General features: G+C 74.4%; 196 protein-coding genes and 12 pseudogenes (2 of these 208 cut by a window edge). 104 read left to right on the top strand and 104 right to left on the bottom strand.

Features of this window, described 5'->3' with window-relative positions:
- The 4 genes and pseudogenes from OU787_RS34275 to OU787_RS34260 all read right to left on the bottom strand — a co-directional run.
- A pseudogene (locus tag OU787_RS34275) lies at positions 1 to 1320 on the bottom strand (molybdopterin oxidoreductase family protein); its annotated part reaches 1115 nt to the left of the window's first position; the annotation flags it as partial.
- Positions 1321 to 1397: 77 nt separating this feature from the next.
- Entirely contained in the window at positions 1398 to 1913 is a 516-nt protein-coding gene (locus OU787_RS34270; protein ID WP_268658078.1) for a CinA family protein, read from the bottom strand.
- Complete coding sequence (locus OU787_RS34265; protein WP_268658079.1) at positions 1910 to 3376, bottom strand: aminotransferase class I/II-fold pyridoxal phosphate-dependent enzyme; 1467 nt, start codon at positions 3374 to 3376, stop codon at positions 1910 to 1912. The genes OU787_RS34270 and OU787_RS34265 overlap by 4 nt, the downstream gene beginning before the upstream one ends.
- 92 nt (positions 3377 to 3468) lie before the next feature.
- Entirely contained in the window at positions 3469 to 4326 is an 858-nt protein-coding gene (locus OU787_RS34260; protein WP_268658080.1) for a class I SAM-dependent methyltransferase, read from the bottom strand.
- Positions 4327 to 4419: 93 nt separating this feature from the next.
- On the opposite strand from OU787_RS34260, the gene OU787_RS34255 reads away from it, so the two are divergent.
- From OU787_RS34255 to OU787_RS34225, 7 genes and pseudogenes are all read left to right on the top strand, one after another.
- On the top strand, positions 4420 to 5100 hold the full coding sequence (locus tag OU787_RS34255; protein WP_268658081.1) for a TetR/AcrR family transcriptional regulator: 681 nt from the start codon (positions 4420 to 4422) through the stop codon (positions 5098 to 5100).
- A gap of 98 nt (positions 5101 to 5198) precedes the next feature.
- A pseudogene (locus tag OU787_RS34250) lies at positions 5199 to 6144 on the top strand (ABC transporter ATP-binding protein).
- Positions 6141 to 6992 carry an ABC transporter permease subunit gene (locus tag OU787_RS34245; protein ID WP_268658082.1) on the top strand — a complete coding sequence of 284 codons (852 nt, stop codon included), beginning with the start codon at positions 6141 to 6143 and terminating at the stop codon, positions 6990 to 6992. The pseudogene OU787_RS34250 and the gene OU787_RS34245 overlap by 4 nt, the downstream one beginning before the upstream one ends.
- A gap of 192 nt (positions 6993 to 7184) precedes the next feature.
- On the top strand, positions 7185 to 8672 hold the full coding sequence (locus OU787_RS34240) for a sensor histidine kinase (RefSeq protein WP_442788616.1): 1488 nt from the start codon (positions 7185 to 7187) through the stop codon (positions 8670 to 8672).
- Positions 8669 to 9343, top strand: coding sequence for a response regulator (locus OU787_RS34235; RefSeq protein ID WP_030462036.1), 675 nt, complete (start codon positions 8669 to 8671; stop codon positions 9341 to 9343). Before OU787_RS34240 ends, OU787_RS34235 begins: the two co-directional genes overlap by 4 nt.
- A gap of 55 nt (positions 9344 to 9398) precedes the next feature.
- Positions 9399 to 10319, top strand: a complete 921-nt coding sequence (locus OU787_RS34230; RefSeq protein ID WP_268658083.1) for a LysR family transcriptional regulator — start codon at positions 9399 to 9401, stop codon at positions 10317 to 10319.
- A gap of 244 nt (positions 10320 to 10563) precedes the next feature.
- Positions 10564 to 11697, top strand: coding sequence for an FAD-dependent oxidoreductase (locus OU787_RS34225; RefSeq protein ID WP_268658084.1), 1134 nt, complete (start codon positions 10564 to 10566; stop codon positions 11695 to 11697).
- Between the two features lie 58 nt (positions 11698 to 11755).
- On the opposite strand, the gene OU787_RS34220 is transcribed toward OU787_RS34225, so the two are convergent.
- Complete coding sequence (locus OU787_RS34220; RefSeq protein WP_268658085.1) at positions 11756 to 13198, bottom strand: sensor histidine kinase; 1443 nt, start codon at positions 13196 to 13198, stop codon at positions 11756 to 11758.
- Positions 13191 to 13868 carry a response regulator transcription factor gene (locus tag OU787_RS34215; RefSeq protein WP_030462031.1) on the bottom strand — a complete coding sequence of 226 codons (678 nt, stop codon included), beginning with the start codon at positions 13866 to 13868 and terminating at the stop codon, positions 13191 to 13193. The genes OU787_RS34220 and OU787_RS34215 overlap by 8 nt, the downstream gene beginning before the upstream one ends.
- 186 nt (positions 13869 to 14054) lie before the next feature.
- On the opposite strand from OU787_RS34215, the gene OU787_RS34210 reads away from it, so the two are divergent.
- The 4 genes from OU787_RS34210 (at position 14055) to OU787_RS34195 (ending at position 16978) form a co-directional block, all read left to right on the top strand.
- Positions 14055 to 14582 carry a hypothetical protein gene (locus tag OU787_RS34210; RefSeq protein ID WP_157852459.1) on the top strand — a complete coding sequence of 176 codons (528 nt, stop codon included), beginning with the start codon at positions 14055 to 14057 and terminating at the stop codon, positions 14580 to 14582.
- Between the two features lie 103 nt (positions 14583 to 14685).
- The gene (locus tag OU787_RS34205; RefSeq protein WP_442788388.1) at positions 14686 to 15480 is read left to right on the top strand and encodes a COG4705 family protein; all 795 of its coding nucleotides are present in this window, start codon (positions 14686 to 14688) and stop codon (positions 15478 to 15480) included.
- Between the two features lie 113 nt (positions 15481 to 15593).
- A complete protein-coding gene (locus tag OU787_RS34200; RefSeq protein ID WP_268658086.1) occupies positions 15594 to 16241 on the top strand; it encodes a DedA family protein in 648 nt (215 codons plus the stop codon).
- Positions 16238 to 16978 carry a phosphatase PAP2 family protein gene (locus OU787_RS34195; RefSeq protein ID WP_268658087.1) on the top strand — a complete coding sequence of 247 codons (741 nt, stop codon included), beginning with the start codon at positions 16238 to 16240 and terminating at the stop codon, positions 16976 to 16978. Before OU787_RS34200 ends, OU787_RS34195 begins: the two co-directional genes overlap by 4 nt.
- Here the strand turns inward: OU787_RS34195 and OU787_RS34190 are convergent.
- Together OU787_RS34190 and OU787_RS34185 are read right to left on the bottom strand one after the other, a co-directional pair.
- On the bottom strand, positions 16951 to 17643 hold the full coding sequence (locus tag OU787_RS34190; protein ID WP_030462026.1) for a response regulator: 693 nt from the start codon (positions 17641 to 17643) through the stop codon (positions 16951 to 16953). The genes OU787_RS34195 and OU787_RS34190 overlap by 28 nt on opposite strands.
- The gene (locus tag OU787_RS34185; RefSeq protein WP_030462025.1) at positions 17640 to 19250 is read right to left on the bottom strand and encodes an ATP-binding protein; all 1611 of its coding nucleotides are present in this window, start codon (positions 19248 to 19250) and stop codon (positions 17640 to 17642) included. The genes OU787_RS34190 and OU787_RS34185 overlap by 4 nt, the downstream gene beginning before the upstream one ends.
- A 262-nt stretch (positions 19251 to 19512) precedes the next feature.
- On the opposite strand from OU787_RS34185, the gene OU787_RS34180 reads away from it, so the two are divergent.
- The 3 genes from OU787_RS34180 to OU787_RS34170 are packed head-to-tail and all read left to right on the top strand — an operon-like array spanning position 19513 to position 22286.
- On the top strand, positions 19513 to 20337 hold the full coding sequence (locus OU787_RS34180) for an ABC transporter ATP-binding protein (protein ID WP_123558673.1): 825 nt from the start codon (positions 19513 to 19515) through the stop codon (positions 20335 to 20337).
- Positions 20327 to 21190, top strand: coding sequence for an ABC transporter permease (locus OU787_RS34175; protein WP_030462023.1), 864 nt, complete (start codon positions 20327 to 20329; stop codon positions 21188 to 21190). The genes OU787_RS34180 and OU787_RS34175 overlap by 11 nt, the downstream gene beginning before the upstream one ends.
- Before the next feature lie 40 nt (positions 21191 to 21230).
- Entirely contained in the window at positions 21231 to 22286 is a 1056-nt protein-coding gene (locus tag OU787_RS34170) for an ABC transporter substrate-binding protein (RefSeq protein ID WP_030462022.1), read from the top strand.
- A 67-nt stretch (positions 22287 to 22353) separates the two neighbouring features.
- Here the strand turns inward: OU787_RS34170 and OU787_RS34165 are convergent, their stop codons facing one another.
- The 3 genes from OU787_RS34165 to OU787_RS34155 form a co-directional block, all read right to left on the bottom strand.
- A complete protein-coding gene (locus OU787_RS34165; protein WP_268661738.1) occupies positions 22354 to 24012 on the bottom strand; it encodes a serine/threonine-protein kinase in 1659 nt (552 codons plus the stop codon).
- A 177-nt stretch (positions 24013 to 24189) separates the two neighbouring features.
- The gene (locus OU787_RS34160) at positions 24190 to 24858 is read right to left on the bottom strand and encodes a DUF4232 domain-containing protein (RefSeq protein WP_268658088.1); all 669 of its coding nucleotides are present in this window, start codon (positions 24856 to 24858) and stop codon (positions 24190 to 24192) included.
- Between the two features lie 223 nt (positions 24859 to 25081).
- Complete coding sequence (locus OU787_RS34155) at positions 25082 to 25570, bottom strand: MarR family transcriptional regulator (RefSeq protein ID WP_268658089.1); 489 nt, start codon at positions 25568 to 25570, stop codon at positions 25082 to 25084.
- A 102-nt stretch (positions 25571 to 25672) separates the two neighbouring features.
- Between OU787_RS34155 and OU787_RS34150 the strand changes: the two genes are divergently transcribed.
- The 4 genes from OU787_RS34150 (at position 25673) to OU787_RS34135 (ending at position 29836) form a co-directional block, all read left to right on the top strand.
- On the top strand, positions 25673 to 26734 hold the full coding sequence (locus OU787_RS34150) for an ABC transporter substrate-binding protein (RefSeq protein ID WP_268658090.1): 1062 nt from the start codon (positions 25673 to 25675) through the stop codon (positions 26732 to 26734).
- 171 nt (positions 26735 to 26905) lie between these two features.
- Positions 26906 to 28339, top strand: a complete 1434-nt coding sequence (locus tag OU787_RS34145) for an APC family permease (RefSeq protein ID WP_268661737.1) — start codon at positions 26906 to 26908, stop codon at positions 28337 to 28339.
- Entirely contained in the window at positions 28336 to 29355 is a 1020-nt protein-coding gene (locus OU787_RS34140) for an acetamidase/formamidase family protein (RefSeq protein ID WP_268661736.1), read from the top strand. Before OU787_RS34145 ends, OU787_RS34140 begins: the two co-directional genes overlap by 4 nt.
- Positions 29356 to 29509: 154 nt before the next feature.
- A complete protein-coding gene (locus tag OU787_RS34135; RefSeq protein ID WP_030462014.1) occupies positions 29510 to 29836 on the top strand; it encodes a putative quinol monooxygenase in 327 nt (108 codons plus the stop codon).
- A 27-nt stretch (positions 29837 to 29863) separates the two neighbouring features.
- On the opposite strand, the gene OU787_RS34130 is transcribed toward OU787_RS34135, so the two are convergent.
- A complete protein-coding gene (locus OU787_RS34130; RefSeq protein WP_268661735.1) occupies positions 29864 to 30826 on the bottom strand; it encodes a TerC family protein in 963 nt (320 codons plus the stop codon).
- 197 nt (positions 30827 to 31023) lie between these two features.
- On the opposite strand from OU787_RS34130, the gene OU787_RS34125 reads away from it, so the two are divergent.
- Complete coding sequence (locus tag OU787_RS34125) at positions 31024 to 32103, top strand: winged helix DNA-binding domain-containing protein (protein ID WP_268658092.1); 1080 nt, start codon at positions 31024 to 31026, stop codon at positions 32101 to 32103.
- 101 nt (positions 32104 to 32204) lie between these two features.
- On the opposite strand, the gene OU787_RS34120 is transcribed toward OU787_RS34125, so the two are convergent.
- Entirely contained in the window at positions 32205 to 32729 is a 525-nt protein-coding gene (locus tag OU787_RS34120) for an AAA family ATPase (RefSeq protein ID WP_268658093.1), read from the bottom strand.
- A gap of 60 nt (positions 32730 to 32789) precedes the next feature.
- Complete coding sequence (locus OU787_RS34115; protein ID WP_268661765.1) at positions 32790 to 33527, bottom strand: ATP-grasp domain-containing protein; 738 nt, start codon at positions 33525 to 33527, stop codon at positions 32790 to 32792.
- A 291-nt stretch (positions 33528 to 33818) separates the two neighbouring features.
- On the opposite strand from OU787_RS34115, the gene OU787_RS34110 reads away from it, so the two are divergent.
- Positions 33819 to 35054: a serine hydrolase domain-containing protein gene (locus OU787_RS34110; protein WP_268658094.1), complete on the top strand. Its 1236-nt coding sequence runs from the start codon at positions 33819 to 33821 to the stop codon at positions 35052 to 35054.
- Positions 35055 to 35224: 170 nt separating this feature from the next.
- Here the strand turns inward: OU787_RS34110 and OU787_RS34105 are convergent, their stop codons facing one another.
- Both OU787_RS34105 and OU787_RS34100 read right to left on the bottom strand, forming a co-directional pair.
- Positions 35225 to 35572: a hypothetical protein gene (locus OU787_RS34105; protein WP_030462007.1), complete on the bottom strand. Its 348-nt coding sequence runs from the start codon at positions 35570 to 35572 to the stop codon at positions 35225 to 35227.
- Between the two features lie 132 nt (positions 35573 to 35704).
- Entirely contained in the window at positions 35705 to 36220 is a 516-nt protein-coding gene (locus tag OU787_RS34100; protein WP_268661734.1) for a MarR family winged helix-turn-helix transcriptional regulator, read from the bottom strand.
- A gap of 48 nt (positions 36221 to 36268) precedes the next feature.
- Here OU787_RS34100 and OU787_RS34095 point away from each other — a divergent pair, with 48 nt between their 5' ends.
- Positions 36269 to 37282 (top strand): DMT family transporter, encoded by a 1014-nt coding sequence (locus OU787_RS34095; protein WP_268658095.1) that lies wholly within the window; start codon positions 36269 to 36271, stop codon positions 37280 to 37282.
- A 48-nt stretch (positions 37283 to 37330) separates the two neighbouring features.
- Here the strand turns inward: OU787_RS34095 and OU787_RS34960 are convergent.
- Positions 37331 to 37792: pseudogene (locus OU787_RS34960) on the bottom strand (aldo/keto reductase); the annotation flags it as partial.
- 79 nt (positions 37793 to 37871) lie between these two features.
- Positions 37872 to 38315, bottom strand: a pseudogene (locus OU787_RS34955) (aldo/keto reductase); the annotation flags it as partial.
- Positions 38316 to 38573: 258 nt separating this feature from the next.
- Here OU787_RS34955 and OU787_RS34090 point away from each other — a divergent pair.
- Both OU787_RS34090 and OU787_RS34085 read left to right on the top strand, forming a co-directional pair.
- Positions 38574 to 39449, top strand: a complete 876-nt coding sequence (locus OU787_RS34090; protein ID WP_268658097.1) for a helix-turn-helix transcriptional regulator — start codon at positions 38574 to 38576, stop codon at positions 39447 to 39449.
- A gap of 212 nt (positions 39450 to 39661) precedes the next feature.
- Positions 39662 to 42850 carry a penicillin acylase family protein gene (locus tag OU787_RS34085; RefSeq protein ID WP_268658098.1) on the top strand — a complete coding sequence of 1063 codons (3189 nt, stop codon included), beginning with the start codon at positions 39662 to 39664 and terminating at the stop codon, positions 42848 to 42850.
- A gap of 51 nt (positions 42851 to 42901) precedes the next feature.
- On the opposite strand, the gene OU787_RS34080 is transcribed toward OU787_RS34085, so the two are convergent.
- The 3 genes from OU787_RS34080 to OU787_RS34070 are packed head-to-tail and all read right to left on the bottom strand — an operon-like array spanning position 42902 to position 46966.
- The gene (locus OU787_RS34080) at positions 42902 to 45034 is read right to left on the bottom strand and encodes a dipeptide ABC transporter ATP-binding protein (RefSeq protein WP_268658099.1); all 2133 of its coding nucleotides are present in this window, start codon (positions 45032 to 45034) and stop codon (positions 42902 to 42904) included.
- A complete protein-coding gene (locus OU787_RS34075; protein ID WP_268658100.1) occupies positions 45031 to 45987 on the bottom strand; it encodes an ABC transporter permease in 957 nt (318 codons plus the stop codon). The genes OU787_RS34080 and OU787_RS34075 overlap by 4 nt, the downstream gene beginning before the upstream one ends.
- 7 nt (positions 45988 to 45994) lie before the next feature.
- Positions 45995 to 46966: an ABC transporter permease gene (locus OU787_RS34070; RefSeq protein WP_268658101.1), complete on the bottom strand. Its 972-nt coding sequence runs from the start codon at positions 46964 to 46966 to the stop codon at positions 45995 to 45997.
- Between the two features lie 363 nt (positions 46967 to 47329).
- Between OU787_RS34070 and OU787_RS34065 the strand changes: the two genes are divergently transcribed.
- Complete coding sequence (locus OU787_RS34065) at positions 47330 to 48400, top strand: ABC transporter substrate-binding protein (protein ID WP_268661733.1); 1071 nt, start codon at positions 47330 to 47332, stop codon at positions 48398 to 48400.
- Positions 48313 to 49080, top strand: coding sequence for an ABC transporter substrate-binding protein (locus OU787_RS34060; RefSeq protein ID WP_268661732.1), 768 nt, complete (start codon positions 48313 to 48315; stop codon positions 49078 to 49080). Before OU787_RS34065 ends, OU787_RS34060 begins: the two co-directional genes overlap by 88 nt.
- A 57-nt stretch (positions 49081 to 49137) precedes the next feature.
- On the opposite strand, the gene pip is transcribed toward OU787_RS34060, so the two are convergent.
- The 3 genes from pip to OU787_RS34045 all read right to left on the bottom strand — a co-directional run bounded on the left by pip (position 49138) and on the right by OU787_RS34045 (position 51349).
- Positions 49138 to 50109, bottom strand: coding sequence for a prolyl aminopeptidase (gene pip / locus OU787_RS34055; protein ID WP_268661766.1), 972 nt, complete (start codon positions 50107 to 50109; stop codon positions 49138 to 49140).
- Between the two features lie 102 nt (positions 50110 to 50211).
- Positions 50212 to 50889: a glyoxalase gene (locus OU787_RS34050; RefSeq protein WP_268658103.1), complete on the bottom strand. Its 678-nt coding sequence runs from the start codon at positions 50887 to 50889 to the stop codon at positions 50212 to 50214.
- Positions 50890 to 51028: 139 nt separating this feature from the next.
- Positions 51029 to 51349 carry a hypothetical protein gene (locus OU787_RS34045; protein WP_030464148.1) on the bottom strand — a complete coding sequence of 107 codons (321 nt, stop codon included), beginning with the start codon at positions 51347 to 51349 and terminating at the stop codon, positions 51029 to 51031.
- Between the two features lie 273 nt (positions 51350 to 51622).
- On the opposite strand from OU787_RS34045, the gene OU787_RS34040 reads away from it, so the two are divergent.
- Entirely contained in the window at positions 51623 to 52720 is a 1098-nt protein-coding gene (locus tag OU787_RS34040) for a hypothetical protein (protein WP_268658104.1), read from the top strand.
- A gap of 27 nt (positions 52721 to 52747) precedes the next feature.
- Here the strand turns inward: OU787_RS34040 and OU787_RS34035 are convergent, their stop codons facing one another.
- The 4 genes and pseudogenes from OU787_RS34035 to OU787_RS34025 form a co-directional block, all read right to left on the bottom strand.
- Positions 52748 to 52882, bottom strand: coding sequence for a hypothetical protein (locus OU787_RS34035; RefSeq protein WP_268661731.1), 135 nt, complete (start codon positions 52880 to 52882; stop codon positions 52748 to 52750).
- Positions 52883 to 53126: 244 nt separating this feature from the next.
- On the bottom strand, positions 53127 to 53315 hold the full coding sequence (locus OU787_RS34030; protein ID WP_268658105.1) for a hypothetical protein: 189 nt from the start codon (positions 53313 to 53315) through the stop codon (positions 53127 to 53129).
- 413 nt (positions 53316 to 53728) lie between these two features.
- Positions 53729 to 53869: pseudogene (locus OU787_RS34950) on the bottom strand (DUF3040 domain-containing protein); the annotation flags it as partial.
- Between the two features lie 44 nt (positions 53870 to 53913).
- Positions 53914 to 54459 (bottom strand): DUF4383 domain-containing protein, encoded by a 546-nt coding sequence (locus OU787_RS34025; protein WP_268658107.1) that lies wholly within the window; start codon positions 54457 to 54459, stop codon positions 53914 to 53916.
- A gap of 218 nt (positions 54460 to 54677) precedes the next feature.
- Here OU787_RS34025 and OU787_RS34020 point away from each other — a divergent pair, with 218 nt between their 5' ends.
- From OU787_RS34020 to OU787_RS34000, 5 genes are all read left to right on the top strand, one after another.
- Positions 54678 to 55115, top strand: a complete 438-nt coding sequence (locus OU787_RS34020) for an SRPBCC family protein (protein ID WP_268658108.1) — start codon at positions 54678 to 54680, stop codon at positions 55113 to 55115.
- A gap of 228 nt (positions 55116 to 55343) precedes the next feature.
- Positions 55344 to 56666 (top strand): NAD(P)/FAD-dependent oxidoreductase, encoded by a 1323-nt coding sequence (locus OU787_RS34015; RefSeq protein ID WP_268658109.1) that lies wholly within the window; start codon positions 55344 to 55346, stop codon positions 56664 to 56666.
- Positions 56667 to 56767: 101 nt separating this feature from the next.
- Positions 56768 to 57523 (top strand): DUF1365 domain-containing protein, encoded by a 756-nt coding sequence (locus OU787_RS34010; protein WP_268661767.1) that lies wholly within the window; start codon positions 56768 to 56770, stop codon positions 57521 to 57523.
- Positions 57520 to 58821 carry an SAM-dependent methyltransferase gene (locus OU787_RS34005; RefSeq protein WP_268661730.1) on the top strand — a complete coding sequence of 434 codons (1302 nt, stop codon included), beginning with the start codon at positions 57520 to 57522 and terminating at the stop codon, positions 58819 to 58821. Before OU787_RS34010 ends, OU787_RS34005 begins: the two co-directional genes overlap by 4 nt.
- 56 nt (positions 58822 to 58877) lie before the next feature.
- A complete protein-coding gene (locus tag OU787_RS34000) occupies positions 58878 to 59627 on the top strand; it encodes a DUF1295 domain-containing protein (protein WP_268661768.1) in 750 nt (249 codons plus the stop codon).
- Between the two features lie 472 nt (positions 59628 to 60099).
- Here OU787_RS34000 and OU787_RS33995 read toward each other — a convergent pair whose 3' ends face one another.
- The 3 genes from OU787_RS33995 to sigK all read right to left on the bottom strand — a co-directional run bounded on the left by OU787_RS33995 (position 60100) and on the right by sigK (position 62068).
- Positions 60100 to 60555 carry a hypothetical protein gene (locus tag OU787_RS33995; protein ID WP_030464463.1) on the bottom strand — a complete coding sequence of 152 codons (456 nt, stop codon included), beginning with the start codon at positions 60553 to 60555 and terminating at the stop codon, positions 60100 to 60102.
- A gap of 143 nt (positions 60556 to 60698) precedes the next feature.
- A complete protein-coding gene (locus OU787_RS33990; protein WP_268661729.1) occupies positions 60699 to 61484 on the bottom strand; it encodes an anti-sigma factor in 786 nt (261 codons plus the stop codon).
- Positions 61481 to 62068, bottom strand: a complete 588-nt coding sequence (gene sigK, locus OU787_RS33985; RefSeq protein WP_051818208.1) for an ECF RNA polymerase sigma factor SigK — start codon at positions 62066 to 62068, stop codon at positions 61481 to 61483. The genes OU787_RS33990 and sigK overlap by 4 nt, the downstream gene beginning before the upstream one ends.
- 414 nt (positions 62069 to 62482) lie before the next feature.
- Here sigK and OU787_RS33980 point away from each other — a divergent pair, with 414 nt between their 5' ends.
- Positions 62483 to 63139 carry a fasciclin domain-containing protein gene (locus OU787_RS33980; RefSeq protein ID WP_268661728.1) on the top strand — a complete coding sequence of 219 codons (657 nt, stop codon included), beginning with the start codon at positions 62483 to 62485 and terminating at the stop codon, positions 63137 to 63139.
- A gap of 182 nt (positions 63140 to 63321) precedes the next feature.
- Here OU787_RS33980 and OU787_RS33975 read toward each other — a convergent pair whose 3' ends face one another.
- Positions 63322 to 63564, bottom strand: a complete 243-nt coding sequence (locus OU787_RS33975) for a chaplin (protein ID WP_030464079.1) — start codon at positions 63562 to 63564, stop codon at positions 63322 to 63324.
- Positions 63565 to 63805: 241 nt separating this feature from the next.
- Positions 63806 to 65533 (bottom strand): ricin-type beta-trefoil lectin domain protein, encoded by a 1728-nt coding sequence (locus OU787_RS33970; RefSeq protein ID WP_268661727.1) that lies wholly within the window; start codon positions 65531 to 65533, stop codon positions 63806 to 63808.
- A gap of 620 nt (positions 65534 to 66153) precedes the next feature.
- Between OU787_RS33970 and OU787_RS33965 the strand changes: the two genes are divergently transcribed.
- Positions 66154 to 67215 carry an NAD-dependent epimerase/dehydratase family protein gene (locus OU787_RS33965; protein WP_268661726.1) on the top strand — a complete coding sequence of 354 codons (1062 nt, stop codon included), beginning with the start codon at positions 66154 to 66156 and terminating at the stop codon, positions 67213 to 67215.
- Between the two features lie 43 nt (positions 67216 to 67258).
- Here the strand turns inward: OU787_RS33965 and OU787_RS33960 are convergent, their stop codons facing one another.
- Both OU787_RS33960 and OU787_RS33955 read right to left on the bottom strand, forming a co-directional pair.
- Positions 67259 to 68425, bottom strand: coding sequence for a sensor histidine kinase (locus OU787_RS33960; RefSeq protein WP_030464082.1), 1167 nt, complete (start codon positions 68423 to 68425; stop codon positions 67259 to 67261).
- Positions 68422 to 69192: a response regulator transcription factor gene (locus tag OU787_RS33955; RefSeq protein ID WP_268661725.1), complete on the bottom strand. Its 771-nt coding sequence runs from the start codon at positions 69190 to 69192 to the stop codon at positions 68422 to 68424. The genes OU787_RS33960 and OU787_RS33955 overlap by 4 nt, the downstream gene beginning before the upstream one ends.
- A 259-nt stretch (positions 69193 to 69451) precedes the next feature.
- Between OU787_RS33955 and OU787_RS33950 the strand changes: the two are divergent.
- From OU787_RS33950 to OU787_RS33940, 3 genes and pseudogenes are all read left to right on the top strand, one after another.
- Positions 69452 to 70099: pseudogene (locus tag OU787_RS33950) on the top strand (glycosyltransferase family 2 protein); the annotation flags it as partial.
- Positions 70073 to 70519 (top strand): annotated as a pseudogene (locus tag OU787_RS33945) (DUF2064 domain-containing protein); the annotation flags it as partial. The pseudogenes OU787_RS33950 and OU787_RS33945, both read left to right, overlap by 27 nt.
- A 262-nt stretch (positions 70520 to 70781) precedes the next feature.
- Entirely contained in the window at positions 70782 to 71429 is a 648-nt protein-coding gene (locus tag OU787_RS33940; RefSeq protein ID WP_268661724.1) for a methyltransferase domain-containing protein, read from the top strand.
- 30 nt (positions 71430 to 71459) lie between these two features.
- Here the strand turns inward: OU787_RS33940 and OU787_RS33935 are convergent, their stop codons facing one another.
- The 3 genes from OU787_RS33935 to OU787_RS33925 are packed head-to-tail and all read right to left on the bottom strand — an operon-like array spanning position 71460 to position 74338.
- Positions 71460 to 72107, bottom strand: a complete 648-nt coding sequence (locus OU787_RS33935) for a cytochrome b/b6 domain-containing protein (RefSeq protein ID WP_268661723.1) — start codon at positions 72105 to 72107, stop codon at positions 71460 to 71462.
- Positions 72091 to 72852 carry a molybdopterin-dependent oxidoreductase gene (locus tag OU787_RS33930; protein ID WP_268661722.1) on the bottom strand — a complete coding sequence of 254 codons (762 nt, stop codon included), beginning with the start codon at positions 72850 to 72852 and terminating at the stop codon, positions 72091 to 72093. The genes OU787_RS33935 and OU787_RS33930 overlap by 17 nt, the downstream gene beginning before the upstream one ends.
- A 52-nt stretch (positions 72853 to 72904) precedes the next feature.
- On the bottom strand, positions 72905 to 74338 hold the full coding sequence (locus tag OU787_RS33925; RefSeq protein ID WP_268661721.1) for a glycosyltransferase 87 family protein: 1434 nt from the start codon (positions 74336 to 74338) through the stop codon (positions 72905 to 72907).
- 237 nt (positions 74339 to 74575) lie between these two features.
- On the opposite strand from OU787_RS33925, the gene OU787_RS33920 reads away from it, so the two are divergent.
- Positions 74576 to 75691: a molybdopterin-dependent oxidoreductase gene (locus tag OU787_RS33920; protein ID WP_268661972.1), complete on the top strand. Its 1116-nt coding sequence runs from the start codon at positions 74576 to 74578 to the stop codon at positions 75689 to 75691.
- A 32-nt stretch (positions 75692 to 75723) separates the two neighbouring features.
- Positions 75724 to 76131, top strand: coding sequence for a hypothetical protein (locus OU787_RS33915; protein WP_268661720.1), 408 nt, complete (start codon positions 75724 to 75726; stop codon positions 76129 to 76131).
- Here the strand turns inward: OU787_RS33915 and OU787_RS33910 are convergent.
- Positions 76103 to 76987 carry an S-methyl-5'-thioadenosine phosphorylase gene (locus OU787_RS33910; RefSeq protein WP_268661719.1) on the bottom strand — a complete coding sequence of 295 codons (885 nt, stop codon included), beginning with the start codon at positions 76985 to 76987 and terminating at the stop codon, positions 76103 to 76105. The two genes, OU787_RS33915 and OU787_RS33910, sit on opposite strands and share 29 nt — an antisense overlap.
- Positions 76988 to 77075: 88 nt before the next feature.
- On the bottom strand, positions 77076 to 77570 hold the full coding sequence (locus tag OU787_RS33905; protein WP_030464641.1) for an Lrp/AsnC family transcriptional regulator: 495 nt from the start codon (positions 77568 to 77570) through the stop codon (positions 77076 to 77078).
- A gap of 178 nt (positions 77571 to 77748) precedes the next feature.
- Between OU787_RS33905 and OU787_RS33900 the strand changes: the two genes are divergently transcribed.
- The 3 genes from OU787_RS33900 to OU787_RS33890 all read left to right on the top strand — a co-directional run bounded on the left by OU787_RS33900 (position 77749) and on the right by OU787_RS33890 (position 81116).
- Complete coding sequence (locus OU787_RS33900) at positions 77749 to 78522, top strand: maleylpyruvate isomerase family mycothiol-dependent enzyme (protein ID WP_268661718.1); 774 nt, start codon at positions 77749 to 77751, stop codon at positions 78520 to 78522.
- A gap of 250 nt (positions 78523 to 78772) precedes the next feature.
- Positions 78773 to 80089, top strand: coding sequence for an amino acid permease (locus OU787_RS33895; RefSeq protein ID WP_268661717.1), 1317 nt, complete (start codon positions 78773 to 78775; stop codon positions 80087 to 80089).
- Positions 80090 to 80729: 640 nt separating this feature from the next.
- Positions 80730 to 81116: a hypothetical protein gene (locus OU787_RS33890; protein WP_157852580.1), complete on the top strand. Its 387-nt coding sequence runs from the start codon at positions 80730 to 80732 to the stop codon at positions 81114 to 81116.
- 81 nt (positions 81117 to 81197) lie between these two features.
- Here OU787_RS33890 and OU787_RS33885 read toward each other — a convergent pair whose 3' ends face one another.
- The 5 genes from OU787_RS33885 to OU787_RS33865 all read right to left on the bottom strand — a co-directional run bounded on the left by OU787_RS33885 (position 81198) and on the right by OU787_RS33865 (position 86797).
- Positions 81198 to 82664, bottom strand: a complete 1467-nt coding sequence (locus OU787_RS33885) for a glycoside hydrolase family 6 protein (protein ID WP_268661716.1) — start codon at positions 82662 to 82664, stop codon at positions 81198 to 81200.
- A 422-nt stretch (positions 82665 to 83086) separates the two neighbouring features.
- Entirely contained in the window at positions 83087 to 83458 is a 372-nt protein-coding gene (locus OU787_RS33880) for a hypothetical protein (protein WP_268661715.1), read from the bottom strand.
- A gap of 219 nt (positions 83459 to 83677) precedes the next feature.
- Positions 83678 to 84610 carry a hypothetical protein gene (locus OU787_RS33875; protein ID WP_268661714.1) on the bottom strand — a complete coding sequence of 311 codons (933 nt, stop codon included), beginning with the start codon at positions 84608 to 84610 and terminating at the stop codon, positions 83678 to 83680.
- A gap of 265 nt (positions 84611 to 84875) precedes the next feature.
- Positions 84876 to 85547 (bottom strand): ArsR/SmtB family transcription factor, encoded by a 672-nt coding sequence (locus tag OU787_RS33870; protein ID WP_268661713.1) that lies wholly within the window; start codon positions 85545 to 85547, stop codon positions 84876 to 84878.
- Between the two features lie 59 nt (positions 85548 to 85606).
- Positions 85607 to 86797 carry an FAD-dependent monooxygenase gene (locus OU787_RS33865; protein ID WP_268661712.1) on the bottom strand — a complete coding sequence of 397 codons (1191 nt, stop codon included), beginning with the start codon at positions 86795 to 86797 and terminating at the stop codon, positions 85607 to 85609.
- Positions 86798 to 86920: 123 nt separating this feature from the next.
- On the opposite strand from OU787_RS33865, the gene OU787_RS33860 reads away from it, so the two are divergent.
- Both OU787_RS33860 and OU787_RS33855 read left to right on the top strand, forming a co-directional pair.
- Entirely contained in the window at positions 86921 to 87661 is a 741-nt protein-coding gene (locus tag OU787_RS33860; protein WP_268661711.1) for a TetR/AcrR family transcriptional regulator, read from the top strand.
- A 134-nt stretch (positions 87662 to 87795) separates the two neighbouring features.
- Positions 87796 to 88485: a hypothetical protein gene (locus OU787_RS33855; protein WP_157852581.1), complete on the top strand. Its 690-nt coding sequence runs from the start codon at positions 87796 to 87798 to the stop codon at positions 88483 to 88485.
- A gap of 314 nt (positions 88486 to 88799) precedes the next feature.
- Here OU787_RS33855 and OU787_RS33850 read toward each other — a convergent pair whose 3' ends face one another.
- The 3 genes from OU787_RS33850 to OU787_RS33840 are packed head-to-tail and all read right to left on the bottom strand — an operon-like array spanning position 88800 to position 91695.
- A complete protein-coding gene (locus tag OU787_RS33850) occupies positions 88800 to 89585 on the bottom strand; it encodes a heme ABC transporter ATP-binding protein (RefSeq protein ID WP_268661710.1) in 786 nt (261 codons plus the stop codon).
- Positions 89582 to 90664, bottom strand: a complete 1083-nt coding sequence (locus OU787_RS33845) for a FecCD family ABC transporter permease (RefSeq protein WP_442788615.1) — start codon at positions 90662 to 90664, stop codon at positions 89582 to 89584. Before OU787_RS33845 ends, OU787_RS33850 begins: the two co-directional genes overlap by 4 nt.
- Positions 90661 to 91695, bottom strand: a complete 1035-nt coding sequence (locus tag OU787_RS33840) for a heme/hemin ABC transporter substrate-binding protein (RefSeq protein ID WP_268661709.1) — start codon at positions 91693 to 91695, stop codon at positions 90661 to 90663. Before OU787_RS33840 ends, OU787_RS33845 begins: the two co-directional genes overlap by 4 nt.
- Positions 91696 to 91866: 171 nt before the next feature.
- Here OU787_RS33840 and OU787_RS33835 point away from each other — a divergent pair, with 171 nt between their 5' ends.
- On the top strand, positions 91867 to 93267 hold the full coding sequence (locus OU787_RS33835; protein ID WP_268661708.1) for an HtaA domain-containing protein: 1401 nt from the start codon (positions 91867 to 91869) through the stop codon (positions 93265 to 93267).
- A gap of 140 nt (positions 93268 to 93407) precedes the next feature.
- On the top strand, positions 93408 to 95000 hold the full coding sequence (locus OU787_RS33830; protein ID WP_268661707.1) for an HtaA domain-containing protein: 1593 nt from the start codon (positions 93408 to 93410) through the stop codon (positions 94998 to 95000).
- A gap of 73 nt (positions 95001 to 95073) precedes the next feature.
- Here OU787_RS33830 and OU787_RS33825 read toward each other — a convergent pair whose 3' ends face one another.
- Positions 95074 to 95373: a hypothetical protein gene (locus OU787_RS33825; RefSeq protein WP_268661706.1), complete on the bottom strand. Its 300-nt coding sequence runs from the start codon at positions 95371 to 95373 to the stop codon at positions 95074 to 95076.
- A gap of 165 nt (positions 95374 to 95538) precedes the next feature.
- A complete protein-coding gene (locus OU787_RS33820) occupies positions 95539 to 96213 on the bottom strand; it encodes a biliverdin-producing heme oxygenase (RefSeq protein ID WP_030463691.1) in 675 nt (224 codons plus the stop codon).
- Between the two features lie 146 nt (positions 96214 to 96359).
- On the opposite strand from OU787_RS33820, the gene OU787_RS33815 reads away from it, so the two are divergent.
- Both OU787_RS33815 and OU787_RS33810 read left to right on the top strand, forming a co-directional pair.
- On the top strand, positions 96360 to 97124 hold the full coding sequence (locus tag OU787_RS33815; protein WP_030463692.1) for a methyltransferase domain-containing protein: 765 nt from the start codon (positions 96360 to 96362) through the stop codon (positions 97122 to 97124).
- A 102-nt stretch (positions 97125 to 97226) separates the two neighbouring features.
- Entirely contained in the window at positions 97227 to 98054 is an 828-nt protein-coding gene (locus OU787_RS33810) for a hypothetical protein (RefSeq protein ID WP_442788613.1), read from the top strand.
- Here the strand turns inward: OU787_RS33810 and OU787_RS33805 are convergent.
- Both OU787_RS33805 and OU787_RS33800 read right to left on the bottom strand, forming a co-directional pair.
- Entirely contained in the window at positions 98008 to 99015 is a 1008-nt protein-coding gene (locus tag OU787_RS33805; RefSeq protein ID WP_268661704.1) for a hypothetical protein, read from the bottom strand. The genes OU787_RS33810 and OU787_RS33805 overlap by 47 nt on opposite strands.
- 10 nt (positions 99016 to 99025) lie before the next feature.
- Positions 99026 to 100087 (bottom strand): methyltransferase domain-containing protein, encoded by a 1062-nt coding sequence (locus OU787_RS33800; RefSeq protein ID WP_268661703.1) that lies wholly within the window; start codon positions 100085 to 100087, stop codon positions 99026 to 99028.
- 186 nt (positions 100088 to 100273) lie between these two features.
- Here OU787_RS33800 and uppS point away from each other — a divergent pair, with 186 nt between their 5' ends.
- On the top strand, positions 100274 to 101068 hold the full coding sequence (gene uppS, locus OU787_RS33795) for a polyprenyl diphosphate synthase (RefSeq protein ID WP_268661702.1): 795 nt from the start codon (positions 100274 to 100276) through the stop codon (positions 101066 to 101068).
- A gap of 182 nt (positions 101069 to 101250) precedes the next feature.
- Here uppS and OU787_RS33790 read toward each other — a convergent pair whose 3' ends face one another.
- Positions 101251 to 102327 carry an ROK family protein gene (locus tag OU787_RS33790; RefSeq protein ID WP_268661701.1) on the bottom strand — a complete coding sequence of 359 codons (1077 nt, stop codon included), beginning with the start codon at positions 102325 to 102327 and terminating at the stop codon, positions 101251 to 101253.
- Between the two features lie 56 nt (positions 102328 to 102383).
- Between OU787_RS33790 and OU787_RS33785 the strand changes: the two genes are divergently transcribed.
- Both OU787_RS33785 and OU787_RS33780 read left to right on the top strand, forming a co-directional pair.
- A complete protein-coding gene (locus OU787_RS33785; RefSeq protein WP_268661700.1) occupies positions 102384 to 103445 on the top strand; it encodes a Gfo/Idh/MocA family oxidoreductase in 1062 nt (353 codons plus the stop codon).
- Positions 103442 to 103945 (top strand): heme-degrading domain-containing protein, encoded by a 504-nt coding sequence (locus OU787_RS33780; protein ID WP_268661699.1) that lies wholly within the window; start codon positions 103442 to 103444, stop codon positions 103943 to 103945. The genes OU787_RS33785 and OU787_RS33780 overlap by 4 nt, the downstream gene beginning before the upstream one ends.
- A gap of 32 nt (positions 103946 to 103977) precedes the next feature.
- Here OU787_RS33780 and OU787_RS33775 read toward each other — a convergent pair whose 3' ends face one another.
- The 6 genes and pseudogenes from OU787_RS33775 to OU787_RS34945 all read right to left on the bottom strand — a co-directional run.
- Complete coding sequence (locus OU787_RS33775; RefSeq protein ID WP_268661698.1) at positions 103978 to 105246, bottom strand: beta-ketoacyl-[acyl-carrier-protein] synthase family protein; 1269 nt, start codon at positions 105244 to 105246, stop codon at positions 103978 to 103980.
- On the bottom strand, positions 105239 to 105493 hold the full coding sequence (locus OU787_RS33770) for an acyl carrier protein (RefSeq protein ID WP_030463701.1): 255 nt from the start codon (positions 105491 to 105493) through the stop codon (positions 105239 to 105241). The genes OU787_RS33775 and OU787_RS33770 overlap by 8 nt, the downstream gene beginning before the upstream one ends.
- A 24-nt stretch (positions 105494 to 105517) precedes the next feature.
- On the bottom strand, positions 105518 to 106531 hold the full coding sequence (locus tag OU787_RS33765) for a beta-ketoacyl-ACP synthase 3 (RefSeq protein WP_268661697.1): 1014 nt from the start codon (positions 106529 to 106531) through the stop codon (positions 105518 to 105520).
- Positions 106532 to 106542: 11 nt separating this feature from the next.
- Positions 106543 to 107390: pseudogene (locus OU787_RS33760) on the bottom strand (SDR family NAD(P)-dependent oxidoreductase).
- The gene (locus OU787_RS33755; RefSeq protein ID WP_268661970.1) at positions 107387 to 108415 is read right to left on the bottom strand and encodes a 3-oxoacyl-ACP synthase III family protein; all 1029 of its coding nucleotides are present in this window, start codon (positions 108413 to 108415) and stop codon (positions 107387 to 107389) included. The pseudogene OU787_RS33760 and the gene OU787_RS33755 overlap by 4 nt, the downstream one beginning before the upstream one ends.
- Positions 108416 to 109045: 630 nt before the next feature.
- Positions 109046 to 110059: pseudogene (locus tag OU787_RS34945) on the bottom strand (acyl-CoA dehydrogenase family protein); the annotation flags it as partial.
- A 1503-nt stretch (positions 110060 to 111562) separates the two neighbouring features.
- On the opposite strand from OU787_RS34945, the gene OU787_RS33750 reads away from it, so the two are divergent.
- Positions 111563 to 112204, top strand: coding sequence for a hypothetical protein (locus OU787_RS33750; protein ID WP_030464585.1), 642 nt, complete (start codon positions 111563 to 111565; stop codon positions 112202 to 112204).
- On the opposite strand, the gene OU787_RS33745 is transcribed toward OU787_RS33750, so the two are convergent.
- Together OU787_RS33745 and OU787_RS33740 are read right to left on the bottom strand one after the other, a co-directional pair.
- Positions 112167 to 112664, bottom strand: coding sequence for a DUF6228 family protein (locus OU787_RS33745; protein ID WP_063759773.1), 498 nt, complete (start codon positions 112662 to 112664; stop codon positions 112167 to 112169). The two genes, OU787_RS33750 and OU787_RS33745, sit on opposite strands and share 38 nt — an antisense overlap.
- Positions 112661 to 113215, bottom strand: a complete 555-nt coding sequence (locus OU787_RS33740) for a TetR/AcrR family transcriptional regulator (RefSeq protein WP_030464587.1) — start codon at positions 113213 to 113215, stop codon at positions 112661 to 112663. The genes OU787_RS33745 and OU787_RS33740 overlap by 4 nt, the downstream gene beginning before the upstream one ends.
- A gap of 168 nt (positions 113216 to 113383) precedes the next feature.
- On the opposite strand from OU787_RS33740, the gene OU787_RS33735 reads away from it, so the two are divergent.
- The 3 genes from OU787_RS33735 to OU787_RS33725 all read left to right on the top strand — a co-directional run bounded on the left by OU787_RS33735 (position 113384) and on the right by OU787_RS33725 (position 115855).
- On the top strand, positions 113384 to 114262 hold the full coding sequence (locus OU787_RS33735) for an NAD(P)H-binding protein (RefSeq protein WP_030464588.1): 879 nt from the start codon (positions 113384 to 113386) through the stop codon (positions 114260 to 114262).
- 151 nt (positions 114263 to 114413) lie between these two features.
- On the top strand, positions 114414 to 115082 hold the full coding sequence (locus OU787_RS33730) for a hypothetical protein (RefSeq protein WP_051818265.1): 669 nt from the start codon (positions 114414 to 114416) through the stop codon (positions 115080 to 115082).
- Positions 115083 to 115135: 53 nt separating this feature from the next.
- The gene (locus OU787_RS33725; protein ID WP_268661696.1) at positions 115136 to 115855 is read left to right on the top strand and encodes a GNAT family N-acetyltransferase; all 720 of its coding nucleotides are present in this window, start codon (positions 115136 to 115138) and stop codon (positions 115853 to 115855) included.
- A 65-nt stretch (positions 115856 to 115920) separates the two neighbouring features.
- Here OU787_RS33725 and OU787_RS33720 read toward each other — a convergent pair whose 3' ends face one another.
- Positions 115921 to 116781 carry a class I SAM-dependent methyltransferase gene (locus tag OU787_RS33720; RefSeq protein WP_268661695.1) on the bottom strand — a complete coding sequence of 287 codons (861 nt, stop codon included), beginning with the start codon at positions 116779 to 116781 and terminating at the stop codon, positions 115921 to 115923.
- A gap of 101 nt (positions 116782 to 116882) precedes the next feature.
- Positions 116883 to 117386: an FBP domain-containing protein gene (locus OU787_RS33715; protein ID WP_030460274.1), complete on the bottom strand. Its 504-nt coding sequence runs from the start codon at positions 117384 to 117386 to the stop codon at positions 116883 to 116885.
- A 94-nt stretch (positions 117387 to 117480) separates the two neighbouring features.
- Here OU787_RS33715 and OU787_RS33710 point away from each other — a divergent pair, with 94 nt between their 5' ends.
- Positions 117481 to 118056, top strand: a complete 576-nt coding sequence (locus OU787_RS33710) for a TetR/AcrR family transcriptional regulator (RefSeq protein WP_030460273.1) — start codon at positions 117481 to 117483, stop codon at positions 118054 to 118056.
- Positions 118057 to 118107: 51 nt separating this feature from the next.
- On the opposite strand, the gene OU787_RS33705 is transcribed toward OU787_RS33710, so the two are convergent.
- The 10 genes from OU787_RS33705 to OU787_RS33660 form a co-directional block, all read right to left on the bottom strand.
- Positions 118108 to 119541 (bottom strand): hypothetical protein, encoded by a 1434-nt coding sequence (locus tag OU787_RS33705; protein WP_268661694.1) that lies wholly within the window; start codon positions 119539 to 119541, stop codon positions 118108 to 118110.
- A gap of 220 nt (positions 119542 to 119761) precedes the next feature.
- Positions 119762 to 120268, bottom strand: a complete 507-nt coding sequence (msrA, locus tag OU787_RS33700; RefSeq protein WP_030460271.1) for a peptide-methionine (S)-S-oxide reductase MsrA — start codon at positions 120266 to 120268, stop codon at positions 119762 to 119764.
- Positions 120269 to 120535: 267 nt separating this feature from the next.
- Positions 120536 to 121648 carry a phosphoserine transaminase gene (gene serC / locus OU787_RS33695; RefSeq protein ID WP_268661693.1) on the bottom strand — a complete coding sequence of 371 codons (1113 nt, stop codon included), beginning with the start codon at positions 121646 to 121648 and terminating at the stop codon, positions 120536 to 120538.
- 35 nt (positions 121649 to 121683) lie between these two features.
- Positions 121684 to 122931 carry an ATP-grasp domain-containing protein gene (locus tag OU787_RS33690; RefSeq protein WP_030460269.1) on the bottom strand — a complete coding sequence of 416 codons (1248 nt, stop codon included), beginning with the start codon at positions 122929 to 122931 and terminating at the stop codon, positions 121684 to 121686.
- Between the two features lie 32 nt (positions 122932 to 122963).
- On the bottom strand, positions 122964 to 124298 hold the full coding sequence (locus OU787_RS33685) for an MFS transporter (RefSeq protein WP_268661692.1): 1335 nt from the start codon (positions 124296 to 124298) through the stop codon (positions 122964 to 122966).
- A gap of 66 nt (positions 124299 to 124364) precedes the next feature.
- Positions 124365 to 125627, bottom strand: coding sequence for an ATP-grasp domain-containing protein (locus OU787_RS33680; protein ID WP_268661691.1), 1263 nt, complete (start codon positions 125625 to 125627; stop codon positions 124365 to 124367).
- A 71-nt stretch (positions 125628 to 125698) separates the two neighbouring features.
- Complete coding sequence (locus OU787_RS33675; RefSeq protein WP_268661690.1) at positions 125699 to 126958, bottom strand: ATP-grasp domain-containing protein; 1260 nt, start codon at positions 126956 to 126958, stop codon at positions 125699 to 125701.
- Between the two features lie 57 nt (positions 126959 to 127015).
- Complete coding sequence (locus OU787_RS33670) at positions 127016 to 128830, bottom strand: hypothetical protein (RefSeq protein ID WP_268661689.1); 1815 nt, start codon at positions 128828 to 128830, stop codon at positions 127016 to 127018.
- A 438-nt stretch (positions 128831 to 129268) separates the two neighbouring features.
- The gene (locus OU787_RS33665) at positions 129269 to 129400 is read right to left on the bottom strand and encodes a hypothetical protein (RefSeq protein ID WP_268661688.1); all 132 of its coding nucleotides are present in this window, start codon (positions 129398 to 129400) and stop codon (positions 129269 to 129271) included.
- A 49-nt stretch (positions 129401 to 129449) separates the two neighbouring features.
- Positions 129450 to 129824, bottom strand: a complete 375-nt coding sequence (locus tag OU787_RS33660; RefSeq protein WP_268661687.1) for a VOC family protein — start codon at positions 129822 to 129824, stop codon at positions 129450 to 129452.
- Between the two features lie 343 nt (positions 129825 to 130167).
- Here OU787_RS33660 and OU787_RS33655 point away from each other — a divergent pair, with 343 nt between their 5' ends.
- From OU787_RS33655 to OU787_RS33620, 8 genes are all read left to right on the top strand, one after another.
- A complete protein-coding gene (locus tag OU787_RS33655) occupies positions 130168 to 130908 on the top strand; it encodes a class I SAM-dependent methyltransferase (RefSeq protein ID WP_268661686.1) in 741 nt (246 codons plus the stop codon).
- Positions 130905 to 131933 carry an ankyrin repeat domain-containing protein gene (locus tag OU787_RS33650; RefSeq protein ID WP_268661685.1) on the top strand — a complete coding sequence of 343 codons (1029 nt, stop codon included), beginning with the start codon at positions 130905 to 130907 and terminating at the stop codon, positions 131931 to 131933. The genes OU787_RS33655 and OU787_RS33650 overlap by 4 nt, the downstream gene beginning before the upstream one ends.
- 347 nt (positions 131934 to 132280) lie before the next feature.
- Positions 132281 to 133393, top strand: coding sequence for an ABC transporter substrate-binding protein (locus OU787_RS33645; RefSeq protein WP_268661684.1), 1113 nt, complete (start codon positions 132281 to 132283; stop codon positions 133391 to 133393).
- A gap of 77 nt (positions 133394 to 133470) precedes the next feature.
- On the top strand, positions 133471 to 135174 hold the full coding sequence (locus OU787_RS33640; RefSeq protein WP_442788612.1) for a sugar ABC transporter ATP-binding protein: 1704 nt from the start codon (positions 133471 to 133473) through the stop codon (positions 135172 to 135174).
- Complete coding sequence (locus tag OU787_RS33635) at positions 135171 to 136136, top strand: ABC transporter permease (protein ID WP_051816956.1); 966 nt, start codon at positions 135171 to 135173, stop codon at positions 136134 to 136136. The genes OU787_RS33640 and OU787_RS33635 overlap by 4 nt, the downstream gene beginning before the upstream one ends.
- A complete protein-coding gene (locus tag OU787_RS33630; protein WP_081966916.1) occupies positions 136133 to 137152 on the top strand; it encodes an ABC transporter permease in 1020 nt (339 codons plus the stop codon). The genes OU787_RS33635 and OU787_RS33630 overlap by 4 nt, the downstream gene beginning before the upstream one ends.
- 143 nt (positions 137153 to 137295) lie before the next feature.
- Complete coding sequence (locus OU787_RS33625) at positions 137296 to 138327, top strand: LacI family DNA-binding transcriptional regulator (RefSeq protein ID WP_268661683.1); 1032 nt, start codon at positions 137296 to 137298, stop codon at positions 138325 to 138327.
- A gap of 83 nt (positions 138328 to 138410) precedes the next feature.
- A complete protein-coding gene (locus OU787_RS33620; protein WP_268661682.1) occupies positions 138411 to 139508 on the top strand; it encodes an aldose epimerase family protein in 1098 nt (365 codons plus the stop codon).
- 104 nt (positions 139509 to 139612) lie between these two features.
- On the opposite strand, the gene OU787_RS33615 is transcribed toward OU787_RS33620, so the two are convergent.
- On the bottom strand, positions 139613 to 140656 hold the full coding sequence (locus OU787_RS33615) for a LacI family DNA-binding transcriptional regulator (protein WP_232794958.1): 1044 nt from the start codon (positions 140654 to 140656) through the stop codon (positions 139613 to 139615).
- Between the two features lie 194 nt (positions 140657 to 140850).
- Between OU787_RS33615 and OU787_RS33610 the strand changes: the two genes are divergently transcribed.
- Positions 140851 to 142710: an arabinofuranosidase catalytic domain-containing protein gene (locus OU787_RS33610; RefSeq protein ID WP_268661681.1), complete on the top strand. Its 1860-nt coding sequence runs from the start codon at positions 140851 to 140853 to the stop codon at positions 142708 to 142710.
- 139 nt (positions 142711 to 142849) lie between these two features.
- Here the strand turns inward: OU787_RS33610 and OU787_RS33605 are convergent, their stop codons facing one another.
- The gene (locus OU787_RS33605; protein ID WP_268661680.1) at positions 142850 to 143761 is read right to left on the bottom strand and encodes a 2-hydroxyacid dehydrogenase; all 912 of its coding nucleotides are present in this window, start codon (positions 143759 to 143761) and stop codon (positions 142850 to 142852) included.
- A 292-nt stretch (positions 143762 to 144053) separates the two neighbouring features.
- On the opposite strand from OU787_RS33605, the gene OU787_RS33600 reads away from it, so the two are divergent.
- The gene (locus OU787_RS33600; RefSeq protein ID WP_268661679.1) at positions 144054 to 146543 is read left to right on the top strand and encodes a glycoside hydrolase family 9 protein; all 2490 of its coding nucleotides are present in this window, start codon (positions 144054 to 144056) and stop codon (positions 146541 to 146543) included.
- Between the two features lie 55 nt (positions 146544 to 146598).
- On the opposite strand, the gene OU787_RS33595 is transcribed toward OU787_RS33600, so the two are convergent.
- Positions 146599 to 147963 (bottom strand): extracellular catalytic domain type 1 short-chain-length polyhydroxyalkanoate depolymerase, encoded by a 1365-nt coding sequence (locus tag OU787_RS33595; RefSeq protein WP_268661678.1) that lies wholly within the window; start codon positions 147961 to 147963, stop codon positions 146599 to 146601.
- A gap of 526 nt (positions 147964 to 148489) precedes the next feature.
- On the opposite strand from OU787_RS33595, the gene OU787_RS33590 reads away from it, so the two are divergent.
- Together OU787_RS33590 and OU787_RS33585 are read left to right on the top strand one after the other, a co-directional pair.
- Positions 148490 to 149971: an endo-1,4-beta-xylanase gene (locus tag OU787_RS33590; protein ID WP_442788611.1), complete on the top strand. Its 1482-nt coding sequence runs from the start codon at positions 148490 to 148492 to the stop codon at positions 149969 to 149971.
- Between the two features lie 282 nt (positions 149972 to 150253).
- Positions 150254 to 151618, top strand: coding sequence for a non-reducing end alpha-L-arabinofuranosidase family hydrolase (locus OU787_RS33585; protein WP_107066549.1), 1365 nt, complete (start codon positions 150254 to 150256; stop codon positions 151616 to 151618).
- Between the two features lie 159 nt (positions 151619 to 151777).
- On the opposite strand, the pseudogene OU787_RS33580 reads toward OU787_RS33585, so the two are convergent.
- Positions 151778 to 152372: pseudogene (locus OU787_RS33580) on the bottom strand (hypothetical protein).
- Between the two features lie 195 nt (positions 152373 to 152567).
- Positions 152568 to 155282, bottom strand: a complete 2715-nt coding sequence (locus OU787_RS33575) for a tetratricopeptide repeat protein (RefSeq protein WP_268661677.1) — start codon at positions 155280 to 155282, stop codon at positions 152568 to 152570.
- A gap of 143 nt (positions 155283 to 155425) precedes the next feature.
- Here OU787_RS33575 and OU787_RS33570 point away from each other — a divergent pair, with 143 nt between their 5' ends.
- From OU787_RS33570 to OU787_RS33560, 3 genes and pseudogenes are all read left to right on the top strand, one after another.
- Positions 155426 to 155812, top strand: a complete 387-nt coding sequence (locus OU787_RS33570) for a hypothetical protein (protein ID WP_268661676.1) — start codon at positions 155426 to 155428, stop codon at positions 155810 to 155812.
- Between the two features lie 471 nt (positions 155813 to 156283).
- Complete coding sequence (locus OU787_RS33565) at positions 156284 to 156760, top strand: hypothetical protein (protein ID WP_268661675.1); 477 nt, start codon at positions 156284 to 156286, stop codon at positions 156758 to 156760.
- Positions 156761 to 157054: 294 nt separating this feature from the next.
- Positions 157055 to 157264 (top strand): annotated as a pseudogene (locus OU787_RS33560) (hypothetical protein); the annotation flags it as partial.
- A gap of 37 nt (positions 157265 to 157301) precedes the next feature.
- Here OU787_RS33560 and OU787_RS33555 read toward each other — a convergent pair.
- The 5 genes from OU787_RS33555 to OU787_RS33535 form a co-directional block, all read right to left on the bottom strand.
- Positions 157302 to 158513 carry an ROK family transcriptional regulator gene (locus OU787_RS33555; protein ID WP_268661674.1) on the bottom strand — a complete coding sequence of 404 codons (1212 nt, stop codon included), beginning with the start codon at positions 158511 to 158513 and terminating at the stop codon, positions 157302 to 157304.
- 12 nt (positions 158514 to 158525) lie between these two features.
- Complete coding sequence (locus OU787_RS33550) at positions 158526 to 159788, bottom strand: sugar ABC transporter permease (RefSeq protein WP_030460235.1); 1263 nt, start codon at positions 159786 to 159788, stop codon at positions 158526 to 158528.
- Positions 159785 to 160564 (bottom strand): ATP-binding cassette domain-containing protein, encoded by a 780-nt coding sequence (locus OU787_RS33545; protein WP_030460234.1) that lies wholly within the window; start codon positions 160562 to 160564, stop codon positions 159785 to 159787. Before OU787_RS33545 ends, OU787_RS33550 begins: the two co-directional genes overlap by 4 nt.
- Before the next feature lie 116 nt (positions 160565 to 160680).
- On the bottom strand, positions 160681 to 161781 hold the full coding sequence (locus OU787_RS33540; RefSeq protein ID WP_030460233.1) for a sugar ABC transporter substrate-binding protein: 1101 nt from the start codon (positions 161779 to 161781) through the stop codon (positions 160681 to 160683).
- A 376-nt stretch (positions 161782 to 162157) separates the two neighbouring features.
- A complete protein-coding gene (locus tag OU787_RS33535; RefSeq protein ID WP_268661673.1) occupies positions 162158 to 165274 on the bottom strand; it encodes an OmpL47-type beta-barrel domain-containing protein in 3117 nt (1038 codons plus the stop codon).
- A gap of 358 nt (positions 165275 to 165632) precedes the next feature.
- Here OU787_RS33535 and OU787_RS33530 point away from each other — a divergent pair, with 358 nt between their 5' ends.
- The 6 genes from OU787_RS33530 to OU787_RS33505 all read left to right on the top strand — a co-directional run bounded on the left by OU787_RS33530 (position 165633) and on the right by OU787_RS33505 (position 172981).
- Positions 165633 to 166928 carry an ABC transporter substrate-binding protein gene (locus OU787_RS33530; protein WP_268661672.1) on the top strand — a complete coding sequence of 432 codons (1296 nt, stop codon included), beginning with the start codon at positions 165633 to 165635 and terminating at the stop codon, positions 166926 to 166928.
- An 11-nt stretch (positions 166929 to 166939) separates the two neighbouring features.
- Complete coding sequence (locus tag OU787_RS33525; RefSeq protein ID WP_030460230.1) at positions 166940 to 167965, top strand: carbohydrate ABC transporter permease; 1026 nt, start codon at positions 166940 to 166942, stop codon at positions 167963 to 167965.
- Positions 167965 to 168807, top strand: coding sequence for a carbohydrate ABC transporter permease (locus tag OU787_RS33520; protein WP_030460229.1), 843 nt, complete (start codon positions 167965 to 167967; stop codon positions 168805 to 168807). The genes OU787_RS33525 and OU787_RS33520 overlap by 1 nt, the downstream gene beginning before the upstream one ends.
- A gap of 40 nt (positions 168808 to 168847) precedes the next feature.
- Positions 168848 to 170347 (top strand): arabinosylfuranosidase ArfA, encoded by a 1500-nt coding sequence (arfA, locus tag OU787_RS33515; protein ID WP_268661671.1) that lies wholly within the window; start codon positions 168848 to 168850, stop codon positions 170345 to 170347.
- A gap of 35 nt (positions 170348 to 170382) precedes the next feature.
- Positions 170383 to 171897: a glycoside hydrolase family 43 protein gene (locus OU787_RS33510; protein WP_268661670.1), complete on the top strand. Its 1515-nt coding sequence runs from the start codon at positions 170383 to 170385 to the stop codon at positions 171895 to 171897.
- A 388-nt stretch (positions 171898 to 172285) separates the two neighbouring features.
- The gene (locus tag OU787_RS33505) at positions 172286 to 172981 is read left to right on the top strand and encodes a VC0807 family protein (RefSeq protein ID WP_268661669.1); all 696 of its coding nucleotides are present in this window, start codon (positions 172286 to 172288) and stop codon (positions 172979 to 172981) included.
- Between the two features lie 160 nt (positions 172982 to 173141).
- Here OU787_RS33505 and tpg read toward each other — a convergent pair whose 3' ends face one another.
- Entirely contained in the window at positions 173142 to 173684 is a 543-nt protein-coding gene (gene tpg / locus OU787_RS33500; RefSeq protein WP_030460225.1) for a telomere-protecting terminal protein Tpg, read from the bottom strand.
- Between the two features lie 61 nt (positions 173685 to 173745).
- Positions 173746 to 176094, bottom strand: coding sequence for a telomere-associated protein Tap (gene tap / locus OU787_RS33495; RefSeq protein WP_268661668.1), 2349 nt, complete (start codon positions 176092 to 176094; stop codon positions 173746 to 173748).
- A gap of 468 nt (positions 176095 to 176562) precedes the next feature.
- On the opposite strand from tap, the gene OU787_RS33490 reads away from it, so the two are divergent.
- Positions 176563 to 177120, top strand: coding sequence for a hypothetical protein (locus OU787_RS33490; RefSeq protein ID WP_268661667.1), 558 nt, complete (start codon positions 176563 to 176565; stop codon positions 177118 to 177120).
- A gap of 222 nt (positions 177121 to 177342) precedes the next feature.
- Here OU787_RS33490 and OU787_RS33485 read toward each other — a convergent pair whose 3' ends face one another.
- Entirely contained in the window at positions 177343 to 177693 is a 351-nt protein-coding gene (locus tag OU787_RS33485) for a 5-carboxymethyl-2-hydroxymuconate Delta-isomerase (protein ID WP_268661666.1), read from the bottom strand.
- 111 nt (positions 177694 to 177804) lie between these two features.
- Between OU787_RS33485 and OU787_RS34705 the strand changes: the two genes are divergently transcribed.
- From OU787_RS34705 to OU787_RS33470, 3 genes are all read left to right on the top strand, one after another.
- The gene (locus tag OU787_RS34705; protein WP_327059448.1) at positions 177805 to 178833 is read left to right on the top strand and encodes an SCO2583/SCO2584 N-terminal domain-containing protein; all 1029 of its coding nucleotides are present in this window, start codon (positions 177805 to 177807) and stop codon (positions 178831 to 178833) included.
- A 265-nt stretch (positions 178834 to 179098) separates the two neighbouring features.
- Positions 179099 to 179923: an ABC transporter ATP-binding protein gene (locus OU787_RS33475; RefSeq protein WP_268661665.1), complete on the top strand. Its 825-nt coding sequence runs from the start codon at positions 179099 to 179101 to the stop codon at positions 179921 to 179923.
- Between the two features lie 67 nt (positions 179924 to 179990).
- Positions 179991 to 182561, top strand: a complete 2571-nt coding sequence (locus OU787_RS33470) for an FtsX-like permease family protein (RefSeq protein WP_268661664.1) — start codon at positions 179991 to 179993, stop codon at positions 182559 to 182561.
- 232 nt (positions 182562 to 182793) lie between these two features.
- Here the strand turns inward: OU787_RS33470 and OU787_RS33465 are convergent, their stop codons facing one another.
- The 3 genes from OU787_RS33465 to OU787_RS33455 form a co-directional block, all read right to left on the bottom strand.
- Positions 182794 to 184161: an oxygenase MpaB family protein gene (locus OU787_RS33465; protein ID WP_268661663.1), complete on the bottom strand. Its 1368-nt coding sequence runs from the start codon at positions 184159 to 184161 to the stop codon at positions 182794 to 182796.
- A 410-nt stretch (positions 184162 to 184571) separates the two neighbouring features.
- Positions 184572 to 185423 (bottom strand): DUF4253 domain-containing protein, encoded by an 852-nt coding sequence (locus OU787_RS33460; protein ID WP_268661662.1) that lies wholly within the window; start codon positions 185421 to 185423, stop codon positions 184572 to 184574.
- Positions 185424 to 185542: 119 nt separating this feature from the next.
- On the bottom strand, positions 185543 to 186325 hold the full coding sequence (locus OU787_RS33455) for a GNAT family N-acetyltransferase (protein WP_268661661.1): 783 nt from the start codon (positions 186323 to 186325) through the stop codon (positions 185543 to 185545).
- A gap of 343 nt (positions 186326 to 186668) precedes the next feature.
- Here OU787_RS33455 and OU787_RS33450 point away from each other — a divergent pair, with 343 nt between their 5' ends.
- Entirely contained in the window at positions 186669 to 187715 is a 1047-nt protein-coding gene (locus tag OU787_RS33450; RefSeq protein WP_030461170.1) for a C40 family peptidase, read from the top strand.
- 98 nt (positions 187716 to 187813) lie between these two features.
- Here OU787_RS33450 and OU787_RS33445 read toward each other — a convergent pair whose 3' ends face one another.
- A complete protein-coding gene (locus OU787_RS33445; RefSeq protein WP_442788663.1) occupies positions 187814 to 188659 on the bottom strand; it encodes an EamA family transporter in 846 nt (281 codons plus the stop codon).
- A gap of 222 nt (positions 188660 to 188881) precedes the next feature.
- On the opposite strand from OU787_RS33445, the gene OU787_RS33440 reads away from it, so the two are divergent.
- The 3 genes and pseudogenes from OU787_RS33440 to metX all read left to right on the top strand — a co-directional run bounded on the left by OU787_RS33440 (position 188882) and on the right by metX (position 192561).
- Positions 188882 to 189766: a LysR family transcriptional regulator gene (locus tag OU787_RS33440; RefSeq protein WP_268661659.1), complete on the top strand. Its 885-nt coding sequence runs from the start codon at positions 188882 to 188884 to the stop codon at positions 189764 to 189766.
- A 322-nt stretch (positions 189767 to 190088) separates the two neighbouring features.
- Entirely contained in the window at positions 190089 to 191408 is a 1320-nt protein-coding gene (locus tag OU787_RS33435; RefSeq protein WP_268661658.1) for a bifunctional o-acetylhomoserine/o-acetylserine sulfhydrylase, read from the top strand.
- Positions 191405 to 192561: pseudogene (gene metX, locus OU787_RS33430) on the top strand (homoserine O-acetyltransferase MetX). The gene OU787_RS33435 and the pseudogene metX overlap by 4 nt, the downstream one beginning before the upstream one ends.
- A gap of 18 nt (positions 192562 to 192579) precedes the next feature.
- Here the strand turns inward: metX and OU787_RS33425 are convergent.
- Positions 192580 to 193002, bottom strand: a complete 423-nt coding sequence (locus OU787_RS33425; RefSeq protein WP_030461175.1) for a DUF350 domain-containing protein — start codon at positions 193000 to 193002, stop codon at positions 192580 to 192582.
- Positions 193003 to 193158: 156 nt separating this feature from the next.
- Here OU787_RS33425 and OU787_RS33420 point away from each other — a divergent pair, with 156 nt between their 5' ends.
- Positions 193159 to 193500 (top strand): hypothetical protein, encoded by a 342-nt coding sequence (locus OU787_RS33420; RefSeq protein ID WP_063759654.1) that lies wholly within the window; start codon positions 193159 to 193161, stop codon positions 193498 to 193500.
- Between the two features lie 5 nt (positions 193501 to 193505).
- A complete protein-coding gene (locus OU787_RS33415; RefSeq protein ID WP_268661657.1) occupies positions 193506 to 194735 on the top strand; it encodes a glutathionylspermidine synthase family protein in 1230 nt (409 codons plus the stop codon).
- Positions 194736 to 194818: 83 nt separating this feature from the next.
- Here OU787_RS33415 and OU787_RS33410 read toward each other — a convergent pair whose 3' ends face one another.
- Positions 194819 to 195091: a hypothetical protein gene (locus OU787_RS33410; protein WP_030461178.1), complete on the bottom strand. Its 273-nt coding sequence runs from the start codon at positions 195089 to 195091 to the stop codon at positions 194819 to 194821.
- A gap of 254 nt (positions 195092 to 195345) precedes the next feature.
- Here OU787_RS33410 and OU787_RS33405 point away from each other — a divergent pair, with 254 nt between their 5' ends.
- Both OU787_RS33405 and OU787_RS33400 read left to right on the top strand, forming a co-directional pair.
- Positions 195346 to 195504: a hypothetical protein gene (locus OU787_RS33405; protein WP_157852411.1), complete on the top strand. Its 159-nt coding sequence runs from the start codon at positions 195346 to 195348 to the stop codon at positions 195502 to 195504.
- A gap of 14 nt (positions 195505 to 195518) precedes the next feature.
- Positions 195519 to 195773, top strand: a complete 255-nt coding sequence (locus OU787_RS33400) for a hypothetical protein (protein WP_268661656.1) — start codon at positions 195519 to 195521, stop codon at positions 195771 to 195773.
- Positions 195774 to 195810: 37 nt separating this feature from the next.
- Here the strand turns inward: OU787_RS33400 and OU787_RS33395 are convergent, their stop codons facing one another.
- A complete protein-coding gene (locus tag OU787_RS33395) occupies positions 195811 to 198756 on the bottom strand; it encodes an ATP-binding protein (protein ID WP_268661655.1) in 2946 nt (981 codons plus the stop codon).
- A 532-nt stretch (positions 198757 to 199288) separates the two neighbouring features.
- On the opposite strand from OU787_RS33395, the gene OU787_RS33390 reads away from it, so the two are divergent.
- Positions 199289 to 199783, top strand: coding sequence for a DUF5709 domain-containing protein (locus OU787_RS33390; protein WP_063759655.1), 495 nt, complete (start codon positions 199289 to 199291; stop codon positions 199781 to 199783).
- 36 nt (positions 199784 to 199819) lie between these two features.
- Here OU787_RS33390 and OU787_RS33385 read toward each other — a convergent pair whose 3' ends face one another.
- Positions 199820 to 200551 carry a carbon-nitrogen hydrolase family protein gene (locus tag OU787_RS33385; protein WP_268661654.1) on the bottom strand — a complete coding sequence of 244 codons (732 nt, stop codon included), beginning with the start codon at positions 200549 to 200551 and terminating at the stop codon, positions 199820 to 199822.
- 309 nt (positions 200552 to 200860) lie between these two features.
- Between OU787_RS33385 and OU787_RS33380 the strand changes: the two genes are divergently transcribed.
- Together OU787_RS33380 and OU787_RS33375 are read left to right on the top strand one after the other, a co-directional pair.
- Entirely contained in the window at positions 200861 to 201265 is a 405-nt protein-coding gene (locus OU787_RS33380) for an SAV_915 family protein (RefSeq protein ID WP_268661653.1), read from the top strand.
- A gap of 261 nt (positions 201266 to 201526) precedes the next feature.
- Entirely contained in the window at positions 201527 to 203230 is a 1704-nt protein-coding gene (locus OU787_RS33375) for a hypothetical protein (RefSeq protein WP_268661652.1), read from the top strand.
- A gap of 135 nt (positions 203231 to 203365) precedes the next feature.
- Here OU787_RS33375 and OU787_RS33370 read toward each other — a convergent pair whose 3' ends face one another.
- Both OU787_RS33370 and OU787_RS33365 read right to left on the bottom strand, forming a co-directional pair.
- Positions 203366 to 205570 carry an NB-ARC domain-containing protein gene (locus OU787_RS33370; protein WP_268661651.1) on the bottom strand — a complete coding sequence of 735 codons (2205 nt, stop codon included), beginning with the start codon at positions 205568 to 205570 and terminating at the stop codon, positions 203366 to 203368.
- Positions 205571 to 206062: 492 nt separating this feature from the next.
- Positions 206063 to 207376: an MATE family efflux transporter gene (locus OU787_RS33365; protein ID WP_268661650.1), complete on the bottom strand. Its 1314-nt coding sequence runs from the start codon at positions 207374 to 207376 to the stop codon at positions 206063 to 206065.
- Between the two features lie 351 nt (positions 207377 to 207727).
- Between OU787_RS33365 and OU787_RS33360 the strand changes: the two genes are divergently transcribed.
- Positions 207728 to 207943 (top strand): heavy-metal-associated domain-containing protein, encoded by a 216-nt coding sequence (locus OU787_RS33360; protein ID WP_030461187.1) that lies wholly within the window; start codon positions 207728 to 207730, stop codon positions 207941 to 207943.
- A gap of 658 nt (positions 207944 to 208601) precedes the next feature.
- Positions 208602 to 209609, top strand: a complete 1008-nt coding sequence (locus tag OU787_RS33355; RefSeq protein ID WP_268661649.1) for a GNAT family N-acetyltransferase — start codon at positions 208602 to 208604, stop codon at positions 209607 to 209609.
- A 186-nt stretch (positions 209610 to 209795) separates the two neighbouring features.
- Here the strand turns inward: OU787_RS33355 and OU787_RS33350 are convergent, their stop codons facing one another.
- Complete coding sequence (locus tag OU787_RS33350; protein ID WP_268661648.1) at positions 209796 to 210641, bottom strand: spermidine synthase; 846 nt, start codon at positions 210639 to 210641, stop codon at positions 209796 to 209798.
- A 172-nt stretch (positions 210642 to 210813) separates the two neighbouring features.
- Here OU787_RS33350 and OU787_RS33345 point away from each other — a divergent pair, with 172 nt between their 5' ends.
- Entirely contained in the window at positions 210814 to 211782 is a 969-nt protein-coding gene (locus tag OU787_RS33345) for an alpha/beta hydrolase (RefSeq protein ID WP_268661968.1), read from the top strand.
- Between the two features lie 77 nt (positions 211783 to 211859).
- On the opposite strand, the gene OU787_RS33340 is transcribed toward OU787_RS33345, so the two are convergent.
- From OU787_RS33340 to OU787_RS33325, 4 genes are all read right to left on the bottom strand, one after another.
- On the bottom strand, positions 211860 to 212882 hold the full coding sequence (locus tag OU787_RS33340) for an AI-2E family transporter (protein WP_268661647.1): 1023 nt from the start codon (positions 212880 to 212882) through the stop codon (positions 211860 to 211862).
- A 617-nt stretch (positions 212883 to 213499) separates the two neighbouring features.
- Positions 213500 to 214207, bottom strand: a complete 708-nt coding sequence (locus tag OU787_RS33335; protein ID WP_030461192.1) for a glycerophosphodiester phosphodiesterase — start codon at positions 214205 to 214207, stop codon at positions 213500 to 213502.
- Positions 214208 to 214476: 269 nt separating this feature from the next.
- Positions 214477 to 214890, bottom strand: a complete 414-nt coding sequence (locus OU787_RS33330) for a TOBE domain-containing protein (RefSeq protein WP_268661646.1) — start codon at positions 214888 to 214890, stop codon at positions 214477 to 214479.
- 366 nt (positions 214891 to 215256) lie between these two features.
- A complete protein-coding gene (locus tag OU787_RS33325; RefSeq protein ID WP_268661645.1) occupies positions 215257 to 216615 on the bottom strand; it encodes an ROK family transcriptional regulator in 1359 nt (452 codons plus the stop codon).
- Between the two features lie 84 nt (positions 216616 to 216699).
- Here OU787_RS33325 and OU787_RS33320 point away from each other — a divergent pair, with 84 nt between their 5' ends.
- The 3 genes from OU787_RS33320 (at position 216700) to OU787_RS33310 (ending at position 220136) form a co-directional block, all read left to right on the top strand.
- Positions 216700 to 217896 carry an MFS transporter gene (locus OU787_RS33320; RefSeq protein ID WP_268661644.1) on the top strand — a complete coding sequence of 399 codons (1197 nt, stop codon included), beginning with the start codon at positions 216700 to 216702 and terminating at the stop codon, positions 217894 to 217896.
- A 438-nt stretch (positions 217897 to 218334) separates the two neighbouring features.
- On the top strand, positions 218335 to 219321 hold the full coding sequence (locus OU787_RS33315; RefSeq protein ID WP_268661643.1) for a deoxyribonuclease IV: 987 nt from the start codon (positions 218335 to 218337) through the stop codon (positions 219319 to 219321).
- Positions 219322 to 219560: 239 nt separating this feature from the next.
- Complete coding sequence (locus tag OU787_RS33310; protein ID WP_268661642.1) at positions 219561 to 220136, top strand: TVP38/TMEM64 family protein; 576 nt, start codon at positions 219561 to 219563, stop codon at positions 220134 to 220136.
- A gap of 102 nt (positions 220137 to 220238) precedes the next feature.
- Here OU787_RS33310 and OU787_RS33305 read toward each other — a convergent pair whose 3' ends face one another.
- Positions 220239 to 220595, bottom strand: a complete 357-nt coding sequence (locus tag OU787_RS33305; protein WP_268661641.1) for a YrdB family protein — start codon at positions 220593 to 220595, stop codon at positions 220239 to 220241.
- Positions 220596 to 220767: 172 nt separating this feature from the next.
- Here OU787_RS33305 and OU787_RS33300 point away from each other — a divergent pair, with 172 nt between their 5' ends.
- The 4 genes from OU787_RS33300 (at position 220768) to OU787_RS33285 (ending at position 224404) form a co-directional block, all read left to right on the top strand.
- Positions 220768 to 221295, top strand: a complete 528-nt coding sequence (locus tag OU787_RS33300; RefSeq protein ID WP_268661640.1) for a DinB family protein — start codon at positions 220768 to 220770, stop codon at positions 221293 to 221295.
- 398 nt (positions 221296 to 221693) lie between these two features.
- Positions 221694 to 222092: a cell division protein SepF gene (locus tag OU787_RS33295; RefSeq protein ID WP_051817130.1), complete on the top strand. Its 399-nt coding sequence runs from the start codon at positions 221694 to 221696 to the stop codon at positions 222090 to 222092.
- A 156-nt stretch (positions 222093 to 222248) separates the two neighbouring features.
- Positions 222249 to 222803, top strand: coding sequence for a TetR/AcrR family transcriptional regulator (locus tag OU787_RS33290; RefSeq protein WP_030461201.1), 555 nt, complete (start codon positions 222249 to 222251; stop codon positions 222801 to 222803).
- The gene (locus OU787_RS33285; RefSeq protein ID WP_268661639.1) at positions 222800 to 224404 is read left to right on the top strand and encodes an MFS transporter; all 1605 of its coding nucleotides are present in this window, start codon (positions 222800 to 222802) and stop codon (positions 224402 to 224404) included. The genes OU787_RS33290 and OU787_RS33285 overlap by 4 nt, the downstream gene beginning before the upstream one ends.
- Positions 224405 to 224411: 7 nt before the next feature.
- On the opposite strand, the gene OU787_RS33280 is transcribed toward OU787_RS33285, so the two are convergent.
- The gene (locus OU787_RS33280; protein ID WP_268661638.1) at positions 224412 to 226097 is read right to left on the bottom strand and encodes an alpha/beta hydrolase; all 1686 of its coding nucleotides are present in this window, start codon (positions 226095 to 226097) and stop codon (positions 224412 to 224414) included.
- Between the two features lie 326 nt (positions 226098 to 226423).
- On the opposite strand from OU787_RS33280, the gene OU787_RS33275 reads away from it, so the two are divergent.
- Positions 226424 to 227104 carry a hypothetical protein gene (locus tag OU787_RS33275; RefSeq protein WP_268661637.1) on the top strand — a complete coding sequence of 227 codons (681 nt, stop codon included), beginning with the start codon at positions 226424 to 226426 and terminating at the stop codon, positions 227102 to 227104.
- A 105-nt stretch (positions 227105 to 227209) separates the two neighbouring features.
- On the opposite strand, the gene OU787_RS33270 is transcribed toward OU787_RS33275, so the two are convergent.
- Positions 227210 to 227497, bottom strand: a complete 288-nt coding sequence (locus OU787_RS33270) for a hypothetical protein (RefSeq protein WP_268661636.1) — start codon at positions 227495 to 227497, stop codon at positions 227210 to 227212.
- A gap of 241 nt (positions 227498 to 227738) precedes the next feature.
- On the opposite strand from OU787_RS33270, the gene OU787_RS33265 reads away from it, so the two are divergent.
- Both OU787_RS33265 and OU787_RS33260 read left to right on the top strand, forming a co-directional pair.
- A complete protein-coding gene (locus OU787_RS33265; protein WP_268661635.1) occupies positions 227739 to 228851 on the top strand; it encodes a right-handed parallel beta-helix repeat-containing protein in 1113 nt (370 codons plus the stop codon).
- A 39-nt stretch (positions 228852 to 228890) separates the two neighbouring features.
- Positions 228891 to 229052 carry the start of a methyltransferase gene (locus OU787_RS33260; RefSeq protein WP_268661634.1) on the top strand. Its footprint extends 906 nt past the window's final position, so the window shows 162 of its 1068 coding nt (coding positions 1-162); its start codon is at positions 228891 to 228893; its stop codon lies beyond the right edge, outside the window.

Here is a 229052-nt window from a genome sequence, read left to right as displayed (position 1 = left end):
CCGGGTTGGTGCCGGAGATCCACAGCAGTTTGATCGAGCCCTGTTCGGCGTACCGGAAGATCTGCATCGCGGGGGTGGGCGGCCCGTAGTGCGGGATGCGCTCGGGCTCCACGTTCCACAGCTCCGCGAGTTCGGCGACGTGCGCGGCGTTCTCCCAGTTGCGGAAGCCGGGCAGGTCGCCGTCGGCGCCGCACTCGCGGGTGTTCTCGGCGGTGGGCTGCCCGTTCATCTGGAGCACCCCGCAGCCGGGGCGGCCGAGCATGCCGCGCAGCAGTTGGAGGTTGTTGACCTGGACGGCGGCGGCGGTGGCCTGGTGCGACTGGTAGACGCCCTGCAGCACGGTGGAGAGCAACTTCCGCGCCTCGCCGAGCAGTTCGGCGGCCCGCTGGATCTCCCGGGCGGGCACGTCGCAGATCCGCGCGGCCCACTGCGGGGTGCACTTCCCGACGCCCGCGGCGAGCTCCTCGTACCCGACGGTGTGCGCGTCGACGTACGCGTGGTCGATCCGGTCGGTGCGGACGAGTTCGTGCAGCAGCGCGTTGAGCAGTGCGACGTTGGTGCCGATCCGGGGCGCGAGGTGCACCTCGGAGCGGGCGGCGACGGGGGTGGGGCGCGGGTCGACGCACAGCAGCCGGGGCGGTTCGGGCCCGGCGAGGCGGTCGAGGACCCGCATCCACAGCACGGGCTGGGTCTCGGCCATGTTGTGGCCGAACAGGGCGAGCGTGTCGCAGTGGTCGACGTCGGTGTAGGAGGCGGGCTGGCCGTCGCAGCCGAAGGTCTCCTTGAGCGCCTCGGCGGCGGTGGCGGTGCACAGCCGGGTGTTGCCGTCCAGGTGGTTGGTGCCGATGCCGGCGCGGGCGGTCACGGCGAGCGTGTAGTACTCCTCCAGGAACAGCTGCCCGGAGGTGTAGAAGCCGATCGCGCCGGGGCCGTGCTCCTCCAGCAGGTGTTTCGTCCGGTCGACGACCAGGCCCATCGCGGTGTCCCAGTCGCTCTCCTCCAGTTCTCCGCCGCGCCGCACCAGCGGGACGGTGAGCCGGTCGCGGGCGTGGTTGGCCTGCCAGCCGAACAGGTCCTTGGGGCCGAGCCGCCCCCGGTTGACCCGGTCGTCCGCCCGGCCGCGCACCCCGACGATCCGGCCGTCGCGCACCGCGACGTCCATCGCGTCGCCGTTGGAGTGCAGCAGCGAGGCGGCGGGCACCCAGCGGTCCACCTCGGCGGCGGTCAGACAGCTGTCCCGGCGCACCGGCCAGGGCTGCCCGGGGGCGTAGGGGTGCGGTCGCCCCAGGGTTCGGCGATCCGGTCGATCCGCTCGCGCATGGCGCCACCTCCGTGTGTCACTGCCCGACGGCTGCCGCGTGTACCCGGGGGGCCGCGGGGCATGCGCGCCGGTCCGTTCAGTCGGGCGGGCGCAGTTGGTCGCGCAGCAGGCGCAGGGCGGCGTCGACGGCGGCGGCCCGGATGTCGTCGGGTCGGTCGGTGGGCGGTTCGGGCCGGGCGGTGCGGGTGCCGTCGGGGCCGCTGACCGCGATGTGCACGGTGCCGACGGGGCGGCCGTCGTGCGGGGCGGGCCCGGCGGCGCCGGTGGTGGCCAGGCCGTAGGTGGCCCGGGTGCGGGCCCGGACGCCTTCGGCCATCTGGGCGGCGACCTCGGGGTGGACGGTGCCCTGGTCGGCGAGCAGGGCGCGGTCGACGCGCAGCAGGTCCGCCTTGACCTCGGTGGCGTAGGCGACGACGCCGCCGAGGAACACCCCGCCCGCGCCGGGGGCGTCGGCGAGGACGGCGGCGAGCCGCCCGGCGGTGAGGGACTCGGCGGTGGCGACGGTGTGCCCGGCGGCGGCCAGCGCGGCGGTGACCTGCCGGGCCAGGACGGCGCTGTCGGGCAGCCCGGGGCGGGGCCCGCCGGTGCTCATGTCCCGCGGGCGACCTTGACGGTCGCCAGGTCGGGGTCGGCGCTGTCCGGGACGAGCATGCCCGCCTCCAGCCCGGTGCGCAGGTAGTCCAGGACGGCGTCGTTCAGGCGTTCGCCGGGCAGCACGGCGGGGATGCCGGGCGGGTACGGGGTGAGCATCTCGGCGGCGGTCCGGCCGAACGCCTTCTCCAGCGGCACCTGCTCGGTGGGGCCGAAGAACGCGTCGCGCAGCAGGGCGGCCTGCTCCAGCCGCAGCTCGCCCGGGTCGGGGACGTGCACCCGGGCGGCCGGGCGGAGGGTGGGCGCGGCGGCGACGAGTCCGCGCAGGCCGCGCAGCAGGGCGTCGGCGGTGGTGGCGTCGTCGGCGTGGGTGAGCTGGGCGCTGATCCGGCGGTGGTCGCAGACGTGCAGGGTGAGCTGGTGGTACGAGCGCAGCCAGTCGCCGGCCCGGTAGCCGGTGGTGCCGAGCCCGGAGACGTCGACGATGACCTGCAGCGGGTCGAGGTCGGCGGCCAGGCCGGGCCCGCAGAAGTCGTCCCGGCCGTGGACGTGCAGCCCTTCCAGGGCCTCGATCTGCTCGCGGACGTCGGCGGCGAGCGCGAGCGCCGCACCGAACAGCTCGTGGCCGTGCTGGACCATCTGGCGGCGCCAGCCGTCGAGCGCGGCGTAGATCAGGACGGAGGGGCTGGTGGTGCCGAGCAGGTCCTCGCGCTGCTTGAGCGCGTCGGGGGCGACCAGGTCGCCGCGCAGGTGGAAGACCGAGCTCTGTTCGAGGGCGGAGCCCATCTTGTGGACGGAGGTGACGCAGACGTCGGCCCCGGCGTCCATCGCCCACTGCGGCAGGTCGGGGTGGAAGGGCAGGTGGGCGCCCCACGCCTCGTCGACGATCAGCGGCTTCCCGGCCGCGTGGCAGACCTCGGCGATGCCCGCCAGGTCGGCGCAGGTGCCGTACGGGGTGGGCGGGGTGACCAGCGCGCCCTTGGCGTCGGGGTGGCGCTCCAGGGCGGCCCGGAACGCCTCGGGGCGGGGCGGGTGGGCCAGGTGCAGGCCGGCGTCCCAGGACGGGTCGACCCAGACCGGGCGGATCCCGGCCAGGATCAGCCCGGCCACCACGGACTTGTGGGCGTCCCGGCCGACCAGCAGTTCCTCGTGCGGCCCGGCGACGGACAGCATCGCGGCCTTGACCGACAGCGAGCTGCCGCAGGTGGAGAAGAAGGTGTGCTCGGCGCCCACCGCCTCGGCCATCAGCGCCTGGGCGTGCGGCAGGATGCCGCGCGAGTCGGTGCGGTCGTCGAGCCCGCCGCTGGCCAGCACGTCGGAGCGGAACACGTCCGCCCCGAGCACCTCCAGGACGCGCGGATCGGCGCCCCGCCCCTGCTTGTGGCCGGGCGGGGTGAACACGGTCAGCGGATTGGCGTGGAAGGCCGCGAGGGCCTCGATCACCGGCGCTTGGGACTGGTCCATGCGGCGCGTGTGCCCTCGGCCCGGGCGGCGAAACGGGCCCGGCGGCCGCCGGACCGGGGCGGGCGGCGCTCAGCGACCGGGCGGGGCGGCGCTCAGCGGCGGACGGCGGTGACCAGGTGGGCGGCGGTGCGCAGGCGGACGCCGTCGGGGCCGTGGTGGGGGGCGAGGGCTGCGGTGAAGGCGGCCCGGGCGCGCGGGGCGGCGTCGGCGGGGTGCTCGGGGTCGAGCAGGGTGAGCAGGTGGCGGCCGGGGCCGGAGCCGAGCAGCAGGTCGGCGGCGTCCGCGGGGTCGGCGCCGAAGCGGCCCGCGGACTCGACGGGCTCGGTGCGGACGCGGTCGAACCCGGCGGCGTCCAGGGTGCGGCGGACGACGGCCGGGTCGGCGAGCGAGAACATGCCGGGGCCGTCGGCGGGGCCGGGCTCCGGCGCGGGGACGCCGAGCAGGTCGCGGACGGTGTCGTACAGCCGGACCCACTCGGTGCGGGCGGGGTCGGCCATGCAGACGAAGGCGAGCCGGCCGCCGGGGCGCAGGGCGCGGGCGAGGTTGGTGAAGGCGGCGACCGGGTCGGCGAAGAACATGACGCCGAAGCGGCTGACCGCCACGTCGAAGGCGGCGGCGGGCAGCGGGTGGACCTGGGCGTCGCCCTGCTCGAAGGCGATCCGGTCGCCGAGCCCTTCGGCGGCGGCCAGGGCCCGGGCGGTGGCGAGCATCGGGCCGGAGAGGTCGAGTCCGAGGGTGGCGGCGGCGGTGCGGGCGGCCAGCCGGGTGGTCTGCCCGGCGCCGCAGCCGACGTCGAGGACGCGGGTGCGGGCGTCGATCGCGGCGGCGGCGAGCAGCGGCGCGTTGAAGCCTTCGTTGACGGCGTTCCAGCGGTCCTGGTGGTCGCTCCAGTGACGCCCCTCGGGGCCGTTCCAGGCGTCGGACTGAGCGGTGTTGGCGGTGGCGGGCATGGGTTCCCCGGTCGGGACAGTAGTATGGGCGATCGCCCATACCCACAGTATGGGCAGATGCCCATACCGGCAAGGCCGACCCCAGGAGGACCCGTGTCACCGCGCGGCGTAGCGATCCCCGACGTTCGGGAGCGGCTGTTCGCCGCCGCCGAACGGGTGCTCTCCCGGGAGGGGCCCGCCGGGCTGACCAACCGCTCGGTCACCGAGGAGGCGGGCTGCGCGAAGGGCCTGCTCTACAACCACTTCGCCGACCTGGACGACTTCGTCGCGCAGCTGGTCCTGGACCGCTTCGAACGGGTCGCCGCCGAGGTCGCCCCGCTGGCCGACCGGGCCGGTCAGGGCGAGGTCCGGGAGAACCTGGCCCGGGCCGCGCTGGTCCTGCTCGGCGCCGACGGCCCGGTGGTCGCCGCCGCTGCGGTCTCCCGCAGCGGCGTGGCCGACCGCGTCCGGCGGGCCTGGCGGGACGGCGCGCCCGGGCCCGGCACGGTGCAGGACGCGCTGGCCGGCTACCTGGCCGCCGAGCAGCGGCTCGGCCGGCTCTCCCCCGCCGCCGACGGCCCGGTGATCGCGCTCGCCCTGGTCGGCACCGTCCACCACCTGCTGATGCACGGTCACGCCGAGCCCGCCGACCACCCGTCGCTGATCCGCCGTCTGGTCGCCGCGCTGGTACCGCCCTTCGGGGGCGGAGCCGAAGCCGGGGGCGGGGGCGGAACCGGATCCGAAGCCGGGGACGGGGGCGGCGGTGGTACCGCGGTACCACCCGCGGCCGAATGATCGTCCCTGGGTGCCGCCGTCCGGGCCCGGGCCGGGCCTAGCGTGGCAGCAGAGGCGGTCGGGACGGCCCGGCCCCGCAGCGGCAGGGAGCGGACCGGATGATCGAGGCGCAGCAGCTCGACCAAGCGCTACGGCGAGAAGACCGCCGTCGACGGGCTGGACTTCACCGTCAAGCCGGGCAGCGTGACCGGGTTCCTGGGCCCGAACGGTGCCGGGAAGTCCACCACCATGCGGATGATCGTCGGCCTGGACGCGCCGAGCAGCGGCTCGGTGCGGGTCAACGGGCGCCGCTACGCCGAGCACGCCGCGCCGCTGCAGGAGGTCGGCGCGCTGCTGGAGGCCAAGTCGATCCACCCGGGGCGTTCGGCCTTCAACCACCTGATGGCGCTGGCCCACACCCACGGCATCCCGCGCGCCCGGGTGGACGAGGTGATCGGCCTGACCGGCCTGGAGTCGGTGGCGAAGAAGCGCGCCGGGGCGTTCTCGCTCGGCATGGGGCAGCGGCTGGGCATCGCGGCGGCCCTGCTCGGCGACCCGGCCACGGTGATGCTCGACGAGCCGGTCAACGGCCTCGACCCGGAGGGCGTGCTGTGGATCCGCAACCTGCTCACCGGCCTGGCCGCCGAGGGGCGCACCGTGTTCGTCTCCTCGCACCTGATGAGCGAGGTCGCGCTGGTCGCCGACCACCTGATCGTGGTCGGCCGGGGCCGGCTGCTGGCCGACACCACCGTGCAGGAGCTGGTCCGGCAGGCGGGCGGCGACCGGGTGACGGTCGCCTCCGCCGACCCGGCGAAGCTGCGCGAACTGCTCACCGGCCCCGGCGTGGAGATCACCGGCCGGACGGGCGCCGAGGAGCTGGAGGTGACCGGCCTGACGGCCCGCCGGATCGGCACCGTCGCGGCCGAACACGGCATCGCACTCTATGAGTTGGCCACCCGGACGGTCTCGCTGGAGCAGGCGTTCATGGACCTGACCCGGGACGCCGTGGAGTATCACGGCTCGACCACCACCCACCCCGTCGAGACTTCGAGGAGCGCCGCGTGAGCACCATCGCCCCCACCCCCGCCCCGTCCTCGGCCGCCGCCGAGCGCCCCGCCCGTCCGCCGTACAAGGTCACCGCCGCCCGGGTGCTGCGCTCGGAGTGGGCGAAGGCCTGGTCGCTGCGCTCGACCTGGATCACCCTGGGCCTCGGGCTGGTCTTCCTGGTGGCGTTCGGCCTGATCGCCGCCTACCAGTTCAAGTCCCGGCTGACCTCCGGCCGGCACATGGACCGGGACTTCGCCGACGCCAACGCGCTCACCCTGTCGCTGTTCGGCACCAACTTCGCGCAGCTCGCGCTCGGCGTGCTGGGCGTGCTGATCGCGGCGGGCGAGTACTCGACCGGCATGATCCGCTCCACGCTGGCCGCGGTGCCGCGCCGGCTGCCGGTGCTGTGGGCGAAGGCCCTGGTGTACGGGGCGGTCGCGCTGGTGCTGGCCACCGTCGGGGTGTTCGTGGCCTTCCTGTTCGGCAGCGGGATCCTGTCCGGCACCAAGGCGGCGCTGACCTTCTCCGACCCGGGCGTGGTGCGCGGCCTGTTCGGCGCGGGCCTGTACCTGGCCCTGGTGGGCGTGATCGGCGTCGCGCTGGGCATGCTGCTGCGCTCGATCGCGGGCGGCATCTCGGTGCTGGTCGCCTCGCTGATGCTGGTGCCCGGCCTGGTGTCGCTGCTGCCCAGCTCCTGGCACGACCACATCAACCCGTACCTGCCGAGCAACGCCGGCCAGGCGATGTTCGCCCTCACCCACGACAGCACCACCCTGTCGCCCGGCGCCGGACTGGCCGTCTTCGCCCTGTGGACGGTGGCGGCGCTGGCGGGCGCGGCGGTGCGGCTGCTGCGGCGCGACGCGTAGGCGACACGACGCGCGGGCGGCGCGGTGTGTCGCCCGCACGGCGCACCGGCGACGCGACGCGCGGGCGACACCGCGCGAGGGCGCTTCGGCCGCACGCGCCGCGCCTGACAGACTGACCTGCCGCGGGGCCCCGGCCGCACCGAGCGCCGGGGCCCCGCGGCACCCGCCGTCCGACCACCCCCGGGGTTCCCCGTGCACGACCCGGCCACCCCAGTCCCCGTCCCCGCTGTCCCCGTCTCCCCTGCCCCCGTCCCCACTGCCCCCGCCGTCACCTCCGGGCCCGAGTCCGGCCATCCGTTCCTGGACCGGCTCGCCCGGGCCGGGCAGCGGCTGCGCGGGCTGGACGGGCGGTGGCCGTGGCTGCTGGACGCGGCCGTGGTGGCCGGGGCGTTCCTGGTGTTCTGCGTGCCGGAACTGGTGCGCGGTGAGGACGACGAGGGCCCGCGCGAGCACCACGTGGTCTTCACCCACCTGCCGCTGCCCGCCACCCTGGCCTTCCAGGCCGCGCTGCTGCTGCCGCTGCTGTGGCGCCGCCGCCGCCCGGGGACGGCGTTCGCCGTGGTGGGCGCGGTGTTCCTGGTGCAGTGGTCACTGGGCGCGGCGCTGCGGGCGGACGCGGCGCTGCTGCTGGCGCTGTACGCGCTGGCCCTGCACGGGCGGCTGCGCACCCTGGCCTGGGCGTGCGCGGCCAGTGCGGCGGGGGCGGTGGTGGTGGCGCTCCGGCTGTCCTCGGCGGTGTCGGTGTGGGACGTGCTGTTCTTCCTGGCCGCGGCGGTGACGGCGGCCGTCGCGGTGGGCATCGCGGTCCGGGTCCGCCGGGCGCAGCCGGCGGGCCTGCGCGAGCGGGCGGCCCGGCTGGAGGTGGAGCGCGACCAGCGCAGCCGGCTGGCCGCGGCGACCGAGCGGACCAGGGTGGCCCGGGAGATGCACGACATCATCGGCCACAACCTGTCGGTGATCATCACGCTGGCGGACGGCGGCGCGTACGCGGCCCGTTCCGCGCCGGAGCGCGGCCGGGAGGCGCTGGCGCTGATCGGCGACTCGGGCCGGCAGGCGCTGGGCGAGCTGCGCCGGATGCTGGGCGTGCTGCGCGAGCACGGCGACGGCCCCGAGCTGGCCCCGCAGCCGGGCATCGCCGACCTGGCCGGGCTGTGCGGGCGGATCCGCTCGGCCGGCCCGGAGGTGGTGCACCGCACCGAGGGCGACCTGGAGTCGCTGGACCGCGGGGTGCAGCTGATGGTCTACCGGATCGTCCAGGAGGCGCTGACCAACACCCTCAAGCACGCGGGCCCCGCGGCCCGGGCCCGGGTGTCGGTCTCGCTGGCCGGGGCCCGGCTGCTGGTCCGGGTGGACGACGACGGCGGCGACGGCAACAGGCCGGGCGGCGACGGCCCCGGCAGCGGGCCGGGCGGCGCTCCGGACGGGGACGGGCAGGGCGTCACCGGCATGCGGGAGCGGGCCGCGCTGTACGGTGGCGCCGTCACGGCGGGCCCGGCCCCGGGCGGGGGCTGGTCGGTGGTCGCCGACCTGGACGTCACGCCGGTCGCCGACCTGGACCTCGCCCCGCCCGCCCCGCTCCTCCCGCCTGCTCCGTCCACCCAGCCCGTCCCGTCCACCCCGCCCGTTCAGCCCGCACCGCCCGCACCGCCCGTCCTCGACCCGGCCGGAGGCCCGGCATGACCAGCGTCCTGATCGTGGACGACCAGCCCCTGCAGCGCTTCGGCTTCCGGATGCTGCTGGAGAGCCAGCCCGACACCTCGGTCGCCGGGGAGGCCGGGCACGGTGCGGAGGCGGTCCGGCTGGCCGCCGAGCTGCGGCCGGACGTGGTGCTGATGGACATCCGGATGCCCGGCATGGACGGCATCGAGGCGACCCGGCTGATCGTCGCCTCGGGCGGCCGCTCCCGGGTCCTGGTGCTGACCACCTTCGACCTGGACGAGTACGCGCACGCCGCGCTGCGCTCCGGGGCCAGCGGCTTCCTGCTCAAGGACGCCCGCCCCGAGGAGCTCCTGGCGGGCGTCCGGGCGGTGGCCGGGGGCGACGCGGTGGTGGCGCCCGCGATCACCCGCCGCCTGCTCGACGCGTACGCCCACCACCTGCCGGTGCGGCTGCCCGGGGCGGTGGACCAGGACCCGCGGCTGGCCGCGCTGACCGGCCGGGAGCGGGAGATCCTGCTCGCGGTCGGCCAGGGCTGGACCAACGGCGAGATCGCCGAGCGCCTGGTGCTGTCCGAGTCGACCGTCAAGACCCACGTCGGCCGGGTCCTCGCCAAGATCGGCGCCCGGGACCGCGTCCAGGCGGTGATCTTCGCCTACGACCTGGGCCTGACCCGGCCCAACCCGCCGTCCTAGCAGGCTTCCTGACGTAACAACAAGTGCATGATTTTTCACTCATATAGTTACTGCCATGCAATTGGATCTGAATCTGCTCACCGCTCTGGACGCGCTGCTGGAAGAGGGCAGCGTGGCCGGAGCCGCGGACCGGCTCCACGTCACCGCGCCGGCGATGAGCCGCTCGCTGGGCCGCATCCGCAAAGCCACCGGCGACCAGATCCTGGTGCGCACCGGACGCCACATGACGCCCACCCCTCGCGCACTGGCCATGCGCACCAAGGTCCACGTCCTGGTGCAGCAGGCCCACCGACTGCTGTCCGCCCGTACGGACCTCGATCTGGCGGGCCTGGAGCGGGTGTTCACCGTCCGCCTGCACGACGCCCTCACCACCGCCTGCGGGACCGCCCTGGTCGCCGCGGTGCACCGCCAGGCCCCGAAGGTGAAGATGCGCCTGACGGTCGAGCCCGGCCACGACACCCCCGAGCTGCGGCGCGGCGAGGTCGATGTGGCCTCCAGTGCCGGGCCCCCGCCCCAGCCCGACATCCGGCACCGCCTGATCGGCCGGGACCGGATCATCCTCGCGGTCCGGGCGGGTCATCCGCTCACCGAGGGGCCGGTGACCGTCGAGCGGTACGCGGCGGCCGATCACGTGACCGTCTCCCGGCGGGGGAGCCTGCGCGACCGGGTCGACGACGTCGTCGCCGCCCTCGGCCACGAGCGCCGCGTCATCGTCTCCGCCCCCGCGACGGACACCGCCCTGCAACTCGCCCGCGACGCCGACGTCGTGGTCGCCCTCCCCGACGCGGTCACCCGCTCCGCCCGCGACCAACTGGGCCTGACCACACTGCCGTTGCCGTTCGACCTGCCGCCCGTGCCGCTCTACCTGCTCTGGCACCAGCGCTACGACGACGACCCCGCCCACACCTGGCTGCTCGACCTGGCGACCCGGACCCTCCAGGACCTGTTCGCCGCTCCGGACGCTTCCGACCGGTAGCGTCCTCCTCCATGGGCTCTGCGAACGCGTCGGCGACGCGTCCGGTCCGGTACGTCGCAACTGCCGGGCTATAGTTGCGGGATCGCGAAAAACGGTGCCCCGTACGTCCATCCACCGGGCACCGCTCGTACATCGATGCAGAGAGCTTCTGACCGGTGAGCGTCTCCGGCCGAGAGCGGACCGTCGCACCCGCTCACGGCGCCGACCGCCGCCGACGCCTGTCGGCGCCACCCAGGAGCGCAGCATGCAGAAGACCATCGCCATCATCGGAGCCGGACTCGGCGGGCTCACGCTCGCCCGGGTGCTCCGGACCCACGGCATCACCGCGACGATCTACGAGGGCGAGGCCTCGGCAACGGCCCGCGCACAGGGCGGCCTGCTCGACATCGACGAGGAGACCGGACAGGTCGCGCTCCGCGCAGCGGGCCTGTACGACGGGTTCCTCGCCCTGGTCCGCCCGGGCGAGGACGCCAAGCGCGTCGTCGACCGCCACGGCACCGTCCTGTTCGACCGGCCCGCGGACCCCGGATCGGCCCGCCCGGAGGTGGATCGCGGCGCACTGCGGCGCCTGCTCATCGACTCGCTGGCACCCGGGACGATCAGGTGGGGCCACAAGCTCACCTCGCTCCGGCACCGCACGGCGGGCGGCTACGACCTCGCCTTCGCGGGAGGCTCCACCGCGCGCGCCGACCTCGTCATCGGCGCGGACGGCGCCTGGTCGAAGGTGCGGCCGCTGCTCACCCCCGCCACGCCCTCCTACAGCGGAACCTGTTTCGTCGAGATCGCCCTCACCCCGGACGACCGCACCCACCGGGCGAGCGCGGCCGCGATCGGCAGCGGCACGCTGATGGCGCTCGCCCCGGGCAGGGGCATCCTCGTCCACCGGTACGCGGACGGGCACGTGCGCGGATACGCGGCGCTGAACAGGCCCGAGGAGTGGATGGGGCCGATCGCCTCCGGCGACCGGACCGCCGCCCTCGGCCGGGTCGCCGCCGAGTTCGACGGCTGGTCACCGCTGCTCACCGCCTTCGTGGCCCGGAGCGAGTCGGAGCCGTGGCTGCGGCCCGTCCACGCCCTTCCCGTCGGGCTCGCGTGGGACAGGGTGCCCGGAGTGACGCTCGTCGGTGACGCCGCGCACCTGATGTCGCCCTTCGCCGGTGAGGGCGCGAACCTCGCCATGTACGACGGCGCCGACCTGGCGGGCGAGTTGGCCGCACGACCCGACGACACCGAGACCGCGCTCGCCGCCTACGAGGAGCGGCTGTTCCCGCGCGGCAGCGAAGCCGCGGGCCGCTCCGCGCGGAACCTGGAGGTCTTCTTCGGCCCGGAGGCACCGCAGAGCGTGGTCACCCTGTTCGACCGGCCCCGCCCCGAGTGACCGAACGCGCCGAGTCCCGGGGCACCGCACCCGGCCCGGCGGTTCGGCCGGACAGGGCCTAGGACGCGGGGGCGTGGCCGGGGAGGCGGGTGCGGAAGGTGGTGCCGGGGCCGTCGGCCACCGTGAGGGTGCCGCCGTGCAGGGTGGCGATGTCGCGGGCGATCGGCAGGCCGAGGCCGGTGCCGCCGTGGTCGCGGCTGCGGGCGTCGTCGAGGCGGGTGAAGCGTTCGAAGACCTTCTCGCGGTCGGCGGGGGCGATGGCGGGGCCGTCGTTGGTGACGTCCAGCACGACGCTGCCGTCGGCGGGGTCGGTGCCGACCCGGACGGTGACCCGGCTGCGGGCGTGCCGCTGGGCGTTGTCGAGCAGGTTGGTGAGCAGCCGGCCCAGCCACAGGCGGTTGCCGAGCACCAGGGCGCCGTCCCGGACGTGCAGGTCGACGGGGTGGCGGGGGGTGCCGCGGGAGTCGGCGGTGGTGCGGGCGAGTTCGGCGAGGTCGAGCGTCTCGCGGGGGCCGTCGTGGCCGGCCGCGTCGAGGCGGGCCAGCAGCAGCAGGTCGGCGGCCAGCGACTGGAGGCGGTCGGTGTCCTGGAGCGCCCCGGCGACCATGTCGGCGCGGACCGCCGGGTCGGGGTGGGTGTGGGCGACCTCCAGCTGGGTGCGCAGCACGGCGAGCGGGCTGCGCAGTTCGTGCGAGGCGTCGGCGATGAAGCGGCGCTGGCGCAGGCCGGCCGATTCGAGCCGGTCGAGCATGGCGTTCATGGTGTGGGCGAGCCGGGCGATCTCGTCGTCGCTGCCGGGTTCGGGGACCCGCCGGTCGAGGTCGCGGTCGCCGATCCCGGCGACCTCGGAGCGGATCGCCTCCACCGGCCGCAGGGCCCGCCCGGTGGCCCGCCAGGTGACCGCGCCGACGGTGGTGACCAGGACGGCGCTGAGCACGGCGAGCGCGGCGGTGGTGAGGTCCTCGGCGGTGTCGGCGGTGTGCAGCGAGGCGCCGACCCGGATGGTGACCGGCCCGGACGGGGTGCCGGTGGTGACGGTGGTGACCCGCTGGTGGTGCTCGTCGCCGAGCGCGCCGAGGTCGAAGGTGGAGTGGCCGTCGCTGGTGCCGGTGGGGGCTAGGGCGGGGCGTCCGGCCAGGTTCTGGCTGGCCGCGACGACGTTCCCGGCGGCGTCGGTGACCTGGATGAAGTCGGTGCCGTGGTCGAGCGGCAGCTGCCCGGGCAGGTGCCCGTCGGCGGCCAGCCCGGCCACCGCGAGGGCCTGTTCGCGGGCCCCGGCCTCGACGGTGCGCTCCAGGTTGACCCGCAGCAGCAGCACCACGGCGGCGGAGGCGATCAGCAGGACGACGGCGACGGCGGCGCAGGCCGCGATGGTGGTGCGGGTGCGCACCGAGCGGGGCGCGAGGCGGAGGACGGCGGCGGCCGCGCGGGCCCGGAGCGCGGCCGCCCGGGCCCGCCCCGCTCCGGGCCGGCCGGCCGCCGTCGGGCTCCGGTCAGCCACCGTCGGGCTCCAGCCGGTAGCCCGCGCCGCGCACGGTCTGCAGGGCGCTGCGGCCGAACGGGGTGTCGATCTTGCGGCGCAGCGCGCTGATGTGCACCTCGACGGTGTTGGGGTCGCTGTCGGCGGCGGCGTCCCAGACCTGTTCGAGGATCTCCCGCTTGGAGACCGCCTCGCCGGCCCGCCGGGCCAGGTGGTCGAGGACCGCGAACTCGCGCGGCGTCAGCGCGATCGGCGTGCCGCCCCGGGTGCAGGTGCGGGCGGCGGAGTCGACCACCAGGTCGCCGAGCACGGCCCGGCGCGGGGCCCGGGAGCCGATCCGGCGGGCCAGCGCCTTGAGCCGGGCGACCAGCACCACGAAGGAGAACGGCTTGGACAGGTAGTCGTCGGCGCCGGTGTCGAGCGCCTCCGCCTCGTCCCACTCGCCGTCCTTCGCGGTGAGCATCAGGATGCCCGCGTCGCTGCCGGCCGCCCGCAGCCGGGCGCAGACCCGGTAGCCGTTGAGGCCTGGCAGCATGATGTCCAGGATGATCACGTCGTAGGACCGGTCGGTGGCCCGGGCCAGCCCGGACAGCCCGTCGTGCACGATGTCGACGTCGAAGCCCTCCGCCTCCAGCCCGTGCTTGATCGCCAGGGCCAGCCGCTGTTCGTCCTCCACCACCAGTACGCGCATGCCCCCAGGGTGGCAGGTCGGCGCGGCCCGTAGCTGAAGGCGTCTTCAGGTCTTCAGCAACCCTTCAGCGCGCCCCGGCCATGCTGGCCCCGGCCTTCGAACGCGCGCCCGCCCGCCTGCCGGGCGGCGGCCCGTCCGGGGCCGGGCACACACGGAACACCGGCAACGCGAGCGGGAGTGGGCGGCGTGGACGAGCAGGAGCGGTCGGGGGCGGGGCGGACGGTGCCGCCGTGGCTGCGCGGGCGGGCCGCCCGCTGGGGCGGCGGGGTCGCGGTCGCGGCCCTGCTGGTCGGTGGCGGGGCGGCGGCGGTCGCGGCCACCGAGCACCACGAGCGCCACGAGCACCGCGGCGGGCCCGCCGCCGCCCGGGGCGAGCAGCGCGACGGGTCGGAGCACGGCCGGGAGCAGCGCGGCGAGCGGCGCGACCGGGGCGAGCGCGGAGACGACGGGAGCCGCTCCGGACAGCGGTCCGGCGGGCGTCCGACCCGGCAGGCCGCTCCGGCACCGCTGCCCTCGCTGGACGCCGCCGACGCGCTCGTCAAGGCGGCGTCCGCGGTGCCGGGCGGCCGCGCCGAGTCGATCCGGGCGGCGACCGCGGCCGACGGCGGCCGGGCCTGGCAGGCCGTGGTCCTCGGCCCGGACGGCACCCGCCACCTGGTCACGGTGGACGGCACCACCGGCGCCCTGACCGGCAACACCCCCCTCACCGGCTGACCACCGGCACCGACCCCCGGCCCTGCGCCGGGGCCCGGGCGTCCCGCCCTCGTCACCCACTCCCACTCCCTCCCCCTCCCCCTTCCGGAAGGAACGCCCCGCAGTGAGCAGTAGCAGCACCGCCGTCCCCGTCTCCCCCACGCACCGGCGCCGGCCGTCCGGGGCGGGGGTGGTGAGCAAGGTGCCCGCGGTGACCGCCGGGTTCTGGGTGGTGAAGGTCCTGACGACCGGGATGGGCGAGACCACGTCCGACTTCCTCGCGCACACGTTCGGGCCGGTCCCGGCGGTGGGCGGGGCGGCGGTACTGCTGGCCGTCGCGCTGGCCGCGCAGGCGCGGGCGGGGCGGTACCGGCCGGTCGTGTACTGGGCGGCGGTGGTGATGGTGAGCGTGTTCGGCACGATGGCCGCCGACGTGGCGCACGTGGCCGCGGGGGTGCCGTACGCGCTCTCCGCGGGCGTGTTCGCGCTGGCGCTGGCCGCGGTCTTCGCGGTGTGGCGGCGCACCGAGGGGACGCTGGCGGTGGAGACGGTGGCGGGCGGGCGCCGGGAGGTCTTCTACTGGGCGGCGGTGATGGCGACCTTCGCGCTGGGCACGGCGGTGGGCGACCTGACCGCGGCCACCCTGGGCTGGGGCTACCTGCCGTCGGGGCTGCTGTTCGCCGCGCTGATCGCGGTTCCGGCGCTGGGGTACCGGGTGCTGCGGCTGCCGCCGGTGCTCGCCTTCTGGTGGGCGTACGTGCTGACCCGTCCGCTGGGCGCGTGCTTCGCGGACTGGGCGGGGGTGAGCCGGCAGCGTGGCGGCCTGGATCTGGGGACCGGGCCGGTGAGCCTGGTGCTGGCGGTGGTGATCGCGGGCGCGGTGCTGTGGCTGGGTCGGCGGGAGCGGGCCGTTTCCTGAAGGCTCCTTCAGGTCTTCAGGATCCGTTCAGGGCACCTGGGCCATGCTGGCCGTAGTGGTGCCGCCGCCTGCCTCACACTTCCCCGGATCCTCCCCGGAAAGGCGCTTCGACGATGTTCTCCTCCTCGGCCCTGCTGGCCGTCAATCCGCTGGACGCGGGGTCGCTGCTGGCCTCGTTCGGTGCGCTGGGCATCGCGGTGGTGATGTTCGCGGAGACCGGCCTGCTGGTCGGGTTCTTCCTGCCGGGCGACTCGCTGCTGTTCACCGCGGGCCTGCTGTGCACGACGAGCGCGCACAGCGGGCCGCACCTGAACCTGGGGCAGGTGCTGGCCGCCGCGGTGGTGGGCGCGCTGGCCGGGGCGCAGGTCGGGTACCTGATCGGGAAGCGGGGCGGCCGGACGCTGCTGGCCCGGTCCCGCAACAAGCACCTGCAGAACGGGGCGGTGCGGGCGGAGGAGATCCTGACCCGGTACGGGCACGCGAAGGCGGTGGTGCTGGCCCGCTTCGTGCCGGTGGTGCGCACGGTGCTGAACCCGCTGGCGGGCGCCCTGGGGGTGGACGTCCGCACCTTCACGCTGTGGCAGGTGGTGGGCGGCCTGGTGTGGACGGTGGGGCTGGTGCTGGCCGGGTACGCGCTGGGCTCGTCGATCCCGAACGTCGACCACTACCTGCTGCCGATCGTCGCCCTGGTGGTGGTGGTCTCGCTGCTGCCGCTGCTCCTGGAGCTGCTGCGTTCGCGCCGCGGGGCCCGGGCCCGGTGACCGGCGCGGACCTGCGCCGCCGCCCCGTCGTGCTGGCTTCGGCCTGCGGCGGGGCGTTCGCGCTGCTGGCGGTGGTGGTGGCGGTGCACGGGTGGGCGCCGTTCGGGTTCGAGGCGGCCGCGGTGCGCTGGGGCGTGGCGCACCGGCCGGGCTGGGCCCGGTCGGTGGCGATGGCGGTGACCTCGCTGGGCACGGACGTCTTCCCGTACCTGCTGGCGCTGGCGGCGGGCGCGGTCGCGGTGCGCTCCACCCGCCCGGCCGGGGCGCGGCTGCCGGTCGGGGCCTGGCGGACGGCCGGGGCGCGGCGGACGGCCGCGGTGCTGCTGGCGCCGCTGGTGTGGCTGGTGGCGGGGCAGTTGCTGCGGCAGGGCCTGATGCGGGCCTTCGCCCGGCCGCGGCCGCCGGTCGCGGACTGGGCGTTCGACGCGTCGGGCTTCGCGTTCCCGTCGGGGCACGCCTTCACCTCCGCCCTGTCGGCGGGCCTGCTGGCCGTGGCCGTGGCCCGGGCCCGGCCCGGGGCCGCCCGGCTCGCGGCGGCGGGGGCGGCGCTGTTCGCGGGCGTCATCGGCTTCACCCGGGTCTACCTGGGCGTGCACTGGCCGCTGGACGTGCTGGGCGGCTGGCTGCTGGCGTCCGCCTGGCTGGCCCTGGGCGGGTGGCTGCTGGGGCTGCGCGCGCAGCGGGCGGCGGGGGCGGCCGGGCCGGGTGGTCAGCGGGCGGCGGGGGCGAGCAGGTAGCGGTGCTCGGGGCGGCCGGTGTCGCCGTAGCGGAGGGAGAGGCGCAGGCGGCGGTCCTGGGCGAGCTGTTTGAGGTAGCGCTGGGCGGTGGAGCGGGACAGGCCGGTGGCGTCGGCGACCTCCTGGGCGGAGAGGGGGGTGGCGGCGCGGCGGAGGGCGTCGAGGACCAGGTCGGTGGTGGGGGCGCTGTGGCCCTTGGGGAGGGCGGTGGCGGGTGAGGTACCGGTGCGCAGGGCGGCGAACATCCGGTCGACCTCGTCCTGGGAGGTCTCGCGGGCGGACGGCCCGGCGAGGGCGTGCCGCAGTTCGGCGTAGGCGGTGAGCTTGTCGCGCAGGCCGGCGAAACTGAACGGCTTGACCAGGTACTGGAGTGCGCCGTGCTGCATGGCGGCGTGCACGGTGGAGACGTCGCGGGCGGCGGTGACCATCATGACGTCGCACCGGATGCCGGCCTCGCGCAGCCGCCGGACCAGGACGAGCCCGGTCTCGTCGGGCAGGTGGTGGTCGAGCAGGACGAGGTGGACGGGGGCGCGTTCGAGGGTGGCGTACGCCTGGGCGGCGCTGTGCGCGGTGCCGGTGACCCGGAAGCCGGGGACCTTGGCCACGTAGGCGGCGTGGACGTCGGCGACCCGGAAGTCGTCGTCGACCACGAGGACGTCGATCATGCGTGCTCCAAGCGGGGTTCCGCGGCGCTCAGGGCCTCGGGGAGTTCGACGGTGAAGCGGGCGCCGCCGAGCGGGCCGGTGCCGACGGCGAGCCGGCCGCCGCTGCGTTCGACCAGGCGGCGGACCAGCGCGAGGCCGAGGCCCCGGGGGCGGTGGGCGGGGGCCTGCTTGCTGCTCCAACCCTCTTCGAAGACGCGTTCGCGCAGGTCGGCGGGGATGCCGGGGCCGCTGTCGGCGACTTCGACCAGCAGGGTGGTGCCGGCGGTGCGCAGCCGGACCTCGACGGTGCCGGCGGGGGCGGCGTCCATCGCGTTGTCGACCAGGTTGCCGACCACGGTGACCAGGGCGCGGGCGTCGACCAGGGCGTCGGGCAGGTGGCTGTCGGGGGTGACGGTGAGCCGGGTGCCGCGTTCCTCGGCGACGGCGGCCTTGCCGGTGAGCAGGGCGGCGGTGTGCGGGTCCTGGACGTGGCGGCCGATCCGGGCGGCGCGGGCGGCCTGGGTGCCGGACTGTTCGGAGATGAAGTCGGCGGCCTGGTCGTGGCGGCCGAGTTCGAGCAGGCCGAGCAGGGTGTGCATCCGGTTGGCGTGTTCGTGGTCCTGCGCGCGGAGCGCCTCGGTGAGGCCCCGGGTGTGGTCCAACTCCCGTACCAGGAACTCGAGTTCGGTGCGGTCGCGGAGGGTGGTGACGGCGCCGCCGTCGGCGGTGGCCATCCGGTTGACGACCAGCACGCGGTCGTCGCGGACGGCGGGCAGGTCGGCGCCCTCGACCCGGCCGGTGAGCACGTCGGCGAGCCGGCCGGGCGGCAGCAGGTCGTCGACGGTGCGGCCGGTGCAGTCCTCGGGCAGGGCGAGCAGGCGCAGCGCCTCGTCGTTGGCGAGCCGGATCCGCCCGGCGGCGTCGAGGGCGAGCATGCCCTCGCGGATGCCGTGCAGCATGGCCTCGCGTTCGATCAGCAGGGCGGCGATGTCGGCGACGGCGATGTTGTGGGTGCGGCGCTTGAGGCGGCGGGCCAGCACGAGGGTGGCGGCGAGGCCGACGACCAGGCCGGCGCCGGCGCAGAGCAGGATGCCGCCGGCCATCGAGACCAGCCGGCCGCGGATCGAGTCGTCGCTGAGGCCGACCGAGACCTCGCCGACGATCCGGCCGTCGGCGAGCCGCAGCGGGACCTTGCCGCGGGCGGTGCGGCCCAGGGTGCCGTCCTGGATGGCGGTGACGACCTCGCCGCGCAGGGCGGGTTCGGGGTCGGTGGAGACCCGCAGGCCGATCCGGGCGGGGTCGGTGTGCGAGAGCCGGATGCCCTCGGTGTCGGTGATGACGACGAACTCGGCGCGGCTGGCGAGCCGGATCCGTTCGGCGATGCCCTGCGCGGTGTCGGGGTCGCGGTCGGCGGCGGCCCGGGCGACGTCCGGGTCGGTGGCGGTGACCTGGGCGATGGTCAGGGCGCGCTGCATGGCGTCGCGGTCGAGTTCGGCGCTGACGGGGGCGAGGAACAGCCCGGCGGTGACGGCGGTGACGGCGACGGTCACCACGGTCTGGCTGAGCAGGAGTTGGGCGAAGACGCGGCGCGGCCAGTGCGGCCGGAACGGTCCGAGCGGTCGTCCCACGGTGGCGTCCTTCCTGCTCAGGCCGGGTGCGGGGTGGTGGCCACCCTATGTTTCCGGCGTGTTTCTGTCAGCCCCGCCCGGTGTTGCGCCCCCGTTTCGTTCCCCGGTTGTTGTAGCGGAAGCAAAACGAGCACAACAGCCCTCAACGCCGCAAAGCCGCGTTACGCCCGCAAGGCTCCCGCCGCCCCCGCCCGTCCTCGTAGCGTCCCGGTCCACAGCAGCGGGCCGGCGAGGGAGCCGGCCGAGGAGGTAGGTGGTTCACGTGGACCCGCACAAGGCCGGGGCCGTCCCGGCGATCGAGTTGACCGGGGCGACCAAACGCTTCCGGACGCCGTCCGGCGCCCTGCACACCGCCGTCCGGGAGCTCGACCTGACCGTCGCCCCCGGCGAGTTCGTCGCCGTCGTCGGCCCGACGGGGTGCGGCAAGTCCACCACCCTGACGCTGGTCAGCGGCCTGGAGGAGCCCACCGAGGGCGAGGTGCGGGTGTACGGGGAGCCGGTGTCCGGCATCAACGAGCACGTCGGCTTCGTCTTCCAGCAGGACGCCGTGTTCCCGTGGCGCACGGTGCTGTCGAACGTGATGGCGGGGCCCCGGTTCCGCGGCGTGCCGGCCGACCGGGCCCGGGAGAAGGCCCGCGACTGGCTGTCCCGGGTGGGCCTGTCGGCGTTCGAGGACCGCTACCCGCACCAGCTCTCCGGCGGCATGCGCAAGCGGGTCGCGCTGGCCCAGACCTTCGTCAACGACCCGCGGATCCTGCTGATGGACGAGCCGTTCTCGGCGCTGGACGTGCAGACCCGGGCGCTGATGTCGGACCAGCTGCTCGAACTGTGGGCGGGCACCGGCTCCTCGGTGGTCTTCGTGACGCACGACCTGGACGAGGCGATCGCGCTGGCGGACCGGGTGGTGGTGATGACGGCCGGACCGGCCACCGTGAAGGAGGTCTTCACCGTGGACCTGCCGCGGCCGCGCACCGTGGAGGCCGTCCGGCTGGAGCCGCGCTTCGTCGAGCTGTACCGAGAGATCTGGGCCTCGCTGGGCGAAGAGGTCCGGATCACCCGTGAGAGAGGAGCGGGTCGTGCCGCTTGAGACCGCAGCAGTAGCCCCGGCCGCCCCCACCGCCTCCCGCACCGAGGTGCGCGAGCGGGCGGCCCGCAACCGGAAGCTGGGCGTGTACGGGGCCCGGGCCGCCGTGCTGGCCGGGTTCCTCGGCCTGTGGGAGCTGTGCTCCCGGACCGGGGTGATCGACCCGTTCAACTTCTCCCAGCCGTCGAAGATCTGGAACCAGATCTGGCAGTGGGTCACCCACGGCACCGCGCAGGGCTCGCTCGGCGAGCAGATCGGCTACACCCTGTACGAGGCGCTGACCGGCTGGGTGCTGGGCGTGGTCGGCGGCGTGCTGCTGGGCATCGCACTGGGCCGGATCCGGTTCCTGGCGGACGTGTTCGGCCCGTACATCAAGGTGCTGAACGCGATCCCGCGGATCGTGCTGGCGCCGATCTTCCTGATCTGGTTCGGCCTCGGCCCGGCGTCCAAGGTCGCCTCGGCCGTGGTGCTGGTGTTCTTCCCGGTGTTCTTCAACGCCTTCCAGGGCGCCCGCGAGGTGGACCGCAACCTGGTCGCCAACGCCCGGATCCTGGGCGCCAGCAACCGGAAGGTCACCCTGCAGGTGGTCATCCCCGCCGCCACCACCTGGATCTTCACCAGCCTGCACGTCAGCTTCGGCTTCGCGCTGATCGGCGCGATCGTCGGCGAGTACATCGGCGCCACCAAGGGCCTGGGCCTGATGGTCGCGGCCGCGCAGGGCACCTTCAACGCGGCGGGCGTGTACGCCGCGATGACCATCCTGGCCGTGGTCGCGCTGTTCACCGAGGGCCTGCTGACCTTCGCCGAGAAGCGCCTGTTCCGCTGGAAGCCGGCCGACGCCGGCGACGGCCGCTGACCCCCACCCCACCCGTTCACCCCTGAGAGGCTCCCCCACCATGCGCAGAACCGCTGCCGCCGCCCTCGCCGCCGTCCTCCTGCTGCCGCTGGCCGCCTGTGCCAACGACGCCGCGACCTCGCACAACGGCGCCGCCCCCGCCGGGAAGAAGGTCGACGGCCCCACCGTCAAGATCATGGTCGGCGGCCTGGACAAGGTCATCTACATGCCGGCCATGCTGACCCAGCGGCTGGGCTACTTCGCCGACGCCGGGGTCAACGTCGAGCTGCTGAGCGAGCCGGCCGGCGTCAACGCCACCACCGCGCTGCTGGCCGGCGACGTGCAGGGCGCGGTCGGCTTCTACGACCACACCATCGACCTGCAGGCCAAGGGCAAGATCGTCGAGTCGGTGGTGCAGTTCTCGCAGGCCCCCGGCGAGGTGGAGGTGGTCTCCGCCAAGCAGGCCGACGCGATCAAGTCCGGCGCGGACTTCAAGGGCCGCAAGCTGGGCGTCACCAGCATCGGCTCCTCCACCGACTTCCTCACCAAGTACCTGGCCGTCAAGAACGGCGTCAACGTCAGCGAGTTCAGCCCGATCGCGGTCGGCGCCGGCCAGACCTTCATCGCCGCGCTCCAGCAGGGCTCGATCGACGCCGGCATGACCACCGACCCGACGGTGGCCAACATCCTGTCCAAGCAGCTCGGCACCGTGCTGTACGACATGCGCACCCCCGAGGGCTCGAAGGCGGCGCTCGGCGGCCTCTACCCGTCCTCCTCGCTGTACATGAACACGGCGTGGGTGGACGGCAACAAGGAGACCGTCCAGAAGCTCGCCAACGCCTTCGTGAAGACCCTCAAGTGGATGAACACCCACACCCCCGAGGAGATCGCGGCCCAGATGCCCGCCGACTACGCGCAGGGCGGCGCCGCCGAGTACGCGGCCGCGATCAAGGCCACCCTGCCGATGTTCACCACCGACGGCGTGATGCCCGCCGACGGCCCGAAGACCGTGCTGTCGGTGCTGGCCGCCTTCCACCCGGACGTGCAGGGCAAGGAGGCGAGCATCGACCTGGCCAAGACCTACACCACCGAGTTCGTCTCCAAGGCCACCGGCTGACGGCCGGTCGACGCGGCGGCCCCGCCCCTTCCCGGACAGCGGGGGCGGGGCCGCCGCCGTGCCCGGTTCAGTCGGTGGACTTCACCACCTTGAGGACCTTGCCGGTGGCGCCCGCGGTGAGGTAGCCGCCGCCGCTGCCCCGGTCGTCGGAGAGGTAGTAGCGGATGGTGATCTCGTCCGCGAACCAGCCGTAGTCGACGAGCAGGTAGCGGTCCGTCGGCTGCGGGACGGCGAGCCGGCTCTTGGCGGTGGCGGTGACCGTCGGGATCTGGTCCCAGTCGATCCGGCCGAGGTCGACGAGCTTCTTGGCACTGATGCTGTCGACGACGCCGCCGGTCGTGGTGGTGAGCTTCCCGGCGCGGTAGTCGACGGTGTCGTAGCGCGCCGGGTTGTCCTTGCGCACCACCTTGGCGTGGGCGTTGTCGGAGCGGACCGTCATGTCGATGATCGTGGAGCTGCCGGTGCTCGACCGGATCGACTCGACCAGCACCCGGGCACCGTCCGGGGTCAGCAGGTCGGTGCCGGAGGCGGGCGCGCCGACGCCGGGGCCGCCCTTGGACGGCGCGGTGGAGGACGGCAGGGCGGACGGCACGGCGGGCGGTACGGCCCCGGCGGTCGCGGGGGCGGAGGCCCCGGCCACGGGCGGGTCCTCGCCCCCCTTCCCGTCGAACAGCTTCGGCCCGAACGCCCACCCGAGCAGCCCGACCGCCGCCGCCACCGCGACCGCCGCGGTCAGCACCGCCCCGGTCCGCCGGCGCGGGCCCGGACGCACCGTCTCGGTGGGGGTGTGCGGGAGGGTGCCGTTGGTCTCGGTCCGGCTGTACGGGGGCGGGGAGTTGGTCTCGGTCGGCGAGAAGGCCGGGCTGCCGCCGAGGGTGCCGTCGACGCCCTGCTCGGCGGCGGCGAACAGCCGGTCCAGCCGGGCGGCGTCGGGCCGCTCGGCCGGGTCGCGGGCCAGCAGCGCGGTGAGGGTGGGGCCGAGCGGGCCGGAGCGGACGGGTGGCGGCAGCGGCTGGTCGAGGACGGCGGCGAGGGTGGCGATGCTGTTGGCGCGGCGCAGCGGGTGGTGGCCCTCGACGGCGACGTACAGCGTCATGCCGAGCGACCACAGGTCGGAGGCGGGGTCGCCCTCGTGGCCGCGGATGCGTTCGGGGGCGATGTACTCGGGCGAGCCGATCAGCGCGCCGGTGGCGGTGAGGCTGGTGGACTCGCTGAGCGCGGCGATGCCGAAGTCGGTGAGGACGGGGGTGCCGTCGGGGCGCAGCAGCACGTTGCCGGGTTTGACGTCCCGGTGCTGGATCCCGGCGGCGTGCGCGGCGGTGAGGGCGGCGAGCAGGCCGCGGCCGATCCGGGCGGCCTCCTGCGGCGGGAGCGGGCCGCGGGTGATCCGGTCGTGCAGGGAGCCGCCGGTGACGAGTTCCATCACCAGCCAGGGGTGGGCGAGTTCGGCGTTGTCGACGATGTGGTGGATGGTCACCACGTTGGGGTGCTGCAGCCGGGCGAGGGCCTGGGCCTCGCGCAGCACCCGTTCGCGCAGTTCGTGGGCGGCGGCCGGGTCGGCGGCGAGCATCGCCGGGTCCGGCGGCCGGACCTCCTTGAGCGCGACCTCGCGCTGCAGCATGGTGTCCCGGGCCCGCCAGACCAGTCCCATTCCGCCGCCGCCGAGCCGCCCCAGCAACTCGAAGCGGCCGTCGATCAGTTGGCCGCCCGGCCCGGCTGTCGTCATGGCGCACATCGTAGGGGTCGGCGCCGACGGCGTTCGAACGCGGCCGGGCGGGGCGGGCGGTGCCGACACGAACGGCACGGGCGGTGCGGCCGCCGCCGCCCGGGGCCCGGGGCCCGGGTGACGCGTCGTCAGCGGACGGAACCGGCCGGGCGGGCGGCGGCGGGGGTCAGGCGGGGGTCAGGCGGCGGTCTCGAAGGGGCCGACGGTGAGGTCGCCGCAGACGTTGAGGGTGCCGTTGTCGACGCCGCCGGTGACCGGGACCTGGGACTGCTGGGTGGTGTCGGGCAGGATCACCGCGAGCTTGGAGCCCTGGACGGCGCAGACCAGGCGGCCGGAGGCGCTGCCCTGGAGGTTGACGTCGCTGTAGATCAGCGGGGCGGCGGCGGACTTGCCGGGCTGCAGGGTGACGGTGGCGGCGTTGGCGCCGCCCTGGCGGACGGCGTCCAGCGGGCCGGCCTTGCCCTCGTTGTCGGTGAGCCGGACGCCCGGGAAGCCGGTCAGCGTGCAGGGCTTGCCGGAGGTGTTCTGGGCCCGGACCTCGGCCCGGGCGGGCTGCTGCTCGCTGGCGCGGCCGGCCGGGCCGGTCACGGTGAGCTTGACGTCCTGGGCGGTGCACTTGGTGCTGCCGCCGGCCTTGGGCGAGGCGGCGGCGCCGGCGCCGCCGGTGCTGCCCGCCGGGCTCGCCGCCGTGCCGCCGGCCGGGGCCGCGGCAGTGCCGGACGCCGGGGCCGCCGCGCTGGTCGGGGCGGTCGCGGTGGTGGCGGCGTCGTCGTTGCAGGCGGTCAGGCCCAGCCCGGCGAGGAGGGCGACGGCGGCGGTGGCGGTCAGGCGGGTGGCGGTGCGCATGGCGGTGTACCTCGGGTGGGGGTCGGAGGAGCGGCCCGGAACGGACCGGAAACTTTCTTGACCCAGTTCTATCCGGTCATGATCCACAGCCGTGTCCGCCGGTTGTCACAGCCGCGTCACAGCGCCGCGCACAACGGACACCGGGGGTCGAACCGGGCGCGCCGCACCGGGGTTGAGCCGGTGTCAGCCGGAACGGCGGGGCACCGCCTCGGGCGACGGGGCGTCAGAGCGCGGCGAGGCGGGCCAGCGATCCGGCCGCCGGGTCGGGGAGGTCGCAGGCGGCGCGGACGGCGCTGTCGTGGGCGGCGGCGAGGGCGTCGAGGCGGGCCAGGCGGGTGCGGCCCGTGCGGGAGAGGTGGGCGGTGATCCGGCGGCGGTCGTGCTCGTCGTGGCGGCGGTAGACCTGGCCGGTGTCGGCGAGGGAGTCGACCAGGCGGCTGAGGCTGGCCTGCGGGATCAGCAGGGACTGCGCGAGTTCGCCCATCGGGTGGCCCCGCCCGTCGGCGAGGGCGCGCAGCACCCGCCACTGGTCGACGGTGCAGTCCTCCTCGGCGAGGGCGGCGGCCAGTCCGGTGGTGAGGCGGCGGTGGGCGAGCGCGACGAGTTCGACCAGCAGCGGCGCCGGGACGGCCTCCCCGCCCACGGCGCCCTCCCGGCCGACGGTGCCCTCCCGGCCGACGGCGTCCTCCCGCGTGGCGCTGTCCGCGGACATCCGGCCTCCCGTTCCGATCCCTTGCCGTGACCCGGAGGGGGTTTCCCGGGGCCCGGCGGCACGACCATACTCGCACCGGCGGGGAACGCGTGAGGACGGGTGATGCTGGACGTCAGGCTGGTCGATCCGCTCGACGCGCTGCACCTCGGACGGGAGGGCGGCGCGTTCCGGGTGGGCCTCGTCGTGCCGCAGTCCGGGACGCTCGGGCTGACCGGCCCGTCCGCGCTGGACGGCGCGCTGCTGGCGGCGCACGAGGTGAACGCGCGCGGCGGGGTGCGGGGCCGGCCGCTGGAACTGGTGCTGGTGGACGGGGGCGGGGCGCCGCAGCCGGTGGCCGCCGAGGTGCGCGGACTGCTGGCGGCGGGCGCGCTGGACGCGCTGGCGGGCTGCCACACCAGCGACGTGCACCGGGCGGTGGAGGCGGTGGCCGCCGAGCGGATCGCGTACGTGTTCACGCCGCCGCACGAGGGCGGCTCGCGGCGGCCCGGGGTGCTCTGCACCGGCATCTCCCCGGCGGCCCAACTCGGTTCGGCCATACAGCAGTTGACGGAGCGTCACGGGCTGCGCCGGTGGGCGCTGATCGGCAACGACTACATCTGGCCGCGCACCGTGCACCGGGCCGCCGCCCGGCTGGCGGCCGGGGCCGGGGCCCGGGTGGTGCTGGAGCGCCGGGTGGCGTTCGGGGCGGTGGAGCGGGCGGTCGAGCCGCTGCTGGACGGGCTGCGCGCCGCCCGCGCGGACGCGCTGCTGCTCAGCCTGATCGGGCGCGACCAGGTGGTGTTCCACCGGGCGCTGCGGCGCAGCGGCCTGGACCGCCGGCTGGTGCGGCTGTCCGGCGCGCTGGAGGAGAACGGCCTGCTGGCCCTGGGCGGCGACGTCACCGGGACGCTGTACGCGGCGATGCCCTCGTTCGCCACCCTGGCCGAGGAGCCGCGCCAGTCGCTGGCCGAGCGCCACCGGGCGCTGTGCGGCCCGTGGGCGCCGGTGCTGGACGCGTACGCGGTGGGCCTGTACGACGGCCTGCACCTACTGGCGGGGCTGGCCGCCCGCCGCGCGCTGGAACCGTCCGGCCTAGCCCGGGCAGCGGCCCCGCTGCTGCGGGCCGGACGGCGGACGGTGCACCTGGCCCGGGCCGAGGGGCCGGGCTTCGCCGTCCTGCCCTGAACCGCCCCGCCCCGAGCCGTCCGGTCCTGAGCCGCCCCGCACCGTCCCGCCCCGAGCCGTCCGTGACCGTGCGCAGTGGATCCCGTACGCCGAGAAAACCCTTCCATCTGGAAATACTTGGCCCTACAGTCTCCCCCACACCCGCTGGGCCGTCACGGAGAGGGAGCACCCATGGCCGACACACCCGCGCCGCAGGGCATCGAGAGCTACGGCTACCAACAGGAGTTGCGCCGTTCCCTGACCTTCACCGACCTGCTGGTCTACGGGTTGGTGTTCATGGTGCCGATCGCGCCGTTCGGCATCTTCGGCGGCGTCTTCCAGGGCTCCGGCGGCATGGTCGCGCTGGCGTACGTGCTGGGCATGGTGGCGATGATGTTCACCGCGCTGTCGTACGCGCAGATGTCCCGGGCGTTCCCGATGGCGGGCTCGGTGTACACCTACGCGGGGCGCGGGATCGGCGCGCCGGTGGGCTTCCTGTCCGGGTGGATGATCCTGCTGGACTACGTGCTGGTGCCGGGCCTGCTGTACCTGATCGCCGGGGTGGCGATGAACTCGCTGGTGTCCTCGGTGCCGGTGTGGCTGTGGGTGGTCGGGTTCGTGCTGCTGAACACCGCCGTCAACTACCTGGGCATCGAGACCACCGCCCGGGTCAACAAGGCCGTGCTGGTCGGCGAACTGGTGGTGCTGGCGCTGTTCGTGGTGGTCGGCGTGGTCGCGCTGGCGAACGGCAAGGGCCGGGGCTTCGACTTCACGCCGCTGTACAACGGGCACACCTTCTCCTGGAGCCTGGCGTTCGGCGCGGTGTCGATCGCGGTGCTCAGCTTCCTCGGCTTCGACGGCATCTCCACCCTCTCGGAGGAGAACCGGGACTCGACGAAGGCCATCGGCCGGTCGATGGTGGCGGCGCTGCTGCTGGCGGGCACCCTGTTCATCGTGCAGACCTGGGTGGCCTCGCTGCTGGTGACCGACCCGGACGCGCTGATCCGCGACGGCGACCCGGGCGGCACCGCGTTCTACGACGCCGCGCGCACCGCGGCCGGCGGCTGGCTGGCCACCCTGACCGCCGCCGCGACGGCGGTGGCCTGGGGCTTCGCCAACTCGCTGGTGGCGCAGGCGGCGACCAGCCGGCTGCTGTTCGCCATGGCCCGCGACCGCCAGCTGCCGTCCTTCCTGGCCAAGGTCCACCCGACCCGCCGGGTGCCGGTCAACGCGACCCTGCTGACCGCCGGCGTCTCGCTGCTGCTCGGCCTCTACATGACCTCCCGGGACGACGGCATCACGCTGCTCAGCACCCTGGTCAACTTCGGCGCGCTGACCACCTTCCTGGTGCTGCACGTCGCCGTGGTGGTGCACTACCTGGTGCGCAACCGCAGCAGGGACTACTGGCGGCACCTGATCGCCCCGGTGATCGGCTTCGCCATCCTGGCGTACGTGGTCGTCAACGCGAACATCGCGGCGCAGCGGCTGGGCTTCGTCTGGCTGCTGGTCGGCGCGGTGGTGCTGACCGGCCTGGTCGTCACCGGCCGCACCCCGAAGCTGTCCGTCGCCAGTCCCGAGAACACCGCCGAGAACGTCACCGAGAACACCGTCGAGGAGACCCCGTGACCCTGCCCGAGACCGTCCGCCTCTCCCCCGGCCCGGAGGACTGGGCCTACACCTTCGGCGGGCGCGCCCCGCTGACGACGGTTCGGCCCGGCAGCATCGTGGAGCTGACCACCGAGGACTGCTTCGGCGGCAAGGTGCGCGGCGTGGACGACCTGCCCAGCCGGGTGTGCGTGTTCCCGTACCTCAACCCGGTGACCGGGCCGATCGCGGTGGCGGGGGCCGAGCCGGGGGACGTGCTGGCGGTGCACTTCGTGGAGATCACCCCGGCCCGGGACCGCGGCTTCTCCAGCACCTTCCCGCACTTCGGGGCGCTGACCGCCACCCACCAGACCGCGATGCTGCACCCGGCGCTGGAGGAGCGGGTCTGGGTGTACGACCTGGACGTGGCCGCGGGCCTGTGCCACTTCCGGGCCCGGAACTCCGACTTCGCGGTCGCGCTGCCGCTGGACCCGATGCACGGCACGGTCGGCGTGGCCCCGGCGGCCGGCGAGGTGCTGGCCTCGATCACGCCGGGCGCGCACGGCGGCAACCTGGACACGCCCGAGATGCGGGCCGGCACCACCGCGTACTTCGGCGTCAACGTGGACGGCGCCCTGCTGGCGATCGGCGACGGGCACGCCCGGCAGGGCGAGGGCGAGGTGTGCGGGACGGCCGTGGAGGCGGCGATGCGCACCACCGTGATCGTCGACCTGGTCAAGGGCGGCGGCCCGGCCTGGCCTCGGATGGAGAACGACGACTACCTGATCAGCACCGGCTCGGCCCGCCCGCTGGAGGACGCGTTCCGGATCAGCCAGCACGACCTGGTCGGCTGGACGGCCGACCTGCTCGGCCTGGACCAGCTGGACGCCTACCAGTTGGTCAGCCAGGCCGGGCTGGCCCCGGCGGCGAACGTCTGCGACACCAACTACACGATGGCCGCCAAGCTGCCGAAGTCCGTACTGGGCCGGACCCGGGCGTACGACGGCCTGCACGAGCGGCTGCGGGCGACCGCGGCGGCGTACCTGCGGAGCCGGTGACCCGGACCGCGGCGGCCTACCTGCGGAGCCGGTGACCCGGACCGCGGCGGCCTACCTGCGGGACCGGTGACCCGGTGGGCCGGGCGGATCTGCGATCGTTGCAGGTGAAGGCACACGCGTGCGTGTGCGCACCCACCGCGGAGGAGCAGCAGTCGTGATCTTCATCGCCGTCAAGTTCACCGTCCGGCCCGAGCACAGCGCGAGCTGGATCGAGCGGGTCGAGGAGTTCACCACCTCGACCCGCGCCGAGGAGGGCAACGTCTTCTTCGAGTGGTCCCGCAGCGTCGACGACCCGCACCAGTACGTGCTGCTGGAGGCGTTCCGGGACGGCGAGGCGGGCGCCCGGCACGTCGAGTCGGAGCACTTCAAGACCGCGATGGCCTGGATGCCGGACTTCATCGCCCGTACCCCGGAGATCGTCAACGTCGAGGTCCCCGGCACCGGTTGGAGCGCGATGGCCGAACTCAGCCCGCGCGGCTGAGCCTTCCGGCCGGCGCCTGACCCCGCGTCAGGCGCCGGCCGCCCGGTCCTGCTTCCGGGAGGCCAGCAGGCTGGCGACGGTGGTGACGGCCAGCACCACCACGATGAAGCCCAGCGAGAACGCGATGCCGATCTCCGGCACGTGCACGCCGCTCTCGTGCAGGGCGTGCAGGATCAGCTTGACGCCGATGAAGCCGAGGATCACCGACAGCCCGTAGGACAGGTAGACCAGCCTGGTGAGCAGGCCGCCGATCAGGAAGTACAGCTGGCGCAGGCCCATCAGCGCGAAGGCGTTGGCGGTGAAGACGATGTACGCGTCCTGGGTCAGCCCGAAGATCGCCGGGATCGAGTCGAGGGCGAACAGCATGTCGGTGGTGCCGATCGCCAGCATGACGGTCATCATCGGCGTCATCAGCCGCCTGCCGTCGATCCGGACGAACAGCTTGGTGCCGTGGTACTCGTCCGTGGACGGGATCCGCTTCTTGATCATCCGCAGCAGCCGGCCCTCCTCGAACTCCTCCTCGGTCTTGTCCTGCCCGGCCTCCCGCAGCAGTTTGACGGCCGTCCAGACCAGGAACGCGCCGAAGACGTAGAACACCCAGGAGAACTGGGCGACCAGCGCCGCACCACCGGCGATGAAGACCGCCCGCAGCACCAGGGCGATGATCACGCCGAACATCAGCACCCACTGCTGGTAGATCCTCGGCACCGCGAACTTGCCCATGATCAGGATGAACACGAACAGGTTGTCCACGCTGAGCGACTTCTCGGTGACGTACCCGGCGAAGAACTCCACCCCGGACTTCGATCCGGCGTACCCCCACACGAAGCAGCCGAACAGCCCCGCCAGCACCACCCACACGGCGGTCCAGACCCCGGCCTCCTTGATCGAGACCTCGTGCGGCTTGCGGCCCCCGATGAAGAAGTCGGCCACGATCAGCGCGACCAGCACCGCGATGGTGCCGGCCCACAGGCCCGCGGACACGTCCATGGCTGCTCCCCGGTATCCCGTCGTCCCGTCGGAAAGCCCCATCCTGACCGGCCGGAACCGCCCCGCCCGCACGACACACCCGGCCGGGCCTTCCGCCGGTGGACGGCGACGGCGGCCATTGCGGACGGAAAGTGGCCGCTGCGGCCCCTAGCGTGGCGGCAGGCCCCACCACCCACCGACGGGAGAACCCGCACCGCATGAACGACGTGCTGTCCGTCCGCACCCTGAACCGGACGCTGCTGGAGCGGCAGTTCCTCACCGAACGGACCGGGCTCGGCGTACCCGACGTGGTGGAGCGGCTGGTCGCGCTGCAGGCGCAGGAGCCGAACTGGCCCTACCTGGGGCTGTGGGCCCGGATCGAGGGGTTCCGGCGCGAGCGGCTGGCCGAGCTGCTCGCGGACGGGCGGATGGTGCGGGCGGCGTCGCTGCGCAGCACCCAGCACCTGTCCGGCAGGGCGGACTACGGGCGTTGGCGGCCGCTGCTGCAGCCGGCGCTGGAACGCACCTCGCGGGCCGGCTACTTCACCCCGGCCACCGACGGCCTCGACCTGGACGCGCTGGCGGCGGTCGGCCGGGAGCTGCTGGCCGGGCGGCGGCTCTCCCGGCAGGAACTCGCCACCGAACTGGGCGCCCGCTACCCCGGGCGGGACGGGAAGCTGCTGGCGGGCGCGGTGCAGCTGCGGGTGCCGGTGGTGCACGGGCCGGACAGCTCCGCCTGGGGCGGCTGGAGCCCCCGGACGAACACCTCGCTGACCCTCGCCGAACCGCGCCCCGGCGAGCTCTCGGCGGGCGCGGCGGTGCTCCGCTACCTGGCGGCGTTCGGCCCGGCCGGGGTGAAGGACTTCCAGGCCTGGTCCGGGCTGACCCGGATGCGGGCGGTGTTCGAGGAACTGCGGCCCGGGCTGCGGGTGCACCGCGACGAGCGCGGCACCGAGCTGTTCGACCTGCCGGACGCGGCGCCCGCCGACCCGGACCGGCCCGTCCCGGTGCGCTTCCTGCCCGCGTACGACAACCTGCTGCTCGGGCACGCGGACCGCACCCGGGTGCTCGCCGAGGCGGACCGGCCGCGGGTGATGCCGGGCGCGGCCCGGGTGCTGCCGACCTTCCTGCTGGACGGCTTCGTCGCGGGCACCTGGGCGGTGCGGGGCACGGAGCTGCTGGTCACCCCGTTCCGCCCGCTGCCCAACGGCGCCACCGGGCAGGTGGCGGCGGAGGCCGACCGGCTGGCGGCGTTCCTCGGCCCCGGGCAGCGGGTGGTGTTCACGGCGGCCGGCTGACCCGGGCGGCGCGGAAGGCGGCGGGCGCGGTACGGGCTCGGTCGAGGACGGGATCGGTCGACGGCGAACCCGGTAGACGGCGGACCCGGTCGACGGCGGGCTCAGTCGAGGACGGACTCCGCGATCCGCCGGGCGGCCTGGTGGGGCGTCAGGTGCGTGGTGTCGACGACCTCCGCAGCCTCGTGCAGCCAGCCCCGGGCCGCCTCCGCGTACGGCTCCAGGTGCCTGAGCCGGAACGGGGAGTCCGGCCCGGTGACGGTGTCCCCCGCGATGCGTCCGCGCAGCGTCTCCCGGTCGGCGTGCAGCACGAAGTGCCGCACCGGGATGCCGTGTCCGGCCAGGCCCGCGGCGATCTCCCGCCAGTACTCCTCCACCAGCACGGTCATCGGCACCACCAGCGTGCCGCCGGTGTACTCCAGCACCCGCCGGGCGGTCTCCACCACCAGCGGCCGCCACGGCGGCCAGTGCTGGAAGTTGTCCGTCGCCGGGAGCCCCGGCGAGATGTCCATCAGCGTCTCGCCGACCTTCTCCGCGTCGAACACCCGCGAGTCCGGGAGCAGCCGCTGCACCAGCGCGCTCGTCGTGGTCTTGCCCGCCCCGTGGGTGCCGTTCAGCCATACGATCACCCGCCCAGGCTAGGGCCTCGCTTCCGGTCTTCCGGACCTGGTCTTCCGGGCCTGGCCGGATCAGCGCCGTTCGAACGCCGCGTCCCGCGGTCGCACGTGCTCGCGCGGGCCCGCCGACCGCAGGACCACGTCCAGCACCCGGGCCGGGTCGGCCGCGTAGGCGTGCGAGAACCACGCCATGTTGGCCTCCACCACGGCCCAGCGGTGGCCCGGGCGGTAGGGGTCGAGCAGTTGGCCGACGTCCACGACCACGGCGCTGGGCAGGGTGGGGCCGGCCGCGGCGGCCAGCCGGTCGGCGAACTCCGCGAGCTGCGCGGCGGTGGAGCGGTCCTCCCGGTCCGGGCCGAGCGGGCGGGGGTCGAGCCGGCCGAACACCGCGTACCTGCTGGCCGCGGCGATCCGGCCGTCCAGCAGGAACAGCCGGTACTCGGCGGCGAAGGTCACCACCTCGGACAGCAGTACCGGGGTCGCCGGGTCCAGGTCGGCGGGCAGCCGGGAGCCGTCGCCGTGGACCTCGGCGGGGAAGGACTTGTCCCGGGGCGACTTGACGAACGTCGGCCGGTCCAGCGCCCACGCGTCCGCGAGGGTCCCCACCCGGACCTGACGGCCCGTGAACTCCTCCGGCAGCTCGGCGAGCCAGCCGTCCGTCGGTTCGAGCAGCGCGAACCCGAGCCGCCCCGCGAGCCGCGCCCCCGCGACCGGCCCGCCGTACCAGTACGCGGGGCCGGTCAGCCCGGGCTCCTCCGCCGCCCGGACGGGCATCCCCCGGCCCGCCGCCTCTGCGGCCAGCAGTTCCATCGTCGACGTCCGCCGCCCGGGCATGACCAGCACCGCGTTCTCCTCCCCTGTTCCGCAGGACCGCCACGTTAGTCCCACCGTGTCGCCCGCCGCACCTGACGGACTGTCATGCTGCCGGTCGGAGGGCAATCCCCCGTCGGTCGGGGCGGGGCCGACTCGGCTTCCTCCCCGGGGACGACCCGGGTCCCGGTCTCCTCCTTCCGGCGCGCGATGCCGGGGCCCGCCCGGAGCGGTGAGGCTGGGCGGTGACGAACCCCGACTGTCCGGTCACTCCCGAACAAGGAGAATCGTGTGAAGCAGTACCGAACGGGCGCCCGGCGACTGGCCGCCGCGCTGCTCGCGGGCGCGTCGGTGTTCGTCCTCGCCCCGACCGCCGGGGCCGCCCAGGCCACCGGAGCCGCCGAGGCCGCCGGGGCTGCCGGGGCTGCCGGGTTCGCGGGCCCCTCCTGGCCCGGGGCGAAGGTGCGGCCGGAGCAGCTCCAGCAGGGGCTGGACGCGCTGACCGGCGAAGGCGGCGCCAGTGCGGCGACCGGCGAACTGCGGCAGGACGGGCGGGTGGTGTGGCGGGGGACCTCCGGCGTCGGCGACCTGGCCACCGGCGAACCCGCCCCGGTGGACGGCGCGTTCCGGGCCGGCAGCATCACCAAGACGTTCCTGGCGACGGTGGTCCTGCAACTGGTCGGCGAGGGCCGGGTCGGGCTGGACGAGCCGATCGAGCGCTACCTGCCGGGCGTGGTGCCGAACGGCTCGGCGATCACGGTCCGTCAGGTCATGAACCACACCGCCGGGCTGTACGACTACACCCAGGACCCGCGGTTCGCCTACGACACCGAGGCCGACCAGCGCCGCCTGCTCGACCAGGACCGCTGGCGCACCTGGTCGGCGTCCGAGCTGATCTCCATCGGCCTCTCGCACCCGCCGTACTTCCCGCCCGGCCAGGGCTGGCAGTACTCGAACACCGACTACCTGCTGATCGGCGAGCTGGTGGAGAAGGTCACCGGCCACGACTGGCGCAGCGAGGTGCGCCGGCGGGTGATCCGGCCGCTCGGCCTGCACCGCACCTCGGTGCCGGGCACCGCCACCGGCATCCCGGGTCCGCACAGCCACGGCTACCTGCAGCTCTCCGACGGGCCCGCCGACGTCACGGAGTTCAACACCTCGGTGGCGGGCGCGTCCGGCGAACTGATCTCCAGCAACGACGACCTGGCCCGGTTCGACGCGGCGCTGCTCGGCGGCCGCCTGCTCGCCCCGGCGCAGCTGGCCCAGATGACCACCACGGTGCCGGCCGACGTACAGCCGCCGACCGACTACGGGCTGGGCCTGATGGAGCTGAAGCTGTCCTGCGGCAACGTCTGGGGCCACCCGGGCGGGATCTACGGCTACACCACCTACCTGTTCGGCGACCGGGCGGGCCGCCGGCAGGTCTCGGTCTCGGCGAACCCCTACGACCAGGCGAAGAGCGCCGCGTTGACGCCCGCCGCGGTCGCCCTGGTCGACCTGGCCTTCTGCGGACCGGCCAGGTCCTGAGTCGGAGCCCTGAACCGGGTCCTGAGCCGGAGCCCTGAGCCGGGGTCCTGAACCGAAGTCCTTCTCCGCTGCGCCGAGTTCGAAGTCCTCCCCCGCCGCCGCGGAGGAGGACCCGGCCCGGGGGCGTCCCGGCCCTGTGGTTGCGGGACGCCCCCGGGAGAGGTGGGGGGTCAGAGGCCGGTGCCGTAGTAGCCGCCGACGGTGCGGCGGTACTCGGGGTCTCCGGCGTGGGACTCGTGGTGGTACTCGGGGGCGTTCTTGATCTCGTCCTTGGTGCGGCCGACCCAAACGGTGCGGGCCTCCTCGTCGATCCGGCGGATGGTGCCCGCGGGGAGCAGGACGGTGCGGCCGAAGATCCACGGGCCGGTGTCTACCACGATGTGGCCGTCCTCGGCCTCGTAGGAGTGCTTGTCGACCTTTCCGATGTGCCCGTCGGCGGCCTCGACCCGGAACCCGGTCAGGTCGACGCCCGGCCGGTGGCCCTCGGCGTTCTCGTAGCCCCACATGCCGTCGCTCACAACTGCCTCCTTCGTGAGGGGAGTTCGTCGTTCTGCGGGTCGGCTGCCCGGCTTCACGGCGAGTATGCGCGGCTTTTGCGGGAGTTTGGCCGTTCCCGGTCCGGGCCCGGGGTCCGGGGTCCGGGGTCCGGGTCAGGAGGGGATGGGGTCGGCGGGTTCGAGGCGGGCGAGCCAGTCGGTGAGGAGGGCTTCGAGCCGGTCGGCCTCGGCGGGGGTGAGGGTGGCGAGGAGCCGGTGCTCGTTGCGGATGTGGTCGGTGAAGGCGCGGTCGATCAGGTCGCGGCCGGCGTCGGTGAGGGCGACGACCCGGCCGCGGCGGTCCTCGGTGGCGGTGCGGCGGGTGACCAGGCCGGCCCGTTCGAGGCGGTCGATGCGCTTGGTGACGGCGCCGGTGGTGACCATGGTGTGGGCGGCGAGTTCGCCGGGGGCGCGTTCGTAGGGGGCGCCGGCCCGGCGGAGGGCGGCGAGGACGTCGAACTCGCCCTCGCCGAGGTCGTAGCGGGCGTAGACGGCGCAGAGCTCATGGGTGAGCAGGGTGGCGACCCGGTGCAGGCGGCCGATCACGCCCTGCGGGGCGACGTCCAGGTCGGGGCGTTCGCGCTGCCAGGCGGCCTGGATCCGGGCGACGTGGTCGAGGGGCTGCTCCATGGCCCCAGCATAACGGTGGTGTTTTCCGTGGAAGCTATATTGTCTTCCATGGAAGCGATAATCCGGTGGGGTGTCCCGACCGCCCTCGCCCCGGTGGCCTGGGGCGCCAACTACTACGTCACCCACCGCTACCTGCCGGCCGGCGCGCCGCTCTGGGGCGCGGCCCTGCGCGCCCTCCCGGCCGGGTTGCTGCTGCTCGCCGCGGCCCGGCGGCTGCCGCGCGGCGCCTGGTGGTGGCGCTCGGCGGTGCTCGGGGCGCTGAACACCGCCGCGTTCTTCGTCCTGGTCTACCTGGCCTCGCAGTGGCTCCCGGCCGGCACCGCCGCCATGGTGATGGCGCTCTCCCCGCTCGCCCTGATGCTCTGCGCCTGGCTGCTGGCCGGCGAACGCCCGCTGCCCGCGCAACTGGCGGGCGGCGCGGTCGGCGTCGGCGGGGTGGTCCTGATGCTCGCGGGCGACCCGGGCCCGGCGGGCGGCGGCGGTGGCGCCGTCGGCACCGGCGGCGCGAGCGGTGCGGACGGCCTGCCCGGGCTGCTCGCCTCACTGGGGGCGCTGCTCGCCTCCTCGGTCGGCTACGTGCTCGCCAAGCGCTGGGCGGCGCCCGCGGACGGCGGCGACACCCCGGGCGTACTGGCCTCCACCGCCTGGCAGTTGACGCTCGGCGGCCTGCTCCTGCTGCCGGTCGCCGCACTGGCCGAGGGAACGCCCCCGGCGCTGGACGGCGGCGCGCTGGCGGCCTTCGGCTACACCTCGCTGGTCGCCACCGCCCTGGCCTTCCTGGTCTGGTTCACCGGCCTGCGCAGGCTGCCCGCCGCGACCGTCGGCCTGATCGGCCTGCTCAACCCCGTCACCGGCGTCCTGCTCGGCACCGCCCTGGACGGCGAACCGCTGGGCCCCGCCCGGCTCGGCGGCATGGCGCTGGTCGCCGTCGGCGTCCTCCTCGGCCGCCCGCGCCCCGACGGGGCGTCACCCCGCGCCCGGGCCGGCCGGACCGGCGTCCCACCCGCCCGCCGGGCAGCGGCGACGGCTGCGCAGGGGTGCGAGCCTCCGCCCGAGGCGTGAGCAAGAGCGGAAGTTGGGGCCGGTGTCAGGCCGGAATAGGGCCGGGGCTCAGGGGCGGGCCGGGCCCGCGCCGGCGCCGGTCGCGGTGATCGCGGCGGTGATCGCGTCCCGGTCGGCGTCGGTCAACTCCAGGGATCCGGCGCCGATCCAGTCGTCGACCTGGCCGGGGCGGCGGGCGCCGACGATCGTGCCGGTGACGCCGGGCCAGGCCAGCGTCCAGGCGAGGGCGACCGCGGAGACCGTGGTGCCGTGCGCCGCGGCGATCGGGCGCAGGGCCTCGACCAGGGCGAGGTTGGCGGCGAGGCCGGTGGTGAACTCGGGGAAGCCCTTGCGCCAGTCGTCGTCCGGCAGGGACGCGACCCGCTCGGCGCTGAACGTCCCGGTCAGCAGCCCGGAGTGGAGCGGCTGGTAGACGATCGCCCCGGTGCCGTGGGCGTGCGCCCAAGCGAGTTCGGGCGCGGCCTCCCGGTGCAGCAGGCTGAACTGGGGCTGGATCGCGTCGACGTGCGCGACCGCCTCGGCGGCGGCCGAGCTGCGCGGCGTCGTGGTTGGACAGCGCGATCGCCCGCACCTTGCCCTCGGCCTTCAGCTCGGCCAGCGCCGCCCAGTACTCCTCCAGTGCGGTGGCGTGCCGGGCGGTGGCGGCCGGGTCCTCGTCGGGGCCGAAGGTCAGCAGCGCGCCGTCGCCGGGCCAGTGCGCCTGGTAGAGGTCGATCCGCTCGACGCCCAGGCGGCGCAGCGAGTCCTCCAGTTCGGCCCGGATGCTGGCGGGCTTGAGCAGCTTGCGCGGGGCGGCGAACGGGTCGGGTTCGTCCCAGACCAGGCCGGCCTTGGTGAAGACGTACGGGCGTTCGGCCTCCGGGAGGGCGGCGAGGGCCTTGCCGACGACCTCCTCGGAGTGGCCGAGGCCGTAGGCGGGGGCGGTGTCGATCCAGTTGACCCCGGCCTCGACGACCCGGTGGATGGTGGCGACCGAGTCGGCGTCGTCCTGGGCGCCCCAGGCGAAGCCCCAGCCGCCCCGCCCAGCGCCCAGGCGCCGAAGCCGATCCGGCTGATGTCGAGGTCCGTGCCGCCGAGGCGGGTGGTGGGCAGAGCGTCCATGACTGCGGGTTCCTCACGTTGCGTTCGGGTGTCCGGGTGGTGCGCCCCCATCCTCACGACCGCGCCCGGCCGCACCCAGGGCTCCGTTCGTCCCCGGTGCCGCCCGTCCTGGGTCTGCCGGAACCCCCTTCGGGCCGGGCCCGGTTGCCCGGGCCCGGTTGGCCGGGCCCGGTTCAATAGGATCGTGGCCATGAACCGACGAGCCGACCTCGGTGCCTTCCTGCGCTCCCGCCGTGCCCGGATCCGCCCGGAGGACGCGGGGATCCGGGGTTTCGGCGAGCGGCGGCGGGTGCCGGGGCTGCGCCGCGAAGAGGTGGCCCAGCTCGCCGGGGTGAGCGCCGACTACTACACCCGGTTCGAACAGGGCCGGGCCGAGAACGTGTCCGACGCGATCGTCGACGCCGTCGCCCGGGCGCTGCGCCTGGACCCGGTCGAGACCGGCCACCTGCACCGGCTGGTGCGGGCCGGCGGCGGGCCGCTGCCGACGCCCGTGCAGCAGGTGCGTCCGGGCCTGCGCCGGCTGATGGACTCGATGCCGCACACCCCGGCGTACGTGGTGGGCCGCCGCACCGACGTGCTGGCCTGGAACGCGCCGATGGCCGCCATGATGATCGACTTCGCCGCGCTGCCGCCCGAGCGGCTCAACAAGGCGTGGCTGGTCTTCTGCCACGAGGAGTTGCGCAGCCGCTTCGTCGACCGGGAGGCCAAGGCCCGCGACATCGTCGCTTACCTGCGCCTGGACCTCGGCCGCCACCCGGGGGACCTGGCGTACCCGGCGCTGATCGGTGAACTGTCGGACGCCAGCCCGGAGTTCCGGCGGCTGTGGGAGCAGCAGGAGATCCGGGAGAAGACCCACGGCAGCTACCACCTGCGCCATCCCGCGGTCGGCGAGTTCACCGTCGCCTACGAGAGCCTGACCCTGCCCGGCGATCCCGACCAGACCCTGGTCACCTACACCGCCGAGGAGGGCTCCCCCTCCCAGGCCGCCCTGCACGTCCTCGCCGAGCTCGCCGAACGCCCCCTCGCCCCGGCCGTCCCGGCCGTCCCGGGCCCGGACGTCTCCTGAGCCTCCCGCCACAGCCCGCGCGAACCTGCACCGGCCCGCACGGGCCCGCACCGGCCTGCGCGTTCCGACGGATCCTGACGCAGCGTCAACTCGCGTTCATGACAGGCGGGTGACAGTTCCGTGGCGGGTCCCGCCCGCCCCCTACCCGGGGGTCACTTCGCGGACTAGCGTGCGCCCGGACTTCCGATACCCCCTGTCAGGAAGAGGCCCAGGTGCCCGCTGCCCCCCGCCCCCGCCGACTGCGTTCGGCCGCCCTCGCCGTCCTCGCCTCCGCCGCGCTGCTGCTCGGCGCGCTCACCGCCCAGCCGGCCGCCGGGGCCGCCGCCGGGCCCGCCCCCGCCGCCGGGGACCCGTGCCTGGGCCAGTGCCAGGACGTCCTGACGGCGGGTGAGAACGGCCACGCCACGCTGGCCGGGATCCTGCTGCACCAGAGCGTGGGGACCCGGCCCGCGCACTCCGCCGACCAGGTGGACGAGTACGACGCGCTGCTGCACGACTACAGCGGCCTGACACCCGACCAGCTGTCGGCGTACTTCAACGACGCCTCGTTCGGGGTGCCCGCCGGGCAGGTGGAGAGCACCGCCACCCCGCGCCCCGGGGTGACCATCACCCGGGACAAGGCGACCGGCACCCCGCACGTCAAGGGCGTGACCCGGTCCGACACCGAGTTCGGCGCCGGGTACGCGGCCGGGCAGGACCGGCTCTGGCTGATCGACGTGCTGCGGCACGTGGGCCGCGGGCAGCTGTCCTCGTTCGCGGGCGGCGCGGCGGGCAACCGGGAGCTGGAGCAGAGCCTGTGGGCGGTCGCCCCGTACACCGAGGCGGACCTGCAGCAGCAGATCGACCGGGTGAAGGCGTCCGGCCCGCGCGGGGCGCAGGCCTGGCAGGACGTGCAGGACTACGTGGCGGGCCTGAACGCCTTCGCGGCGGCGGACGTCGCGGCGAACACCTACCCGGGCGAGTACGTGCTGACCGGGCACGGCTCGACCATCGCCCCGTTCACGGCCACCGACGTGGTGGCGATCTCCTCGGTGATCGGGGCGATCTTCGGCGGCGGCGGGGGCGGCGAGGTCGGCAACGCGCTGGCCAAGCTCGCGCTGCGCCGGCAGTACGGCACCGAGGCGGGCGACCGGGCGTACGCGGCCTGGCGGGCCGAGGACGACCCGGAGGCGACGGCCACCGTGCACGACGGCACCGCCTTCCCGTACGCGGCCTCGCCCGCCGCGCCGGTGGGCACCGCGCTGCCGGACCCGGGCTCGGTCGCCGAGGTGTCGCACACCGCCAACGGGACGGGCACCGGGGCCGCCGTGGCGGGAACCGCCGAGGGCGTGCTGCCCGCCGACCTGATCACCGCGAAGAAGGGCATGTCGAACGCCCTGCTGGTGTCCGGCGCGCACACCGCCTCCGGGCACCCGATCGCCGTGTACGGCCCGCAGACCGGCTACTACGCGCCGCAGATCCTGATGGTGCAGGAACTGGACGGGCCGGGCCTGCGCAGCCGGGGCGCGTCCTTCCCGGGGCTGAGCTTCTACGTGGAGATCGGCCGCGGCCTGGACTACTCGTGGAGCGCGACCTCCGCCAACCAGGACATCACCGACACCTTCGCCGTCGAGCTGTGCGAGCCCGGCGGCGGCACCCCGTCCACCTCCTCGACCGGCTACCTGCTGGACGGCGCCTGCACCCCGTTCGAACGGCTGGTCCAGCACGACGCCTGGCAGCCGAGCACCGCGGACTCCACCGCGGCGGGCGCCTACGACCTGGTGACGCTGCGTTCGGCGTACGGGCTGGTGACCCACACCGGGACGGTCGGCGGGCGGCCGGTGGCGTACACCGCGCTGCGCTCCACCTACCGGCACGAGGTGGACTCGGTGATCGGCTTCCAGCAGTTCAACGACCCGGCGGCGATCACCTCGGCGGCGGCGTTCCAGCGCGCCGCGCAGGACATCGGCTACACCTTCAACTGGTTCTACGCGGACGCCGACCACACCTCCTACTACAACTCCGGCACCGAGCCGCTGCGCGCCCCCGGCACCGACCCGGACCTGCCGGTCCTGGCCCTGCCGGCCTACACCTGGCAGGGCTGGGACAAGGCCGCCAACACCTCCGCGGTCGAACCGGCCGACCGGCACGCGCACTCCACCGACCAGGACTACTACGTCAGTTGGAACAACAAGCAGGCCCCCGGCTTCACCTCGGCCTGGGGCAACGGCGCCGTCCACCGGGCCGACCTGCTGGACAACCGGGTGAAGGCGCTGGTGCAGCGCGGCGCCGTCACCCGCACCGACCTGGTCAAGGCGATGGAGGACGCCGCCAACGTCGACCTGCGGGCCGAACGGGTGCTGCCCGAACTGCTCGCGGTGCTGGACTCGGCGCCGGTCACCGACCCGGCGGCGGCGGACGCGATCGCCGAGTTGCGGGCCTGGGCGGCGGGCGGCTCGCACCGGCGCGAGGCGTCCAAGGGCGCGGGCGTGTACACCGACGCGGAGGCGATCCGGGTGCTGGACGCCTGGTGGCCGCTGCTGGTGGAGGGCGAGTTCCGGCCCGGCCTGGGCGATCCGGCCTGGCAGGCGCTGACGGCCGTCGCCCCGATCAACGAGACGCCCTCCGGCGGGCAGTTGGGCGCCACCTCCGGCGGCAGCGACATCGCGGCCGGCCAGGCGCACAAGGGCTCGGCGTTCCAGCACGGCTGGTGGTCGTACGTCGACAAGGACCTGCGCACGGTGCTCGGCCGCCCGGTGGCCGGCCCGCTGGAGAGGGCGTACTGCGGCGCCGGCACGCTGAGCGCCTGCCGCCAGGTGCTGCTGACCACGCTGACCCGGGCGGTGGCCACCCCGGCCGCCACCACGTACCCGGCCGACAAGTACTGCGCGGCGAGCGACCAGCTGTGCGCCGACTCGATCGTGCACCGGGCGATGGGCGGCATCACCGTCCCGCGGATCGCCTGGCAGAACCGGCCCACCTACCAGCAGGTGGTGGAGTTCCCGGCCCGCCGCACCGACGACCTGACCGACCTGGCCCGCGGCGCGACCGCCACCGCCTCCGACTACCAGGACGCGGTGGTCGTCGCCTACCCGCCCAAGCAGGCCGTCGACGGCGACACCGGCACCCGCTGGGCCTCCAAGACGGTCGCCACCGCCTGGCTGGACGTCGACCTGGGCAGCGTCCGCAAGGTCGGCCGGGTGGTCCTGGACTGGTCCGACCAGTACGCCACCGCCTACCGGATCGACGTCTCCACCGACGGCGCCGCCTGGCGCACCGTCTACTCCACCACCACCGACCGCGGCGGCCTGGAGAACCGCTCCTTCACCCCGGTCGACGCCCGCCACGTCCGGGTGGTGATGCTGGCCCGCGGCACCGACAACCGCTACTCGATCGACGAGGTCTCCGTGTACGGGAAGTGACGACCCGTCGGGCCCCGGGCCCCGGACGCCGACCGCGTCCGGGGCCCGGTCTCAGTCCGGGTAGTGGCAGGCCGCGGTGTGGTCGACGCCCGGGGCCGCGGGCAGGGCGGGGGGTGGCTCGGTGGCGCAGCGGTCGCGTTGGGCGGGGGTGAGGGTGGGCTGGACGGGGCAGCGGGCGCGGAAGGGGCAGCCGGGGTGGCGGGTGGTGGGCGAGGGCGGGTCGCCGGCCAGCAGGTGGCGGGGGCGGGTGCGTTCGGCGACGGGTTCGGGGCGGGGGACGGCGGCGAGCAGGGCCCGGGTGTAGGGGTGGCGGGGGTGGGTGAAGACCCGGTCGGCGGCGCCGGTCTCGACGGTGCGGCCGAGGTACATGACGGCGACCCGGTCGGCCAGGTGGCGCACCACGGACAGGTCGTGCGAGACGAACAGGTAGGCGAGGCCGAGTTCGGCCTTCAGCCGTTGGAGCAGGTTGAGCACGCCCGCCTGGACGGAGACGTCGAGGGCGGAGACCGGCTCGTCCAGGGCCAGCAGGTCGGGGCGGACGGCGAGGGCGCGGGCGATGGAGATCCGCTGGCGCTGGCCGCCGGAGAACTCGTGCGGGTAGCGGTCGGCGTGCGCGGGGTCGAGGCCGACCTGGCGCAGCAGTTCGGGCACCCGGCGGCGGGCCTCGGCGGCGGGGGTGCGCTGGGCGAGCAGCGGTTCGGCGAGCACGTCGCCGATCGGCATCCGGGGGTCGAGCGAGGCCGCCGGGTCCTGGAAGACGATCTGCACCCGGGAGCGCAGCCGCCGGGCGGCGGCCCGGTCGAGGGCGGCGGTGTCCTGGCCGAGCAGTTCGATCCGGCCGCCCTGCGGGGCCGCCAGCCGCAGGATCTCGTACAGGGTGGTGGACTTGCCGGAGCCGGACTCGCCGACCAGCCCGAGCGTCTCGCCCTGCCGGATGTCGAGGTCCACCCCGTCGACGGCGTGCACCTCGCCGGCGCGGCGGCGCAGCAGGCCGCCGCGGCGCTGCGGGAAGCTGCGGGTGAGGCCGCGGACGGTGAGCACGTCCGGGCGTTCGGCGCGCGGGCGCACGGCGGCGGCGGGCAGCTCCGGGACGGGGTACACCTCGGCGGGGGCGGGCCGGACGGCGGCGAGGTGCGCGGCGCGCACGCAGGCGGCGAGGTGCGCGGCGGGGCCGGGCGGTGCGGCGCCGTCGGCGGGTACGGCCGCCGGGGGCCCGGACGGCGCGGGCCCGGCGAGGGCGGTCAGCGGGGGTTCGTCCTGGTGGCAGCGGTCCTCGACGAGCGGGCAGCGGGCGGCGAACGCGCAGCCCGGGGTGGGGGGTTCGCCGGTGGCGGGCGGGGCGCCGGGGATCGGGACCAGGGCGCGGCCGGGGCCGTCGAGGCGGGGGACGGCGCCGATCAGGCCGAGCGTGTAGGGGTGCCGGGGGGTGGCGAACAGGTCGTCGACGGGGGCGGTCTCGACGATCCGTCCGGCGTACATGACGGCGACCCGGTCGGCGCTGCCGGCGATCACCCCGAGGTCGTGGCTGACCAGGACGAGGGCGGCGCCGGTCTCGCGCTGGGCGGTGCGCAGCACTTCGAGGACCTGGGCCTGGATGGTGACGTCGAGGGCGGTGGTGGGCTCGTCGGCGAGCAGCACGTCGGGGTCGTTGGCCACCGCCATGGCGATCATGGCGCGTTGCCGCATGCCGCCGGAGAACTCGTGCGGGAAGGCGTCCAGGGCGCGGGCCGGGTCGGGGATGCCGACCAGGTCGAGCAGATCGGTGGCGCGCTTGCGGGCGGCGGCCCGGCCGAGGTCCTGGTGGACCCGGACGGCTTCGGCGAGTTGGTCGCCGATCCGGTGGACGGGGGTGAACGCGGAGAGCGGGTCCTGGAAGACCATGGCGATCCGGCGGCCGCGGACGGCGGCGAGCTGCCGGGCGGGCAGGCCGAGCAGTTCGCGGCCGTCGAGGCGGACCGAGCCGCCGGTGCGGGCGGTGGCGGGCAGCAGGCCGAGCACGGCGAGCGCGGTGACGGACTTGCCGGAGCCGGACTCGCCGACCAGTCCGAGCGTCTCGCCCCGGTGCAGTTCGAGGTCGACGCCGCGGACGGCCGGGTGGCCGCCGAAGTCGACGGTGAGGTCGCGGACGGCGAGCAGCGGGGCGGACGGCTGAGTGGTCGGCAGGGCGGTCGGCGGGGTGGTCACGGGGTGCTCCGGCGGGCGGGGGTGGTGGAACGACGGCGCCGGGTGCGGTGGCGTCCGGCGGCGGCCGTCGGGTCGAGGGCGTCGCGCAGGCCGTCGCCGACCAGGTTGACGGCGAGCACGAACAGCACCAGCAGTCCGGCGGCGAAGTAGAACAGCCAGGGGAAGACCGGGGCGTCGCTCGCGCCGGCGGCCAGCAGGGTGCCGAGCGAGACGTCGGGCGGGCGGACGCCGAAGCCGAAGTAGGAGAGCGCGGCCTCGCTCATCACGGCGCCGCCGACGGTGACGGTGGCGTCGATGATCAGGAAGGAGGAGACGTTCGGCAGCACGTGCCGCCAGATGATCCGGAACGGTCCGACGCCCATGTAGCGGGCGGCGGCGACGAATTCGCGCTCGCGCAGCGAGCGGGTCATCGAGCGGACCACCCGGGCGGTGATCATCCAGTTGAAGACGGCGAGCAGCAGCACGAAGGCGATCCAGCCGCTGCCGCGCAGCCGGGGCGAGAGGACGGCGATCACCAGGAAGGCCGGGAAGATCAGCAGCAGGTCGACCAGGAAGGTCAGCACCCGGTCGGTCCAGCCGCCGAAGTACCCGGCGCAGGCCCCGACCAGCGAGGCCAGCCCGGTGGAGAGGACCGCCACCAGCAGGCCGATCACCAGCGACTTCTGCAGGCCCCGGACGGTCTGCGCGAACACGTCCTGGCCGAGCCCGTTGGTGCCGAACCAGTGGGCGGCGGAGGGGGGTTGGCGCAGGCTGGCGTAGTCGGGCGCGGCGTAGTCCCAGGGCGTCAGGTAGGGCCCGGCGAAGGCCAGCAGGAACAGCAGCACCAGTACGACCAGCCCGGCCACGGCGCCGCGCGAGCCGGCCAGCCGGGCGGCGGCCAGCCGCAGCCGTCCGCGCGGTGCGGGCGCTTCGCCGGCCGACTGCGCGGTGAGTGCGGTGAGTTCGGCGGTCATGCGGTCCTCACCCGGGGTCGAGCGCGGCGTGCAGGGCGTCGGCGAGGAAGCCGGCGGCGAGGACGACCACGGCGGCGAACAGGTTGACCGCGACCACCGAGTTGACGTCCTGTTCGTTGACGGCCTGGATGAACCACTCCCCCATGCCGTGCCAGCCGAAGATGGTCTCGGTGAAGGCGGCGCCGGTGAACAGGCCGAGGAAGGCGTAGGCGAACATGGTGGTCATCGGGATGATCGCGGTGCGCAGGCCGTGCTTGAGCAGGGCCCGGCCGCGGGTGAGCCCCTTGGCCTCGGCGGTGCGCAGGTAGTCGGCGCCGAGCACGTCGAGCATGGTGGCGCGCTGGTAGCGGCTGTAGGTGGCCAGGCCGCCGAGGGCGAGCGAGAGGGTGGGCAGCAGCAGGTGCAGCGCCCAGTCGGCGAGGTGGGTGCCGAGTCCGCCGGCCAGGTTGGGCGTCTCGTAGCCGGTGAACGGGACCACCTCGTGCCCGGCGGCGTCCTTGGCGGCGATCGCGCCGTTCTTGAGCAGCAGGGCGAGCAGGAAGACCGGGGTGGAGAGCAGCACGAAGGAGAGCACGGTGAGCAGCCGGTCGGAGAGCCGGTACTGGCGCACCGCGCTCCACGCCCCGGCGGCGACGCCGAGCAGCATGCCGAGCAGGCTGCCGACCAGCAGCAGCCGCAGCGAGACCCAGATCCGGCGGCCGAACTCGTCGTTGACGTCGGTGCCGTGGATGGTGCGGCCGAGGTCGCCGTGCAGCAGTCCGTTCGCCCAGGTGCCGAAGCGTTCGACCACGGGGGTGCGGTCGTTGAGGTTGAGCGCGGTGAGCTGGCGGTCGACGGCGGCCGCGGCGGGGCGCGGCTGCTTGGCCTCGAAGTAGGCGCGGGGGCCGAGGGCGGTGGCGGTGAGGGCGTACGACAGGAACACCGCTGCGGTGAGCAGGGCGGCGTAGTAGCCGAGCCGCCCCGCGAGGTATCGCGTCACGGCGTGCCTCCGGTGTGGTTCGCACACCTGGGGAACATGGTCATTTGCCTTCGCTCGTACGGGGTTTGACGCACTTTCGCGCAGCAGTTGTACGCCACTCCGGGCGGCCCGTCCAGAGCCCGCCGCGTCGGCGGGTCCGTCCGGTCCGGTGAACCCGCTGGTCACAGCTGATCAGACGGGTGCGGACGGGGTGTTGCGGTGGTGTTGCGCCGCGTTTCGTTTCGATCAGTTCTGCGCACGCACCCCTGGTGGGGTGGCTGACGGGCTGTTACGTTCGGCGCGTCGGCACCGACTTGGCTGCCCACCATCAAGCGCCGCCACACCTGGCGGCCCCCGACTCTTCGAAATCCGAGGACTCCGCCGATGCGCACACCGTCCGCCACGTCCGCCCGGGCCACCGTCCCCGGCCCGGCCGCCGCCCCCGGCCGGGGCCGCGCCGCCCGCCGGCTCGGCCGCACCGCCGCGGCGACCCTCGCCGTCCTGCTCGCCGCGACCGCCTGCAGCTCCTCCGGCGGCTCCGGCGGCGACGTGGCCAAGACCGTGGCGCCCACCGTGGACGCCGAGGACAACAACCCGCAGCCGCCGGAGAACCTCAAGGACGGCGGCGAACTGCGCCTCCCGCTCCAGCAGTGGATCACCCAGTGGAACCCGTACCAGGTCGACGGCAGGTACGGGGACGCGGTGGAGATCATGGGCTACGTGGAGGCCAAGCTCTTCCGGGTCGACGCCAAGGGCGTCTACCACCCCGACCCCGCCTACCTGGCCTCCGCCGAGGTCACCTCCACCTCGCCGCAGGTGGTGACGTACAAGCTCAACCCGAAGGCGGCCTGGTCGGACGGCACCCCGATCGGCTACCGCGACTTCGCGGCGGTCTGGAAGGCGTCCAACGGCAAGGACCCGGCGTACAACATCGCCGACCCCTCCGGCTACGAGCAGATATCCGCCGTCGAGCAGGGCGCGGACGCGAGCGAGGTCAAGGTCACCTTCGCCGAGCCGTACGCCGACTGGCAGAACCTGTTCAACCCGCTGCTGCCCGCCTCCGGGCTCTCCGCCCCGCAGGACTTCAACGAGGGCTGGGTGGAGAAGACCCCGGTCTTCGGCGGCCCGTTCGTGGTCTCGAACGCCGACAAGACCGCGCAGACCATCACCCTCACCCCCAACCCGCGCTGGTGGGGCCCCAAGCCCAAGCTGGACCGGATCACCTACCGGGTGCTGGACCCCGCCGCGATCACCCAGGCGTTCCTGAACAACGAGGTCGACCTGGCCTCGGCGGGCAGCGCGGCCTCCTACGGCCAGCTCAAGGACGCCCCCGACGCGGCGATCCGCACCGGCACCCCTGGGACGAGGTGCACATCTCCTTCGGCGGCAACGGCCCGCTCGCCGACCAGAAGGTCCGCCAGGCGCTCGGCCGGGCGCTGGACCGCGCCTCGCTGATCAAGATCGCCAACAAGGGCGTCCCGGTGGAGTTCAAGCCGCTGGACAACCACCTGTTCATGACCAACCAGAACGGGTACCGGAACAACTCCGCCGACTGGGCCTCCTACGACCCGGCCACCGCGAAGAAGTGGCTGGACGAGGCGGGTTGGAAGGACGCCGGCGGCACCCGCAGCAAGGACGGGCAGCCGCTGGAGCTGCACTACGTGCTGAGCGACGGCTCCAACCAGGCGCAGACCGACCTGGCCTCCGCCGCGCAGAACATGCTCCAGCAGGTCGGCGTCAAGCTGACCATCGACAAGGTGTCCAGCAAGGAGTACTTCACCAAGTACATCAACCAGGGCAAGTTCGACCTGGCCAGCTGGCGCAACACCGACTCCTTCCCGCTCTCCCAGACGGTGGCGATCTACCGCGCCCCGCAGGGCGACAACGTGTTCGGCAACTACTCGAAGCTGAGCACCCCCGAGATCGACACCCTGCTGCGCAAGGCCGCCGCCACCCTCGACCCGGCGCAGGCCGCCGAGCTGTACAACCAGGCCGACGCGAAGATCTGGGAGCTCGGGCACACCCTGGAGCTCTACCAGCGCCCCAGCATCGTCGCCGTCCGCAAGGGCCTGGCCAACTACGGGGCCGGCAGCCTCGCCAGCACCGTGATCACCTCGGTCGGCTGGCAGAAGTGACCGCCCGGGCCGGTGCCGCCCGGGCCCGCGTCGTGCACGCACCCGGGCGGCACCGGCTCAGCGGAGCTTGAACTCCTCCAGCGCCTCGAACACCGTCCGCCGCATCGCCTCGCCCCCGATGTGCCCGGAGTCGTCGAAGATGTGCAGCCGGGCGTCCGGCCACGCCTTCGCCAGCTCCCAGGCGGTCTGCACCGGGCTGCCCATGTCGTACCGGCCGTGCACCAGCACGCCCGGGATGCCCGCCAACCTGTGCGCCCCGCGCAGCAGTTGGTCCTCCGCCAGCCAGGCGCCGCGGCTGAAGAAGTGCGCGCAGATCCGGACGAACGCGATCCGGTCGTCCACCTCCCGGTCGCTGTACATGCCGGGGACGCCGTTCGGCTCGTCCGAGATCACCGCGTCCTCCCAGGCCAGCCACGCGTCGGCGGCCGCCGCCCGCACCGCCCGGTCGGGGTGCTCCATCCGCCGCGCGTAGGCGGCCAGCAGGGCGTACACGTCGCCGTCCCAGTCGTGCTCGGGGACGGCGGCCCGGAAGCGGTCCCACGCCTCGGGCTTGAAGGCGCCCACCCGGTGGTAGAGCCAGTCGGTCTCGGCCCGGCGGGTGGTGGTCACCGCCTGGATGACGATCTCGCTCACCCGCTCCGGGTGCTGCTGCGCGTACGCCAGGATCAGCGTCGAGCCCCAGGACGCGCCGTCCAGCAGCCAGCGCTCGATGCCCAGGTGCTCGCGCAGCCGCTCCATGTCGTCGACCAGGTGCTGCGTGGTGTTCAGCGCCATGTCCGCCGCCGGGTCACTGGCGTGCGGCGTGCTGCGCCCGCAGTTGCGCTGGTCGTAGCGGATCACCCGGTAGCGCGCCGGGTCCCACGCCCGGGTGGCCCGCCGCGGCGCCCCCGCGCCGGGCCCGCCGTGCACGTACAGCGCGGGCTTGCCCCCGGGATCGCCGAGCTGCTCGTAGTAGATGCGGTTCCCGTCCCCGGTGTCCAGGAACCCGCTGTCGTAGGGAGTCGTCGGCGGGTGCAGGAGGTCGTCCATGGAGGTCGCAGACATGACGGGCCACCCTAACCGCTCCCCCGCAGAAGGCAACTGAATAACCGTCACCCGACCGCCCTCCGCAGCCCGGGGCCGGATTCCGACTCAGGCCGCGGCCCGCCCCTCGGCCTCCCGCGCGTCGGTTTCCCGCCCTTCGGCCTCCCGCGCACCGGCCGGCGCCCAGCGGAAACCGTCCGGGTCGGTGAACGCCTCCGGGCCGCCGCCGTTGACGGTCAACCGGTGCGAGCCGCCGCCCTCCGGGGCCACCCCGAGGTCCTTGGCCAGCGCCCGGCGGCGGTACAGGGCCAGCTTGACCGCGCCCGTCCCGGCCGCGAACTCGGCGTACACCCGCCCGAAGCCCTTCGCCACCGCGAACCCGCGATCCACGTAGTACCGCTTGGTCGCCGCGAAGTCCGCCACCCCGATCAGCAGCACGAACTCCTCGATCCGCCGGGTGGCCGGGCCGGTGTCCTTCTTCGCCGAGGTCGCCAGCTTCCAGATCGCCCCGTCCGGGGCCTGCACCACCGCGCCGTACCCCCACAGCGACTTCGCCGCGGGCTTGAGCACCGCGGCCCCGGCGGCCACCGCCGACGCCACGAAGCTGTCCACGTCCGCGGGCCGCGGCACCGTCAGGGCCAGCGTGAACCCGCGGAACCCCTCGGACGGCTCGGCCGCGGCCCGCACCTTCAGCCGGTCCTCGCCGAGGTCGAACGCGTCGGCGTGGAAACGGGCGGCCGCCGCGGGGTCGGCCACGTCCAGGGTGATGCTCTCGATGTCTGTCATACCCCCGACGCTAGGCCCCGCCGCCCGCCCGGGGCTTCTCGATTCCTGACCGGTGCGGCCCGGCGCGCGCACCCGCACCACCGCCCCGGCCCCGTGCCCGCACCGACGCCCCGTCAGCACGGCTGCCCGGCGCCCCCGTTCAGCCGTTCTCCCGCCCCGGCAGCGCGGCGCCCGCCAGGAAGGCCCGGTAGACCTCGGCGGCCTCCGGCTCGACCTCGGTGCCGGCCGGGCCGTAGCGGGTGTCGGTGCGGTCCCGTTTCGGCGCGGAGAGCCAGAACTCCTCCCCGGTCTCGGCGTCCTGGAAGTTCGCCGCGGACAGCCCCTTGGCCCGGCGCAGCGTCCGCCCCCGGAAGTACGCCGTGCTCCAGGTCTTCGAGAAGTCCACCCACCCGATCCACGAGGGCCCGCGGTCGGTGCCGTGACCGGTCTTCAACTGCACGAACATCAGACGTCTGGCCATGGCCCCATGCTCCGCCCCCGCCCCCCGCCCCGGCCACCCGTTTTCCCGCCCACCCCGGTCACCCGCTTCCCCACCCACCCCAGCCACCCGTCTCCCCGCCCTGACTGGATGGAGTGACGGCGAGCCGTCGTGCTGGATATCGTTCCGCCACTGCGGGCAGTCAGTACCGACCCGGCGCGGGGACCCGCGGCGGCCGATCGGTGGAGCGGTGGGGGCACGCCGGTGCCCCCACCGGGATCCGGTCCGCGCAGCGCCCGCCAGGAGGAACCTCGCATGCCCCGCCCGTCCACGTCAGCCCTTCTCCTGGCAGCTGCGGCCGCCGCCCTGGCCGCCTGCGGGAGCCCGTCCCCCGCCGGGCCCGGGGCGGCCGCGCCGGGCGGTGCCGCGTCCGGGACACCCGCGAGCGACAGCGCGGCGTCCGGCGCGCCCGCGAGCGCTGCCGCCGGCGCCCCGGTCCCGGTGCCGGGCACCGTGGGCTTCCTGACCACCGACCCCGGCCGGGTCACCTACCTCCAGTGGCAGGCGGACGGCCGCGGCGGCCTCAGCGGGACCGTGCTGGAGGCCGTGGCGGACGGCGCACCGCCCACCGAGAAGGTGCGGACCCGGACCGGCCCGCTCAGCGGCCGGATCGACGGCAGCGCGATCACGCTCGACATCGCCGACCACACCGATCAGGGCGTCCTCGCCGCCGACGGCATCACGCTCAACGTGGTCCAGCCGGACGGCAGCATCCGGTCCGTCGGCTACCGCCGGGCCGGCGCCGCCGACTACAACACCGCGCTCTCCCAACTGCGGCAGACCGTGGACGCCGCCAACACCCGGGAGCAGCAGCAGGTTTCGCAGGCGAACCTGCAGACCGCCGCACAGCGGGCGCTCAGCGTCCTGCAGGCGGACAACAAGGCGTTCACGAACGCGAAGGCGGTCCGGGACGACCTCGCCAAGGCCGACGCCGACCTGCAGCAGGAGCGCCGCGACATCGCCGGAGGCAACGGCGAGAACTGCTACAACGTCCAGGTCACGGTCGCGTACGACGCGCAGATGAACGTCGGCTACGACGTGACCACCTCGGCAGCGTACGACGTGAAGCAGGAACAGGACGCCCTCGACTCGGCCAGGTCCGACGCTCGGGCCGTCCGGGACGCGGAGGCCGCCCTGCGGTCCGCCGGGCTACCGGCGACCCCCGGGGCCGACGTCGCGCTCGCCACGGCGCAGCAGCAGGACGCCCAGGCCGTCGCCACGGCGAACGGCGCGATCGACCGCCTCAACGCCGACCTCGCGGCCGCGTACGGCGCGGCGAACTCCGCGGGCACCGGCGAATGTGCCGGAGTCGGGCCGGGAGACCCCCCGCCCGGGCTCTCGCACGTCTCCTGACCACCCGTCAGACGGTCAGGTCGGGTGCTACCCCAGGCCGAGGGCGGCGCGCAGGCGGCCGCGGGTGGCGGCGGCGGCTTCGCGGGTGACGGGGTCGTCGCTGCCGAGGGCGTCGCCGAGCAGCAGGTCCGCGGCGGCGACCACGGCGGCGGGGAGGACCACCTCGCGCAGGCCGAGCAGTTGGGCGGCGGCCTGGTGTCCGCTCGACGGGGGCCGACGGGCCGGGGGTGGGGATCCGCCGGTTCGGGGACGCGCGGGGGCGTCGCCACCGGGTGCCCGCCCTGCGGGCGGCGCGGTTCGTTGATCACGGGCATGCTCCGTTCAACGGGCCACGGCCCGCGACGGTTACGCGGGCCGCGACGTTCGAGTGGTCCGCCCCGGTGGCCGTACGGGCGGCGGCGGGCGGTCAGGAGGCGTGCCGGTCCGCGACGGCGGCGGGGCCGGGCCCGCCGAGGGCGGGGCGTTCGGGGCGCGGGGCCAGGGCGCGGACGTCCGCCGGCCGCCGGACGGGGGCCGCGGCGGCGGTGTGCGCGTCGCGGATCCACCGGGCCAGCGCGTGGGCGAACTCGGGGCCGATCGTGGCGGCGTGCTGCAACTGCTCCAGTCGCCCGGCCGGAGCGGGACGCGGGCCTCCGAGAGGACCGCCAGCAGGGGCTGCAACAGCCCCCACTGGAGGCGGACCACGGGCAGCGGGCTGGTATGCGCGGGCTCTGTCACGCCCGGTCCAACTGCCCGCCCCCGCAGGGGACACGGCCCGCCCGCCCGGTTCCACCACAGGGTGCAACGCCGCCCCCGGGACAGCCCTGGAGCCCTGGGCGGGCTCCGGGGACAGCGGGCGGCGGGCCCGTCAGCCGAGCCGCAGGCGGGCGAGCCGGCGCAGCGCGAGGACGCACAGCAGGGCGGCCGCCGCGGCGAGCAGGACGGCCGGCAGGGGTGGGAACCCCCGGCGCCCGCCCACAGGGCGCCGGCGGCCGTCACGGTGGCGAGCAGGGCGACGGCCGCGACGAGCGGGCCCGGGCGGTGGGCCAGGCGGGCGGCGGGGCCGGGCGGGCGGTCCAGCCGCCGGTCCAGCCGGGGATCGCTCCGGCGCAGGTGGTGCTCGATCTCCGCGAGCAGGAGCTGCTCCCGCGGGGTCAGTCGGGTGTCCATCGGGTCTGCCGCCTCTCGGCGAGGGGAGGGAGGGGGTGCGGGTGTCAGCCCCGGTCGCCGGGCAGCGCGGCCCGCCGGGCGGCGGGGCCGACCGCCGGGACGGCCGGGACGGCAGTGGCGGTGGCGACGGCCTCCGGGTGGCGGCGGCGCCAGTACGGGTTGTCGTGCGGGAGGCCGCCGCTGATCCGGCCGTACATCCCGAAGGTGGCGATCAGCAGGCCCATGGCGAAGCTGAACAGGACGTTCGGGAGACGGAAGGCGAGCAGGTTGGCCGAGGTCTCCAGCAGGGCGAGGTTGACGAAGCCGCTCAGCACGAACAGCGTGCCGACCACGATGGTGACGGTGGAGGCGGCGCGTCCGCCGAGCAGCGCGGCGGTGAGCAGGACGGCGGCGGTGCCGATCGAGACGACGCTGAGCAGTCCGTTGCTGGACAGTCCGGCGACGTGTTCGCCGTGCGTCCCGAAGAAGGGCAGGCCGTCGGCCAGGCCGAGTGCGCCGAAGGCCAGCAGCAGGAGTGCGCACAGGCCCGCGCCGAAGCGGTGGATCCGGGACAGGCGGCGGTCGGCGACCGGTTCGTCGTGGGGGTGCATGGCGGTTCTCCTCTCGGTGCGGCGGGCCGCGCCCACCGCGTGTACCCCTCCCCCCACGAACGTCCCGCCGCCGGGCCGATGATGCCCACCCGCAGCGCTGGTGCAGCGTTTCACCCCGCCCGCCCCCGCCCCGTACCTCCACCCGCTGACGCCACCACCCATCCGTACCGGGACCGGCTCCGAATCCCCCGGACGTCCCTACGGCCGAGGAGGCAGCGGTGATCGAGGTGGTGCGGGAGATCCCGGTCCGCCGGGCGGCGGGCGAGGTGCTGGACTACCTGGCGGACTTCGCGCACGCCGCCGAGTGGGACCCGGGAACCGCGGAGTGCGTCCGGATCGGCACCGGCGCCCCGGGGCCGGGGGCGCGGTGGCGGAACGTCTCGGTGTTCCGCGGGCGGCGCACCGAGCTGGTGTACGAGCTGGTGGACCACGGGCCGGACCAGGTGCTGTTCGTCGGGCGCAACCGGACGGTCACGGCCGTCGACGAGATCACCGTCCGGCCGGGGCCGGGCGGGGCGGGGGCGGTGGTCCACTACCGGGCCCGGCTGCGCTTCCACGGGCTGGCGCGACTCGCGGAGCCCTTCCTGCGCCGGGAGTTCGAGCGCTTGGCGGACGCGGCGCGGCGGCGGCTGCCCGAGGTGCTGGACGGCGACTGAGCGCCCGACGACGACGGCCGGGCACCCGGCGGGCCCGGCCGGGGACGGCGCCTTCCCGTTCGGAGCAATCCGCGCGGCGGGGGCCTCCGAATGACGGGTACAGGGCCGCCGCGGGCGGCCGGGAGTGCGGGAGCAGTGGGGAGAATCGACGTGACGACACTCGGCGCCGTTTCCACCGGGGGGTCCGTCCCGCCGTCGCGTCGGCCGGGGCCGAAGCCGGGGCGGCGGGTGGCCGTGGTGGGGGCGGGAGTGGCGGGGTTGAGCGCGGCGTACGCGCTGGCCCGGGCGGGCGTGGCGGTGGAGCTGTTCGAGGCGGACGGCCGGTTGGGCGGGCACGCGCACACCCAGCGGGTCACCGCGGCGGACGGGCGGGAGCTGGCGCTGGACACCGGCTTCCTGGTGCACAACACCCGGACGTACCCGGAACTGGTCGGCCTGTTCGGCGAGTTGGGCGTGCGGACGCAGGACAGCGACATGAGCATGTCGGTGCACTGCGAGGGCTGCGGCCTGGAGTACGCGGGCGCCCGCGGCCTGTCGGGGCTGCTGGCCACCCCGGGCAACCTGGCCCGGGGCCGGTACCTGCGGATGCTCGGCGAGGTGCCGCGCTTCCACCGCCTGGCCCGCCGCCTGCTGGCCACCCCGGAGGACGAGACCGCGGACGAAACCGCGGGCGGGGCCGAGCACGGGGCCGAGGGCGGGTCGGAGAGCCTGCGCGCGTTCCTGGCCCGGCACGACTTCTCCCCGTACTTCACCCAGCACTTCATGACCCCGCTGGTCTCCGCGGTGTGGTCCTGCGCGCCCGACCTGGCCGGGGACTACCCGGCCCGCTACCTGTTCGCGTTCCTGGCCAACCACGGCCTGCTGAGCGTCACCGGCTCGCCGACCTGGCGCACCGTGGTCGGCGGCTCGGCCGCGTACGTGGAGCGGATCGCGAGCCACCTGGCCGCGCACTCCGGCACCGTGCACCGCTCCGCGCCGGTGCGCGCGGTGCGGCGCCACCCGGACGGCGTCACGGTGGCCACCGAGGACGGGCGGTGGACCCGGGCGGACGCCGTGGTGGTGGCCGTCCACGCCGACCAGGCACTGCGGCTGCTGGCCGACCCGACCGGCGCCGAGCGGGAGGTGCTGGGCGCGTTCGAGTACTCCCGCAACCCGACGGTGCTGCACCGGGACGCCTCGGTGCTGCCCCGGGCGGCCTGGGCCCGCGCCTCGTGGAACTACCGGATGCCGGACTGCGACGCGCCCTCCGACCGGGTCCGGGTCAGCTACCACCTGAACCGGCTGCTGCGGCTGGGCGGCGCGGAGGACTACCTGGTCACCCTGAACGAGGACGACCGCAGCCCGCTGCCCGAGCGGCAGGTGGTCACCCGCACCGTGTACGAGCACCCCGTGTACACCGCCCGCACGGTCGCCGCCCAGCGCCGGCTGCCCGAACTGACCACCGCCCGCACCGCGTTCGCCGGGGCCTACCACGGCTGGGGCTTCCACGAGGACGGCTGCCGCTCCGGCCTCGCCGCCGCCCGCCACCTGCTCACGGCGGTCGCCCCGTGAGCCTGAACGACCCCGCGCACCCGCCGGACCCGGCCCCGCCCGGCCAGGCCGACACCGCAACCGCAACCGCAACCGCCGCGCTCCCCGGCCCGTGGGGCGCCGTGCTGTACGAGACCCGCACCACGCACGTGCGGGCCGAGCCCCGCCGGGTGTTCCGCCACCGCGGCTACCTGTGGCTGGTCGACCTCGACCGCCTGCCCCGGCTGCCGTGGCCGCTGCGCCCGCTGGCCCGCTTCCTGCCCCGCGACCACGCCCTGCACCCCGGCACTGCCGACGTCCGGGCGGACCTGGCCCGCGACCTGGCCGCGCACGGCCTGCGCCCGGACCCGGCCGGGCGGGTGCTGATGCTGACCCAGGCCCGTTCGCTGGGGCACGTGTTCAACCCGCTGACGGTGTACTGGTGCCGGGACGCGGCGGGCGCGCCGCTGTGCACCGTCGCCGAGGTGCACAACACCTACGGCCAGCGCCACCGCTACCTGCTGCGCCCGGACGCCGCCGGGCACGCGGAGGCCGCCAAGGACTTCCACGTCTCGCCGTTCCTGCCGCTCGACGGCCGCTACCGCCTGCTGCTGCCGGAGCCGGACGGCGAGCGGCTGCGCCTGACGGTGGCGCTGGAGCTGCCCGGCGGGCGGGCGTTCACCGCCACGGTGTCCGGCACCGGCCGCCCGGCGGGCCCGGCCGCGCTGCTGCGCGCGGCGGCCCGGCACCCGTTCGCCACCTACGCCGTGAGCCTGCGGATCCGCGCCCAGGGCGTCCGCCTGTGGCTGCGCGGCCTGCCCGCCCACCCCCGTCCCGACTCCCGTCCCCGCCCCCACCCCCGTTCCCGTTCCCGTTCCGGAGAGGCCGTCCGCCGATGACCGTCACCGTCCCGTTCCCGCCCGCCGTCGACCCGTCGCGCTGGCCGGACGTCGCCCGGGTGCCGCACGCCCCGCTGCGGGCCGCGGTGGCCGGGCGGCTGCTGCGCCGGGTGGCGGCCGGCCGCGGCCTGCGGGTCGAACTCCCGGGCGGGCGGCCGCTGTTGCCGTCCCCCGCGCAGGCGCCGGTGCTGCGGCTGCACCGCCCGGAGGCGTTCCTGCACCGGGTCGGGACGGGCGGCCTGATCGGCTTCGGCGAGTCCTACCAGGCGGGCGACTGGGACAGCCCGGACCTGGTGCGCCTGCTGACCGCGCTGGCCGCCCGCCCCGAGACCCTGGTCCCGCCCGGCACCGGGTGGCTGCGCCGGCTGTACGTGCGGCGGCCTCCGGCGGCGGAGCTGTCCACGGCCGCCAACGCCCCGCGCAACATCCACCGGCACTACGACCTGTCGAACGAGCTGTTCGCGCTGTTCCTCGACCCGACCATGTCGTACTCCTCGGCGGTGTTCTCCGACCCCTCCCCCGCCACCCGCTGGCCCGACCTGGTCCCGGCCCAGCACCGCAAGATCGACCGGCTGCTGGACCTGGCCCGGGTCGGCCCCGGCACCCGGCTGCTGGAGATCGGCACCGGCTGGGGCGAACTCGCCCTGCGCGCCGCCGCCCGCGGCGCCGAGGTGGTCACCCTCACCCTGTCCGCCGAGCAGCTCGCGCTGGCCCGCCGCCGGATCGCCGCCGCCGGGCAGTCCGACCGGGTCGAGGTCCGGCTGTGCGACTACCGGCAGGCCCGGGGCGCGTTCGACGCGATCGTCAGCGTCGAGATGATCGAGGCCGTCGGACGCCCGTTCTGGCCCGCCTACTTCACCGCCCTGGACCGGCTGCTCGCCCCCGGCGGCCGGGTCGCCCTGCAGGCCATCACCATGCCGCACGCCCGGATGCTGGCCAGCAGCGACACGTACACCTGGATCCTCAAGTACGTCTTCCCGGGCGGCCAGATCCCCTCGCTGCGGGCCATCTCCGACACCGCCGCCGCGCACACCCGGCTGCGGGTGGACGCCGCGGACGCGTACGGGCCGCACTACGCCGAGACGCTGCGGCTGTGGCGGGAGCGGTTCACCGGGCGGGCGGAGCAGGTCGCGGCGCTGGGCTTCGACGAGGTGTTCCGCCGGATGTGGGAGCTGTACCTGGCGTACTCGGAGGCCGGGTTCCGCTCCGGCTACCTGAACGTCCACCAGGTGCTGCTGAGCCGGGACGGGGCCGCGGCGGGCGCCGGGTCCCCGCCGGTCCGGGACGGCCTGCGGTGAACGCCGCCGCGTTCGGCCTCGGCGCGGCCTGCGCCGCGGGCGCGGCCCTGCTGGTCATGCTGGGCGCGTTCGCCGTCGGGGTGCGCACCGGCCGCCACCGGGGCGTGGACGCGGCCTGGGGCCTGGCGTTCACCGCCGTCGCGCTGACCGGCTGCGGGCTCTCCGCCGGGTACGGCGACGGCGGGCGGCGGGCGCTGGCCACCGTCCTGGTGGCGCTCTGGGGGCTGCGGCTGTCCGCGCACCTGTGGTGGCGGGCCCGCGGCCTGCCCGAGGACCCGCGCTACGCCCGGATGCTCGCCAGGGCCCCCGCCGGGCCGGCCCGCACCCGGTACGCGCTGCGGATCGTCTACCTGCTGCAGGCCGCCCTGGTCTGGTTCGTCTCGCTGCCCGTGCTGGCCGCCCAGTACCTGCCCGGTCCGCTCGGCCCCACCGCCTGGGCGGGGACGGCGCTGTGGGCGGTCGGCCTGTTCTTCGAGGCGGTCGGCGACGCCCAACTGGCCCGGTTCAAGGCCGATCCGGCGCACCGTGGCCAGGTGATGGACCGCGGCCTGTGGCGGTACACCCGGCACCCCAACTACTTCGGCGACGCCTGCGTCTGGTGGGGCCTGTTCCTGCTGGCCGCGGACGCGCCGATCGGCTGGGCGTTCGTCGGCAGCCCGCTGCTGATGACCTGGCTGCTGGCCTTCGGCAGCGGGAAGCCGATGCTGGAACGCCACCTGTCCGGCTCCGACCGCCCCGGCTGGGCCGCGTACACGGCCCGCACCAGCGCGTTCCTACCGCTCCCGCCCCGCCGGCGGCGCGACTGAGACGCTCACCTCCCCCACCGCGCCGGGCCGTTGCCCACCCCCGCACGATCAGACATCTCGGCGCAGCCAACCGCCCCGACACTGCCGGACGCCTCGGCGCAGCCGGACGGCGGCGGCACGGGTTCCCCGCCCCGACGGCACGACTGAGACCCGCTCGCCTCCGCCACCCCGCCGGGCCGTCGCCCACCCCCGCCCGAGCGGGCACCTCGGCGCAGCCGGACGACGGCGGCACGGCCCCCCGCCCCGACCGCACGACTGAGACCCGCTCACCTCCGCCACCACGCCGGGCCGCTGCCCACCCCCGCACGATCAGACATCTCGGCGCAGCCAACCGCCCCGACACTGCCGGACGCCTCGGCGCAGCCGGACGGCGGCGGCACGGGCTCCCCGCCCCGACGACACGACTGAGACCCGCTCACCTCCCCCACCCCACCGGGCCGTTGCCCACCCCCACTCGGCCGGCTGCCCCGGCTCAGCCGGACGTCTCGGCCCGGCCGTAGGGGTCGGCGGAGGCGTCCGGGAAGCCGGCCGCGTGCATGACCGCCTCGGCCACCAGCCGGGCCTCCCGGTGGGTCAGTCCTTCGATCGCGTGGCGCAGCGGCCCGGTGCGGACCCCGGCCAGGCCGGCGGCGACGGTGAGGACGGCTTTGGCCCGGTCGCCGAGGACGTCCCGGGCGGCGGCCCGGCCGGCCTGCCGGGGGCGGCCGAGGCGGTCCATCGCGCGCCGGAAGTCGACCGTCGCGGACGGGCCGTCCGGCCCTTCGGCGAGCGGCACGAAGCCGTTGCCGACCAGCCAGTCGCCGACCTCCTCGACCTGGAAGGCCAGCCGCACCCCCGCCTCGACCGGCGGCAGTCCGGCCGCGCCGCGCAACGCCAGTTCGGCCAGGCGTTCCCGGTCCGCGCCGCGGAACGGCACCTCGTTCGCCATCGCGTTCTCCCCTCCCCCGTGGGGGCCCGCCCCGTGGCCCCTCCCGGGAACCTACCCGCGGGAGCACCCCCGCCCTACCCGACACACCCGGCCCGGCCGATGTCCGGTCGACCGGGCCGGGTGGGCCGGATGGGCCGGGCCGCTCAGGCGAACGGCAGCAGCAGCACCGGGGCGCCGGTCGGGTGCGGGGAGCCGCCGGCCGGTTCGAGGGTGACGCCGACGCCAGCCGCGCCGTCCAGCGGGCCGCTGAGCAGCAGGGTGCCGGTGCCCGCGGGGAGCAGCCCGGCGGGACGCATGGTGCCCGCGTCGTCGTACCAGAGCTGGTAGGTGCGGCCGGGGCCCGGGGCGGGGAGGCCGGCGGCGAGCAGGCCGGCCCGGTCGCGGGTGGCGGACCAGACGACGGTGGCGGTGCCCCCGCCGGTGGCGGCGGTCGCGGTGCGGGCGTCCGGCGCGGTGAGCAGCGCGGTGACGGACTCCTGCTGGCGGGCGAGCGCGGCAACCCGGTCGCGGGCCCGTTCGGCCTCCCGGTGCTGCTGGACGGCGAGGGCGCCCGCGCCGAGGGCCAGCGCGAGGCAGGCGGCGAGCGCCAACCCCGGTGCCCGGCGGGCGAACCGGCGCCGCAGCCGGGCCGGGCGGGTGCGCGGCGGGACGGGGCCGTCGACCCGCGGGGCCTCCTGCCGGACGCCCGGCAGCGCGGCCAGCACCCGGTCCTTCAGCGCCGGCGGCGGGGCCGCCGTCTCGGCCGCCCCGAGCCGGGCCAGGGCGGCGGCGAACTCCGCGGTCTCCTGCGCGCAGGACGGGCAGTGCTCGAGGTGGCGTTCGAAGGCATCGTTCTCCTCGGCGTCCAGCGCGTGCGCGGCGTACGCCCCGGTCAGGGTGTGCGGGTCGGGGGCGCGCCGGTCGGCGGTGTGCGGGCGGAAGGCGTTCACGCGCCCACCCCCAGGCAGTCGCGCATCCGGATCAGCGCGTCCCGCATCCGGGTCTTGACGGTGCCGAGCGGGGCGCCGAGCACCTGGGCCACCTCCGGGTAGCTGTAGCCGCGGTAGTAGGCCAGGGTCAGCGACTCCCGCTGGAGTTCGGTCAGGGTGCGCAGGCAGCGCCGCACCTGTTCACGCTCCAGGCGTCCCTCGACCTGTTCGGCGACCTCGTCGTAGGGGGTGCCGCCGTGCGAGGCGGCCGCGACCCGCCGGTCCCGGTCGGCGGCGGCCTGGGCGGAGCGGACCCGGTCGACGGCCCGCCGGTGGGCGATGGTCAGCACCCAGGGCAGCACCTCGCCCCGGTCCGCCCGGTACCGGGCCGCGGTGCGCCACACCTCCAGCAGCACCTCCTGCGCGACCTCCTCGGACTGCGCGGCGTCCCGCACCACCCGCCGCACCAGCCCGAACACCGGCCCGGAGACGGCGTCGTAGAGCGCCTCGAACGCATCCTGGTCACCCCGCACCACCCGCGCCAGCAACTCCCGCAGATCCGGCCCGGGCCGCCGCGGCGGGGCCAACGACACCACGTGGTTCACCCCGCCACCCCACCGACAACGCTCCTGCCCTGCCACTGCACCACCCGCACGGAACCCTCCCACGGCGGCCGGAACCCCCGACCGCACCGATTCGACAACACGACTCCACCCCTCTTCGTCGCACTCGCCGTCCCGGATTGCCCCCGACCCCGACCACTTCGCCGCACCCGCGCGCCCCGCCCCCGGCGCCGTCTCCGCCGCCTCCCCCGCCCGTTCCGGAACTGCCACCGAAACTGCCACCAATCCGCGTCCCACCGCCCGCCGAATGCCGGGTGTGACCGACCAGCACCACCCGCCGCGGCGCCGACCCGGCACCGACCGCATCGAGGTGCACGCCGCCGTCGCCTGACGGACCGTCACCGACTTTGCCGAACACCCGCTTCGCCTTCACCCATCACAGAGGAGAGCTCCGCCATGTCCGCATCCACCCGCAACCGCCGCACCTTCACCGCACTGCTCGCCGCCGGTGCGCTGGCCCTGACCCTGGGCGCGTGCAGCAGCAGCGGTGGCGGTACGAGTTCGTCCTCCGCCACCACCGGCGCGACCGCCGCGAGCTCCGCCGCGATGTCGAGCCCCACCGCCTCGGCGGCGATGGCCGACGCCCCGTTCGGCGCGGCCTGCGCCGCCGTCCCCAAGGACGGCGCCGGATCCTTCACCGGCATGGCCAAGGACCCGGTCGCCACCGCCGCCTCCAACAACCCCCTGCTGTCCACCCTGGTCACCGCCGTCAAGCAGGCCGGCCTGGTCGACACCCTCAACTCCGCCCAGAACATCACCGTCTTCGCCCCCACCAACGACGCCTTCGCCAAGATCCCCAAGGCCGACCTGGACGCCCTGCTCGCCGACAAGGCCAAGCTCACCAAGGTCCTCACCTACCACGTCACCCCCGACCGCCTCGCCCCCACCGCCCTCGCCGGCACCCACAAGACCCTCGAAGGCAGCGACCTCACCGTCACCGGCACCCAGCCCGACTTCACCGTCAACACCAACTCCAAGGTCCTGTGCGGCAACGTCCAGACCGCCAACGCCACCGTCTACATCGTCGACACCGTCCTGATGCCCACCTCCTGACACCCACCGGCCACGCACGAGGGCCCCTCCCCGGTCGGGGAGGGGCCCTCGGTCCGTCTGCCTGTCCGGGTGCCGCACGGCCGGCGGGTCGCTCGTGGTGAGCCCGGGCGGTTCGCCCGGGCAGGCGGACGGACGGCCCGTGCGGGCCCGGTGAGCTCCGGGCCCGCCGGTGGTGTGCCGGGTCAGCCCACGTTGGCGCAGGAGTTGCCGAACGCCGGGTTCAGCGCGCCGATGACGCTCACGGTGTTGCCGCACAGGTTGACCGGGACGTGCACGGGGACCTGGATCAGGTTGCCCGAGAGGACGCCGGGCGAGCCGGCGGCGACGCCCTCGGCCCCGGCGGACGCGGACGCGACCCCGGCGGTGCCGAGCACGACGGTGGCGGCCAGCGCGGTCAGGGCGAAGTACGTGCGGGTGTCGGACATGTCGACTCCTCGGTGTCGGAAGAGGGCGCCGTCCCGGGCGGGGCGACACGGGTGATTCGGGATGCCCGGGCCCGCGGCGTGGTCGCGGGGCGGCGTTTCACCCCATCGGGTGCATTCCGATCCGAGGCTCAAGGGCCGGGAGCGGTGCGGCCGCACGGGTCTTCCTCTCCTGCGGCAGCACGCTCGGCAGCACGTCCGGCGGCGCGGACCCGCGCGGGTCCGCGCCGCCGTGTCCGTCCGCTCAGGCCAGGGCGAACTTCTGTGCGCCGGAGCCGTTGCAGTCCCAGATCTGCAGCCGGGTGCCGTTGGCGGTGGCGCCCGAAGGCGAGTCGACGCACCGGCCGCTGGTCGGGTTCGACAGCGAACCGTCGCCGTTGGCCACCCAGTTCTGGTAGCCGCCGCCGTTGCAGGTGGCGAGCTGGAGCTTGGTGCCGCCCGCGCTGTTGCCGCCCGCGATGTCCAGGCACCTGCCGAGGGTCTGCAGGGTCTGGCCGCTCCAGGTCCACTTCTGGTCCTGGGAGCCGGGCTGGCAGTCCCACAGCTGCACGGCCGTGCCGTCGCCGCCGGTGTCGTCACCGGCCACGTCCACGCACTTGCCGCCCGGCCCGTAGATCGGGGTGCCGATGGCGAACTTCTGTGCGCCGGAGCCGTTGCAGTCCCAGATCTGCAGCCGGGTGCCGTTGGCGGTGGCGCCCGAGGGCGAGTCGACGCACCGGCCGCTGGTCGGGTTGCGCAGCGAGCCGTCGTTCTGGCGGACCCAGTTCTGGTAGCCGCCGCCGTTGCAGGTGGCGAGTTGGAGCTTGGTGCCCCCGGCGCTGTTGCCGCCCGCGATGTCCAGGCACCTGCCGAGGGTCTGCAGGGTCTGGCCGCTCCAGGTCCAGTGCTGGTCCTTGGCGCCCGACTGGCAGTCCCACAGCTGCACGGCCGTGCCGTCGCCGCCGGTGTCGTCACCGGCCACGTCCACGCACTTGCCGCCCGGCCCGGTGATGGTCTGGCCCGTCACCGTGCCACCGCCGCCCCCGGAGCCCGGTCCCTTGTTGTAGACGGCGACCGAGTCGACGATCAGCTTGCCGCCGGAGACGGTGGCCGCGTTCGGGCCGCCGCCGAAGGCGTCCGGGAAGCCGCCGCCGATCGCCAGGTCGTAGATGATGAAGAACGGGTGGTCGATCGCGTTGGCCCAGGTCGTCGCGTCCACCTGGTTGGCGTTGACGGTGTAGAAGTTGTTCCCGTCCAGGTAGAACCGGATCTGCTCGGGCGACACCGAGCGGTCGATCTCGGTCGCGTAGTCGTGGAAGCCGCTCTGGCAGCCGGGACAGGCGCGCTCGCCCGAACCGATGCCGGTGGACTCGTTGCACGGGCCGCCCGGGTTGACCCCGCAGTGGATCGTGCTGAAGACCGAGCTGCGGCCGTTGATGTCCTCCATGACGTCGATCTCGCCGGACTTCGGCCAGGTCACCCCGTCGCGCAGCGGCGCGCCGAGCATCCAGAAGGCCGGCCAGTAGCCCGCGCCGTTGGAGGTGGTGACGTCGGGCTGCTGGAGGACGGACTCGATCCGCACCACCCCGCCCGCCGGGGCGCCGAAGGCCGCCGACTGGGTCTCCACCCGGCCGGAGGTCCAGCCGGCCCGCGGGTCGGAGCCGGAGTGCAGCGCCTGGAGCACCAGGTGGCCCTGGCCGTCGTAGTAGACGTTCGAGGTGCTGCTGGTCATGGTCTCGATCTCGCCGGTGCCGAAGTTGCTGCCCGGTCCGGTGTCGTACTTCCACAGGCCCTGGTCGATGCCGGTGCCGGCGGCGCCGTTGAAGTCGTCGCTCCAGGTGAGCGAGAAGCCCGACGGGGGCGCGGGCGCCGCGACCGCGGTGCCCGTCGTCGTCGCGCTGATGGTGGCGGCCACCGTGAGCGCGGCGGCGGGGAGCAGCGAGAGCGCTCTGCGCCACCGCGGGTGTCGTGTCCGTGTCTGCTGGGGTCGCATGTGTTCAGCCTCCGAGTGGGGATCCGATCGCGGGGGATCGGTGAGGGGGCCGGTGCCCCGCACGCGCCCGGGCCGAAGTCCACCGGTGCACGTGAGGGGGGAGGGTGTGGTGCGCAGCGCTGCGGTCGCCCTTTTGAAGCAGGGTGAGGGGGCGCCAGAACCCTTCCGGGGCAGTTGAGTTGTGCAGTACAAATTCTGCGCGGTGAACCTATTTGGACTGAACCAATGAAGTCAATACTGCGTGCCGCCTCCTCCTCCCGGTGGGCGCGGCGGAGTCCGCAGCGCTCCGGCCGAGCCGCCCGGAGACTTTCGCCGGAGGTCTGGACATGCGGCGCGGCCGATGGTTGCATGCCGTCCTGTCCGCTCGTTCCAACGTTGGAATATCTGCCCCGGGCAGATCGTCGGCCTGCGCTCCGGGCTGCCCGCTTCCACCCCGGTCGGGGATCCGAAGTCCCCGACCGGCCACCCACCTCCCCCACCCACCGGAGAGCGGATCATGGCGAACCCGAAGGCCCCGACTCCCCCGTCGGCGCGAGGTCCTTGCGCGAGGTCCTTACCGGTCCGTGACGGCGCCGTCCGTCCCGGCCGGGTCGGCCGCGGGCCCGGGTAGCGTCCCGGGCATGAGGATCCTGGTGACGGGCGGGGCCGGTTTCATCGGTTCCGCGGTGGTCGGCGCGCTGCTCGCGGCCGGCCACGAGGTGCGGGTGCTGGACGCGCTGCTGCCCGCGGTGCACCCTTCGGGGCGGCCGGTGGCGGTGCCCCCGGGCGCGGAGTTCCGGCACGGCGACGTGCGGGACAGCGACGCGGTGGAGGCGGCGCTGGCGGGGGTGTCGGCGGTCTGCCACCAGGCCGCGATGGTCGGTCTGGGCACCGGTTTCGACGACGCCCCCGACTACGCGGGGTGCAACGACCTGGGCACGGCCGTGCTGCTGGCCGCGATGGCCCGGCGCGGGGTGCGCGACCTGGTGCTGGCGGGCTCGATGGTGGTCTACGGGGAGGGCGCGTACCGCTGCCCGGTGCACGGGCCGGTCGCCCCCGGCCCGCGGCGGGCCGCGGAGCTCGCCGCCGGGCGCTTCGAACCGCCCTGCCCGCGCTGCGCCGCCCCGCTGCTCCCCGGGCTGGTCGCGGAGGACGCCCCCGCCGACCCGCGCAACGTGTACGCCGTCACCAAACTCGCCCAGGAGCAGTTGGCCGCCGCCTGGGCCCGCACCTGCGCGGGCCGGGTCCTGACCCTCCGCTACCACAACGTCTACGGCCCGGGCATGCCCCGCGACACCCCGTACGCGGGCGTGGCCGCCCTCTTCCGTTCCGCGCTCGCCCGCGGCGAGGCCCCCCGGGTCTTCGAGGACGGCGCCCAGCGCCGCGACTTCGTCCACGTCTCCGACGTCGCCGCCGCGAACGCCGCCGCCCTCGCCGCCCTGCCGCACCGTCCGCCGGGCAGCACCCGCGCCTACAACGTGGGCAGCGGCGAGGTCCGCACCGTGGGCGACCTCGCCCGCGCCCTCGCCACCGCCCTGCGCGGCCCCGCTCCCCACACCACCGGCGAGTACCGCCTCGGCGACGTCCGCCACATCACCGCCGACTCCACCCGGCTGCGCACCGAACTCGCCTGGCGCCCCCGGGTCCCCTTCGCCACCGGCCTCGCCGAGTTCGCCACCGCCCCGGCCGCGCAGCCGGTCTGACCCTCCGTCAGCCGAGCTGCTCCCCCTGCCCCCTCCGTTCCCGTCAGCCGCTCCGCGCGGCGGGGAGGGTGATCTCGAAGCAGCAGCCGCCGTCGACGTTGCGGACCCGGGCGCGGCCGGCGTGGGCCTCGACGATGCCGCGGACGATGGCCAGGCCGAGACCGGCACCGCTGTCGGTGGCATCGGGCGTTCCGGGGCCGGTGGGGCCCGCGGGGCCGGGGAGGCGGGGGGTGCGGGCGGGGGTGCCGCGCCAGCCGGTCTCGAAGACCCGGGGCAGGTCGGGTTCGGGGATGCCGCCGCAGCCGTCGGTGACGGCGAGCACGACCGTGTCGGCGTCGCGGTGGGCGGAGACGGCGACGAGGCCGTCCGGCGGGGTGGCGCGGATCGCGTTGACCAGCAGGTTGCCGATCACCCGGGTGATCTCCCGGGGGTCGGCCTCGACCGGGTCCGCGGCGATCCGCCGCCCTTCGAGCCGGACGCCGCGCTGCCGGGCCAGCGGGTGGGCGCCGGCCAGGGCGTCGTCGACCAGGTCGTGCAGGGAGATCCGGGAGGGGGCCAGGGCGAGGGCCCCGGCCTGGATCCGGGAGAGTTCGAACAGGTCGTCGACCATGCCGGTGAGCCGTTCCACTTCGGTGCGGATCCGGGCCAGGTAGCGTTCCGGCTGTTCGGCGACGCCGTCCTCGAGGGCTTCGGCCATCGCGCGCAGGCCGGCCAGCGGGGTGCGCAGGTCGTGCGAGATCCAGGCGATGAGTTCGCGCCGGGAGGTGTCCAGGGCCCGTTCGCGGTCCCGGGACTCGGCCAGCCGGGCACTGGTCGCGGCGAGTTCGGCGCTGACCGCGGCGAGTTCCCGGCCGAGCGGCCGGTCCGGCGGGGTGAACCCGGACTCGCCGCCGACGGTGCGGGCCGCCCGGGCCAGCGCCCGGCCGCCCGCGGTGACCTGTCGGCCGAGCAGCGCGGCGGTGAGCAGCGCGACCACCGAGGCCATCGCCAGGACGGTGCCGACCACCCCGAGGTCGTGGGGGGAGAGGAACATCGCCTGGGCCACCGCGAACGTCCCCGAGGTGACGGCCAGGACGCTGACCACCGCGACGGCGAACAGCGTGAGCGCCAGCGAGCGGCGGCGCAGCAGGCGCAGCGCGGCGAGGCCGAGCAGCCCGGCGGCGGCCGCCCCGAGCGCGGCGAACAGCGCGATCAGCAGCAGGTCCTTCACGCCGCACCGCCCGCGCCCGTGTCCACGCCCGCACCCCGGTCCGGCCCGGCCGGGTCGTAGCGGTAGCCGACGCCCCAGACGGTGGTGATCAGCCGGGGTGCGCCCGGGTCGTCCTCGATCTTCTCGCGCAGCCGCCGGACGTGGACGGTGACGGTGGACAGGTCGCCGAAGTCCCAGCCCCAGACCCGTTGCATCAGCTCCTGCCGGGAGAACACCGTCCCGGGGTGCCGGAGCAGGAACGCGAGCAGGTCGAACTCCCGGCTGGTGAGCGGGAGTTCGCGGTCGGACCGGTGGGCGCGGCGGGCTCGGGGGTCGAGTGCCAGGTCGCCGGAGTGCAGCGGGGCGGCGGGGGCGGGCGCGGTGCGGGCGCGGCGCAGGATCGACTGGACGCGCAGGACGAGTTCGCGCGGGCTGAAGGGTTTGGTGACGTAGTCGTCGGCGCCGAGTTCCAGGCCGAGGATCCGGTCGGCCTCGTCGCCCTTGGCGGTGAGCAGCACCACGGGCAGGTCGGGGCGGTCGGGGCGGGCGCGCAGGCGGCGGAGGACTTCGAGGCCGTCCAGGCCGGGCAGCATCAGGTCGAGGACGAGCAGGTCGGGCCGGTGGCGTTCGGCCAGGTCGAGGCCGTGCTGTCCGTCCTCGGCCCGGTCGACGAGGTGGCCGGCCCGGGTGAGGTAGCCGGCCACCACCTCGCCGACGGTCGGGTCGTCGTCGACGACCAGGACGCGGGCGGGCTCCGGCGGTTCGGCGGGGGCGGGGCTGTGGGTCACCCGGCCGAGGATACGAGCCCGGGCGGGTGGGCCGGTCCGGTCCGGGCCGCCGTCCGGGCCGCCGTTCGGGTTCCGTAAGGTCTCCCGGCCCCGCCCGCTCCCGCCCCGCCCCGCTTCTCCCCGCCGCACGGCCTCCGTACGACCGCCGTACGGTCTCCGCACGGCCTCCGTACGACTTCCGTAAGGCGGCGGAGCGGCCGCGGCCGGGGGCGGCGTGGTTAGCGTGGCGGCTGTGACTCCTCCTCTCTTCCCGTCCTCGGTGGACGTGGTGCTGCCCTGCCTGGACGAGGTCCGGGCGCTGCCCTGGGTGCTCGGGCGGGTGCCGGCCGGCTGGCGGGCGATCGTGGTCGACAACGGTTCGCGGGACGGTTCGGCGGCGCTGGCCGCCGAATTGGGGGCGACGGTGGTGACGGAGCCGCGGCGCGGTTTCGGCGCGGCCTGCCACGCGGGGCTGCTGGCGGCCGACGCCGAGCTGGTGTGCTTCCTGGACTGCGACGGCTCGCTGGACCCGGCGCAGCTGCCCCGGGTGGCCGGGCCGGTGCTCGCGGGCACGGCCGACCTGGTGCTGGGGCGGCGGCGGCCGGTGTCGTCCGGCGCGTGGCCGCCGCACGCCCGGCTGGCGAACGCGGTGCTGGCCCGGCGGCTGCGGGCGCTGACCGGCGCGGCGCTGCACGACCTGGGGCCGATGCGGGCGGCCCGCCGGGACCGGCTGCTGGCGCTGGGGCTGGGCGACCGCCGCTCGGGCTACCCGCTGGAGATGGTGCTCGGGGCGGCGGCGGCCGGGATGCGGATCGGCGAGGTCCCGGTCGACTACCGGCCGCGGGCGGGGCGCTCCAAGGTGACCGGGACGGTGCGCGGCACCCGGCAGGCGGTGCGCGACATGCGGGCGGTGCTGGCCGCGCCGCCGCCGACGCTGCTGGTGCTGGCGAAGTCGCCGGTGCCGGGGCGGGTGAAGACCCGGCTGACCTCGCGGTTCACCCCGGAGCAGGCGGCGGCCCTGGCCGCGGCCGCGCTGGCCGACACCCTGGCGGCGCTCGGCCGCGTCCCGGCCGGGCGGCGGCTGCTGGTGCTCGACGGCGCCCCGGGCGACTGGCTGCCGCCGGGCTGGGAGGTGCTGCCGCAGGACGGCGGCGGCCTGGACCGCCGGCTCGCCGCGGCCTTCGGGCACGCCGCCCGGCTGGCCCCGGACGCCCCCGCGCTGCTGGTCGGCATGGACACCCCGCAGCTGGACCCGGCGGCCTTGGCCGCGCCGCTCGCCGCCGCCGAGCGCCCGGGCGTCGACGCCTGGTTCGGCCCGGCCGAGGACGGCGGTTTCTGGGCGTTCGGCCTGGCCCGCCCGACCCCGGCGCTGGCCGCCCGGCTGCTGCACGGCGTCCCGATGTCCACCTCCGGCACCGGCCGCGCGCTGCACCGCCGCCTCGACGAGGCCGGCCTGACGGTCCGTCGGCTGCCGACGCTGCTGGACGTCGACCACCCCGAGGACGCGGCCCGGGTCGCCGCCCTGGCCCCGGGCGGCCGCTTCGCCGCCCTGCACGCCCGGCTCACCAGCGCCGCGCCCCGCTCCCCGCCGGCCCGCCCCGGGCGGAGCGGTGAGCGCCGTGCCCTGGGCGGACGACCCGTTCGGGCGGGCGGTGCGGGCCGGACGCGGACCGCTGTGGCTGCGCCGGACGGACGGCGGGCGGGTGCCGCTGGAGGTGGAGCGCTGGTGCGCGCCGGCCGCCGGGGCGGACCTCGGGCTGCTGGCCCGCTGCCGGGGGCTGTCCGCACCGGTGCTCGACCTGGGGTGCGGTCCGGGCCGGCTGGTGGCGGAGCTGCTGGCGACGGGGGTGCCCGCGCTGGGAGTGGACGTCTGCGCGGCCTCGGTGGACCGCACCACCGGCCTGGGCGCCCTCGCCCTGCACCGCTCGGTGTTCGACCGGCTGCCCGCCGAGGGCCGCTGGGGCGCGGTGCTCCTCGCCGACGGCAACCTGGGCATCGGCGGTGACCCCGCCGCCCTGCTGGCCCGCTCCGCCGGACTGCTCGCGCCGGGCGGGCTGGTACTGGTGGAGACCGCACCGGAAGAGGTCGACGAGGTGGTGCCGGTCCGGGTGGAGGGCCCGGACGGCGCCGGCCCCCCGTTCCCCTGGGCCCGCTGCGGCCCGGCGGCCGCCCTGCGCCACGCCCGCACCGCCGGACTGGCCCACCGGGAACAGTGGCGCTCCCACGGCCGGTCCTTCCTCGCCCTCCACCGCCCCTGACCCCACGGGGGTCGGGGGTCGGTGAGGGGGTCACCCCCGCCCTGCGGTTTCCGTCCGCCGCTCCGCCCCGGCCGGCTGTCCTTCCTCCGTCCACTGGGGGTGCTCGCGCGCGGCCCAGTCCCGTTCGACGCTGCCGGTGCGCATGCCGCGCCGGGCCTCGGGGTCGCGGGCGGCCATCCGGAGGTGGCCGGCCACCACGACGGCGACGGCGAGCGCGAACCAGTCGTGGACGAAGGTCGCACCGGTCCGCCAGACCGCGGGCGCCAGGTGGGTGAACCACATCAGCAGGCCGGTGCCGAGCATCACCAGGATCGTGCCGAGCGTCCACTGCGCGTACAGCTTCTGCCCGGCGTTGAACTTCCCGGCCGGCCGGTGCGGGGAGCGGCGGCGGAGCGCGCGCAGCCAGTCGCGGTCGGCGGCGGTGAACCGGCCGAGCCGGGTGGCGTCGCGGCGCATCGCCCGGGTGGCGAGGGCCAGCAGGAGGGGGACGGGCAGCAGCAGGCCGCTCCACTCGTGCACCGTGGCCACCAGCCTCCGGCGGCCGACGAGTTGGGACAGCGGCGGCAGGTAGAGGCAGGCGGCGGTGGCCAGGCAGACGAGCATCAGCGCGGCGGTGGCGCGGTGGGCCCGGCGCTGGGCGGGGGTGAAGCGGGGCCGGCGGTCAGGCGGTCGGGGCATCGTCGCGTCCGTTCGATCGGCCGACCCAGGCGTCCACGTCGTAGCCGAGCCGTTCCCAGTAGCCGGGGCGGACGGTGTCGGTGACGGTGATCGAGGACAGCCACTTGGCGGACTTGTAGAAGTACATGGGGGCCACGTAGAGGCGCACCGGTCCGCCGTGGGCGTGGCCGATCGGGGTGTCCTGCATCCGCAGGGCGACCAGGACGTCGTCGCGGCGGGCCTGTTCCAGCGTCAGGCTCTCGGTGTAGGCGCCGTCGAAGCAGCCGAAGCTCACCGCGCGGGCGTCCGCCCGCACTCCGGCGGCGTCCAGCAGCGCGGACAGCGGGACGCCCTCGAACGGGGTGGCCGGCACCCGCCAGCCGGTGACGCACTGCACGTCGTGGACGATCCGGCGCTGCGGGAGGGACCTCAGGTCGGCCAGCCGCAGGGTGGTCGGGCGGTCCACCAGGCCGTCGACGGTGAGGGTGTAGTCGGCCTCCCCGCGGTCGGGTACCGAGGCGGTCACCGAGTAGTAGCGGAACCCGCCCCCGCCGGGCAGCAGCCCGGTGAGCCCGGTCGGGTCGCTGCGGGTGACCGCGTCCTGGGCGCGCTGCAGCCAGGGCCCGGCCGCGACCCCGGCCGCCCCGAGCCCCAGCAGCCCGAGCACCACCCGCCGCCCGACCGGCGCACCGCGCTCCGCCGCTCCGGCTGCCCCGTCCGTTCCGGCTGTCCCGGCTGTTCCGGCTGTTCCGTCGTCTGCGTCCACGGGCCGATTCGACCAGCCCGCCGGGCCGTTGACCAGGGCCGCGGAGGCGCTGTCAGACTTCCGTCATCTCTTCCGGAGCCGGAGCCGGAGCCGGTCCCACACCTGGTGCCGGAACCGGACCCGGGACCGCGGCCGCCCCCGCGGCCGCCAGGCGGGACCGCCGCCAGGCCGCGGCGAGGACGATCGACAGGGCGGCCCCGTAGGCGAGTTGCTGCACCCGTTCCCCTCCCGCCAGGTACAGGACCTGGGCGGCGGCGGGGACCGCCAGCCACTCCCAGCGGCCGTCGAGGGCGGCCAGCGCGACCACCGGCAGCCCGTACCAGGGGTACCCGGGGCCGGCCAGCAGCAGGGCCCCGCCGGTCACCAGCAGGGCGCCCCGCCAGGGACGTCGCGGGTCACCCCGGCGCAGCACCCGGAGGACCAGCGCGGCGAGCAGCAGCCCGGCGGCCCACGGGACCGCCCGGTCGGGCAGGGCCGCCCGCAGCAGTCCGAACCGTTCCAGGCCGTCCTGCCGGTAGCCCTCCTCGCGCAGGTAGCCGGGCAGGTAGCCGAGCACCCCGGTGCCGGACGCCAGCACGTACGGCAGGTAGCACAGCGCGAACACCCCGCCCGCGGCCCCGACCGCCCCGAGCCCGGCCCGGAACGCCCCGCGACTGCGGCCCCCGCCGCCCGTCGCGCCGCCCAGCGCCCCGGAGAGCAGCCCCGGCAGGGCCAGCGCGGGCAGCAGTTTGACGGCCGTCGCCGCCCCCAGCAGCGCGCCGCCGGCCGCGGCCCTCCGCCGGACGGCCAGGCCGAGCCCGGCCACCGTCAGCAGCGTGCCCAGGACGTCCACGTGCGCGTCGTTGACCGCCCACACCGCGACGCCCGGGCACCAGGCCCACAGCGCGGCCCGCCGCCGTCCGCCCGTGACGGCCAGCAGCGCGCCGGTGGTGGCGACGGCCAGCAGCGCCCCGGCGGCCTGCGCGGTGCGGACCCGGTCGCCGAACGGGTGCTGGGCGAGGAACCAGGCTTCGGCCAGCGGCGGGTAGACGGTGTGCACGGCGGGCCGGTTGATCCGGGTGCAGGCCCCGTCGGCGGTGCGCCGCTCGTCCCATCCCCGGCAGCCGTCGTCGGCCGGGAACAGCCCGGGGTCGCGCAGCGGGGCGAGCGCCGGGTCCTGCGGGGCGTGCGCGTACGGCGAGATCCCGGCCGCCTGCACCCGCCCGTCCCACACGTACCGGTGGGCGTCGTCACTGGTGCGCGGCGGCACGAGCAGCCCGGTGGCGGCCACCAGCACCCCGCCGGCCAGCACCAGCCGCGCCACCTGCCGCTCCGGCACCCGGCGCAGCAGGAGCAGCGCACCGCCGAACAGCAGCGCGTCGGCGGCGTACCAGCCGTACAGCGGCGGGCGGTTGCCGAGCGTGCCGCCGGTGGTGAAGGTCAGCACGAGGCACCCGGCCAGGGCCGCCAGGGCGAGGGCGCAGAGGAGTGCGGGTCGTCCGGTCACCGCTCCACCCTGGCACCGCTGCGCCTCCGAACGGCCGGGCCGGGCCCGGCCGTTCGCGTTCCGTAAGCACCCCGCCGATCCGCCCGCGCGACTCCCGATCCGCCCGACGTTCGGATTCCGTAAGCAGGTCGCAGCCCGTCCGCCGGGCCCGGTCGCGCTTCGATGGAGGACGTGAACTCCCTTCCTCCGGCTGCCCGTCGGCGGCTCGACCGGCCGCTGCCCGCCCCGCCCGACGCGCTGCGGCGCGGCCCGTTCCGGGCGGGGGCGTTCCGGTCCCCGGCCCGGGGTCCGCGCACCGCCGTGGTGCTGGGCCGCTGGCTGGGCGCGGCGCTGCTGCTGTGCTTCGCCACCGGCCTGGTCAGCCATCTGCTCCAGGACCCGCCGCGCTGGCTGCTCGCGGTCGGGCTGCCGACCCGGCCGGCCGGCGGCTACCGGGTGACGCAGGGGCTGCACGTGGCCTGCGGTCTGGCGGCGGTCCCGCTGGCGGGCGCGAAGCTGTGGTCGGTGTACCCGCGCCTGTTCGAGTGGCCGCCGGCCCGGAGCGTGCGGCACGCCCTGGAGCGGGCGGCGGTCGCCGCCCTGGTGGCGGCCGTCCTGCTGGAGCTGTTCACCGGGCTGCTGAACACCTTGCAGTGGTACCCGTGGCCGTTCCCGTTCCGGCAGACCCACTACTGGACGGCGTGGACGGCCGTCGGCGCGCTGCTGGTCCACCTCGCCGTCAAGGCCCCGGCGATCGCCGCGCACTGGCGGCGGTCCGGCACCGTCCCGCTCGCCGGGCGGCGGGCCCTGCTGGCGGCGACGGCGACGGCCGTCGGGGCGGTCACCCTGACCACGGCCGGCCAGTCCGTGCCGTGGCTGCGCGCCCTCGACCTGTTCGCCCCGCGCCGCCCCGGCGCGGGCGGCAGCGCCCTCCCGGTCAACCGCACCGCCGCGCAGGCCGGGACCGCCACCGTCCCCGCCGACTGGCACCTCACCGTCAACGGCCCGACCCCCTACCGCCTCGACCTCGCCGCCCTGCGCGCCCTGCCCCAGACCACCGCCGTCCTCCCGATCGCCTGCGTGGAGGGCTGGAGCGCCGACGGCCGCTGGACCGGCGTCCCGCTGCCCGACCTGCTGCGCCGCGCCGGACTCCCGCCCGGCTCCGCCGTCCGCGTCACCTCCCTGGAAGCCGACGGCCCCTACCGCACCACCGACGTCCCCGCCCCCTACGCGGACCACCCCCGCACCCTCCTCGCCCTCGCCCTGGACGGCCGCCCCCTGACCCCCGACCACGGCTTCCCCGCCCGCCTGATCGCCCCGAACCGCCCCGGCGTCCTCCAGACCAAGTGGGTCACCCGGATCGACCCCCTCTGACCCCCGCCCCTCCTCCCTCCCCCGGAGCCCCCATGCGCCCCGTCCGCACCGCCCTCCTGCTCGGCGGCCTCGCCCTGCTCCTCACCGGCCTGACCGGCCTGCTCACCGATCCCCACGTCAGCGACCCGTTCGACGTGCTGCTGTGGGCCGCCGGGCTGCTGGTGCTGCACGACGGGGTGTGGCTGGCGCTGGTGTGCGGGGTGGGGGCGGCTCTCGCGGGGCGGCCGGTGCTGCGGGGTTGGCTGGTGGTCGCGGCGGCGGTGGGTGCGGTGGCCGTTCCGGCGGTGCTGCGGGCGGGCGACGACCGCGGGAACCCGACGCTGCTGCCGCTGCCGTACCTCCGCAACGGGCTGCTGTTCCTCGCCGCGAGCGCCGCTGCGGCCGCGCTCGCCGCCCTCGTCCGCCGGGCCGTCAGGAGGGCACCCCGGGCAGGCCGGTGACCATCCCGTCCAGGGCGTGGGAGCAGGGGCAGTCGCGGGTGGTGGGCAGTGATTCCAGGGCTTTGAACAGGACGGTGCGCAGGCGGTCGACGTTGCGGGCGAAGACTTCCAGGACTTCGGCGTGGGTGACGCCCTCGCCGGTCTCGACGCCCGCGTCCAGGTCGGTGACCAGGGCCAGGGAGGTGTAGCAGAGGCCGAGTTCGCGGGCCAGCACCGCCTCCGGGTGCCCGGTCATCCCGACCACCGACCAGCCGTTGGCGGTGAACCAGCGCGACTCCGCCCGGGTGGAGAACCGCGGGCCCTCGACCACCACCAGCGTGCCCCCGTCCACCGGCTCCCAGGCCAGGCCCCGCGCCGCCGCCAACGCCACCGCCCGCCCCCGCGGGCAGTACGGGTCGGCCATCGACACGTGCACCACCTCCGGCACCGAACCGTCCGGCAGCACCCGACCGTCGTAATAGGTCTGCACCCGCCCCGACGTCCGATCGACGAACTGGTCCGGCACCAGCAGCGTCCCCGGCCCGTACTCGGCCCGCAGCCCGCCCACCGCACACGGCCCCAACACCTGCCGCACCCCCAACGCATGCAACGCCCACACATTGGCCCGGTAATTGATCCGGTGCGGCGGCAACCGGTGCCCACGCCCATGCCTCGGCAAGAACGCCACCCGCCGCCCACCCACCCCACCCACGAACAACGCATCCGACGCCGACCCATAAGGCGTCTCCACACGCACCTCGACGACATCATCGAGCAGCGCGTACAGACCCGATCCCCCGATGACGCCCAGTTCGGCGGTGGGTTGACGGTCCGTCACCCGTTGCGCCCCGGTGTTTCCAGCAGTGGTGGTGGTCATGCCCCTCACCCTACGGAGGACGCCCGGCGGGCCCGCCGCCCCCGGCCTTACGGTTTCCTGACGCCCGGTTCCCCGCCCCGGGGAACCCTCACCCGCCCCGCCGGGGCGGCCAGTGGTCGAGCGGCAGCGGGCCCCGGGAGCGGACGGTGCGGATGGCGAAGGTGGAGCGGGCGTCGCGGACCGGGCCGACCGCGAGGATCTCGTCCAGCAGGACCTGCTCGTAGCTGGCCAGGTCGGGGACGGCGATCTCCACCAGGAAGTCGGCCTCGCCGGAGACCACGTGGCAGGCGACCACCGCGGGGATCGCGCACAGCGCCTCCTCGATGGAGCGCGAGGTCTCCCGCGAGTGCTGCTCCACCCGCAGCGCGACGAACACCGTCAGCCCCAACCCGACCCGGTCCCGGTCGAGTTCGGCCCGGTACCCGGCGATCACCCCGTCCGCCTCCAGCGCCTTGGTGCGGCGCAGCGCGGAGGACGGCGAGAGCCGGACGGCCTCGGCGAGGTCCACGTTGGGGGTCCGGCCGTGGCGCTGGAGGTGGGCGAGGATGGCACGGTCGATACGGTCGTACTGCGGGCTCGACATGCTGTGCACCCTACGGCGTGCGCGCACCGCTCGGAGCGGCGTCCGACGCTGTCGGGCCCAGACGGCGCCGTCCTCGCGCAGGGCACGGTGTCCGGCAGTTGACCGGCCGTCAGGCCGCTGCCGCCCCGTCCGGCAAATTCGCTACCCGGCGGCCGGAGCCCCGTGATACACCACCGGCGTGCAGAAAATCCTGGAGTACCCCGAGGTCCTGCGGCTGATCGAGGACCGCTCGACCGCGTTCCGTGCCGCGCTCGTTTCCGCCCCCGACCTCGACGTCCAGGTCCCGACCTGCCCGGACTGGACGCTGCGCGAGCTCGCGCAGCACCTCGGGGACGGCCGCCGCCGCCAGGCCGCGATCGTCGCGGCGGGCCCGGGCGCCGAGCCCCCGGCGAGGACGGACCCGAAGGGCGCCCCGACCGCGCCCCGCGACCGCGAGGCCCTGGACGCCTGGCTCGCCGAGTCGACCGAGCTGATGCTCGCCGCACTGCGCGAGGCCGGCCCGGACCGCGGCTGCTGGACGTGGTGGGGCCGCTCGCAGGCCCCGGAGACCAGCGGCGCCGTGGCCCGGCACCAGGTCCAGGAGATCGCCGTCCACACCTACGACGTCCAGCTCACCCTGGGCGCCGCCCGGCCGCTGCCCGCGGACGTCGCGGTCGAGGGCGTCGACGAGTTCCTGACCACCGTCTCGGCGACGTCCGTCCCCTGGCCGTTCAAGCCCGCGACCATCGACCTGCACGCGACCGAGGGCGGCTCCTGGCGCCTGACCCTCGACCCCGGCGGCGTCCGCTGCACCGACCTCGCCGCCGACGCGGAGCCGGGCGACCTGGTGGTCCGCGGCACGGCGAGCGAACTGGTCCTCTACTTCTACGCGCGCACCCCGTTCGAGGGCCTGGAGATCACCGGCGACACCGAGCCGATGGAGCAGCTCGCGGAGTGGGACCCGAACGAGTAGGCCGCGCACGCGGGCCGCGTCCGCCGCTGGTGCACGTGCCCCCGCGGGCGCGGCCGGGCCCGGAGCCGTGGACATCGCCGGCCGCTCTGTCCCGGCGCCCCATCCCGCCGCCCCACCCCGCCACCCTGCCTCGTATCCCCGGCACGCACTGCCGCCGAATAGCGCTTTCCCGGCATGACCTGCCGCCGGAGCCCTCCCCCGGGGCTGATTTCGCCAGCGGATGCCGCGCGATCGGGGCCAGGATCAGGGCATGACCAACACCCCGTCAAACACCCGTCCCCGTCCCCGGATCCGTCCTTCCTCCGCCCTCCCGTCCTCCCGCCTCTCCACCGCCGGGGCGTCCGCGCTGTACATCGGCGCGCTGCTCGGCCCGAGCCTGCTGCTCCTGCCGGGGCTCGCGGCGCGCGCGGCGGGTCCGGCCTCGCTGCTGACGTGGCTGGCGCTGCTGGCGCTGTCCGGGCTGATCGCGGTGGTGTTCTGCGCGCTCGGCACCCGGCTGGGCTCCGCGGGCGGCGTCGCCGGGTACACGGCGGCGGGCCTGGGCGCGCGGGCGGGCCGGGCCGCCGCGTGGTGCTTCCTGGCGGGGGTGGTGGCCGGCGCGCCGGTGGTCTGCCTGATCGGCGGGAGCTACGCGGCGGCGGCCGTCGGTGCGGACGGGACGGCGGCCGTCCGGGCGGGGCTGGTGCTGCTGGTGCTGGTGCTCGCGGTCCGGCTGCTGGGGGTGCGCACCGGCGCGGGGCTGCAACTGGTGCTGGTGTCCGCACTGGTGGGCCTGGTGCTGTTCGCGGTGCTGGGCGCGGCCCCGGCCGCCCGGGCCGCGCACTGGACGCCGTTCCTGCCGCACGGCTGGAGGGGGGTCGGGCAGGCCGCGCCGCCGCTGATGTTCGCGTTCGTCGGCTGGGAGGCCGCCGCCTCGCTGACCACCCGGCTGCGCGACCCGCGCCGCCAGCTGCGCCGGGTGGTGCTGATCGCCTTCGCCGTCACCTCGCTGCTCTGCCTGGGCCTGGCCGCCGCGACGGTCGCGGTGCTCGGGCCGGGCGCGGGCGGCTCCGTCCCGCTGGCCGACCTGATGCGCGCCGCGATCGGCGGCCGGGGCCCGCTGCTGGCCGCCGGCGCCGCCCTGGTGCTCACCCTGGCCGCCACCAACACCTACCTGACGGGCGCCGCCGCCCTGTTGGACGCCCTGCTCCCGTCCGGGACGGCGGCCGGCCGCCGCGGTTCGCTGATCGTGCTGGCCGCCACCGTGCTCACCGGCGTCCCGCTGTTCGCCCTGGTCGGCACCGGCGCCTTGACCACCTCCCAGCTGGTGGCCGTCCCCACCGCCCTGTTCCTCACCGTCTACCTGACCTGCACCGCGGCGGCGGTCCGCGTCCTGGACGGCGCGCCGCGCCTGGCCGCCGCCGTGAGCTGCCCGGCGGTGCTGGCCCTGCTGCTCGGCACGGGCTGGCCGGTGCTGGCCGCCGCCGCGGTGGCCCTCGCCGCCGCCACCTTCGATCGAACGGGCGACCGACCCTCGCCCACGCATTCCGCCGCAGGTCAGGAGGGTTCACCGGCCGGTGGGGTTTGACCCCGAACGACTACCGCGCACCACGGTGACGGTCCGATGATCGGGCAATGGACCATGCCGCGGGCGCATACCCGCCGCCACTCCCCCCGCACCACCCGCACCCCCCACTTCCCCTGCCGCACCACCCTCCCTGGCCGCTGCCTTGGCCCTGGCCCTGGCACTGCCACACCCCCACGCCAACGCCGACGCCGCCCCCTTCGCCCTCCCCGACCCCCACCCCTTCGCCCTCCCCGACCCACTCACCAACTCCCAGCCCCACTCCCGCACCCACTACGCACCCGGCCCCCACGCCGAAACCCACACCCACACCCACACCCACCGTCCCGCACCCGTCGCACCCGCCCACCCCGTCCGCCTCCCACCACCCCCAGGCCCAGGCCCAGGCCCTCGTCCCCACCCCGTCCCCACCCCCACCTCCGTCCCACTCACCGACTCCCACCCCTACGCACACCCCCACCCCCGCCCCGACCCCCACCGCCGCCCACTCGACCCTGGTCGCCGCCCCGCCGCCGGACACCCCGGCCGGGCCGGGGCCGCTCGAGCCCTCGGTCTGGGCGACCGTCCTGCTCGTCACCGTCCTGCTGCCGGCCGCGCTCGCGGCCCTCGCCGGGCAGCACTTCGCCTTCTCCAGGAGGAGCCGTTGAATCCCGCTCCGTTGATCGGCGCCCTCGGGGCCATGGCGCTCGCGGTGGGCGCGCTCGCGGTGGCGCACCGGGTGCGCCCAGAGGTTCCGGAGGGCGAGCCGTTCCCGGAACCGCATCCCACGCTCGGGGCGATCGGCTCCGGGCTGCTGTCCGGGTTCACCCTGCTGACGGGGTTCCTGATCGCCACCGGTTGGGCCGCCCGCAGCACCGGCATCGTGCCGCCGGACGGCCTGTACATCGCGGACCTCGCGGCGGGCGGCGCCGTCCTGCTGTACCCGTCGCTCGCGGGGCTGCCGTTCACTCCCCGGTACATCACGGCGGTGTGCCTGTTCGGACTGCTGGTCGGCTACGTGATGGTGACGGCCGTTCAGCTCCGGCCCTGATCCGCGTCGCAGGCCGCCGGAAAAAGGGGTGCCCCGCCGGCCCACGGGTGGGGGGTGGCCGGCGGGGCGGGGAAGGATGGTTCAGGAGGTGGTGCAGGCGGCGCCGTTCAGCGTGAAGGCGGTCGGGGTGGTGTTGTTCGACCCGTACGTGGCCTGCAGGCCGAAGCTGGTGGAGGCGCCGGCCGCCAGGGTGCCGTTGTAGCCGAGGTCGGTGGCGGTGACGGCGGCCCCGCTCTGGGTGACGGTGGCGTTCCAGGCACTGGTGATCTTCTGGTCACCGGGGAACGTCCAGCCGAGCTTCCAGCCGGAGATCGCGCTGCTGCCGGTGTTCTTCACCGTCACGTCGGCGGTGAAGCCGCCCGCCCAGGAGTTGGCCCGGTACGCGATCGAGCAGGACGCGTTCCCGGTCGGCGGCTGGGACGTCGGCGGCTGGGAGGTCGGGGGCTGCGACGTCGGGGGCTGCGAGGTGGGGGGCTGCGAGGTGGGCGGCTGGGACGTCGGCGGCTGCGAGGTGGGCGGCGTGCTCGGGTCGGACGCGTTCTGGGCCAGCTGGTAGGCGATGTCGGGCACGAACGTCCCGGCCGCGGCCGCGCAGCCGTCGGCCTCGCCCGGGGGCTTGATCCACAGGAAGGCGTCGACCGCGCTGTCGTTGGTGGCGGCGGTCGGGTAGTTGCCGATCTTGCGACCGCTCGGGTCGCACCAGACGCTGCCCGCGGGACCGTTGCCGTTGCGGCTGGTGTCGATGACGGCGTGCAGGTTGCCGGGGTTGCCGAGGGCGTTCAGCACGTTGTGGGCGAACGAGGTCTCGTTGGCGGTGGTGTTGAAGTTGGAGACGTTGCTGAAGAAGCCGTCCGCGTTGAGCACGCCCGCGCTGCGCAGCCGGTTGGCCTGCTCGGAGGCCGAGTTCCAGGCGGAGTGGCCGGCGTCGAGGTAGACCTTGGCGTTCGGGTTGGCGGCGTGGATGGTGCCGACGGCGCGGGACAGCGAGGCGAACCGGTCGCTCTGCTGCTGGGCGCTCAGGCAGGTGGTGAGCGCGATCGAGTCGGGCTCCAGCACCACGACCGAGCGCGAACTGCCGAGCCCGGCCGCGAACTTGCCGACCCAGGCGTCGTACGAGCCGAGGTCGGGGGCGCCGCCGGCCGAGGCGCCGCCGCAGTCCCGGTTGGGGATCATGTAGGCCACCAGCACCGGTACCTGGCCGGCCTGGGCGGCGGCCGAGGTGACCGTGCGGACGTCGGAAGTGATGGTGTCGGGGCGGTAGTTGGCGAACCAGATGCCCTGCGACTGGCTGGCGATCCGCTTGGAGATCACCGGCGCCCGGTAGTCGCCGGGGTTGGCCGCGGCCCACTTGACCACCTGCGAGGTCGGGTCCTTGTAGAACTGGGTGTCGGCGGCCAGGCTGCCCTGCACGGCCGCGTCCGCCCCGGACTGGGTGACGGCGACCAGGCCGACGGCGGCGGTTGCGGCGGCGAGGGCGAGGGCGGCGGCGCGACGGGTCGGCCGGGCGGGCGGGACGGCGGCGCGACGGTGGGGGTCGGGGGTGTGCACGGTGTCCTCCGGGGGGTGCTCTCGGGTGGGAGAGGCGGTCGGCATCGAGGTGGGGACATGCTGACCGGGGACGATGCGGGAGCCGAAGCGTGGGAGCGCTCCCGCAGCGAACCGCGGCCGATGCTAGCGGCCCGACCCGCCCCCGCGGCAGGCCCCCCGCACCACGAACTCCCGCCCCGCCACCCGCCGCTGACCCCGCGCCACGCTGTCGAACTGCTGTCGAACGGCCCCTTCGCACACGTCGCACCGCACTTCGGAAGGGTCCCCGACAACCCTCCCGATCCGGGAAACTTTCACACCCGGCCGCCGCCGGGCCCCCCGGGGACAGCCTTCCGGCCCCACCGCGCGGTGGCGAGGCACCCCTTGAACCCGCAACGGAGCGGTACGGTGCCGTCGGTGTCCCCGACGGCATGCGTCCCGGTTCAGTCGGCCGTCAACGGGTCGGCCCGGGCGAGGAGTTCGGCGAGCGGGGTGCCGGTGCGGGCGGCGATGGTCCGGCGGGAGCGCAGTTGGGCGCGGGTGCGGGGGCGGAACTTGGGTTCCCGTCCGCATCCGCAGGGTTCGAAGCCCTCGTAGCGCAGTCCGGCGGCCAGCACGGCCGCGACCACCGACCAGGCCTTCCGGTCGGTCCGGCGGGGTGCGGCGAAGTCGTGGCCGGCGCAGGCCAGCGGCTCGGTGCAGTTCGGGCAGCGGTAGCCGGGGCCCCGGTGGTCGGCGGGGTGGCGCTTGAAGCTGACCCGGCAGGACACGCACGCGTAGTGCATCTTGGCGGGGAAGACGGCGTAGGTGCACACGGCCCCGACCCTACCGGCGACCGCCCACCGCCCGCCGCCCGTTTCCACCCCGTTCCCGTCCCGACCGGGGAACCGGCGAGGGGCCGGGGCGGGAACCGGCGAGGGAACCGGCGAGGGGCCGGGCCGGAGGACGAATCCCGGCCCGGCCCCTCGCGCACGACGCTGAACACCGGTCAGCTACGGTGCTGGACACCGGTCAGCCACGGTGCTGACGGCCGATCAGCTGCCGGTCTTGGCGCCCTTCATCAGCTCGGTGAAGTCCACCGTGTCGCTCGCCTGCGGGGCGCTGGTCTCGACCTGGGTCCCGTAGTCGGAGTAGAGGCCGGTCGCGGTGAACAGGCCGGCCTTCATCTGGAGCTGTTCGACCTTCTTCGCCAGCAGGTTGTCCGCGGTGATCCAGACCTCGATGTGGTCGCTGGTGGCTCCGGCGGTGGCGAGCTGCTGCTTGAGGCCGTCGACCTGTTCCTGGGTCAGGCCCTGGGCGATGGCCTGCCCGGCGAGGTCGTCGGTCGTGACGTCGCCGGTGTACTTGGTGGTCGGGGCGCCGTTCACGGTCTCGGTGCCGGCCTCGTTGATCTTGCCGGAGGCGATCAGGGCCCGCACCGAGGCGATCGGGTCGGCGGTCTGCAGCTGCTTCTTGAGGCTCTCGCCGGAGGGGCCCATCAGCTTGGCGAGGTCCGCGTAGTCGTACTTGATCCAGTGGGCGCCGCCGAGCTGGCTCGCCATCCCGTCGCCCATGTTCACGTACATCGCGTCGCCGAGGTAGCGGGCGGTGAAGCTGCCGTCGCCGCCGGCCTTGGCGATGTTCGTGCCCAGCGCGCCGCCGAGGCTGCCGGTCAACTGGCCCTGCATGCCGTGCTCCCAGGCGATGGCGCCCTTCATCTCGTTCTTCGTGCCGCCGATCTCGGTGACCAGTTCGACCTTGGCGGACTTGGCCGCGCTGGTCTTGTCCCCGACCATCTTGAGCAGCGCGGCGGGCGTCAGGGCGGCGTCCTTCGTGGCGGCCGCCGAGCTGCCGCCGCCGTTGCCGTTGCCCTTGTCCGAGCCGTTCGGGGCGGCGTCGCCGCCGGCGCCCTTGCTTCCGCAGCCGGTCGCGGTCAGTGCGAGCGCGACGGCGGCAACGGCGAGGAACGTACGTCCGGTTGTGCGCATGAGCTTCTTCTCTCCCCCTGGGAACGCTCCGGGCGCGGTGTCTCCGCCCCCGGTGCCGACGGGCACGTTACCCGAGGTCCCCCGTCGCCGTTCTCCGGTTTTCGTGCCGGACTCTAGCCGATGCCGACGACAGCCCTGCGGCACCCCCGCACCGGCCCTGCGGCACCCCCGCACCGACCCGGCGACGCCCCCGCACCGGCCCTGCGGCGCTCCCCCGACCGCCCTGCGGCCCCCCCCCCCCCCGCGCAGGGGCGTCCCCGCCGGTTCAGGCGGCCTCGACGGGCAGTTCGGCGAGCCGCCACTCGAGCATTCCGTCGTCGAGCCGGACGGCCCGGCGGCCGCGCGCGTGCAGCAGTCGGAGGGCGTCGTGGGAGAGGGCGCAGTACGCGCCGCGGCAGTAGACGACGACCTCGGTGTCGGCGGGGAGTTCGCCGATCCGGTCGGCGAGTTCCTCGACGGGGATGGAGAGCGCGCCGGGGATGTGTCCGGCGGCGTACTCCTCGGCGGGGCGGACGTCGAGGACGACGACCCGTCCGGCGGCGACCAGGGCGTGCAGTTCCTCGCGGGTGAGGCTGTCGTCGGCCGGGTCGGCGCCGAGGTAGGCGGCGCTGGCGGGGGCGACGGCGGCCTGGTGGCGGGCGGCGACCTGGCGGAGCTGCGCGAACAGGGCTGCGACGTCGTCCCCGGCGAGGCGGTAGTGGATCCGGACGCCGTCGCGGCGGGTGGCGACGAGTCCGGCCTGCTTGAGGGTCTGCAGGTGGGCGGAGGCGGTGGTGAGGTTGAGCCCGGCGGTCCTGGCGAGGGCTTCGACGGTGCGTTCGCCCTGGGCCAGCAGGTCGAGCAGTTCGAGCCGCTTTCCGTTGGAGAGGGCCTTGCCGGTGGTGGCGAACGCCTCGTACAGCTCGGTCTTCGCGGCCCGGTCCGCCACGGCGGTCACCTCTTCCTCGCGCATTCTATGGAATAAGGGTACTGCCGCGCCGGTCGCCGTCCCGCCGCTCAGCGCTGCGGCGCGCGGGCGGGTTCGGGCAGGTCCAGGGTGGCGATGTCCTCGCCCATGGCGAGCATCCGCTCCAGCAGCACGCGCCGGCCGAGCAGGGTGTTGCGCAGCCACAGTCCGCGGGCGGTGCGCGGGGCGAGGAAGGGGCCGGTGCGGTCGCCGCCGCGCTGGCAGCGTTCGGCGTAGGGGCGGACGGTGCGCTCGTAGCGGGTGAGGGCGGCGCGGTGGTCGCCGTCGGCGCGGGCGAGTTCGGTGGCCAGCACGTACGCGGCGACCAGTGCGGTGCCGGTGCCCATGCCGCCGATGGTGGCGCCGCAGGCGGCGTCGCCGAGCAGGGCGATCCGGCCGGTGGACCAGGCGGGGACGTCGGCGCGGCTGATCGAGTCGACGTACAGGTCGCGGTCGTCGACCTCGTCCAGGGTGGCGAGCAGTTGCGGGACGGGGTGCGGCAGGTCGGCGAAGCGCTCGCGCAGCAGGGCCTTGAGGCGGGCGGGGTCGTGCCGGTCGAGGGCGAGTTCGGGTGCGGCGAACAGCAGGAAGGCGCCGGCCCGTTCGGGGTCGCGGGGGTCGGCTCCGGCGGCGGCGAGCCGGCCGGGGGTGTTGAGGCCGGTGCTGCCGGCGGGCAGACCGAGGCGGTTGGCGAAGGGCCAGGTGGCGGCGTAGTAGCCGAGGTGGCGGACGTACTGCCGTTCCGGTCCGAAGGCGAGGGCGCGGACCCGGGAGTGCAGGCCGTCGGCGCCGACCACCAGGTCGAAGTGCCGTTCGGGGGCGTGCCGGAAGCCCACTCGGACGCCGCCGGTGTCCTGCTCGTCCTGCCGCAGGGTGGTGACGGTGTCGCCGAACAGGTACTCGGTGCCGGGGGCGCTGTGCCGGTGCAGCAGCCGGGCCAGGTCGCCGCGCCGGATCTCCACCTCGCCGCCGGCGAACTCGGCGGGCAGCCGCAGCCGGGTGCGACCGCGGACGTCGGTGAAGGTCATCGGGGTGCCGCCGGTCTGCCGTTCGCGCAGTTCCTCCAGCAGGCCCATCCGCCGCAGCACGGTCAGGTGGGTGGGGCCGCGGAAGTCGACGGCCTGCCCGCCGGCCCGCAGCCCGGGGGCGAGTTCGACCACGGTGGGCCGGTGCCCGTACCGGGCGAGCCAGTACGCGAGCGCGGGGCCGCCGATGCCGGCGCCGGAGATCAGGATCCGCATGGTGTTCCTCCCGCGGCGGGTCACCGCCGATCAACTGCGTCCACCGGACGCAGTTCGTTGCTGTGTACGGTAGACACAGTTCCGGGTCGCGCACAAGGCCGGCCCGTGGCGCGAGGAGGGGCCGTGACCGAACCGCACCCGGCGCTGCGGCTGCTGTGGGAGCCGCCAGCCCGCCCGACCAGGGGGCCGAAACCGGGCCTCACCCTGGAGTCGATCGCCCGCGCCGGGATCGAGGCCGCGGACGCCGAGGGCCTGGCGGCGGTGTCCATGCAGCGGGTCGCGGGGCTGCTCGGCCACACCAAGATGGCGCTGTACCGGTACGTGCCGGGCAAGGCCGAACTGGTCGCGCTGATGGTCGAGCACGCCGCGGGCGACCCGCCGCCGCCGAGCGACGCCCCCTGGCGCGAGCAGCTCACCGACTGGGCGCGCCGGATGTCCGCCGTCCTGACCGCCCACCCCTGGCTGCTGGACGCCCTCGCCGCCCCCCGCCCCACCGGCCCGCGCGAACTCGCCTGGCTGGAACGCGTGGTGGCGGCCCTGGACGGCCACGGCCTGTCCGGCACCGAACGCATGGACGCCGCCGTGCTGCTGGTCGGCCACGTCCGCACGATCGCCGCCCAGCACCGCCAGTCCCGCGACGGCTCGCCCGAGGCCGAACTGCTGCGCGCCCTCGTCCCCCTGGTCCACACCCACGCCACCCGCTACCCGGCCCTCGCCGCCGCTCTCGCCGAACCCCCCGACGGCCGCGACAACGCCTACGACTTCGGCATCGCCCGGATCCTCGACGGCCTCGCCGCCCTCATCGACCACCGCCGCGGCTCACCCTCCCCCGCCGCCGGGACGGACCGGGCGCCGGACGCCTGAGTACGGATGCTCAGGCGCCCGGCCCGCGACTCGCCGACAGTGGAGCGGAAGCCGGCCCCGGAGGCACGGATGACCGGCCCGGAGGCGTGAACGGCCGGCCCGGAGGCGGGGAAGACGGAACCGGAGGTGCGGAAGTGGCGCGGAGCGAGTCGTTGGGGGCCCGGTGCGCCCGGGCGTTCGGGCTGGTCGGGGGGCTCGCCGTGCTGTGGCTCCACGGGTCGAACATCGGCGGCCCCCCGAAGCGGACGATGCGGCGGCTGGCCGCCTCGCCCGAGGTGCGGGCCCGCCGGGACGCGGCGGAGCGGGAGATGCGGGCCGCGGTCGGGCGGCTGGGCGCGGTGGACGGCCTGGAGCACGTGGTGACGCGTTTCACCGAGTCCTTCACCCGCTACACCCGGATCGTGAACTTCGGCTCCCCCTCCGTCCACGGCGTCACCTGCGACCTGCGAGCCGTCGCCTGGTTCGGCGTCCGCGGCGAGGTGGCCGACGTCCTGGACGAGCTGCGGCGGCAGGGCCTCGCGGACTGGCTGCCGGTGCCGGAGGGGCGGCGCGACACCCCGCCGCCCGCACCGGAGTTCGGCGCCCCGGGGCTGCGGATCGACTGGGACCGGCCGGGGGCGCCGCTGTCGCCGCCCGAACCGGGGCGGGCGCCGCGCCGCGGCCCCGGGACCGCCCGGCTGAGCCACCGCCGCTGGAGCGTCCCGCGCCGGCCGCCGCAGCCGGCGGACGCCCGGGCCCGGTACGGCACCCTGCTGGTCCTGAGCCTCGGCGGCCCGGGCCACCACGGCACGGGGCACTTCAGCGTCGACCGCCGGAAGGGCTGACGCCGCAGCGCCTCTGACCGGGCGTCAGGACTGGCGGCCGCGCGGGGCGGCGCGGTGGCGGCCGCGGCGGGCGGGGGCGCGGGTCGCGGTGACGGCCGCCGCGACGACGAGGGGGCTGAGCAGCAGAACCATGGTGAGGTGCATCGTGGTGCCTCCGGGTGTCCGGGTGGTCCGGTTCCTGCTGGTGCGGTTACCCGTACCTGGCGCGGACATGTGGACCGCCGGACCGGGTCACCCGCCCGGACCGCGCCCCGGCCCTGATCTCGCCCGATCGGTCGTCCACCATCGGTGGATCTTCCCGGGCCGACGATCCGTCAATCTGCTTCGCGGGGGCGCTCGGGCAGCACGATCGGCGCGCCCCCGCGCGGGTGCGCCAGGACCTCGACGGGGTGGCGGTAGACCCGGCTGAGCAGGTCGGCGTCCAGGATCTCGCCGGTGGGGCCGGTGGCGACGGTGCGTCCGGCGTCGAGCAGGGCGATCCGGTCGGCGTGCGCGGCGGCCAGCGTGAGGTCGTGCAGGACGACGACCACGCCGTGTCCGGCGTCGGCACGTTCCCGGGCGATCCGCAACACGAGTTCCTGGTGGCGCAGGTCGAGCGCGGCGGTGGGTTCGTCGAGCAGCAGCAGCGCGGTGTCCTGGGCGAGGATCCGGGCCAGGGCGACCCGGGCCCGTTCGCCGCCGGAGAGCGCGGTGAACGGGCGCCCGGCGAGGTGGGTGCAGTCGGTGGCGGCCATCGCGCGGGCGACGGCCGCCTCGTCCTCGGCGGGGGTGCAGCGGCCGGACCAGGGGGCGCGTCCCATCCGGACCACCTCGGCGGCGGGGAACGGGAAGGACACCTCGTGGGTCTGCGGCAGCAGGGCGCGGCGGCGGGCGAGTTCGAGCGGCTTGTGCCCGGCCAGCGGGCGGCCGTCGATCCGGACCTCGCCGCGGGCGGGGCGCCGGTCGCCGGCCAGTACGGACAGCAGGGTGGACTTCCCGGCGCCGTTGGGCCCGAGCAGGGCGAGGATCTCCCCGGCGCGCACGGTCAGGTCGACGTCGGCCAGCAACTCCCGTCCCCCGGCGGCGAAGCCGATCCCCTCGGCCTCCAGCAGTGCGGTCATGCCCAGCCTCCCTGGCGGCGTCGGGTGCGGCGCAGCAGCCAGAAGAAGAACGGGCTGCCGATGAGTGCGGTCAGGACGCCGAGCGGGAGTTCGGCGGGTGCGGCCAGGGTGCGGGCGGCGAGGTCGCCGGCGACCAGGACGAGCGCGCCGCCGACGGCGGCGGCGGGCAGCAGGAAGCGGTGGCCGGGGCCGGCGAGCATCCGCAGCAGGTGCGGGACGACCAGGCCGACGAAGCCGATGATGCCGCTGACCGCGACGGCGGCGGCGGTGAGCAGCGCGACCACGGTGATCAGCACGATCCGCATCCGTTCGACGTCGACGCCCAGGTGCCGGGCGGGGCGTTCGCCGAGCGCGAGCAGGTCGAGGCGGCGGGCGTAGCGGGGGGCGACGGCCAGGCCGAGGGCGGCGAACGGCAGGACGGCGAGCACCTTCGTCCAGCTGGCCTGGGAGAGCGAGCCGAGCTGCCAGAACGTCACCTGGCTGATCGCGGCGGTGTCGGCGGTGAACAGCAGCAGGCCGATCAGGGCGCCGCAGAACGCGTTGACGGCGACGCCGGTGAGCAGCAGGGTGACCACCTCGGTGCGGCCGCCGCTGCGCGACACGGCGTAGACGGCGCCGACGGTGAGCAGGCCGGAGGCGAACGCGGCGGCGGTGACGGTCCACGAGCCGAGGGCGTCCAGGCCGAGCACGATGCAGGCGACGGCGCCGACCGCGCCGCCGGAGGAGACGCCGATCACGGCGGGTTCGGCCAGCGGGTTGCCGAACACGCCCTGCATCAGCGCCCCGGTGCAGCCGAGCGCGGCGCCGACCAGCAGGGCGAGCACGACGCGGGGCAGCCGGACGTTCCACAGCACCGATTCGGGGACCCGTTCCAGGGCGTGGCCGCCGAGGTGGGCGCGGTGGGCGAGCGAGGCGAGGATGTCGCCGAGCGGGATGGCGTAGGCGCCGGTGCCTGCGGCGAGCAGGGCGACGGCGAGCAGGGCGGCGCAGAGTCCGGCCAGCAGCAGCGGGCGCTTGTCGCGGGCGGGCTTCGTGTCCAAAGCAGGCGTGGGGGTCTCGGGCGGGGCGGTGGTGGTCACTTGGCGTCCCGGTGCAGTTGGTCGGCGATCTCGCGCAGCACCTGGGGGGTGCGCGGGCCGTAGGAGAGCAGGCGGCCGTCGTCGACGGAGATGATCCGGCGGTCGAGTCCGGCGGGGGTCTGGGCGACGCCGGGGAGCTTGAGCATGCCGTCGACGCCGCCGACCGACTCCAGGCCCTTGGTCATCACCAGGATCGCGTCGGGGGCGGCCTTGACCAGGGCCTCGCTGGTGAGCGGGGTGAAGTCGCCGGTGAGGCGGGCGGCGGTGCCCGCGTCCTCGCCGCCGGCGGCCTCGATCAGCGAGGGCGCGCCGGAGTCGGGGCCGCCGAGCAGGAAGACCGAGGCGCTGCCGCGCAGGTACAGGAACGCCACCTTGGGGCGGGCGGCCCCGGCGGCCGGGAGCTGCGCCCGTACCTCGGCGATCTGTTGCCGGGTGCGCTCCTTGAGCTGCGCGCCGGCCTCGGGGACGCCGAGGGCGGCGGCGACGGCGTCGATCCGGGGGCCGATGTCGTCCAGCCTCTTGGCGTCGTCCAGGACGATCAGCGGGACGCCGGCGGCCCGGATCTGTTCGACGGCCTCGGCGGGGCCGGTGCTGCGGTCGGCGAGGACCACGGTGGGGCGCAGCGAGAGGACGCCTTCGGCGGAGACCTCGTGGGCCTGGGTGATGACGGGGAGCTTGGCCGCCTGTTCGAAGGTGGTGGAGACGTCGCGGGCGACCGCGTGGTCGCCGAGGCCGAGGCTGAAGACCAGTTCGGCGAGGCTGCCGTTGAGCGGGATGATCCGCTCGGCGCTGGTGACGGTGACCTGGCGGCCGTCGGCGGAGGGGACGGTGACGGGCAGTCGGGGGGCGGGGGTGTCGGGCAGCGCCTCGATCCGGTCCGGGTCGGCGGCGGGTGCGGCGGCCCCGGCCTTCGGGTCGGTGGCGGTGGCGGCCCGGCCGGTGGCGCAGGCGGAGGCGCCGAGCAGGAGTCCGAGGACGGCGAGCAGGACGGCGGGGGCGGTTCTGCTCCGGTCGCGGAGGGTGCGGGTCAACCTCGGGCCTTTCTCGGTGCGTTGACGTCCCGTCGGGGCCGACCCGAGGGGTCGTGGGCGGAACACTTGACTCATATATTAGGTTAGCCTTACCTCAATTCGGCAGGGGGGTCCTGCCCTCCGCATCCCCTGCCACCTGCCCACTTCCCCTCCGCCGAGGAGTGATCCGCCATGCCCGTCCCCGGACGGCCCCCCGTACCACCCCGCCGCCCGGCCGGACGGCTGCGCGCCGCGCTCGTGCTGCCGCTCGCCCTGCTGCTGGCCCTGGCCTGGCTGCCCGGCCGGGCCGCCGCGGCCGACCCGGCGGTCTCCGGCGGCCGGCTCGACTGGGGCGTCAAGCAGTCCTTCCTCACCTACCTCACCGGCCCGGTGGCGAACGGCAAGTGGGCCCTCACCGGCGGCGCGGCCACCGTCGGCGGCTCGGTGTTCCGCTTCCACTCCGCGGCCGGCAGCTACGACCCGGCCACCGGCGCGCTCTCCGCCGCCTTCCAGGGCGGCGTCCGCTTCACCGGCCACCCGGAGAACGGCGGCAACGCGCTCGACCTCGCCCTCTCCCGGCTCACCGTCAAGGCCGGCGCCGACGGCAGCGCCGGCCTGTACGCGGACGTCAGCTCCAAGTCCCGGCAGACCGGCCGGACCTCCAGCGCCGCCCAGGCCCGGATCGCCGACCTCTCCCTGGCCGGCGTCTCGCTCAGGAACGCCGCCGGCACCCTGACCCTGAGCAACGTCCCCGCCACGCTGACCTCCGCCGGGGCCGACGCCTTCGGCGGCTTCTACACGGCGGGCACCGCGCTCGACCCGCTCACCTTCTCCGTCACCCTCAAGTCCCCGGCCGCCGCGCCCACTTCGACGCCCGCCTCGCCCTCCGCCGCACCCGACCCGTCCGCGGCCCCGACCACCGAGGCTCCGACCGCCTCGGCCCCGGCCGCCACCGTCCTCGACCGGGGCGCGTTCGACTGGGGCGTCCGGCGCACCTTCCGCGACTACGTCACCGGCTCCGTCGCCCGGGGCGGTTGGCAGCTCGGCGACGGCGCGGCCGACGGCGGGGCCTTCTTCCGCTGGACGCCCGCCCGCGGCAGCTGGGACCCGGCCACCGGCACCCTCGACGCGGCCTTCACCGGCACCGTCCGCTTCACCGGCCTGCGCGAGGGCGACGCCGACCGCCTCGACCTCACCCTCGCCAACCCGCACCTCACCGCCACCGGCGCCGAGGGCCGCCTCACCGTCGACGTCTCCGGCCGCACCCCCGACGGCGCCACCCGCACCGCCACCGCCACCGAGATCGCCACCTTCGACGCGGGCGCCCTGAGGACCGAGAACGGCCTGCTCACCGCCACCGACCTCCCGCTCACCCTCACCCCCGCCGGGGCGGGCGCCTTCGGCAACCTCTACCCGGCCGGCACCGAGATGGACCCGCTCACCGTCAACCTCCCGCTCACCCCCGCCGCCACCGTCCCCCCGCTCCCCGACCTCGGTGCCACCCCGGCGCCCGCCCCGTCCCCCTCCGCCACCCCCTCGCCGGCCCGCCTGCCGCGGCCGCCTCCGCCTCCTCCGGCACCGGCGCCCTGCTGACCGTCCTGGCCCTGGTCCTGGCCGCCGCGGCCGGCGGAGCCGCCTACGCAGTCCGCCGCCGCAAGCGCTCCTGACCACCCCTCGGGCCGACCGCGGCCCCTCCCCCCGTTTCCCGACCACCGAATTCCGGAGTCACACCCATGTCCCACGCCCCCGCCCGTCACCGCAACCGCACCCGGCTGGCCGCACTGGCCGCCGCGACCGCGGGTCTCGGTCTCACCGCCTTCGGCCTGCCCTCGCTGGCCTTCGGCGCCGGCGCCCCCACCACCGTCAGCTACGACACCGGTTCGCTGGACTGGGGCGTCAAGGCCAGCTTCCGGAACTACGTGACCGGCCCGGCCGGCGGCGGCAGCGTCGAGCTGAGCGGCGGGGCGACCACCAACGCGGACGGCTCGTACCACTTCAACCTGGCCTCCGCGGGCTACGACCTGACCACGCACCGGCTGAACGCCGCGTTCGACGGCGGGGTCCGCTTCCTCGCCCACGGCGGCGCGCTGGACGTCGCGCTGAGCGACCTGCGGATCGTCACCGAGGGCACCACCGGCACCCTCACCGCCGACACCGCCTCGAAGGAGAGCATCGGCGCCACCGCCCCGACCCTCCGTCAGGACGTCGCACTGGCCACCTTCACCGTCGCCCGCGACACCACCAACGGCGGCGCCACCCCCGCCACCCTGACCGCTGACGGCGCGAAGGCGTTCGCGGGCTTCTACCCGGAGGGCACCGCCCTGGACGCGCTGTCGATCGTCCTCAAGCAGTCGCCCGCCCCGTCCCCGTCACCCTCCGTCTCGGCCTCGACCTCGGCGTCCGCATCCCCCTCCGCTTCCCCCTCCACCTCCACCTCCCCGTCCACCGAGCCGTCCGGTTCCCCCGAACCGTCGAACTCCCCCAGCCCCTCCGCCTCCGCTTCCTCGCCCTCCTCCTCGCCCGCTCCGTCCGCGTCCGCCTCCACCCCGGCGGGGCGTGAGCTGGCGATCGTGGACGGCCGGCTGGAGTGGGGCGTGCAGGCGGACTTCCTGGCCTACGTGACGGGTCCGATCGCGGGCGGCAAGGTGGAGTTCGGCGGCGGCGCGGACGGGTTCCGGTTCGGTGCGGGCAGCGGCAGCTACCGGACGGACACCCACGCGCTGTCGGCGGGCTTCGCCGGGTCGGTGCGCTTCCTGGGCCACCAGGCGGCCGACGGGCACTACCAGTTGGACACCACGCTCTCGAACCCGGGCATCCGGGTGGACGCCTCCGGCGCGTACCTGGTGGCCGACGTGGCCGCCAACTCGCTCTCCGGCGGGGCCCCGGTGCGGCTGACCGGGGCCCGGATCGCCGAACTCGACCTCTCCGGGGCCGACTTCACCCCGGTCGACGGCGTGGTGACGCTGCGCCAGGTCCCGGCGAAGCTGACGGCCGAGGGCGTGCCGGTGTTCGGCCAGTACCCGGCGGGCAAGGCGCTGGCCCCGGTGACGGCGGTGCTCTCCTTCGACCGGAACGCCACCTTGCCGACCACCGCCCCGACCACCGGCACGGGCACCGGTACCGGCACCGGTACGGGCACCACCACCGGTTCCGGCACGACCGGTGGCGCCACCCTCACCAGCTCCGGCGGCGAGCTGGCCTTCACCGGCGGCGGCACCGGCACCGTGCCGATGCTGGCCACCGCGGCCGGGCTGCTGCTGGTCGGCGGGGCGACCACCGTCCTGGTGCGCCGCCGCCCCTCCGGCACCACCACCGCCGCCGAGTAGGGGCGCTGACACCGCGTCGGGCCCGTACGGAGTCTCCGTACGGGCCCGACGGGCGTGCTGCGGGGGCGGCGGGTCAGTGGGCGCCGGCCAGGACGGCGAGTTCGCGCAGGCGGGTGAAGTAGTCGGCGGCCCCGGGGTCGTCGGCGAGTTCGGGCAGGATCCGGTCGACGGTCGCTATGCCGGTGCGCAGCGCCTCTCTGCGGCGTTGGTCGAGCGGGCCGGTCAACGCGGCGGACACGCAGCCGGCGAGATGGCTCTCCAGCAGCACCAGGTCTTCACCGGCGGGCGAACGCCGGTAGCAGCTCTGCGGAAAGGGCAGGTCGAGGAAGCCCTGCCAGAGGGTGGCCAACTGGTCATCGTGCGTGTCGCTCATGCGGACGATGATGCCCGAGCGGACGACCGACCCGTCACCCGCCCCGTCCCTCCTCTACCCACGACGAGGCCCGCGGCAGCGGCACGCACCACGACGACGGGGCCCGGTACGGGAACGGTTCCCGTACCGGGCCCGGCGGGAGGGGGCGGCCCGTCCGCGGCGTGCTCAGGCGCTCAGCGGGTACCGTCCGCCGAGCTCGCCGAATATCGCGCCGTTGAGGACGAAGGCCCGCTTGCACTCCTCGGCGACCCGGCGGCGCTCGACCTCGTCCATCAGCTCGCCCGCGGCGTCCAGCCGGGCGCGGTAGTCGCGCTTGAACGCGGCGGGGTTGTCGATCTCCTCGAAGACGTAGAACCGGACGCCGTCGCCCTTGCGTTCGAAGCCCCAGGTGCGCTCGGCGACGCCGCGGATGATCTGGCCGCCGGACAGGTCGCCGAGGTAGCGGGTGTAGTGGTGGGCGAGGTAGCCGGCCGGCCAGGTCTCGGCGAGTTCCTCGATCCGGGCGACCAGCGCCTCGGTGGCGGGCAGCGGGGCGAGGGTGGTGCGCCAGTCGGGGCCGGCCAGGTGGTCGAGGTCGCGTTCGATGGCGGCGGTGCGCAGCAGGGCGCGGTCGATCAGCGGTCCGGCCACGGGGTGGGCGGCGAGGGTGTCCAGCCGGGATTCCAGGGCCCGGTAGACGTACCGGAGTTGGCCGGTGAGGTCGGTGTAGGCCTGGCGGCCGAGCCGTCCGCCGAGCAGGTCGCCCATGAAGGAGGACTGTTCGGCCGCCCGGTGCTCCTCGGCGCTGGCGGTGCGGAGCAGGGCGGAGAAGGCGGCGGGCTGCTGGTCGGAGCTGGACATCGGGGAGTGCCTCCAAAGATCGAATCCCCCCGATTATTTAGGTGAGGCTCACCTAAGTCAAGCTGTTTGCCGACACCCTGTCGGGAAGTTCCCACGGGGCGTTAATTCCCTCGTCCCGACCGGGTTGACGTGCTTGGATGCCCGTCATGGACCGATCATTCGACGCCCTGGTCGACGAGGCCGCCGCCGCCCCCGTCGACGGCTGGGGTTTCGCCTGGCTCGACGGCCGGGCCACCGAGCAGCGGCCCTCCTGGGGGTACCAGCGGCTGCTGGGCGAGCGGCTGGCGGCGGCCGGTGCGGCGCTCGACCTGCAGACCGGCGGCGGCGAGGTGCTCGCGGGGGCGGGGCCGGAGAACTTCCCGCGCACCATGGCGGCCACCGAGGGCTGGCCGCCGAACGCGGCGCTCGCCACCCGCCGGCTGCACCCGCTGGGCGCCGTCCTGGTGGCCTCCCCGGCCGACGCGCCGCTGCCGTTCGCGGACGGCGCGTTCGACCTGGTGACGAGCCGTCACCCGGCGGCGGTGGACTTCCCGGAGATCGCCCGGGTGCTGGCCCCGGGCGGCAGCTACTTCGCGCAGCACGTGGGCGGGCGCACCAACGTCGAGCTGAGCACGTTCTTCCTCGGCCCGTTCCCGGTGCCCACCGCCCGCGAGCACGAGGTGGAGGCCGGGCTGGCCCGGGCGGCGGGGCTGGAGGTGGTGCAGTGCCGCAACGAGCGGCTGCGCCTGGAGTTCTCCGACGTCGGCGCGGTGGTCTGGTTCCTGCGCAAGGTGGTCTGGACGGTGCCGGACTTCTCGGTCGACCGCTACCGCGAGCGCTTGCGCGCCCTGCACGAGCGGATCGAGCGCGAGGGCGTCTTCGTCTCCACCATGTCCCGCACCCTCTTCGAGGCCCGCAAACCCACCGCCTGAACCCGCCCGCGTACCGCCTGAACCGCCCGTTCGGCTGGGCCGCCCGGCCCAAGCCGTCACCCGCACCGGCGAACCCCCGGATCGCCGCCGCCCGGAGCGGCTATGCATCTCGCGGAACCACCACGGGAGGCGGGCGCAGTGGCAGCAGAGGGAAGTGCGGCGGACGGGCGCGCCGAGCTGGACCGCAAGGGCGGGCCGGGGCACACGGTGCTGCTGGCGCTGCTGGCGGCGGTGCCGCTGGTGAAGATCGCCTGGACGGTCGGCGGCGGTTCGCACACCCGCGAGGTGGTCACCACCATGGGCGTGCCGAACCTCGGCGAGGTGCTGGTCGGCATGGTGACGACCCGTCCGCTGCTGGGTTCGCTGGTGGCGGTGGTCACCTCCCGGCTGGTGTTCGCGCTGTTCGCGGCGCGCGGCGCCGTCCCGCGGGGGCGCTCGGCGGGCGCGCTGGTCCGGACGGTGGCGCTGACCCTGGTCAACCCGCTGGCGATGGGCGTGCTGTGCTGGGTGTTCTACGGGCCGTGGTGGGGGCTGGGGGTGGCGCTGGCCGCGCTGGCGCTGCGGCAGGGCGTGGTCCAGGAGTACCGGGCGGGCCGCCGCACCCACCCGTCCGGGCGGCCGGACACCGCCGCGCTCGCGCCGTGGCGGCTGCGGCTGGTGGCGGCCGAGCAGTGGGCGGCGCTGCTGCTGACGGTGCTGGTGCTGCCGTTGACGGCGTTCGCCGCCGCGCTGGACGGGCTGGCCTGGGACACCGTGCTGCGCTGCGAGGTCGCGGCGGGGTCGCACACCGAGGAGTCCCGGCTGATCGAGCTCGACCGCAAGGGCAACGGCGTGGTCGGCTGGGACCTGCACGCCCGGGAGGTCGTCAACGGGCTGGGCTGCGTCAAGGAAGAATCGCTGCGGGTCCGCCCGGCCTGGTGGAACTCCTGACCGCCGCCGGCCGGTCCAGCGTCCGGCGCACGGGGTGGCCGGAGGCGTCGGTGGTCAGCCAGCTGCCGTCGCCGAGCGGGCGCAGGTCGTAGCAGTCGGTGGCGTGCGAGTCGAACTCGCCGAGGATGCGGCCGGTGTGCGCGTCGACCCGGTAGCTGCGGAACCACTCCTGCTCGGTCTCCTCGTCCTCGCCGTACAGCACCACCGCGAGGGTGTCCGGGTCGAGGTAGCCGCCGCTCCACTCGACCACGGCCTCCCACTCCGTGCTGTCGTAGCCGAAGTCGTCGACGGTCAGGGTGAACTCGGCCTCGCCGCCGGGGTGGGCGTGCACGACGAGGTCGGCCTGGCCGTGGTCGACCGTCAGGAAGTGCTTCCCGTCCGGGGAGAGGCCGATCAGGCAGCGGTCGCTCCAGGGGTAGGGGCGCAGGTCGAGGACGCCGTCGGCGGCGGTGCCGCGGAAGACGGTCGTGCCGTCCTGGCCCTCGCCGACGTCGAGCAGCACCTCCCCGCCGGGGTGGGTGAAGTGCTCGCCGCCGTGGCCGACGGTGTCCAGCGCGGTCTGTGCCAGGAGCGCGCCGGTGTCGGCGTCCAGCACCGTCCAGTGGTCGTGGCCGGCCCGGCCGGCCATCGCGTCGGGCTGGTAGAGCCACAGCTGCCGGCCGTCCGCCGAGAGCCCGCAGCCCGGCCGGTGGCCGAGCTCCTCGGTGCGCTCCCCCGCGATGGCCGAGCGCCACAGCTCGCTGCCGTCCGCCGCGACGCACACCGCGGCGTCCAGCGTGGTGTAGTACGCCCGCGACAGGTCCCGCGCCACCGCCCGGTCGCACACCGCGTCGCCGTCCCGGGGCCGGAACCGGGCGACCGGCGCCAGCACCCCGAGCTCCGGGGCGGCCGGGTCGTAGGCGCAGATCACCCCGTCCACCAGCCGGGCGGTGAGCGGGCGGAGGTGCGCGTTCTCGGTCATGGCGGGGACCCTAGCCCACCCCGCCGACAGGCCCCGGGCCGGGCTTCTCGGCGGTGACCACGAACACCGTGACGGCGGCCAGGAACGGTCCGCGCGCCAGGTGCTCCAGCCACTCCCCGGCCTGCTCCCGGGTCAGGTACCCGGCGGCGACGGCCCGTTCGGTGTTGCGCTGCAGGCCGAGCACCCGGTCGGCGGCCCGGACCTCGCGGAAGAGCACCGGGACGGGGACGACGGCGCGCACGGCGAGCCCGGACTCCTCGGCCAGCCGCGGCAGTTGACGCCCGATCAGCGGGTTGCGGACGATCCGCTCGGTGAGGTGCCGGGTGAAGGCGCGGGCCGGGGCGGGGTCGGGGTGGTCGACGGCGAGGGTGTCCCAGTCGGGTTCGGCGGCCACCAGCCGGCCGCCGGGGCGCAGCACCCGGCGGGCCTCGGCGAGGGCGGCGGCCGGGTCGGCGAGGTGCTGGAGCAGCCGGTCGGTGCGGATCCGGTCGGCGCTGCCGGGGGTCAGTGGGAGGCGGTGGACGTCGGCGCGCAGGACGGCCGTGTTCGGCAGCCCGGCGGCCAGGTCGGCGGCCCGCAGGGCCATCCGCGGGTCCCGGTCGATGCCCAGCACCCGGCCGCGGGCCGTGGCGGCGCGGGCCAGCGCGGGCAGCGCGGCGCCGGTGCCGCAGCCCCAGTCGAGCAGGTGCTGCCCGGGGCGGGCGTCCAGGGCGTCCAACAGGACCTGCTGGTAGGCGCGGGCCTGGTCGGTGCCGTTGAGGCGCTCCTGGTAGGCGATCCGGTCGGGGACGACGGTCTCGAAGAGCTGCCCGGCGACGTCGGCGAGCGCGTTCAGCTCCCGGCCGAGGGCGCTGCGGCCCGCGTCGGTGAGGCGGACCGGGCGGCGGCGGCCCTCGCCGGGCAGGTTCTCGATCAGCTGCTTGTCGCGCAGCCGGGCCAGGGCGCCGGAGAGGCTGCCGCGGCCGAGCCGGGCGCCGGTCATCCGTTCGATGGCGGTGTTGACGGCGTAGCCGTGCAGCGGCCCGTCCGCGAGCGCGGACAGCACCAGCATCTGGGCGTCGTTGGTGCGCACCTGGCTCCGTTCCTCCGGGGTCCTTCGTGGGTCCTTCATGGGTCCTTCGTCGGTTTTTCGACGGCTCTCGGTCGGTCCGTCGCCGTTCGCCCGTCCGACCGCGCTTCTCGATGACACGCGACGCGTGCTATTCATTGTGCACCACGCGGTCCGCCCGTCGTCCGAAAGGCCGTCACCTTGCCTGCCGTGAAGCCCACCCCACCCCTGCGCGCCCTGCGCTCCCTGCAAGCCCTGCGGGCCGGCCGGCTGCGCCGCCGCCTGGCCGGGGCCGAACTGCCCCGGCACATCGGCCTGATCATGGACGGCAACCGCCGCTGGGCCCGCGAGCACGGCTTCGCCGACACCCGGCTCGGCCACCGCTACGGCGCGCAGCACGCGAGCGCGGTGCTCGGCTGGTGCGAGGCGGTGGGGGTGCGGCACGTGACGGTGTTCGTCTGCTCGGCGGAGAACCTGCGGCGGCGCGGCGACGAGGAGGTCGCGTTCCTGATGCGGGTGATCGAGGAGGTGCTGACCCGCAACCTGGCCGGACCGCGCCCCCGCTGGCAGGTCCGGGTGGCGGGCGACCCGGACACCCTGCCGGAGTCGACGGCCCGCGCCCTGGCCCGGGCGGAAGCAGCCACCGCCGCCTGCACCACCGGCGCCCGCCTCACCCTCGCGGTCGGCTACGGCGGCCGCCAGGAACTGGTCGACGCCGTCCGGAACCTGCTGCACGCCCACGCCGACACCGGCCGCCCGGTCCGGGCCCTGGCCGAGGAACTGACCTCCGACCACATCGCCCGCCACCTCTACACCGCCGGCAGCCCCGACCCGGACCTGGTCATCCGCACCAGCGGCGAGCAGCGGATGTCCAACTTCCTGCTCTGGCAGAGCGCCTACGCGGAGCTCTACTTCTGCGACGCCTACTGGCCCGCCTTCCGCGAGGTCGACTTCCTCCGCGCCCTGCACACCTACGCCACCCGCAAACGCCGCTACGGCGCCTGACCCCGGCCGGAGGCCGGGGAGGCCAGGGGCCGGAGGGCAAGGGTCGGGGCCCGGGGCCGCCGCGCCCCCGTCCTCGCTTTCCCCCTTCTGCGCCCTCGCCCTTCGCACTTGTCCTTGCCCTTCGCTCTCGCCGGCAGCCGAACAGGCGGGCCGCACGAGGGCGGTGGCGCTCTCCCCCGCCGTCAGTCGAACAGGCGGGCCAGGGCGAGGGCCGCGGCGCCCTGGGGGACGGCGAGGGGGGCGGCGCGGGTGAGGGTGACGTGCTGCCAGGCCGGGTCGGGCAGGCGGGTGGCGAGTTCGGTGCGGATCGCGGTCTCGTAGCGTTCGGGGTCGTCGAGGAGGGCGGTGCCGCCGAGGGTGACCTCCTCGACGTCGAGGAGGCGGACCAGGTTGGCGACGCCGACGGCGAGAACGGCGGCGGCCCGGTCGGGGCGGCCGTCCCGGAGGGCAGTGAGGCAGAGGGCCTCCAGGCAGCCGCGGGCGCCGCAGGCGCAGGGCGGGCCGGCCGGGTCGAGGCACTGGTGGCCGAACTCGCCGGCGTTGGTGCGCGCGCCGCGCTGGACGCGGCCGCCGAGCACCAGGCCGGCCCCGGCGCCGTCGCCGAGGGAGACGAAGGCGCGGTGGTCGGGGCCCGGGCGGCCGAGCACCCCGGCGGTGGTGTTCTTCTCCACCAGGACCGGGAGCCCAGTCCGGTCCTGGACGGCTTCGCGCAGGTGGAGGCCGTGCCAGCGGGGCATGCCGGTGGCCTGGTGGAGGACGCCGTCGCGGGTGTCGAGCGGGCCGGGGCAGGCGAGGCCGAGGCCGAGGACGCGGCCGTCCGTCCCGGTGCCGGCGGTGAGTTCCCGGACCATGGCGGCCAGCCGGTCGAGGACCGGCCCGGGTTCGGCGTCCGGGGCGATCGGCGCCCGGTCCTGGGCGACGACGGCGCCGGTGAGGTCGACCTGCAGCAGGTGCAGGCCGTGGCGGCCGATCTCGGCGCCGAGGGCGTACCGGGAGCGCGGGGCGAGCCGGAGCAGCGTGCGGGGTTTGCCGCTGCGGCCGGCGACGTGCGCGCGTCCGGCCTCGGTGAGCAGGCCGTCGGCCAGCAGGCGGGCGGTGATCTTGCTGATCGCCTGGGCGGTCAGTCCGGTGCGGGCGGCCAGTTCGACCCGGCTGGTGCCGTCCTCGGCGGCGCGGACGGCGCGCAGCACGGCCGCGTCGTTGCGGTCGCGGAGCAGGGCGAGGTTGAGGGCGCGGTGCGGGGCCGGGTCGCTGGTCACGGAGTCGATGGTACGGGTGCTTGCCAGTTAATCCACGCTGTTGTTTAACTTGGGGTATGGACTCCTCGCCCCTGAACGTGGGACTCGTCGGCTACGGCATCGCCGGCGCCGTCTTCCACGCGCCCCTGATCAGCACCACGCCGGGCCTGCGCCTCGCGGCCGTGGTGACCGCCGACCCGGATCGCCGCGCGCGGGCGGCCGCCGCCCACCCCGGCGCCGCCCTGCTCCCGGACACCGACGCGCTGTGGGCCGCGGCGCCCGAACTCGGCCTGGACCTGGTGGTGGTCGCCTCCCCCAACCGCACCCACATCCCGCTGGCCACCCGCGCCGTCGAGGCCGGGCTGCCGGTGGTGGTCGACAAGCCGCTCGCCGCCACCGCCGCCGAGGGCGAGCGACTGGCCGCCCTGGCCCGGGAACGGGGGGTGCTGCTCAGCGTGTTCCAGAACCGGCGCTGGGACGGCGACTTCCGCACCGTCCGGCAACTGGTCGACTCGGGCCGGCTCGGCCGGGTGAACCGGTTCGAGTCCCGCTTCGAGCGCTGGCGCCCCGAACTCAGCGGCGCCTGGCGCGAACTGGGCGACCCGGCCGAGGCCGGCGGCGTGCTCTACGACCTCGGCGCGCACCTGGTCGACCAGGCCCTGGTCCTGTTCGGCCCGGCCGAGCGGGTCTACGCCGAACTCGACGCCCGCCGCACCGGCGCCGCGACCGACGACGACAGCTTCGTCGCCCTCACCCACGCCGACGGCACCCGCTCGCACCTGTGGATGAGCGCGACCGCCGGCGACCTCGGCCCCCGCTTCCGGGTCCTGGGCTCCCGGGGCGCGTACGTCACCCACGGCCTGGACGGCCAGGAGGACGCGCTGCGCCTCGGCGGCACCCCCGCCGACCCGGACTGGGGCGTCCGCGCCCCCGAGCACTGGGGCTCGTTCCGGGCCGGGGACGCCGTCGAGCCGGTGGCCACCCTGCCCGGCCGCTACCAGGACTACTACGCGGGCCTGGCCCGGGCCCTGCGCGGCGACGGCCCCGTCCCGGTCGAGGCGCAGGACGCCGTCCAGGCACTGCGGGTACTGGAGGCGGCGCAGCGCTCCTCCCGCACCGGCACGGCGGTGACCCTGTGAACCCGGACGCCACCCGCCACAGCGGAACCCGCCCCGACGACACCCGTCCCGACATCGCCGAACTGGAGCGCCAGCACCGGGAGTTGCAGCTCCCCTCGGCCGGCCTGGCGGACACCTGGCGGCTCGGCTCGCTGATCGTCGCGGTGGCCCTGGAGCGCGGCCTCGCGGTGACGGTCGACATCCGGCGCGGCGAGCAGCAGGTCTTCCACGTCGCGCTGCCGGGCACCAGCGCCGACAACGACGACTGGATCAGCCGCAAGGCGGCCGTGGTCCGCCGGTTCGGCGAGGCCTCCTACCTGGTGGGCGAGCGCCACCGGGCCAAGGGCCGGGCCTTCGACCTCGACCCGACGCGCTACGCCGCGCACGGCGGCTCCTTCCCACTGCTGGTGCGCGGCACCGGGATGGTCGGCACGGTCACCGTCTCCGGCCTGCCGCAGCTCGATGACCACCGCCTGGTCACCGAGTGCCTGGCCCGGTACCTGGCGGAGCGTCAGCAGTAGCGTCCGGCCCGGCGCCCGGCGGAGGCCGGGCGTCAGGGCGCGTCCGTCCGGCGCAGGGCCAGCACCGTGTTGTGGCCGCCGAAGCCGAGCGAGTGGCTGAGCGCCAGCCGGGGGCCGTGGTCGCGGGGGCGGCCGGTGACCAGGTCGATTCCGGCGGTGTCGGGGCCGGGGGCGTCGTGGTTGGCGGTGGGCGGGGCGGTGCCGGTGCGCAGGGTGCGGACGGTGAGGGCGGCCTCGATCGCGCCGGCCGCGCCCATGGTGTGGCCGAGGGCGCCCTTGGCGGAGGTGACGCTGGGCGGGGTGCGGGCGAACAGGTCGCGGATCGCGGCGGCCTCGGCCCGGTCGCCCCGCGGGGTGCCGGTGCCGTGCGCGTTGACGTGTTCGACCTCGCCGGGTGCGGCGTCCGCGGCGCGCAGCGCGAGGGCGACGGCGGCGCGCAGGCCGCGGCCCGCCGGGTCGGGGGCGGTGGGGTGGTGGGCGTCGGAGGTGGTGGCCCAGCCGGCGAGGTGGGCCAGGGCGGGGGCGCCGCGGGCGGCGGCGTCGGCGGCGCGTTCCAGCACCAGGACGCCCGCGCCCTCGCCGAGCACGAAGCCGTCCCGGTCCCGGTCGAAGGGCCGGGAGGCGGTGGCGGGCCGGTCGGTGCGCCGGGACAGCGCGCCGGTCCGGGCGAACGCGGCCGCGCACAGCGGGGTGGCCATCGCGTCGGTGCCGCCCGTCACGGCGAGGTCGCAGGCGCCGGTGGCGAGCAGCAGGGCGGCGTGCGCGATCGCGTTGGCGCCGGAGGCGCAGGCGGTGGAGGTGTGCAGGGCGGGGCCGGTGGTGCGCAGCGCGAGGGCGAGGTGGCCGGCGGCGGACAGGTTGGGCAGGTAGCCGGTGAGGGTGAGCGGGGAGAGCGCGTCGGGGCCGCGGTCGAGCAGGCGGCGGTGGGCGTCCTCCAGGACGGCCACGCCCCCGGCGGCCGAGCCGACCACCACGGCGACCCGGGCCGGGTCCCAGTCGGGGGGCCGGGGGCCGAACGCCTCGATCCCGGCTTCCCGGAGCGCCTCCTGGGCCGCCGTCAGCAGGTAGCGGGTGGAGCGGTCCAGCCGCCAGCCCTGCCGGACGGGGGCGTCCTCGGGGTGCGGCGGGCGGCAGCTGATCGGCACCGGGGTGCCGTCCAGGGCGGGGTCGTGCCGGGCGGTGCCGCGGCCCTCGCACAGGGTGCGCCAGGTGGCGGCCATCCCGTCGCCCCCGGCGGTGACGGCCCCGGTGCCGGTGACGACGATCCGCGCCCGGTCCGTCCGGTCCGTCCGGTCAGTCATCTCCGGGTCGCCGCCCGTCCAGCAACCTGCGCACTTCGTCGGCGAGTTCGCCGACCGTCACGTCGCCGGTGGCGGCTTCGGCGTCCAGCGGGACGCCCCACTCCTCCTGCAGCGTGACGTACAGCTCGACGACGGACAGCGAGTCGAGGTCGAGGTCCTGGAAGCTGGCCCGGGCGGTGATGAGGTCGGCGGGGACGTCGAACTTCCCGGTGAGGACGGCGGCGATGCGTTCGGTGACCTGGTCCACGGGGTCTCTCCTCCTGGTGGGACGTCAGTCCAGGGTGCGGCGGACGGGGGTGGCGGCGGGCCAGGTGAGGGCGATGGACGCCCAGGTCAGGCCGCCGCCGAAGGCGGTGAGCAGGGTCGGAGTGCCGGGGGCGAGGGCGCGTTGCGGGCCGTCGTCGGCGAGCACCAGCGGGATGGACGCGGCGGCGGTGTTGCCGAGTTCGCGCAGGTTGCCGAAGCGGACGGCGGGCGGCAGGCCGAGGCGGTCGGCGACCGAGTCGAGGATCCGCTGGTTGGCCTGGTGGGCGACGAACGCGCCGAGGTCGGCGGGTTTCCAGCCGGCGGCGGCCAGCGCCCGGGCGGCGGAGTCGGTGAGGTGCCGGACGGCCTGGCCGTAGACGGAGCGGCCGCGCATCCGGAACCAGTGCCCGTCCGGGTCCTGCCGCTGCCGGTCGGGGTGGCGGGAGCCGCCCGCGTCGATGGTGATCAGGGCGGCGCCGCCGCCGTCGCTGCCCAGGTCGGCGGCGTGCAGCGCGCCGGGCGCGCCGTCCTCGGCGGCGGCCAGCAGCACCGCCCCGGCGCCGTCGCCGAACAGGGCGGCGGTGTCCCGGTCGGTGGGGTCGACGATGGTGGAGTAGGTGTCGGCGCCGATCACCAGCGGGTGGCGGCAGGCCCCGGCGCGGACCAGGGCGTCGGCGGTGGTTAGCGCGTACAGGAAGCCGGAGCAGACCGCGGACAGGTCGAGGGCCGGGACGCGCGGCAGGCCGAGCCGGTGGGCGACGGCGGGTGCGGTGGCGGGGCAGGGGTGGTCGGGGGTGGTGGTGGCGAGCAGCACGAAGTCCGGTGCGGCGTCGGCGGATTCGATCGCGGCGGCCGCGGCGTACACGGCCAGGTCGCCGGTGGCGGTGCCGGGTGCGGCGCGCCGGCGGCGGTGGATGCCGGTGCGCCGGCGGATCCACTCGTCGCTGCTGTCGAGGCGTCCCTCGGTGATCACCTGCTGGTTGTCGACGCTGCGGGCGGGCAGGCAGGAGCCGATCCCGACGACGGCCGCGCGGGGCACCGGACGCCCCCTCAGGCCGCGAACGGGGAGGGCGGCTTGGGGATGGCCCCCAGTCCGCCGTCGGGGGTGCTCAGGCCGCCGTCCAGCACCAGGGCCTGCGCGGTGACCAGCGCGGAGGCGGGCGAGGCGAGGAACAGCACCGCCCCGGCGACGTCCTCGGGGGTGCCCCAGCGGCCCTGCGGGACGTGCGCCATCAGCCACTGCGAGAACGGCTCGGTGCCGGACGCGAAGCTGGTCATGTCGGTGGTGATCCAGCCGGGACAGACCGCGTTGACCCGGATCCCCTCGCGGGCCCAGCCGACGCCCAGGCTGCGGGCCAGCGAGATCTGCGCGGCCTTGGTCGCGGCGTACGCGTCCAGCAGCGGGGTGCCCATCACCCCGGACGCGGAGGACATCAGGATCAGCGAGGCCCGGTCGGACGCCGCCAGGTGCGGGTGCGCGGCCCGGCAGATCTCGGCCGTGGCGTTCAGGTTGACGGCGATCACGTGCTCCCAGTCCTGCTGGGTGGAGTGCTGGAACGGCACCAGGACGGGGCTGCCGTCCGCCGCGGTGGGCAGCACCCCGGCGTTGTGCAGCAGCACGTCGATCCCGCCGAGCGCCGCGGCCGCCCGTTCCACCAGGGCGCTCGGCGCGCCCGGCTCGGCCAGGTCCGCGGCCAGCGCCACGGCCCGCACCCCGTGCCCTCGGCCTCCTCGGCCGCCTCCCGCAGCGCGGCCCCGGTCCGGGCGCTCAGCGCCAGGTCGCACCCGGCCTCGGCCAGCGCCAGCGCGCAGGCCCGGCCGATGCCCCGCGACGCCCCGGTGACCAGCGCGCGGGCGCCGTCCAGCCGGAACGCCCCCGGCAGTGTGCTCTTGCTCATGGCAGTGCTTCCTTCCGTTCGCGGTCGATTCCCCCCGGGGTCCCGGACCAGCGCAGCAGGGCGCTGCCCCAGGTCATGCCGGCCCCGAAGACGGTCAGCAGGATCAGGTCGCCGGGCCGCAGCCGGCCCTCGGCGTGCGCGGTGGCCAGCGCGTACGGGGCGCTGGCCGCGCCGATGTTGCCCACCAGGTCGCCGACCACGGTCATCCGGTCGGCGAGGCCCGCCTCGGCGGCGAGCCGGCGCACCAGGACCGGGTTGGGCTGGTGGGTGATCACGTGGTCGATGTCGTCGACGCCCAGGCCGTGCCGCTCCAGCGTCTCGTGCAGCATCCGCGGGAAGGCGTCCCGGATGAACCGGCTCACCGTCCGCCCGTCCATCCGGATCCGGTGCGCGCCCTCCGCGAGGGTCTCCCGGGTCGCCGGGCGGCGGCTGCCCCCGGCCGGGATCAGCACCCGGTCGGCGAGCCGCCCGTCCGTGCCGAGCCGGAACCCGCCCAGCCCGCCCGGCGGTTCCACCGGGCCCAGCACGGTGGCGGCGGCGCCGTCCGCGAACAGCACGGCGGTGGCCCGGTCCGCCGGGTCCAGGAACTTCGAGTACGCCTCCGCCCCGACCACCGCGGCGAGCACCGGCCCGTCCGCCTCGCGCAGCCAGTCGTGCGCGACCTTCGCCCCGAACAGCCAGCCCGAGCAGGCCGCCGACACGTCCAGCGCGACGGCGTTGCCGGCCCCGACCAGCGCCTGCACCCGGCAGGCGGTGGCCGGGCCCAGCTCGTCCGGCGTGGAGGTCGCGCACACCAGCAGGCCGAGCCGCTCCGCCGGCACCCCGGCCGAGGCCAGCGCCCGGCGCACCGCCTCGGCGGCGAGGTCCGAGGCCGCCTGCCCGTCCGCCGCGACGTGCCGCCGCCGCACCCCCGTCCGCTCCGCGATCCACTCCGGCGTCACCCCGGCCCCGGCCGCCACCTCCCCGTTGCCCCGCACCCGCACCGGCACGTACCGCCCGGTGCCCCACACGCCCACCGCGTTCACCACCGCGCACTCCTCACTCGGGAAACTCCTGCTCGGACGGGGTGTTCGGCCCCTCGGGACGGCCCTCCCGGGCGGGGCCGTCGGGAGGGCCCTCGGGGAAGCCGCCGGGAGATCTGCTGGGAAAGCCCTCGGGAAAGCCCTCGGGGAATCCCTCCGGAAGGACGATGTCGTCGGGGAAGGCGAAGGCCCGCTCGACCTGCTCCAGGTGCGGCAGCAGCCGGTCGTAGCCGCGTTCGAGGGCGTTCTCCAATCCGGCCAACTCACCGGGGGCGAGAGTGCGGTGGCGCAGCAGGGCGCCGGCCGTCCGGTCGGCGGCGCGCAGGGCGGCGAGGTGGGCGAGGGCGTCGGTGGCCCCGTCCGGCGGGAGGGCGGCCAGGGCGCGCGGGAGGTCCTCGGCGGCGAGCCGGGCGGCGTACGCCGCGCCGAGTTCGGCCGCCCGGTCGAGCAGCGGGTTCCACACCTCGAAGGGGTGGCGCCGCCGCGGGCCCGCTCGGCGGTGGCGCGCCGCAGCCAGCCGGTCAGGGTGTGCTGGTGCCGGGCCAGGACGGCGGGCCACCAGCCGGGGTCGCCGAGGTCGGCCGGGACCGGCGGGGGCCCGCCGGTCCCGGCCTCCGCCAGCAGGGCGCGCCCGAGGTCGTAGCGGATCAGCCGGCTGTCGCCGCCGGCCGGGTCGAAGGAGCGGGCGAATCCGTGGTAGCCGGCCAGCCGGTTGCCGTCGGCCAGCCCGGCGTGGCCGCAGCGGCGCTGGCACTCGGCGATGATCCGCTCGGCCTCGTCGGCGCAGTGCGCCTTGTACGCGGACAGCGGGCGGCTGACGGCGGCCCACGGCGCGAAGCCGCTCTCCGCGCCGGCGGCGTCGGACTCCCGGGTGGCGGCGAGCAGTTCGCGGGCCCGGGCGGCGGCGCAGCCGAGCGCGAAGGCGTCGGCGAGGGCGCCGAGCAGGGCGCGCTGCTGGCTGCGGTGGGCGAGCAGCGGGGTGCCGGGGGCGAGCGCGGCCCGGGTCTCGCGGTGGCGGGAGTGCCGGACGGCGAGCACCGCGGACTGCCGGGCGAGCGCGGCCAGCGCGGTGGGCAGGACGCCCCACAGGTCCTGGCCGACCGCGAGGGTGCGGCGCAGCCGGTCCTCGGGGGTGCGCGGGTCGTGCAGGTGCCCGTCCGCGTCGAGGTCGGCGTCGTCGCGCAGCCAGTGCGCCTCGGGGACGCGGACGCCGTCGAACCGGACCCGGTGGTAGCTGAGCGGGAGCGCGCCGACCGGGACGGGCGCGGAGAGCGCCACCCCGGGGCGGGGCCCGTCGTGGTCGGCGAGCCGGACCAGGAAGGCGAACACCCCGCCCGCCCGGCCCGCCGCGTCCACCGCCCGGGCGATCACCACGGCCCCGCGCGGGCCCGGGTACTGCGGCACCCCGCCGAACTTGACGTCCGCCTCCTCGGTGGTGCGCAGCACGAACTCCCGCCGGTCCGGCCGGAATTCGGCCACGGTGCCGGCGCCGAGGTGGCTGCTGGCCCGGCCCGCCTCGGTCACCAGGTAGCCGATCCGCAGGTCGCCCGCGTCGACGGCGCCGAGTTCCGGGCCGACGTCCTTGCGCGCACCGGCCAGCCGCAGCAGCGACCCCTGCCCGAGGACGCTCTGGGTGACCACCGTCATCCCGAGCCGGGGATCGGCGACGGCGGCCCAGGCCAGCGCCGCGGCCAGCCCGTCGGGGTCGGCGTGCAGGTCGGCGGCCGCGGGTAGGGCCCGCAGCAGGGCCCGCAGCCGGCGGTACAGGTAGGGCTCGCGTTCGGCCGCGGCCTCGGCGACCCGGTAGGGGTGGCGGGCCAGCGCCCGGTGCAGGCGGGGCAGCCGGCCGGGGTGGTGGCGGCCGTGCAGCAGTTCGTCCAGGGTGCGGTCCGTCGTCACCGTTCGCTGTCCCCTCTCGCGCTCTTCTTCCCCGGTGCCGTGCACGCGTTGCGCCCGCGTGCCGTGCACGCGTTCCGCCCCCGCGCCGTGCACGCGGGCGCCGGTGCCGCGCAGGCAGTCGGCGGCGTTGCGGCCGAGCGCGCTGCCCGGTCCGGCCTCGCGGTAGTCGGTGTGGCCGTGGGCGGCCAGCAGGGCGAGGATCCGGGGCAGGTGGGCGGGCCGGACCAGGCAGTCGGCGACGCGGGCCGCCAGGTCGTCGGCCGGGGTGTAGCGGCGTCCCGCGACGGCCGAGTAGACCGGTACGGCGGTCGGCCCGATCGGCGGCCCGCCGCGCAGCACCTCCTCGAACTCGCCGCGCTGCCTGCCCAGTTCGGGGTGGTGCGAGCCGAACGGGAGGTGCAGCCGGACGGCGCTCAGGCCCTCGGCGGCCGCCAGCCCCTCGACGGCGGCCAGCCGGTCCGGCGGCCCGCCGAGCACGCACTCCCGGGGACTGTTGACGCAGCCGACCGCCACCCGCCCGCCCCCGGCCCGCGCCGCCAGTTCGGCCGCCCGCGCCTCCCCGCACCCGATCAGCGTCAACCCGCCGGGCGTCCGCGCCAGCACCCCGGCCAGCCCGTACGCGGCCCGCGCCCCGGCCCCGACCGTCCAGGCGCCGGCCGCGGTCAGCGCGGCGAGCTCACCGAAACTGACGGCCAGCAACGCGTCCGGCGGCCCGTACCGCCCGACCAGCACCCGCTGCCAGGCCACCGCCGCCCCGTAGTGCGCCACCTGCTGGAGCCCGACCGGCCCCCGCGCCAACTCCCGCCCACCGGGCGGGTCCGCCCCCAGCAGCAGGGCGGCCGGCGACGGCAGTGCCCCGGTGCCGGCACTGGCGTCGATCTCCTCGTAGACGGCCCGCAACGCGCGGCGCAGCGCCCCGTCCCGGGCGGCGGCCCGGGACAGCACCTGCACGGGGAAGTCCCCCTGGCCTGGAAACATGTGAACCGACACGGGCATGACTGCACGCTCCGCAGCAGCGAGAGGGCCGATCCGGCAGGGGCCGCACCACACCCGGCCCCGCGCCGACTCCCCTCGACACGGCCGGTGTCCGGCCCGCCACCACAGTGCCCAATCAGTACACCCACCATCCAGTCATATGAGCCTTGAATGTGTTGAAAGTTCCACCCCCTGTTGAACACCCGCCCCGGAAGCCCCCCTCACCGACCTCCGGCAAGACCGGCCGACCGACCGACCGGCCCCTATGATCGACCCGTGCAGCCGCCCCCCACCGGCAACCCCCCGCTGACCGCCGCGTTCCCGCCCGAACTCGCCGACGACGCCCGGGCGGTGCTGGCGGCCATGCCCGCCTCCCGCTTCCCGCCGATCACCCCGTTCCCCGTCCTCGTCGGGGGCCGGCCGGTCACCCTCCCCGGGCGCCTCTACAACGACGAGCCGCCGGCCCGCGCGGTGGCGTCGCTGTCGGAGCGCCAACGGCAGCTCCTGCACTGCCTCTACACGCGGAACTGGGACGGGCGAATCCGGCAGCGCCACCTGGAGGAGATCGTCGGATCCGCAGACCCCTGGGTCGTCCCGTTCGTCGTGCAACTGGTCGGCGAGTACGTCCTGGAGATCCTGGTCGTCATCCGCGACGCGCTTTCCGACCTCGCCGCCCCGGGCACCGCCGGACACCTCGCCTACGGCCGGTTCATCGCGGAGAACCCGGCCTTCTTCGCCCGCACCCAACGGCGCGTCGTGAGCTACTGGAGCTGCTACCACCGCGCCGCCCACCCGAGTTTCCGCAACCACCCGGGGCACGCCGTCCTCGCCCTCCTGCGCTCCGCCGCCTCCACCCGGACGGGACACCCCTGGCCCGACCTCACTCCAGCCGCCACCCGGGCGGGCGGCCACCACTAGCACCCGCACCCGCTCCCGCTCCCGCTCCTGCTCCCGCTGCGAACGCGGCCGACTCCGCTGCCAGCGCGGTGAGTTGCTCGCCCGTCTCCAGCCAGGTGGTCACCTCCGCCCGCCAGGTGCCGTCGGCGGTCCGCCAGGGTCGGAGTTCCCAGCTCAGTGCGGTGTGGCCGCCGGGGTGGAACACCGCTCGCAGCGTCAGGTCGCGGTCGGGGGTGCGCCACTCCCGCTCGCCTTCCCAGCCCCGGAAGTCCGCGGCCAGCGCGGCCAGGAAGCCGGGCAGCCCGCCGTCCGGTCCCAGGTCGACCACCTGCGGCAGCCGCGCCGCCAGGCCGGGGGCCCGCAGTTCCACCGCGAACCGCAGCACCCCGTCCTCCTCCTGCCGGTCCGTCAGCAGGACGCCGACCGCCCGGTTCCGTCCGCACCGCACCTCCACCGGCGACTCCTCGTGCTCCGTGCTCACTGCGCGATCATTCCGGTCAGCGCGAGGTCGAGCAGCCGGTCGGCCTGGTCGGCGGTGTCGTGTTCGCGGGCCCAGGCGGCGGCGTTCATCAGGGTGAAAAGGTCCGCGCCGGTGGTGTCGCCGCGCAGCGCGCCCGCCCGGCGGGCCCGGTCGACCAGGTGGTCGCCGATCCCGGTCAGCCGGTGGCAGGAGTCGCGGAGTTCGTCGGCGCGGGCGGCCAGGGTGGCGGCCAGGCCCTGGTAGGCGGCGGCGTGCCGGACCACCGCGCGGACCCAGTCGGCCAGTGCCCGGGCCGGGTCGGGGTGTTCGGCGAGGCCGTCCCCGTAGGCGAACAGTTCCTGGTTGCGGGTGTCCAGCAGGGCGGCGACCAGTGCGGCGCGGGTCGGGAAGTGGCCGTAGAGGGTGCCGATGGCGACGCCGGCCCGGCGGGCGACGCCTTCCAGCGAGGCGCCGGTGCCCTCCTCGCGGAAGACGGCGTCGGCCTCGGCGAGCAGCCGTTCCCGGTTGCGCAGCGCGTCGGCGCGCGGTCGGCGGCGGGCGGTCCCGGTCACGTCAGCTCCCTTTTCCGGGCGGGCACTTGTGCCCGCACCTCAATTCGAGGCATCCTCACTTTACCTCGAAACCGAGGATGCCTCAGCTTATCCGAGCCCAGCCACCGCACCACGGAACACCTGTCCTCACACCCGTCCTCATCACCACCAGACAGGGGAGAACCCGCCGTGATCCTGCTGACCGGAGCCACCGGCTCGATCGGCCGCCACCTGGTCCGCCGACTCGCCGCCCGGGGCGCCGAGTTCCGCGCCCTGGTCCGGGACGAGGCCAAGGGCCGCGCCCTGGGCTGCGCGTACACCGTGGGCGACTTCGCCGACCCCGGCTCGCTCGCCGCCGCGTTCGACGGGGTCGACCGGCTCTTCCTCAACGGGCCCGGCGCCGTACCGGTGGACGGGGAGCAGCCGATGCTCCGTCAGCTCGGCGCCGTCATCGACGCGGCCGCGGCGGCGGGCGTCGAACGGGTGGTGAAGGTCTCGGTCCGGCACGCCGCCCCCGGCCGCCCGCTCTCCGAGGGCGTGCACGGCGCGCTCGACCGCCGGCTCGCGGCGTCCGGCCCGGCCGCCTGGACGCTCCTGCAGCCCTCCGGCTTCCTGCAGAACCTGCTGGCCCCGGGCACCTTCACCCCCGACGGGCGCCTGGTCGGCCGCTACGGCGGCGCCCCCGTCTCGCACATCGACTGCCGGGACATCGCCGACTGCGCGGAGGTCCTGCTGACGGGGCCGCCGCGCCCGGGCGAGTCCTTCGCCCTGACCGGGCCGGAGGCCGTCACCGACCGGCAGCTGGCCGACCGCGTCTCCCGCGCCCTGCACCACCCGGTCGGACTGCTCCCCCGCACCCCGGACGAGGTCGCCGCCGACCTGACCGCCCAGGGCGCCCCGGCCGGCTTCGCCGCCGAACTGGCCGTCCTGCTGCACGAGGTCGCCGCGGGCTCGCTGGCCGAGGTGACCACCGCCGTCCCCGACCTGCTCGGCCGCCCCGCCCGCACCGTCGACGCCTTCCTCACCGACCACCTGCCGGCCTTCCGCACCGCCCTCCGCCTCCCGTGAACCCCCTCCCACCCCTGACTGGCCGCCATCGCCCGCCCCGCGCACCGAAGTTGAGTACGGGTACTCTGTCCGCCGATCCACCGCACACGGAACGATCGCCACACCGCCGGGCCGCCGGGCCCGCCCCACCGAACCGACCGGAGCGCCCACCGTGAAACGTCCCGCCCTGGCCGCGGCCACCGCCGTACTCGCAACGGGCGCCCTGCTCACCGGCTGCGGCTCCACCCACGCCCCCTCCGACCGGGCGGGCGCCGCACACCCCGCCGTCTCCGCCGCCCCTCCTTCCGCCTCCGCGTCCGCCTCCGCCTCCGCGTCCGGTTCGGCGGGCAGCACGCCGGAGGAGGCCCAGCGGAAGTTCGAGGAGCAGCAGAAGCAGGCGGCGGCCGAGCACGACAAGACCTTCCCCGCCGTCGCCGCGGCCTGCGCGGGCAAGTCCACCGCGACACCGTCGCCCACCCCCGCGGCCACGGCGTCCGGCGGCTACCAGCCCGAGAACCCCAAGTACAGCGAGAACCACGCCTACGCCCAGCTGATGCCGCTCAACCCGCTCCAGCAGTGCCGCGGCGACGCCCACGCCGCCCGCCTCACCGCCGAGGCCGCCAAACAGCCCCCCACCGGACCGGACCAGGCCAAGGCCCTGCTCACCCGCCTCGGCTACCCCGGAGCCACAGTCAACCAGACCGCGAACGGCGTCCAGTTCTCCGTCTCCGTCCCGAAAGTCGGCCCCTGCCTGTCGGGCACCCTGTCGGCCACCCCCCAGATCGAGGCACACGGCCCGTACCTGGAGGGCGGCTGCGAACGCCCGAAGGGCGGCCACTGAGCCCCCCGGGAAACCCCTCGCCGACGCGTCAACCGCCCAGCCAGAATGGCACGATGACGACCGACCCACTGCTCCGAAGGGCGTCCGGCCTGTGGCAGGGGCTGGCCGCCACTCCTGCCGCCGCCTTCCCCAGCCCGGGCACCGCGACCGTACTGGTGTCCCCCGGCTCCGGGCTGTGCCCGCGCGGATGGGTCGGCCTGCTGACCCTGGGCGGCGCGACACTGGCCACCGCACCGGACGTCCGCCGGGCCGCCCTGCTGCGCGACACGCTGCGGTCCCACCCGGAGGCCGCCCAGGACGCCGATCTGCTGCGCGCGGCCCTCCCGGCCACTCGCTTCCTCGGGCCCGCCGTCCTCGCCTACCTCGCCCCCGACGCCCTCGTCCCGGACGCCACCGGCCCCACCGTCCGGCAGCTCCCTCCCGACCACCCGGCGTTGCGCGCCCTGGCGGCCCGGGCCACCGAGGAGGAACGCGACGAGGCCTCCCTCGACGAGATCACTTCCCCCGCGTTCGCCGTGCTCCGGGGCGAACGCGTCCTGGCCGCCTGCGGTTACCGCAACTGGCCGCACGAGACCGCCCAGTTCAGCGTCCTCACCGCCCCGGACGCCCGCAACCGCGGCCTGGCCCGCGCCGCCGCGGCAGCGGCCGCTGCCCACGCCCTCGCCGTCGGTCTCCTCCCCCAGTGGCGCGCCCGCGTCCCGGCCTCCCGCCGGGTCGCCACCCGGGTGGGTTTCCGCGAACTGGGCACCCAGCTCTCCGTCGAACTCCCCTGACCCGCCCTCCCGGCGACCCGAACTCCCGCCGCGAACCGGGCGCCCAGTCCGCCGCCCGGCTCCGCTCAACGACGGGCCGAGACCAGCAGCGCCGCGTGCGGGAGCGCCAATCCGCCGTCCGCCGTGCGGAACTCCTCGGCGAGGCGCCCGAACTCCCGCCGGACCCGGGTCCGGACGGCCGGTGGCTGGCTGTGCAGCAGTTCGCCGAGGAAGGCGACCCGGGCGGCGGGGCCGGACCACCACTCCTCCTCGGTGGTGCGGTGGTCCCAGCGCAGGGTGCGGCACTGCGCGTCGTGCAGGCCGCCGGCCGTGAGCAGCGCGGTGAAGCCGTCGGGGCTGCCGAGCGCCTGGAGTGCGGCGGGCGGCGGCGGGAGGTGGGCGGGCCGGGGGACGCCGGCGGCTTCGACGGCCCGGCCCAGCAGGGCCTGTCCGGGCGGGGCGGGGGTGGCCCAGGCGGTGAGGGCGAGGCGGCCGCCGGGGCGCAGGACGCGGCGCAGTTCGGCGACGGCGGCGCGCTGCCGCCCGACGTGGTTGATCACGAAGTTGCCGACCACCGCGTCGAACGAGGCGTCGGCGAAGGGGAGTTCGGGGAGCGTCGCGGCGCGCACCTCGGCCGCCGGGGCGTTGCGCCGGGCCTCGGCGAGCATGCTCGGTTCGGCGTCGACGGCGGTGACCCGGGCGTCGCGCGCGCAGGCGGCGGCCGCGGCGGCGCCCGTCCCGGTGCCGACGTCCAGCACGGCGCTGCCGGGCCCGACCGCGGCGGCGTCCAGCAGCGCGGGTACCGGGTGGGCGCACAGGCGGGCGAAGCTCGCGGCGTAGGCGGCGGCCCGCCCGCTCCACATCCGCCGCTCCAGGGCGTCGAACGCTTCGAGGACGGCCGCCGTGTCCGGCACCCCGGCCGCGTCGCCCACCGCGAAACCCGCCATCCGCCCCACCCACCCCTTCGCCCGCACGCCGGTTCGCCGGTTCGCCCGCGCGCCCCTTCGCCCGCAGCCTACCCAGCCGTCCCGCTCCCCCTGACGGTGGTTCAGCCCGTCGGCGCCGCCTCCCCGCGGACCTTGGCCAGGAAGGCCGCCAGGTTGCCGCGCATCCGTTCGATCCGCTGCTCCTGTGTCAGCGACTCGTGGATCTTGGTGCCGGTCTCGCGCAGGCCGCGGACGTACAGCGGGCAGGCCAGGTCGCTGCACATGTACGCGCCGACCGAGTTGCCCTGTCGCCCGGCGGGGCCGGCCAGCGGGGCCACCAGCAGGGAGACCCCGCCGGTGTGGGTGGTGACGCAGAGCGAGCAGATGCTGCGGCGGGGCTGCCAGGACGCGCCGGAGGAGGAGCGCAGGACGACGGCCTGCGGGCGGCCGTCCAGCTCGGCGACCAGGTAGGCCCGGTCGGGGGCCTGCGGGTCGCGCCAGCCGAGGAAGTCCAGCTCCGGCCAGGGCTGTTCGGGCAGCTCGCGGGGCAGGTTCAGTCGTTTCGCCTCGCCCTTGGAGCAGTTCAGGAACGCGGCGCGGATCTCGGGATCGGTCAGCTCTCTCACGAAACACCACGCTAATTTGCCTAAGTCGTTTAGGCAAATGGATAATGGGTTCAGGAAGCACGACCGGACGACGAGGAAGGGACGGGTGGCCGCGGTGGCACGTGCAGGTCTGACCCCGGAGGTACTGGCCCGAGCGGGCGCGGAACTCGCCGACGAGGTGGGCTTCGAGCAGGTGACGGTGACCGAGCTGGCCCGCCGCTTCGACGTCAAGGTCGCCAGCCTGTACTCGCACGTCAGGAGCTCGCACGACCTCAAGGTGCGGATCGCCCTGCTCGCCCTGGCCGAACTCGCCGACCGCGCCACCGACGCCGTCGCCGGCCGGGCCGGCCGCGACGCCCTGGCCGCCTTCGCCGAGGCCTACCGCGGCTACGCCCGCGAGCACCCGGGCCGCTACGCCGCCGCCCGGCTGCGCCTCGACCCCGAGACCGCCGCCGCCAGCGCCGCCCCCCGCCACTCCCAGCTGACCCGGGCCATCCTGCGCGGCTACCACCTCCCCGAGCCCGCCCAGACCCACGCCGTCCGCCTCCTCGGCGGCGTCTTCCACGGCTACATCGACCTCGAGGCCGCCGGGGGCTTCGCCCACACCCCCGTCCCCGCGCAGGAGTCCTGGGACTGGATCGTCGACTCCCTCGACACCCTCCTCCGCACCCGCCCCGCACCGGGGTCATAGGAGCCGCACGACCGACCGACCGTCAGCCCGCGGGGCCGCGCCCGGTGCCGCTCACCGGCTACCCCACCCGCCGGCGGCGCCGGACGCGGCCGCCTCCCGCCACTTCGCCCGCCGGCGCTCTTCCTCCTCCCGCTGGGCGGCGACATCGGGGATCGCGGCGATCGCCTCGGCGAACCGGCCCTGCCGGAGCAGCAGTTCGGCCAGCTGGGTGCCGGCCCGCTTGCCCGGCATCCCGCGCAGGAGGGCGTCGGCCTCCGCGACCCGGCCGTCCTGGGCGAGCAGCCAGGCGACGGTCAGCTCGCGGTCCTCGACCTCGTCGGCCTCGTCGGCCTCCCCGCCCCCGTCGACCGGCAGGGCCGCGATCTCCGCGAGCGCCTCCGGGGCCCGGCCCGCCTCGCCCATCAGCCACCAGCGGTTGGAGCGCACCCAGTGCGCCTCGTGCTCGGCGAGGAACTCGGGGCTGCGCTCCTGCGTGAGCGCGATCGCCCGGTCGTGCAGGCCGTGTTCGGCGAGCAGGAGCAGGGCCGACTGGAGGAGGTTGTCGTCGTAGAGGTCGTCGAACGTGCCGGCCGCGGCCTCGATGCCGTCCGCCGGGCGGCCCTGGCGGAAGAGCAGCTCCATCAGCATGCTCTCGTACCAGCCGGGCTTTCCGGCGGCGATGAGGCCGCGCAGGTACGCCTCCGCCTCCCCCGCCCGTCCGGCGTCCTCCAGGGCCCTGACGTACACGGGGACGGCGGCGCGGCTCTCGGTGTCGGCGAGGCTCCGCAACTCCTCGATCCGGCCGTGCCGGGCCAGCAGTTCGGCGTAGGACTCCACGTTGTTCAGCGGCCCGTACCGGCGCGCGGCCACGTCCGCGCCGAACTGCCGGATCGCCTCGTCCGCGCGGCCGGAGCGCTCGAGCACCCGCGCCTGCCCGGACAGCGCCTCCCACGGGCCGCCGCCCCCGCCCCGCCCCGGGCTGCGCCGGAACTCCTCGGCCAGCGGGGCCAGCAGCTCCAGCACCCGCTCGTCGCACCCCTGTCCCTCGGTCAGCTCCACCAGGGCGCCCAGCACCCGCCGGTCGCGCAGGTGCGGCGCCAGGACGTCGACCGCCTCGTCCGCCCGCCCCGCGCGGACCAGCACCTCGGCGTGGTCCCGCGCCGCGGCGGCCACGTCCTCCGTCCCCTCGCTCCCCGCCGTCCCCGCCGGGCGCGACAGCTCCAGCGCCTGCTCGATCCGGCCCCACCGCACCAGGACGTCGGCCCCCACCCGTACCGCCGGGCGCCACCCCGTCCCCACGAACGGCTCCACCACCGCCCAGGCCCGCCCGAACTCCCCCGCCGCGCACAGCCCCCGCACCGCCCCCTCGGCGCAGAACCAGTCGCCCCGCTCCTCCGCCGCCCCCACCAGGGCCTCCAGCCCGCCGCCATCGAGGACCTCGTCCACGATCCGCGGCAGGACACCGCCGAGGTTCGCCACCTGCCACTGAAGATCATCCACGTTCACGGGGGCACCCTACGACCTGCCCGGCGGGCGGTCACCCCCCGAACAGCCCCCGCACAGCCCACGGAGCAGGCCCGGACCGAACCCGGATCGGGCCCGGGCCGCCGCTGCTCCGCCCCGCCCCGTCCCGCCCCGCCCCGCCCATCGCGAACGGCGGCCACCGGAACCGGTGACCGCCGTACGCCCTGGTGTTTCGCCCCTCAGCCCTCGACCGGGCCTCCGGTCACGCGCCCTCGCGCACCGGGAGCTTCCAGCCCGGGCGCGGGTAGTGGCAGGTGTAGCCGTTGGGGTAGTGCTGCAGGTAGTCCTGGTGCTCGGGTTCGGCCTCCCAGAAGTCGCCGACCGGGGTGACCTCGGTGACGACCTTGCCCGGCCAGAGACCGCTCGCGTCGACGTCCGCGATGGTGTCGAGGGCGGTGGCGCGCTGGGCCTCGTCCGCGTAGAAGATCGCCGAGCGGTAGCTGCTGCCGATGTCGTTGCCCTGCCGGTCCACGGTGCTCGGGTCGTGGATCTGGAAGAAGTACTCCAGCAGCGTCCGGTAGCTGATCCGCTCCGGGTCGTAGACGATCTCCAGCGCCTCGGCGTGGCCGGGGTGGTTGCGGTAGGTGGCGTGCGCGTTCTCGCCGCCGGTGTAGCCGGTGCGGGTCGACTGGACGCCGGGGAGGTTGCGGATCAGCTCCTGCATTCCCCAGAAGCAACCGCCGGCCAGGACAGCACGGTCCGTGGTCATCTAGTACTCACTCCTCGCATGGGACGTCGACTCGTCCCGCCCGGGCGCCGCCCCGGCGGGACCATCCGGTCCAACCTCCCGGACGCCCCCGATGTTCCCCGTCCCGCTCCCCGTCGGCCGGGGCGCCCGCTCAGCCGGCCAGCCCCCTCCAGCACCCTCCGGCTCCGGTGCTGCGACCTCACGGGTGGGGATCGGAGCCTTCGCCGTACGGGTTCCGCCCTCGGACGAGGGCGGAACCCGTAGACCGGCCACCACCTCGCGCGGACCCTAGGCGAGTCGCTCGATCACGTAGTCGATGGACGCGGTGAGTGCTTCCGCGTCGGCGGGGTCGATGGACGGGTAGCAGGAGATCCGCAGTTGGTTGCGGCCGAGCTTACGGTAGGGCTCGGTGTCGAGGATGCCGTTGGCGCGGAGGGTGGCGGCCAGCGCGGTGGCGTCGATGCTCTCGTCGAAGTCGATGGTGGCGACGACGGGCGAGCGGAACAGGGGATCGGTGACGAAGGGCGTGGCCGCGGGCGACTTCTCGGCCCACGTGTACAGGCGCGAGGAGGAGTCGGCGGTGCGTTGCGCGGCCCACTGCAGGCCGCCGCGGGAGTTGATCCAGTCGAGCTGGTCGGCGAGGAGGACGAGGGTGGTGAGGGCGGGGGTGTTGTAGGTCTGGTCCTTCGCGGAGTTCTCGATCGCGGCCGTGAGGGAGAAGAACGGCGGGATGTACCGGCCGGAGGCGGCGATGGCGTGCGCCCGGTCGATCGCGGCCGGGGACAGCAGCGCGATCCAGAGGCCGCCTTCGGAGCCCAGGTTCTTCTGCGGGGCGAAGTAGTAGGCGTCGCACTGACTGATGTCGACGCTCACGCCGCCGGCCGCCGAGGTGCCGTCGACCAGGTGCAGCGCTCCGGGATCGGCTTGCGCGACGCGTTGGACGGGGGCGATCACGCCGGTCGACGTCTCGTTGTGGATGAGGGCGTAGGCGTCGACCCCGGACTCGGCGCGCGGCTGCGTGCAGGTTCCCGGCGGTGCGGAGATGACGCTGGGTTCGGCGAGCCAGGGCGTGGCGGCCGAGGCCGCGAACTTGGCCGAGAACTCGCCGATGACCAGGTGCTGGGACTTGCGGCCGATGAGGCCGTAGGCGGCGATGTCCCAGAACGCGGTGGCTCCGCCGTTGCCGAGGACCACCTCGTATCCGTCCGGCAGGTCGTACAGGTCGGCCAGTCCTGCGCGGATGCGGCCGACGATGGCCTTGACCGGCGCCTGGCGGTGCGAGGTGCCGAAGACGGTCTGCTCCGCCAGGGCGGCCAGGGCCTCGGGGCGGATCTTGGAGGGGCCGGAGCCGAAACGGCCGTCGGCGGGCCGCAGGGCGTCGGGGATGGTGATCGCGGTCATGGGGCTGGGCTGCTTCTTTCTGGGGGCGGGCGGGATCAGCCGATGCGGGGGCGGGCGAGTTCGGCAGCCCGGGCCAGGGCGTCCTGGACGTCCTGGTAGCGGGGGGCGCGCACCAGGGCGCTGGCGAGTTCGCAGCTGCCGGCGTCCCCCGGGGGCAGGACGATCTTGTCGCCGGGGACCGCGCCGAAGAAGAAGTGCTCCAGGCCGCCGATGCGCAGAACCTCGTCGAGTCCGTCGAAGCCCTGGAAGACGCCCTCGGTGGGGCTGAGGACGCTGCGGCTGCCGAAGAAGGCGTCCGCGCGGTGCTCCAGGTCGGGCGCCTGACCGGCGGTCAGCCGGACGAGGTTCTCGTGGAAGGGGATCCCGGTGCTTCCGGGCACCAGGTGCGAGGTGATGAACCCGCCGCCGGGGCGGGCGGCGATCTCCAGCAGTTTGGCGGTCCCGTCCGGCAGGACACGGCACTCGAGGTGGAACCCGCACCAGTCGAGCCCGATGGACCGGGTCACCTCGCGGGTCAGGGCGTGGACCGTCTCGACGGTGTCCGCGGGGAGGGCGGAGGGGTGGATCTCCTGGTACTCGACGTAGTAGGGGTAGGTGACCAGCTTGTCGGTGATTCCGGCGATGTAGGTGACGCCGTCGTGGACGAAACCTTCGACGCTGTGCTCGGTCCCGCCCAAGCGCTCCTCGTAGACGAACTCGCCGGGGTAGTCGCCGAAGATCGACGCGACGCTGGGCAGGGTGAGCGCGACAGCCTGGCGGTACAGCGCGGCCAGGTCGGTGTCCGGCTCGACCTGGAGGATGGAGCGGCTGCCGCTGCCGCCGGCGGGCTTGAGGACGGCGGGCGCGCCGATCTCCTCGCGGGCCGCGGCGAGTTCCTCGAACGAGGTCACGTGGCGGAACGCCGGGATGAGGTCGGGGCGGTGGGACAGGGCCGCGCGCATGGAGTGCTTGTTGCGGGCCCGGTGTGCGGCCTCGACCGGCACACCGCGCCATCCGCACCGCTGGGACAGCGCCGCGGCGAGCTCGACGCCGCCGTCCGTCCAGGCCAGAGCGCCGCTGGCCCCGGTGCGCTCGGCCAGGCGCAACCCCGCGTCGAGGGCTGCCTCGCGGTCGGAGAGGTTCGCCTTCTCGACGTCGTGGATCAGGTCGGTGTGCAGTCCGGCCGCCACGGAGCCGAGCACGGCGACTCGGTAGCCGGCGTCGCGGGCGGCGAACAGGGCGCGGTTGGCCTCCTGCGGGCCTCGGCGAGTGCCGACGTAGATGACGGTGGGGCGCGGGGTCATGTGGATGGGCTCCTGGGCTCGGACGGCCGGGGTCAGCCGGCGGCGGTGTCGGATGCTACAGCGGGCAGGGTCGGGTTCGGTCGCGGCTTCGGCAGGGAGCGGCCGGCCGCCGCGCTCATGCCTGCGGCCCCGGTGGTGAACAGCCCGCACAGGGCCGCCCAGCCACCGGCGCCCAGTGGCAGGAGGGCGCCGAGGACGAGCGCGGGTCCGAGCAGGCCGTGGACGGTGACGCTCGTGCTGAAGGCTCCCAGGTAGCGCGCGTAGGCCGCGGGCGGTGCCATGGCGTCGGACAGGAACCAGGCCGCCGCGGCGTGGAAGTTCTCCCCCAGGGTGAGCAGGACCACGGCACCGCCCAGGAGCGCCGTGCCGACGGCGGTGGGAGCCGCGGTGACGCAGGCGAACAGCAGGCAGGCCGCGCACAGCACGGCGGCGGCACCCCACAGCAGCCGCAGGGCGCGGGACCGGTCCATGTCCAGGGAGGAGATCCACACCTGGACGCCGACGGTCAGCGCGGTGTTGACGGCCAGGAGGATCGGGACGGTGCTCTCGGGCACCGAGGAGTGGCGGATCGCCCAGACCGGCAGCGCGACGACGAGAACGGTGTCGTGGAGGCACATGAGGGCGTTGCCGACCGTCAGGGCCATGAACGAGGGGTGCCTGAACGGCGAGCGGACCGTGGCCGGCACGGCGGGGGCGGGCTCCCCCTTCACCGTGCCGGCGTCGGGGTCCGCCGGCAGGTCGGCGGCGTCGGTGCCGGGGTCGGCCGCCCGGGTCGCCCTCAGGGCTCGTCGGACGCACGCGGCCGTCACCACGAACGTCAGGCCGTTGGCGAGGAACAGCAGTTGGACCAGGACGTGGCTGTGCGCGGCGACCGCGGAGGCGGCGACGAGCGTGCCGAGGGTGTAGCCGACGTTGCGCAGCGCCCGGATCGAGGCCATGGTGCGGTTGCGTTCCCGGCTGCCGACCACCACGCGGACGGCCGCCTGGGTGAGGGGCGAACAGGCCCGGTCCGCCATCGTCGCCAGGCAGGTGACGAGGAAGTACCCGGTGAATCCGTCGACCAGGGCGTAGAGGCTGTAGGAGACGGCCCTGAGCAGCAGCAGCCACAGGTAGACGCGGCCGACGCCGTACCGGTCCGCCAGCCGGCCGCCGGGTGCCCCGCTGACCAGGCCCAGAACGCCGGCGACCGCCAGGGCCAGGGCGACGCCGGTGGGCGCGATGCCGACCTGGCCGACGAAGTAGAGGGTGGCCACGGCCAGGAAGAGGCCGGATCCGAACGAGTCGACGAAGGAGCCGGCGGCGAGGGTGCGGCCGGCGCCGCGCGCCGGGAGCAGGCGTCCCGCGAGGGTGGAGGCGATGGTTTTCATGGGGCCGTTCGGCACGTTGACGACGGGGGGCAGACGGGGGCAGACGGGGTCGGACGGGGGTGGGGATCAGGATTCGACCGGTTCGACGGCGAGGGCCGTGCGGAACCAGGCCGAGACCCCCCGGAGCCGGGCGGTCACCTCGGCGGCGTCGGGTCCCGAGACCACCACGCGCCCGGAGCGGGCGTTGGAGTCCTTCAGCACGTCGGTCACCGTCGCGCCCGGCTTCACCTTCATCTCGACGACCTCGACCCCGGGCTGCTGCCTCACTTCGTCGTCGGTGGGGACGACGGTGGCCCGCCCCCGAACCGCCGGGAGGTGGACCCAGCCGAAGGTCCGCGGGTCCTGTTCGGCCGTGGCGACGGCCGAGGGCAGCGCGAGAACGGCCCGGGCCCATTCGTCGTGCAGGTCCACCCCGAACTTGAGCTGGACGACCGTGTCCACGCGGCCTCCGCCGACGCGACCGGCGCACTCGCCGAAGACCAACGCCCGGTCCTGTTCGAAGACCTCCAGGTGGAACACCCCGTCGGTGTGGCCCAGAGCCCGCAGCGAGCGCGTGGCGACGTCCGCGGCCCTGCGGTACAGACCGGCGTGCTCGTCCGGGTCGAGGGTCGTGGAGCCGACCAGGCCTCCGGTCCGGAAGTCCATGACGTTGGCGAGGTAGCGCGAGACGGACAGCAGGAGCAGGCCGCCCTGGCGCACGACGCCGTCCAGGTGCAGTTCGCCGCCCTCGACGAAGCTCTCCGCCAGCCACGGGCCCGAGTGCTCCGAGCCCTCGCGCTGCGCCAGTTCTTCGGCCTCTTCCGTGGACCGCACCACGCTCGTGCGCCGCACGCCCGCTTCGTCGAAGGGCTTGATGACGAACGGCGGGGCGAGGGGGGCGAGGGCGAGCTCGGCCAGGGTGTCCACGACGCACGCCTCGGCGACCGGGATGCCCGCGGCGCGTACCAGCTGCTTCTGGACGAACTTGTCGCGCAGGGCGAGAGCCAGCGGCACCGGCCACGCCCGGCAGCCGAGGGCCTCGCCGACGAGGGAGGCCGTCACCAGCGGAAACTCGTCGGCGGAACAGACGATCGCGTCGGCGGTGAGCCGGATCCCGGTGCGGGCCAGCGCTGCGAGGACCTCGGCGGCATCGGTGAGGGTGCCCGCGACGACCACGGTGTCGACGTCCGCCGTCTCCCGGGCGGCGGACGCGTCGGACGGCTCGCACACGCACACGACGCGGGCCCCGTAGCCGGTGAGAGCGCGCAGGACTTCAGTGGGCTTCCAGCCCAGGACGACGACGTCCACGGCTTCGGCCGCTGTGTCGGTGCGGGGATCGGTTGCGGTCATCTTCCACGGCTTCCGTTGGTCGCGGCTGGGTTCGGGGTCGGGAACGAGGCGCTGGAGCACCGGATCAAGGATCAAGGGGTCGGGACGACGACGGTCGCGTTCCTGAACCACTGCGACAGCTTTCGCAGGTCCTCGGTGACGCTCTCCTCGTCCGGGCCGTGGACCAGCACGCGGGCGGCCCGCAGGTGGGAACTGGTCGTCAGATCGCCCACGACGTCGCCCACGGCCACGTCGAGTTCGGCGTGCAGCACCCCGGGTCGGGCCGTCAGCGCGTCCTGCGTGGGCAGTTCCGTCACCGTGCCCTGGGGGAGCGTCAGGTGGATGTACCCGACGCTGCCTTCCGGATCGGGGAGCTGCTCGGGCAGGGCCGAGGGAAGGCGGAGCACGGAGCGGGCCCACTCGTCGTAGATGTCCACGTCGAAGCAGTGCCGGAGCTGCTCGTCCGTGAGCGCACCGCCGACCCTGCCCCCGCACTCGCTGAAGACGACGTCTTCGCCGTTGACGAAGACCTCGAGGTGGAAGACGCCGTCCTCGAAGCCCAGTGCTGCCAGCGCCCGCGAGGTCAGTTCGCCCACGCGCCGGTACAGCTCGGGATGGCGGGCCGACGGGAGCGAGGCGGAACCCGCGAGCCCGCCGTCGTGGATCCTGATCAGGTTGTCCAGGTAGCGGGAGACGGACATGAACCGCAGCCGTCCGTCCCGGATCACGCCGTCGACCTGGGCCTCCCAGCCGTCAATGAACTCCTCGACCAGCCAAGGGCCGTGCAGGCCCTGCTCGGTGAGGCGTGCGGCGAGGGACTCGGCGGCCTCCGCGTCACCGATCCGGTACGTGTCGGCACTGCCCGCCCCGCACACCGGCTTCACCACGACCGGCCCGTCCGCGGCCGCGCCGGCCAGGTCCGGCGTGGTGGCGACGACCCGGCAGGACGCCACCGGCAGCCCCGCCCGCCGCACGGACTCCTTCTGCACCGCCTTGTCCCGCAGGGCCAGGGCCGCGTCCAGGGGAATCGCGCTGTTTCCCGCGGCGGCTCCCAGCAGGGACGCCGTCAGCACGGTCAGCTCCGTGGGACTGCAGACCGCGTCGAAGTCCCCGGCGGAACGTCCGTGCCGAGCCAGCACGGCGGCGACGTCCTCGGCACGCGTCGGGTCCGCGGCGACCCAAGTCGCGCCCAGGCCCAGCTCGCGGCACTTCGCCGCCTCGTGCGGATCGACCACGCTGGTGACGACGGCTGCGTGCCGGACCAGCGCCTTGATCGCCTTGGCCTTCCAGCCCACGACCAGGACTTCGCGGTCCGCAACTGCAACAGGCGCATCCACCGGCTGTGTCACCATCTCTCGTTCCTGCCTTGCCTCGCGGTCCAAGGGAATCACCTCACCCGCACCGAGCCGTCAGGCGGTCGGCGCCGACGCCAGGTACCTCGCCTGGTACCAGCGGTTGTCGAAGTCACGGACCGGCACGCTCGTGCCGTTGCCCTCCAGGAACGCGGCGTGCGCCTGGTACAGCCCCTGGAGGACCTTGGCCACGGCGATGGCCGCGCGCAGATCGGCCAGGTCGTAGGGATCGCCGTCCGAGCGCATGAGCCGGAAGTCGTGGACGCCGGGGCGGACCTCCCCGCCCAGGACCAGCGGCAGCGGCACCCGGATCGCGTGACGCACGCCGTTCGCCACGTGGCCCTGGTGGTGGTGCGAAGTCCACTCCGTGATGTCCGGCATGGACGGCGGGTAGAACCAGTCCCGGTCCTCGAACAGCTCCTCGGGCCCGGCCAGGGGAGGCATGAAGTGCCAGCCGTTCCAGCGCATGCGGGCCGCGATGGCGCGCACGACCTGCACCAGGCTCTCCGGATCCGCCGCGAAGCGCCCGACGAAAGCAGGCGCAGGCACCACGCAGCAGTAGTAGTCGCTGGTCTTCCACGATCCGGGGGCCGGATCCCCGGCGGCCAGCAGCCGACCCAGCAGACCCACGTCCTTGGGCCCCCGGGACATGCCGACATGCGACCGGGTGGCCTCCGTCGCAACGGCGACGATCCCGTGCAGCAACTCCTCGAAGCGCGTCGAGAACGCGCCGCTCCCCGTCTCGTGCAGGCGCGGGAACCGGGCGGACCACGCCCTGGCCAGAGAGTCCGGGGCGTCGAGGGAGGACAGCTGCTCCTCGGACAGGTGGTCCAGCAGCAGCCCCCGCACCGCGTCGGGCAGGTCGGCGGCGGACACCGGCCGGTCGAAGGCCCGCTCCTCCTTGTTGATGGTCATGCCCTGGACCACGCGGAACACCGACGAGCCCGCAGCGACGGCGGCCCGGCGGCCTTCCGCGGACAGGTCCGCGAGCAGCCGCAGCCGCTCCACGTCGGGGAGGGTCTCCGCGTCCTGCGGAACGGTCCTGCCGTAGGCGCGGATCCGCCCGCGGACGAACTCCTCCAAGCGCCGCAGCGTCAGCTGGGTACCGCTGAACTCCTCGGTACGGGAGGGAGTCCCGGAGGCGATCAGGACACTCATCAGCACCAGGAAGGCGCAGTCCTCCTCGGCCCAGTCCGAAAGCTCCGTGCGTTCCAGGCCGTTGAGGACACACGCCGGGGAGTCCGCAGCGACGGACTTGCCGACGAGATTGGCCGCCTTGCCCAGGTTCGTGTAGTGGCGATCGCCGATGTGGACCAGCATCGGACCGACGTGGCGCAGCGTGTAGCGAAGCCGCCGGATCAGGTCGAGCGCGCGGGCCTCGCCCTCGGCGACCAACCACTTCCTGAGCACCTGCCGGTCGGCTCCGTCCAGCATCTGCAGGTGGTCGACGTACTCGTCCAGGCCCGCCGGGCGGGCACCGTGCCACTCGATCTCACCCACCAGGGCGGACCCGTCCGCCACCTGCTCCCCGGGTCGCACGACACGGACGCGGCCGGTCGGCACGACGGCGACCAGATCGGCATGACCGGCTTCGGCGCCGACCCGGCGAACCGTGGCCCCCACCGACTCGGCGGCGGCCAGCAGGTGTGCCTCTCCGGCGGTCAACGCCGCCATGCCCAATTCGCGCGGAAAACGGCCCCCGAGTGAGACGGCGTGTTCCACGGTGGCGGCCAGATCGGTTTTGGCCCCCGCCTCTTCAGCGCATTTCCGGAGGAGTTCGGGAAAACGCTCAGTACGCAAAATTGCCACGCTCAAGTCCCCCATGGCGCAGAGGTCCACGTATGCGTGGGCCCTTTGTACGAACAGCGGCATGCAACGCTGAATGCCATAGGAAAGGCGAGGGCAGTGCAGATGAACGCCGTCTTGACATGGCGGAAATGCAAGATGTCCCCCGGTGGTCCGGGAGGTTACCAGAGCGTTTACGAGCGCTGCAACGACGGCCCTTCCACAACTGTGGCGGCCTGTCCGATTCCCTACGGTCTGGACGGATATCCAGGCCCATGCGCACCAATATTCCGCAAAGGGACACCGCCACATTGCCGCAGACCACGCTCGAGGAAGTCGACGACCGCGCCCGTGCGGGCTTCGACGAGAGCTTCACCAACCACGGAGGACAACAGGCCGGGTACCGCCGGGCCGCATCCGGCCGAGGCCGGCAGCATCATCGCCCGCCGATGACCCAACGCGCCGGCGCCACCCCGACACCCGGCCCGCCCGGCCGCCCCGCCGCCCCGTCGACGCCCTCGGCCGCTACTCGGCGAGCGCCGCCCGCCACGTCCAGGACTCCCGGCGCGGGCGGCCCGGCAGCTCGGCGCGGCCGGTGCACCAGAGCAGGACGGGGGCGGGGTCGCCGAACCGCCCGGACCCGCCGGCTCGCGTCAACGGGGCGGCGGGGAGGGGCGGTTCAGCGGTTCGACGTCGGCTCAGCGGCTCACAGGTAGGGCCGGGTGATCAGCTCCAGCCCGTGCCCGGCCGGGTCGAGCACGTAGACGCCGCGGCCGCCGTGCTCGGTGTTGGTCTCGCCGGGGCGCTGCATCTGCGGGTCGGCCCAGTGGTCGATGCCGCGTTCGCGCAGCATGGCGTGGGCGCGGTCGAACAGTTCGTCGTCGACCAGGAAGGCGTAGTGCTGCCGCTGGATCTCCACCGGCGGCTCGGCGAACTGGAGCAGCACGCCGTCGGCGAGCTGCAGGTTGGTGAACGGGCCCCAGGAGGGCGCCTGTTCGGCTTCCAGCAGGTCCTGGTAGAAGCGGGCGGACGCGGCGCGGTCCTTGGAAGCGATGATGGTGTGGTTGAAAGCGGCGGGCATGGTTCGGGTCTGACCTCGTTCCGGATCTGGTCGGCAGGGGGACGTGTACGCGCACTGCTCCGAGGAGGCGGTGGTCCTCGGGCGTGCGAGCGCCCCTGCGACACCCGGGGCGCGATCAGTCGCTCACCGGGTCGCCGATCCGTGCGTGGCCCATGGCCGTTCCGGTGTTCACCCGGACACCGTACGGAACCGCCGCTCCCCCTCGCAAACCCTTTTCCCACCGCCGCCGAACGCCGCCGCCGAACCCCGCCGCCCCGGCCCCACCGCCGCCGAACGCCGTCGCCCCGGACCCCGCCGGAAAACCGGGCGCGGCCGGCGCCCGGTCGGCGCTACCGTCGCGCGGGTGGCCGACGAATGCTTCACGCTGCCCCGGCTGGCGGCGCTCTACGACGCGCTCGACCCGGAGCGCGACGACCTGCTGCCCTACCTGGCCCTGGTCGACGAGCTGGGCGCCTCGCAGGTGCTCGACCTGGGCTGCGGCACCGGGGTGTTCGCCCTGCTGCTGGCGGGGCGCGGCGTGCGCGTGCTGGGGGTGGACCCGGCCGCCGCGTCGATCGGGGTGGCCCGCCGCAAGCCGGGCGCCGAGCGGGTCCGCTGGCTGGTCGGGGACGCGACGGACCTGCCGCCGCTGGGCGTCGACCTGGTCACCATGACGGCCAACGCCGCCCAGGAGATCACCGGTCCGGGCCACTGGCGCGCCACCCTGCGGGGCGTGCGCGACGCGCTGCGCCCCGGCGGCCACCTGGTGTTCGAGACCCGGGTGCCGGCCCGCCGCGCCTGGGAGTCCTGGACCCGGGCGGCCTCCCACCGGGTGAGCGACCTGCCGGGCGTCGGCGCGGTGGAGGACTGGGTCGAACTGCTGGACGTCACCGGCCCGTTGGTGGCGTTCCGCCGGCACTACGTGTTCGCCGCGGACGGGCGGCACCTCACCTCGGACTCCACCCTGCGCTTCCGCGAGCGCGCCGAGGTGGAGGCCGACCTGCGCGCCGCGGGCCTCGAACCGCTCGGGGTCCGGGACGCACCGGACCGCCCGGGCCGGGAGTACGTCTTCCTGGCCCGCCGCCCCGCGGAGCCCACCCCTTGACGCCCGCCGCCGAACCGGACCGCCGGGCACCGGACTTGACGGCGCGGCTGGTCGAGGCGGTGCGCGGCGGGGACGCCGGAGCGGTGGACGCGCTGTGCCGGGCGGGCGCCGACCCGGACGCCGTCGACGGGCACGGCACCCCGGTCCTGTCGCTGGCGGTGCGGGCGTTCGACGACCCGACGGCGCAGGCCCTGGTCGCGGCGTACGCCTCGCCGGACCGCACCGACGCTCTCGGGCGCAGCCCGCTGCACCTCGCGGTCGAACTGGGCTGCTCCGACCTCTTCCGGCTGTTCGCCGGCCACGGCGCCCAGCTCTGGCGCCCGGACGCCGACGGGCGCGACGCCCTGGCGCTGGCCCGGCACTGGCACGGCGTGGACCTGGCCGCCGAGCTCCGGCGCCGCAGCGGTCTCGCCGGGCCGGTCGAGCAGCGCACCGTCCGGTCCGAGGCGGGGGTCTGCGAGCGGCTCTCGCTGGGCGGGCACGCCTTCCTGACCGGGCACGCCGCGCTGCTCACCGGCCTGGAGGGCTCGTACGGCGTCCCCGCGCCCGCCGCGGAGCTGCTGGCCCGCGCGCTGGCCGCGCCCGACCTCGATCACGTGGTGTGGTCCGAGACCACCCGCGCCGTCGCGGAGCGCCGGACCCCCGCGGGACACCACACCGGCTGGGACTTCGCGGCCGCCCTGCGCGACCGGCCCGACCCGCGGGAGCGGTACTTCGGCGCGGAGGTGCTCCGGACGGTCCACTTCTCCACGGAGATCAACGGATACCGGGACGGGGACGCGGACGGGTACCGGAACGAGGACGGGGCCGGGGACGGGGACGACAACCCGTTCGACGCCCCGCTGGTCGACCTCCTCCTGCCCTGGCTGGCCGCCGAGCCCGACCACCGCGTGGTCCTGGCCCTCACCGCCGGTCTGGGCGCGGCCCGGGACGGGCGGGCCGCGGAGCCGCTCCGCGCGCTGACCCGGCATCCCGACCGCCGGGTCCGGATCGCCGCCCGCACCGGCCTGGCGGGTCGCGGGTGAGCCGCCGGTAGGTCACCGATAGGTCGCCGGTAGGCCGCCGCCCTCTCCGCGACAACTGGTGTCCATGCCAAGTTCCTCGTTTCACAACGTTGGAAAGACTGCCCTCGCGACACCAGAGCACCCATCGCCCCCACTGTCCAGCCCTCGCGCAGCGCTGCCTCCACCCCTTTCGGCATCAGCGCAGATCAGCAGCCACACCACGGCATTGACGCTCCGTCAGGTCTCCACGAGTTGACGCGCGACTTCTTGACACTGTCCGGCGGAATGCCCCATCGTCCCTCTACATCGTTGGAAACCGGCGGGTAGCCGGTGACTTCCCCCACGCAGTCAAGGATGTGATCGGGCGTATGAACCCCACCCTGCGCGCCAAGTCCGCCGTCGCCGCACTGCTCGTCGCGGGGCTGTGCGCGTCGGCGTCCGCCTGCACCAACCAGGGTTCCGGCCAGGGCTCCGGGAGCGGAGCCGCGGCGGCGGGCGCGAACAGTGCCGCCGCCCAGCAGGTGGTCTCGCCGTCGGCGAGCGCGAGCGGCCCCGGCTGTACGGCCGACACCTACGGCGCGCCGAAGCTGGACCTGGCCGACGGGAAGACCGTGGTCGGGTTCTCGCAGTCGGAGTCGACCAGCAACCCGTTCCGGGCCGCGGAGACCGCCAGCATCGAGGCGGAGGCGAAGAAGCTCGGCGTGAAGCTGATCGAGCGCAACGCCAACGCCGACGTCAACGCCCAGAACGCGCAGATCCAGGACATGATCGCGCAGGGCGCGCAGGTGCTGATCGTGGCGCCGGAGAACTCGGACGGCCTCGGCCCGGCGCTGGCCGCGGCCAAGGCGAAGAAGATCCCGGTGCTGACCATCGACCGCACGGTGACCGGCACCGCGTGCGGCGACTTCGTCGCCTTCATCGGCTCGGACTTCTACGGGCAGGCGCAGATCGCCGCGGACGACCTGGCCGCCGCGACCGGCGGGCAGGCGCACGTGGCGGTCCTGCAGGGCACGCCCGGCAACAACGTCTCGGCGGACCGCACCAGGGGCTTCACCGACCGGCTCGCCGCCAAGTACCCGAACGTGCAGGTGGTGGCCTCGCAGACGGCGAACTTCGACCAGACCGAGGGCCAGAAGGTGATGGAGCAGCTGCTCCAGGCGCACCCGGACGTCAACGCCGTGTACGCGGAGAACGACGGCATGGCGCTGGGCGCGATCCAGGCGATGCGCTCGGCCGGGAAGACCCCGGGCAAGGACATCCGGATCGTGTCGATCGACGGCATCCGGCAGGCCGTGCAGGGCGTGGTGGACGGGCAGTTGGTCGCGGACATCGAGACCAACCCGCGGTTCGGCCCGCTGGCGTTCCAGTCGCTGAAGGACTTCTACGGGACGGCGGGCGTCCAGCCCAAGGTGATCATCAAGGACGGCCACTTCACCAAGGACAGCGCCCAGCAGGCCCTCGCCCAGGGCCTCGTCTACTGACCCCGCGCGACCCCGCGCGACCCCGCGCGACCCCGCGTGACCTCGCGTGACCTCGCGTGACCCGAACAGGAGGACCCATGCCCGAGGCGGACACCCCACCGACCGCCCCCGCGCCGACACCGACCGCCCCCGTTCCCGCACCCGTTCCCGCACCCCCGCCGGCCGCCCCCGTGCTGACGGCGGCCGGCATCGACAAGGGCTTCGCGGGCGTGCACGCCCTGCGGGGCGTGGACCTGGTGCTGCGGGCCGGCCGGGTGCACGCCCTGGTCGGCGAGAACGGCGCCGGCAAGTCCACCCTGATCAAGGTGCTGACCGGCGTGCACCGCCCGGACGCCGGCCGGATCGAGCTGGCGGGCCGTCAGGTCGCGTTCCGCACACCGCTGGAGGCGCAGCGGGCCGGGATCTCGACGGTGTACCAGGAGGTCAACCTGGTGCCGATGGTGTCGGTGGCCCGCAACCTGTTCCTCGGCCGGGAGCCGCGCCGCCGGGGCCTGCTGGACGTCCGGCGGATGAACCGGGAGGCGGCCGCGCTGCTGGCCCGCTACGGGGTGCGCGCCGAGGTGTCCCGGCCGCTGCGCGAACTGGGCCTGGGCGCGCAGCAGATGGTGGCGCTGGCCCGGGCGGTGCAGCTGGAGGCCCGGGTGGTGGTGATGGACGAGCCGACCTCCTCGCTGGAGCCGCGCGAGGTCGACACCCTGTTCGGGGTGGTCCGGGAGCTGACGGCGCAGGGCATCGCGGTGGTGTACGTCAGCCACCGGCTGGACGAGCTGTACGCGCTCTGCGACGAGGTGACGGTGCTGCGCGACGGCCGGGTGGTGCACGCGGGCGACCTGGCGGGGCTGGGCCGGCGGGAGCTGGTGGCGCTGATGCTGGGCCGGGAGCCGGGCCCGGGCACCCGGGCGCCCGGCACCCGGCGGGCCGGGGCGGTGGCAGCCGGTGACGTCCCGGTGCTGCGGGCCGAGGGCCTGACGGTGCGCCACAAGGTCCGCGGGGTGGGTTTCGCGTTGCGCCGGGGCGAGGTGCTGGGGCTGGGCGGCCTGCTCGGGTCGGGGCGCAGCGAGACCGCGAAGGCGGTGGTGGGCGCGCTGGGCGCGGACGCCGGTCGGGTGGAGGTGGCGGGGCGGGTGCTGGCGCGGCGCAGTCCGGCGGCGGCGGTCCGGGCGGGGGTGGTGCTGCTGCCGGAGGACCGGAAGGCGGAGGGGATCGTGCCGGGCCTGTCGGTGCGGGAGAACATCGTGCTGGCGGCGCTGCCCCGGCTGTCCCGGGCGGGTCTGGTGTCGCGGGCCCGGCAGGACCGGATCGTGGAGACCTTCATGACCCGGCTGCGGATCAAGGCCGCGAGCCCGGAGCAGAAGGTGTCGGACCTGTCGGGCGGCAACCAGCAGAAGGTGCTGCTGGCGCGCTGGCTCTGCCTGGGCCCGAAGGTGCTGCTGCTGGACGAGCCGACCCGGGGCATCGACGTCGGCGCCCGGGCCGAGGTGCAGGCGCTGATCGACGAACTGGCGGCGGAGGGCCTGGGCGTGCTGCTGATCTCCTCGGACGCCGAGGAGCTGATCGCGGGCGCGGACCGGGTGCTGGTGCTGAAGGACGGCGCGGTGGTGGAGGAGCTGACCGGCGCCTCGGTCAGCGCGGACGGCCTGCTGGCCGCGCTGGCCCACGAGCCGGACGATCCGGATGATCCGGACGAGCCGGACGAGCCGGACGGACCTGACGGACCTGACGGAGCGCCGGGCGGCGTGTCGGTGGAGGAAGTCGACGACGTGGAGGGAGGCCCCCGGTGAGCGCCCTGACCCTGGCGGGTGCGGTGCGCGGGCGCGGGCCCGCGCTGAGTCTGCTGCGGCGCTACGGCGTGTACGCGGCGCTGGCCGTGCTGTTCGTGGTGGCGGCGGTGCTGGACGGCGGGTTCCTGTCGGCCGGGAACGTCCGCATCCAGCTGTTCCAGGTCGCGCCGACGCTGCTGGTGGCGCTCGGGATGGCGCTGGTGATCGGCACCGAGGGGATCGACCTGTCGGTGGGCGCGGTGATCGCGCTGGCCGCGGCGGTGGTCCCGCTGTACATCGGCTGGGGGCTGCCGGTGGCGCTGCTGGTGGCGGTGGCGCTGGGCGCGGTGAGCGGGCTGGCGGGCGGCGCGATGGTGGCGTTCACCCGGGTGCAGCCGATCGTGGCGACGCTGGCGCTGATGATCGGGGTGCGGGGCGTGGCCTCGCTGGTCAACGGGGCGTCGGCGAAGCCGGTGACGGATCCGGCGCTGCTGCGGCTGGGCGCGGAGGCGTTCGCGGGCGTCCCGTGGACGGCCTGGCTGGCGGCGGGGTGCGTGGCGCTGACCGCGGTGCTGGTCCACCGGACCACGTTCGGGCGGCAGTTGGTCGCGGTCGGCGACAACCGGCGGGCGGCCCGGCTGGCGGGGCTGCCGGTGCGGCGGGTGCTGCTGACGGTGTACCTGCTGTCGGGGGTGCTGGCGGCGGTGGCCGGGGTGCTGATCGTCGGCCACGGCGCGGAGGCCGACCCGGCCAACCAGGGCCGCAACGTCGAACTGGACGCGATCACCGCGGTGGTGGTCGGCGGGACGCCGCTGGCGGGCGGCAGCGTGCGGGTGCTCGGCACCGTGGCGGGGGCGCTGTTCATGCAGCTGACCACCGCGGTGCTGACCCAGCACGACGTGCACAGCTCCATCACCAAGATCGTCGAAGCGGCCGTCATCTGCCTGGCCGTGTACGCCTCCCGGGAGCGTGGTACCCGATGAGCCCGACCCTTCCCTCCGCCGCCGGGGCGGGCCCGCTGGCCCGCCGCCGCCGGCTCACCGCGGAGACCCCCGCCGAGCGGCTGGCCGGGCGGATCCGCCGGCACGGCGCGCTCACCGTGCTCGTCCTGCTGGTGCTGGGCGCGGCGGTGTTCTCGCCCGGCTTCGCCGGCGCCGACAACCTGGGCGCGATCCTCGGCAACAACGCCTTCGGCTGGCTGCTGGCGCTCGGCCTGACCTTCGTGATCCTCACCGGCGGCATCGACCTGTCGGTGGGGTCGATGTACGCGCTCGGCGGGGTGCTGGCCGCCTGGGCGGCCCAGCACCACGGCACCTGGGCGGCCGTGCTGCTGCCGCTCGCGGTGGGCGCGGCCTGGGGCTGCGCGCACGGCCTGCTGGTGTCCCGGGCCGGTCTGGCCCCGTTCATCGTGACGCTGGCGGGCCTGCTCGGGGCGCGCGGCCTGCTGCAGCTGATCACCGCCGAGGGCACCGAGACGTACCTGGTGCCGCGCGGTTCGGCGTTCCGGGCGCTGGGCGAGGGGACGTGGACGCCGGTGCTGATCGCCGCCGCCCTGTTCGGCCTGGGCGCGCTACTGCTGACCAGGACGAAGTTCGGGGCGGCGACCACCGCGATCGGCGGCAACGAGCCCGCGGCCCGGCTGATGGGCCTGCCGGTGGCCCGCACCAAGACGCTGGTGTACGTGCTGTCCGCGACGCTGGCCAGCGCGGCCGGGGCACTGGGCAGCGCCCGGCTGGGCTCGGGCGTCACCACGGTGGGCGTCGGCTACGAGCTGACCGCGATCGCCTCGGTGGCGATCGGCGGCACCCTGCTGACCGGCGGCAGCGGCTCGGTCGGCGGCACCGTCGCGGGCGTGCTGCTGCTGTCGGTGATCCACAACCTGATCGACCGTTCGGCCTCGCAGTACGGCTCGGCCGTCACCGACACCGTGAACGGCGCCTTCCTGGCCGTGGTGGTGCTGGCCCAGGCGCTGCTCGACCGCGGGCGCCGCGACGAATGAGCGGCCACGGGGAGCGGGGAGGCGCCGGAACGCGCGGCAGCGGGCCGGTCGGGACCGAGCCGGTCGGGGCCGGGCCGGTCGGGACCGGACCGGTCGGGACCGGACCGGTCGGGGCAGGTCCGGGAGAGCGAGGGGGCGGGGACGTGGGCGTGAGCCTCAAGGACGTCGCGGTGCGGGCCGGAGTGTCCGTCAAGACCGTCTCCAACGTGGTCAACGACTACCCGCACGTCAGCCCGGCCACCCGGGAGCGGGTCCGGCGGGCGGTCGACGAGCTCGGCTACCGGCCCAACCCGACGGCCCGCCGGCTGCGCACCGGCCGCAGCGGCATCATCGCGCTGGCCGTGCCGGAGCTCGGCAACCCGTACTTCGCGGACCTCGCCACGGCGGTGATCGACGCGGCCGCGCACCACGGCCGCACCGTCCTGCTCGACCACACCGCCGGGCTGCGCGCCGAGGAGGCCCTGGTCTCGCAGGGCTTCCGCAGCCACCTGATCGAGGGACTGATCCTCAGTCCGATCCGGCTGGAGGCCGAGGACCTGCTGCGCCGCCCGGCCCGGCCGCCGCTGGTGCTGCTCGGCGAGCGCGAGTACGACGCCCCGTTCGACCACATCGCCATCGACAACGTGGCCGCCGCCCGGCTCGCCGTCCGCCACCTGATCGGCCTGGGGCGGCGCCGGATCGCCTTCGTCGGCGCCCGCCGGGACAGCCGCCGACAGCCCGCCCACCTGCGGCTGCGCGGCTGGCGGGAGGAGATCCTGGCCGCCGGCGGCACCCCCCGGGAGGAGCTGGTGGCGGCCACCGACGGCTACGACCGGCTGGACGGCGCGGTGGCGATGACCCGCCTGCTCGACCTGCCGGAGCCGCCCGACGCCGTCTTCGCCTACAACGACCTGGTCGCCCTCGGGGCGCTGCGGGTGCTGGCCGAACGGGGCGTCCGGGTCCCCGAGGAGGTCGCCGTGGTGGGCTTCGACGACATCGAGGAGGGCGCCTACGGCGCCGTCACCCTGACCAGCGTCGCCCCCGACAAGGCCGCGATCGCCCGGCTCGCCGTGGACTGCCTGGTCGCCCGGATCGAAGCCGCCCCCGACCGGCCCCCGGCCCGGCCCCGCCGCATCCTGCCCGGCCACGCCCTGGTGGTGCGCGAGTCCACCGTCGGCCGCACCGCGCACCGCTGACGCCCCGTCACCCGCCCGCCGGAACCCCGCAGCTCCCCGCCGGAACCCCGCCGACCCCCCCCGCCGACCCCCGAGGACCCCCGTTGCCGCTCCCGTCCGTCCACCGCGCCCCGTCCGTCCACCGCAGCCCGTTCGGCGTCCTGCCCGACGGCACCCCCGTCGACCGCTGGACCCTCGACGCCGGGACCGGCGTCCGCGCCGAGGTGCTCGACCTGGGCGGCATCCTGCACCGGCTGGAGGTGCCCGACCCGGACGGCCGTCCCGCCTCGGTGGTGCTCGGCCACCCCGACCCGGCCGGGTACGCCGCCGACACCGCCTACCTGGGCGCGCTGATCGGCCGCTACGCCAACCGGATCGCGCACGGCGGCTTCCGGCTCGACGGCCGGGTCCACCGGGTGCCCGCCGCCGACCGCGGCCACGCCCTGCACGGCGGCCCGGACGGCTTCCACCGCCGCCACTGGCGGGCCACCGCCCGACCGGGCCCGGACGCCGCCGCGCTCCGCCTCGACCTGGACAGCCCGCACGGCGACATGGGCTTCCCCGGCCGCCTGCGCGTCACCGCCGTCTACACCCTCGACCGGCACGGCACCCTGCGCCTGGACTGGACCGCCCGCGCCGACCGCCCCACCCCCGTCAACCTCACCCAGCACGCCTACTTCCGGCTGTCCGGACCGGGCGGCGGCAGCGTGCTCGCCCACCGCCTCGCCGTGGACGCCGACGCCTACCTGCCCGTCGACCCGACCGCCGTCCCGCTGCCCGGCCCGCCCGCGCCGACCGCCGGCACCCCCTTCGACCTGCGCGAACCGCACCCGATCGGCGAACGGCTGGCCCTCCCGCACCCCCAGTTGCGGGCCGCCGGCGGCTACGACCACTGCTGGGTGCTCACCCCGCCGCCCGCCCCCGGCGCGCTGCGCCGGGCCGCCCGCCTGGACGACCCGGCCGGCGGCCGCCGGATGGAGGTCTGGACCACCGAGCCCGGCCTGCAGGTGTACACCGGCAACGGCCTGGACGGCCGCCCGCACCCGCGCCACGCCGGGATCTGCCTGGAGACCCAGCACTTCCCCGACTCCCCCAACCGCCCCGACTACCCGGACACCGTGCTGCACCCCGGCACCGTCCGCCGCAGCACCACCGAGTTCCGCTTCCCCCACCTGCCCGCCCCGCCGGGGGCCCCGGCATGAGCGGCCACCGGCCCCCGGCGACCCGCCCCGCCGGAGCACCCGACGCGAGCGCCGGAGCGCCCGACGTGAGCGGCGGGGCGGGCCGGGGCCGCGGGGGCTCCCGCTCAGCGGGCGACGGTGCTGCTCTCCCGGACCACCACCCGGAAGCCCGGCGTGATCCGCCGGCCCGGGCCGGTGTAGCGCTGTTCGATCCGCTCCTCCAGGCAGCGGACGGCGAGTTCGGCGATCAGCCGCTTGTCGGGGGCGACGGTGGTCAGCGAGGGGATCGCGTACGCCGCCTCCTCGACGTCGTCGAAGCCGACGATCGCCAGGTCCTGCGGCACCCGCAGCCCGGCCTCGTGGGCGGCCCGCAGCGCGCCCAGCGCGAGCAGGTCGTTGAAGCAGAACACCGCGTCGGGCCGCTGCGGCAGGCGCAGCAGCCGGCGCATCGCCGAGGCGCCGTCGGGCCGGAAGTAGGCGCGAACGGGCGGCAGCAGGTCCTGGTCGACCGTCAGGCCGGCGCCGGTCAGCGCCTCCCGGTAGCCGGCCAGGCGCTGTTCGGCGGTGGCCCGGGGCGCGGGCTGCTGCCAGCCGATCGCGGCGATCCGCCGGTAGCCCTCGTCGATCAGGTGACGGGTCACCTCGCGGGCGCCGGCCACGTTGTCGATGTGCACCCGGTCGGCGACCGGGCCGAGGTCGGCCTCGCCGAGCAGGACCAGCGGGATCTCCCGGGAGCGGGCCAGCAGGGCGGCCCGGTCCAGGCCGAGCGGGCTGAGGATGACGCCGTCGATCATCGGTCCGCCGAGGCCGGAGGCGATCCGGAGTTCGGCGGCCGGGTCGCCGCCGGTGTCGTCCATCAGCACGGTGATGCCGACCCGGCGGGCGGCCGCGATCACTTCGACGGCGAGTTCGGCGAAGTAGGGGGACGGCAGTTCGGGGAAGGCCAGCGCGATGACGCCGCTGCGTCCGGTGCGCAGCCGGCGGGCCGTCAGGTTGGGCTGGTAGCCGAGCCGGTCGATGGCCTGCTGGACCCGCTGCCGGGTCGGTTCCGCGACGGGGGTGGTGCCGTTCACCACGTTCGAGACGGTCTTGACGGAGACTCCGGCCAGTTCGGCCACGTCTTTCAGGCGCGGCGCCGCGGCGCCGGTCCCGTTGTTCGGCACGGACAAGACCGCACCCCCTCCTCCCGCCGGCCGGGCGCGAGGGAGCGGGGCCGGCACCACCACGACGCCGCTGTTTCAACGTGAGAATACAAGGTCGCCGATGATCCGCCAGCCTTTCCCCGCCCGCGGCCGGTCGCCGCCCCGGGTCCCGTTCCGCGTCCCGGTACCGCCCCTGCACCCCCACCCCGAAGGAGCGCACCTTGTCCCGTCGATTCCCGCTGCCCGCCGGGCAGTTGTGGCGCACCGCCAGGTCGGCCGCGGCCGCCCTGGCGCTGCTGGTCGCCGCGCTGATCGGCCTGCCCGGCACCGGCCACGCGGCCGGTTCGCTGCCGTGCGACCTGTACGCGTCCGGCGGCACGCCCTGCGTAGCCGCGCACAGCACCACCCGGGCCCTGTTCGCCGCCTACGACGGCCCGCTGTACCGGGTGACCCGGGCCTCCGACGGCGCGTCCGCCGACATCGGCCTGCTCGCGGCGGGCGGCTACGCCGACGCCCAGGCCCAGGACCGGTTCTGCAACGGCAGCACCTGCCGGATCACCCGGATCTACGACCAGACCTCCCGGCACAACGACCTCACCCCGGGCCCGGCCGGTACCTCCGGCATGGGTGACGACCGCGGCGCGGACGCCTCGGAGATCGCCGTCACCGCGGGCGGCCACAAGGTCTACGGCGTGTGGATCTCGCCGGGCGTCGGCTACCGCTACACCGGCGTCGCCTCGGGCGTGGCCGTCAACGGGCAGCCAGAGGGCGTCTACATGGTCGCCTCCGGCACCCACGTGGGCGCGGACTGCTGCTTCGACTACGGCAACGCCGAGTCCACCCCCGCCGACACCGGCAACGGCCACATGGACGCCGTCTCCATCGCCACCACCTGCTACTTCCCGCCGTGCAGCGGCAGCGGTCCGTGGATCGAGGCCGACCTGGAGAACGGCATGTTCCAGGGCGACAACGGCTCCAACACCGCCAACCTCGGCAACAACAGCCCGTTCGTCACCGCCGTGCTGAAGAACAACGGCCAGACCACCTACGCCCTCAAGGGCGGCAACGCCCAGTCCGGCGGACTCACCACCTGGTGGAACGGCGCGCTGCCCAGCCGCTCCGGCTACCGGCCGATGAAGCAGGAGGGCGGCATCATCCTGGGCATCGGCGGCGACAACTCCAACTGGAACCGCGGCACCTTCTTCGAGGGCGCCATGGTCGCCGGCTACCCGGGCGACGCCACCGAGAACGCCGTCCAGTCCAACGTCACCTCCGTCGGCTACGGCGGCCGCACCGACCTGCCCAACGGCCCGCAGGGCACGGTCACCGGCCCGGGCGGGCAGTGCGTGGACGTCGCCGCCGACGACACCGGCGTGAACGGCGCGGCCGCCCAGCTGTGGAACTGCCAGTCCTACGCCGAGGACCAGCACTGGACGCACAACGTCGACGGCTCCCTCACCACCCTGGGCCGCTGCCTGGACGCCACCGGCAACGGCACCGCCAACGGCACGCCCCTGCAACTCTGGGACTGCAACGGCGGCGGCGCCCAGAAGTGGACCCAGCAGGCCGACGGCTCACTGCTCAACCCGCAGTCCGGCCGCTGCCTGGACGACCCCAGCGGCAACACCGCCAACGGCACCCGCCTGCAACTGTGGGACTGCAACGGCGCCGCCGCACAGAAGTTCGCCGTCAACGGCGGCGGCCCCGTCGCCGCCCCGGGCGGGCAGTGCGTGGACGTCGCCGCCGACGACACCGGCGTGAACGGCAGCGCCGTCCAACTGTGGAACTGCCAGTCCTACGCGGTCGACCAGCACTGGACGCACGCCGCGGACAGCTCGCTGCACACCCTGGGCCGCTGCCTGGACGCCACCGGCAACGGCACCGCCAACGGCACGCCCCTGCAACTCTGGGACTGCAACGGCGGCGGCGCCCAGAAGTGGACCCAGCAGGCCGACGGCTCGCTGCTCAACCCGCAGTCCGGCCGCTGCCTGGACGACCCCAACGGCAACACCGCCAACGGCACCCGCCTGCAACTGTGGGACTGCAACGGGAGCGCGGCGCAGAAGTTCGCCCTGCGCTGACCACTGACCACTGACCACTGACCACTGACCACTGACCACTGACCGCCGACCGCCGACCGCCGACCGCTGACCGCTGACCGCCGCAGCCGGTCCCCGCTCCCGGGGGCCGGCTCCGGCCAGAGCCATGCCGGTCGCCGGGTCAGTGCCCGGACGCGAGCGGCTCGCCGTTCTCGAACCGCCGGACCTGCTCCCGCAGGACCCGCTTGGCCCGCGGCAGGAAGGCGCTGCTGGGGCCGCCGACGTGCGGGGTGATCAGCACCCCGGGGGCGTGCCAGAGCGGGTGGTCGGCGGGCAGCGGCTCCGGGTCGGTGACGTCGAGCGCCGCCCGCAGGCGCTGCGCGGAGAGCTCCGCCAGGAGCGCCCCGGTGTCGACGACCGGCCCCCGCGCGACGTTGACCAGCAGCGCGCCGTCTTTCATCCGGGCCAGGAACCCGGCGTCGACCAGGTGGCGGCTCTCCGGGGTGAGCGGCGTCAGCAGCACCACCACGTCCGCGGACGGCAGCAGTCCGGCCAGTTCCTCCACCCCGTGCACCCGCTCCTGCGGGCGGGCCCGGCGCGCGACCCGGACCACCTCGCACTCGAAGGGCTCCAGGCGTGCGGCCAGCGCCCGGCCGATCGAGCCGTACCCGAGGATGAGCACCGTCCGGTCGGCGAGGGACTGGTGGAACTCGGTGCTCCAACGTCCCTGGTCCTGGAGCCTGGTGAAGTGCGGGACGCCCCGCAGCGAGGCGAGGATCAGCGTCACGGCGAGCTCGGCGGTGCTGGCGTCGTGGAGTCCGCGCGCGTTGCACGCCACCACCCCGGCCGGCACGTGCGGCAGGACGTCGTCCATCCCGGCCGTGAGCGTCTGGACCGCCTTCAGCGACGGCAGCCGCGGGATCACCGGCAGTGCGACGGCGTGCCGCAGGTAGGGCAGGCAGAAGAACTCCACCTCCCGCAGCGCCTCGTCCGACGGCACCGGCCCGTCCCCGTCCCACACCAGGGCGTCAAGACCGGCGGGCAGGCCGCCGATCGCTTCGGGGGCGTACGGGAGGAGGTAGCGAGCGCTCATGCTCCGACCTTAGCCGCCGCGGCCCGTGCTCCCCGCCGGTGCGGGTGGCCGGGAGTCGCGCCAGGTGGGCGGCCCCGATCGCCCCCGACCGCCCGCCGGTCCGCCGCCCCTGCGGCCCCGTCCGCCCCGCCTTCCTCTGAGTGGCCGTCAACTCGTGTCCGTTTACCACCTCTTGACGCGCGCACCGCTCTGCTGGCTTCATTGGGGCGAGTGGGAGCGCTCCCACTTCCGTGGGCCCCCACCCCTGCTCCCCCTCCCTGCACCTCTCCCCCACACAGGAAGGCCCCCACCCGTGCCTCCGATCCCCTCCGGCCGCGGGCTGTCCCGGCGCGCGGCCGCCGTACTGACCGGCCTCGCGCTGGCCGCCGGCGGCGTCACCGCACTCGCCCCGGCCACCGCCGGCGCCGCCACCACCAACTCGGCCGCCGTCGGTGCGCCCGCCGACTTCCCCGTCCGGGTCAACCAGCTCGGCTACCTGCCCGACGGTCCCAAGCGGGCCACCGTGGTCAGCTCGGCGACCGCCCCGCTCGCCTGGCAGCTGCGCGACTCCTCCGGCGCGCAGGTCGCGTCCGGCACCACCACCGTGCACGGCGCCGACCAGGCGTCCGGCCAGTCCACCCACCTGGTGGACTTCGGCGCGTACACCGGCACCGGCAGCGGCTTCACGCTGGTCGTCGGCGGCCTGGCCAGCCACCCGTTCGACATCTCGGCCGCGCTGTACGACGGGCTGCGCGCCGACAGCCTGAACTTCTTCTACCAGCAGCGCAGCGGCATCGCGATCGACGCGAACCTCGCCGGCGGCAGCGCGTACGCCCGCCCCGCCGGGCACCTGGGGGTGGCGCCGAACAAGGGCGACACCAGCGTGCCCTGCCAGGCCGGGGTGTGCGACTACAAGCTGGACGTGCGCGGCGGCTGGTACGACGCCGGCGACCAGGGCAAGTACGTGGTCAACGGCGGCATCGCCACCTGGGAGCTGGTCAACTCCTTCGAGCGGGCCCGCCGTTCGGGCGGCGACGCGGCGCTCGGCGACTCCACGCTGCGGGTGCCCGAGCGCGGCAACGGGGTGCCGGACGTGCTGGACGAGGCCCGCTGGGAGCTGGAGTTCCTGCTGCGGATGCAGGTGCCGGACGGCAAGCCGATGGCCGGGATGGCCTTCCACAAGATCCACGACGCGCAGTGGACCGCCCTGCCGACCCGCCCCGAACTCGACGACCAGCAGCGCGAGTTGCACAAGCCGTCGACCGCCGCCACGCTCAACCTGGCCGCCACCGCCGCCCAGTGCGCCCGGGTCTACGCGCCGTACGACGCCGCCTTCGCCGCCCGCTGCCTGGACGCGGCCCGCCGCGCCTGGAGCGCCGCCAAGGCCAACCCGAACGTGCTCGCCCCGGCCACCGACAGCACCGGCGGCGGCGCCTACGAGGACGCCGACGTCTCCGACGAGTTCTACTGGGCGGCGGCCGAACTCCTCGCCACCACCGGCGAGTCCCAGTACCGGGACGCGGTCACCTCCTCCCCGCTGCACACCAAGCCGGTGGACGCCTTCTGGTGGGGCGGCACCGCGACGCTCGGCCGGATCACCCTGGCCACCACTCCCGGCATCGCCCTGCCCGCCGACGACGTGACCCGGCTGCGCGGCCTGCTGACCGGCGCCGCCGACGGCTACCTGTCCACCATGAACGGCCAGGGCTACGCGGTGCCGCTGGCCCCCGACGGCTACGTGTGGGGCTCCAACAGCTCGGTCGCCAACAACGCGATGGTGCTGGGCGTCGCCTACGACCTGACCGGCGCCGCCCGCTACCGCACCGGCGCGCTGGAGACGATGGACTACCTGCTGGGCCGCAACGCCCTGGACCGCTCCTACGTGAGCGGCTACGGCGAGCGCGCCTCGGAGAACGAGCACCACCGCTTCTGGGCGCACCAGAACGACGCCTCGCTCCCGCACCCGCCGGCCGGCTCCTTCGCGGGCGGCCCCGACTCCGGCCTCCAGGACCCGGTCGCCGAGGCCCAGTTGGTCGGCTGCGCCCCGGCGGCCTGCTACGTGGACGACATCGGCTCGTACTCGACCAACGAGGTGGCGATCAACTGGAACGCCTCGCTGGCCTGGCTGGCGGCGTTCGCCGCCGAGCGGCACGCGGCCCCGGCGACGCCCGCCGTGCAGGTGGCCCCGGCGGCGGTGACCGTTCCCGAGGGCGGCTCCGCGACGGTCGCGGTCAAGCTCTCGGCCGCGCCCGCCCAGGACGTGACGGTGACGGTCACCCGCACCTCGGGCGACACCGACCTGTCGGCCGCCACCTCCTCGCTGGTCTTCACCCCGGCCAACTGGGCCACCGCGCAGCAGGTCACGCTGACGGCGGCGCAGGACGCGGACGCGCTGGCGGGCAGCGCGGTCTTCACGGTCGGCGGCCCGGGCGTCCAGTCGGCGGTCTTCACGGCCACCGAGGCCGACGACGACACCGCGCCGCCCGCGGCGTCCTGCGCGGTGGCGTACAAGGTGGACAGCTCCTGGGGCAACGGGTTCACCGCGGCGGTGACGGTGAAGAACACCGGCGCCTCGGCCGTCTCCGGCTGGACGCTCGGCTGGAGCTTCGGCGGTGACCAGCGGATCAGCAACGCGTGGAACGCGACGGTCTCCCAGAGCGGCAGCACCGTGACCGCCCGGGACGCCGGGTGGAACGGCGCCCTGGCCCCCGGTGCGAGCGCGAGCTTCGGCTTCCAGGCCACGTACTCCGGCACCAACGCGACCCCGGCCCGGTTCACCGTGAACGGCGCCGACTGCGCCTGAGCACCGGCCCGGCCGGCGGCCCCTCGCGGGGGCCGCCGGCCGGGGTGTCACACCGTCAGCCCAGCTTCCACTGCTGGTTGCTGCCGCCGCTGCACGACCACAGCTGGACGGGCGTGCCGTCGGCGGTGCCGAGCCCGGCCACGTCCAGGCAGAGCCCCGACTGGACGCCGGTGACCGTGCCGTTGGAGTTGACCTGCCACTGCTGGTTGGGCTGGCCGTTGCAGGACCAGACGATCGCCTTGGTGCCGTTGGCGGTGCCCTTGGCCTCGGCGTCCAGGCACAGCGTGGTGCCGCCGACGGTCACGGTCAGCTGGTTGGCGGCGGTGCGGGTCCAGGTCTGGTTCGCGGCGCCGTTGCAGCCGGCGATCTGCTGCTGGGTGCCCGCCGCGGTGCCCGGGTCGGCCAGGCACTTGCCCGCGCCGACCGCGCGCAGCGCGCCGGTGCCGCTGCCGCTGCCGCTGCCGCTGCCGCTGCCGGAGGGAGCGGTGTCCAGGCCCATGAAGTGGATCGCGTTGGCGGCCATCCCGGCGCCCTGGACCGGCAGTTGGTGCCCGGCGCCGGAGATGCTGTACGCCTCGACCTGGGTGCCCGCGGCGTTGTTGTAGCGGGTGCGGGTCCAGCCGGAGGCGGGGGTGTCGGTGGCCGACGGCGTCTGGCTCACGCCGAGGACGTCGGTCCACTGCTTGATCTCTTCGCCGAGGTTGTTGTAGTTGAGGATGGTGTCGGCGGTGCCGTGCCAGAGCTGCACGCGCGGGCGCGGGCCGGTGTAGCCGGGGTGGGCGCCCCGCGCCAGGTTGCCCCACTGCTGCGGGGTCATCGAGACCTGGCCCTGCGCGCAGGGCGCGTTCCAGCCGCGCACCGTGCCGGTGTAGAAGCAGTGCTGGGGCACGCCCATGAACGCCGCGCCGGCCTTGAACACGTCGGGGTAGTCGGCGAGCATCACGTTGGTCATCATGCCGCCGGAGGACTCGCCGGTGACGTACACGGCGTTGGCGTTGCCGCCGTAGTGCTGCTCGGTGTAGGTGATCATCGACATCAGGCCGACCGGGTCGCTGCCGCCGCCCCGGGTCAGCGCCTGGTCGGAGGAGACGTCCCAGCAGCTGCCGCTCGGGTTGGTCGACGGGTAGACGACCAGGAAGCCGTACTGGTCGGCCAGTTGGCCGAAGTCGGTGCTGGAGTACAGGTAGGGGCCGCTGCCCTGGCAGCCGTGCAGGGCGAGCAGGATCGGCGGGTTGGGCTTGACCGAGGCCGGCACGTACAGGTCCATGAGCAGACCGGTCGGGTTGGTGCCGAAATCGGCGATCCGGGTCAGTGAGGCCGCGGCGGCGCGGGGCGCCGTCTGCAGGGTGAGGCCGAGAGCGAGGGCGAGCACGGCGAGGACGCCGACCAGCCTGGACGCGAACGAGTGGGTTCGGGACATGGGCGCTCCGTCGGGAGTGCCAACAGCACGAGGAGGGTCCGGCGCCACCACGGATGGACGCCGATGCTACCCGCCGCACGCCCCCGCTGTCGCCGACCGCCCGGCCGGCGACGGGGGGCGACCGCGCCGCGGCACCCCTGCCACCTGGGGTTCCGTCGGGCGGCGGCGCCCGACGCCCGTCGTGAAAGTTGCAGGCCGGACGGCTCCCGGGGCGGGACCGGGCCGCCGGGAGGGGCGGGCACCGGCTTCGGGCGGCCGCTGCGCGGAGTATTGACAACCCGTGGCGCCTGATACAGATTTCACCTGGCAACCGCGGAGAAGCGCTCCCCCCTGCAATGATGATTGTTAGCGCTAACAGCATGATCGAGGGCCCGGCGCCCACCTCCCCTCGACCGCTTCTCCCGTCCCACGTGCCCCGCCGGTCAGGAACGACCCGGCGGGGCACTCGCCCGCACGACCGCCGGCTCGAGGTACCTGGCCTCCCCGGCGCGCACTCTCCTCCCCCACCCAAGGAGAACGATCCGTCATGCCACGGCTCAACGGGAAGACCCCGCTCCGCAAGCTCCTGACCCCGGCCGCCTGCACGGCGGTCGGCCTGGTGGCGGTCCTCACCGCCGGCCCCGCCGCCCAGGCCGCCGGGGCGAGCACGCTCGGCGCCGCAGCGGCGGGCAGCAACCGCTACTTCGGCACCGCGGTCGCCTCGAGCCGCCTCGGCGACTCGACGTACAGCACCATCCTCGACCGGGAATTCAACATGATCACCCCGGAGAACGAGATGAAGTGGGACACGGTCGAACCGTCCCGGGGCTCGTTCAACTTCGGCCCCGGCGACTCGATCGTCAACCACGCCACCGCGCACGGCCAGCGGATGCGCGGCCACACCCTGGTCTGGCACAACCAGCTGCCCGGCTGGGTCAGCTCGATCGGCGACGCGAACACGCTGCGCAGCGTGATGGACAACCACATCACCCAGGAGATGTCCCACTACAAGGGCAAGATCTACGCCTGGGACGTGGTCAACGAGGCGTTCGCCGACAACGGCACCGGCCAGCACCGCAGTTCGGTGTTCCAGAACGTGCTGGGCAACGGCTTCATCGAGGAGGCGTTCCGCACCGCACGGGGCGTCGACCCCGCGGCCAAGCTCTGCTACAACGACTACAGCATCGAGGACTGGTCGTCCGCCAAGACGCAGGGCGTCTACGCCATGGTGAAGGACTTCAAGTCCCGCGGCGTGCCGATCGACTGCGTCGGCTTCCAGAGCCACTTCGGCAGCGGCGGCGCCCCCGCGAGCTTCCGCACCACGCTGGCCAACTTCGCCGCGCTCGGCGTCGACGTCCAGCTCACCGAGCTCGACATCGCCCAGGCGTCGGCCACCGCGTACGCGAACGCCGTCCAGGCCTGCCTCGACACCGCCCGCTGCACCGGCGTCACGGTCTGGGGCATCCGCGACAGCGACTCCTGGCGCACCGGCGAGAACCCGCTGCTGTTCGACAACAACGGCAACAAGAAGGCCGCCTACACCTCGGTGCTCAACGCCCTGAACAGCGCCGGCGGCGGCACCGGGACCCCGAGCGGCGGCATCGTCTCCGGCACCGCGTACACGCTCACCGACGTGGCGGCCGGGCGCGTCCTGGACGAGCCCGCCGGGCAGAACGGCAACGGCACCCAGCTCCAGGTCTGGGACGCCAACGGCACCGCCGCCAACCAGCAGTGGCGGGCCACCCTCAACGGCGACGGCAGCTACACGCTGACCAACCTCGCCAGCGGCAAGGCGCTGGACGAGCCCGGCGGCCAGACCGGCAACGGGACGCGGCTGCAGGTCTGGGACGCCAACAACGGCGCCAACCAGCACTGGCGAGCCGCCCTCAACGGCGACGGCTCCTACACCCTGGTCAACGTCGCCAGCGGCCGCGCGCTGGAGATCCCGGGCGGCCAGACCGGCAACGGCGCGCCCGTCCAGATCTGGGACTCCAACGGCGGCGCCAACCAGCACTGGACCTTCAAGTGAGCCGCGCCGCCCAGCCGAACCGCTGACCCGCCGAACCACTGAGCCGAACCGCCCACCCCTGAACCGAGCCGCGCCCGCCTCCGGTCCCCGGACCGGGCGCGGTTCCCTCCGGCGGCCGGCCGTGAGCTCCCGCGAACGCGACTGTTAGCGCTCACAGCCCGGCCGCACCCCCCACTCACCCCCCCACCCCGAGGAGATTCCGTGCACAGCCGAAATCCCAGCCGCAGGCAGCTGTCCGTGCTGCTCACCGCGGTGGTCGCGGCCGTGGCAGCACTGGCGGCGATGCTCGTCGCCGGCCCCGCCGCCCAGGCCGCGACCACCGGCGCCCTGAAGAGCGTCTCCTCCGGCCGCTGCCTCGACGTGTCGGGCGGCAGCCAGACCGACGGCGCGCTGCTGCAGATCTACGACTGCTGGAACGGCACCAACCAGCAGTGGACGCTGACCTCCGCCAACGAGCTGACCGTCTACGGCAACAAGTGCCTGGACGTCCCCAACCACGCGACCGCCGCCGGCACCCGGGTGCAGATCTGGGCCTGCAGCGGCGGCACCAACCAGCAGTGGCGGGTGAACGCCGACGGCAGCGTCACCGGCGTCGAGTCCGGCCTGTGCCTGGACGTCACCGGCGGCGCCACCGCCAACGGCACCGCCGTGGAGCTGTGGACCTGCAACGGCCGCAGCAACCAGCAGTGGACCGGCCTGACCGCGGGCACCCCGACCACGCCCCCGCCGTCCTCCGGCACCAGCTGCCCGCTCCCGTCGACCTACCGGTGGAGCTCCACCGGCGCCCTGGCGCAGCCCGCCAACGGCTGGGCCGCGCTGAAGGACTTCACCGACGTCGTCTACAACGGCAAGCACCTGGTCTACGGCTCGAACGTGAACGGCTCCTCGTACGGCTCGATGGCGTTCGCGCCGTTCACCAACTGGTCCGACATGGCCTCGGCCGCCCAGACCGGGATGGGCCAGGCCGCGGTGGCGCCGACGCTGTTCTACTTCGCGCCGAAGAACATCTGGGTGCTGGCCTACCAGTGGGGCGCGTGGCCGTTCATCTACCGCACCTCCAGCGACCCGACCAACCCCAACGGCTGGTCCGCGCCGCAGGCGCTGTTCACCGGCAGCCTCCCGGGCGGCGCCGCCCCGATCGACCAGACGCTGATCGGCGACGACCAGAACATGTACCTGTTCTTCGCCGGTGACAACGGGAGCATCTACCGGGCGAGCATGCCGATCGGCAACTTCCCCGGCAACTTCGGCTCCTCCTACACCACGGTGATGACCGACACGGTCAAGAACCTGTTCGAGGCCCCGCAGGTCTACAAGGTCAAGGGCCAGAACCAGTACCTGATGATCGTCGAGGCCCGGGGCGCCACGGAGCAGCGCTACTTCCGCTCCTTCACCGCCACCAGCCTGAGCGGTTCGTGGACCCCGCAGGCCGCCACCGAGGCCAACCCGTTCGCGGGCAAGGCCAACAGCGGCGCGAGCTGGACCAACGACATCAGCCACGGCGACCTGGTCCGCAACAACCCCGACCAGACCATGACCATCGACCCCTGCAACCTCCAGCTCCTCTACCAGGGAAAGTCCCCGACCGCGAGCGGCCCCTACGACCAACTCCCCTGGCGCCCGGGCGTCCTGACCCTCCAGCACTGACCCGTCCCGCCCCGCACGCACCGGCCCCCGGCTGTCCATGGCGGTTTCTAGGGGCTCTTCCACGTGCGGGGCGGGATCAGTCGCGCGGGGCGAGATGGAGGATGATGTACTCGTACGCCTGGGAGTTCGGCGCCGGGTTGGTGCAGGGGTCCTTCGTGATCAAGTGCCGGCCCCGGTGAGGCCTTTGATCCGGATCATCGCGCCGCGGAGACGGAGGCCGGCGAGGTAGCTCGTCGAGGTCTTGTCACAGCGCGTGGCTGTGCCTCGCCAGGCCTTCGTCCTGTCGATCAGGCGCTCGACGGTGTTCCGGTCCTTGTAGAGCTCTACGTCCTGGCCGACGGGCCGACCGCCCTTACTGCCCTTCTTCTCGCGGTTGACGGCCTGGTCGACCTTCTCCGGGATGATGGCCTTGATGCGGCATTTTGACCGTCCGGGGAGGGCAGCCTTCAAGAGGAGCTTGCAGCGGTGTCGGATGCATCGCCGCTCTTCCCTGCCCGGGTCGTCGCGCCCGTCTTGTTCCTGCGGCCCCCCCCTTTTGCCGGGCCTTGTCCGCTTTCTCAGCAGCTTTCTCCAAGGCAGTCAGGGCGTCGGGTCCAGATGCATCCCGGCGGCGTCGTGATGGGCCCGAACGGTGGGGCAGGATCCCACCCTCGAACTGCCGGTGCAGCCGCTCGGGGTACCGGCCGTACTCGCCGACCGGCAGGTACGGCTCGATGAACTCCCACTCCGCATCTGGTAGTTGCACTCTCGTCACGGAAGACGGTCTACAGGAGTAGAGCTTGCCCGCACGGCCCTTCGGGGCTGTCGGTGCCTGCCGGTTGGTCATCGCCCGGCACCGACCGCTCGGGTTCGCTCCGGCCGCTCCCGGGTCGGCCGCCGCCCTTTTACGCCCCTGGTCGTTGATGGCCAAGGCTCCGTCACCGGCCTGGCGACCGCCTGGTGGCGGGCACTAGCTGACGTCGGGGCTGTCGTGCGCGAACTCGCCGAGCGTCGCGGTGAGGGCGTGTTTCAGTGCGGGGTACTCGGCCTCCTCCAGGATTCCTAGCGCCTCGTGGAGGCGTGTCCGGGCGGTGTGGTGGTCGGGCGGGTTGTCGGTCAGGGCGACGCGGGCCATGCCGTAGGCGGCGCGTGCCCTGACGACCGATTCCGAGTCTTCCTCCGAGGCGAGCACTCGTTGGTAGAGCTCGGCCGCACCGGCCAGGTCGCCGAGGGCGAGCAGCGCGTCGCCTCGGTGCTGCGGAAGGAGCAGGATCCACCGGTGATAGGTCCGGTCGTTCAGGCGAGCGGCGGCCTGGTCGAGGAATTCCAGGGCGCCCGAGGGATCGCCGGCTCGCAGAGCGTTGACTCCCAGTTCGAACAGTGCCTCGGTCTCCTCGCCCCAGTCGCCGATCTCGCCAGCGAGTGCCTGCGCCCGTCGGTACGCCCGGGCGGCTTCCTCGTAGTCGCCCCGCTCGGTGGCCAGCATGCCGAGGACGTTGATCGCCGGGGCCAGGCGTCGGTCCGCCCCCGTTCGCTCGGCGAGCGCCACGGCCTCGGCCACCGCGGCGGCGGCCCGGTTGTGCTCGCCCAGCAAGCTCGTGTTCAGGCCGATGGCGACCAGGATGAACGTCTGGTGGTCCTGGCTCCCGGACTCGCGGTACAACTCCAGCGCCTCGGCCAGCAGGTCCAGGGCTTGACGGTGGCGGCCCATCGCGCAGGCCCCGATGCCCATGTTGTGCAGGCAGCTCGCTTCGCCGTGGCGGTCGCCGGTCTCCCGCATGAGCGTGAGGGCTTCGTGGAAGATCTCCATGCCTTGCCTGTACTGACCCATGTCGGACAGGACGCAGGCCAGGTTGCCGAGGGTGGACGCGGTTTTCGCGCGGTCCCCGACGATCTTGCGCAGCCGCAGAGCCTCACGGGTAGCGGGCACGGCCAGGTCGAAGCGGCCAGTCACGACTTCGAGATTCCCCCGGGCGTGCCAGAGCTCGGCCTGCGCGGCGACGTTGCCGTCCGCCTCGGCCGCGGCGAGGCCGTGGTGGAGGCTCTCCGCCCAGTCGGAATTGAGGCCCGATTGGTAGTAGTAGGCCCACAGCGCCTGCGTGAAACGCCAGGCGTGTCCTGGCCACCCGTCTGTGCCGGCGTACCGGGTTGCCGCCAGCAGGTTCGCGCGCTCGGCGGACAGCCAGGCGCGTGCCTGGTCTCCATCGGCCGGGTCGGCCACCAGGAGCGCCGGCGGGCGCGGCAGGTCGCCGTTGCGGTACCGGTTGCGGTTGATCAGGTCCGTGGCCGCGTAGACGGAGTGCAGGTTCCAGTCCAGCCAGCGGGTCGACGCGGCGTTGCGCTCTGCAGGTGAGTCGACGGCCCGGCACCTCTCGGCGGCGAAGGCCCGCACCAGGTCGTGGAGCTCGTACCGGCCCGGCGCCTGCTGCAGCAGCAGGTGCTCGTCCTGCAGCAGCTCCAACAGGTGGTCGGCCTCCTCCAGGTCGATGGCGGCCAGCGCCGCGACGGAGTCAACGGTGGTGTCCAACCCCGGATCGGTCCCCAGCAGTCGGAGCACGCGTTGCGCGGCTGTCGGCAGCCCCCGGTAGGAAAGGTCGAATACCGCCGTCACGCCCGGCTCCGCGCCTGCTCCTTTTGCCAGACGCTCGGCGAGTTTCTGCAGGCTCCAGGCCGGACGGGAGCGAAGACGGGCGGCCGCCAGCGCCACAGCCAGCGGTAGGCCACCGCTCAACTCGGCGATCTGCCGGGCGGCGTGGGGCTCGGCGCCGACCCGGTCCGGCCCGGCGATCCGCCCGAGCAACTGCAGCGATTCCTGCGGTTCGAACACGTCGAGCATCACCACGGTCGCGTCAGGAAGCTCGGTCAGGCTGCGCCGGCTCGTGATCACCACGAGGCAGGTGGGACTGCTCGGAATCAGATCCCGTACCTGGCAGGCCTCCGCGGCATTGTCCAGCACCACCAGAGCGGCGCGAGCGTGCATGCGGTCTCGGAACATCGCCACCCGTTCCTCCAGCGTCTGCGGGACGTGCTGGGCCGCGACACCCAACTGGCGAAGGAACGAGTCCAGCACCGCCGCCGGGTCCGCGGGCGGCCTGTCCGGGTCGTACCCACGCAGGTTCGCGTACAGCTGAAGGTCGGTGTAGTGGCCGGCCCGAACCAGCTGGTGCGCGGTGTGCAGGGCCAACTGGGTCTTGCCGACCCCGGCCATGCCCTCGATCACCATGACGGGCACCGTGGTCGCTTGGGTCGGCGCTCCCGTGGCAGCCGTCATCAGCCGGTCGACCTCCCGCCGGCGCCCGGTGAACGTGGCCAGGTCCGGCGGCAGCTGCCGGAACACCCCTGCGGGGCCCACGGCGTTCGCGTCCCGCTGGATGCGCAGGTATGCCTGGCGCCAGCGGTCGACGGCCGGTTCGTCCGATCCCAGCGCCCGGACGATCGCGATCGCCAGGTCCAGGTCCAGACGCCGCCTGCGGGTCTGGAAGACCGCCCCGACCGTGGACTGACTCACCGGGCGCGGCGGGCGCAGCAGCGGCCCGACGCGACGTGCGAGCGTCCGGTACGACGGTGCCCCCGCCTGCAGACGCAGCGCGCCCAGCAACGCGATGAACTCCGGCAGGTCGGCCGCTCTTGCCGGATCCGGCACGTCGCGACTCTCAAGGTTCTCCGGCTCTCCCCCAACCAGCATGGCAAGACCCTACCGGCCGATGACCAGAGTTGACCCGGATTCGGGCCCCACGCTCCGTACTCGCGCAGCATGGCATGTGGCCGGGCGCCATCGTCCGGCCAACGAGCACCTCACCATCCGAAATCCGAGAAGGGAACCGCTCCATGCTGTCTCGTCGCGCCTCCCTGCGCTCAGCCATAGCCGCCCTCGGTGTGGGCGCCGCGCTCGCCCTGTCCGCCGGCACCCCCGCCTTCGCCGCCAACGAGGGCGACCACTGGCTCAACACGCCGAACTGCACCGCCGACCAGAAGATCGAGCTGCACCTCTACAACGGCGTGTACCACGACGCCCAGGCCATCGACCCGACCTACGTCAACGGGAGCTGCGAGTTCGTCCTCACGGACAACGGCAGTGTCATCTACGACTCCACCAAGAGCTCGCAGTCCCCCTGGTACTACGACGGCCCGGGCCACACCATCTGCGCCAAGGTGACCGAGTACAACTACAACGGGCGCGGGACCAACTACACGGCCAACGGCGTCTGCAACTGAACCACCCCCGGGACGGGCGGCCCCCCCGGGTGAAGGCGGGCGGGCCGTGGACCCCCGAGCACGGCCCGCCCCTGGTGCTGCCGAGCTGGCCATCGAAGCCGGTAACACACAAGATGACGGCCCGGCAGCCACGGCAGGGCCTTCGTCACTGCACAGGTGCGGGCGAGTCGGCCGGGTGCTCCGGACTCGTCCAGCACCCGGCTGAAGACCGCGACCTGGATCGCCGGCTTCTACAACACGCGACGCTGCACAGCGCGGCCGGCCGACTTCCGCTGTGGTCGGCGCGTTGCCGTGAAGGACATGGCGGGTCGTCAGCGTCGAACACCGCGTGAGTGCGACACGAACCCCCTGGAGTGCGCTGCGCCAGGCCGGGATCGTCCCCCGCTCTGGGCGTCGGCCCAAAGGCCGCGGCCAGAGCAGTCAGCGACCTGTCAGACAACCCAGCGAGGAGAACCTCGTGAAGGAGATCTCATGATCAAGCGGATTCTCACCACGGCGACCGCCATCGTAACCGTCTTGGCGGGCATCGTATGCGCCGCCCCCTCGGCGTCCGCCCAGGAGAACGGCTTCGCGTGCCGGTCCGACAACACGCCCAACCACTCGTGGGCGAACTGGAGCAGTAACAACCTGGACTCCTGCATCGCCTACGATGCGAACGACCCCTCCGTGATCTGGGCCGGGGTCGGGGTCAACAACTACTTCACCACTGATCCCTGCGCGCAGCTCGTGGATGCCTCCACCGGCAGGTGGCTGTACGACTACGGCTGCGCCGACAAGTGGACCGGCAGCTGGGTCCCGGGCTCTTCCGGGAACCACTACTTCAACATTCGCTCGGCCGACCTCGGCAAGACCGGACACCCGGTGTACGTGCAGGTCGGCTTCTGGGCGAACTTCGGTTCCGGGCTGCAGTACTACATGAACGTGCAGAGCCCGACGCTTTGGTTCTAGCCTCGAGCGAGCCCACCGGACGGCTGATCTCGCATGCTGATGCCTGAGGTCGCCACTGCGGTGACCGGGCGCTGAGAAAGCCTTGGAGGCCGTCACCCGGCCGGTGGCGGCTCTCCACGCCTTCCCAGTCGGGAGGGGTGTCCACGAGACCCCTCCCGACCTGAGACGGGCCGGTCACCGTGCTACGGGCCCATCTCGCGGGCCTGGCTGATAGGGATCTTTGAATTTGGGTGCAGATCCGATGAAGGCACCCGGACAACGGTGCTCATCGGGACCTCAGAAGGCGGGACGCAGGCGAACACGGGTGAGCTCGGCGCGCTCGGGGTCCAGCTTCAGCAGCCCGCCGCCCACGACGCCGAGCTCTACAAGGACCGGAACACCGTCGAGCGCCTGATCGACAGGACGAAGGCCTGGCGAGGCACAGCCACGCGCTGTGACAAGACCTCGACGAGCTACCCCGCCGGCCTCCGTCTCCGCGGCGCGATGATCCGGATCAAGGGCCTCACCGGAGCTGGCACTCGATCACGACCGAGTACGCGCCCTAGCGTCCCGAGAGCCGGGCGAGCGTCTCCAGCGGCCGGGCGAGCACCTCGGAGAAGGCCAGTTCGGCGGCGCCGATCAGCACGGTGTCGTCGCCCAGTTCGCTGACCCGCAGGCGCAGTTGCTCCCGGACGGCGGCCAGCGCGTTGGTGTTGATCCGGCTGCGCACCTGGGCGGCGGAGCCGAGGAAGACGTCCCGGAGGGTGCCGCCGAGGACGACCAGGTCCGGGTCGAAGAGGTTGGCCAGGTTGGCGATGCCGATGCCGAGCCAGTCGCCGACCCGGTGCAGGGCGGCGCGCGCGGCGACGTCCCCGAGGTCGGCGGCGGTGACGACGGCGCGCACGGCCTCGCTGCCGGTGCTGCGGCCGTCCCGGCCGGCGGCCTCCAGCAGGGCCCGCTCGCCGGCCTCGGCCTCCAGGCAGCCGCGGGCCCCGCAGCCGCACGGCCGCCCCTGGAACGGGTTGACGGTCATGTGGCCGATCTCGCCGGCGTACCCGCGCTCTCCGCGCAGCAGTTCGCCGGCGGTGATCACCCCGGCGCCGATGCCGATCTCGCCGTGCAGGTAGACCAGGTTGCGGCTGCCGCGGCCGATGCCGCGGCGGTGCTCGGCGAGCGCGCCGAGGTTGGCCTCGTTGGCGACCAGGACCGGCACGCCCGGGCGGAGCCGGTCGGTGAGCGCCCCGGCGAGGTCGACGCCCTTCCAGCCCATGTTGGGGGTGAGGCCGACCAGGCCGTCGGGGTGGCGGACGAGGCCGCGGACCGCCGCGGCCACGCCGACGCAGGTGCTGCCCCCGGGCGTGCGGGCCAGCATCTCGCGGGCGGGTCCGGCGAGCAGGGCGGCCACCTCGGCGGGGTCCTGCGGCGGCCCGTCGGGCCACGGGTGCTCGCGGCGGTCCAGGAAGACGCCGCCGAGTCCGACCAGTGCGGCGGACAGCCGCTCCACGCCGACGTCCAGCGCGAGGACGTGCGCGCGGGCGGGTTCCGGGCTGACGACCAGTGAGGGCCGGCCGGCCCGGCCGGTCTCCTGCGGCAGTTCCTCGCGGACCAGGCCCGCGGCCGCCAGGTCGCCGACCAGGCCCAGAATGGTGCTGCGGTTGAGGCCGAGCCCGGCCGCCAGGACGGCCCGCGAGGTCGGCCCCTCGTAGTGGACGTGGCGCAGCAGCGCGCCCAGGTTGTGCTGGCGGACCTCTTCCTGGGAAGGACCGGCTCTCATCGCGGGTGACCCTCATCGTCGGGCGGTGCGGCGGCGGGACATGGCGTCCACGCCGGCGGCCACCAGCAGTACCGATCCCGTGACAGCGTACTTGACGCCCGAGCTGTACCCCATCAGTCCCATGCCGTTCTGGATCACCGCGACGACCAGGCCGCCGAGCACCGCGTCGACCACCCGGCCGCGGCCGCCGAACAGGCTGGTGCCGCCGATGACGGCGCTGCCGACGGCGAGCAGCAGGACGTTGCTGCCACCGGTGTTGGGGTCCACGGAGTTGCCCCGGGAGGCGGCGATGACGCCGCCGACGGCGGCCAGGCAGGAGCAGATGACGAAGGCGGCGATCCGGATGAAGGCGACGTTGATGCCGGCCCGGCGGGCGGCCTCGGGGCTGCCACCGACGGCGTAGACGTGCAGGCCGAAGTTGGTGCGCTGGAGGGTGAAGGTGCCCAGCAGCAGCAGCGCGCCGATCACCGGGACCACCAGCGGGACGCCCTTGAGCGAGTTGACCAGGACGTTGCGGCTGCGCTCCTGGTTGAGCAGGGCCACGGCGGTGGCGCCGAGCACGAGGACGGCGCCGATCCGGACGGCGAGCAGCGCCGTCGGCGTCCCGGCCAGGCCGCGGCCGCGCCGGTCGCGGCTGCGGCGCACCTGGAGCACCGCGTAGCCGGTGGCGCAGGCGGCCAGCAGCAGCCAGCCGAGCAGGGGGCTGAGGTTGTCGTTGGCGATCGCCAGGACGGTCGGGTCCTTGATCGAGACGTTGGTGCCCTCCTTCAGCAGGATCAGCACGATGCCCTGGAAGCCGAGGAACGCGGCCAGCGTCACCACGAAGGACGGGATGCCGACCTTGGCGACGAGGGCGCCGAGCAGCAGCCCGATGGCCGCGCCGGTCAGCAGGGCCGCGGCCACCGCGGCGTACCAGGGCCAGCCGTGGTTGGTCAGCAGGATGGCCAGGACGGCGGCGCAGACGCCGCTGGCGTACCCCGCGGACAGGTCGATCTCGCCGAGCAGCAGGACGAAGACCAGGCCCATGGCGATGGCGATGCTGCCGGCGCTCTGGGTGAGCAGGTTGGCGAAGTTCAGGTTGGACAGGAAGACCGGGCGCAGCAGCGCGAAGAAGACGCACAGCACGACCAGGCCGGCGACGGCGGGCAGCGAGCCGAGTTCGCCCGCGCGGATCCGGTCGAGGTAGCCGCGGCCGAGGTCCGCCAGGCTCCCGGCGGCAGCGGGCTTCACGGGGTCCCCGGGGTCCCCGGGCTTCTCGGGGGCGAGGGCGGTCATGCGGCGGCTCCCTTGGGGGTGTGCTGCGGGCCGAGGTCGCCGCTGCGGCCCGAGGTGATCAGTTCGACGACCTGGGCGTGCGTCACGTCGGTGGCCTTGACCTGGGCGGCCATGCGGCCGAGGTAGAGCGCGGCGATCCGGTCGGAGACCGCGAAGACGTCGTTCATGTTGTGCGAGATGAGCACCACGGCCAGGCCGTTGTCGGCCAGGCGGCGGACGAGTTCGAGGACCTGGGCGGTCTGGGCGACGCCGAGGGCGGCGGTGGGCTCGTCGAGGACCACCAGCTTGCTGTTCCACAGCACGGCCTTGGCGATGGCGACGGTCTGGCGCTGGCCGCCGGAGAGGCTGGAGACCTTCTGCCGCAGGGACTTGACGGTGCGCACCGACAGGCTCTTGAGCGTGGCGGCGGCCATCTCCTCCATGGTCGCGTCGTCGAGCACCAGGCCGCGGCGCTTCTCCCGCCCGAGGAACATGTTCTGGACGATGTCGAGGTTGTCGCACAGCGCGAGGTCCTGGTAGACGATCTCCACGCCGAGCGCGGCGGCGTCGCGGGGGCTGTGCACCTGGACCGGTCGGCCTTCGAAGAGGTAGTCGCCCGCGTCGACGGGGTGGATGCCGCCGATGCACTTGACCAGCGTCGACTTGCCGGCGCCGTTGTCGCCGACGAGGGCGGTGACCTCTCCCGCGCGGGCGCTGAGCGCGACGTCGTGCAGGACCTGGACGGGGCCGAAGCTCTTGTCGATCCCGCGCAGTTCGAGGACCGGTGTGTCTGTCATGGGTGGGGCTCCTGGTGGGCGTCAGCGGGGGTGCAGCGGGGCGGGCCCCGTGCCCCGGGCGGCACGGGGCCCGCGGGCGGCGGCCGGGCGCGGGCGCAACGGCCGGGCGCGGGGGGCTACTTGATGCCGGCCTTCGTGCACGGCTCCGCGTACTCGCCGGTGCACAGCTCCGCCTTGGTGACGTAGCCGTCGGTGACGACGTCCTGGACGTTGTCCTTGAAGATCGCCTGGGGGGCGAGCAGCACGGCCGGGACGTCCCGGTTGCCGGTCGGGTCGTGGACGGTCGCGCCGGGGTTGCTCTTCTTGCCGCCGGCCAGGTCGACCGCGAGGGCGGCGGCCGCGTCGGCCTCCTTCTTGACCGCCTTGTAGACGGTCATGCACTGGTCGCCCGCCAGGATGTTCTGCAGGCCCTGGACGGTGGCGTCCTGGCCGGTGATCGGGACCTGTCCGTTGCGGTGGTTCTTGCGCAGCACGGCGATGGCGGAGTTGGCCAGGCCGTCGTTGGCGGCGAGCACGCCGCTGATGTTCGGCTGGCTGGTGTACATCTGCTCGAAGATGGTCTGCGCCTGGGCGTTGTCCCAGTCCGGCACCGACTGGTTGGGGCCCTTGGTGTACTCGCCGGAGGCGTACTTCGGGTCGAGCACGCCGTTGTAGCCGTTGGCGAACAGGGTGGCGTTGTTGTCGGTCGGGGAGCCGTTGAGCTCGGCGACGACCGGGTTCTTGGCGCCCGTGTCGCCCAGGCACTTGGCCAGGCCCTCGCCCTGCAGCTTGCCGACCTGGGTGTTGTCGAAACTGACGTAGTACTGGGCGGAGCCGCCGAGGGTGAGCCGGTCGTAGTCGATGGTGGCCACGCCCTGGGCCTTGGCCTTGTCGAGGACGGCCTTGCCGGTGCCGCTGTCCAGGTTGACGATGACCAGCACGTTCACGCCGCTGGTGATCATCTGGTCGGCGATGGTCTGGAAGGCCTGCTTGTCGCCCTCGGCGTTCTGGATGTCGTAGTCCACCCCGGCGGCCTTGAAGGCGGCCGAGAGGTAGGTGCGGTCGGCGGTCTCCCAGCGGACGGACGACTTGCTGTCCGGCAGGATCACGCCGATCTTCGGCTTCTTGCCGCCCGCCGAGCCGGAGTCGGAGCCCGAGGACGAGGACGAGCAGGCGGTGGCCGTGGTGAGCAGGGTCGCCGCCAGGGCGGCGGTGGCGAACAGGAGCCCCTTGCGCATGGGCAGGGTCCTTTCGGGGCGTGTCCGGCCGGTGCCGGACGTGCGTGACTGCGGACGGGTGGGAGGGGACGCGGGCGCGGGGCGGGGAAGCAGCCCCGGCGCGGTTTGTTGCCTGCGACAACATACGACCTGCCGAAGGGCCCGCCAAGCCCTCGTACCGACGCCGACGGATAACGATCACATCACCGGACACCGGCGGCCCGGCCTCCGGCGGCCCGGCCTCCGGCAGAAAGCCAACTCGCCTGCCGGGCAGGGGAAATGGCCCACGGCGCCGCCGACGGACGCCCCTCCCCGGGGCCGGCCGGCCGGGCGCACGCCGAGACCGCCCGCCCCCGGCCGCAGGCGGTCGGGGACGGGCGCTCGGGGGTCGGACGGGCTACCGGCGGTCGGTCACCGCCAGCCCGGCGCACTGGCCGGTCGCGGCCCGGGCGGTGTGGTTCACCGCCCCGCCGTCGACGGGCGCGGGGTCGTTGCCGGTGCAGCTCAGGACGCCGTCGACGCCGTTGCCGGAGAGCAGCGGCGCGCTGCCGGTGTTGCCGGTCAGGCTCACCGGCCCGGCGAAGGTGTTGCCGGTCAGGCTGATCCGGCCGGTGGTGCCGGAGAGCGTCGCGTTCCCGGCGAAGGTGCTGTTCTCCGCCACCACGGTGTTCCCCCGGTGGACGTTCAGCGGCCCGCGGACCGCGCTGTCGACCACGACCAGGACGGCCGCGTCGTCGACCACCGTGACGGTGCCGACCTCCGCGCCCTTCACGCAGGTCGTCCCGGCGGAGACGACCAGGGCGCTGCGGCTGTGTCCGGTGACGGTGCGGGTGCACTTCGGCACCACGTCCACGGTCGCGGTGCCGGTGGCGCTGCGGTTGCCGGCCCGGTCGGTGGCCCGGTAGGCGACGGCGTGCCGGCCCGGGGCGTCGACGGTGACGGTGCCGGTGTACGGCTGCCAGCCGCCGCCGTCCAGGGCGTACTCCAACGAGCCGATGCCGGAGGCCGCGTCCTCGCCCGTCAGGGTGAGGTCCGCGGAGCCCTCGTACAGGTGGCCCAGGGTGGGTTCGGGCAGCTCGGCGGCGACGGTGGGGGCGGTGGCGTCCCGCTTGACGGTGAGGCGGGCCTCCTCGCTGGTGTTGCCCGCGGTGTCGGTCGCCCGGTAGCCGAGCTCGGTGGTGCCCTCCGGCAGGGCGAGCGGGGCGCGGTAGGGCTGCCAACTCCCTTCGCCGAGGCGGTACTCGACGCCCGCGACCCCGGAGTCGTCGGTGGCCGACAGGTCGACGGCCACCGGCCCGGTGAACCAGCCGTCCGACCCGTCGGGCGCCGCGGGGGTGGTGCGGGCCGTGACGGTGGGGGCGGTGCGGTCGAAGCCGAACCGCCAGTCGTCGACGTCGAACAGCTCGCCGGTGCCGGTGCCCTCGGCGACGAAGAAGACGTCGTGCACGCCGGTGACCCGGGTGGTCAGGTCGGTGCGGACCTCGCTCCAGGCGCCCGCGGAGGCGGCGGGGACGGTCAGCGTGCCGACCTGGGTGCCGGTGGCGTCCGGGTGGTCGAGGCGGACCCGGATCCGGCCGCCGGCCTTCGGCAGCACGTCGGCGGCCAGGCTGGTCGCGCCGTCCGGGCCGAAGTCGACGCCGGCCAGCGCGGTCCACTCGCCGTCGTTGACGTTGGTGAGCTTCTGCTCACCGCTGCTCCCGGCGCCGATCGGCAGCACCCGGATGCCGGACGCGGGGTCGTAGGCGTCCTGGATGCCGGAGTCCCAGGCGATCGTCTCGGCCTCGATCCGCCGGTGCGCGTCGAGCGTGCCCTGCCGGGACGGGCCCCGGTAGGTGCCGGTGATCGGCGCGATGGAGCCGTCGGCGTTGACCGTCACCTGGTCGATGTGGGTGGAGCGGTAGCCGTGGGGCTTGTCCAGGGAGCCGCCGGCGACCAGCGCCGACTGCACGGTCTGGGTGTGGTAGGTGATGTAGGTCCGGCCCTTGAACTCGAACATCGCGTGGTGGTTGTTGCCGCCCGCGCCGAAGAAGGAGCCGGGGTTGCCGAGGATCTCGCCCTGGTAGGTGAAGGGGCCCGTCGGGCTGTCGGACACCATGTAGGCGATGTTGCCGTAGCCGATGGCGTGGCCGTCGATCGTGCTGGAGTGGCTGAAGTTGGTGCAGTAGCTGTAGTAGTACTTGCCGTTGATCTTGTTGATCCCGGAGTCCTCGAACACCGCGGGCGCGTCGATGGTCGCCGCCGTGCCGACGGTGCTGACCATGTCGTCGCCGAGCCTGATCACCCGGGTGCTGCGCGGGTGGTCGGTGCCGTCGGTGGGCACGCCGCCGCCGAAGTAGAGGTAGGCCGAGCCGTCGTCGTCGACCAGGACCGCCGGGTCGAACATCCACACCACGCCGGCGGTGCCGGGCGTCGCGGGGCTCACCAGCGCCTTGCCGATCGGGTCGGTCCACGGGCCGGTGGGCGAGTCGGCGGTCAGCACGCCGATGCCGCCGCCGCTGTTGGCGAAGTACAGGAAGAACTTCTCCTTGCCGCCGACCGTCTTGTGCGCGGCCGCCGGGGCCCAGGAGTTGGCGGCCCACTTCGCGGCGCCGGGCGCGCCCGCCACCTTGACCTGGCCCTCGTTGGTCCAGTTGACCAGGTCGGCGGAGGAGATGACGGTGAGCGTCTTGATCTGCCCGTAGCCGTTGTCCTTGACGTTGCCCGCGGCGTCGTACTCGTAGGACTGCACGACGTCGCCGTTCGCGTCGTACGACGAGCCGTCCGAGGTCAGGTACTCGTACACGCGCCCGTCGTAGACCATCGCCCACGGGTCGGCGCCGTACTGGTAGTCCATCAGGGGGTTGGCGTTGCCGACGGTCTTGGCGGGTGCGGCGTGGCCGGGCGGGTGGGCCGCCGAGGAGTCCGCCTCGGTCAGCGAGACGTCGTCGGCCGCGAAGTCCATCAGGTTGGCGGCCGGGGCGCTCGCCGGGTCCTGGACCCAGGGGGTCTCCAGGAAGAGCTGCGCGGTGCTGACGTCCTGTCCGGCCGGGACGGTGAACGTGCCCCGGACCAGCCCCCACTGGCCGCGGGGCACCGTCACCGTGCCGAGGTTGGTGTAGGTGGCGCCGCCGTAGTGCATGGTGGCGAAGAACTGCTTGGTCGCCGGGGCGGCGGGGTCGTCGTACTTGACCCGCGCGGTGACGGTGTAGCTGTGACCGGCCCTCACCTTGCCCGAGACGTCCTGCATCGGGCCGGAGCCGGTGGTCTTCCGGCCGGTGACGAGCACGGCGGCGGATCCGGCGTAGGCGTCGGAGGTGAGCGACAGCGCCGCACCGTCGGTGGGGTTGCCGTGGTTGGCCGACCAGTTGGCGAGGCCGTTCTCGAAGCCGCCGTTGGCGACGAGCTCCGGGGCGGCCGCCCGGGCGGGGGCCGCCCCGGCGAGCAGGCCGGCGGCCAGGGCGGGGGCCAGCAGGGCGGCGGCGGTGCCGATCGCCGCGGCTCTGCGGCGGGTGGCTCCGAACCAGCGTCTGTCCATGGGCATCCTTGGGTGGAGGGGTTTGGCGCACCATATTGTTAGCGCTAACAAAGCCTGTCAAGCCTCTGCGCAAGCCCTCCGGGCCACGAACTTCGAAATGTTTCGGTGTTATCCGCCCGTAATCTGCCGCAAGTTTCGGACACTTTTCGGAAACAAGTTATTGACGCCCGCTCCGTGGCGAGCACATACTCTCCAGCATTCGAGCCGCCCCTGCCGACCGCTTCACGCCCGGTCACACCGGTCCACCCACCCGCGACCGGGCCGCAGGAGCCGCGGTGATCCCACCTGACGTGCCTTCACTTCGCGTACTCCCACCCGGGCTCCCCCGGCGACGACGACAGAACAGGAAGTCCCCACGATGACGAGAAAGACCCGCCGCACGGCGGCCGCCGCGATCGCCCTGGGCATCACGCTCGCCGTCACCGGCTGCGCCGGCAGCGACGGCGGCGGGAGCGGCGGCTCGTCCGACGGCAAGGTGACGCTGACCCTCTGGGAGAACGCCCAGCCCGGCCAGGGCGCCGAGTACTGGAAGGCGGCCGGGGCGGCGTACGAGGCCCTGCACCCGAACGTCAAGATCAACATCCAGACGGTCCAGAACGAGGACCTGGACGGGAAGCTGCAGACCGCGCTCAACTCCGGCTCCGCGCCGGACATCTTCCTGCAGCGCGGCGGCGGCAAGATGCAGGCCATGGTCCAGGCCGGCCAGCTCCAGCCGCTGGAGCTCACCGACACCGACCGGAAGAACGCGGGCGCGACGGGCATCGCCGGCTACACAGTCGACGGCAAGGTCTACGCGATGCCGGTCGACACCCAGCCCGAGGGCGTCTACTACAGCAAGGACCTGTTCCAGCAGGCCGGCATCACCGCGCCGCCCACCACGATGCCCGAACTGCAGGACGCCGTCGCGAAGTTGAAGGCGATCGGCGTCGCGCCGATCGCGGTCGGCGCCAAGGACGCCTGGCCGGCCGGGCACTGGTACTACAACTTCGCCCTGCGCGAGTGCAGCCAGGACACCATGAAGAAGGCCGCCCAGTCGCTGAAGTTCGACGACCCGTGCTGGACCAAGGCGGGCGAGGACCTGGCGTCGCTGCTCAAGACCGACCCGTTCCAGCAGGGCTTCCTGACCACCTCCTCGCAGCAGGGCGCCGGCTCGTCCGCGGGCCTGATCGCCAATCACAAGGCGGGCATGGAGCTGATGGGCAACTGGAACCCGGGCGTGATCGCCAGCCTGACCCCCGACCAGAAGCCGCTCCCCGACCTGGGCTGGTTCCCCTTCCCCTCCGTGCCGGGCGGCCAGGGCGACCCGGCCGCCATCATGGGCGGCCTCGACGGGTTCTCGCTGTCCAAGAAGGCGCCGAAGGAGGCCCTGGACTTCCTGCGCTTCCTGGTCACCACCGACCAGCAGAAGGAGTACGCCAAGGCGTTCGTCGCCATCCCGGTGAACCAGGAGGCCCAGGCGGCCATCACCGAGTCCTACAACGTCTCGGCGCTGCAGGCGTTCAACAAGGCCCCGTACTCGATGCTGTTCCTCGACACCGAGTACGGCCAGAACGTCGGCAACGCGATGAACACCGCCGTGGTGAACCTGTTCGCCGGCAAGGGCGGCGGCGCGGACATCGCCAAGGACACCAACGCCGCCGCCGCGAAGGGCTGAGTGCGCACACCATGAGCAACACCCTGGGCACTGAGCCGGCCGACGGCCACCAGTCGCAGGGCACGCCCGGAGCCGGGAGCGCGGCCACGTCCGCGCGCCCGGCTCCGCCGCCGGCGGCCACCCGCCGCCGGCGCGGCCGTGCCAAGCTGCGGTTCGAGATCGCGGTCCTGTCCGGACCGGCGATCCTCGTCTTCCTGGCGTTCGTGATCTTCCCGGTGGCACTCGCCGCGTTCTACGGCTTCTACCGCTGGCACGGCTACGGTCCGCCCACCGACTGGGTCGGCCTGAACAACTACAAGCTGATCCTCACCGACCCGGCGTTCCAGCAGGTGCTGTGGCACACCGGCGTGATCCTGGTGCTCTCGCTGGCCGTCCAGGGCCCGTTGGCGATCGGCCTCGCGCTCCTGCTCAACCAGAAGATCCGCGGCCGCTCGGCCATCCGGATCCTGATCTTCGTGCCGTACGTGGTCTCCGAGGTCATCGTCGGCACCGGCTGGAGCCTGATGCTCCAGAGCAGCGGCGCCCTCAACGACCTGCTGCGGCACCTCGGCCTGGGCTTCCTGCAGGCCGACTGGCTGTCCGACCCGAAGCTGGCCATCTGGACGCTGCTGGGCATCATCTCGTGGAAGTACATCGGCTTCGCGGTGATCCTGATGCTCGCCGGCCTGCAGTCGATCCCCGAGGAGCTCTCCGAGGCCGCCCAGATCGACGGCGCCTCGTACTGGCAGATCCAGCGCCGCATCACGCTGCCGCTGCTGGGGCCGACCATCCGGATCTGGGCGTTCCTGTCGATCATCGGCTCGCTGCAGCTGTTCGACCTGGTCTACATCATCTGGGGCCCGTACGTGGCGGGCACCGCGGGCACCTCGACCATGGCGATCTACATGGTCGGCCAGGGCCGCAACGCGGGCAACTACGGCTACGGGAGCGCGATCGCGGTCGTGATGTTCCTGATCTCGCTCGTCGTCGCCCTGCTCTACCAGCGCTTCCTGCTCCGCCGCGACCTGCAGGGCGCCATCACCGAAGGAGCCTCCTGATGAGCGCGCGGACGGCCGACCGGCCGCAGAAGTGGGGCAACCCCTTCACCTACTTCGTCGCCCTGCTGTTCATCGGGGTCTGCGTCGCCCCCGTGCTGTACATCGTGCTCGGCGGGTTCCGCACCAACGCGCAGATCAGCACGAGCCCGGCCGGCCTGCCCGGGCCCTGGGTGGTGAGCAACTACCTGAACGTCCTGAAGTCGGTGACGTTCTGGGGCGAGTTCGCCAACTCCCTGGTGGTGGCGCTCGCCAGCACCGCCGGCACGGTGGTGCTCGGCCTGATGGTGAGCTTCGTGCTCGCCCGCTACGACTTCAAGCTCAAGGGCGCGATGTACTCGCTGTTCGCGGCCGGCCTGATGTTCCCGATGGTCATCGCGATCACCCCGCTGTACATCGTGGTCAAGGACCTCGGCCTGGTCGACAACCTGCTGGGCGTGATCGTCCCGCAGATCGCCTTCGGCCTGCCGACGACCGTGATCATCCTGGTGCCGTTCCTGCGCGCCATCCCGAAGGAGATCGAGGAGGCCGCCGCGATCGACGGCACCGGCCGGCTCGGGTTCTTCTTCCGGATGGTCGTCCCGCTGTCGCGCCCCGGCGTGGTGACGGTCGGCATCCTCGGGTTCATCGGCAGCTGGAACAACTACGTGCTGCCGCTGTACGTGCTGAACTCGCAGGCGAACTTCACCCTGCCGCTCGGCGTCCAGGCGTTCTCCTCGCAGTACTCCGTGGACACCGCGAAGGTGCTCGCCTTCACCTCGCTCGCCATGCTGCCCGCGATGGCCTTCTTCGCCGCCTTCGAGAAGAAGATCGTCGGCGGCCTCACCGGTGCCGTGAAGGGCTGAACCCGCCCCGCACCGCACCGACCCGCTGAAAGGACCCGCTGTGCCCCGCGCCCACATCGCACTCGACCGGAAGGCCGTCGTCGGCCCCGTCCGGCGCCGCACCTTCGGCTCGTTCGTCGAGCACCTCGGCCGCTGCGTGTACACCGGCATCTACGAGCCGGACCACCCGACCGCGAACGAGGACGGCTTCCGGATGGACGTCGTCGAGCTGGTGCGGGAGCTCGGGTCCACGACCGTCCGCTACCCCGGCGGGAACTTCGTCTCGGGTTTCCGCTGGGAGGACTCGGTCGGTCCGCGCGAGCAGCGCCCGGTGCGGCGCGACCTGTCCTGGCACTCGCTGGAGTCGAACCAGGTCGGCCTGGACGAGTTCGCCAAGTGGCTCAAGCTCACCGGCTCCGAACTGATGCTGGCGGTCAACGTCGCCACCCGCGGCATCCTGCCCGCCCTGGACCTCCTGGAGTACGCCAACCACCCGTCCGGCACCGCGCTCTCCGACCGGCGCATCGCCAACGGCACCCCGGAGCCGCACGACGTGCGGATGTGGTGCCTGGGCAACGAGATGGACGGCCCCTGGCAGACCGGCTTCATGACCGCCGACGACTACGGCAAGATCGCCGCCCGCACCGCCGCCGCGATGAAGGCCGCCGACAAGGACCTCGAACTCGTCGTCTGCGGCTCCTCCGGCTCCGGCATGCCGACCTTCGGCGACTGGGAGCGCACCGTCCTGGAGCACAGCTACGACTACGTCGACTACGTCTCCTGCCACGCCTACTACCAGGTGCACGACGGCGACCTCGGCTCCTTCCTGGCCTCCTCGGTCGACATGGAGTTCTTCATCGACACCGTGCTCGCCACCGCCGACCACGTCGGGCACAAGCGGCAGTCGAAGAAGCGGATGAACATCTCCTTCGACGAGTGGAACGTCTGGTACCTGGAGGAGCACAAGGCGTCCGACGAGGTCAACGACGAGTGGCGGTACGCCCCGCGGCAGTTGGAGGACGTCTACACGGTGGCGGACGCCGTGGTCGTCGGCAACCTGCTGATGACGCTGCTCAAGCGCAGCGACCGGGTCACCTCGGCCTCGCTGGCCCAGCTGGTCAACGTGATCGCGCCGATCATGACCGAACCCGGCGGCCCCGCCTGGCGGCAGACCACCTTCCACCCGTTCTCGATCACCAGCCGGCTCGCCTCCGGCGAGGTGCTCCGGCCGGTGATCGACGCGCCGACCTACCTGACCGCCCGGCACGGCGAGGCGTCCCTGGTCGACGCCGTCGCCACCGTCGACGACGGCCGGGCCGCGGTCTTCCTGGTCAACCGCGACCTGTCCGAGCCGGCCCGGATCACCGTCGACGTCCGCGACCTCCCCGTGTCGCGGGTGGTCGAGGCGCTCACCCTCGCCGACGCCGACCCGTACGCCAAGAACACCCTCGCCGACCCGCTCCGGGTCGTCCCGGCCGCGAACACCAGCGCCACCCTCGCCGACGGCGTGCTCACCGTCGAGCTGCCCCCGGTGTCGTGGACGGCGATCGCCCTCCACTGAGCGACGACCGGCAGCCCACCGAAAGGACCCGCCCCGTGCGGACGTACGACAACCCCGTGATCCCCGGGTTCCACCCCGACCCGAGCGTCTGCCGGGTCGGCGACGACTACTACCTGGTGTGCTCCAGCTTCGAGTACGTCCCCGGGCTGCCGCTCTTCCACAGCCGGGACCTGGTGCACTGGCGCCAGCTCGGCAACGTGCTCGACCGCCCCGGGCAGCTGCCGCTGCCGCTGCCCGGCAGCACCGCCTCGCGCGGCCTGTACGCGCCGACGATCCGTCACCACGACGGCCGGTTCCGGGTGATCTGCACCAACGTCACCACCGGCGGCAACTTCGTCGTGACCGCCGAGCGCCCCGAGGGCCCCTGGTCGGACCCGGTCTGGATCGACCTCCCCGGGATCGACCCGGACCTGGCCTGGGAGGAGGACGGCACCTGCTGGGCCGCCTCCACCGCCCCCGGCATCCACCTCTCCCGGATCGACCCGGACACCGGCGAGGTGCTGGAGGGGCCCTTCCCCACCTGGTCGGGCACCGGCCTCAAGTGGCCCGAGGCCCCGCACCTGTACCGGATCGGCGACTGGTGGTACCTGCTGATCGCCGAGGGCGGCACCGAACGCGGCCACGCCGTCTCGATCGCCCGCGCCCGCTCCCCGCGCGGCCCCTGGGAGGGCGCCCCCGCCAACCCCGTGCTCTCCGCGAGCGGCACCGACCGGCCGGTCCAGAGCACCGGCCACGGCGACCTGGTCACCGCGCCCGACGGCAGCTGGTGGATGGTGCTGCTCGGCACCCGGCCGCGCGGCTTCTCCCCCAACTACCACGTCCTCGGCCGGGAGACCTTCCTCACCCCCGTGACCTGGGACGAGGACGGCTGGCCCGTCGTCGCGCCGGTGGCCGAGCGGCACCCCGCCCCCGGCGCCTGGCACCCCTTCCCCGACCCGCCCGTCCGCGACGACTTCGACTCCCCCGTGCTCGCCCCGCACTGGATCTCCCCGCACGCCCGCCCCGACGGCTCCTGGTCGCTGACCGATCCCCCCGGCCGGCTCTCCCTCACCGCCACCGGCCCCACCCTCGACCGCCCCGGCCACACCTTCGTCGGCCGCCGCCAGCAGCACCACGACTGCCGCGCCTCCGCCCGGATCGACCCCGGCACCGGCCGGGGCGGCCTGAGCGTGCGCCTGGACGAGGCCCACCACTACGACCTGGAGGCCGGTGCGGGCGAGGTCCGCGTCGTCGCCCGGATCGGCCCGCTGCGGCAGACCCTGGCCCGCCGCCCGGTACCGCCCGGCCCGCTCACCCTGACCGTGACCGTCCGCACCACCGACCTGGTGCCCCCGTCCCCCGAACTCGCCGGCACCGAGCCCTTCGGCCCCGACACCGTCGCCTGCTGGCTCGGCGACCCCGACGCCCCCGGCGCCCGGCCGCTCGCCGAACTGGACGGCCGCTACCTCTCCACCGAGGTCGCCGCCGGCTTCACCGGACGCGTCATCGGCATGTACGCCACCGAGGGCACCGTCGCCTTCGACTGGTTCGACTACCTCCCGACCCCGTAGCCCGCCGGACCGCCCGCCACCCCGGCCACGGCCGGCGCCGCACGCCCGCGCCGCACACCCCCTCCTCAGCCCGCGACCCCGAACCGGTACTCCGGCCGGCCACCGGGCCGGGAGCGCGTGCCGGTGCGACGGAGCACTTCGGTCGGCGGGTTGAGCGTCGGCGGGACAAGGTCCTGCTGCGGTCGGCTCGGCAACCCAGCCGCACCGCCCGCGCATCCTCGAACGGCAAGGGCGCGGTCGCCGGTTCAGCTGCCGTCCAGCGCGGAATCACCCTGGAGCCGGCGGCCAACGCCGCAGTCACACGGATGGCGCGGCCGCCTCGCCCCGGGCGCGGGCGGCCGTGTCCGGGAGCTCACCGGCCCGGCCCCCCTCACCACGGGAGAACGCCATGACCAGGCACGACGTGCCGGCGGTGACGACCTCCGAGACGCCGCCGCGGCCGAGCGGGCGACGTCTGCTGCTCGGTGTCGTCCGGGACATCGCGGTACCGATCGCGTTGTACTACGGTCTGCGCGCCGCCGGCGTCAGCGTCTTCGTCGCGCTGCTGGCCGGTGCCTTCCTCCCGGCGCTCACCACAGCGGTGCAGTGGCTGCGCACCCGCAGCCTGGAGGGCATGGCGGGATTCGTCGCCGGGACCATGCTGCTCGGCGTCGCAGCCGCGCTGGTCGGCGGCAGCCCCCGGTTCCTGCTGGCCAAGGACGGTTGGCTGACCGGCGTGGCCGGGCTCTGGTTCCTGATCTCGATCAGGGCCGAACGCCCGCTGCTCTTCCACGGCGGCCGCCCCCTGTTGGAGGGACGGTTCCGATCCGACGGCACGTCCTGGGACGTGCTGTGGGAACGCGAGCCGGCCTTCCGGCGGATCTGGCGGGTCTCGACTGCGATCTGGGGCGTGGCGATGCTGCTCGACGCCGTCGTGCGGGTCGTGATGGCCTACACCCTGCCGGTGGACGCGGTCCCCGGTCTCGGAGCGCTGCTCTGGCCGGTCACGCTGGTGCTGCTGCAACTGGTCAACGGCGTCTACTACGAGGTGGCCGGCCTCTGGCGGCTGACCGCCGGCACGACCACGCGCTCACCGCAGGGTTGAGCGCCTGCCTGCGGTGCTTCAGCCGCATCGGGCAACTCGCCGCAGGCGCCGGCACCGAACGCCCGACTGCCGACGCCCGACCCGCCGAGCACGACGCCCACCCGCCGACCGGAACGCCCAGTCCCAGGAGGTGTCCCCGGCCGTTCCGGGCCCGACGGCGTCAGATCTCCAGTTCCAGCCAGCCGAGGTCGTTGATCTCGGCGGTGAGGCCCTCGGCGCGGCGGCCGCGGTCCTTGAAGTAGTGCTCCTGGAGCGCCCCGGCCAGGATCCGTTCCTGCTCGCTCTCACCGGCCCCGGCGTCGCGGGCGGCGTACAGCTCGCGGGCGACGTCGCCGGGCAGGTGCTGGGTGATCAGGCGCTCGCGCGGGTCGTCGGTGGAGCCGCCGGCCGCGGTGTAGCCGAAGCGGGCCTGGATGTGCAGCATGAAGCCCTGCTCCTCGGCCCGGCGGCGGACCCGGCGGCGCACCCCCGGCTGCCAGCTGGCCCGGACCCGCTCCTCGATCCGCCGGGCTGCGTCCGGCTTGGGGCTGATGCTGCCCTTGAGCCAGCGCTGCACGGTGCGCTGGGAGACGCCGAGCTCGTCGGCGACCGCCCGGGTGGAACCCTTGGCCCGCTTGACCAGGTACCGGACCCGGGCGGGCACCGTGTGCGGGATCGGCCGGGTCCGCTCGGCCCGTTCGAGTCCTTCGTCGATCTCCCCCACGGGGCGTCACTTCTCCTCGCTGCTGCTGGTGGGTACGGGAACCGTCCCGCTGCCGGACGGGTCACTCGTCGGCGGAGACCAGTCCGCCGGTCTTGATGTGGCGGGCCGGGTTGGCGCCGTCGGCGAGCAGTTCGCGGATCTCGGCGATCGGCCGGCTGCCCTCGAACTTGACGTGCCCGGGCGAGACGCCGAGCCGCAGCGCGGTGCTGACGCCGCCGTCGGGGCGGCGCAGCACGTCCAGCGCCGAGGGGCCGGGGGCGGCGAAGACCGCGCAGTCGGAGAGCACGGCGAGCGGCGGGGTGCCGAGCTCGGCGTGCAGCCGGGCGAGTTTGCGGTGCAGGTTGACGGTGGCGGTGTCGATCACCAGGGCGCGCACCAGCGGGTCCCAGGTGGGGCGGTCGAGGGCGGACCAGCGCTGGCCGGGGCGGTAGCCGAGGCCGCGGGGGCGCTCGCGGAACTTGCCGATGGTGCCCTTGGCGGTCTGCTTGATCGCGCCGAGCACGGCCAGTTCGGCCGGGTCGCCGTCGCCGAGCGCGGCCATCGCGTCCAGGAACGCCGCCGGGTCGCGGTCGGCGAGGTCGGCCGGGACGCCGAGCGCGGCCATGGTGTCCAGGTAGGCCTGCCGCAGCCGCTTGTGCCACGGGTCGAGGTACGGGCCGGACTCGTGGCGCAGCCAGCCCTCGCTGGGGCGGACGTCCGCGCCGAGTTCGACGGCGTAGGCGAGTTTGGCGGTGCTGTACCAGGCGGGGCCGGTGGGCGCGCTGCCGTCGGCGGTGAACGGGTTGGGCAGCAGCGGGTCGAGGGCGAGTCCGCTGAGGTCGGCGCGCCAACTGCCGGGCGTCTTCTTGTCGAAGGCCGGGTTCAGCTCGTGCACGGGTTCGGAGAGCGGGACGTTGAGCCGCCCGGCGGCCGCGAGGAAGGCCATGTTGACGTCGAGTCCGACGGCGAACGGCGCGGCGGCCTCCCGGTCGGTGAGCGGGCGGTGCCAGTCCCAGGCCTCGGTGACCAGGACGGCGTCGTCCTCGCGCTCGGCGGCCAGCGGGTGCTCGTCGGGGACCTCGGGCGGCGCGGCGTCGAACACCCGGTGCCGGGAGCCCTCCACCGGCCCGGACGTCCAGCCGCTGCCGGTGCGCACCGGGCGGGTCGGCGGGCGCAGCGCGGTGACGAGTTCCAGCCCGGAGACGGCGGTGGAGCCGCGCGGGGTGTGCACCCGGCGGGCGTACGTGCCGAGCAGGCGGGCGAGTTCGGGCGCGGCAAGGCCGTCCGGGAGCTTCCAGCCTGCGCCGTCCAGCGCGCCCCACGGCAGCACGCACAGCTGCACGCACTGCCGGCGGCCAGCCTCGGGTTCGCGGTAGATCCGGGCCCAGGGGCCGAACCCGCGCCGGGTGAGCTGCCAGCCGTCCTTGGCCAGCGCCTTGACCTGCTTGTGGGTGTCGGGCAGGCGGCCGATCCGGGCGACGTACTGGGTCTTCTCGTCGCGTCCGGCGGGCGGCAGGCCGAGCTCGGTGGCCGCGGCGTCGGTCAGCACCAGCAGCGGGTCGCCGTCCTTGCCGTACCGGTGCAGCCGGGCCGAGCCGAACCGGGCCCGCAGCGCCCACTCCAGCAGCTCGGCCACCCCGCGCCCGGCCGGCCGCTCCCCGGGCGCCTCCGCACCGTCCGCCCCGTACGCGACCAGCCCGCGCCCGTCCGCCGCCACGTCGACCACGGCCAGCGGCCCGGCCGGGAACCGCGCGGCGGCCGCCTGCTCCCAGTCCTCCGCCTCCACGGCCCGCCGCCCCTTCCCACCCCGCGCCTCAGCACCCCGCGCCCTCGCCCGCACGGGCACCGACTTCGGTTCCGGCTTCGGCTCCGGCTCCGGAGCCGCCACGGGCGCGGCCGTGGCCGTACGGGGCACAGCTAGCGGCTCGGGCAGGGCCCCCGGCACCGGCGCCGGCGGACGGCAGAAACCACCGAGGTGCATGGGCCGTCCCTGCGCCCGGTACACCGACGGCTGCCCGCACTGCACGCACGGCGCGGCCACGGCCATCACCAGCGAACCGTCCGGATGCTGATCCAGCATCACCGCCTGCGGCACGCCCCCCTCGGCAACCGCCCCACCCCCCGACTCCTCCGCCTCTCCCGCCCGCTCTCCCTCTTCCTCCGACTCCTCTTCTTCCTCCGCCACCAACTGCGCGGCGATCCCCTCCAGCAGGCGCGCGTACGCGGCCCGGCCCTCGCCCTGCGGGTCGCGGCGGCCCTGCTCCCAGGCGGTGAGCGTGCTCGCGCTGATGCCGAGGGCCTGCGCGGTCTCGGTCTTCCCCAGCCCGTACGCCACCCGCAGGCGTTCGCGTTCGGCCGGTTCGGGCAGCGGGACGACCCGCCGGGGGCCGGATCCGAGCAGGGCACCGATGGCGTCCGGAGTACCGGTCACCTCACGCCTCCTTCGCCCGCGGAGCGCCGGTCGAACCGACTCCGCTCCCGTACCGCACTGCCGGGCGGGGGCCACACATCGCGCCGCTACACCTCTTCTTGCATCCTGCCGAACGTCGAACTCCCGCCCAACATAGACACGCCCCGACCAGCGGCACAAGCAAGCCCGCCCACAAGCCGCTCCCGCCCACCCCCGGCCCCGACCACCCGCACCGGAAACACCCCGCCCCCGGCCCCGCTTCCGTCCCCGTCTTCCCCCGGATCTTCCCCCAGCCCCGCTCCGGGGCCGGATCCGAGCCCCCTCACTGCGGAGCGTTCGTCTGTTCGTCGGGTGAAATCCGCGGCACCAGCGCGACACTTCAACACCAAATCGTGACGCTGAGTATCGAAGGCCGCCGCCCGAGTGACGGTCCGTCATGAAAGGGTGGCGCTCGCGTGCCCGGTCCGTGCGGGTCTCGTTGGGTGGGGCATGGAAAAGATGATCACTTGTGCCTCCGCCGGACTGCTGCTCCTGGCCGCTGCCGCCGTCCCCGCGGGCGCGGTCACCGCCCAGCGCTCCGGCGCCCACCTGCTGCGCGGGCACGGCGTCGCGGCCTGCCCGAGCGACGCGTTCTGCCTCTACGAGCGCGAGGACTACAACGGCCAGGAGAACGGCCGGATCTGGGTGTTCCAGCAGGAGAAGGGCGGCGCCGGCACCCCGCGGCTGGACCTGGTCCGCACCGGGACGCTCGGCTTCGGCCGCTCCGCGGTGGCCAACGACAAGCGCTTCGCCACCATCCGGCTCTCTCCCAACCCCTGCTCCACGGTGCACAATCCGGCCCGCGACTGGGAGTACCTGATCTTCCTCCCGGACAGCGGCTACCCGGACCGCACCGCGCGCGTCCCCGACCTGAGCAAGGCGAAGGGCATCCACCACACCGCGCGGGAGGTGGACGAACAGGGCCGCCAGGTGGTCTCCGGACGCACCCTCGACCTGGACAACCGGGCCCGCTGCCTCCTGTTCGACGAGTCCACACCCGGCCTGTAGCACCCGGCCCGCAACACCCGGCCGACCCACTGCCCCACCCGCCCCGGCCCCGCCGCCACCCTCGCACCACCCGGCGGGCACCGCCCCCTCCCCCTCCCAGATTCCCCGCGTCTCCCGACCGAGCTGAAACGATTCTCCCCGGTCGGGAGACACCAACCGCAGTCTCCCCTCGCCGCCCTCGTTATCTCCCAGAGCTCCCGGACCTCCCGGACCTCCCGACCGTCACTGCCCGGAGTGCTGCACGAACACGTAGGTCTCCCGGTCGAGTTCGGTGACCTCCACGCAGAACGCGGCGGGCACCCGGACGTACGCGCGCAGCAGCTCCGTCACCCGGGCGGAGAGCGTGCTGCGGACCTCGACGCTGCGACCGGCCAGGATCTTGATCTCCACCAGCACCACGGCCTCCGTCGAGGCACCGTCACCGACCAGGTGCTGCGCGGCCGGGCGCACCAGCGTCTTGCAGTCCTCCACCCGGGTGTTGACGACCTGGGGAATCAACTGGTGGACCTCCTTGGCGAAGCCCGTGACGTCGAAGTCCAGGCCCGGCGAGTGGTCGATCAGGATCTGCGGCACAGCGGTCGTCCTCCCCGGACGGCGAACTGCACCAGGGCCTTCCCGGATCTGCCGCGTCCGTGATCCAGAACATAGTCCCGCGGCGACACCCCCGGCGGGCATACTGGCGCAATGCCCGACCGCCGCCCGCCCGATGCCGTGGAACCCCCGGACCCGTTCGAAGGTCTGGTCCTGGACGAGGAGTTCATCCGCTCCGCCACCGTGAGCGAGCCGTCCGCCCGGACCAGGATGCTCACCGAGCGCTGGCGCCGCGAACCCCCGGTCGACCCGGGCGGCCGCCGCTGGTCCGCCGACGGCCCGGCCCGCACCCGTCGTGCCCGCCGCACCCGGTCCGGGCGGCCCGGACGGCCGGACCGGTTCGGCCACCGGTTCCGCGCGCTGAGCCGGGGCGAACGGTGGACGGCCGTGCTCGGCGCGCTGATCGTCCTGCTGGTGGTCGGCGGGCTGCTGTTCGGCCCCAACCGGGCGCACACCCCGCAACTCGCCTCCTCGGGCGCCCGGGCGGCCAGCCCCCGTCCCACCGGCGACCAGGCGCTCCCCGACGGCGGGACGTTCGCCGGCAGCAAGTGCGGGCAGCACGGCTACCACCGCTTCCCGGCAGCCGCCGACGCGCTCCCCACCGAGAAGTCCACCGGCCCCTGGCTGCGCTTCACCTCCTACGGCTACCAGCGGCTGGACGCCACCCGGCCCGGCGAGTTCGTGTTCGACCTGGAACTCGGCTCCGGCTCGGCCACCCCGCTGGCGCTCTCCGCGCCCCTGGGCAGCGCGGGCATCGCGGTCGAGATCGAGGGCCCGAACGGGGTGGTGGCCGCCGCCTACGGGCTGCCCACCACGGTGAACGGCGCCACCCACACCCCCGACGGCCGGGGCTGGCTGATCACCGACAGCGGCACGACCGCCCACGTGGTGCTGCCGACCGCGGCACTCTGCCCCGGCATCGACGCAACCGCCGTGGCCACCGGCCTCTCCCCCCGGGTCGACGGCAGCCAGAGCATCACCGGCCCCGCCCCCTACACCCTCACCGTCTCGGCAGCCGACCCCGAGATCGCCGAACTGCGCCGCCCCCTGGGCACCCAACCGGGCGGCGAGGTACTGGCCGCCACCAACCAACTGCCCCAGCCGGTTGCGAAACCGGTCTGACCCCACGCCAGCCGTCCCCTCCCCCCGCCTTCCCAACGACCGGCCGCCCTCCGGCAGGGCCGGCCGCTCTACCTGGAACCTGAAATCGGCTGCCCCACCGGGAACCAAAACCCCCTCCGGGGGCTGGCTGCCCGATGGGGGTGGGGATAGCCCCACCCCGAAGTCTCCTGTCGCCTTCATGGTGGGTGACCTGGGAGTTTCCTAGCGTTGACAGTGCCTCCGGAGCGCGTACACCGGGGGCGCCGTCTCCGAGGAAGGCTCCACCATGTCGCCCCGCCTGCGCCGTTTCACCTCCGGCCGGCCCGTCCCGTCCGCCGCCCCCGGGTCCGCCCGACCCGCCGCCGCTCCGCCCGCCGTGGAGCTACGTGCGGTGCGCCGCAGCTACGGGCACGGCGCCGGCGCGGTGCACGCCCTCGGCGGCGTCGACCTGGTGCTCCCGAAGGGCACCTTCACGGCCGTGATGGGGCCGTCCGGCTCCGGCAAGAGCACCTTCCTGCAGTGCGCGGCGGGCCTCGACCGGCCGGACGCGGGCCAGGTCCTGCTCGCGGGACAGGAGATCAGCTCGCTGGGCGAGGACCGGCTGACCAAGCTGCGGCGCACCCGGATCGGCTTCGTCTTCCAGTCCTTCAACCTGCTGCCGTCGCTGACGGTCCTGCAGAACGTGCTGCTGCCGCAACGCCTGGCCGGCCGGCGGCAGGACCGCGCCCGGGCCCACGAACTGCTGGCCCGGGTCGGCCTGGGCGAGCACGCCTCGCGCCGTCCCGGACAGCTCTCCGGCGGCCAGCAGCAGCGCGTCGCGCTGGCCCGGGCGCTGGTCACCAGCCCCGACGTGATCTTCGCGGACGAGCCGACCGGCGCGCTCGACACCCGCAGCGCCCACGAGGTGCTCGGCCTCCTGCGGGACGCGGTGGACGGCCTGGGCGCGACGGTCGTGATGGTCACGCACGACCCGGTGGCCGCCTCCTTCGCCGACCGCGTGGTCTTCCTGGCCGGCGGGACCTTCTCCGGTGAACTCCACCACCCCGATCCGCGCACCGTCGCCGACCGCATGCTCACCCTCTCCGGCACCCCCTCGGCGGCCGCCGCATGACCCGCCCCGGCCCCGGCCCCGAGATCGCCACCCCCTCTCCCCGCACTCTTCCCACGGAGCCGACCGCATGAGCAACGGACTGGCCCGCGCCGCCGTGCGCTTCCGTCCCGCGTCCTTCGCGGGAACGTTCCTCGCCCTCCTGTTCGCGTCCGCCATCGTGACGGCCTGCGGCGTCCTGCTCCAGACCGGCCTGACCGCGAGCGTGCAGCCCTCCCGGTACGCCGACGTACCGGTCGTGGTCGCGGCCGACCAGCAGGTGGAGCTGACCGTCAAACGCGGCGAGGACCGTGAGACCATCACCCAGCCACTGCCCGAACGGGCCCGCCTGGACGCGGGATTGACCGCCACCGTGGCTGCCCTGCCGGGCGTCGCCCAGGCCCTGCCGGATTCCTCCTTCCCCGTCTCGACCACCACCGCCCCCGCCACCCCTCCCTCCTCTGCTCCTGCCCCTTCCTCTTCCATCAATGGACCCGGGCTCACCGGCCGAGGCTGGAGCGCGCTGGGCATCGGTCCGGGCGAACGGCTGACCGAGGGCCGCGCGCCCGCCGACGGCGAACTGGTGCTGGACAGCGCCAGCGCCCAGGCCGCCCACCTCTCCCCCGGTGGCACCCTCACGCTCACCACCCCCACCGGCAGTGCCTCCTACCGGATCTCCGGCCTGGCCGAGGCCCAGCCCGGCTCGCCCACCGCCTGGTTCTCCGACCGCACCGCGGACCGGATCTCCGGGCACCCGGGCCGGATCGACGCGGTCGCGGTACGGCCCGCCGCCGGTACCGACTCGCGGGTCCTGGCGGACGAGTTGCGCCACGCACTGGACGGGCAGGCGCAGGTGTCGACCGGCCAGCAGCGCGGCACGGTCGAGCAGCCGATCCTGCACGAGGCCAAGGCGATGCTGACGGCGCTCGGCGCGTCCTTCGGCGGAGTGGCCACCATGACGGCGGTGTTCGTGGTGGTCAGCACGGTCGCGCTGGCGACCGGCCAGCGGGCCCGCGAGTTCGCGCTGCTGCGCACCATCGGGGCGACGCCCCGGCAGATCCGCCGGTCGATCGCCGCGGAGGCGGTGCTGGTGGCACCGTTGGCCGCCGCGATCGGTGTGCTGCCCGGGCTGGCGCTGGCCCGCTGGTGGTTCGGCGAACTGGTGGCACGCGGCGCGGTGCCGTCGGACGTGAAGCTCGGGGTCGGCCCGCTGCCGGTGCTGGCCGCCGTCGTGGCGTGCACGGTGACGGCGCTGGCGGCCGGCTGGTTCGCGGCCCGGCGCAGCGCCCGGATGCGGCCCGCCCAGGCGCTGGGCGAGGCGAACACCGGTCCGGGCCGTCCCGGCCGGGCCCGGACGGTGACGGGCGCGGTGTTCACGGCCGGCGCGGTGGCGTTCGCCGTCGTCGCGGCCAACCTGACGGGGGCGACCGCGGCGAACACCGCGCTGGGCGTGGTGCTGTGCTTCCTGGTCGCGGTGGCGCTGCTCGGCCCCTGGCTGGTGCGGGGCGCGGTGGGCCTGCTCGGGGTGCTGCTGCGGGCGGGCGGCGCGCCGGCCTCGCTGGCGGCGGACAACGCCCGGGCCTCCTCCCGCCGGCTGGCCTCGGCGACCGTGCCGATCGTGATGGTGACGGCGTTCTGCGGGACGCTGGTGTTCCTCCAGTCGAGTCTGCAGCACACTGCGGCCGAACACGTCCGCCAGGGCCTGACGGCTGATCAGGTGGTGACGGCGCAGGCCGGACGGCCGGGCCTGCCCGCGGGCACGGTGGAGCGGGCCGGGCAGGTTCCCGGTGTGTCGGCGGCGGTCGGGCTGCGGCCGACCGGGCTGGTGTACCAGCAGTCCGACATGCTGGCCACCGCCACCGCGCTGGGTGTGGACGGCGATCCGGCGGCCCTCCCGGCGGTGCTGGACCTGGGCGTCCGCTCAGGTTCACTGGCCGACCTGTCCCGTTCCCCGGACACGGTCGCGCTGGACGCCACGCTCGCCGACAGCCTCGGCGTCCGGGTCGGCCAGCGGGCTCCGCTCTGGCTCGGCGACGGCACCAAGACCGAGCCGACGGTGGTCGCCACCTACAGCCGTGGTCTGGGCCTGGGCGAGGCACTGCTCCCGGGCGCCACCGTCGCCGCGCACAGCAGTTCCGCGTACCCGGCCCAACTGCTGGTCGCGGAGGCCCCCGGCGCGGACCGGGCGGCCACGGCCCGGGCCCTCGCCGAACTCGCCCCCGGCCAGCTGTCGGTGACGGACCGCCAGGGCTACGCGGCGCAGGCCGACCGCCAGCGCGAGCTGAGCGGCTGGGCGAACAACGTGATGGCGGCCGTGCTGGCGGGCTTCGCGGCGCTGACCGCCGCCAACACCCTGGTGATGACGGTGCTGGACCGCCGCCGCGAGATCGCCCTGCTGCGGCTGGCCGGCACCACCCGCCGCCAGATCCGCGCGATGCTCCGCTGGGAGGCCCTGCTGATCGCCGTGATCGGTCTGGCCACCGGCGCCGCCATCGCCTGGACGACACTCACCCCGATCACCCGCGCCCTCACCTCCTCCACTCCGCACATCCCCCTGGGCACGGCCCTCCCACTCGCCGCCGGAGCAGCTCTCCTCTGCCTCGCTGCCACCGCCCTCCCGGGCCGTGCACTGCTCCGCTCCCGCCCCACCGCCACCCGCTGACCCCCACCCTCCTTCCCCCCCCCTGCACGGGCCGCCTCCCCCTCCCGGGGCAGGCGGCCCTGGCGCGAGCGCTCACCAGACGAGTTCAGCCCGCCTCTCGCCCTCTCCCACTCCCCCCCGCGTGCACTGTTCAGTTGTCAAGGAACTGCCCCCCGCGGTCTCAGGGCCCGCCCTCAGTCCGCACCAGGCCCGGCATCAAGGCGAGGCGAGGCAGAGGCAGGTGTCCGGTCCCTCATGGTCGGCCCAGCAGTTGAGTGCCGGCGACGCTCTCCGTTCGGGCGGTGAAGAACTCGGTGAATCCCCTCACGAACTCCTCCTCGGTGATCTGGCCGTCCCCGTCGGTGTCCAGTTGTCGGAAGCCGTGGGTCAGTTCGGCGGGATGGACCCGGGAGCCGCCGAACAGGGTGCGGTACTCCTCGGCGTCCAGCAGGCCGCTGTGGTCGAGGTCAGCGGCGTGGAACATGGCGCGGACGGCGACGTGCAGGCCCCGGGCCAGGTAGTCCGGGTCCCGTTCGGTGCCGGCGAGCATCGTGGTGACGAACTCCTCGCAGGAGATCTCGCCGTCGCCGTCACCGTCCATGGTGGCCAGCAGGTGGTGCCACCAGGTGTCGAAGGCGGCGTACACGGCGGACTCACCGGCCTGGTCGAGTTCCAGCGGCCAGCAGATGTTGTGCGCCATCGCCTCGAAGTCTGCCGAGGTCAGCTGCCCGTCCCCGGTCTGGTCCATCACCTGGCGGTAGAACGCGGCCATCCGCGCCGGCCGGTTGTCCCGGCGCGGTGTCCGCACCGGGCGCGGTGCGTCGGCCTGCCGTGGTCGGGCCCGACCGCCGTCCGGCAGGGTCCGGTAGCGCAGCCGGTCCGGCAGTTGCACCGCCACCGCCCGGGCGCCGTGGTGGACGATCCAGGAGAGCGCGGCCGCGCCCCGACTGCGCCGCAGGCCGAACTTGACGCGGAACTCGGGTGGCAGGTCCGCCAGGGTGAGCGCGGTCAGGAAGCGGGCGACGAGTCGGCGCAGCAGCGGCCAGGCGGGGCGCAGTCGGCCGAGGCGGCGCGGGGCCGGTGCGCGGGTCAGGACGGTGTACAGCATGTCCTGGGCCGCTTCGGTGAACTCGAGGGTGTCCCGGATGGTGGTGCGGATGTACCCGGGCACGTCGGCGGCGGTGGGCGGGAACAGTTCGTCGGGGAGTTCGAACGCGGCGCAGACCGTGCGGAACTCCCGGTAGAGCCGGTCCAGTTGGGCGGGGCGCAGCGGGCGTCCGGCGAGCGCCTGGAGTGCGGTCATCGCCTCGTAGAGCGTCACCAGCACCCAGACCCGGACGGCGGGGTCGAGCGCGGTGTAGGGGCGGCCCCGGCCGTCGACCCCGGCGATTCGGCGGTGGCTCCGTTCGAGTCGTTGGATCTCCCGGTGCAGGGCGTCCCGGTCGGAGAAGAACAGGCGGCGTCCGCTGTCCATGGTGTGTTCGATCCGCCGCCACGGGTGGCTGCGGTAGGTGGACAGTTGGCTGACCCCGGCGGCGACCGCCGGGTGCGCGTTCTGCAGGACCAGCAGCCGCCAGGCGACCAGCGCGATCCGCTGCTCGCCCAGGGTGCGGCGGAGCATCGAGTCGCTTCCCGGCCGTTCCGCTCCCCGCCCTTTCGTTTCCCGTCCTCCCCTTCCCCGCCGTCCCATTCCCCTTCCCCGCCGTCCCGATTCCGGGCGGCGACGCCCGGGCAGCCACGCAGTGCCCCTCGTGGCCGCGCTCGCCGTGCCACTGTTCGTTCCGGTCGTTTCCGTCATGGTCTGCTCCCCCCTGGGCACTTCGGCCCGGTCCGTACCACTCCGTCCCTGTCTCGTCGGCAACCCTAAAAGCCTCAAGGACGGGAACTCGGCACTGCGGAAGCCAAACCACCCCCCGGGGCGAATCTTCGTGCGATTCTTCGCTCGCGCGAGTGGAGCGCGATCAACCAGAATTGACGTTCCCCGGGGAGAGTTCGAGGAGAAACCGGGAGGACCTCCTCACCGGATGCCCGTCAGTCCCACCAGAAGGACCACTGCTCGGCCCCGATCAGTCCGGGCGCGTACGCGGTGAGCGTGCCCGCGCCCTGGAAGATGTTGTCGGGGCAGAACGCGAGGTGCTCGGCGGCGACCCGGAGCGCGGTCTCCTCGTCGCGGGGCGGGGCGGCCACGCTCAACTCCAGCTCCGCGAAGCCGACCTGGACCAGCCGGGTGCCGTAGCGGCGCTCCCAGTCCAGCAGGACGGCGGACACCTTGGCGATGTCGTCCTCGTGGTTGACCGGGCCCGACCAGCCGCAGGCGGTCAGCGCCTCGGCCCCGCTCCCTGCCGCGACCAGGCCGATCCGCAGCTGCGGGTTGCCCGCGAGCAGTTCCCGGGCGAGTGCCCGGGCCGCTCCGTCGGGGTCGCCCGCGTACGCGGCGGCGGGCGCGGTGCCCGGCCAGCCGGTGAGGAACGGGGCGACGGACCGGCCGAGTTCGGCGGCCTCCTCCGGGTCGAACGGGTCCCCCTCGGAGTCCACGGTCGTGGAGTACTCCCAACCGGTGCGCAGCAGCGCGGCCGGGTCGTACCAGTCGGGTTCGCTGGCCGAGTCGGTGTCGAGTTCGCCCGTCGCCCAGGGCCGGAACTCCTCGTCCCCCGCCCGGAGCGGCGCGAGCAGCAGCGGCCACAGCCCGCTGCGCGGATGCCCGCGGTGCAGTTCCTCCCACAGCCCGAGCGGGGCGGGCCCGTCGCTCAGCCAGAGCACGGGAGTCATCTCCTCCCCGTGGCGGCGGGGGCCGACCAGCCTTCCGGCGGGCAGCAGTCCGGCCACGGCGCTCGGTTCCCCGCTGGGCAGCAGCCGGCGCAGGTCGTGCTCGACATCGGTCATGCGAACACGCTAGCGACTCGAGGCGACACTCTCCGCCACCACGCCCGGACCGCCGAGCGCCACCCGCCGCCGCTCCCCCTCCGGCCCTCCCGCCGACCCTCCCGCCACCGCCGGGCCCCTCAGCACCCCGTCGCCGCCTCGTCGGCCCCGCGCTGCGCCGCCGCGCCCAGGGACCGGTGCTCGAAGCCGAGCCGCCGGTAGAGCCCGATCGCCGACGCGTTCCAGTCGTCCACCATCAGCGCCGCGTGCGGCGAGCGTCCGAGGATCCCGCCGAGCACCAAGGTGCAGGCGGCCGCCGCGTGCCCGCGTCCGCGCCCGTGCACGGGATCGCTGACGACACCGGCGAGCAGGCCGACCGCCGGGGCGGGCCAGGCGTCGGCGGCGAGCGCCGTGAGCCGTCCCGCCGCGTCGCGGACGCCCGCCCAGGCCCGGACGCCCGGCCGGTGCGGGTGGGCGTGCGAGGCCGGGAAGTGACGGTCGATCAGCTCCGCGGCCTCGTCCAGTTCGCCGGGGGCCAGCCAGTGCGCGACGCCCGTCCCGCCGCCGAGCGGTGGAAGACCGGTCGCGGCGCGCTGCATCCACCCGAACCGCCCGCGCGACTCCAGGCCGTCGCGGCGGGCGCAGAGTTCTACGAGCAGGTCGGCGTCGCCGAACGGCCGGTAGCTCGGGCCGACCAGCGCCGTCACTGCGTCCAGCAGCGGCAGCAGTTCCGCGACGGGCCCGCGGACGGCGATCCGGTCGCGCCCGGAGAGCGCGGGCGAGGCGACGGCGACGGCCCGGCCCGAGCCCAGGCCGGAGGCCCAAGCGCGGACGCCGTCCGCGAAGCCCTGGGCGGCCCAGAGCAGCACGCTGTCGTCGTCGGTGGCGGTACGGAGTTGCCCCTCCGTAGTCAGTTCGAACACGGATCCATTCTGCGCCGCACCGCCCCCGCCCCTTCCCCGACCCCGCCACCCCGCCACCCCGCCACCCCACCGGGCTCGCCCGCCCTGCCCGATCCAGTCCGAAACCCACCCAATAGGCTGCAAACCCATCAGCCATGCCACATGTGACACCTCACCGACCCCCTTCCCCCGCCCCGTTGTCAGGCTGACGTACAGTCAGCCACTCCTCCCCGTTGCCGGGTTCGGGAGCGGAGGGGAGTGGACGCGGGGCCCGCTTTTGATTACGGTCTGGCGTCGAACCTATCTTCGGACGATCACTCGAATGAATGAGTCCGACCGGAAGAACCGGAAGAAGGAACCTCGGATGGCCTCCCACCGCCGCCCCAAGCAGCCGAGCCGAGCCCGGGTGACCGTGCTCACCGGTGCCGCCGCGACCGTGGTCGCCCTGTCGGCCCAGGTCGGTGCGCACGCGGCGCCCGCGCAGCCGTCCAAGGACGAGGTGAAGGCCCAGGTCGACAAGCTCTCCGAGGAGATGGAGCAGGCCACCGAGAAGTACAACGGGGCCAAGGAGCGGGCCGACCAGCTGCGCCAGCAGGCGGGCCAGCTGCAGGACCAGGTGGCCCGCAGCCAGGAGCAGCTGACCGAACTGGCCTCGGGACTGGCGGAGGTGGCGGGCGACGAGTACCGGCAGGGCGGCGTCGACCCGTCGATGCAGCTGATGCTCTCCACCGACCCGGACCAGTACCTCTCCAAGGCGTCCTCCTTCAACCAGGCCGCCAGCACCCAGAGCGAGGTCCTCAAGGCGCTCAAGGACCAGCAGCGCCGGCTGGACCAGCAGAAGCAGGAGACCTCGACGGTCCTGGCCGAACTGGACGGCGAGACCAAGACGCTGAACGACACCAAGAACGAGGTGCAGTCCAAGCTCGCCGAGTCGCGGCGGCTGCTCAACCAGCTCAGCGCCGCCGACCGCGAGGCGATCCTCGCCGACAACGGCGGCACCGCCTCGCGCGGCTCCGACCGGGTGGACCTCTCCTCCCTGCCGAAGGCCTCCAGCGGCGCCGCCCAGCTCGCCGTGGACACCGCGCTCGCCCAGCGGGGCAAGCCGTACGTCTGGGGCGCCGAGGGGCCGAACAGCTTCGACTGCTCCGGGCTCATGGTGTACGCGTACGCGAAGGCCGGCATCGCGCTGCCGCGCACCTCCCAGGAACAGGCGGGCGTGGGCAGCAGCGTGGGCCGCGACTGGCACAACGCCCAGCCCGGCGACCTGGTGATCTACAACGTGCACGGCGCCCAGGACCACGTCGCCATGTACATCGGCAACGGCACGGTGGTGCACGCCCCGAAGCCCGGCGCCCCGGTCCGCACCATGGCGGTCGACGCCCTGACCATCAGCACCATCCGCCGGGTCTGACGGCCCCGCCGCACCCACCGACGCACCACGGCCGCCCCGGTTCCGGGGCGGCCGTTCGCAACTGACGGGGCATCACCGGCCCCCGACCGCACGCCGCGTCAGCCCCGGCCGCCCGCTCGGCCCCGGCCGCCCGCTCGCCGTTCGGGCAGCTGTCCGGCCACGATCGACGCCAGCGCCAGCGCGAAGCCCAGCAGCTGCACCGGCCCGAGCGTCTGGTCCAGCAGCAGCGCGCCGAGCACCGCGGCGACCAGCGGCGACAGCAGGCCCAGCACCGCGACGTTGGTGACCGGGAGGCTGCCGATGCCCTGGAACCAGAGGGCGTACGTGAGCAGCCCGCCGACCAGGCCGAGCCACAGGTAGCCGAGCACGGCCTGCCCGTCGACCGCCGGGGGCGCGCCCTCGAACAGGAAGGTGGCGGGCAGCAGGAACAGGCCGCCGGCGGTGAGCTGCCAGCCGGTCAGTGCGAGCGGGCTGACGCCCTCGGGCCGGCCCCAGCGCTTGGTGAGCGTGACGCCGAGGGCCATGGTGGCGGCGCCGCCCAGCCCGGCGGCCACGCCGACGGCGTCCAGCGCCGCGCTCGGGCCGATCACTACCAGTCCGACGCCGACCACGCCCACCAGCCCCCAGCCCAGCCGCCGGCCGGAGAGCCGCTGGCGCAGCACCAGGACGGCGAGCAGGGCGACGATCATCGGCTGGACGGCGCCGAGGGTGGCGGCGGCGCCGCCGGGGAGGCGTTCGGCGGCGGTGAACAGCAGCGGCAGGAACAGTCCGATGTTCAGCACCCCGAGCACGGCGGCCCTGCCCCACCAACTGCCGCGCGGCAGCGTCCGGGTGACGGCCAGGGCGATCAGCCCGGCGGGCAGGGCGCGCAGCAGGGAGGCGAACATCGGGTGGCCGGGGGGCAGCAGTTCGGTGGTGACCACGTAGGTGGTGCCCCACACCATCGGGGCGAGCGCGGTGAGTGCGGTGCGGGGCAGCGTGCCGAGCGCGCGGCCGCCGCGGGACGGCCCGGCGGCCGGAGCGGTGGTCGGGGTGGTGGTGCTCGGGACGATGGTCGGGGTGGTGGTGCCGGGGTTCGCTCTCATGGGCAGCAGTCTGGCCCCGGCCCGATCGATGAGTCCAACACATGTTTGTCAGCCAATCGATCTCGATCCATGATGGATCGCATGGAACTCCAGCAGGTGCGCTACGTCCTCGCGGTGGCCGAGACGCTGAACTTCACCCGGGCCGCCGAGCGCTGCCTGGTCGTGCAGTCGGCGCTCAGCCACCAGATCGCCCGGCTCGAACAGGAGCTGGGCGCCCGCCTGTTCGAGCGCACCAGCCGCCGGGTCCGGCTGACCGCCGCCGGGGAGGCCTTCCTGCCGGCCGCCCGGCAGTGCCTGGAGGCGGCGGAGCGGGCCGCCGCCGAGGTCGCGGCGGCGGTCGGCGAGGTGCGCGGGCGGCTGGCGGTGGGCCTGATCTCGACCGTCACCGCGGTGGACATCCCGGTGGGCCTGCGCGAGTTCCGCGGCCGGCACCCGCAGGTGCGGATCGGCCTGCGGGTGGGCGCCAGCAAGAACCTGGTCGAACAGGTCCGCGAGGGCGAGCTGGACGTGGCCTTCCTCGGGCTGCCGACCACCTTCCGGCCCGAGGGGGTCACGGCCCGCGAGCTCGCCCGCGGCCGGCTGGTCGCCGCCGTCGCGCCGGACCACCCGCTGGCCTCCCGGGGGCGGGTGCCGCTGCGCGAGCTGGCCGCCGAGCCCTTCGTCGACCTCCCGTCGGGCACCGCGGGGCGGGCCCAGACCGATCTGGCGTTCGCCGCCGCGGGGCTGGTGCGCGACGTGGCCTTCGAGGTCGACGAGGCGTCCTACATCCCGCGCCTGGTCGGGCCGGGCCTGGCGGTGGCGATGCTGCCCGCTGCGTACGTCCCGCGGCTGACCGGCATCGCGGTCGTCGAGGTCACGGACGCGCCGGTCCGGATCGAGACGGTGGTCTGGCCGCGCACCGGTCCCACCCCGGCGACGGCGGCGTTCCTGGCCCTGCTCGGCATCCCGGGCACCGCCCCGGCCTGAGCGCCCCGCCGCCCGCCCGACCCGATCCCGAGCTGCCGGTTCCCCTCAAATCCCTTGGTCGGATGATCAGATGATGTCCCGTCAGGTCTCCGGGACATTGCGCCCCGTGTCGTCCCGTTTCCGCTTCCGCGATCCGCTGGCGGGGCGTTCGCGGCCTGTGCTTACCTGACGCCGTGACCGTCCGGCAGCGCCGCCGCGCCGCCGGTACGGCAGGCACCCCGGCCGCGCAGACCCGCCGGCGGTGCCCTCCTCCCCGCCCTCCCGCGTCCGAGCGACGGCTCCGCCGTGCCCGCGTCGCGCCCGTGATCCGTACAGGAGCAGCATGTCCGAGCAGAGCCCCGAGGCCGTTCCCGGCTGGTCGTTCGAGACCCGGCAGATCCACGCGGGCGCGCAGCCCGACCCGGCGACCGGGGCGCGGGCGGTGCCGATCTACCAGACCACCTCGTTCGCCTTCCGGGACACCGCGCACGCCGCGGACCTGTTCGCGCTCGCCGAGCCGGGCAACATCTACACCCGCATCCACAACCCGACCACCGACGTGCTGGAGCAGCGCCTGGCCTCGCTGGAGGGCGGCGTGGCGGCGGTCGCGCTGGCCTCCGGGCAGGCCGCCGAGACGCTGGCGCTGCTGACGCTGGCCCAGGCCGGCGACCACCTGGTGTCCTCGGCCTCGCTGTACGGCGGCACCTACAACCTGCTGCGGCACACCCTGCCCCGGTTCGGCGTCGAGGTGAGCTTCGTCGAGGACCCGGACGACCTGGAGGCGTGGCGGGCGGCGATCCGCCCGAACACCAAGGCGCTGTTCGCGGAGTCGCTGGGCAACCCGCGCGGCAACGTGCTGGACGTGCGCGGGGCCGCGGACGTCGCGCACGCCGCCGGAGTGCCGCTGATCGTCGACAACACCGTGCCGACCCCGTACCTGCTGCGGCCGCTGGAGCACGGCGCGGACGTCGTGGTGCACTCGGCGACCAAGTTCCTCGGCGGGCACGGCACCACCATCGGCGGCGTGGTCGTGGACGGCGGCAGCTTCGACTTCGGCGCCGACCCCGAGCGCTTCCCCGGCTTCAACGAGCCCGACCCGAGCTACCACGGCCTGCGCTTCTGGGACGCCCTCGGCCCGGGCGCGTTCGCCGCCAAGCTCCGGGTCCAACTGCTGCGCGACCTCGGCCCCGCGCTCTCCCCGCACTCGGCCTTCCTGCTGCTACAGGGCGTGGAGACGCTGTCGCTGCGGCTGGAGCGGCACACCGCGAACGCCCTGGAGCTGGCCCGCTGGCTGGAGCAGCGCGACGAGGTCGCGGCCGTCCACTACCCGGGGCTGCCCTCCAGCCGCTGGTACGGGGCGGCGCAGCGCTACCTGCCGCGCGGCGCGGGCGCGGTGCTCTCCTTCGAGCTGCGCGACGGCATCGAGGCGGGGCGGCGGTTCGTGGACGGGCTGGAGCTGTTCAGCCACCTCGCCAACATCGGGGACGTGCGCAGCCTGGTGATCCACCCGGCCTCCACCACGCACAGCCAGTTGGACGCCGAGCAGTTGACGGCCACCGGGGCGGCGCCGGGCCTGGTGCGCCTGTCGGTCGGGCTGGAGAGCGTCACGGACCTGCGGGCCGACCTGGAGGCCGGTTTCCGCTCGGCGAAGGGCGCGTCCTGAACGGCCCGCCGCTGCCCGCCGTCCCGCCGCCGTCCTCCGGGGCGTGGCGGGACGGCGACCCGGCCGGGGGCGGCGCTGGTTCGCGCTGCCCGGGCCGCTCGCCCTGGAGGCGGGCGGCGCCCTGCCGGGGGCCCGGCTGGCGTACCAGACCTGGGGCTCCCCGCGCCCGGACGGCTCCAACGCGGTGCTGGTGCTGCACGCCCTGACCGGGGACAGCCACCTCACCGGGCCGGCCGCCCCCGGGCACCCCACGGCCGGCTGGTGGACGGAACTGGTCGGGCCGGGCCGGGCGTTGGACACCGACCACTGGTTCGTGGTCGCGCCGAACGTGCTCGGCGGCTGCCAGGGCTCCACCGGCCCGTCCTCGACCGCGCCGGACGGCCGGCCCTGGGGCAGCCGGTTCCCGTTCCTGACCCAGCGCGACCAGGTCGCCGCCGAAGTGCGGCTCGCGGACGCGCTCGGCATCGACCGCTGGGCGCTGGTGGTCGGCGGGTCGATGGGCGGGATGCGCGCGCTGGAGTGGGCGGTGGCGCACCCGCGGCGGGTCGGGGCGCTGCTGGTGCTGGCCACCGCGGCGGCGGCCTCCGCCGAGCAGATCGCGCACGCCTCGGCGCAGTTGCACGCGATCCGCACGGACCCGGGGTGGCGCGGCGGCGACTACCACCACCTGCCGCCGGGCGGCGGCCCGCACCGGGGCCTGGGCCTGGCCCGCCGCCTGGCCCAGATCACCTACCGCAGCGAGCCCGAGCTCGCGGCCCGCTTCGGCCGGGCCGCGCAGCACGGCGAACACCCCTGGCGGGGCGGGCGGTTCGCGGTCGAGTCGTACCTCGACCACCACGCCGCGAAGCTCGCCCACCGCTTCGACGCGGGCAGCTACGTGGTCCTCAACGAGGCCATGAACGCGCACGACCTGGGGCGCGGCCGGGGCGGTACGGCGGCGGCGCTGCGCCGGGCCGCCGTTCCGGCGCTGGTCGCCGCGGTCGACTCCGACCGGCTGTACCCGCCCGCCCAGCAGGCCGAACTGGCCGCGCTGCTGCCGGACGCCGACGCGCTGCGGACGCTCTCCTCGCCGCACGGCCACGACGGGTTCCTGCTGGAGGCCGGGCAGGTCGCGCCGCTGTTCGCCGAACTGCTGCCGGCCGCCCGCCGCTGACCCGGCCCCTGCGGATGCTCAGGCGATCGAGGCGGCCACGATCGCGGCGGCGGCCAGGTTGCAGCTGGCCGACACCCACACCGCCGGGTGCGGCTCGGTGGAGACCAGGATCGCGCCGAGCCGCCCGGGGGTGAGCAGGTCCAGCAGCCAGAACGCGAGCGCCATCAGCAGCAGGCCCAGGACGCCGAAGCAGAGCGTGGACAGCAGGCCCTTGCCGAAGTCGTCGTAGGTGTACCGGATCGCGGTGTACACGATGCCGCCGACGCCGAGCAGCGCGGAGCTGAGCAGCACGGCCGCGTTGCGGTTGCCGTCGGCCCAGATCAGCCGGCCCAGCTTGCCGGGGGTGAGCACGTCGATCAGCAGGTAGCCGAGCAGCAGCAGGACCAGGCCCACCAGGCCGTAGACGGCGGCCGCGCCGAGGCCGTGGAGTATGTCGTTCATCTGCGGGGGCTCCCCGGAGGTCGGGCGGCCGCCCGGGCCGCCTCGTGGTCAAGGATCGGCAAAAGATATCCCACGGATGCCCCACGCCTCTGGTGTCCCGTCAGTTTTCCGGGGTACCTCGCCTATCATCCGGCAGCACGCGTACGATGATCCGCCATGACCTCGCCGCCGCCTTCCTCCACCACCGGGCCCGACCGGCCGGCCCCCGGTGCCCGCCGCCGTTCCGGCTTCGTCGCCCTGGGCATGGTCGGCACCCTGGCCCTGACCCTGGCGGGCTGCTCCTCGTCCACCAAGACCCCCAGCCGCTGCGTCGACCCGGGCACCCTCAAGGTCCTCGACGCGCACTCCTGCTCGGCGGGCGGCTCGGGCGCGGGCCAGTGGTACTACTGCGGCTCCGGCAGCACCACCGCGAGCGGCGGCACCTTCAGCAAGGCCGCCGCCAAGCGCGGCGGCTTCGGCTGCCCCAAGGGCAGCAGCAGCGGCTCGGGCGGGGGCTGATCCGGTTGCGCCGCCACACCATCGCCCCGCGCCCCGACTGGCTGGCCACCGTCGAGTCCCAGGGCCTCGTGTACGCGATGTGCTCCGACCCGTGCAACCAGGGCGGCCCGCACGCCTACTGGGACGAGAGCGCCTACTACGAGTTCTCGCTGCCCGAGGTCGAGGCGCTGGAGGAGGTCGTCGAGGAGCTCCACGAACTCTCCCTCGCCGCCGCCGAGCACGTGGTGCGCACCGGCCGCTTCGCCGACTTCGGCATCACCGACCCGCGACTGGCCGCCGTGGTCGCCGAGTCCTGGCGCCGCCGCGCCGAACAGCCCAGCGTGTACGGCCGCTTCGACCTCGCCTACGACGGCACCGGACCGGCCAAGCTCTTCGAGTACAACGCCGACACCCCGACCTCGCTGATCGAGGCCGCCGGACCGCAGTGGTTCTGGCTGGAGGACCGCTTCCCCGGGGCCGACCAGTGGAACTCCCTGCACGAGCGGCTGGTCGAGTCCTGGTCCGACCAGAAGCACCTGCTGCCGCCCGGCCCCGTCCACTTCGCCCACTCCCGCGGCGACACCGAGGGCGAGGACTGGCTCACCACCCTCTACCTGCAGGAATGTGCCGAACAGGCCGGTCTGCAGACCGTCGGCATCGCCATGGAGGACATCGGCTGGGACGAGATGTCCGGCCGCTTCGTCGACCTGGAGCACCGCTTCATCCGCTCCGCGTTCAAGCTCTACCCCTGGGAGTGGCTCGTCTACGACGAGTTCGCCGACCACCTGCTGAACGTCATCGACCTCGGCGGCGGCACCGGCTCCACCCTGTGGATCGAGCCCGCCTGGAAGATGCTGCTCTCCAACAAGGCCCTGCTGGCCGTGCTGTGGGAGCTCAACCCCGGCCACCCCAACCTGCTGCCCGCCTACCTCGACGGCCCGCGCGAACTCGCCGACCCCGACGGCCCCGGCTACGCCGCCAAGCCGCTGCTCGGCCGGGAGGGCGCCGGCATCCGCATCGTCGAACCCGACGGCAGCCAGACCCGGCTCGCCGACTGGGCCGGCGACCCCGACCGCTACGGCGCCGAAGGCTACTGCTACCAGCAGTACCACCCGCTCCCCGACTTCGACGGCAACCGCCCCGTCCTCGGCACCTGGGTCGTCGACGGCGAATCCGCCGGCCTCGGCATCCGCGAGACCGACGACAGCCCCATCACCCACCAGGGCGCCCGCTTCCTCCCCCACCTCATCCGCTGACCCCGCCCGCTCCCTGACCTCCGGCCCGCTCCCTGACCCCCCGTCAGGGAGCGGCGCCTCCCCCGCTCACCCTTCCTCCCCGCTCAGTCGTCCGCCCCGCCCGGACGGTCGCCGCACGACCGCTGCGCCGGAATCCGCACGGCCCCGGTCCCCTCGGCCGTCCCGCCTCCGGCCCTCCCGCCGTCGACCGCCTCCGGCAGCGGGTACCTGGGGGTGATCCGCGCCAGCGAGGCCAGCCGGGCACGGCTGGTCTGCCGCTCCACCGTCCCCCGGCAGCGGGCCCGGTCGGCGGCCGGCACGTCCGGGGCGGTGAAGTGCTCGGCGGCGTAACGTCGGAAGAGTTCACGGCGGGTCATCGAAACCTCCTGGGCGGCCGGGGGCCGGCGGGCAGCCGTCATCGGGAACACTCCAAGCAAAGCCCCGCCCTCCCGGCCCGAACAATGCGTATCCCCTACCCAACCTCCGCCCCGAACCCTGGGTATCCCCCGCTCCTTCCCGGCCACTACCCACCGTTCGCCCACCGCGATGGGTACCACTACGCATTGATCACCGCGCTCAACTCCCGCTTAGCTGGTAGCCGTTCCCTCCCACCCTCGCCCCGGAGGTCCGGATGACCCGCCGCGAACGCTTCCGCCTGTACGCCAGCGAGCACTTCACCGTCCTCGCCGACCAGCCCGCGTCCCCCCGGCGCCGCGGCACCGTCGAACGCCAGACCCGCCGCGCCACCCTCTCCCGGCTCGCCCGCCTCCCCCACCATCCCCGCCCCTGACTCCGGCGACCACCATGACCCTCACCGCCTCCCTCGCCCTCCCGACCTCACGGTTCCGCTCGGCGGCCGACCTCCCGCTCTGGCTGGTCACCATGCCCACCACCAGCCCCACCGGCACCCGCGGCGAACAGACCTTCGCCGTCCGTGCCCCCACCTGCACGGAGGCACTCACCGCAGCCACCACCACCGCCCACACCCACCCGGCCCTCCGCCACCGCCGCGGCGCCCGCATCGACACCACCGGTGCCCGCGCCACCCTCCACCACTGACCTCCCGTCACCACTCCTGTCCCTGCCCTCTTCTCCCTCAGCTCTCGGTCTCCGCCAACGCCTCCGCCACGTCCTTCCGCCCCACGCCCAACTTCCTCAGCACGCTGGCCACATGGTGCTCGACCGTCCTCGGCGACAGGAACAGGGCCTGGGCGATGTCCTGGTTGCTGACTCCCTGCCCGACCAGCTCGGCGACCTGCCGCTCACGTGGCGAGAGCGCCTCGCCGTAGCCGCGCCGCCCGGGCGAGGCCATCCGCCCCAGGCCCAGGTCCCGTCGGACGTGCTGGCAGCGGGCCGCGTCGGAGGCCGCGCCGAGGGTGGTGTAGGTGGCTTCGGCGGCGGCCAGCCGCTCGGCCGCCGTCTGCGGGTCGCGGTCGGCGAGTGCCCGGGCCAGCCGCTCTTCGGCCTTGGCGACCTCGTAGGGGCGTCCGATGCCCCGCCAGGCGTCCCGCGCCTCGCGGTAGGACTCGATCGCACCGCACGGGTCCGTCCCCTCCAGCAGGACGCCCCGGGCCAGGGCCAGCCCCGCGTGCGCGGCGGGCGCGTCCGCCCCGTCGATCGCCTCCGCCGCCTCCTCGGTGAGGTGCCTGGCCGCGCCCTCGTCGCCGGCACCCCGTACGGCCTCCACGGCGATCGGCAGCAGTTCCCCGGCCCGGGCCCACGCCCCCGCCTGGCGCAGCATGGCCACGGCCGGCGCCAGCACCGCAGCGGCCGCCTCCGCACCGCGTTCCACCAGCTCCACCGCCCCCAGCCCGGCGGCGGCCCTGATCGCCGTGGTGACCTGTGACTCCCGCTCCCCGTACCTGGCGGCGGACTCGAACTCGGCCCGCGCGACCGCCAACCGCCCCCGCGAAGCGGCCATCCGACCGAACAGCATCGCGCGTTCGACCCGGGCCATCGCCACGTCCGGGTACTCGGTGCCGATGGCCTCGAACCGCTCCTCCAAGCCCTGCCACCGCCCGGCCAGGCCGTCGAGGCGCAACAGGGCGATCCGGCTGTAGCACTCCAGGTAGGAGATCGCGGCCTGCCGGGCCAGGGCGCGGCTCTCGGCGAGCAGCCGTCCGGCCCGCTGGTCGTGGCCGGTCTCCATGGCGATGTCGCCGACGTTGAACAGGGCCCTGGTGGTCTGCCGGACGAGTTCGGGGTTTGAGGCGTCGCGGGGCAGCCGGTCGAGCTCGGGCCACAGCTCGGGGTCGCCCTCGCGGGCCTGGAAGGTGAGCCTGGTGGCGCGGTAGGCGGCGGCGACCTCCTCGTCGGGTTCGCTCTCCAGGGCTGCGGCGGCCTTGGCCATCCGCTCACGGACGGCCGCGCCCGCGCCGTCGCGTTCGTTCATGGCGAGCGCGACCAGGGCCCGGGCGGCGCGGGCCGGGCGTTCGGCGATGAGCTCGTCGGCGGCCTGTTCGATCAGCGCGAAGCCGGCCCGGTCGCCGCCCTGGACAGCCACCCGCAGGCCCAGGGTCAGCCGGACTTCGCCCCGGTCGGCGACCGGCAGCCGGGGGTCGGCGATGATGTCGGCCAGCACTTCGGTGCTGGCCGCGTCGTAGGCGGCGTTCGCGGCGAGCCCGGACAGTGCCCGGGCGGCCCGTCCCCGGCGCTCGGGCGCGAGGTCGGCCTCGGCGAGCAGCTCGCGCAGCAGCGGCCCGGCCACCGCGGTGTCGCCCTGTTCCACCGCCTGGTCGGCGGCCGCTTCGGCGGCCTGTTGCCAGGCGTCCCGGTCGCCGAGGGCCCGGGTGTGCGCGGCGATCCGGGCGAGCGGCTGCGGTCGCCCGGTGCGCAGCGCGTCGATGGCCCGGCGGTGGAGCGCGGAGCGCGTCGGACCCGGTATCCGCCGGTACACCACCTGCCGGGCGGGCTCCCAGCGGAACGCGTACCTGGCAGGTTCCGGCTCGCTCAGCACACCCGCCCGCAGTGCCTCCACCAGCCCGGAGGAGGCCTGCTCGGCGGACAGCGCGGAAACCTCGGCGATCAGCCCCTCACCGGCCGGCTCTTCCAGCACGGCGACCGCCTCCACCACCGCACGCGCCTCGGCGGCGAGACCTGCCAGCCGCTCGGCCACCGCGTCCCGCAGGCCACGCGCCAGATCCGCCCCGCTCAGGAACGCGACGGGATCCGTCTGCCGGCCGTCCTCCTGCAGGGCCGCCAGGTCCTCGACGACCGCGGCCGGGAGTCCCCCGGAGCGTTCGTACAGCAGACGCGCCACCGCAGGCACGGTGCCGGGCCCGGTGCCCGGGCCGGCACCGGACGCGAGGCCGGTACCAGCAGCAACACCGGCGCTGGAGGCGGGAGCAGCAGTGGGCCCGGCCGCGCCACCGGTGCCGGTGCCGAGCACGGTGCGGGCCAGCTCCAGCACTTCCGCCTCGTCCAGGGGCTCGATCCTGAGCAGCCCGCCGGAAACCCCGGGCGGACAGCGGTAGGCCGTTCCCAGCACGGGCGCCCCGTCCGGCAGCTCTTCCGGCCGGTAGGTCACCACCAGCGACAGACCGGGGTGCGGGTCCCTGGCCAGTAGCAGCAACAGTTCCCTGGTCGCCCGATCGGCCCACTGCACGTCCTCGACCAGCAGCACCACCTCGCCCAGTGCCCCGAGCAGCGCCTGCAGGCCTTGAGTCAGCCGGTACCGCTCGTCGGCTCCCGCACCTGCGGTGTTCTCCGGCAGCAGGTCGGCCAGGTCCGGCAGCCAGGTCCGGAGCGCCCCGGCGCTCGGTGGCATTCCAGCGACTCCGGCCAGCACCGGGCGGCTCCGCCGCAGCGCGTCCAGCACCGGACCGTAGGGGGACGGTTCGGCCACCGGATGGCACCGGCCGGTCAGCACCCGCTCGCCCGGCACCTCGGCCTCCGCCAGCGCCCGCCCGACCAGTGCGGACTTGCCGATACCGGCGTCGCCCTCCACCAGCACCACCGCCGGCGCGGCCCGCAGCGCCTGGATCAGCCGCGCCACTTCGCGCCGCCGTCCCACGAAGCCCGGCGCTCCGCCGTCGTGCCTCATCGCCGCCCACCCCATCCGCACACCCGGCCCGACGGCACCGACCGGCGAGGGCACGTCCGTTCCATGCGCCTCATCATGCCGCGCTGCCCCGACGCCCCGGCCGCCGACCGCCATTCCGCCGCCTACCTGTGCCCCTCGCCTGACTTCCGCGTTACCGAAACCCTTCATCCCCGCCTCCTCTCACGCTCGGAAACCCTTCACCGCCTCCGCCCGCCCACCGATCCTGATGCTTCTCCCCTCCACCGCGACACCCCTATCGACATGGCCTCGACAAATTCCCGCCACACCGCCACGAACCGCGTCGGCCCGTCCGCCCCTCTTCGACCGGCCTGCGCCCAGCGCAAGCCCCCGACCAGGCACCTTGCCCACCGACAACCGCTTCGCCTCCTTCCTCCGGGCCCCCGGAAGCCGTCCGTCCCGCCCGTGTTCCGAGGCCCTCGGCGCCGCGCCGTGTTGCGGGCGGGGTGGCTCCCTGGCGAGCATGAAGAAACTGCGTGTGACCTCACCCCGAGTGACGAGGACAGGTGCTGTCATGACCGACTGGGACGCCCAGGACCCGGAACCCGCCGAGGACGACGGCGTTCTCGAACCTGCCGACTCCCTGCTCACGGACCGGCTGGACGACGACCCGCTCGACACCGGAGTGATCCCGCCGGACGGCTACCGCGGCGCCACCGCGTACGGCACCACGCCCGAGGAGGCCGAGCGCGGCGAGTCCCTGGACCAGCTGCTGTCGGAGGAGGAACCCGACGACAGCCCCGAGGCGGTCGACGACCGCTGGGCCGACGGCCCCTCGCCCCGGGCCGGCCGCCTGGTCGAGGACGGCATCGACACCGAGGGCACCGATGTCGGGCCGGACGCCGGCGCCGCCAGCGCGGAAGAGGCCGCGGTGCACCTGGTGTACCCGGACGAGGACACCGAAGCCGAGTTCGACGACGCCGAGCCGAACGAGCCGCTGCGGGAAGCGGTCCGGTTCACCGTCCTCGACGATCTGGCCGACCGCGTGCCCGACGACGAATACCGCTGAGCCACGCCTCTCCCGGTTCCGCCGTTCCCTCCCTCCTCAGTCGCCCGTCTCCACCTCCAGGTCGGCCACCAGCAGCCGGGGCCCGCTCTCGTCCGCCTCGGCCACCACGGTCCCGTCCGGCGCCCACACGGCACTGCCTCCGCAGCCCGTCCACGGCCCGGCGGGACCGACGTGGTTCGCGAGCACCACGTACATCCCGGTGGCCTTCGCTATCGCCGGGTGGACCGTGCGCCGCTCCTCCCGGCCGCCCCCGGTCCCGTACAGCGAGCTCGCCAGGTGAACCCGGCAGCCCTGGGCCGCGTTCCGCCCGGACACCTCGGGGAAGTGGTTGTCGAAGCACGTCGCCAGCGAGTAGCCGACGCCGCCCGCCCAGAAGCGGCCGCCACCGCTGCCCGGCTCGAACACCTCCCGCTCGTTCTCGTACAGGTGCTCCTTCGCGTACACCGTCGCCACGGAGCCGTCCGGGGCGTACACGGTGCTGGTGATCTGCGGCCGGCCTCCCGGCCCTGCCGCGGCTCCGTTGACCACCACCGTGATCCCCGTACCGCGTAGCGGGTCGAGGCGGGCGTCCTCCGCCTCCGTCCACAGCGTCCGGTCCCGGCCGATCAGCCCGGGTTCGTATCCGGTGAGAGCCAGCTCCGGGCAGACCATCACCGCGCTGCCAGCCGCCCGGGCCTCCTGCGCCAGTTCCGCGATCTGCCGCACATTGGCCACCACGTCACCCACAACGCACTCGAACTGAGCCGCCGCCACTCGTACCTGTGCCATCCCGCTCTCCTCTTCGTCGCCCCGCGCACTCGGACGCTACCGCTACCACCTACCGCAGCTCGTTCCGCAGAGGTCCCGACGCCCCCGCATCCCGACTCGTCCAGCCGAACTGCGGTCTTCCGGCACTCACCACACATGCCTACCGACCTCGGCGCCGCAGCCCCACCGCGCCATAATCCGGGGATCAAGAAGCCGTCAGGGCTCGGCACCTCACCAAGATTTCCGGCGTAGCGTCGATGCCATGACGTGCTGGCGCTGGGCGGCCGCCCGGCACCTTTCTGCGCCCGCCACCCACCACGGAGGCATCCCATGCAGCAGCGCCACGACGACGCCGGTCCGGAGCCTGCGAAACGCGTTCCTTCTGGCTTCCTCCTGGTACCGGTCAGACCCCATCCGCTGGGCTGCACCGCTCAGCTCTTTCGCACCGCACTCGGCGACCGGACCGCTGTCGCTTTCACCTCCGAAACCCTCCTGACCCGCGTCCTCGGCCCCGCCCAGTCCTGGGCGGAGTTCTCCGAACCGGCGCTGCGCGCACTGGTCGCTCCGCTGGGCGTCACCGCCCTCACCATCGACCCTCAGCTCGTGGCAGCTGCTCCGCGAAGCCGTCCGCGCCCCGAGGCCGCACGCGCCGCCCACGCCCTCGATCCTTCCGCCGTCTCCCAACCTCTCCTGGGGCCCACGCCACCACCGACCATCGTCTTCCCCACCGGCTGAACCGCCATCAGTCGGCAGCCGGCTCCGTCAGGACCACCTTCCGCACTCCAGTAGCCTTCAGAGGGAACCCGAAAGATGCGGAGAAACAGGTGGTGAGTGCCTTGTCTCAACCCCTCCGATCCGCTACAAAATACCGCGAACCGCGAACCGCGAACCGCGAACCGCGAACCGCGAACCGCGAACCGCGAACCGCGAACCGCTTCACTGAGCGTCTGACACTGGCCAATTCGATACCATCGCTCGCAGGGGCGGAGGTGTCCGGTGGACTTCGATAGGCGCATCCTCGTACCGGTCGGCCCGGATGCCTCGCGCTGGCGGACCTTCGACAGCGAGCGCACCGTAGCGGTCGCGGCCCGAACGGTGACCTCCCTCGTTCGCGTTCTGGAAGTCCTGCCTGATCTGCTGGGCGATGATCCCCGGTTGGCCGTCGTATTCGCCCACGATCCCACCTCCGCCTTCGGCGAAGGCGTTCCGGAACTGCTCCGCTCCTTGCGCTGCCGTACTCTGCCGTGGGCCCAGCTCTCTGAAGCGAAGCCTGATCTGATGGTCTCCGCGAGCGAGAACATCGGCGTTCCACCCGGCGACTACCCGGTACTCGTCCTCCCACATGGTGTCGGCTTCCAGAAGCTCGTTCCGGATTCGGCGTCGTCGGGTACCCGGCTCTCCGGCCTGGTCTCGGAAGGGTTGCTGGCGGCACGCCGGGCCTGGCTCGCCGTGTCGCACCCCGATCAGGAGAGCCAACTCGCCGCCGCTCACCCGGCCACCGTGGGCCGGACCGTGCTGGCGGGCGACCCGTGCCTGGACCGTCTGCACGCCGGCTTGCGCTGGCGAGACCGCTACCGCTCTTCGCTCGGGGTCGAGCCCGGGCAACGGTTGGTCTTCATGACGTCCACCTGGGGTCCTGGCTCGCTGATCGGCCGTCACCCCGATCTCCCCGCCCGGCTGCTGGCGGAGCTGCCGGCTGACGAGTACCGGCTCGTCCTGGTACTGCATCCGAATGTCTGGTCCGGCCACGGAGCCTGGCAGATCCGGGTGGCACAGCGTTCGGCTCTGGCCGCCGGTGCGCTGTTGATCGACCCGACGGCGGGTTGGCAGCAGGCGTTGACTGCTGCCGATGTGGTGGTCGGCGATCACGGTTCGGTGACGCTCTACGGAGCTGCGCTCGGCAGACCCGTCCTCTTGGCCGCTTTCGGGGAGGAGGCGGTCCCCGGGACGGCCGGACACGCACTCCACCGCTCCGTGCCGCTGCTCGACCGCTCGGCTCCGTTGCGCCCGCAGATCGATGCAGCGCTCTCGGGCCACCGCCCCGATCTGCTCGCCGCTGTCGCCAGGTGTGCGTTCATGGAGCCGGGATCGTCCTTTCCGAAGCTCCGTCAGTTGCTGTACCAACTGCTGGAACTGGTCCCACCAACAGCGGCGGGTGGTCGACCGATGGCTTTTCCGCCCGTACCGCAGCCTGATGCCGAGGTATCCACCTCCTTCTACGTCGAGACGACGTTTGCTGGTGCTGATACGTCGCCTTTCCTTGTATCGGTGCGCCGCTACCCGGCAGCCGTACGTGAACCGGGTGAGGAGTCGGAGCAGACCTTCTGGCATCTTGCGAGCGACACCGAGGAACCCGATACGCACCTCACCGACAGCGCCTCCGTGTTGGTCTGTCGGCGCCCGTCCGCCTCGCTCGACGCCGCCCACCGCCGGATCACCGAACTCCGGGCCCACTACGCCTCTCTCCTGATCGCCGCTTCGCTGCCCGATGGCGCTCTGGTCGATCTGGCGGGCGGGCCGCGGTTCGCGGTACGTTCCGCCGACGGGGCACCGCTGGCCCCGAGTCAGGCTTCCGCCGCGCTCTACACGGTGCTGCGCGTCAAGCTCCACCCTGAACTGCTCGATCACTGCGGCCTCCTGCTGGATCTGGGCTCGCACTGCCGCGAGCTGACGATCCGAAAGGTGCCCGAGCCGCACTGAGCCCACACCCGAAAAGGGCGAAGCACACGTCAAACCAACCAAGTGGATATTTCTGGAGTTCCATCCGGTCGACCCGAATGTCCATCAGCAGCATGATTTCCTGGAGAAAATCCGGAGAGCGACGGAGAGCGGGTTTCACCCTGCAAGTCGTGCCTGCAGCTCTGCTGCCTTCGGATTTCCGTTCTCCCGGTAGATGGTCAGGGCGCGTTCGAGCAGTTGTTGCTGTTCGCCGCTGTCTTCGACCAGCTCCACGAGGGCTTCGATCGCTTCCGCCTCGTAGTGGAACGCCCGCTGTTCCCTGAGCACACCGACCGCCCGCCCCAGCGTCGTCCGGGCCTCCTCCGTTGCACCGGCCAGCGCTTGGGCGCGCCCCAGGTCGGCCAGCGCCCTGGCCGCCATGCGCCGGTCCGGCGCCGGTTTCCCGTCGGCTCCGGTCAGGCCGAGGAACTCCTCGTGCACGGCGCGCAGTTCCCGTTCCGCCTCGGCAGCCCGCGAGCCGTCGACCCCCCGCTCCGGCATCCCGGCCGCTCCGCCGGCCGCAACCAGCAGCGCCCGCCCGAGGAAGTACCGAGCGAGGGCTGCGCCACGCGCCTCACCGGCCCTCTCGTTGAGTTCCAGCGACTCCCGGTAGGCGGCGGCCGCCCGTTCCGGATCCCGCCGGTCCCAGTAGCGCCCGAGGAATTCCCGCACCGAGCCCGGCAGCACCGGGTGCCCCGAGCGGTCGGCCAGGTCGATCGCGGTTTGCAGTTCCGCGAGCGCGCGGTCGTCCTGGCGGAGGTCCAGCAGCGGGCGGGAGAGCATGCTGCGCAGCCGGGCTTCGGCCGCAGGCTGGTGGTCGCGGTGGGCCGCGTCCGCACCGAGAGCCAGGGACTCCCGCCAGTCGGCGAGGTGACGGTGGTGGAGGAACAACACGGTCAGGGCTTCGGCGAGTTGCCACGCCTGTCGATCGAACCCGAACCGAACGGCTGCACGCAGCACAGCCATCAGGTTCGGCCGCTCGGCCTCAAGCCACTCGATCGCATCGCGGTCCGGCGTGTCGGAGGTGGCGAAAGGCGAGTGGTCCACGAGCACGTCGAGCCGGTCGGCGGGCTGCTGCAACGCCTCGCCGACGTCGAGGATGCGCAGCCGGTCCACCCGAACGGTCAGGTCCGCGAGTGTGACGAGTGCCAGGTAGTGAGCGGTCACCCGTTGGACGATCTGGCGCTCGGTCTCCGGCGGATCGGTCTCCCGCGCCGTCTCCTGGGCGTGCAGTCGGACCAGGCTGTGCAGCCGGTAGCGTCCGTCGTCGGTGCGGTGGACGAGGTGCGCGCCGGCCAGATCCGCCAGGAGCCTGGCACTGGTCCCTGCGTCGAGGACGGCCGCGGCCGCGACAACGCCGGAGTCGAAGCTGACTCCGGGCAGGTCGCCCAGGACGCGGTACAGCCGTGCCGCGGGTTCGGCCTGGTCGCGGTACGCCAGGCTGAGTGTCGCGGAGACGCCGGTGGAGTCGGGGCCCTGGACCGTGAGCCGCCCGAGGCGTTGGCGTTCGTCGGCGAGTTGGTCGGCCAACTGTGCGAGCGTGAGCCGGTCGCTGTGCAGGCGGGCGGCAACGATGCGCAGCGCGATCGGAAGGCCGCCGCAGAGTTCGGCGAGCCGGTCGGCGGAGCCGGGATCCGCTTCGACGGCTGCACGTCCGCAGAGCTCGCCGAGCAGTTCCTTGGCGGCGGCCCGGTCGAAGACGTCCAGTTCAACCAGTTCGACATCGTGCAGGGCGAGTTCGCCGAGCCGCCGGTTGGAGGTCGCCAGGACGATGCTGCCTTCGCCCTTGGGGATCAGGCTGCGGACGTGACCGGGTTCGGTGACTTCGTCGAGCACCACCAGCAGCCGCCGGTCGCGGGAGACGCTGCGGAAGGTGTTCTCCAGTTCGGCTGTTCCGCTGCCGATCTGTTCATCGGGCACGCCGAGGGCGCGCAGGCACATCGTGAGCGCCTCGGACAGGTCCGCACCGGCTGCGGAACGCAGTTTGGTGAAGTCGACGAAGAGTTGGCCGTCCGGGAAGTGCTGCTGGTTGTCGTGCGCCCAACGGTAGATCGTGGCGGTCTTGCCGATGCCGGGCATGCCGTTGAGCACGGCGCTGGCTCCCTCGGCCAGCAGCCCGTCCAACCGGGCCAGATCGGCGCGACGGTTGACGAAGCGTCGGGGCGGCTTCGGTACCTGATCGGGCCTGGTACCGAGGGTCGGAGCCGTCGCGTAGTGGAAGGTGATGCCTCCGTGCACGGTGCCGACCTGCATCGAGGTGCCGTGCACGGTGCCCGACATCGTGTTGTCGACCCGCGCCGCCGAGATGCCCTCGCCGTCCACCACGCCGATCGTCCCCACTCTCTCCGCACCGGCTCGTCGGCTGCCACGCCCCCGAGTACCGCTGCGGTCCCGGCTGCACGGACCTCGCGGCTGCTGGCAGACTGCCACGGTACTGGAGATCCCCCTGTCGATCCTCGGATTCGCCGGAGCGGGTCACCGGTTCGTCCCCGGTGGAAATCATTTTTCGACATCCAGTGGGTGAGCTGCCGCAGGTACGACTGCCAGTCCCCGATCCGTACGCCGCCGAGCACTCGGCTTCCTGGTGCACCGACATCTCCCACCGCCTGCGCACCTCCTGCAACAGCAGCCACTTCGCCGTCCCCGACGCAGGACCCTGGCAACTGCTCGGCACCATCAGACTGAAGAAGACCGACTGGCCGGCCCGAGTGAGCGAGGATCGCTTGGGCTGTCCGGCAGGGCACGCGACGCCGGACAACCCGGAAACCAGCGCGCCCTGTTCGGCATCGGGCGCCCGTCGGCAGCTACGAACCGTCATCGACGCAGGACCAGGAAGCGTGCGCTGAACCAGAGCCCGCCGAATCCGAGCACGTTGCCAGCGGCTATCAGCTTCGCCAGTTCTCCGGCGTCCACGGGCCCGGGTATGAGGAACGCGGCGGCCAGCATCACCGTGAAGTACACGACGTTCAGCAGGAAGGCCGCTCCTGCCCGGCCGATCTGCTCCAGATAGCTGAGCAGTGCCAGCGTTCCCCCGAAGAGCACCAGGGTGGGGCCGACCCAGGCGAAGTAGTCGGCTGCGACAGCGGCAGCGGCCCGGTCCGTGGTCAGCGCTCGGGCGAGCGGCTCCCGCAGCAGGAACGCCGCCGCACCGAGCAGGAAGTACGGAGGGACCGACAACCGTAGGACCGTGACCAGGCCCGCGTAGTTGATGCCTCGTCGGCTCGCGCCCGGACGCAAGGTCACCGCGACGGCCGTACCGGAGCCGACAGCCATGGCGATCACCATCAGCAGCGCGACGGCCATCTGCCCGAGGGCGAACCCCGCGACCTCGGTCGGCCCGGCCTCGCGCAGCACCCGCAGATAACCGAAGGTCACGGTGGACAGCAACAGGAACGTGCCCGCCACCGGCGCTCCCAGGCCCAGGAGTTCACGCACCGCACCCCGGTCGATGGCCATCCTCGGCCAGGCCACCTGCTCCCGTCGGAGGACGACCGCCACGGACGCACCGACGATCACGGTGGCGGGCAGGCCGCCGATCGGCACGGCCAGCACACCGAGCCCCGTGACCGCGTGGAGCACGATCGTTCCGACGATGGACAGCACAGTGAACAGCGCCCCCAGCCACGCAGCCGAACCGGCATGACCCAGACCGCGCAGAACACCCGCGCCCAGGTAGGGAATCAACCCGGCCACCCCGGTCAGAGCGACGGCGACGATGAAGACCAGTACTTCGTGCCGGGCCTCAGGAGCGACCCCGAGCGCCGTCAGGACCGGTCCCGAAGCCACCGTCGCCATGACGGTCTGCAGAGCTAACAGTCCGGCGCCAACAACGAAGAACGTCGGCAGTGACTTGAGCGAATCACGCTCCCTTCCGCTCCGTGCGGCAATGCCCGCAGAGACCTGGGCAGCCACCACCAGCCCCTCGGTCACCGCGAGCACGAGGTAGCCGACCGGTGTGTACACCGAGCGGACGTAGAGCGCCTCCGGGCCCAGTCGTCCCAGGAAGGCCACCGTCCAGATCTGCAGCACCAACCCGGACACCAGTCCCAACAGGATGGATACGGCGAATCGCCCGGCTGCAACGTCCAACGATGCGAGCGCGGGCTGCTGCTCCTCGACGGTGGCCACGGTCTTTCCCACCATGCCTCCCCCTCTTGATTGTTCCGACAGCCATCCGTTGGGTGCCGGCGGTATCAACGCGGCAGACCGTAGCGAGAGATTTTTATGATTTCAAGAAATAAATTCTTTCAATCCTTTCGACTCCAACCGAAACCCTGCCCGTCGGCACCACGGCACCGCTCCCGCGGGCGTCACTACCTGCCGTCGGCCACTGGCGAAATCCCATGCAGCACACCACTCATTGGGGTCATCCACCGGCGTGTCCCGATGCCCCACCCTGCTCGGGTGCGTTGTGCTGTACGGCGTTCTTCGGCCTTGAGTGGCCGCCCGCCGAGTCCCGCATGTTCAACGGAGGTACCCATGTCCACCACTGCCGTCTTCTCTGTCGAAGGAATGAGCTGCGGCCACTGCGAGCGCACCGTCACTGCCGGGTTGACCGCGTTGGACGGCGTCACCAACGTCACCGCCGACGCGAAGTCCGGCCAGGTGACGATCGAATCCGCCGAACCCCTGCTGGACGACCAGATTCGTTCCGCCGTCACCGATGCCGGCTTCGCCCTGGTGGGTCGAGTCTGACCCACCAGCAGGACGTCAACCATCGAAATAACCCTGCGGTTTCTTCGATCTCCCTGCTCCCCTGCTACGCACCCGAAGACGAACCGAAACCCCCTCCGGGCCGGCCTGCCGTCACCCCTCCGGTTACCGCCGCAGGGACCGGGCCAATCCATCTCGGGGTGGAAATCATCACTTCCACCCCTTCGGGTAGTTCTGCGTAACCAGCACACGACCTCGGGAATCACCCGGGTGGCCACCGCATCGCGGCAGGCCGCCCGGGCAAATACCGGCTGCGTCCGCGTCCCACCGGCGAATCGGTTCTCGGATTCCAAGCCGCCCTCGGCGCCGCCATCGCCCCTCTCCCCAGCCCTGCATGATCGAGGGATTTTTGGCCTCGAATAATAATTTGCAGGCGATCTGGCCCTCTCCTAATCTTGGGCATCACTGACAGCGGATCAGGTCTCGCTGCCAGCTTCCTCCGGCGTTTGCTCAGTCAGGTTCCGGGGTCTCACAGTGCCGCGTCTCGAGAGGGGTTCCGCACGATGGTTCCGATAATCCGCAGCCGTTCTGCGGCGCTCCCGGTCGTCTTTCTTCCTGGCCGGTCCGTCCCCGTGTAGCAGTCGCGGCGGATCGCCACGATCGGGTTTGGCGCCTCTCGTTCCTTTCTTCCGGAGGCACTGTGATCTTTCGTCCGATCGTTCCGCGGGAACTCAACACCGTACTGGGGCAGGTCCGACCCGATCCGTCCACCACGATCTCCGCGGAGACCGTTCGCTCACGCCTGGCCACTGGCGAGTACCGCCCCGGTTGGATCTGGGTGGCGGAGCCCGCCCCCGACCGGGCACCGCTGGCCGTCGCCATCTGGTGGGGAAGTCCCGCCGACACCCACCCGAGCAATCTGGACGCGCTGTTCGCCCGGTCCGATCCGACCCGAGCCCCCGCCGATCCGTACGAACGTAGGGCCTGGACGTCCAGGGCAACCACCGACCCGCGCAGTGCGATCGCCGCCGCACTGCTGACGGCCGCCCACCAGGTGTTCGCCGCCGATGGGCTGACGCCCCCGCCCGATTACCACCTCTTCCTGCCGCCCGACTGGCGTGATCGCCCCGAGGTCGCCGCTTCGGTGGCATGGCGCCGCAGAGCAGCCGAGGCAGTCGGCTTGCACCTCTCCGCCGAGCGGCTCCGTTTCGAACGCGAGACCGACCGTCCCGTTCCGACCCTGTCGGGCCGCCTGCTCTTCACCCCGGAACCCGATGACGAAGTCTTCGTCGATCTGTTCCGCCGGTCCTTGCCGAACAGCATGGACACGATGTCCACTCGAGAAGTACTCCTGATCGGAGCAGAGGTACATGCAAGGCGCGAGGTCGCGTTCTACCGGCAGGAAATGCACGGCAAGCGTTCCTGGTGGCGAATAGTCCGGACGACAACGGGGCAGGTGGTCGGCTTCGCCATCCCCTCGCACAACTCCGTTGTGCCAGTGGTCGGGTACCTCGGAGTCCTCCCCGAATTCCGGGGGCGGGGCTTCGCTGCCGAGATCATCGCCGAGATCACCCGCATCCTGGCCGTCGAGAGTCAGGCCGACGTGATCCGGGCTGAAACCGACCGCTCAAACCACCCCGTGGTCGCCGCTTTCGAGTTGGTCGGCTATCGCAACCGCACGCGCCGGCTGGTCCTGTCCGCCGTCTGATCGGTCGACCGGATTCCCCGGCACGCGCCCGCCACCGGCTGCTCGCCCAGCCCGTTTCCCCCACAACCGGCCTTCGGCCTGCGATCCGTCTCGGACCGCACCCCGTCTGCCGTCCCGCCGCCGAAAGGAGCACCTCCCATCAGGTACGACTTCCAGCACAGTGCCCCGCCACACCACCGTTCCGGCTCAGCCCAGCGAGAACGCTCCGCTGGGCGGGGGCGGCGAATCCTCGGCCGTCGCATCCGTGACCGGCTCTGCCGCTTGCTCCGGCGTTTCCGTCAGCCTGGCGGGAAACGGATCGGCAGCGAGCAGCCGGGCCAACTCACTGCTGGGGAGCGGCTCGTCGGAGCCGATCAACAGGACGTTTCCGTAGCGCCGGCCCCGCAGCACCGCGGGCTCGGCCACCAGGCAGACGTGCGCGAAAACGGCCGCGACCGTGGCGGCCTGGGCCTTGGCGAACGCGAGCGGTGGGCCGTCCGCCAGGTTCGCCGCGTAACAGCCCCCCGGTCGGAGCGCGGCGGCAGCCAGTCGTACGAACTCGACACTGGTGAGGTGCGCCGGCGTCCGCGAACCGCGGAACACGTCGGCCACCACCACATCGACGCTGGCGGCCGCCACGGATCCGAGCACGGCCCTGGCATCGCCGACCGTCACCTCGATACCGGACGGCCAAGGAAGGTGTTCTGCGATGAATTCGGTCAGCGGGCCATCCAGTTCGACCACCTGCTGGCTCGAGCCCGGGCGAGTCTTCGCCAGGTAGCGGGGCAGGGTGAGCCCGCCACCGCCCAGGTGCAGTACGTCCAGCGGTTCACCGGAATCCGCCACCACGTCCAGCAGGTGGGCGATCCGCTGTACGTACTCGAATTCGAGGTGCGTCGGGTCCTCGAGGTCGACATACGACTGCGGGGTGCCGTCGAGAGTGAGCAACCAGCCGCCCTCGATGTCGATGTCGGGAATCAGCTTGGCGGTGCCGTGCCCCACCTCGCGCTCCGCCGGCCGCGGATCCGCCCCTTCGGCGGTGGGGCCGCTCATCGGTTGGGCTTCCGGGAAATGACGGGGCGAAGAACGATCGACGAAGGGACAGCCATGCGGGCAGCTTAGGCCCCACCAGGGCAGTCTTCCCAAACGAAGGGACCTACTGACCGGTATGGTCACGGGGGTGGTCCCGCACGGGGTGGTCCCGGGCGGCACGACGGAACAGGAAATGGACGTGGCTGGCGTGGACTTCCGTGAAGACATCCTGGGCGCCCCCTACGAGGCAACGGAGCTCCCGCTCGTCCCGGACGAGGAGGGCGAGGTCAGTGCCACGCTGGTCCGTCGGCTGGTGGAGGGCTCCCGACAGGCAGTGCTGTACTTGCACGGCTACACCGACTACTTCTTCCAGACCCACCTAGCGGATCATTTCACGGCTGCCGGTTTCTCCTTCTACGCCTTGGACCTCCGCAAGTACGGCAGGTCGCTCCGCCCGCACCAGTCACCCAACTTCGTGACGGATCTCGTCACCTACGACGAGGAGTTGGACGAGGCAGTCCGGATCATCCGGGAGCTCGACGGCCACACCCGGCTCCTGGTGAACGGGCACTCGACGGGTGGGTTGGTGGCAGCCCTGTGGGCGAGTCGACAGGCTGGCCGCGGGCTGGTCGACGGACTGTTCCTCAACAGCCCGTTCCTGTCGATGCCTGCCGCCCCGGCCGTACGGACCCTCGGCGCCCCCGCGCTCGACGCCATCGGGCGAACCGCTCCCACCCGGAAGCTGCCTGCTCCGCTCAATCCGCACTACGTCCACAGTCTCCACCGCGATCATCGCGGCAGTTGGGAGTTCGATCTTGCTCTGAAGCCCGCCGAAGGGTTCCCGCTGTTCGCCGGTTGGCTGGCCGCGATCCAGCGCGGCCACCGGAAGGTACGCCGCGGGCTCTCGGTCGACTGTCCGATCCTGCTGATGGCCTCGACCGCATCCACCGTCACCAACCGGTGGGACCCAGCCCTGATGCGCACCGACGCGGTCCTACGGGCCGACGACATCGTCGCGCTCGCACCGCGTCTCGGCCGACACGTCACCACCGTCCGGATCGAAGGGGGCGTGCACGACCTGGTCCTGTCAGCCGACTCGGCCCGGGCCGAGGTGTTCGCCGAGTTGGACCGCTGGATGACCGCCTACTTCCCGGCCTCCTGACCGTCCGACCGGATTCGGGCGGATCCTGCACGGATACCGGCAGGGCCGCACGCGTCCACACCTGCAGCACGGAACGCTCACGGCTCGATTCGGTGGCGCTTTCGACGGCTGCCGGGCAGTCCCGGGCCCTCCGTCTCGCCTCGAAGGACGGACACCACTCCGAGTCCGGCGGCGCTGACCGGCACCGCGAGCAGGGCGCCGATGATTCCGGCGATCCCGGAGCCGGCCACCACCGCGATCATGATGGTGGCGGGGTGAAGTTCGACGGTCCGGCTCTGGATGAGGGGTTGCAGGATGTTCCCCTCGATCGCCTGCACCGCCAGCACCACCCCGAGGGCCCACAGGGCTGTACCCAGTCCGCCGTTCGCGAGGGCCACGAGAACGGCCACCGTTCCTGAGAGGAAGGCACCGACAAAAGGAATGTAGGCGCCCATGAAGACGAGCGCACCGAGTCCGGCCGCTCCGGGCACTCCCAGGGCGAGCAGTCCGATGGAGATGAACGTGGCATCGATCAGCGCGATCAAGGTGGTGCCCCGCATGAAGCCGGCCATCGCCGTGAACGCCTGCTGACCGCACGCGATCACCGTGTCGGCGTGCCCGCCCGGGATGAGCTCGTGGACCGCGTCGCCGAAACGGTTACCGTCGCGCAGGAAGAAGAACACCAGCGCGAGGGAGAGCACTCCACCGGTCAGCAGTTGGGTGACCAGACCCAACCCGGACAGGACTCCGTTGGCGAGCGAGTCCACCAAGGTGCTCCCGGAGCCGGAGCTCTCCTTGAGCGCGTACTGGATCTTGTCCCCGAACGGCCCCAGCCAGGAGGCGATACGGTCACCCGCCTGCTGGAGACCGGAGGCGATCTGCGGTGCGCTGTTCACCAGGGAGTTGACCAGCAGTGCGATCCCGCCGGTCACCACGAGCACCAGGATCGTGCAGGTCAGTCCGGCAGCCGCCCCCCGTTTGACGCCCCGACCCACCAGCCAGGGCATCACCGGATAGAGCAGGGCCGTGGCCAGCAGCGCAACCAGCATCGGGATCGTCGCGGCCCGTAGTTCCACCACCACGAAGATGGCGAACGCAGCCACGGTGATGAAGAGGATCACCGCAGCGGACCAAGCCGCAGCCGACCGAACCGACGCGGGCAGCATCTGGGCCGGTCGCCGGTCGTCCAGTCCCGCCCCACCCGCAACGATTACGGGCACTGCCCCCGCAGTCCCCTCATCCCCCGAGGAGGGATGTGCACTTGATGTGGTTTTTCCTGAAAGGCCGTCGGGGACCTCGTCGCCACCACGTCCCGCTGAACTCTCCGACCGCCGGTCTGCGGCTCCTGACCACCGCTGCGATTGGCCACCTTCACCAGAGCCGCTCCGCGGCCGTTCCGCCCCCGTTGCCCCAGGGCCACCCCCTTCTCCCCTTCCCCCGCCGTCTCCGTCTCCGGCTCCGGCTCCGGCTGCAGAAGGTGCCGGCGGATCTCGGCGTTCCCCCGGGTCCTGCGGGTTCGGAGAGCCCTCTGCCGTCACCGCCACCTCCGCAGCCAACACACCGTCATGATCGTCTTATTTCAACAGACAACGGTCATATCGACGGGCAGGAGCCGACGGCGTGGCGTGGCGACCGGAGCGGCCGACCGATGCCGGGCGGGACCCTGGTTCGGGCGAACGTGCACGCCCTTGCCGGCCCCCGCCCCAGCGGTACTGGTGTGGGCACCGGCGCCCACGGATCACCCCTGGTACTGGTCGATCGTCCGGCGCAGCAGCGCGATTCGGTTGGAGGTCAGCGAGTCGACTCCGAGGGCGAGCATCCGCCGCATGGTGCGCCGCAGATCCACGGTCCAGGTCGCCAGGCCCATGCCGGCGTCGTGGACGGAGCCCACCAACCTCTCGTCCACCAGTCCGAAGGGCGGATTGAGGTAGTCGGGGCGCAGCTCGTCGAGCAGCCGCTGCTTCGGCAGTTGGAGACGGTTCCAGGTCAGGGAGATTTCCGCGCCGGGCGCGAGTTCACGGATGGCGAGCATGGCCACGACCGACCCGCAGAAGGCGACGCGGTCCGCCATCCCGAGATCGTTGACGACCTTCCAAGTGGCTGCGGCCGGGCCGCTGTCGTCCAGGTCGATCATCAGTTGCGCGCCGTCCGTGGCGTCGATGATCTGCAACGCCTCGGCAAGGGTGGGAATCCGAAGCCCGAGCCCGGGAGTGACTACCTCTTCCAGTTGGTCGAGCGTCACCCGGGCGATCTGACGCTGATCGTTCCACAGCCGTTCGAGAGTGCGGTCGTGCAGCAGCACGGGCACCCCGTCCCGGGTGAGCTGGACGTCGACCTCGACGGCGTCGGCTCCCGCGGCGAGCGCGGCACTGACCGCCGGCAGGGTGTTCTCGCGGTGCAGGTACGGGTCACCACGGTGGGCAACGGCGCGCACGCGGCTCTTCAACGGGGTCGTCCTCTCGCACGGTCGGGGTACTCACAACGCTGGCCGTCCCACTACCGGTCGGCCACAGGTCTCCGCATCCTAGGCGGCGTCAGTTCACGCCCCGTCCCCGGCCATCGGTACCACCCGGACGCCCCTGCCCCGGTACCGCCCCCGCCCCCGCTCCCGCTCCCGCTCCCGTCCTCGATTCCTGGCCTGATCAGCGCAGAGTCAAGGACGCCCAAGGGATCGGTCGCGGGTCGACGGAAGGATCCTCTCCGCCAGACCAGACCTCAACGCCGTTCGACCACGACGTTGGTCGACTTGATCACCGCAGTGGCGGGCGCCCCGGGGACAAGCCCGAGCTCCTCCGCCGAGTCACGGCTGATCAGCGAAACCACCCGGAACGGGCCCGCCTGGATCTCCACCTGCGCGGCGACATCGCCCAGGACGACGGCGGTCACGATCCCGGGAAAGCGGTTCCGGGCCGATGAACGCCCCTCCACCTCGCTGTTCTCCGGTCGGGCAAGCTCCCGGGCGAACGCCGCGAGTTCCGCCCCGTCGATGATCCGGTGGCCGTGCTCGTCTCGCGTCGCCGGCAGTCGGCCCGCATCCACCCATCGCCGCATGGTGTCGGCGCTCACCCCCAGCATCGAAGCAGCCTCGCCGATGCGGTACGGGTGGACGGGCCGGTCGGACATGACCATCGATGCGACTCCCGGGCGATTCAGGAACGAACTGGCAGATCCCGCCATCCTGCCGTACCGAGGCCCCTCCCCACGCACGCCCCACCACCCGCCCGGGCGCCCGCTCGCCCCCGACCGGCCACCCGCCAGCACGGCAACCTCCACCCGCTGTCCCACCACGGCCCGACCCGCCACATCCACCTCTCCCGGCCTGCCCACTCCGCTGACCGAGGCATCGCAGGCCGACGGCCCCGCACGGCAGCAGAACGGCCACGGCACTGCACCACCGCAGCGGGCGAAGGACAGATCGACGACTCGGCACCGCCGACGCGGCGTCACCGCGCGCCCCACTGCAGCATCCCACGCAGCGTTCGGCGGAGGCCGGCCTCAGTCGCCGCCGAACAGCTCCCGCCTGACCGCGTCCCCGGCGGTCAGCACGGCTCCCGCCAGAACGGCGCCGCCGCCCGCGGTGCCGGCCCGCACCTCGGTGGCGAGCGGGGAGAGCCGGGAGAGGTGGCGTTCGACACGGCTTGCCAGTTCCGGGCCACCGGCCTGCCCGATCTCGCCGCCCAGCACTACGCATCCCGGATCGAGCACGACGCAGATCGCAGAAGCCCCGACGGCGATCCGCAGCGCCAGCTCGTCCAGGAAGTCATCGGCGCCGGTCTCGACCGCCCGACGGACCACGGCCCCGGCCGCAGGCTCCCGGTCCTCAGCTCCGACACCGGGCTCGGCCTCCGCCCCTGCTCCCTCCTCGGTGCCAGGCTCCGCCCTGAGCCCGTGGCGGGCCGCCAGTTCACAGATCGCCGCGCTCGACACCGTGGAATGGAACCCACCGTCACACTTCTTGGAGTCCGGCAGCCCGATCGTCCCGGGCACGGGCAGGAATCCGATCTCGCCGGTGCCACCGGAGGCCCCGCGCCGCAGACGGCCGTCCAGTATCACGGAGGCTCCGACGCCGTGCCCCAGCCAGATCAGCGCGAAGTCCCGCCGGTCCTTGGCCGCACCGATGCGGTGTTCGGCGATTCCGGCGAGATTCACCTCGTTCTCGAGGATCACCTCCGTTCCGGGGCGGGAGCGCAGGGCGGCGAGCAGTTTGGTGTGCCACTCGGGCAGCTTGCCGGAGTTGTTGAGCGTGCCCGTCGCCGGGTCGACCAGGCCGGGAGCGCCGACGGCCACGGTGTGCAGTTCCCCCGCCCCGGCCTCGGCCGCGGTGGCAAGCAGCGCCTCGACGGTCCGTTCCACCAGCAGATCGCCGTCCGTCGTCACGACGCCCGCACCGCCGCCGCCCGATCCGCTGGATCCGCACGAGCAGCCCGTGCTCTCCGGCGCCCCCGCGTCACCCGATCCGCTCGGGTCTTCCCCGTCAACCACAGGAGCCGCAGAAGCAGCAGGAAGGGAGGCGGCGATGGTAGCCGTGCCGAGGGTCCGGCCGGTCAGGTCGGCGACCACCAGGCTGACGCCGCTGGCGCGGATGTCGATGCCGGCGAGGTGCGCACGGTCGGCGACCAGGCCGTACAGGCGGGCGTTGGGGCCGCGGCGCAGTGCGGCGCTCTCCCCGGCGTGGGCGACCAGGCCGCTGCGCTGGAGTCGTTCGAGCAGGTCGGCGACGGTGGGCCGGGATAGTCCGGTCAGCGCGCGCAGGTCGGATGCGGTGAGCGGGCCCCGTTCGAGCAGCAGGTCGAGGGCAAGCCGGTCGTTGATGGCCCGGGCGGTGCTCGGCGTGGCAGTGCGAGCGGTCGTCATGAGCCTGCATCCTTCCAGAGGTTTCTATCAGGCAGGGTCCCTGATAGTTTATCGGCATCCGACCGACCCAAGGGGGAGCCCAGCATGGGCGAGACTCTCAAGGACGTCCGGCGCGCAAGGATGAGCGTGGCGCTGGTGTTCGCCGTTCACGGTGCCGTCACCGGCACCTTCGTCAGCCGCATTCCGTGGATCAAGGACAACCTCGACCTGAGCCCCGGTCAGCTCGGTCTCGCCCTGGTCTTCCCGGCCATCGGCGCGTCGGTGGCGATGCCGCTGGCCGGCCGGATCGTGCACCGCTACGGCGCCCGGACGGCGCTGCAGGGCCTGCTGACGCTGTGGTGCCTGTCGCTGGCACTGCCGGCCCTCTCCCCCCACCTGGTGGTTCTCTGCCTGGCGCTGTTCCTCTACGGCGCGACGGCCGGCATGTCGGACGTCGCAATGAACGCGCAGGGCGTGGAGGTCGAGGAGCGGATCGGCCGGTCGATCATGTCGGGCCTGCACGGCATGTGGAGCGTCGGCGGCCTGGTCGCCTCCGCGTTCGGCGTCCTGGCGGCCCATCAGCACGCGGACGCCCGGGTGCAGTACGCGGTGACCGCGGCGGTCCTGGCGGTGCTCGCCCAGGTGGTGTCCCGCGGAGTGCTGGACGTCCGGCCGACCGCCGGCGAGGAGGCCCCGCCGCGTTTCGCGCTGCCCCCGAAGGAAGCGCTGGTCATCGGCCTGGTCGGGTTCTGCGCGGTGTTCGCCGAGGGTGCGTCGATGGACTGGAGCGGGGTCTACCTCCGCGACATCACCGGTGCCTCCTCCTCCGTCGCGGCCGCCTGCTTCACCGCTTTCGCCGCCACCATGGCCGCGGCCCGTCTGGCCGGTGACGCGGTGGTCCGCCGACTCGGTCCGGTGCGCGCCGTCCGATTGAGCGGCATGATCGCCACCGCCGGCGGCCTGCTGGTGGTGTTCGCCGACTCCCCGTACGTGGCCATCCCGGGCTTCGCGCTGATCGGCATCGGCATCGCCGTGGTCGTCCCGCTCGCGTTCGCCGCCGCCGGCCGGGCGGGCACCAACCCGAGCCAGTCCATCGCCGGCGTCGCCACCATCACCTACACCTCCGGTCTGGTCGCCCCGGCCGTGGTCGGCGGCATCGCACAGGCCAGCTCGCTCACGGTCTCCTTCATCGCGGTCACCCTGCTCGCCGCCGCGCTGATCCCCTCCGCAACGGCGATGCGCCACCGCAAGCCGGCCGGCGCCCCCGTCGCGGCCTCCAGTTCCTTGGAGCCGACCCGCTGACGGGCCCCACTGCCGGACGGCCGGACAATGGGCGGACGGCCGTCCGTCGAGGGGCGCGGGAGGTCCACTCCCGCGCCCCTCGGCACGCCCGGCCCCGGAACCGGCCCCCACCCGACACCCGGCCAACAAGGCCACCCGCGCCCGGCCAGACCACCGCCCCCGCCAAGCAAGCACACAACAGCCCGCCAACCCCTGCCACGGCCCCTCGCCCGTCAGCACCGAGTTCCAGCACCGTCCTACCGAGCTCCAAACCAGGCACTTTCACAGCGCACTCGACCGACGCCGACGACAGCTCCCCCACCCACGCGAACCACCGCAAGCACCAACCCCAAGCCTCCACCCCCAAGCCCCGAGCCCCGAGCCCCGAGCCCCGAAGTACCGGAATCGTGCCGACCCCGGTGAGCTGCGCCTCCGGCCTGCCGTGCGATGCTCCTGGTCATGGATCCCGCCCCGCGCAACCCGATCGGTGCCCACGTCCCCGTCGCCGGGAAGGGCCTGGTGGGCACGGGGCTGGCCTACGCCGAGAAGGTCGGGGCGGAGGCGGTGCAGGTCTTCGTCGCCAACCCGCGCGGCTGGGCGACCCCGGCCGGGAACCCCGCGCACGACCTGGCCTTCCGGGCGGCCTGCACCGAACGGGGCATCCCGGCGTACGTGCACGCGCCGTACCTGATCAACTTCGGCTCCGACTCGGCCGCGACCCGGGAGCGTTCCGCCGAATCGCTGACGCACTCACTCCACCGCTCGGCCGCCATCGGCGCCCTCGGCACGGTCGTGCACACCGGGTCCGCGCTCTGCGGCACCCGTGCGGAGGCGCTCGCCCAGGTCCGCGACCAGGTGCTGCCGATCCTGGACGGCCTCGACCGCTACGGGGCCGACGCCCCGTGGCTGCTGCTGGAGCCGACGGCCGGCCAGGGCAGCTCGCTCTGCTCCCGGATGGACGACCTCGCCGCCTACCTGGACGCCCTCGACCACCACCCGTTGGTCGGCGTCTGCCTGGACACCTGCCACGCCTTCGCGGCCGGCCACGACCTGGCCGCGCCGAACGGGGTCGAGGAGCTCTTCGAGTCCCTGCACCGCGCGGTCGGCCCCGGGCGTCTGCGACTGATCCACGCCAACGACTCGCAGGACGTCGCGGGTGCCCGCAAGGACCGCCACGAGAACATCGGGGCCGGCCACATCGGCTCAGCCGCGTTCGAGGCGCTGCTCGCCCACCCGGCCACCGCCGGCATCCCCCTGATCATCGAGACGCCGGACGGCCGCCACGACCCCGCCCGGGTCGAGGGCGCCCGCCACGCCGCCGACATCGCCCTGCTCAAGCGACTGCGCCGCCCCGCACCGCTGCACCGCCCCACCCCGCCGAACCGTCCGTCCCGCCCGCGGCCCACGGGCGCACCGCTGGACGGCACGACTCCCAGCGCGGGTTAAGCTCCCCGGGTGCATGCCCCGGAGCCGATAGCCGCGCCCACCCCACCGGCCAGGACCACCGCCCCCACCTCGGCCGCCCCCGCCTCGGCCGCCCCCACCGCAGCCGGTGCCGACACGGAGGCCCCCGCCACGGCCCCGCACCGGCCCTCCCCCGCCCGTCCCGCCCGTCGCGCCCGTCCCGCCCGTCGCGCCGGGCCCTGCTGCGTCTCGGCGCCCTGTTCGCCGTACTCGCCGCCGCCATGGCTTCGCTGCTGCTGTGGGACCCGTCCGCCGTCCTGGCCGCCGCCTCGGGGCCGTGGCGGATCCCGGTCGCGCTCGCCGCCTACGGTTTCGGCTCGATGGCCTTCCTGCCCCGCCCGGCGATGAACGCGGGCATGGGGCTGCTGTTCGGCTCGGTGTGGGGCGTACCGCTGGCGGTCGCCGGGTCGGCGATCGGTGCTGCGGCGGCGTTCGTCCTGGGACGTTCGCTGGGACGCGAGGCGTTGCGGCCGCTGGTGCGCGGCCGGGTGCTGACGGAGATCGACCGGCGCCTGTCGGAGCAGGGTTTCCGCAGCGTGCTGCTGATCCGGCTGTTCCCGGGCGCGCCGTTCCAGGCGGGCAACTTCGCGTGCGCGTTCTCCGGCGTGAAGTTCTGGCCGTACCTGCTGGCCACCGTCATCGGCGTGGTGCCGACCACCACCGCGTACGTGGTCGCGGGGGCGAGCGCGAGTTCCCCCACCTCACCGGCCTTCCTGATCTCCGCCGGGGTGATCGCCACGATGTGCGCGTTCAGCGCCTTCTCCCTGTGGCGCGCCCGCCCCCGCCGCTCCGCCTGACTCCCTCCCGCAGCTCCGCCCCGCCCCCGCCGCTCCGCCCGACCCGCTCCCGGAGCGCCACCCCGGCGCCAACGAAGCCCCAGGCCGCCGACAACCACCCGCCTAGCGTTCGATCGCGGGCGACCACTCGCCGAGCGACCACAGCACCACCGTGTTGACCACCATCACGATGCCGAGCCCGAGCGCCCACCCGGGGTGTCCGCCGACCGCCAGCAGCACGACCGCCCCGCCCCAGACCAGCAGTTGCACCCCGTACCAGAGCACCGCCGAGTCGCGCACCGGCCGCCGGGGCGCCGCGTAGCGGCCCCACAGCACGACCGCGAGCGCCGGCAGCGCCAGGGCGATCAGCCCGCGCAGCACGACCGGGCCGTCCGCCCAGACCCCGTACCCGCCGACGGCCAGGGCCACCAGGGAGGCCAGTTCCAGCAGCAGGCGCAACGCCAACTGAGTGCCCGTCATCACCTTGCGCACGCCCGTACCCGCCCGTTCCCCCGCCGCACCAACCAGCCCGATGATCCGATCTTCCCACCACAGTCCCACCCCACACCCACAGCCCCACCCCGCCCCGCCCGAAAACGCCCCACCCGAAAACGGCTCGCCCGCCCGCCCCGGGCTGCCCCACCATGTCCGCATGACGAACACCGGCCCCGCCACCACCCGCACCAGCCCGCCCTTCGCCGCCGACGAGGCGACCATGCTCGGCGCCTGGCTGGACTTCCACCGCGCCACGCTCGCCCTCAAGTGCGCGGGCCTGTCTCCCGATCAACTGCGCGAACGCGCCTGCCCACCGTCCTCGCTGAGCCTGCTCGGGCTGGTGCGGCACATGGCCGAGGTGGAGCGGCACTGGTTCCGCAAGGTGCTGGACGGCCAGGACCTCGGCACCGACGGCCGCTACTGGACGGAGGAGTTCCCGGACGGCGACTTCGACCTGGTGGACGGGGCCGACCCGGTCGCCGACACCGCGGTCTGGCAGGAGGAGGTGGCGTTCGCCCGGTCCGCCGCCACCGGCCTGCCGCTGGACACGGTCGGCAAGAGCCGGTGGCGCGACAACGAGGTGACGCTCCGCTGGATCCTGGTCCACATGATCGAGGAGTACGCCCGCCACAACGGCCACGCCGACCTGCTGCGGGAACGAATCGACGGCTCGACCGGCGAGTAGCCCCCACCGCCACCCGCCCGCACGGTGCACGCCGCACCGGTGTGACGCACGCCGCGCTGCGCGCCACGCCCCACCCGCACGCCCCTCGACCGCGACCCACCACTCCCGGGTGAAGCCGTTACATGATTGTTGACACTCAGTCAACTAGCGTCCCGGTAGCACCGATAGGGTCGTCACTCGCAACCACCCACCGGCCGGTGGCGTCGTTGCGGGTATCCGCCGGGCATCCGAGGAGCCACGGATTTTCCTCCGCGCCACAACCGGTGCAGGGGGTACAAGCGGGCACATCCACGGTGATCAGTGCGATACTCGGACAGTTCCAACAAGTGGATGACGTGTCAAAACGACCCGTCACCCCCCGGGGGACGAGTACGGAACGAGACAGGGAGGCGCGGCTAATGGGAGCACTACGCGACGAGCACCACAACGGGTGGCTGATGCCTTCCGGCAGCTACCCGGCCGCGATGTACGAGGAACCGTGGGAGGGCGAGGAGACGCTGCCGAGCAGTGTCCAGGCCGGCCCCTCCAAGATCGTCTCGCTCCGCCCGACGGGCTTCGAGGCCGCCCGCACGGTCGGCGAGCACATCCGCGCCGCGACCCCGGTGGTCATGGACCTCACGGAGATGGACGACGCCGAGGCCAAGCGGATGGTCGACTTCGCCTCCGGCCTGATCTTCGGCACCCGCGGCGGCATCGAGCGGATCGCCCGCCGGGTGTTCCTGCTCACCCCCGCCGACGTCGAGGTGATGGTCATCGACCGCCCGCTCGACGAGTCCGGCTTCTACAACCAGAGCTGACAGCCGGCCCACCAGCCGTTCGAAGACCCCGCGCCCCGCGCGGGGTCTTCGGCATGTCCGGCCCCAACACCGCACCCCCTCCTCCCTCCCCCCTCCCCATGAGACACGCATCAAAATTTTGAGACATGAATGTCTCAGTTGCGCTATCCTCATCTCATGGCAACCGACCGCGACTCCGTCCTGGAGGCAGCCGTGGGCATCCTGTCCCGGCGCCCGACGGCCCATCTCGACGAGATCGCCCGCGCCGCCGGCATCAGCCGCGCCACACTGCACCGGATCTTCCCGGGCCGCGAGGCGCTGATCCTGGAGGTGGGCGCCCTCGGCCTGCGCCGTTTCTCCGCCGCGCTCGACACCGCGCGGGTCGAGGAGGGCAACGCCGAGGCCGCGCTGCGCCGCCTGGTGGACGCGGTGGTGCCGGATGCCGCGCTGTGCGCCTTCCTGGCCGGGGAGAACCAGCTGTACGACCACGAGGAGATCAACGACCTCTGGGAGCTCCAGGACGCCCGGGTCCGCGCGCTGTTCCTGCGCGGCCAGCAGGAGGGGGTGTTCCGCGTCGAGCTCTCGGCCGCCTGGCTGAGCGAGGCGTTCTTCGACCTGGTGGCCGGCATCGGCTGGGCCGTGCAGGAAGGCCGGCTCGCCCCCCGCGAAAGCGCGTTCTCGCTCGCCGAGCTGTTCCTCGGCGGTGCTCTACGGAGATCTGATACCCCATGAGTTCCACCCCCGTCGTCACCCGGCCCGCCCACCGCTGGGCCGGTCTCGGCGTCCTCGTGCTCGCCGTCACCCTGGTGGCGGTGGACGCGACGGTGCTCTCCCTCGCCATCCCCTCCATCACCGAAACCCTCCGCCCGTCCGGCACCCAGCTGCTCTGGATCGGCGACGTCTACTCCTTCGTGCTGGCCGGCCTGCTGGTGTCGATGGGCGCGCTCAGCGACCGGCTGGGCCGCAAGCGGGTGCTGCTGGCCGGTTCGGCCGCGTTCGGCGCGGCCTCGCTGCTGGCGGCGTACGCGCCGGGCCCGGGCTGGCTGATCGTGGCCCGGGCGCTGCTCGGCGTGGCGGGCGCGACGATCATGCCGTCCACGCTGTCGCTGATCCGCACGCTGTTCCCGGACGCGAAGGAGCGGGCCACCGCGATCGGCGTCTGGGGCGCGGGCGCGGCGGCCGGTGCCGCGCTGGGCCCGCTGGTGGGCGGGGTACTGCTGGAGCACTTCTGGTGGGGGTCGGTGTTCCTGCTGAACCTGCCGGTGATGGTGCTGCTGCTGGCGCTCGGCGGCTGGCTGCTGCCGGAGTCCCGCGATCCGCGCCCGGGCCGGTGGGACGTGGGGAGCGTGCTGCTCTCGATGGCCGGTGTGATCGGCGTGGTGTACGGCGTCAAGGAGTTCGCCGTGCACGGCCCGGAGCAGTGGACGGCCCCGCTGGTGTTCGTGCTGGGCGCGGCCGCGCTGGCGGTGTTCGTGCGGCGCCAGCTCCGCCTGGAGACCCCGCTGCTGGACGTCCGACTGTTCCGGAACGCGCGCTTCACGGCCGCGGTGGTGTCCTCGCTGATCTGCCTGATCGGCTTGTCCGGCGTGATCTTCTTCATGTCGCAGTACCTCCAGCTGGTCCGCGGCTACTCCCCGCTGCACGCGGGCTTCGCCGAGATGCCGGCCTTCGTCGGCTCGGTGGCGGGCGGCCTGCTGACGGCCCGGCTGGTGCGGCGCGCGGGCGCCCGCCGGGTGCTGACGGCGAGCCTGTTCGTGATGGGCCTGGGCATCGGCCTGCTGGGCTTCGTCCGGGTGGACAGCGCCTACCTGCTGCTCGGCTCGTCCTTCCTGGCGCTGGGCACCGCCGAGGGCGTGGTGTACACGCTCTCCTCGGACCTGGTGCTGGGTGCCGCCCCGGCCGACAAGGCGGGTGCCGCCTCGGCCGTGTCGGAGACGGCGTACGAGCTGGGCGCGGCGCTGGGCATCGCCCTGGTCGGCTCGATCGTGACGGCCCTGTACGCGGGGTCGCTGTCCGTCCCGGCGGGCACCGACCCGGCGCTCGCGGAGCAGGCCGGCCAGTCGCTGGGCGGCGCGATCGAGGCCGCGGCCGTCCTTCCGGCGGGCCCGGCCGGGCAGTTGCTCACCGCCGCGAACAGCGCGTTCGTGCACGGGATCACGGTCGCGGCCTGGGTCTCGGCGGTCCTGCTCCTGGCCTCCGCCGCCCTCGCCCACCACCTCCTGCGCACCCGCCCCGACCGCCCCGCGGAACCCATCGCCACCACTCAGCCCGCCGCAGGAACCATCAGCACCGCTCAGCCCAGCACGGAAACCACCGCCCCCGCGCACCGCTGACGCCCCGTCAGGGGTGGTCCGCCAGGTACGCCACCAGCCGGTCGGTGTCCTGCCGGGTCCACCCCTCGGGCGGCGCGATCCGCGCCCACGCCTCGGCGGGCATCAGCCCGTAGCGGTGCCCGTGCCCCTCGGGCACCGCCTCGGAGGCGGCCAGGTCGCAGGTGACCTGCCAGAACGTCACCAGCGGGTACCACCGCATGGTCGGGGAGACGTCGTGGGCCCGCTGCCCGTTCAGCCACTCGGGTCTGCGCCAGACCAGCGCGGGTTCCCACCACACCACCGGGTCGCTGCCGTTCTGCAGGTAGACCACCCGCGGCTGTTCCCAGGCGGCGCCGGCCGGCACCGCGAAGTCGGAGGACCGCTGGGCGAACCGCACGTGCTGCCCGTCCCGGTAGACCGGCCGCCAGACGGGGCTGCCGGGCTGCCGCCGGGCGGTGACCGTCTCCCGCAGCGGGTTGTCGGGGGTGGGCCCGACCAGCAGCGCTCCCCCGGTCTGCCCGGTCAACTGCTCGACGCCGCCGGGGAAGGCCCGCTCGGTGGCGTACGAGCCGAGGCTCTCGCCGGCCACCATCAGCCGGGGCCGGGAGTCGGCGGGCAGTTGCGACCAGTGCGCGTGCACCGCGTCGTACAGGGCCTTCCCGGCGTCGGTCGCCTCGCCCTCGGTGAGGAAGGAGATCCAGCTCGGCAGGTACGAGTACTGGAAGGCGACCTCGGCGCTGTCGCCGTCGTACAGGTACTCCACCGGTCTGGCGATCCGCTCGTTGACCCAGCCGCTGCCGGTGGTGCCCAGCACCACCAGCACCTTGCGCCGGAAGCCCCCGGCGCGGTCGAGTTCGGCGACCGCGCGCCGGGCCCGCTCGGCCAGTCCGGCGGCGGTCCGGGCGCCCTCGGCGAAGCCCGTCCCGTCCACCGACCGCAGTCCGACGTACGCCCGGACCGGGTCCAGGGCCGGGCGTCCGGTGAAGCCGGAGATCTGCGCGGCGGTGGGGGCGCGGCCGACGAAGTCGCGGCCCTTCGCGCCGAGGCCGGCCCAGCTCTCGTACGACTCGGGGCTGCCGGACAGGGTGGGCGACAGCGGCTGTTCGATGCCGGGCGAGGTGGTGCGGTCGGCCAGCGCGGCACCGCGTTCGGCCAGGTCGAGCAGCCCGCGCAGCAGGAAGCCCTCGACGAAGCCGACCACCAGGACGGTGGCGAGGGCGGCGGCCCCGGCGGCGGCCGCCCGGTTCGGGACGGCGCGGCCGAGGATCCGCCGCAGCCAGCGGGTGCCGAGCCGGACCGTCCGGGCGCACAGCACCAGCAGCGCGCCGAGCAGCAGGGCGACCGGCAGCACCAGGGCCCACTGCCACCAGCCGATCCGCGGGTCCATGCCGACGGCCCGCCGCAGGTCGCCCTGCCAGCGCACGCTCCACGCGGTGACGGCCACCACCGCGCCGCCGCCGGCCACGGCCAGCACCCACCAGCCGGCCCGCCGCACCCGTTCCCCGAACTCCAGGCCGCACACCCGGGCCACGTACCCGGAGAACGCCCCGATGCCGTAGCCGAACGCGGCGGTGATCGCCCCGGCGGCGGCCTGCAGGTACCAGGGCCGGGGCAGCAGCGAGGGGGTGAAGGACAGCCCGTAGCACAGCAGCGCCCCGGCCGTCGCGCCCCAGCTCGGCCACCGCCGTACGATCCGCTCCCCCACCGCCGCCACCCGCCGCCTCCCGTCCTGTCCCGTCCCGGCGCCCGCACCGGCACCGCCGCGCACCCGCCGCGGCCCGCCATACGTATCTCGCCGCCCGCACCGCCGATCTGACGGGCCGTCGGACTCCTCCCAATGGCGCAGCGCCGCTGGCCCCGGGGGCCGCCGGGCTCCGACGATGGGGGCGTAGGGCGGAGGCGGACGTCCGGTTCCGCATGTCCGGACGCGGGCCGTGGGCCTGCCGGAACGACCGCGGCGCGCACGGGCCCGGCGCGGTTCTGAAAACGACCGCGGCGCGCACGGGCCCGGCGCGGTTCTGAACGAGAGGGTGCATCGGGATGCGAGACGCGGAGCGGAACGGTTCGGGCCGGGGGCTGGTCCGGCAGGGGCCGGTGGGGCCGCCGCGGCGGCGCCCGGTGCGGCGCGGGCTGCGGGTGTCGCTGGCGGTGGCCGGCGCGGCCGCCGGGATCGCGGTGATCGCGGCCTGCGGCGGCACCTCGGGCGAGAACCCGGTGCAGGCGGCGATGTCGACGTTCACGGTCGGGGCGTCGCCGGAGACGGCGAACTTCTCGGGCGAGCCGCCGTCCGCCTTCGCGTCCGCGCACGAGTCGGCGCTGGCCTCGGTGTCGGCCGCGGAGGCCAGCGCCTCCGAGCGCGCCGCCTCCTTCGAGGCGTCCGCCAACGCCCAGTTGGCGGCCACCCGGGCGAAGGCCGCGGAGGTGCTGGCGGCCGTCCCGGACGCGGGCAACGCGATGACGGACGTGACGCTGACCGGTGTGCCGAACTCGACCTCCGGCGACCTGACCGCGGCGATCATCACGGTCACCAACAGCACCACCGAGACCCGGTCCTACGCGATCCAGGTCGACTTCACCGACAACACCGGCAAGAGCGTGGACAGCCAGGTGATCGGCGTGGAGCACCTGGCGGCGGGCGCGACGGCCAATCCGGTGGCGTTCAGCAAGCTGGGCAAGGACACCAACCTGCTCCCGGTGGTGGTCAAGGCCTACCGCTACTGACCGGGCGCCGAACGCCGGTATGCCTGCCGCTCGACCGGTCGAGCGGCAGGCACACCGGCGTTCGGCCGGTCCGTCGTCCCGGTACCGGGTCGATGGGCCACCGGGTCAGTTGACGGAGCGGAGGATGACGTCCTCGTAGTCCCAGGCCGGGTCCTCGCCGCCGTCCGGCCCGGCCGCGGTCTCGAGACCGCTCTCGAGACCGTTCTCGAGGTCGGCCTCAAGACTGCTCTCGGGGCCGGCCTCGACGCCGGCGACGGGTTCCGCGAACCCGAGATCGGTACGGAGACCGGCGTGGAAGTCGGTGCGGAGGTCGGTGCGGCCGGCGCCGGCGGGGCGCAGTTCGGCGGCCAGGAGTTCGGTCGGCTCGGCGATTCGTCCATTCTGCGTGTCCATGGATCCATAGTGGTTCGGGCTGCCGGTACGGGCCCGCTGCCCGGCCGCAGAGCCCCCCGATCGGGTGTACGGGTGGTACCCGCCTCCCCCTTTCCGGCCACCGCCACCCGGTCGGCGGGTGCGGGCAACCCGTGCGCGCCAACCCGGCTGGCCGGGCCCGGGGCGCGACCTTAGCTTCGAGGCGGCGGACCGGCCCGCATGCCGTCCGTGACCGCGACGTCTGGAAGCCGGCTGCTCTTCGATGACTGCTCTCCTCTCTCCGGCGCGCCCGCTGATCCGGGCCGCTGCCGTTCTGCTGTCCTGCGCCGCCACGGTGCCCGCCGGGCTGGCCGCCGCCCCGGCCGCGGCGGCCCCCACCGGCCCGACCGTGCACCGGGTCGCGCCCGGTGCCTCCGTCCAGGCCGCCCTGGACGCGGCCGCTCCCGGCGACGTGGTGGAGCTCGCCGCGGGCCGCTACCCGGGTAGCGTGACCCTCTCCACCGACCGCGTGACCCTGCGCGGCCAGGGCGTCGCCACCGTCCTGGTGCCCGATCCGGCCGACCGCGGCGCCTGCGCGCGGGCCGGCAACGGCGTGTGCGTGACGGGCAGTTCGGACCCGCAGGGCGTGCCGGTGCACACGGTGTCGGGGGTGGTGGTGGAAGCGCTGACGGTCGCGGGCTTCCCGCGCAACGGCGTGGGCGCGGCCGTCACCGACCGGCTGACGGTGCGCGGGGTGGCGGCGCACGACAACGGCCTGCAGGGCATCAGTGTCGAGATGTCGACCCGTACCGCGCTGACCGACAACGAGGCCCGGGACAACGGCCAGGCGGGGATCTTCGTCGCCAACTGGTACGACCGCAAGGGCGGTGCGCTGGAGACCCTCGGCACCGAGGTGTCCGAGAACCGGCTGACCGGGAACCGGATCGGCCTGCAGCTGCGCCGGGTGCGCGGGCTGACGGTGGCGGCCAACCTGGCGTCCGGGAACTGCGGCGGCGTGTTCGTGGTCGGCGACGACGGGGTGCCGCGGGCGGGGGCGCTGACCGTGCGGGACAACGTGGTGCGGGCGAACAACCGGTACTGCCCGCCCAATCCGCGGCTCGACTTCGTCCAGGGCACCGGCATCCTGCTGACCGGCACCGAGGACGTCACGGTCTCCGGCAACCAGGTCAGCGACCACACCGGCGCGTCCCCGATGTCGGGCGGCATCGTGCTGTACCCGAGCGTGGTCGGCGCGCCCAACGCCCGGGCCACCGTCACCGGGAACGCGCTGCGCGACAACCGGCCCGCCGACCTCGCCGACCGGGATCCGCGCGGCACCGGCAACACCTTCACCGGCAACGTCTGCGGCGCCTCCGAGCCCGCCGGCCACTGCTGATCCCCACTCGCCCCTCCGCTCGTCCTCCGAAGAAAGGCCATGCCCGTGACCTCCGCCCCCACCACCGCCCCGCCGAACCCGACCGCGCCCCAGGCCCCGGCCGTCCCGCCCGCGATGCTGCTGCGCGAGCTGGTGTTCGGCGCCGCCTGCGCGGGTGCGGTCCGTGCCGCCGCGAGCCTGCGGCTGCCGGACGCGCTGGAG

The sequence above is a fragment of the Kitasatospora sp. YST-16 genome, from assembly GCF_026802215.1.
GTDB classification, from domain to species: Bacteria; Actinomycetota; Actinomycetes; order Streptomycetales; family Streptomycetaceae; genus Kitasatospora; species Kitasatospora cineracea.
Note: the sequence above shows the minus strand (reverse complement) of the source record. Positions and strands in the feature narration are given on the sequence as shown.

Excerpts from the sequence above, each read along its gene's own strand:
- OU787_RS34005 (WP_268661730.1), top strand. The coding sequence starts at position 57,520 with ATGACCGTCACCGTCCCGTTCCCGCCCGCCGTCGACCCGTCGCGCTGG.
- OU787_RS34160 (WP_268658088.1), bottom strand. The coding sequence starts at position 24,858 with ATGCGCACCGCCACCCGCCTGACCGCCACCGCCGCCGTCGCCCTCCTC.
- OU787_RS33970 (WP_268661727.1), bottom strand. The coding sequence starts at position 65,533 with ATGCGACCCCAGCAGACACGGACACGACACCCGCGGTGGCGCAGAGCG.
- OU787_RS33390 (WP_063759655.1), top strand. The coding sequence starts at position 199,289 with ATGACCGACTGGGACGCCCAGGACCCGGAACCCGCCGAGGACGACGGC.
- OU787_RS33395 (WP_268661655.1), bottom strand. The coding sequence starts at position 198,756 with ATGAGGCACGACGGCGGAGCGCCGGGCTTCGTGGGACGGCGGCGCGAA.
- OU787_RS33725 (WP_268661696.1), top strand. The coding sequence starts at position 115,136 with ATGACGACCGACCCACTGCTCCGAAGGGCGTCCGGCCTGTGGCAGGGG.
- OU787_RS33425 (WP_030461175.1), bottom strand. The coding sequence starts at position 193,002 with ATGAACGACATACTCCACGGCCTCGGCGCGGCCGCCGTCTACGGCCTG.
- OU787_RS33475 (WP_268661665.1), top strand. The coding sequence starts at position 179,099 with ATGTCGCCCCGCCTGCGCCGTTTCACCTCCGGCCGGCCCGTCCCGTCC.
- OU787_RS34165 (WP_268661738.1), bottom strand. The coding sequence starts at position 24,012 with ATGACGACAGCCGGGCCGGGCGGCCAACTGATCGACGGCCGCTTCGAG.
- OU787_RS34200 (WP_268658086.1), top strand. The coding sequence starts at position 15,594 with ATGTTCTCCTCCTCGGCCCTGCTGGCCGTCAATCCGCTGGACGCGGGG.
- OU787_RS33525 (WP_030460230.1), top strand. The coding sequence starts at position 166,940 with ATGAGCAACACCCTGGGCACTGAGCCGGCCGACGGCCACCAGTCGCAG.
- OU787_RS33265 (WP_268661635.1), top strand. The coding sequence starts at position 227,739 with ATGACTGCTCTCCTCTCTCCGGCGCGCCCGCTGATCCGGGCCGCTGCC.
- OU787_RS33420 (WP_063759654.1), top strand. The coding sequence starts at position 193,159 with ATGACCTCGCCGCCGCCTTCCTCCACCACCGGGCCCGACCGGCCGGCC.
- OU787_RS33410 (WP_030461178.1), bottom strand. The coding sequence starts at position 195,091 with ATGACCCGCCGTGAACTCTTCCGACGTTACGCCGCCGAGCACTTCACC.
- OU787_RS33805 (WP_268661704.1), bottom strand. The coding sequence starts at position 99,015 with ATGACCGAGAACGCGCACCTCCGCCCGCTCACCGCCCGGCTGGTGGAC.
- OU787_RS34155 (WP_268658089.1), bottom strand. The coding sequence starts at position 25,570 with ATGTCCGCGGACAGCGCCACGCGGGAGGACGCCGTCGGCCGGGAGGGC.
- OU787_RS33605 (WP_268661680.1), bottom strand. The coding sequence starts at position 143,761 with ATGAGCGCTCGCTACCTCCTCCCGTACGCCCCCGAAGCGATCGGCGGC.
- OU787_RS33850 (WP_268661710.1), bottom strand. The coding sequence starts at position 89,585 with ATGACCGCACTGCTGGAGGCCGAGGGGATCGGCTTCGCCGCCGGGGGA.
- OU787_RS33980 (WP_268661728.1), top strand. The coding sequence starts at position 62,483 with ATGTCCGCATCCACCCGCAACCGCCGCACCTTCACCGCACTGCTCGCC.
- OU787_RS33490 (WP_268661667.1), top strand. The coding sequence starts at position 176,563 with ATGGAAAAGATGATCACTTGTGCCTCCGCCGGACTGCTGCTCCTGGCC.
- OU787_RS34225 (WP_268658084.1), top strand. The coding sequence starts at position 10,564 with ATGCAGAAGACCATCGCCATCATCGGAGCCGGACTCGGCGGGCTCACG.
- OU787_RS33555 (WP_268661674.1), bottom strand. The coding sequence starts at position 158,513 with ATGAGAGCCGGTCCTTCCCAGGAAGAGGTCCGCCAGCACAACCTGGGC.
- OU787_RS33275 (WP_268661637.1), top strand. The coding sequence starts at position 226,424 with ATGCGAGACGCGGAGCGGAACGGTTCGGGCCGGGGGCTGGTCCGGCAG.
- OU787_RS33680 (WP_268661691.1), bottom strand. The coding sequence starts at position 125,627 with ATGACCGCAACCGATCCCCGCACCGACACAGCGGCCGAAGCCGTGGAC.
- OU787_RS33345 (WP_268661968.1), top strand. The coding sequence starts at position 210,814 with ATGGACGTGGCTGGCGTGGACTTCCGTGAAGACATCCTGGGCGCCCCC.
- OU787_RS33530 (WP_268661672.1), top strand. The coding sequence starts at position 165,633 with ATGACGAGAAAGACCCGCCGCACGGCGGCCGCCGCGATCGCCCTGGGC.
- OU787_RS34145 (WP_268661737.1), top strand. The coding sequence starts at position 26,906 with ATGGCCGACACACCCGCGCCGCAGGGCATCGAGAGCTACGGCTACCAA.
- OU787_RS33670 (WP_268661689.1), bottom strand. The coding sequence starts at position 128,830 with ATGCCGCTGTTCGTACAAAGGGCCCACGCATACGTGGACCTCTGCGCC.
- OU787_RS34215 (WP_030462031.1), bottom strand. The coding sequence starts at position 13,868 with ATGCGCGTACTGGTGGTGGAGGACGAACAGCGGCTGGCCCTGGCGATC.
- OU787_RS33905 (WP_030464641.1), bottom strand. The coding sequence starts at position 77,570 with ATGTCGAGCCCGCAGTACGACCGTATCGACCGTGCCATCCTCGCCCAC.
- OU787_RS33690 (WP_030460269.1), bottom strand. The coding sequence starts at position 122,931 with ATGACCCCGCGCCCCACCGTCATCTACGTCGGCACTCGCCGAGGCCCG.
- OU787_RS34230 (WP_268658083.1), top strand. The coding sequence starts at position 9,399 with ATGCAATTGGATCTGAATCTGCTCACCGCTCTGGACGCGCTGCTGGAA.
- OU787_RS33640 (WP_442788612.1), top strand. The coding sequence starts at position 133,471 with ATGCCCGAGGCGGACACCCCACCGACCGCCCCCGCGCCGACACCGACC.
- OU787_RS33595 (WP_268661678.1), bottom strand. The coding sequence starts at position 147,963 with ATGTCCCGAACCCACTCGTTCGCGTCCAGGCTGGTCGGCGTCCTCGCC.
- OU787_RS33910 (WP_268661719.1), bottom strand. The coding sequence starts at position 76,987 with ATGACCACCACCACTGCTGGAAACACCGGGGCGCAACGGGTGACGGAC.
- OU787_RS34115 (WP_268661765.1), bottom strand. The coding sequence starts at position 33,527 with ATGGAACTGCTGGCCGCAGAGGCGGCGGGCCGGGGGATGCCCGTCCGG.
- OU787_RS34130 (WP_268661735.1), bottom strand. The coding sequence starts at position 30,826 with ATGGACGTGTCCGCGGGCCTGTGGGCCGGCACCATCGCGGTGCTGGTC.
- OU787_RS33915 (WP_268661720.1), top strand. The coding sequence starts at position 75,724 with ATGCGCCCCGTCCGCACCGCCCTCCTGCTCGGCGGCCTCGCCCTGCTC.
- OU787_RS33570 (WP_268661676.1), top strand. The coding sequence starts at position 155,426 with ATGCTGTCTCGTCGCGCCTCCCTGCGCTCAGCCATAGCCGCCCTCGGT.
- OU787_RS33505 (WP_268661669.1), top strand. The coding sequence starts at position 172,286 with ATGACCAGGCACGACGTGCCGGCGGTGACGACCTCCGAGACGCCGCCG.
- OU787_RS33330 (WP_268661646.1), bottom strand. The coding sequence starts at position 214,890 with ATGGTCATGTCCGACCGGCCCGTCCACCCGTACCGCATCGGCGAGGCT.
- OU787_RS33820 (WP_030463691.1), bottom strand. The coding sequence starts at position 96,213 with ATGTCCAGCTCCGACCAGCAGCCCGCCGCCTTCTCCGCCCTGCTCCGC.
- OU787_RS33630 (WP_081966916.1), top strand. The coding sequence starts at position 136,133 with ATGAGCCCGACCCTTCCCTCCGCCGCCGGGGCGGGCCCGCTGGCCCGC.
- OU787_RS34170 (WP_030462022.1), top strand. The coding sequence starts at position 21,231 with ATGCGCAGAACCGCTGCCGCCGCCCTCGCCGCCGTCCTCCTGCTGCCG.
- OU787_RS33565 (WP_268661675.1), top strand. The coding sequence starts at position 156,284 with ATGATCAAGCGGATTCTCACCACGGCGACCGCCATCGTAACCGTCTTG.
- OU787_RS33785 (WP_268661700.1), top strand. The coding sequence starts at position 102,384 with ATGGACTCCTCGCCCCTGAACGTGGGACTCGTCGGCTACGGCATCGCC.
- OU787_RS33360 (WP_030461187.1), top strand. The coding sequence starts at position 207,728 with ATGTCCACCACTGCCGTCTTCTCTGTCGAAGGAATGAGCTGCGGCCAC.
- OU787_RS33585 (WP_107066549.1), top strand. The coding sequence starts at position 150,254 with ATGCTCGTCGCCGGCCCCGCCGCCCAGGCCGCGACCACCGGCGCCCTG.
- OU787_RS33575 (WP_268661677.1), bottom strand. The coding sequence starts at position 155,282 with ATGCTGGTTGGGGGAGAGCCGGAGAACCTTGAGAGTCGCGACGTGCCG.
- pip (WP_268661766.1), bottom strand. The coding sequence starts at position 50,109 with ATGGACGACCTCCTGCACCCGCCGACGACTCCCTACGACAGCGGGTTC.
- OU787_RS33520 (WP_030460229.1), top strand. The coding sequence starts at position 167,965 with ATGAGCGCGCGGACGGCCGACCGGCCGCAGAAGTGGGGCAACCCCTTC.
- OU787_RS34065 (WP_268661733.1), top strand. The coding sequence starts at position 47,330 with ATGCGCACACCGTCCGCCACGTCCGCCCGGGCCACCGTCCCCGGCCCG.
- OU787_RS34050 (WP_268658103.1), bottom strand. The coding sequence starts at position 50,889 with ATGACAGACATCGAGAGCATCACCCTGGACGTGGCCGACCCCGCGGCG.
- OU787_RS33305 (WP_268661641.1), bottom strand. The coding sequence starts at position 220,595 with ATGACGGGCACTCAGTTGGCGTTGCGCCTGCTGCTGGAACTGGCCTCC.
- OU787_RS34270 (WP_268658078.1), bottom strand. The coding sequence starts at position 1,913 with ATGAGCACCGGCGGGCCCCGCCCCGGGCTGCCCGACAGCGCCGTCCTG.
- OU787_RS33325 (WP_268661645.1), bottom strand. The coding sequence starts at position 216,615 with ATGACGACCGCTCGCACTGCCACGCCGAGCACCGCCCGGGCCATCAAC.
- OU787_RS33535 (WP_268661673.1), bottom strand. The coding sequence starts at position 165,274 with ATGGACAGACGCTGGTTCGGAGCCACCCGCCGCAGAGCCGCGGCGATC.
- OU787_RS34265 (WP_268658079.1), bottom strand. The coding sequence starts at position 3,376 with ATGGACCAGTCCCAAGCGCCGGTGATCGAGGCCCTCGCGGCCTTCCAC.
- OU787_RS33975 (WP_030464079.1), bottom strand. The coding sequence starts at position 63,564 with ATGTCCGACACCCGCACGTACTTCGCCCTGACCGCGCTGGCCGCCACC.
- OU787_RS34150 (WP_268658090.1), top strand. The coding sequence starts at position 25,673 with ATGCTGGACGTCAGGCTGGTCGATCCGCTCGACGCGCTGCACCTCGGA.
- OU787_RS33310 (WP_268661642.1), top strand. The coding sequence starts at position 219,561 with ATGGCTTCGCTGCTGCTGTGGGACCCGTCCGCCGTCCTGGCCGCCGCC.
- OU787_RS33450 (WP_030461170.1), top strand. The coding sequence starts at position 186,669 with ATGGCCTCCCACCGCCGCCCCAAGCAGCCGAGCCGAGCCCGGGTGACC.
- OU787_RS34000 (WP_268661768.1), top strand. The coding sequence starts at position 58,878 with ATGCTGGGCGCGTTCGCCGTCGGGGTGCGCACCGGCCGCCACCGGGGC.
- OU787_RS33865 (WP_268661712.1), bottom strand. The coding sequence starts at position 86,797 with ATGCGGATCCTGATCTCCGGCGCCGGCATCGGCGGCCCCGCGCTCGCG.
- OU787_RS33380 (WP_268661653.1), top strand. The coding sequence starts at position 200,861 with ATGCAGCAGCGCCACGACGACGCCGGTCCGGAGCCTGCGAAACGCGTT.
- OU787_RS33470 (WP_268661664.1), top strand. The coding sequence starts at position 179,991 with ATGAGCAACGGACTGGCCCGCGCCGCCGTGCGCTTCCGTCCCGCGTCC.
- OU787_RS34235 (WP_030462036.1), top strand. The coding sequence starts at position 8,669 with ATGACCAGCGTCCTGATCGTGGACGACCAGCCCCTGCAGCGCTTCGGC.
- OU787_RS34040 (WP_268658104.1), top strand. The coding sequence starts at position 51,623 with ATGCCCCGCCCGTCCACGTCAGCCCTTCTCCTGGCAGCTGCGGCCGCC.
- OU787_RS34045 (WP_030464148.1), bottom strand. The coding sequence starts at position 51,349 with ATGGCCAGACGTCTGATGTTCGTGCAGTTGAAGACCGGTCACGGCACC.
- OU787_RS34260 (WP_268658080.1), bottom strand. The coding sequence starts at position 4,326 with ATGCCCGCCACCGCCAACACCGCTCAGTCCGACGCCTGGAACGGCCCC.
- msrA (WP_030460271.1), bottom strand. The coding sequence starts at position 120,268 with ATGACCACGGACCGTGCTGTCCTGGCCGGCGGTTGCTTCTGGGGAATG.
- OU787_RS33935 (WP_268661723.1), bottom strand. The coding sequence starts at position 72,107 with ATGCCCCGACCGCCTGACCGCCGGCCCCGCTTCACCCCCGCCCAGCGC.
- OU787_RS33400 (WP_268661656.1), top strand. The coding sequence starts at position 195,519 with ATGACCCTCACCGCCTCCCTCGCCCTCCCGACCTCACGGTTCCGCTCG.
- OU787_RS33385 (WP_268661654.1), bottom strand. The coding sequence starts at position 200,551 with ATGGCACAGGTACGAGTGGCGGCGGCTCAGTTCGAGTGCGTTGTGGGT.
- OU787_RS34190 (WP_030462026.1), bottom strand. The coding sequence starts at position 17,643 with ATGATCGACGTCCTCGTGGTCGACGACGACTTCCGGGTCGCCGACGTC.
- OU787_RS33315 (WP_268661643.1), top strand. The coding sequence starts at position 218,335 with ATGGATCCCGCCCCGCGCAACCCGATCGGTGCCCACGTCCCCGTCGCC.
- OU787_RS33685 (WP_268661692.1), bottom strand. The coding sequence starts at position 124,298 with ATGAAAACCATCGCCTCCACCCTCGCGGGACGCCTGCTCCCGGCGCGC.
- OU787_RS33895 (WP_268661717.1), top strand. The coding sequence starts at position 78,773 with ATGACCAACACCCCGTCAAACACCCGTCCCCGTCCCCGGATCCGTCCT.
- OU787_RS33270 (WP_268661636.1), bottom strand. The coding sequence starts at position 227,497 with ATGGACACGCAGAATGGACGAATCGCCGAGCCGACCGAACTCCTGGCC.
- OU787_RS34100 (WP_268661734.1), bottom strand. The coding sequence starts at position 36,220 with ATGGAGCAGCCCCTCGACCACGTCGCCCGGATCCAGGCCGCCTGGCAG.
- OU787_RS33440 (WP_268661659.1), top strand. The coding sequence starts at position 188,882 with ATGGAACTCCAGCAGGTGCGCTACGTCCTCGCGGTGGCCGAGACGCTG.
- OU787_RS33830 (WP_268661707.1), top strand. The coding sequence starts at position 93,408 with ATGTCCCACGCCCCCGCCCGTCACCGCAACCGCACCCGGCTGGCCGCA.
- OU787_RS33875 (WP_268661714.1), bottom strand. The coding sequence starts at position 84,610 with ATGCGCACAACCGGACGTACGTTCCTCGCCGTTGCCGCCGTCGCGCTC.
- OU787_RS33660 (WP_268661687.1), bottom strand. The coding sequence starts at position 129,824 with ATGCCCGCCGCTTTCAACCACACCATCATCGCTTCCAAGGACCGCGCC.
- OU787_RS34705 (WP_327059448.1), top strand. The coding sequence starts at position 177,805 with ATGCCCGACCGCCGCCCGCCCGATGCCGTGGAACCCCCGGACCCGTTC.
- OU787_RS33590 (WP_442788611.1), top strand. The coding sequence starts at position 148,490 with ATGCCACGGCTCAACGGGAAGACCCCGCTCCGCAAGCTCCTGACCCCG.
- OU787_RS33645 (WP_268661684.1), top strand. The coding sequence starts at position 132,281 with ATGAACCCCACCCTGCGCGCCAAGTCCGCCGTCGCCGCACTGCTCGTC.
- OU787_RS33545 (WP_030460234.1), bottom strand. The coding sequence starts at position 160,564 with ATGACAGACACACCGGTCCTCGAACTGCGCGGGATCGACAAGAGCTTC.
- OU787_RS33290 (WP_030461201.1), top strand. The coding sequence starts at position 222,249 with ATGGCAACCGACCGCGACTCCGTCCTGGAGGCAGCCGTGGGCATCCTG.
- OU787_RS34095 (WP_268658095.1), top strand. The coding sequence starts at position 36,269 with ATGGAAGCGATAATCCGGTGGGGTGTCCCGACCGCCCTCGCCCCGGTG.
- OU787_RS33815 (WP_030463692.1), top strand. The coding sequence starts at position 96,360 with ATGGACCGATCATTCGACGCCCTGGTCGACGAGGCCGCCGCCGCCCCC.
- OU787_RS33300 (WP_268661640.1), top strand. The coding sequence starts at position 220,768 with ATGACGAACACCGGCCCCGCCACCACCCGCACCAGCCCGCCCTTCGCC.
- OU787_RS33295 (WP_051817130.1), top strand. The coding sequence starts at position 221,694 with ATGGGAGCACTACGCGACGAGCACCACAACGGGTGGCTGATGCCTTCC.
- OU787_RS33435 (WP_268661658.1), top strand. The coding sequence starts at position 190,089 with ATGTCCGAGCAGAGCCCCGAGGCCGTTCCCGGCTGGTCGTTCGAGACC.
- OU787_RS33720 (WP_268661695.1), bottom strand. The coding sequence starts at position 116,781 with ATGGCGGGTTTCGCGGTGGGCGACGCGGCCGGGGTGCCGGACACGGCG.
- OU787_RS33550 (WP_030460235.1), bottom strand. The coding sequence starts at position 159,788 with ATGACCGCCCTCGCCCCCGAGAAGCCCGGGGACCCCGGGGACCCCGTG.
- OU787_RS33460 (WP_268661662.1), bottom strand. The coding sequence starts at position 185,423 with ATGACCGATGTCGAGCACGACCTGCGCCGGCTGCTGCCCAGCGGGGAA.
- OU787_RS34090 (WP_268658097.1), top strand. The coding sequence starts at position 38,574 with ATGAACCGACGAGCCGACCTCGGTGCCTTCCTGCGCTCCCGCCGTGCC.
- OU787_RS33995 (WP_030464463.1), bottom strand. The coding sequence starts at position 60,555 with ATGGCGAACGAGGTGCCGTTCCGCGGCGCGGACCGGGAACGCCTGGCC.
- OU787_RS33835 (WP_268661708.1), top strand. The coding sequence starts at position 91,867 with ATGCCCGTCCCCGGACGGCCCCCCGTACCACCCCGCCGCCCGGCCGGA.
- OU787_RS34125 (WP_268658092.1), top strand. The coding sequence starts at position 31,024 with ATGAACGACGTGCTGTCCGTCCGCACCCTGAACCGGACGCTGCTGGAG.
- OU787_RS33320 (WP_268661644.1), top strand. The coding sequence starts at position 216,700 with ATGGGCGAGACTCTCAAGGACGTCCGGCGCGCAAGGATGAGCGTGGCG.
- OU787_RS33965 (WP_268661726.1), top strand. The coding sequence starts at position 66,154 with ATGAGGATCCTGGTGACGGGCGGGGCCGGTTTCATCGGTTCCGCGGTG.
- OU787_RS33405 (WP_157852411.1), top strand. The coding sequence starts at position 195,346 with ATGACCCGCCGCGAACGCTTCCGCCTGTACGCCAGCGAGCACTTCACC.
- OU787_RS33775 (WP_268661698.1), bottom strand. The coding sequence starts at position 105,246 with ATGACTGACCGGACGGACCGGACGGACCGGGCGCGGATCGTCGTCACC.
- OU787_RS34025 (WP_268658107.1), bottom strand. The coding sequence starts at position 54,459 with ATGCACCCCCACGACGAACCGGTCGCCGACCGCCGCCTGTCCCGGATC.
- OU787_RS33445 (WP_442788663.1), bottom strand. The coding sequence starts at position 188,659 with ATGGTGTGGGGCACCACCTACGTGGTCACCACCGAACTGCTGCCCCCC.
- OU787_RS33810 (WP_442788613.1), top strand. The coding sequence starts at position 97,227 with ATGCATCTCGCGGAACCACCACGGGAGGCGGGCGCAGTGGCAGCAGAG.
- OU787_RS33350 (WP_268661648.1), bottom strand. The coding sequence starts at position 210,641 with ATGAGCGGCCCCACCGCCGAAGGGGCGGATCCGCGGCCGGCGGAGCGC.
- OU787_RS33825 (WP_268661706.1), bottom strand. The coding sequence starts at position 95,373 with ATGAGCGACACGCACGATGACCAGTTGGCCACCCTCTGGCAGGGCTTC.
- OU787_RS34075 (WP_268658100.1), bottom strand. The coding sequence starts at position 45,987 with ATGACCGCCGAACTCACCGCACTCACCGCGCAGTCGGCCGGCGAAGCG.
- OU787_RS33540 (WP_030460233.1), bottom strand. The coding sequence starts at position 161,781 with ATGCGCAAGGGGCTCCTGTTCGCCACCGCCGCCCTGGCGGCGACCCTG.
- OU787_RS33285 (WP_268661639.1), top strand. The coding sequence starts at position 222,800 with ATGAGTTCCACCCCCGTCGTCACCCGGCCCGCCCACCGCTGGGCCGGT.
- serC (WP_268661693.1), bottom strand. The coding sequence starts at position 121,648 with ATGACCGCGATCACCATCCCCGACGCCCTGCGGCCCGCCGACGGCCGT.
- OU787_RS33675 (WP_268661690.1), bottom strand. The coding sequence starts at position 126,958 with ATGGTGACACAGCCGGTGGATGCGCCTGTTGCAGTTGCGGACCGCGAA.
- OU787_RS33465 (WP_268661663.1), bottom strand. The coding sequence starts at position 184,161 with ATGCTCCGCCGCACCCTGGGCGAGCAGCGGATCGCGCTGGTCGCCTGG.